General features: G+C 59.9%; 96 protein-coding genes and 16 pseudogenes (2 of these 112 cut by a window edge). 53 read left to right on the forward strand and 59 right to left on the reverse strand.

Features of this window, described 5'->3' with window-relative positions:
- Positions 1 to 537 carry the 3' portion of a hypothetical protein gene (locus N018_RS13365; protein WP_024643418.1) on the forward strand. 33 nt of this gene lie to the left of the window's left edge, so 537 of the gene's 570 nt are visible here — the last part of the coding sequence; its start codon lies off the left edge, out of view; it ends in the stop codon at positions 535 to 537.
- Between the two features lie 70 nt (positions 538 to 607).
- Here N018_RS13365 and N018_RS13370 read toward each other — a convergent pair whose 3' ends face one another.
- The 4 genes from N018_RS13370 to N018_RS13385 form a co-directional block, all read right to left on the reverse strand.
- Positions 608 to 1,570 (reverse strand): DUF3829 domain-containing protein, encoded by a 963-nt coding sequence (locus N018_RS13370; protein ID WP_025389930.1) that lies wholly within the window; start codon positions 1,568 to 1,570, stop codon positions 608 to 610.
- Complete coding sequence (locus tag N018_RS13375) at positions 1,560 to 3,233, reverse strand: J domain-containing protein (RefSeq protein WP_025389931.1); 1,674 nt, start codon at positions 3,231 to 3,233, stop codon at positions 1,560 to 1,562. Before N018_RS13375 ends, N018_RS13370 begins: the two co-directional genes overlap by 11 nt.
- Positions 3,234 to 3,436: 203 nt before the next feature.
- Positions 3,437 to 4,711, reverse strand: coding sequence for a glucarate dehydratase family protein (locus tag N018_RS13380; protein ID WP_025389932.1), 1,275 nt, complete (start codon positions 4,709 to 4,711; stop codon positions 3,437 to 3,439).
- 19 nt (positions 4,712 to 4,730) lie between these two features.
- Positions 4,731 to 6,074 carry an MFS transporter gene (locus N018_RS13385; protein WP_024643422.1) on the reverse strand — a complete coding sequence of 448 codons (1,344 nt, stop codon included), beginning with the start codon at positions 6,072 to 6,074 and terminating at the stop codon, positions 4,731 to 4,733.
- Between the two features lie 139 nt (positions 6,075 to 6,213).
- On the opposite strand from N018_RS13385, the gene N018_RS13390 reads away from it, so the two are divergent.
- From N018_RS13390 to N018_RS13405, 4 genes are all read left to right on the forward strand, one after another.
- A complete protein-coding gene (locus N018_RS13390) occupies positions 6,214 to 7,113 on the forward strand; it encodes a LysR substrate-binding domain-containing protein (RefSeq protein ID WP_025389933.1) in 900 nt (299 codons plus the stop codon).
- A 138-nt stretch (positions 7,114 to 7,251) separates the two neighbouring features.
- Positions 7,252 to 7,944 (forward strand): hypothetical protein, encoded by a 693-nt coding sequence (locus tag N018_RS13395; RefSeq protein WP_025389934.1) that lies wholly within the window; start codon positions 7,252 to 7,254, stop codon positions 7,942 to 7,944.
- 191 nt (positions 7,945 to 8,135) lie between these two features.
- On the forward strand, positions 8,136 to 10,106 hold the full coding sequence (locus N018_RS13400) for a putative bifunctional diguanylate cyclase/phosphodiesterase (protein WP_025389935.1): 1,971 nt from the start codon (positions 8,136 to 8,138) through the stop codon (positions 10,104 to 10,106).
- A gap of 76 nt (positions 10,107 to 10,182) precedes the next feature.
- Positions 10,183 to 10,893, forward strand: coding sequence for a GntR family transcriptional regulator (locus N018_RS13405; protein ID WP_025389936.1), 711 nt, complete (start codon positions 10,183 to 10,185; stop codon positions 10,891 to 10,893).
- Here N018_RS13405 and N018_RS13410 read toward each other — a convergent pair whose 3' ends face one another.
- The 3 genes from N018_RS13410 to N018_RS13420 form a co-directional block, all read right to left on the reverse strand.
- Entirely contained in the window at positions 10,894 to 11,844 is a 951-nt protein-coding gene (locus tag N018_RS13410) for a PDR/VanB family oxidoreductase (protein WP_025389937.1), read from the reverse strand.
- Positions 11,845 to 11,923: 79 nt separating this feature from the next.
- Positions 11,924 to 12,988: an aromatic ring-hydroxylating dioxygenase subunit alpha gene (locus tag N018_RS13415; RefSeq protein WP_024643428.1), complete on the reverse strand. Its 1,065-nt coding sequence runs from the start codon at positions 12,986 to 12,988 to the stop codon at positions 11,924 to 11,926.
- 141 nt (positions 12,989 to 13,129) lie between these two features.
- Positions 13,130 to 14,029, reverse strand: coding sequence for a LysR family transcriptional regulator (locus N018_RS13420; RefSeq protein ID WP_025389938.1), 900 nt, complete (start codon positions 14,027 to 14,029; stop codon positions 13,130 to 13,132).
- A gap of 128 nt (positions 14,030 to 14,157) precedes the next feature.
- On the opposite strand from N018_RS13420, the gene N018_RS13425 reads away from it, so the two are divergent.
- From N018_RS13425 to N018_RS13440, 4 genes are all read left to right on the forward strand, one after another.
- On the forward strand, positions 14,158 to 14,913 hold the full coding sequence (locus N018_RS13425; protein ID WP_024643430.1) for a gamma-glutamyl-gamma-aminobutyrate hydrolase family protein: 756 nt from the start codon (positions 14,158 to 14,160) through the stop codon (positions 14,911 to 14,913).
- A 127-nt stretch (positions 14,914 to 15,040) separates the two neighbouring features.
- Entirely contained in the window at positions 15,041 to 15,589 is a 549-nt protein-coding gene (locus N018_RS13430) for a cupin domain-containing protein (protein ID WP_024643431.1), read from the forward strand.
- Between the two features lie 246 nt (positions 15,590 to 15,835).
- The gene (locus N018_RS13435; RefSeq protein WP_025389939.1) at positions 15,836 to 17,440 is read left to right on the forward strand and encodes a hybrid sensor histidine kinase/response regulator; all 1,605 of its coding nucleotides are present in this window, start codon (positions 15,836 to 15,838) and stop codon (positions 17,438 to 17,440) included.
- 361 nt (positions 17,441 to 17,801) lie between these two features.
- Positions 17,802 to 18,821: a hypothetical protein gene (locus N018_RS13440; RefSeq protein ID WP_025389940.1), complete on the forward strand. Its 1,020-nt coding sequence runs from the start codon at positions 17,802 to 17,804 to the stop codon at positions 18,819 to 18,821.
- A 130-nt stretch (positions 18,822 to 18,951) separates the two neighbouring features.
- Here the strand turns inward: N018_RS13440 and N018_RS13445 are convergent, their stop codons facing one another.
- Positions 18,952 to 19,755, reverse strand: coding sequence for a phosphatase PAP2 family protein (locus N018_RS13445; protein ID WP_024643434.1), 804 nt, complete (start codon positions 19,753 to 19,755; stop codon positions 18,952 to 18,954).
- Between the two features lie 404 nt (positions 19,756 to 20,159).
- Here N018_RS13445 and N018_RS13450 point away from each other — a divergent pair, with 404 nt between their 5' ends.
- On the forward strand, positions 20,160 to 20,843 hold the full coding sequence (locus N018_RS13450; protein ID WP_025389941.1) for a histidine phosphatase family protein: 684 nt from the start codon (positions 20,160 to 20,162) through the stop codon (positions 20,841 to 20,843).
- A gap of 8 nt (positions 20,844 to 20,851) precedes the next feature.
- Here the strand turns inward: N018_RS13450 and N018_RS27770 are convergent.
- Positions 20,852 to 21,056 (reverse strand): annotated as a pseudogene (locus tag N018_RS27770) (LTA synthase family protein); the annotation flags it as partial.
- A gap of 253 nt (positions 21,057 to 21,309) precedes the next feature.
- On the opposite strand from N018_RS27770, the gene N018_RS13455 reads away from it, so the two are divergent.
- Positions 21,310 to 22,785 carry an ArnT family glycosyltransferase gene (locus N018_RS13455; protein ID WP_025389942.1) on the forward strand — a complete coding sequence of 492 codons (1,476 nt, stop codon included), beginning with the start codon at positions 21,310 to 21,312 and terminating at the stop codon, positions 22,783 to 22,785.
- Between the two features lie 23 nt (positions 22,786 to 22,808).
- Here N018_RS13455 and N018_RS13460 read toward each other — a convergent pair whose 3' ends face one another.
- From N018_RS13460 to N018_RS28385, 9 genes and pseudogenes are all read right to left on the reverse strand, one after another.
- Positions 22,809 to 24,203: a UDP-glucose dehydrogenase family protein gene (locus N018_RS13460; protein ID WP_025389943.1), complete on the reverse strand. Its 1,395-nt coding sequence runs from the start codon at positions 24,201 to 24,203 to the stop codon at positions 22,809 to 22,811.
- A complete protein-coding gene (arnF, locus tag N018_RS13465; protein WP_025389944.1) occupies positions 24,181 to 24,585 on the reverse strand; it encodes a 4-amino-4-deoxy-L-arabinose-phosphoundecaprenol flippase subunit ArnF in 405 nt (134 codons plus the stop codon). The genes N018_RS13460 and arnF overlap by 23 nt, the downstream gene beginning before the upstream one ends.
- Positions 24,586 to 24,611: 26 nt before the next feature.
- The gene (gene arnE / locus N018_RS13470) at positions 24,612 to 24,956 is read right to left on the reverse strand and encodes a 4-amino-4-deoxy-L-arabinose-phosphoundecaprenol flippase subunit ArnE (RefSeq protein ID WP_025389945.1); all 345 of its coding nucleotides are present in this window, start codon (positions 24,954 to 24,956) and stop codon (positions 24,612 to 24,614) included.
- Positions 24,953 to 26,605 carry a lipid IV(A) 4-amino-4-deoxy-L-arabinosyltransferase gene (gene arnT, locus N018_RS13475; RefSeq protein ID WP_080274843.1) on the reverse strand — a complete coding sequence of 551 codons (1,653 nt, stop codon included), beginning with the start codon at positions 26,603 to 26,605 and terminating at the stop codon, positions 24,953 to 24,955. Before arnT ends, arnE begins: the two co-directional genes overlap by 4 nt.
- A complete protein-coding gene (arnD, locus tag N018_RS13480; protein WP_025389947.1) occupies positions 26,602 to 27,483 on the reverse strand; it encodes a 4-deoxy-4-formamido-L-arabinose-phosphoundecaprenol deformylase in 882 nt (293 codons plus the stop codon). The genes arnT and arnD overlap by 4 nt, the downstream gene beginning before the upstream one ends.
- Positions 27,483 to 29,474, reverse strand: a complete 1,992-nt coding sequence (arnA, locus tag N018_RS13485) for a bifunctional UDP-4-amino-4-deoxy-L-arabinose formyltransferase/UDP-glucuronic acid oxidase ArnA (RefSeq protein ID WP_025389948.1) — start codon at positions 29,472 to 29,474, stop codon at positions 27,483 to 27,485. The genes arnD and arnA overlap by 1 nt, the downstream gene beginning before the upstream one ends.
- The gene (gene arnC / locus N018_RS13490; RefSeq protein WP_024643443.1) at positions 29,471 to 30,475 is read right to left on the reverse strand and encodes an undecaprenyl-phosphate 4-deoxy-4-formamido-L-arabinose transferase; all 1,005 of its coding nucleotides are present in this window, start codon (positions 30,473 to 30,475) and stop codon (positions 29,471 to 29,473) included. Before arnC ends, arnA begins: the two co-directional genes overlap by 4 nt.
- Complete coding sequence (gene arnB / locus N018_RS13495; protein WP_025389949.1) at positions 30,472 to 31,620, reverse strand: UDP-4-amino-4-deoxy-L-arabinose aminotransferase; 1,149 nt, start codon at positions 31,618 to 31,620, stop codon at positions 30,472 to 30,474. Before arnB ends, arnC begins: the two co-directional genes overlap by 4 nt.
- Before the next feature lie 689 nt (positions 31,621 to 32,309).
- Positions 32,310 to 32,483: pseudogene (locus N018_RS28385) on the reverse strand (winged helix-turn-helix transcriptional regulator); the annotation flags it as partial.
- A gap of 37 nt (positions 32,484 to 32,520) precedes the next feature.
- Between N018_RS28385 and N018_RS13505 the strand changes: the two are divergent.
- Positions 32,521 to 32,892: an SDR family oxidoreductase gene (locus N018_RS13505; protein ID WP_038401274.1), complete on the forward strand. Its 372-nt coding sequence runs from the start codon at positions 32,521 to 32,523 to the stop codon at positions 32,890 to 32,892.
- An 864-nt stretch (positions 32,893 to 33,756) separates the two neighbouring features.
- Here N018_RS13505 and N018_RS13515 read toward each other — a convergent pair.
- From N018_RS13515 to N018_RS13530, 4 genes are read right to left on the reverse strand one after another with little or no spacing between them, the layout of a single operon-like run.
- On the reverse strand, positions 33,757 to 34,605 hold the full coding sequence (locus N018_RS13515) for an alpha/beta fold hydrolase (protein WP_024643446.1): 849 nt from the start codon (positions 34,603 to 34,605) through the stop codon (positions 33,757 to 33,759).
- Between the two features lie 12 nt (positions 34,606 to 34,617).
- Complete coding sequence (locus N018_RS13520) at positions 34,618 to 35,910, reverse strand: NAD(P)/FAD-dependent oxidoreductase (RefSeq protein WP_024643447.1); 1,293 nt, start codon at positions 35,908 to 35,910, stop codon at positions 34,618 to 34,620.
- Between the two features lie 57 nt (positions 35,911 to 35,967).
- A complete protein-coding gene (locus N018_RS13525) occupies positions 35,968 to 36,390 on the reverse strand; it encodes a RidA family protein (RefSeq protein WP_024643448.1) in 423 nt (140 codons plus the stop codon).
- Positions 36,391 to 36,425: 35 nt separating this feature from the next.
- On the reverse strand, positions 36,426 to 37,565 hold the full coding sequence (locus N018_RS13530; RefSeq protein ID WP_024643449.1) for a tyramine oxidase subunit B: 1,140 nt from the start codon (positions 37,563 to 37,565) through the stop codon (positions 36,426 to 36,428).
- A 186-nt stretch (positions 37,566 to 37,751) separates the two neighbouring features.
- Here N018_RS13530 and N018_RS13535 point away from each other — a divergent pair, with 186 nt between their 5' ends.
- From N018_RS13535 to N018_RS13560, 6 genes are all read left to right on the forward strand, one after another.
- A complete protein-coding gene (locus tag N018_RS13535) occupies positions 37,752 to 38,579 on the forward strand; it encodes an AraC family transcriptional regulator (protein ID WP_024643450.1) in 828 nt (275 codons plus the stop codon).
- Positions 38,580 to 38,725: 146 nt separating this feature from the next.
- Complete coding sequence (locus tag N018_RS13540) at positions 38,726 to 39,472, forward strand: response regulator (RefSeq protein ID WP_024643451.1); 747 nt, start codon at positions 38,726 to 38,728, stop codon at positions 39,470 to 39,472.
- On the forward strand, positions 39,469 to 40,545 hold the full coding sequence (locus N018_RS13545; protein ID WP_025389951.1) for an ATP-binding protein: 1,077 nt from the start codon (positions 39,469 to 39,471) through the stop codon (positions 40,543 to 40,545). The genes N018_RS13540 and N018_RS13545 overlap by 4 nt, the downstream gene beginning before the upstream one ends.
- A gap of 23 nt (positions 40,546 to 40,568) precedes the next feature.
- The gene (locus N018_RS13550) at positions 40,569 to 40,769 is read left to right on the forward strand and encodes a hypothetical protein (protein WP_024643453.1); all 201 of its coding nucleotides are present in this window, start codon (positions 40,569 to 40,571) and stop codon (positions 40,767 to 40,769) included.
- A 20-nt stretch (positions 40,770 to 40,789) separates the two neighbouring features.
- The gene (locus N018_RS13555; RefSeq protein WP_025389952.1) at positions 40,790 to 41,188 is read left to right on the forward strand and encodes a hypothetical protein; all 399 of its coding nucleotides are present in this window, start codon (positions 40,790 to 40,792) and stop codon (positions 41,186 to 41,188) included.
- The gene (locus N018_RS13560) at positions 41,161 to 42,078 is read left to right on the forward strand and encodes an ABC transporter six-transmembrane domain-containing protein (protein WP_025389953.1); all 918 of its coding nucleotides are present in this window, start codon (positions 41,161 to 41,163) and stop codon (positions 42,076 to 42,078) included. The genes N018_RS13555 and N018_RS13560 overlap by 28 nt, the downstream gene beginning before the upstream one ends.
- Positions 42,079 to 42,090: 12 nt before the next feature.
- Here N018_RS13560 and N018_RS13565 read toward each other — a convergent pair whose 3' ends face one another.
- From N018_RS13565 to N018_RS13610, 9 genes are all read right to left on the reverse strand, one after another.
- A complete protein-coding gene (locus tag N018_RS13565; RefSeq protein ID WP_024643456.1) occupies positions 42,091 to 43,032 on the reverse strand; it encodes a helix-turn-helix domain-containing protein in 942 nt (313 codons plus the stop codon).
- Between the two features lie 77 nt (positions 43,033 to 43,109).
- Positions 43,110 to 43,889, reverse strand: coding sequence for a 2-keto-4-pentenoate hydratase (locus tag N018_RS13570; protein ID WP_025389954.1), 780 nt, complete (start codon positions 43,887 to 43,889; stop codon positions 43,110 to 43,112).
- Positions 43,886 to 45,493 (reverse strand): bifunctional 3-(3-hydroxy-phenyl)propionate/3-hydroxycinnamic acid hydroxylase, encoded by a 1,608-nt coding sequence (locus tag N018_RS13575; RefSeq protein ID WP_025389955.1) that lies wholly within the window; start codon positions 45,491 to 45,493, stop codon positions 43,886 to 43,888. Before N018_RS13575 ends, N018_RS13570 begins: the two co-directional genes overlap by 4 nt.
- Before the next feature lie 62 nt (positions 45,494 to 45,555).
- Positions 45,556 to 46,158: an amino acid synthesis family protein gene (locus tag N018_RS13580; RefSeq protein ID WP_024643459.1), complete on the reverse strand. Its 603-nt coding sequence runs from the start codon at positions 46,156 to 46,158 to the stop codon at positions 45,556 to 45,558.
- A gap of 15 nt (positions 46,159 to 46,173) precedes the next feature.
- Positions 46,174 to 46,632, reverse strand: coding sequence for a VOC family protein (locus tag N018_RS13585; protein ID WP_024643460.1), 459 nt, complete (start codon positions 46,630 to 46,632; stop codon positions 46,174 to 46,176).
- An 11-nt stretch (positions 46,633 to 46,643) separates the two neighbouring features.
- Complete coding sequence (locus tag N018_RS13590) at positions 46,644 to 47,684, reverse strand: WD40/YVTN/BNR-like repeat-containing protein (RefSeq protein ID WP_025389956.1); 1,041 nt, start codon at positions 47,682 to 47,684, stop codon at positions 46,644 to 46,646.
- A gap of 12 nt (positions 47,685 to 47,696) precedes the next feature.
- Positions 47,697 to 48,491 carry an SDR family NAD(P)-dependent oxidoreductase gene (locus N018_RS13595; protein WP_024643462.1) on the reverse strand — a complete coding sequence of 265 codons (795 nt, stop codon included), beginning with the start codon at positions 48,489 to 48,491 and terminating at the stop codon, positions 47,697 to 47,699.
- A 27-nt stretch (positions 48,492 to 48,518) separates the two neighbouring features.
- A complete protein-coding gene (locus tag N018_RS25760) occupies positions 48,519 to 50,009 on the reverse strand; it encodes an aldehyde dehydrogenase family protein (RefSeq protein WP_025389957.1) in 1,491 nt (496 codons plus the stop codon).
- A gap of 11 nt (positions 50,010 to 50,020) precedes the next feature.
- Entirely contained in the window at positions 50,021 to 51,562 is a 1,542-nt protein-coding gene (locus tag N018_RS13610; RefSeq protein ID WP_025389958.1) for an acetolactate synthase large subunit, read from the reverse strand.
- 236 nt (positions 51,563 to 51,798) lie between these two features.
- Here N018_RS13610 and N018_RS13615 point away from each other — a divergent pair, with 236 nt between their 5' ends.
- Positions 51,799 to 52,557, forward strand: a complete 759-nt coding sequence (locus N018_RS13615; RefSeq protein WP_024643465.1) for an IclR family transcriptional regulator — start codon at positions 51,799 to 51,801, stop codon at positions 52,555 to 52,557.
- A 10-nt stretch (positions 52,558 to 52,567) separates the two neighbouring features.
- Here the strand turns inward: N018_RS13615 and N018_RS13620 are convergent, their stop codons facing one another.
- The 3 genes from N018_RS13620 to N018_RS13630 form a co-directional block, all read right to left on the reverse strand.
- Positions 52,568 to 53,893, reverse strand: coding sequence for a hypothetical protein (locus N018_RS13620; protein ID WP_025389959.1), 1,326 nt, complete (start codon positions 53,891 to 53,893; stop codon positions 52,568 to 52,570).
- 3 nt (positions 53,894 to 53,896) lie between these two features.
- Positions 53,897 to 55,327 carry an aldehyde dehydrogenase family protein gene (locus N018_RS13625; protein ID WP_025389960.1) on the reverse strand — a complete coding sequence of 477 codons (1,431 nt, stop codon included), beginning with the start codon at positions 55,325 to 55,327 and terminating at the stop codon, positions 53,897 to 53,899.
- A gap of 93 nt (positions 55,328 to 55,420) precedes the next feature.
- Positions 55,421 to 56,869: an APC family permease gene (locus N018_RS13630; protein ID WP_025389961.1), complete on the reverse strand. Its 1,449-nt coding sequence runs from the start codon at positions 56,867 to 56,869 to the stop codon at positions 55,421 to 55,423.
- 683 nt (positions 56,870 to 57,552) lie between these two features.
- Between N018_RS13630 and N018_RS28590 the strand changes: the two are divergent.
- The 3 genes and pseudogenes from N018_RS28590 to N018_RS13640 form a co-directional block, all read left to right on the forward strand.
- Positions 57,553 to 58,362: pseudogene (locus N018_RS28590) on the forward strand (PDC sensor domain-containing protein); the annotation flags it as partial.
- 339 nt (positions 58,363 to 58,701) lie between these two features.
- Positions 58,702 to 59,220, forward strand: a pseudogene (locus N018_RS28595) (methyl-accepting chemotaxis protein); the annotation flags it as partial.
- Between the two features lie 64 nt (positions 59,221 to 59,284).
- Positions 59,285 to 60,775, forward strand: coding sequence for an MFS transporter (locus N018_RS13640; RefSeq protein WP_025389963.1), 1,491 nt, complete (start codon positions 59,285 to 59,287; stop codon positions 60,773 to 60,775).
- A gap of 17 nt (positions 60,776 to 60,792) precedes the next feature.
- Here the strand turns inward: N018_RS13640 and N018_RS27440 are convergent.
- Positions 60,793 to 60,977: pseudogene (locus tag N018_RS27440) on the reverse strand (amino acid permease); the annotation flags it as partial.
- A gap of 78 nt (positions 60,978 to 61,055) precedes the next feature.
- Complete coding sequence (locus N018_RS13645; RefSeq protein ID WP_025389964.1) at positions 61,056 to 62,024, reverse strand: helix-turn-helix domain-containing protein; 969 nt, start codon at positions 62,022 to 62,024, stop codon at positions 61,056 to 61,058.
- Between the two features lie 189 nt (positions 62,025 to 62,213).
- Here N018_RS13645 and N018_RS13650 point away from each other — a divergent pair, with 189 nt between their 5' ends.
- The 5 genes and pseudogenes from N018_RS13650 to N018_RS26530 all read left to right on the forward strand — a co-directional run.
- Positions 62,214 to 63,590 (forward strand): aspartate aminotransferase family protein, encoded by a 1,377-nt coding sequence (locus tag N018_RS13650; RefSeq protein WP_025389965.1) that lies wholly within the window; start codon positions 62,214 to 62,216, stop codon positions 63,588 to 63,590.
- Between the two features lie 27 nt (positions 63,591 to 63,617).
- Positions 63,618 to 65,072, forward strand: coding sequence for an aldehyde dehydrogenase family protein (locus N018_RS13655; protein ID WP_025389966.1), 1,455 nt, complete (start codon positions 63,618 to 63,620; stop codon positions 65,070 to 65,072).
- 82 nt (positions 65,073 to 65,154) lie between these two features.
- Complete coding sequence (locus N018_RS13660; RefSeq protein WP_025389967.1) at positions 65,155 to 65,718, forward strand: cytochrome b; 564 nt, start codon at positions 65,155 to 65,157, stop codon at positions 65,716 to 65,718.
- Positions 65,719 to 65,810: 92 nt separating this feature from the next.
- A pseudogene (locus tag N018_RS26525) lies at positions 65,811 to 66,008 on the forward strand (transposase domain-containing protein); the annotation flags it as partial.
- A gap of 1 nt (position 66,009) precedes the next feature.
- Positions 66,010 to 66,201 (forward strand): annotated as a pseudogene (locus N018_RS26530) (AAA family ATPase); the annotation flags it as partial.
- Positions 66,202 to 66,207: 6 nt separating this feature from the next.
- Here N018_RS26530 and N018_RS13665 read toward each other — a convergent pair.
- The 3 genes from N018_RS13665 to N018_RS13675 are packed head-to-tail and all read right to left on the reverse strand — an operon-like array spanning position 66,208 to position 71,767.
- Positions 66,208 to 69,240 carry an efflux RND transporter permease subunit gene (locus tag N018_RS13665; protein ID WP_025389968.1) on the reverse strand — a complete coding sequence of 1,011 codons (3,033 nt, stop codon included), beginning with the start codon at positions 69,238 to 69,240 and terminating at the stop codon, positions 66,208 to 66,210.
- On the reverse strand, positions 69,237 to 70,340 hold the full coding sequence (locus N018_RS13670; RefSeq protein ID WP_024647369.1) for an efflux RND transporter periplasmic adaptor subunit: 1,104 nt from the start codon (positions 70,338 to 70,340) through the stop codon (positions 69,237 to 69,239). The genes N018_RS13665 and N018_RS13670 overlap by 4 nt, the downstream gene beginning before the upstream one ends.
- Positions 70,337 to 71,767, reverse strand: coding sequence for an efflux transporter outer membrane subunit (locus N018_RS13675; RefSeq protein ID WP_024647370.1), 1,431 nt, complete (start codon positions 71,765 to 71,767; stop codon positions 70,337 to 70,339). Before N018_RS13675 ends, N018_RS13670 begins: the two co-directional genes overlap by 4 nt.
- A 277-nt stretch (positions 71,768 to 72,044) precedes the next feature.
- Between N018_RS13675 and N018_RS13680 the strand changes: the two genes are divergently transcribed.
- The gene (locus N018_RS13680; RefSeq protein ID WP_025389969.1) at positions 72,045 to 73,379 is read left to right on the forward strand and encodes a diaminobutyrate--2-oxoglutarate transaminase family protein; all 1,335 of its coding nucleotides are present in this window, start codon (positions 72,045 to 72,047) and stop codon (positions 73,377 to 73,379) included.
- Positions 73,380 to 73,593: 214 nt separating this feature from the next.
- Here the strand turns inward: N018_RS13680 and N018_RS13685 are convergent, their stop codons facing one another.
- From N018_RS13685 to N018_RS13745, 7 genes and pseudogenes are all read right to left on the reverse strand, one after another.
- On the reverse strand, positions 73,594 to 75,555 hold the full coding sequence (locus N018_RS13685) for a MacB family efflux pump subunit (protein WP_025389970.1): 1,962 nt from the start codon (positions 75,553 to 75,555) through the stop codon (positions 73,594 to 73,596).
- 2 nt (positions 75,556 to 75,557) lie between these two features.
- Complete coding sequence (macA, locus tag N018_RS13690) at positions 75,558 to 76,715, reverse strand: macrolide transporter subunit MacA (RefSeq protein ID WP_025389971.1); 1,158 nt, start codon at positions 76,713 to 76,715, stop codon at positions 75,558 to 75,560.
- A 63-nt stretch (positions 76,716 to 76,778) separates the two neighbouring features.
- A pseudogene (locus tag N018_RS13700) lies at positions 76,779 to 116,877 on the reverse strand (non-ribosomal peptide synthase/polyketide synthase).
- Between the two features lie 409 nt (positions 116,878 to 117,286).
- A pseudogene (locus tag N018_RS25770) lies at positions 117,287 to 133,697 on the reverse strand (amino acid adenylation domain-containing protein).
- A gap of 38 nt (positions 133,698 to 133,735) precedes the next feature.
- Positions 133,736 to 159,394: pseudogene (sypA, locus tag N018_RS28070) on the reverse strand (syringopeptin non-ribosomal peptide synthetase SypA).
- Between the two features lie 131 nt (positions 159,395 to 159,525).
- A complete protein-coding gene (locus N018_RS13740) occupies positions 159,526 to 161,226 on the reverse strand; it encodes a cyclic peptide export ABC transporter (protein ID WP_024647639.1) in 1,701 nt (566 codons plus the stop codon).
- A gap of 79 nt (positions 161,227 to 161,305) precedes the next feature.
- Positions 161,306 to 162,367, reverse strand: a complete 1,062-nt coding sequence (locus tag N018_RS13745) for a TauD/TfdA family dioxygenase (protein WP_025389976.1) — start codon at positions 162,365 to 162,367, stop codon at positions 161,306 to 161,308.
- A 332-nt stretch (positions 162,368 to 162,699) separates the two neighbouring features.
- Here N018_RS13745 and syrB1 point away from each other — a divergent pair, with 332 nt between their 5' ends.
- The 3 genes from syrB1 to syrC all read left to right on the forward strand — a co-directional run bounded on the left by syrB1 (position 162,700) and on the right by syrC (position 166,777).
- Positions 162,700 to 164,544: a syringomycin E biosynthesis L-threonine--[L-threonyl-carrier protein] ligase SyrB1 gene (gene syrB1, locus N018_RS13750; RefSeq protein ID WP_024647641.1), complete on the forward strand. Its 1,845-nt coding sequence runs from the start codon at positions 162,700 to 162,702 to the stop codon at positions 164,542 to 164,544.
- 17 nt (positions 164,545 to 164,561) lie between these two features.
- Positions 164,562 to 165,494: a syringomycin E biosynthesis L-threonyl-[L-threonyl-carrier protein] 4-chlorinase SyrB2 gene (gene syrB2 / locus N018_RS13755; RefSeq protein WP_024647642.1), complete on the forward strand. Its 933-nt coding sequence runs from the start codon at positions 164,562 to 164,564 to the stop codon at positions 165,492 to 165,494.
- A 71-nt stretch (positions 165,495 to 165,565) separates the two neighbouring features.
- Positions 165,566 to 166,777: a syringomycin E biosynthesis aminoacyltransferase SyrC gene (syrC, locus tag N018_RS13760; protein WP_024647643.1), complete on the forward strand. Its 1,212-nt coding sequence runs from the start codon at positions 165,566 to 165,568 to the stop codon at positions 166,775 to 166,777.
- A gap of 337 nt (positions 166,778 to 167,114) precedes the next feature.
- Here the strand turns inward: syrC and N018_RS13765 are convergent, their stop codons facing one another.
- From N018_RS13765 to N018_RS13775, 3 genes are all read right to left on the reverse strand, one after another.
- Positions 167,115 to 167,732: an aspartyl/asparaginyl beta-hydroxylase domain-containing protein gene (locus tag N018_RS13765; protein ID WP_024647644.1), complete on the reverse strand. Its 618-nt coding sequence runs from the start codon at positions 167,730 to 167,732 to the stop codon at positions 167,115 to 167,117.
- A gap of 162 nt (positions 167,733 to 167,894) precedes the next feature.
- On the reverse strand, positions 167,895 to 169,274 hold the full coding sequence (locus N018_RS13770; RefSeq protein WP_038401295.1) for an MFS transporter: 1,380 nt from the start codon (positions 169,272 to 169,274) through the stop codon (positions 167,895 to 167,897).
- Entirely contained in the window at positions 169,271 to 170,284 is a 1,014-nt protein-coding gene (locus N018_RS13775; RefSeq protein ID WP_025389978.1) for a cupin-like domain-containing protein, read from the reverse strand. Before N018_RS13775 ends, N018_RS13770 begins: the two co-directional genes overlap by 4 nt.
- A 255-nt stretch (positions 170,285 to 170,539) precedes the next feature.
- Here N018_RS13775 and N018_RS28075 point away from each other — a divergent pair, with 255 nt between their 5' ends.
- The 10 genes and pseudogenes from N018_RS28075 (at position 170,540) to adeC (ending at position 204,870) form a co-directional block, all read left to right on the forward strand.
- On the forward strand, positions 170,540 to 172,180 hold the full coding sequence (locus tag N018_RS28075; protein ID WP_025389979.1) for a condensation domain-containing protein: 1,641 nt from the start codon (positions 170,540 to 170,542) through the stop codon (positions 172,178 to 172,180).
- Positions 172,180 to 172,422, forward strand: coding sequence for a hypothetical protein (locus N018_RS28080; protein WP_025389980.1), 243 nt, complete (start codon positions 172,180 to 172,182; stop codon positions 172,420 to 172,422). Before N018_RS28075 ends, N018_RS28080 begins: the two co-directional genes overlap by 1 nt.
- A pseudogene (locus N018_RS28085) lies at positions 172,308 to 174,656 on the forward strand (non-ribosomal peptide synthetase); the annotation flags it as partial. The gene N018_RS28080 and the pseudogene N018_RS28085, both read left to right, overlap by 115 nt.
- A 29-nt stretch (positions 174,657 to 174,685) precedes the next feature.
- A pseudogene (locus tag N018_RS28600) lies at positions 174,686 to 179,155 on the forward strand (amino acid adenylation domain-containing protein); the annotation flags it as partial.
- Positions 179,156 to 179,158: 3 nt separating this feature from the next.
- Positions 179,159 to 181,579, forward strand: a pseudogene (locus tag N018_RS28605) (AMP-binding protein); the annotation flags it as partial.
- Between the two features lie 95 nt (positions 181,580 to 181,674).
- Entirely contained in the window at positions 181,675 to 188,583 is a 6,909-nt protein-coding gene (locus N018_RS13800) for a non-ribosomal peptide synthetase (RefSeq protein ID WP_229631506.1), read from the forward strand.
- Positions 188,543 to 188,752: a phosphopantetheine-binding protein gene (locus tag N018_RS25790; protein WP_032620937.1), complete on the forward strand. Its 210-nt coding sequence runs from the start codon at positions 188,543 to 188,545 to the stop codon at positions 188,750 to 188,752. Before N018_RS13800 ends, N018_RS25790 begins: the two co-directional genes overlap by 41 nt.
- A 133-nt stretch (positions 188,753 to 188,885) precedes the next feature.
- Positions 188,886 to 202,402, forward strand: a pseudogene (locus N018_RS28800) (amino acid adenylation domain-containing protein); the annotation flags it as partial.
- A gap of 222 nt (positions 202,403 to 202,624) precedes the next feature.
- Positions 202,625 to 203,455, forward strand: coding sequence for a helix-turn-helix transcriptional regulator (locus tag N018_RS13810; RefSeq protein WP_025389982.1), 831 nt, complete (start codon positions 202,625 to 202,627; stop codon positions 203,453 to 203,455).
- Complete coding sequence (gene adeC, locus N018_RS13815) at positions 203,452 to 204,870, forward strand: AdeC/AdeK/OprM family multidrug efflux complex outer membrane factor (protein ID WP_025389983.1); 1,419 nt, start codon at positions 203,452 to 203,454, stop codon at positions 204,868 to 204,870. The genes N018_RS13810 and adeC overlap by 4 nt, the downstream gene beginning before the upstream one ends.
- A gap of 292 nt (positions 204,871 to 205,162) precedes the next feature.
- Here the strand turns inward: adeC and N018_RS13825 are convergent.
- From N018_RS13825 to N018_RS13835, 3 genes and pseudogenes are all read right to left on the reverse strand, one after another.
- A pseudogene (locus N018_RS13825) lies at positions 205,163 to 205,857 on the reverse strand (helix-turn-helix domain-containing protein); the annotation flags it as partial.
- 98 nt (positions 205,858 to 205,955) lie between these two features.
- On the reverse strand, positions 205,956 to 206,561 hold the full coding sequence (locus N018_RS13830; RefSeq protein WP_024643759.1) for a LysE family translocator: 606 nt from the start codon (positions 206,559 to 206,561) through the stop codon (positions 205,956 to 205,958).
- A 332-nt stretch (positions 206,562 to 206,893) separates the two neighbouring features.
- Positions 206,894 to 208,057 (reverse strand): efflux RND transporter periplasmic adaptor subunit, encoded by a 1,164-nt coding sequence (locus tag N018_RS13835; RefSeq protein WP_024643760.1) that lies wholly within the window; start codon positions 208,055 to 208,057, stop codon positions 206,894 to 206,896.
- Between the two features lie 771 nt (positions 208,058 to 208,828).
- On the opposite strand from N018_RS13835, the gene N018_RS13840 reads away from it, so the two are divergent.
- The 9 genes from N018_RS13840 (at position 208,829) to N018_RS13880 (ending at position 219,750) form a co-directional block, all read left to right on the forward strand.
- Complete coding sequence (locus N018_RS13840) at positions 208,829 to 209,632, forward strand: helix-turn-helix transcriptional regulator (protein ID WP_080265601.1); 804 nt, start codon at positions 208,829 to 208,831, stop codon at positions 209,630 to 209,632.
- 968 nt (positions 209,633 to 210,600) lie between these two features.
- On the forward strand, positions 210,601 to 211,455 hold the full coding sequence (locus N018_RS13845) for a helix-turn-helix domain-containing protein (RefSeq protein WP_025389984.1): 855 nt from the start codon (positions 210,601 to 210,603) through the stop codon (positions 211,453 to 211,455).
- Between the two features lie 443 nt (positions 211,456 to 211,898).
- Entirely contained in the window at positions 211,899 to 212,636 is a 738-nt protein-coding gene (locus tag N018_RS13850; protein ID WP_024643763.1) for a FadR/GntR family transcriptional regulator, read from the forward strand.
- Complete coding sequence (locus tag N018_RS13855; protein ID WP_025389985.1) at positions 212,633 to 213,649, forward strand: ABC transporter ATP-binding protein; 1,017 nt, start codon at positions 212,633 to 212,635, stop codon at positions 213,647 to 213,649. Before N018_RS13850 ends, N018_RS13855 begins: the two co-directional genes overlap by 4 nt.
- Positions 213,646 to 214,779 (forward strand): ABC transporter ATP-binding protein, encoded by a 1,134-nt coding sequence (locus N018_RS13860; protein ID WP_024643765.1) that lies wholly within the window; start codon positions 213,646 to 213,648, stop codon positions 214,777 to 214,779. Before N018_RS13855 ends, N018_RS13860 begins: the two co-directional genes overlap by 4 nt.
- Positions 214,776 to 216,278: an ABC transporter substrate-binding protein gene (locus tag N018_RS13865; protein WP_024643766.1), complete on the forward strand. Its 1,503-nt coding sequence runs from the start codon at positions 214,776 to 214,778 to the stop codon at positions 216,276 to 216,278. Before N018_RS13860 ends, N018_RS13865 begins: the two co-directional genes overlap by 4 nt.
- Before the next feature lie 28 nt (positions 216,279 to 216,306).
- Complete coding sequence (locus N018_RS13870) at positions 216,307 to 217,251, forward strand: ABC transporter permease (RefSeq protein WP_024643767.1); 945 nt, start codon at positions 216,307 to 216,309, stop codon at positions 217,249 to 217,251.
- Positions 217,251 to 218,123 carry an ABC transporter permease gene (locus N018_RS13875; RefSeq protein WP_024643768.1) on the forward strand — a complete coding sequence of 291 codons (873 nt, stop codon included), beginning with the start codon at positions 217,251 to 217,253 and terminating at the stop codon, positions 218,121 to 218,123. Before N018_RS13870 ends, N018_RS13875 begins: the two co-directional genes overlap by 1 nt.
- 31 nt (positions 218,124 to 218,154) lie before the next feature.
- Complete coding sequence (locus N018_RS13880; protein WP_024643769.1) at positions 218,155 to 219,750, forward strand: gamma-glutamyltransferase family protein; 1,596 nt, start codon at positions 218,155 to 218,157, stop codon at positions 219,748 to 219,750.
- Between the two features lie 9 nt (positions 219,751 to 219,759).
- Here N018_RS13880 and N018_RS26555 read toward each other — a convergent pair whose 3' ends face one another.
- Positions 219,760 to 220,218: a thiol-disulfide oxidoreductase DCC family protein gene (locus tag N018_RS26555; RefSeq protein ID WP_080265603.1), complete on the reverse strand. Its 459-nt coding sequence runs from the start codon at positions 220,216 to 220,218 to the stop codon at positions 219,760 to 219,762.
- A gap of 293 nt (positions 220,219 to 220,511) precedes the next feature.
- On the opposite strand from N018_RS26555, the gene tspO reads away from it, so the two are divergent.
- Positions 220,512 to 220,952: a tryptophan-rich sensory protein TspO gene (gene tspO / locus N018_RS13885; RefSeq protein ID WP_024643770.1), complete on the forward strand. Its 441-nt coding sequence runs from the start codon at positions 220,512 to 220,514 to the stop codon at positions 220,950 to 220,952.
- Between the two features lie 95 nt (positions 220,953 to 221,047).
- Here the strand turns inward: tspO and N018_RS13890 are convergent, their stop codons facing one another.
- The 4 genes from N018_RS13890 to N018_RS13905 all read right to left on the reverse strand — a co-directional run bounded on the left by N018_RS13890 (position 221,048) and on the right by N018_RS13905 (position 225,569).
- Positions 221,048 to 222,226 carry a DUF2252 domain-containing protein gene (locus tag N018_RS13890; RefSeq protein WP_024643771.1) on the reverse strand — a complete coding sequence of 393 codons (1,179 nt, stop codon included), beginning with the start codon at positions 222,224 to 222,226 and terminating at the stop codon, positions 221,048 to 221,050.
- A gap of 159 nt (positions 222,227 to 222,385) precedes the next feature.
- On the reverse strand, positions 222,386 to 223,054 hold the full coding sequence (locus N018_RS13895) for a haloacid dehalogenase type II (protein ID WP_024643772.1): 669 nt from the start codon (positions 223,052 to 223,054) through the stop codon (positions 222,386 to 222,388).
- Between the two features lie 48 nt (positions 223,055 to 223,102).
- Positions 223,103 to 224,458: an aspartate aminotransferase family protein gene (locus N018_RS13900; RefSeq protein WP_024643773.1), complete on the reverse strand. Its 1,356-nt coding sequence runs from the start codon at positions 224,456 to 224,458 to the stop codon at positions 223,103 to 223,105.
- Positions 224,459 to 224,483: 25 nt separating this feature from the next.
- Positions 224,484 to 225,569, reverse strand: coding sequence for a phosphotransferase (locus N018_RS13905; protein WP_025389986.1), 1,086 nt, complete (start codon positions 225,567 to 225,569; stop codon positions 224,484 to 224,486).
- A 302-nt stretch (positions 225,570 to 225,871) separates the two neighbouring features.
- Here N018_RS13905 and N018_RS13910 point away from each other — a divergent pair, with 302 nt between their 5' ends.
- Positions 225,872 to 226,552 (forward strand): GntR family transcriptional regulator, encoded by a 681-nt coding sequence (locus N018_RS13910; RefSeq protein WP_024643775.1) that lies wholly within the window; start codon positions 225,872 to 225,874, stop codon positions 226,550 to 226,552.
- A 329-nt stretch (positions 226,553 to 226,881) separates the two neighbouring features.
- Here N018_RS13910 and N018_RS28610 read toward each other — a convergent pair whose 3' ends face one another.
- Together N018_RS28610 and N018_RS28615 are read right to left on the reverse strand one after the other, a co-directional pair.
- Positions 226,882 to 227,796: a methyl-accepting chemotaxis protein gene (locus tag N018_RS28610; protein ID WP_418903480.1), complete on the reverse strand. Its 915-nt coding sequence runs from the start codon at positions 227,794 to 227,796 to the stop codon at positions 226,882 to 226,884.
- A pseudogene (locus tag N018_RS28615) lies at positions 227,791 to 229,053 on the reverse strand (PDC sensor domain-containing protein); the annotation flags it as partial. The pseudogene N018_RS28615 and the gene N018_RS28610, both read right to left, overlap by 6 nt.
- A gap of 401 nt (positions 229,054 to 229,454) precedes the next feature.
- On the opposite strand from N018_RS28615, the gene arcD reads away from it, so the two are divergent.
- On the forward strand, positions 229,455 to 230,686 hold the 5' portion of the coding sequence (gene arcD, locus N018_RS13920; RefSeq protein WP_024643777.1) for an arginine-ornithine antiporter. The gene runs 196 nt beyond the window's last position; 1,232 of the gene's 1,428 nt are visible here — the first part of the coding sequence; the start codon lies at positions 229,455 to 229,457; its stop codon lies beyond the right edge, outside the window.

Here is a 230,686-nt window from a genome sequence, read left to right on the forward strand (position 1 = left end):
CTGGCCGATACCTTTGTCAATCCATACTTGAGAGACGCTCACATGCTTACTATCAACACAAAGACTTTGAGTGGAAGTGAGCTTTCTTTGCTAAAGGATGCTGCCAAAGCAGAGTCCGCAGATCAGGCGAGCGCGGCATCGACGGGCTCGGCAACAGCGGCGGCTCCAGCGGCGGCTCCAGCGAGCGTTAAAGTTTCTCTATCGAGTGCAGGCATCACCAAAGCTGCTGCTGATAGCGATCCAAACCGCGATATCAAAGAGAGCGATCTGCCGGGTAACGTCAAGGACACGCTGATCCGTATTCGCGAGTTGAAGCAGCAAATCGCTGAAAAAATGGCTGAGCTGCAGGCAGTCATGGCCGATAGCAGCCTGTCTCCGCAAGCCAGACAGGTTAAGGCTGGTGCACTGCAAACGGTCCTTGCGGGGTTGAATGCCGGACTGATGAGTGCCAACGCTGCGCTGCAGAAAGCGTCAAGCAATGGCGGCATGTCAGACGGTCAGGCAAAACAGGCCGCGATAATGGCGATGAAGGGCTGAGAAACGATCCGTTCACATTTGCCAACACGACGGGCAGCCGGGATTTCTGGCTCTCGCCGTCTGGAAGTCGTTAATACTGTCCCCGTACCGTCGCGTTGTATCGCGAAACGAGCTGATCGTAGTGTTGCTCTGCTTCCAGCAGGTCTTTGTTCAACTGCTCGACATCCGCGTGATGGGCCCAGTGCTGTTGCAAAGTCTCCAGCGTGAGAAGCCAGGCTTGCGCGGGGTCCTTGATCACCGTCCATACCGGGTGTTTCTGGTTGGCAGACTTGAGATTCGGCATTTTTTCGAAATAACGTTCGGCGTCCTTCAATGCATCGGCGAGTTTGCCATGCAAGGCTTTGAGCTCATCCGGGCTCAGGCGAGCGTTTTCGCCGGTCTGGTCCAGGTAGTTGATGGTTTGTCGGGCGAGGATCATGAAGTTGAGCGTATGCCAATGCTGATCGTGGCCAAGTCGATACTCGATGGCCGCGAGTTGCTCGTTGCGGGCAAGGAATTGAGGCTCTTCGAAGAGTTTTCGAATCACAAGCCCGCGTTGTTTCAGTTCTTGCATACCCTGGGCGATGTCTGCATCCAGCTGCTGGGCAAGCTCGATATCGGGATGTGGCTGATTATAGAGCGTCTCAGCCTCTACTGTTTTGTCGCGTAGTGTATTGAACGTGTCGTTATACCCGGTCACGGCGTCAACCAGCGGATCAGAATTGTCGTTGAACAGTTGTGGATACAGGATATGGCAGGATGGGCGCTCATAGTTCGCGCTGGAACTACTGCGACCACCCATTGCAAAGCTTCGGATAAACGGCAGCTGACTTTGCGTGCCATCGACCAGTATTTGATAGTGCTTGCGATAGTCGGCATAGCGCTCAGGCAGAATAGTTTCCTCAAATACCAGGCATGCCGCTGCTTCCCGCACGATTGAAGTGTCAGCGATTGGGCCTGTCGGAACGCGGCTGGTGTTGGTCAGTCTGTGGTGAGCCCAGACAATCACCACGAAAACGCAGATAGCGGCGGCGAACGCGCGGTTACTGATCATGGTCAGCCTCCAGCGATGACGAAGGTGCATACCACTGCTGATGAGAGGGAGGCTGACAGGATTGGCGTGTATCGAGTAGGGCCGCGCACAGTCTCTTCGGCCATGCCTGCAGGCCCTGATTCTCCTGCAAGGGGCGGTAGTTGATGACGGTGCCGGCGATGAACAGCAACGACACCGCCAGCCCGGTCATTGTGCCGATCAACAGCTCTCTGGTCAGCGAGCCAGGAGCGGTTGAAAATCTCCCTTTCAGCCATTCCGGCCAGGCAATGCGGGTCCTGACAGCGGCTATTGCAAGCACGCTGCCGTACACCAGCAGTGCTTTCCATCCGCCGATCATGTATGCCGGTACGGCAGGCAGCCAACTGACCGTGCTTTCTCGTAACAGCAACGGGACCGGACGACGCAGCGTAAGCCAGTGGCCAACACGCTGGGTGATTAGCTCGTCAAGACGCCACGCAAAGGCGCCGACTAGCTGGCAGCCGACGTAGAGCAAACCTGCCAGCAGGCCAAGCGCACCCATGATCAGCAACAGGGCGGTCATTGTCTCGGCCGGATCACTTCCCAGGCGGTAATAGCCGTCCCATGCGCTGACGGACGCTGCGCCCAGGATTGCGAACGGCAACGCCCAGAACGACGTCTTGCGACGCAGCGGACGCCAGAAGTACAGATCTTCACCGGGCACGTTACTCGCCAGGCCCGGGTAATGTCGCTCTACGGCATTGGCCAGCGACTCACAGGCTTGCCAGTCAGCCGGGGTAAAGCGCGCGGCCAGCGAAACGCGAGCATTTTCGCTCATGGGCAGAAACAGCATGCGGGCTGCACGTGAGCCAGTACTGTCGATTTTCTGCGTGGCCATACGCAACTGCTCTTCCAGAAACATGGCCTGTCGGCTGCGGGCCAGCAACTGACTCCAGAAAGGCTCTGGACACAATGTGCGGCTGCCGGGTTCTTTCCAGCCTTGCAGCTTGCACACTGCGTCGAAGATGGGACTGGACCAGGCTTCAGCGTTGGACAGCAATCGAGCGAGGTATTTGTTGAGCCACATGCGCCGATCCAGCGTCTGCATCCACGCCGTTTTGTCGAGGTGTTGGCACAGACGGGTAAAGGAGGTGGTATCGCCACTGTTCAGCGCCGCCGCCAACTGCTGTTCGGTGTTGCGTAACAGGTTATTCAGAACAGTGTGCGTTGCATGCAGGGACAGATCGTTACGCTGCCACGCGCTCAGCCATTTGAAGTGCTCAACGGCGCGCTCTGCCAGTTCGCAGGCATCGACGGTGCCTGACTGGCAGTGTTCAAGCAGGCCTTCTTCGAACGCCTGCTCGCACTGCATGGCTCGGGCTTCTTCCAGTCGCTGGTCAAGATTCTCGACCGTGACACCTTCGAGCAGCGCATCAGCCTTTCGACGATCAAGAGTTGACGTGCTGAGCGCCTCGGCCCACGTCGATAGCTCGGGAGCGGGCGCAAGCAAAGGGCTTGGCTGTTCTGTCAGCTGCTCCTCGACTTCGGCAGTCCAGCTCAGTGCCTGCTCGTAGGCATCACGCAGACGCTGAAAGCCTGCCGGATCTTCGTCCGGTCGGTGCTGTTTGAGCAGCGCAGCATAACGGCGTTTGATACTGCGCAGGTCAGAAGGGGCGTCGAGCCCCAGAATGGACCAGCAATTCACTGCGTTACGCTCACGTCTGTGCCAGCAACCATGGGGCCAGGAACTCCTTGTATATAGACAGGCATGTAGAAGCGCCCGGGCGAGGTGCCCGGACGTTCAATTAACAGCGGCGGAGTTTAACAGGTGCTTAGACGGGAGGGGCTACGACTACACTACGTCCACATACTGTTTGCGCCGTATCAGAAAATCCTCGTGGCAGATGCTCAATACCTCGGCTTCACGGCCTTCCAGTCCGGCTGGTACTTCTGCATCTGCTTCACATCATCGCGCTGACGAATGCCGCAGCTGTGGTATTGGTCATTCAGCTTGCCCAACTGGTCGTAATCCAGTTCAAGGCCCAGGCCAGGTGCGCGGGTGATACTGACGCAACCGTCGACAATCGGCAGTTTGCCGCCTTTTATCACTTCCTCGTCCGGTTCCTGCCACGGGTAGTGCGTGTCGCAGGCGTAATCCAGATTGGGCACTGAGGCTGCCACGTGAGCCATGGCCATGAGGCTGATGCCCAAGTGCGAGTTGGAGTGCATCGAGACACCGACGCCAAAGGTGTCGCACATTTTCGCCAGCACTTGGGTGTCGCGCAGACCGCCCCAGTAATGGTGGTCGGCGAGCACAATCTGCACGCTGTCGAGGGCCACGCTACGGCGGAATTCGTCGAAATCGGTGACCACCATGTTGGTTGCCAGCGGCAGGCCGGTGCGCTTGTGCAGTTCGGACATGCCGTCCAGGCCTGGCGTCGGGTCTTCGTAGTACTGCAAATCATCACCCAGCAGTTCAGCCATGCGAATCGAGGTTTCCAGCGACCAGTTGCCGTTGGGATCGATGCGCAGCGGATAACCGGGAAAGGCCTTTTTCAACGCCTTGATGCACGACACTTCGTGTTCCGGTCGCAGTGCGCCGGCCTTGAGTTTGATGCTCTTGAAACCGTAGGTATCGATCATGCGCCGGGCCTGCGCGACGATCTGTTCCTCGTTCAGCGCTTCGCCCCAGCTATCCGGCTTGTAGGGCGCATCGGCGTGTTGCGCATATTTGAAGAACAGGTAGGCGCTGAAAGGAATCTGTTCGCGAATCGCACCGCCCAGCAGGTCCACCAACGGCATGTTCATCGAACGCGCCTGCACGTCCAGAAACGCGACCTCGAAGGCCGAGTAAGCATTGCTCACCGCTTTGCTGGCGTGTGAGCCTGGCGCCAGTTCGGCACCTGCCAGGCTGGCCGGTTTGTGCGCCGCTACGGTGGCCTGAACGATGCTGCGCAACTGGTTCAGGTTAAAGGGATCAAGGCCCAGCAACTGGTTTTGCACTTGTTGCTGAATCGCCAGTGCCGGTGCATCGCCGTAGCTTTCACCGAGGCCGATGTAGCCATTATCGGTCTCTACTTCGATGATCGAGCGCAGAGCAAAGGGTTCGTGGATACCGCTGGCGTTGAGCAGCGGCGGGTCGCGAAAGGCGATAGGGGTGACGGTCACACGTGTGATTTTCAAAGGGTGGTCTCCCGGGATGTCAGGGCTTGAGGCTGGAAGGGGTCGCGAGTGGGGCGGCAGTGTGCGGCCCGGTCAACCCGGCTTTCGGTGGGTGACGCGTGTCGCCTCGCGGGGTGGTACGTGCGAAGAAGATCACCACGGCAGCCAGCAGCGAAGTGGCGGCAAGCCCATAGAGGCCACCCTGGATCGAGCCGGTGGTCTGCTCAAGAAAGCCGAAGGTCGTGGGTGCGACGAAGCCGCCGAGGTTGCCGATGGAATTGATCAGCGCGATGACCGCTGCGGCGATGCGCGCATCCAGATAGCCCTGCGGGATCGGCCAGAACAGCGCCGATGCGGCCTTGAAGCCAATGGCGGCGAAACAGATGGCGACAAACGCGAAGACAGGCCCGCCAATGGTGGACATGAACATGCCGAGCGAAGCGATCACCAGTGTGACGGCGACCCATGCCTGTTGGTGCTTGAAGCGTGCAGCGAGGGCGGCAAAGCCATACATGGCGACAATCGAGATGATCCACGGCACCGAGTTGAACAGCCCGACCTCGAAGTCGCTGAAACTGCCCATCTTGCGGATCATGCTCGGTAGCCAGAACGTGGCGCCGTAAATGGTCAGGGCTATTGAAAAATAGATGAAGCAGAACAGCATGATTTGCCGGTCCGCCAGCAACCTGAACAGGGTCGGCCGCACAGTCTGCGTGGCCTCGCGCAGCCGTTGTTCTTCGGCAATCGCGCTGGTCAGCGCAGTTTTTTCTTCATCGCTGAGCCAGGTCGCTTCGTGCGGGTGTGACTGCAACCAGAACCAGACAAACCCGCACAGCACGATGGAGGCGAAGCCCTCGATCAGGAACATCCATTGCCAGCCGTGCAGGTTCAGCCCTTCGACGCCCAAGAGTGCGCCCGATAGCGGGCCGGAGACCACCGAAGCAATCGCGGAACCGCTAAGAAACAGCGCCATGGCCTTGCCGCGATCAGCCGAAGGAAGCCACTGCGTGAAGTAATAAATAATGCCTGGAAAGAAGCCTGCTTCAGCCGCACCCAGGATAAAACGCAGTACGTAGAAGCTGGTTTCGCCCTGCACGAAGGCCATGGCCATGGCCGCTGCGCCCCAGGTAAACATGATGCGGGTCAGCCAGGCGCGGGCGCCATAACGTTGCAGCAGCATGTTGGACGGCACTTCAAACAGCGCGTACCCGACAAAGAACAAGCCTGCGCCCAGCCCATAGGCCGCAGCACCAATGCCCAGATCGGTTTCCAGATGACTGCGTACAAAACCGATGTTGACCCGGTCGATATAGTTGACGATGAACATCACCACGAACAGCGGCAGTACGTGGCGTTTCACCTTGGACGCGGCACGGGCTAGCACCGTGACGTCCGTAGCGTGAGGGACGGTATTCAAGAGGCGACTCCCGTTCATTGTTTTTTTGGGGATGAGCCGATCATGGACTCACTGATTATTCCCGTCTAATCTAGTTACTGACTTGATTGATACCCGGAATGAATCAATGTTTGAGCTTTCCCAGCTTCGCTGCTTCACCACGGTGGCCACCGAGCTGAATTTTCGGCGCGCCGCCGAACGCCTCAATATGACTCAGCCACCCCTTAGCCGGCAGATTCAGCTACTGGAACACAACCTGGGCGTTGAGCTGTTCACCCGCAGTACCCGGAGCGTCGCCTTGACTGCCGCAGGCCGGGCCTTTTTCATCGAGGCGCAGACCTTGCTGGAGCGCGCGCAGCAAGCGGCGATGTCGGCGCGGCGCTTTGCAGAAGGCGATATCGGTTCGGTGACGATCAGCTTTGTCGGCAGTGCGGTGTATGAATTTCTGCCCAGGGTAATCGCCGAAGCGCGGCTCAAGCAGCCGCAGGTCAAGATTTCCCTGACTGAAATGAATACCTATCAGCAGCATGAAGCGCTCAGGGCCCGGCGCATTGATCTGGGGATTATGCGTGCGCCGCTGTTTCAACCGGGTTACGAGAGCGAGTGCCTGGTGCGCGAGCCATTTGTACTGGCGGTGCCGGGGAATCATCCGTTGGCCCATGCACAGTCGGTCAGGGTTGAGGACCTCGATGGTGCGCCGTTTTTGATGTACTCGCATTCGGCCTATCCACCGTTCAACGAACTGCTGACCGGTATGTTTCGTTCCGCACGAGTGGCACCGGAGTATGTCCAATGGCTGGGATCGTCACTGACTATTCTGGCGCTGGTCAACGCCGGGATGGGGCTGGCTCTGGTTCCGCGTTGCGCGACCAATGTGGTTTTCAAGGATGTAGTGTTCCGCGACATTGATCTGGGCGAAGGCGTGCAGAGTGAGTTGCATCTGGCCTGGCGCTCGGGCAATGACAACCCGGCCTGCAGGATGCTGCTTGAAGCGATCCGCGCAGCGGTCAGGGCGGATGAAAGGTGAAGCGAAAGGCCTTGCACTGCGTGGGCATCAACTATCATTGGTTAAGTCGATAGTCATCATTAAGCAAGGCAAGTTTTGTTTTTCCGGCAAAGGAGGAGGATGGCGTCATAGCCACTTGCTCCAAAGGGAGACGCTGCGATGAGAATGTTCAATCGGTTGACGCTTGCTGCCGTATTAGCCACTGGCTTTGCGATCAGTGCGCCAGTCAACGCCGCAGTTTCTCCTGCATTTGTCTCCGCTGGACAGTCTTGCCACTTCACGCCGGTAGTCGACAGCGCCGCCAGCCTTCAGCACAGTCAGTCCGTTGGTGTGCTGTACAGCGAGAACACCGTCAGCAACCTGCAATACCTGAATAACTACCACTCGGTCGCGCTCAGAAGCGGCCAGAACGGCGCACTCGATTCGCGCATTCGTAACGCGTTCATCAACAGCTCTGATCCGAAACTGGCCACCGACTGGCTGATTGGCTCATTGCAGAAGCAGTTCGCCACCGTGACCGTCTACGACAATCTGGATGCGTTGATGAAGGCACGTCCCGACGTGATTGTGATGCTCGACACTTACAACCGTCTGGTCACCAAACGCAACAGTCAGGTTGACGCGCGCTTCATGGCTCGTTTCTACGATAACAACCTGCAATACATCGGCAAGGCAGAAGGTGAGGTAGTGCGGGAAATGACGTCGGTCTGGGTGCAGGGCAAGGCCGCCCCGGAAATCGCCGCGCAGATCGACCAGCAGCGTGAGTTTCAGGTCAATGCCCTGAAACAGTTTGATGCTTCGCTCAAAGCGTTGGTGGTGCAGGCAGATCGTGATCAGGTCGCGGCTAATTAGGTCTTCTGCCTGAGCATGCAAGGCATTTTCACACTGGGCATCCAGGAAATAGAGGTGTTCAGGTGTCTTGTTCAGTTCATCAAATCGATGCATGGCTGCTTTTCGCTGTAAAGAATAAGCCACACCTGCCGAGAGCATGATGAGCGGCATACCACTTGCGCGCTTTAAATGTGGTAACGAGAAGCCTTCCGATGCCGAGAAAACGATTGGGTGCCTTGCGCATCCTGATGTCTGTGTCCAACGATAATCCAAGGCTTTTGCAGGCCCAGTATGTTGCGTTGTCCCGTCAACTGCCGTTGATGTACTTCGTGCTGTTGGTCAATACCTGGGCATTGGCCTACACCCATTTATTGATCGCACCCAAGTGGCTGACCCTGATGGCTCCCGCGCTGCTGACGGTTATTTGCAGCATCCGTGCGCGCAAATGGTTGCTGACGGTCAACAAACCAACGCCTTCGCCGCAGCTCATCCTCAAGACATTGCGTGGCACCAACGGTCTGGCTGGCGTCATCGCCGCCGGGTTTGCAGCCTGGTCACTGTCGCTTTACCCCTATGGAGACGCTTACGCGCAGGCGCATGTCGCCTTTTTCATGGGTATCACCGTTATCGTATGCATCTTCTGCATGATGCACCTGCGGCCTGCTGCGTTGACCACAGCAGTGGTCGTCAATACGGCGTTCGTGATCTTCTTTGCCTCTTCCCACAATCTGACGTTTATCGCCACCGCCGTGAACATCGTGTTGGTGTCGATCAGCATGTTGATCATTCTTCAGTATCAGTACCGCGATTTCACCAGACTGGTGGACGTTCAGGTCAAGACCGAACAACTGGGCAACGAGAACCTGCAACTGGCTAACCAGGACAGCCTGACCGGCCTGCCTAACCGCAGGCAGTTTTTTCAGACGCTGGATACCGCGATGCAGCAAGCCGTGCATCAGCAGACAGGGCTGGCGGTGGGTGTTCTGGATCTGGATGGGTTCAAGCCGGTCAATGACCTTTACGGGCATCGCACCGGCGACCGGTTATTGATACTGGTGGCCGAGCGCCTGATGACAGCGTCAAGTGACACTGTGCATGTATCGCGTCTGGGCGGTGACGAGTTTGCACTGGTCATGAAAGGCGATGTCAGCAAGGAAGCGCTCGTGGCATTCGGCAAGCGATTGTGCGACCTCATGCATGAAAGCTTTGAACTGTCGGATATGCCGATCCAGATTGGCGCGACGCTGGGCATGGCAACCTTTCCCGGCACTGCCGATAACGCGACACAGCTGTTCGAATACGCCGACTACGCGCTGTATCAGGGCAAGAACCACAATCCCGGAACAGCCTGTCTGTTTTCGGTCGCTCACCGTGAACAACTGCACGCTGACGGTATCACTGAGCAGGCACTGCGACGGGCCAATCTCGACAGCGAGTTCCACGTGCTGTTTCAGCCGATCATCGAAAGCTGCACCCGTGAAACGGTAGCCTTCGAAGCCTTGGCGCGCTGGAACAGTCCGGAACTCGGTCCGGTGTCGCCTGCGCAGTTTATTCCGATCGCCGAACGTATCGGCATGATCAACAAGCTCACTGCACCGTTGCTGACTCAGGCGTTGCAAAAAGCGCTGTCCTGGCCGGCGCCAATCAGGTTGTCATTCAATCTATCGGCGCATGACTGCGCGACCTGCGAAAGCGTCAATCTGATTGTCGGGATCATCGAGACCAGCGGCTTTGATGCTTCTCGGCTGGATCTGGAAATTACCGAAACGGCCATCATGCAGGACATCGCTCAGGTGCAGCAGGCAATTACCCAGTTCCGCCAACTGGGTTGTGGTATTTCGCTGGATGACTTCGGCACAGGTTATTCGAGCCTCAGCCAGTTGCACGCGCTGGCCCTGACCAAGCTCAAGATCGACCGCAGTTTCGTCACAGGCGTACACAACAATCCGGCCAGCTACAAGATTGTCAAATCGCTGGTCGCGCTGAGTCTGGACATGTCCCTGGGCTGTGTGATCGAAGGCGTTGAAACGCAGGACGAGCTGAACGCATTGACTTCTCTGGGATGCACCTTGGTGCAGGGCTTCTTTTACAGCCCGCCGATCAGTTTCGAAGAGACTCTGATCTGGCTCGACACACCGGATAACGAGCGCACATTCGGTGGCGCCGCCTCCTGCCGGATCTGATTTTGGCGTGCTTGTCGCCTTTACCCGCGTGCGCGTGGGTTAATATGCCTCCTTCGATGCTTTGGGAATCCCTTTTATGACCAAGCCCGGACAGACTGTCCTGGTCGCGCTGCGCAAGATGATTGCGTCGGGCGAGCTGGCGGCTGGCGAACGATTGATGGAAGTGCCGACCGCCGAGCTGTTTGGCGTCTCGCGCATGCCGGTGCGCATCGCGTTCCGCACGCTTGAACAGGAAGGGCTGCTGGTGCCGTCTGGCGGCCGCGGTTTTCAGGTGCGCTCGATCAGTGCGCAGGAAATCGCCGGGGCAGTGGACGTTCGCGGTGTGCTGGAAGGCCTGGCAGCGCGGCAGATGGCCGAGCGCGGGGTGACACCTCAAGCCAGGGCTGAGCTTGAAAAGTGCCTGGTGCAAGGAGATGAGTTGTTCGAAAAGGGCCATGTCACTGAAGACGACCTTGAGCTCTATCACGACATGAACATGCGCCTGCACCGGATCATCGTCGAAGGCAGTGGCAACCGTGCAATCGCTGATGCCCTGGCCCGCAACGATCATCTGCCCTTTGCTTCGGTCACCGCGTTGGCGGTGGACCGTAACAATCTGATTCGTGAGTACCGTCGGTTCAATTTCGCGCACATGCAGCATCATGCGGTGGTCGACGCCTTGATCAATGGCGAAGGTGCACGTGCCGAAGCGATCATGCGTGAGCATGCCAACGCCACGCTGCGCTACGCCGAGATTTTCGGTGCTGGCATGCATGAACGCATCAAGGTCATCCAGCGCGCAGACTGATCAGATGTCGAGCACCAACAACGGGGTCTTCGAGCGTGAGCAGCAGGGCGTGAACTGGTCGTTGAGCGCCTGTTCTTCTTCACTCAGAAACAGGTCGCGGTGATCAGGAACGCCTTTCAAGACGCGTGTCAGACACGTCCCGCACACGCCTTGCTCGCACGAAAGAGGGATATCGATACCCTGGCTTTCCAGCACCTGAGCAACAGTCTTGTTGGCCGGGATGGCGATTACCTGGCCGGTACTGGCTATTTCGATTGAAAAGCTGCCGTCAGTGCTGGTGTCGATCGGCTCTGCGGCAAAATATTCGCGATGCAGATGGTCTTCAGGCCAGCCTGCGGTGCGCGCGGTGTCGAGGATGTGCTGCATGAAGCCGCTCGGCCCGCAAACATACAGATGGGTGTCGGGTTCAGGATTGGCGAGCACTTGCGGGGCATTCAGCGCGGTCTCCGGTTGCTCATCCAGATGCAGCGTTATCCGGTCGGCGAAAGCTGATTGCTGCAGACGTTGAATGAACGCACCTCGTTCGGCAGAACGGACGCAATAGTGCAGCTCGAAATCGGCGTGATCCTGTGCGAGCTGTTCAGCCATGCACAGGATGGGCGTGATGCCGATACCGCCTGCAAACAACACGCTGCGACGCGCGCCCTGAGTGAGCGGAAACAGGTTGCGCGGTTCGCTGATGCGTAACTGCGCACCCGAGTGGATCATCTGGTGCAGGCTCCTGGACCCTCCACGGGAAGCCGGGTCGTTGAGGACGCCGATCAGATAGCGGTGACGCTCGTGGGGAGGGTTACACAGTGAGTATTGCCGGATCAGCCCGTCAGGCAGGTGCACGTCGATATGGGCGCCGGCAGTGAAGGGCGGTAGCGGCTCGCCATTGGACTGCACCAGCTCGTAGCTGCAGATATCCAGCGCTTCGTCGTTGCGTGATGACACAGTCACGTCAATCATGATGTTTCCTCGGGTGACCGCAGCAAGGGTCACTTCTGCTTGTTTTCCGGGCATTTCGGCGTAGTGATTCTCGTGACTGTCATTTAGTCGCCATCACGGGAATCTGCTCGCCTGTGGCATCCTGCTCGGCATCGATCAATCGTTGTAAAATCTTGCGCGACTGCACGCCACCCGCGTCTATGTTGAGCTTGAGAAGGTTGCGATGAGGGTGCTGGAGCAGATTCTGTTGCTGGCGTTCGAGCATCTCCAGGTCTTCGCTGAAAATCTTGTGCTGGCCTTTGAGAATGGTCGTGGTCAGTGCTTCGTCGGCCGGATTGAAGTTGCGTGCCATGCCCCAGAAGTACCAGATAGAGGTGTCGGTTTCCGGGGTGATGAAATCAACAACGATGCTCGATGCCTTGAACTCTTTCGGGGCGTGATAACCACCTTTGCCTGCATGCGCAACGCCCACTTCGATCATGACGTGGCTGGGCGGAGTGAAGCGGCAGATCTGCCAGCGATCAACCGGCACGTCATCGGCCAGGTTGTTGCCACGCAGTGCCATCTTCCAGAACGGCGGCGGCATGATGTTTTCCATGTGCCGTGCAGTCACCACTTCTTCGCCTTCAACCGTGGTAACGGGCGGCGCTTCGTCGATTTCCTTCTGGCCAATGCTTGATGCATGCACATAGGTTTCGTGGGTGAGGTCCATCAGGTTGTCGATCATCAGACGGTAGTCGCACTGAATATGAAACAACCCGCCGCCATACGCCCAGTCGTCGCTGACCGCCCATTCCAGATGGTGAATAAGCGCGGGATCTGCCTTTTCCCGGTCGCCTGGCCATACCCAGATAAACCCGTAGCGCTCTACAGCGGCGAACGTCTTGTTGCAGGGAAAACCGCGTACCCGCTGGCCAGGCATTGAAACCGTCTTGCCGTCACCGCCCATTGTCAGACCGTGGTAGCCACACACCAGTTGCCCGTTCTCCACGTAACCCAGCGAAAGCGGAGCACCGCGGTGTGGACAGAAATCCTCGACGGCGGCGATCTGCCGATTCTGGTCGCGATAAAACACCATTTTTTCGTTGCAGATCTGGCGTCCCAGTGGCTTGTCGGTGATTTCATCCGCTGTACAGGCGACGTACCAGGCGTTTTTGGGGTGCATGAGGGTTCTCCACGGCTAGATTATTGGTCTTATGGATCCATTGGCGATGTGCTTGCGATTACCTTGCGTTCATTAATGCCATAGCAGTGGAGTAAAGCCAATGATTAATTAGGTTAACTATTATTTAATGGATCCACCATGTCACGTGCCGCTACTAGCGTTTTCAGCTGGGAGAAGGGCCTCGCGCAACAGCGGCGCCAGCGCTTCAAGCAAGGTCTGTACACAACGCAGCGCACGACAATCCGGACGCGTCAGCAGCCAGAGGTCAGTGCGGCAGCCGATCAGCGGTTCGCTAAGGCGGGACACACCTGCAAGGCCTTTAACCGTGAAGTCGGTCATGGCGGCCACGCCGAGCCCGGCGGCGACCAGTTGCGAAACGGCGGACATGCTGCTGCAGCGGTAGCGCGGCACGACCGCCGGGAACGCCTGTTTGCGCCAGATTACCGAGGTGTGATCCGGCATCGAGTCATCAGGGCTGATCCATGGCACGGAGGCGGGATTTTTCTCCAGTGCATCGCGAAATTCGGGGCGACCACAGATTGCATAGTCGGCGCTCCCCAGGCAACGGCCGATCAAGTGTTCGGATGGCGTATTGGTCAATCGCAAGGCGATGTCGGCATCGCGGCGGCTGAGGTTGGCGAAGGCGTTGGAGGTGGACAGTTCAAGCGTGATGGCGGGGTATTGCGGCATGAAGCGGGCCAGCGCGGGTAACAGCAGGCTGTGCAGTACTGCATCGGTACAGGTCAGTCGCACCGTTCCGCTGATGACCTGCTGACCTTGATGCAGGGCAACGCGCGCAGCAGCGAGCGCCAGCTCCGCATGTTCAGCCTGTTCGGCCATGGCCTGTGCGGTATCGGTGGCAATGTAACCGCGTCGGTTTTTTTCGAACAGCGCCGTGCCCAGTGCCGCTTCGAGGCGACGTATCGAGCGGAATACCGTAGAAATGTCGACATGCAGCAGCTCTGCGGCCCGCGCCAGCGTGCGACCGCGTACCAGGGCCAGCACCAGTGCAAGGTCCGCGTGAGTGATTTCATATTGCATTGCTGCACAGTTCCTTTGCTGGATTGCCTATGTAGATTGCGTTCACGACTATCCTAGACTGGTTTCATTCATACTGGTTAGCAACGTGCCTGCACGCCAGTTATTAGACTTTCAGACAGGACTCAAGTATGTCGCGACCCCCTTTGATCGGTGTCACCGCCTGCCGCCAGCAGTTGGGCAAGTATTCTTCTCACACCGCAGGCGATAAATACGTCGAAGCCGCAGCCTTCGCAGGCGTACCGGTCATTCTCCCGGCACTCAATGTGCCGATCGAACCTGAGCAGCTGTTGGCATCGCTGGACGGGCTGCTGTTCACCGGCTCGCCATCCAATGTCGAGCCGCGTCATTACAACGGCCCGCCCAGCGCGGAAGGCACGGCGCATGACGTTTTCAGGGATCGCACTACGCTGCCGCTGCTCAGGGCAGCCATCGCACAGGGTGTACCGGTGTTATGCATTTGCCGTGGCTTTCAGGAGTTGAACGTGGCATTGGGCGGCAGTCTTCATCAGCGGGTGCAGGACCTGCCGGGATATCTGGACCATCGCGAGCCGCAAAGCGAATCGCTGGCTGTGCAATATGCGCCGCAGCACGCAGTGTCCGTGCAACCGGGCGGTTTGTTGGATGCGCTGGGTCTAGCACCTGGCTTCGAGGTCAACAGCCTGCACAGTCAGGGCATCGACCGGCTGGCAGCCGATCTTAGCGCCGAAGCGCTGGCGCCGGATGGCCTGGTGGAGGCGGTTTCGCTGCCGGGTGCGCCAGGGTTTGTACTGGGCGTGCAGTGGCATCCGGAATGGGAATTTCTCGACAATCCGGTATCGATGAGCCTGTTCAAGGCGTTTCGCGACGCATGTCTTGCCTACGCCCAGCGCCGTCAGGGCGTGTGACACGATCAGCTGCTGAGCTGCGCTGGCAAACGTGATTTAATATCCGCATTGAGGCTCCCGGCTGATGGTCAAACCATTGTGTCGGGAGTCTGCCTCTTTCAATGGATATTCTTCTTACAAGGCCACTATGGATACGGGAGCACGACTGAAACTGGTGCGTGAAAGCTACAAGCTGTCGCAACGCGAACTCGCCAGACGCAGTGGTGTGACCAATGCCACCATCTCTCTGATTGAACAGAATCGTGTGAGCCCTTCGATCAGTTCCCTCAAGAAGTTGCTTGAGGGCATCCCCATGACGCTGGCGGATTTTTTCACATTCGATCAGCCGCCAGGTCCGGATCAATACGTCTTTCGTGCAGGCGATCAACCTGATCTGGGCCGTAACGGGGTGCGCCTGCTGCTGGTCGGGGCAACTCTGCCCAGTCGGCAGATGCGTTTTCTGCGCGAGCAGTATGCGCCGGGTGCCGATTCGGGTGAGGAGCCCATTGTCCACAGCGAGGGCGAGGAGTGCGGGCTGGTGATACGGGGCACTGTGGAACTGACCATCAATGGTCAGGTGAACATTCTGGGTCCCGGAGACGGTTACTACTTCCCGACCACGCTGCCGCATCGTTTCCGCAATATCGGCCAGGACGAGGCCGAGATCATCAGTTCCAACACGCCTGCGAACTTTTAAGCAGCTCGAGGTGCTGCTCGACGGCTCCTATGAGCGGTTCTGACGCAACGACGGGCTTGTTTCGATGACTCAATCCTTCCATATGGATAGCAAAATCCCGCTCAAACGGATTTCACTGAACTATTTTGCAATCCATACGAATATTTATGTGTTTTTATCGCACAACCCAGAACCCTTTTGAGTGGGCACCAGTCCTAGCTATTAGGTAGCTGCTCTCATTCATTTAATAGCCATGGAGTTTCTGGAGTGTCGGAAAATAAAGCCCGTGTCGATATCTTTGCAACGGGAGATATCCAGCATAAAGGGCGGGATATTTTTTTCGCGGCGGTAGAAACGACCCGAATGCCGATGATCGTGACCGACCCTAATCGGCCGGACAATCCCATTATTTTTTCCAACCGTGCGTTTCTGGAAATGACTGGCTATTCATCGGAAGAAATCATTGGTACCAATTGCCGGTTTCTACAGGGTCCGGAGACCGATCTGTCTGTGGTGCAGTCTATCCGCGACGCGATTCGCGAACGTACCGATATCTCCGCAGAGATTCTCAATTATCGCAAGGATGGTTCGTCCTTCTGGAATGCGCTGTTCATTTCACCCGTCTATAACGACGCGGGCGATCTGATTTATTTCTTTGCGTCACAACTGGATATCAGTCGCCGCAAGGACGCTGAAGAAGCCTTGCGCCAGGCCCAGAAAATGGAAGCCCTGGGGCAGCTTACCGGCGGCATTGCTCACGACTTCAACAACCTGCTCCAGGTCATGGGCGGCTACATTGATCTGATTGGCAGTGCTGCCGAGAAACCCAGCATTGATGTGCAGCGTGTTCAGCGCAGTGTGCAGCACGCTAAATCAGCGGTAGAGCGTGCCAGTACTCTGACCAAACAATTGCTGGCTTTCGCCCGTAAACAAAAGCTTCAGGGCAGAGTGTTGAACCTCAACGGACTGGTTTCCACGACCGAGTCCATGCTTGAACGCACCTTCGGGCCGGAAGTAACCATCGAAACCGATCTTGAGCCAGCACTCAAGAACTGCCGCATAGACCCGACGCAGGCAGAAGTTGCCCTGCTGAATATTTTTCTTAATGCCCGGGATGCGCTGATTGGCAGGGCCCACCCCAAGGTGTGCATCGAGACGCGCAACCTGGTGGTTGAAGAACTGATCAACGTGTCTTATGACGGTTTGTTGCCGGGACGCTATGTCAGCATCGCGGTGACCGACAACGGTATAGGAATGCCCGCCAGCATCCGTGACCGGGTGATGGACCCGTTTTTTACTACCAAAGAAGAGGGCAAAGGCTCCGGGCTGGGCCTGTCGATGGTGTACGGCTTCGCCAAACAGTCGGGCGGTGCCGCGCGTATTTACACTGAAGAAGGTGTTGGCACAACGCTACGTCTATATTTTCCGGTCGATGAGGGTGGGTTGACCCACACTGAGTCGTCTCAGGCAGTAGAACGGCGCCTTGGCAGCAGTGAACGTATTCTTATTGTTGAAGATCGCGTTGACGTTGCCGAGTTGGCAAAGATGGTGCTGGATGACTACGGCTATGTGTCCGATATTGTGCTGAATGCCCGTGAAGCATTGAAGAGATTCGAGTCCGGAAGCGTGTATGACTTGCTGTTTACCGACTTGATCATGCCGGGCGGCATGAACGGCGTTATGCTGGCCCGGGAAGTCAAACGCAGGTACCCGAAGGTCAAGGTGCTATTGACCACAGGGTATGCGGAAAGCTCGATCGAACGAACCGATCTCGGCGGTTCCGAGTTCGACGTAATCTCCAAACCGTGCCTGCCCCACGATCTTGCCCGCAAAGTTCGCCAGGTGCTGGACGGCCCGAACGGCATTGCCTGAGTGTGGTTCCATGCGTCATTGAACAGCCTGTTCTGCATCACGGCGGGCTGTAGTTTCAATATTGATCAATGGTCTTTTCAGGCTGAACGATTTCGCACGCTCTGTTTAAGTGTCGTTTATGCCAATAGACAACGGACAACCCTTGTCGACGCTACATGATCCATTCCCCGCATGCGCCATTATTGGCAACTCATGGGCCATGAGTGAAGCATTAGGTTCCATTAACCTGAACGCTAACTCCACGTTTTCAACAGCTGAAAAAGTTAAAAGAATTTTAAAACTTCTCGCGCATCGCTTGAGTCATTGAAGTGTACACCAAACAATTTCGCGTTCACTGCCAATGACTCAAAGGACGACTATTATGATTCGCGACGACCGTATCGCCCCAGGTGCCCCTGTGTACCAAGAAACTCATGCAATGGCTCCGCTGCTTAAACGCATTTCCTGGAGTGCGATTCTTGCCGGTGTAGTACTGGCGATGGTTGTTTCGCTCTTGTTGAATTTGTTGGGTACTGCCATTGGCAGCGCCAGCATTGATCCGATGCAGGAAGCCAATCCACTTTCCGGTATCGGCGCCGGCGCAGGTATCTGGGTAGTGGTTAGCTCGGTCATCTCGCTGTTCGTTGGTGGTTGGGCTGCAGGGCGTCTGGCTCAGCGTGAAGGTGCCTTCCACGGTCTGCTGGTATGGGCATCGGTGTCGCTGATTACTGTTTATCTAGTGTCCAGCGCAGTCACAGGCGTGGTGCGTGGCGGCCTCAATCTGGCAGGCAGCGGCATGTCGGCACTGGGCAGCGGTATTGCTCAAATCGCTCCTGCGGTTGGTGGCAAGATTCAGGACCAACTGCGCGCACAAGGCATTGACTTCAATCTGGACGATATCCAGGGCGAGATCGAAACTGCAATGCGCCAGACTGGCAAGTCTGAACTGAACCCGGACACCGTCAAGCAAGAGGCGCAAGCCACTCAGCAGGATGCGCAGGACACCGCTAAACAAAGCGCGCAGAACCCTCAGCAAGCGGATGAGCAGCTGGGCGGTTTGATGGATCGCATCAAGGCCAAAGGCGACCAGGCCTGGGATGCTGCCGATCGTCAGGCGCTGGTCAATCTGATCAAGGCGCGAGGCAACAAAACCGACGCTGAAGCCAATCAGATCGTTGATCAGGCTCAAGCCAGCTACCGTCAGGCTTACGCCAAATATCAGGAACTGAAAGCTCAGGCAGAACAGAAAGCCCGCGAGGCGGCTGAAGTCACTGCCAAGCGTGTTTCCCAAGGTGCCTGGATTCTGCTGATCACTCTGGTGATTTCGGGTCTGGTAGCTGCAGGTGCCGGTGTACTGGGTCGCCGTACTCAGCCGCCAGCCAAGGTGGTTGCTGCTATTTGATGTAACGCAAACAGCTTGAACTGAAGTACCGGATGGGGAGCGTTTATCGCTCCCCGTTTTTATTCCGGGATATGTTGGCTGACAGGTGAGCAGTGAGAGTCAGTACATGATTAACGCTGGCCCTTACAGCTTAGTTGAGCGGTTTTTCAGGCGCAGGTTCGATTGGTTGCGCCAACTGCCGCCAGCCATAAAAGGCAAGCGCAGTGAGCAGCGCGCCGAGCCAGACAATGACTCCGGCCCAAAGCGTGTGGGACATGAAGTGCCAGCCCTGAACCACCCGTGTTGTGCCGTAGATCGCACCCAGTAGGGTCGATGCGTAAAGAATGACGTTTGCATGGCGCCAGCAATAGCGGCGTGCAATGAAATACAGTGCCACCATGGTGAATCCACCAGAGGCATGGCCTCCTGGCCAACACCGCCCAGCACCAGCCTCATGAAACAGGGTGAAGTTCTCGAACCATTCCTTTTTCTCCATCGCACCGCCGTACAGAGTGGTTTCCACCGGGCAGTAGATACTTGTATGACTTTTGAAAAAGTGAATCATGCCGGTGATCACGGCGAAAGAAACCACGATAAACAACAGATCCCGACGATGACGAGCAGTGAAGCGTAGCAGTGGCGCTGCTCGAAGGGTCTCCAGCAGGCCGATCAGTCGATCATTGCGTCCCGGCTTCAGCAGCGGCCATATAAAGGACAGCACCAGCCCGATAACCGCCGCTTCGCCCGTCCAGTTTGGGATAATCCGGGGCCAACGATGGGTCAGGTTTTCAAAAAGGCGATCATGCTGAAAGGGAAAAACCTGATGGGGGTAGTACAGCCAGTTGCTGATGGCTTCATCGAGCGAAGTAAGGTCGAAAACGACAAACGTCAGCAACGCTATAGCAAGGGGCACACCGAAGTTCCACGCATAAAATCTTGATTTCTCGCTTCGCACTCTTGTTATTCCATAAAAGTCGAATGTCAGCCCAGCGGCACCTTTAGTCGGTAGCGCGATGGAATCGATACGACTACCCTCCCGCTCAATGCAAAGCGGTCACAAAGCCGCTTGCAAAGTACGGCAGATATCACGGCAGTCGGCACAAGAAGATAGCAGTATTTCAACGCCGCTAAATGTATGTTTATTTCACGCGCCTTTGCCGCCACTTGGCCTACTGTGGCAGCGATAATGCTTATGCAATGGTTGTGATTGCCCGCGTGAGCGATAACCGCCATGCCAGCATTTTTTTCACATCTCATTGACCTGGTCAGCACGCTGCGCTGCTTAACCTTGCCGAGAATGACGTACTGAATCGGCAGGGAGACGGTTCTTCGAAAGATCAATGTAGTCGGAGCGCAGTGATGAGGCAGGAAAGTGGTTCTACTTTCACAAGAGCCACCCCCCACGCATCATTTTGGGGTGGTAGGGTCAACGTTGTTGTGACTGTCGCTGCTGTTATTATTTTTCTGGTGCTTTTGACCGGTTACACCTATTGGCCGCGCTCGCCGGTTCATCTTGTTCAGGGCGACAGGATGGCCTTGTCCGGCCTGTACGACAGCTGGGAGAAGGGGGAGGTGATGGTACTGGTACGCCATGGCGAACGCTGCGACCGTTCCAGTAACGACTGCCTTGGAGAAAAAGACGGCATCACTCGTTTCGGCAGCTCCGTTTCGGCCGATGTCGGTCGGTCGTTGAGTGAGCTGGGACTTACGCAGACTGATGTGATCACCAGTCCTTTGACGCGCACTGTCCAGACGGCACAGTCGATGTTTGGCCATTCGGTTGAGGCTCAGGAATGGCTATACAACTGTGACGAAACGATGCTGGATAAAGTGATGGCGCACAAATCAGCGAATCGAAATCTGATTCTTGTGACGCACAGCGGTTGCATTGGTCAGTTGGAAAGCCTGCACGGGTATCCGCATGCGGCAACCAGCGAATACGACAGTGCACTTTTCATTTCGCTGAACGGTCAGGGCAAGCCCGTTATCCGCGGGATTATCAACCCCGAAGACTGGAAGAAACACCCGTTTCGTCCGCAGTAATAATCCAGTCAGGGTTGAACGCCATCCGGCTTCCAGCTGAGCAGTTTGTGTTTGAATCCGTAACTCGCGACCTGATAGTAGGCGATGGCTCGGGCAATCAAAGGGTCATCGCGAGTTGCCCTGCTTTCGACACTGTCCCCCCATCCCGTTGTCTTGACGGCACAGGCCTTGGCCAGGGCTGAGGATGGCGAGGTTGCTGCCGTCGAACAAACCTGGCAAACAAATGAGATCAATTCGGCTTGTTGTCAAACCTCTGTAACTATTAACACAGACCCAAAAAAACTATGTGGCTGTTTTCCTGCGCGTGAGTATTGATTGTCCTCAAACGAGGGTGGTTATCACTTTAACCAGCCGTGGAAGAAGTGTTGGCGACAGGTTCAACAATTATTCAACAACACACCGTTTATACTTCAACGGTCTCGACGTTTCTCTGTGTTCATTTCCTCTTCAATCGGGTTTCTCCTTGATGACTTCTCGTACGCTTTCGCTGTCCTTGCTGCTGCTGAGTGTCATGTTGTTTTTCGTCGCGCTGGGAAATCACCAACTGCAAAACTCCACTGAGCCGCGAGTCGCCGGCATCGCCATGGAGATGCACCTGAGTGACAACTGGGTGACACCAATGCTGAACAATCAGCCCTTTCTGGAAAAGCCGCCGTTGAGTGTCTGGCTGGACGCGGCGGCTATCCGTATGTTCGGTGGCACGCCATGGGCGGTGCGGCTGGCTTCCGCATTCGCCGGGCTGTTCAGTGTGTTGTTGCTGTTCCGGATGTTGAGACTGTTTGGTCGGCCAGCGGCGGTGGCGGGGATTGCCGCATTCATGCTCGCCACGCAGGCCAGCTTCTGGAGCAACTCTCGGCAGGTGGGCGAGGATGCACTGTTGGCATTGGGGGTAAGCACTGCGCTGCTGGCCTTTTTTTACGCCAGCGCCGTTCGCAAGAACAAACCGGCAATCGGCGCCTGGCTGCTGTTTTCCCTGGGTATCGCAGTGTCGACCCTGAGCAAAGGGGTGTTGGGGCTGGCGATGCCTGGCGTGGTGATTTTCGCGTGGCTTGTCTGTGAGTCAGTGCAGCACAGGCGCTTGGTCATTACCGACTGGTTGCGTCCGGCGATGTTTACTGTACTGGCTCTGATACCGCTGTTTATCTGGCTTTATCTGCTGTACGGGCAGGGCGGGGTGCCGTTGCTGAAGGAGGTGCTCTGGACCAACAGCGTCGGTCGCTTCAGTGGCTCGTTTGAAGACGCAGGGCATTACGAACCTTTCTACTATTACCTGACCAAACTTCCTGAGGCATTTTTGCCATGGAATGCACTCGTCTATCTGGGCCTATGGCATTTTCGCAAACAACTCATGGCTAACCGTTATTTACTGTTCTTCAGCCTGTGTCTGGCCGCGCAGTTCCTGTTGCTGACACTGGCTTCAAGCAAACGCATGGTTTATCTGATGTCCCTGGCACCAGCAGCGGCGGTGCTTGCAGCTGAATACGCTTTCGTGTTGGGCGAACTCGTTCAGGCGCGCGCTGCACGCTCTGCGATGGCCGCATTTTTCGTGCGAAATCGACGAGTAATTATGACGACAGGTATGTTGCTGGTGGTAGCAGGCTATATGAGCGCGGCGCAATGGCTTGCGCCGCGCGCGGACAAACAGCTGTCATTTCTACCTCTGACTGACAAGGTCCATGCCTTGCAGGTTGAGGGGCGCCATGTCGCGTTGTACCAGCCCAGCGAACGGCTGGCAGGGGCCAGCGTGTTCTATAGTCAGAGCTTGCTGGACACAATGATCTCCAGCAGCGACCTGAGCGCTTTTCTTGAGCGCAGCGAAGATAACGTTGCACTTATGGAAAGTCTGTCAGCGCCAGAGCCGCCGCTGCGGATCATTGACCGCGTCAAGGTCGGAGATCGCACCTACTATTTTGTCACTCAGGCAGCGGCTGCCGCTGATTAACACGACAGCCCGAGCGAGCAGGGTTACACAACCTGACTGCTGGCCAGCGGGTTAAAGGGGGTCCACTGTTTCTGCGGGATCGGCAGGTCGCAAGATTCACCACGGCCGATGGGGAAGTAGTGGAAGCCATGCCTGGCCAGCCGTTCGGTGTCATACAGGTTGCGGCCGTCGAAAATGACCGGCGCAACCAATCGCTGCTCAATGAGCTCGAAATCAGGGGCTTTGAACTGCTGCCATTCCGTGCAGATGATCAACGCATCGGCTTCATCAAGTGCTGACTCAGGCGTGCCCATCAGAATCAGATCCTTGCGATGGCCATAGATACGCTGGGTTTCCTGCATGGCCTCGGGATCGAAGGCCCGTACCTTGGCGCCAGCGGCCCACAACGCTTCCATCAACACCCGACTGGGGGCGTCACGCATGTCATCGGTGTTGGGTTTGAACGCCAATCCCCACAGGGCGAAGGTCTTGCCGCGCAGGTCACCCTGATAGAAGGCGTTGACGCGCTCAAACAGTTTGCTCTTTTGCCGTTCGTTGATGGCTTCCACCACTGACAACAGGTCGTTGGAACAGTTGGCCTCTTTTGCGCTGTGAATCAGCGCACGAATGTCCTTTCCGAAGCATGAGCCGCCATAGCCGCAGCCAGGGTAGATAAAGTCATAGCCAATGCGCGAGTCGGCACCGATTCCCAGGCGCACGGATTCAACATCCGCACCGAGGTGTTCCGCCAGCTCGGCGATCTGGTTGATGAAGCTGATCTTGGTGGCCAGCATGCAGTTGGCGGCATACTTGGTCAGCTCGGCGCTGCGCAGGTCCATGAACATGATCCGGTCATGGTTGCGGTTGAACGGCGCGTACAGCTCGCGCATGACTTTCTGCACCGCCTCGTTTTCGCAGCCTATGACGATCCGGTCCGGACGTCGGCAATCATTGACCGCCGAGCCTTCTTTGAGAAACTCCGGGTTGGACACGATATCGAACTGCAGTAGCCGGCCCGCCTGGCGCATGGCCTTGTCCATGTGCGCGCGCAGGGCGTCGCCGCTGCCGACCGGCACAGTCGATTTTTCAACAATGATCAGTGGTTCGCTACGGTGCCGGGCAATAGCATCACCAACCGCGAAAAAGCCGCTCAGGTCAGCCGATCCATCTGCTCGGGAAGGCGTCCCGACAGCAATGAACAAGACTTCTGCATGCTCTACGGCAGCCTGCTCGTCGGTGGTGAAGTGCAGGCGTTTGTGATCCAGATTTTCACGTACCAGGTTAGCCAGCCCCGGCTCGAAAATATGCACCTGGCCCTGACGCAATTGATCGATCTTGGCCTGGTCGATGTCCATGCAGACAACGTCGTGGCCGACTTCGGCAAGCACGGTTGCCTGTACCAGACCTACATATCCGCTACCGAAAACGCTGATTTTCATTGGAGAAATCCTGAGGTGATGGGCCGGGGATGCGCCGGAGGTTGATGGTCAATACACCTGCCACGATCATGGTGACACCCACAGTTTTCGATACTGTGAATGCCTCATGGAAAAATGGCAGCGTTGCGGCCAGTGCATACACCAGCACATAGCTGATGCTGAGCAACGAATAGGCACGGCTCAGGGGCAAACCCCGAAGGGCGAGCAGCCAGAAAAACATGGAAAGTGCATACGCTGTGATCGACGAAAAAATCACCACAACAGCGTTGAAATCGATCTGTCCAAAGTCCTGTAGCTCGATCCATTGCGCAGGCGAGGGCAGGCGGCTCATGCCCCAGCGCATACCCAGTTGCGCCGAGCTGACCAGAACCACGCTGGCCATGGCGCACGTCGTCGCGCTGGCGCGGCTCATGCCTGATGCCCCAGCAGAAACACTCCGCCAAGAATCAACGCAACGCCGATCCAGTGCTGTGAGTCCACTGGCTCCTTGAACAGGTAGCGCCCCACCAGGGTGATCAGCACAAAGTTAGCGCCCAGCATGGGGTACGCGATACCGACCTCCATGCGTTGCAAGACCATCAGCCAGGTCAGCAGGCTTGCTCCCAGGCAACTGATGGCCAGCCAGAGCCAGGCTGAGCGCAGGGCGACAAGAGCGCCGGGAAATCGCCCGCGCCACTGTTCTACGGCGAACTTTTGCGCGACCTGGCCCAGGCAGGTCAGCACACATGCAGTGATAAGCAAGAGCCAGGTCATAACGCCGACTGCTCGTAAATCAGAATGGCCAGGTTGCCTTCGTCGTAGCGCTTTCCATCCTTGGGTAGCAAGTCAAGCTCGCGCAATTCTTCATCGCTCTTGCCGCGCATGATCACGCCGACCTGGCCTTCGCGTCGTGCCTGGGTGATCCAGGCATTGATATCCTGCATATGGACTTCCCGACCTTGAACGTCCGGATAGCGAAGCCCGTACTCCAGCTCGCCCCAGGTATTGAACAGAGCTATATCGGGCCGCCCGAGACGCCATGAAAGCGCTGACGCGGTCCCCAGGTCGTTGCTCAGCAAATGCGTGCTGGCTGAAAGTTCTGCTTGATGCCGGACGATAAACGGGTCTGGAGTCTTGTTGTAGACCACATCATTGGGCAACGCTGCGGGCAGCAAGGCAATCAGCAACCAGCTTCCGGCTGCCGGCATTGCCCAGAAGGTCAAGGGACGCATGCATTGCAGGGCGTTGCTGAGCGTCCATCCGACCAGTAGAACGACTGCCAACAACAGGTGAGTCGATTCGTCTTCATACACTGGCTTTTTCAGTTGCAGGTAAAGCAGTACTCCCAGCCCGATAAGGGCTGCCAGCGCATTGACCAGTCCGTTCACACGCAGCGCTGTCACTCGGCGTTGCCGTAGCCGCTCGACCAGAGCATCGGCCATCAGCAAGGCCAGCGGCAGCAGGCACGGCAGCAGATAGGTTGGTAATTTACCTTTGCTCAGGCTCAGAAATATCAGCGGCACCCACAACCAGAGGGACAGAAAAGCGGTGTCTGGCCGACGCTTTTGTTGCCATACCTGTTTAAAGGTCGCTGGCAGCAACAGCGTCCATGGCAAGCACGCCACGACCAGCAACGGCAGGTAAAACCACCATGGTTCTGCGTGCTGGGCGTTGTCCCCGGCAAAGCGTCGAATGTGCTCATGCCAGAAGAAATAGCGCCAGTAATCGGGTTCTTGCAGGTGCACCGCCAGTGCCCATGGCAGGCTGATCGCAATGGCGATCCCGACCGCGAGCGGGCCGAACTTGAGCAACTCAGTGAAGCGTTTTTGCCAGAGCATGTACGGCAGCACGATGATCACCGGCAGCACCCAGGCCAGAAATCCCTTGGTCATGAATCCCATGCCACATGCCACGCCAGTCAGCGCCCAGGCAATCAGCCGTGTTCGCCCGACACTGTGGACGGCGTACCAGAACGCTACCATCGAGAGGTTGGTCCACAGCGTGAACTGCGGATCAAGGTTGCTGTAGCCGGCCTGGCCGGCGACGAACCCGAAACTCATGAACAGCAGGGCGCTCGCGAAGCTTTTGCGTGGGTCGTTCCACATCTTCGCTGCCAACAGGTAGGCGAGGGTGGCGCTCAGGCCGGTGCAGAGCGCCGATGCGATCCTCACACCAAACAGGTTTTCGCCGAACACTGCTTGCCCGACTGCAATCAACCAGTAACCGGCAGCGGGTTTTTCAAAGTAGCGCAGGCCCATGAAGTGCGGTGTAGTCCAGTTCCCGCTGTGGAGCATTTCCTGGCTGATCTGGGCATAGCGGGTTTCATCGGGAATCCACAGGCCATGGGAGCCGAGCGGCAGCAGGTAAGCAAGCGCGAAAGCCAGTAGGAGGAGTGCGATGTAACGAGTTCTAAGCTCGATCACTGCTGCACCCCTAGCCAGCCTTCGCGGCCATCAAGGGCACCACGAACAATCTGCCCGGAAGGCAGCTGCTCGCTGGACTCAGGCAACAGGCTGCCTAATGGTGTGAAGTCAACGCCCCGAGCATGGGCCAGCTTTAACAACTGCCTGAAACCCTCGGCCATGATGATGCCTTCTACTTCGGCGTGAGCGGTGTAGACGTTGAGCGTGTGTGCTGTAAAGCGCTGCAGGATGTATTCGTTGAACGCATCAGCTTTGAGGTTAGGGCCCACCAACTCATCGAAGGTTGGCAAGTCCACCGGGATCTGCGGTGTGCCGAGGCTGCCATCGACCAGCACTGGTCTGAACAACGATGTGCCTCGACAGTCACTGTTGTAGCTAAAACCAAAAGCTTCTTTTGCCTGTACGACGCGTTGATCAGCCCGCCAGCCTGCTGCTGCGGAGCAGGTAACCGGGTGGCCCAGAATATTGCTCAGACAATCGACGCCATGTCGTATCTGTGCGGTCAATTGTGCACTGCTCCAGTGTCCGGCATTGGCTTGCCAGCCGTGATGATCCCAGGCATGCAGCCCGACTTCGTGGCCTGCCTCCAGAGCCTGGCGCATCAACGGACCGAGATCCCGGCCGATCTGTTTGCCCGGCCAGGCAGTACCCGCCAGCAGGATATCCCAGCCATACAGGCTTGCCGCCCGAGACCTGAGCATCTTCCAGAAGAACTGTGGCCGTGCGAGACGCCACAAATGACGGCCCATGTTGTCAGGGCCGACGCTGAAAAAGAACGTCGCCTTGACCTGCGCTTCGTCGAGCATGTCCAACAGCTTCGGCACGCCATCCCGGGTGCCGCGATAGGTGTCTACATCGATTCTAAGGCCTGCCTGCATCAGCACTGGTCCGCTTTTTCAGCCATGGCTTCACGCAGGAAGAAATCCAGGGTCTTGCCGATGGTTTCGCTCAGCTCGATGTTCGGCGTCCATCCAATCAACTGACGAGCGTTGTCGATGCTCGGCTTGCGGTGGCTGACGTCCTGATAACCCTTGCCGTAGAACGACTGACTTTCAACATCGCGAAAGCCCGCGAACGGAGGAAAATTGTTGCGCAGTGGATGGGCCTCGAACTGGCGCAGCAGCTCCTCACCCAACTGCCGAATGCTGGCTTCGTTGTCCGGGTTGCCGATGTTGATGATCTGACCGTTACAGCGCCCGTCGCGATTTTCGATGATCCGCGCCAGCGCCTCGATGCCGTCTGCTACATCGGTGAAGCAGCGCTTCTGGGCGCCACCGTCCACCAGCCGAATCGGTGTGCCTTCCACCAGGTGCAGGATCAATTGGGTGATTGCCCGCGAGCTGCCGATACGTGCCGAGTCCAGTCGGTCCAGACGCGGCCCCATCCAGTTGAACGGCCGGAACAGCGTGAATTGCAGGCCTTTCTGCCCATAGGCCCATATCACGCGATCCAGCAATTGCTTGGAAACCGAATAGATCCAGCGCTGTTTGTTGATCGGGCCAACCACCAGATTCGAAGTGTCTTCGTTAAAACTGGCGTCCTGGCACATGCCATACACTTCGGACGTCGACGGGAAGATCACTCGCTTGTTGTACTTGACGCAGTAGCGAACAATTTTCAGGTTTTCTTCGAAGTCCAGTTCGAACACGCGCAGTGGATTGCGGGTGTATTCAATGGGTGTTGCGATGGCCACCAGCGGCAGTACTACATCGCACTTTTTGATGTGGTACTCAATCCACTCGGTGTGGATGCTGATGTCGCCTTCAATAAAGTGAAAGTTTGGTTTGGCACGCAAGCGTTCTATGGCGTCTGAACCAATGTCCATGCCGTAGATTTCGTAACGGTCATCCTGCAACAGCCGTTCCGACAAGTGATTGCCGATGAAACCGTTGACGCCGAGGATCAACACGCGAGTACGTCGAACCGGCCGCTGCTTTTTCGTGTCGAGCAACTGTGAGCCGTCTACCAGACCGAACTCGCGGGCCAGTTGCGCGCCGCTGAGGTACAAGCCTTCATCGCCGCGTTGTCCGGCATTGATGATCAGCGAACCCTGGCCACACGCGATGCGTAACGGATCGTGGCTGATGACCGTGCCTGGCGCAGCACCGTTATTCGAGGGCTCCACACTGGCCGTCCAGATGATCAGCTTGTGGTCACCGACCGGACAAAACGCGCCGGGGTAGGGCTGCGTGACCGCGCGAATCAGATCGTACAGACGAGTGGCCGGAAGTGACCAGTCGATAAGGCCGTCGGCCGTGGTACGCCGACCGAAACAGGTTGCCTGGGATTCGTCCTGGGGCGTGCCCGACAGCCTACCTTCAGCGAGTAGCGGTAATGTGTCCGACAGCAGGTCAATGGCGGCTTCACGTAGTTTGCCGTGAAGCGTCAGGGCGGTGTCGGTGACGCTGATCGAGACTCGCTGCTGAGCGAAAACGGGACCTGCGTCGGCGCGCTTGACCATCTGATGCAGGGTCACTCCGGTTTCGGTTTCGCCGTTGACCAACACCCAGTTAGCGGGCGCCCGACCGCGATAGTGCGGTAACAGCGAACCATGCAGATTGAATGCGCCTCTGTTTGCACAGGCCAACAGGGGTTCACTTAGAAGATTGCGGTAATAGAAGGAAAAGATGAAATCTGGAGCGAGCTTGCCGATTCGTTCCACCCACAGCGGGTGGTTGGCGTCTTCGGGCGCATGCACCGGAATGTCATGCTGAGCACACAGTTGAGCCACTGACCCAAAGAAGGTTTTTTCCTTCGGATCGTCTGCATGGGTAAATACTGCAGCGATTTCATAATCCGCGTCGAGCAATGCTTGCAGACCGACACAGCCGATATCGTGATAGGCAAAAACGACCGCTTTAGTGCTCATGGCGCAACCTTGTTTATATAAGGTGGTACAACGCTATCGTTGGCAGTGACAGAAGAACTGCGCACGATTTTTTCGATAAAGAAGCGCGGGCGCGCACGTACATCGCTGTACATCCGGCCGAGGTATTCACCCAGCAAACCCATGCCGATGAATTGCCCGCCGGTGAATACAAACAGCACGGCAAACAGCACGAAGGTGCCGTCACCAGCCCAGGTCGCCCCGAAAATCAGGCGCAGGACGATCAGCAACACAGCGAATAATCCGCCCAGAAACGCCATGCTGAAACCGATGATGCTCAGCAAGCGCAGGGGCGTGGTGGTCATGCAGGTGATCAGGTCAAACATAAGGTTGATCAACCGCATAGGGCTGTATTTCGAGTCGCCATGCTCGCGTTCGGCGTGCTCGACCAATACTTCAGTCGTGTGCCGCGCGAAGCTGTTGGCCAGAATCGGAATGAACGTGCTGCGCTCCCGGCAGGCCAGCATTGCGTCGACGATCGTGCGACGGTAGGCCCTGAGCATGCACCCGTAATCGCTCATGGCCACGCCTGTGGAGCGTTGCACAGCCAGGTTGATGAGTTTCGATGGCCAGCGACGCCAGGCGGAATCCTGGCGATTGCTGCGTACAGTGCCGATTACGTCATACCCTTGCTCGGCGAGCGCGACCAGGCGGGGAATTTCCTCGGGGGGATTTTGCAGGTCAGCGTCGAGGGTGATCACCACGTCGCCCTTGCATTGCTCGAACCCGGCCATGATCGCCGCGTGCTGGCCGTAATTGCGGTTCAGGATCACCGCAACAAAGGGGCTGCCGTCCCGCGCCGCTGCCTGTTGCAGAATCTCCGCGGAGTCATCGCGGCTGCCGTCATCCACCAACACGATTTCAAAGGCGTGATTCAATTGCGCACAGGCGGTCTCTGTACGCCGCAGCAGTTCCGGCAAGCTTTGTTGCTCGTTGTAGACCGGAATGACGATCGACACGCGGTTGATTGGGTAAGGTCTCAATGGCTGGATTCCAGGATTGATTCAATGGCACTGACCACCCGCTCCACATCGTCGAGGGTCATGTCGGGGAACAGCGGAATGGAGCAAAGCCGTGATGAGTTCCATTCGGTATCAGGCAGGCGAACCTCAGGGAATCGCTTCCGGTAGTAACTGTGCAAGTGAGTCGCAATGAAGTGGATGCCCGTGCCGATGTTCCGGGCCTGCAAGGCCTTCATGAACGCGTCTCGATCCAGCCCGCAGCGCTCGGGATCGATGCGCAGAATGAACAGGTGCCAGGCGTGTTGCTGCGCGTAGCGGGGCAGGGCGAGGGGCTGAACCGGGCTCTCGGAAAGACGCTGAAGATAATGTCTGGCGAGCATCTGGCGCTTGACATTGATCGCATCCAGACGCTGCAACTGCACCAGCGCAATACTCGCGTTGATGTCTGCCAGGTTGTATTTGAAGCCTGGCTCGATAACCTCGGCCTGAGGCTTTCTACCCAGGGTCATACGATCGTAGGCGTCGACACCCAGACCATGGAATTTCAGTTGCCGGACGCGATCAGCCAGCTGTGCATCATGGGTCACAAACATTGCGCCTTCGGCACAGGTCATGTTCTTGATCGCGTGGAACGAGAAAATCGCTGTGCCGTGACTTCCTATCGGATGCTCCTTATAGCGGGTACCGACGGCATGTGCGGCATCCTCGATCACTGCGATACCGTGTCGGTCTGCCAGCGCATAAAGTGGATCGAGATCAAATGCTGCGCCAGCGTAGTGGACCGGAACGATGGCCTTGGTGCGCGGGGTAATGGCGCGTTCGATGAGCGCTGCGCTGGTCATCAGGGTGTCGCGGTCGACATCGACAAACACCGGCGTAGCGCCCAACAAGCAAATCATGTTCGCCGTCGAGACCCAGGTTTGCGACGGCGTAATCACCTCATCACCCGGGCCGACACCCAGCGCAAGCAAAGCAACATGCATCGCCCCGGTAGCCGAAGACAGCGCAATGGCATGCCTGGCGCCAACCCGTTCGGCGAATTGCTCTTCAAGCTTCTGACATTCAGGCCCGGTCGTAATCCACCCGGAGCGAAGCACACGCGTTACCGCAGCAATTTCTTCATCACCCATGGAAGGACGTGAAAAAGCCAGAAAGGCTTCGCTCATTGATGTATTTCCTGTCATGTTTCATATCGGTTATATAAAAAGCGCATATAGCCTGAATAAAAGCTGTCTATGCTCTTTGTTTACGAGATATCCCAAAAGCCTCGTCCAAATCTGATGCAGATCAAGGTAGTGGACCAAATATAAAAAATTTGTTGAAGGCAGGTTGGTTTTTTGTGTCGTCTTCGCCATTCGAATCATAGAGTAGGGTGAATGATATAATTATGACAATATGGCCTTCGCTCTATGTAAATTTATTAATGTGGCAGTGCGATTTCATGAAGCCAATGATGGGTAGACAGCATTGGTTCAGGAAATACGTGCTATCTGCGATAGTTTAAACGTAGCGTGGAAAAAGAATTTGAGTTGAAAGCGTCATAACGAGCGCGACTCGGAGCGGAGCACCCGCCCGGCCTTACGTGCAGCTCTGGCAGTCGAGGGTTACATTTCAAAATGGGAGGCTTTTACTGCAACGGTCATGTGCGGACACGGGAGGGTTGCAGCGTAGGGCTTCCAGCGATTTCAATATAACTCAACTAAATGTCCCTTTAGTTGAGTTATAGGTAGGTGACTATAAATCGGGGGCAGGGGATACGCCTTTACCAACGATAGCATTACTCACTGACAGAAGTAAAAACGTCGCGAATGCCCAGCGCGGCTGGTGATGCCTGGGCGTGGAATTTACTTGAAGGCATACGCGCAATAATTTCATTACGCTCACGCTCTTTCAACTGCTGAATCAATACGTTACCGCTTACACCTCTGATCGCACGCTTGAGCGTACCGTAACGATGAATATCCTTAGCCAAATGATAAAGGATCAAACGTATCCACTTTTCGACTATCACTGCCAGCGCAGCGTCCAGCCATAACTAAATGGCGTATTGAACATGATGAGGCTCGATGATTGGCACCGGCGGCTCCATAATCCTGACCGGCTCGACGACCGCAAACATGGGCACTCAGGCATTTAGCGTCTGCAGCGTCACGAATGCTGCATTGCGTAATGTCGCCAATAGCTGGGCGCTTGATCTGAAAGGCACCGGCATCAGGGTCAACGTACTTTCACCCGGACCGATCTCCACGCCAGGTCTGTACCTTGCGCTCGCAGGTACAGGCCGGCGCGACGCCGTCATTGATTCGATGGTCAAGCAGTTACCTCTGGGCCGCATGGGTTTATCAGAAGAAGTCGCCGCAGCGGCGTTGTTTCTGCGTCAGCTGCGAGCAGCTTCATTGAGGGGAAGTGATATGTTCGTAGATGTCGGTTTTGCTTAGGTACAGTCAGGGACGTTTTTGGAGGGTCTGTCAGTTGAAATGTAGCTGGCGCACTGCTTGGGTTGGTATTATCTAGGTACGCATAATGTATATTATGTTAAATTGTATCTATTTGTTTCTTTGCTCCTGTTGTCCAATGTCACTAACCTCCGTTCACGTTTTCACAAAACCCCGTTTCTCGAAAAATCAGCAATTTGAAAGCCCATCCTCATCCTCTGTCTCATGTTTGCTTCTCGCTGCTGTTTCACTAATCACCGGTTGGCATCGCTTGTCACGACCCGACTGGCCGTACGTCAATCGTCTCAGCTCGTCGGAACGAAGTTGACGCGTCTTGCCTTCCGTTCATGAACGCTTGGTAGGCCGATCGGTACCTGAACTGGATTGCTCATAGTTGGAGCCCACAGACGCCACACCTTCATTACTACAAGACCATCAACGGTCTGGAAAAGATGCTCAACTGGGGTTTCGCGAACAACCTCTCGTTTCTCGACTGGACGGACGCCAACTTCAAATACTATTTGGGCTTTGTCCAAGCCCCTGACAGTGACTGGACCAGTCCTAGCATTCAGCCGCGGTTCCTGGTTAGCCCCGGCAAGGACTACCACGATTACCCTATAAACCCTGAGTGGAAACTCTTCCATACTGGCCGTACCGTGAAGTCGAGCGACGCCATAGATAAGAATGTCTGAAAGCACTCCACTTCCTCACGAAATTGCGCCACCCGCTCATGCACGGCGGCACAGTCGTATCAGATGAGGCCAAATACTTTCATCAATGTCTCTAAGGCAAAGTTCTGATCTGCCTTTTATATCGACTGAATCAACAGTCGTTTTAAATACATTCAGTGTTGAAGCGTCTTGATTGTCAATGGACTGAGTGCGCCAGACTGTCTAGAAAGCCTGCGACCAAGCCATTGAACACTTCGCTTTGATCATCATGAACATAGTGACTGGCATCTGCCACTTCCACGGCTTGGACCTGCGGATTGCTGGCGCACATGGCCTGCAGCATTGCAGGTGGTAGAAAGTCCGAACGGCCACCGCGAATGAACAGGCTTGGGCAGTCCAGGGAGCGCACCGCCGGCCACAGATCAGTAGGTTCGATACTCAGTCGTGCTTCGGCAATCCCCTGCTGATCATGGCGCCAGCCAACGACTCCGTCGCGCTCCTGCATAGAATGCGCGAGCCTTGATTCCAGGCCCTGCTCCGACAAACCTGGGCGTGAAGCCCTCCAGAATGCGCGGGCTGCGTCCCAGCTTTCGAACTGCAGCGGCGTCTGACCCATCTCGCGTCGAATACGCGCGGCGCCATCGCCTTGGGTTGAAGACCCGGGGCCGATATCCTCGATCAGCAAGCCTATCAAGCGTCCCGGGTGTTGCCGCGCATACTCGAGGGCGTTGGCGCCGCCCAATGAGTGCCCCAGCAATACAAAACGCTGTAAGCCCACATGGTCGATCAAGTCCTCAAGATCCTCGACATACGATTGAGTGTGATAACTGGCGGGTTCAGCCCAGTCGCTTAACCCCCGCCCGCGCTGGTCAAGGGCAAAGATGCAGTAGCCCTCCCCCAGGGCCTGCACCAGAGACTCCCAGGTCTGTGCATAGGCGCGCAAGCCGTGCAAGAGCACCAACGGCACGCCGGTCGACGCGCCCCAGCGCAAATAGTGCAGGCGCAAGCCCGAACGATTGGTGAAGAAACAGCTGTCAGCAAGCATGGCCTTGCTCCTTTAGAAACGGTCAAAGCGGTAAGGGCTTGGGTCAATGATCGGCGTGTGCCCACTGATCAGGTCCGCCACGAGGTGACCCGCCGCTGGCGATGTGCCGAACCCGTGCCCCGAGAAACCGGTGGCAACGGTCAATCCCGGGATCTGCGCAACCGGACCGATGACTGGATTGGAATCGGGCGTCACATCGATAGTGCCCGCCCAGGCATGCGCGATCCGCGCCTGTTCGAACACCGGCCAGGCGGCAATCAGGTTGTTCATCGCGTCGTTGTTGAGCCGTGGGTTGGCCACTGGATCCTGCACCCTGACACGTTCGAACGGGCTCACGCTGTCTGCCCGCCAACGACGTGCCAGCGCCAGGTCATTGATAAACGGCTTGCCCAGCGACACGTTCAGCACACTGCGCTGCGCACGAAACTGCGGCATATACTGCTTGGCGAGCAACAGGTGATCGAGGGTCAGGAAGGCGTCCAACTTGCCGCGTTGGGTAATGATGAAACCTCCGTCCTTGTGCTTGCGAAACGAAAAGTCCGGCGCGCCAACAGCTATCTCTGTCGGCCCTTGCATGGGGTGGGTACGCAGTACCGAGCAGGTCAACGGCAAGGTCGGCAACGAGACACCGAGGTTGCCCAGAAAGCGACGTGACCACATGCCCCCTGCGAGCAAGACGTGATCACAGCGAATTTCACCTTTTTCCGTGACCACGCCACTTACCGCCCCTGCGGACATCTGCAGTGTACGCACCGCGCATTGCTCAACGATAACCACGCCCTTGTCCATGGCCGCCTTGGCAATCGCGCTGCTGGCCAGCGTCGGTTCCGCACGCGCATCGGATGGCGTAAAAATACCGCCGGCCCAGTTACCCGCGCCGCCTGGTACGAGCGTATCAATCTCTCGTTTGCTGAGCAGGCGCGAATCCAGCGACAAGTGCTCTACTGACTTAAGCCAACTTTCGTGCATGGCCATTTGCGCCGGGGTGCGCCCGACAAACATGATGCCTTCCTGGCGATACCCCACATCCGCCCCTACCCGCTCAGGCATCTGCGCCCACAAGCGGTCAGCGGCGAGGGCCAGTGGGATGTCGGCCGCGTGGCGGCTGGTCTTGCGCACCCAGCCCAGGTTGCGGGATGACTGCTCGGCGGCGATCCGGCCTTTCTCCAAAACCACCACCGAGATATTGCGCTCGGCCAGGGTCAGCGCAGCTGTCAGGCCGATGATCCCGCCACCAATGATGACGACGGATGTCGCAGGGGGAATAACAGTGGAGGTTGTCACGGGCGCAATTGTCGGGGCCATGGTCAAGACTCGGTAAGCGAATAAGGGCGGCCAAGCCTGCGCACGGCCGCGTGACGATTATTGCGACAGTCGAATGACCTCGACCTTGGCCTTCGACACGTTGCGATACGCGGTCACTTCCAGCTCCACCTTGTAGACCGTCGAGCCCAGGGGCGGACAGGTGACAGTGCTGGCCGGATCCACGCCGCGAAACTTTTCACCGATCAGGCCCATCACGGCCGGCACATCCTTGGGGTCCTGGATAAATACGCGCGAACACACCACATCAGCCAGGCTCGCATCGACGACTTTCAGGGCTGACTCGATGTTGGCAAACACCTGGTGTGTCTGCTCCAGGACATCCTCCGGGATCAGCTTGGTCTGTGGGTTGCGGCCAGCGGTGTTGGACACATAGATCCAGTTGTCCACGGCCACCAGGCGTGAATAGCTGGCCTGGTCTTCGAATGGCGAACCGGTCTTGAGCTTGATGATTTTTGTCATGTCGAATGCCTCGTCAGTTTGAAGGAAGGTGTGGCTTAGCGCAGCTCCGGGGTTTCCCACAGGTTCAAGGTCACGCCGATACCTTGCTTGACTGCGTTGCGGTACACGACCGTGCCCCAGGCCACGTCTTCGACGGGCATACCGCCCACCGACATGATGATGATTTCCTCATCGTTCCTGCGGCCAGGTGCGGCCCCGGCGATGATCTTGCCGATGTCCTCGAGGTCGTCAGGCTGCATCTTGCCTTCGGCAATCATGTCCATGAAGCGCACACCAATCACCGGCACATTGTGATGCGCAGGCTTGGGCAATTCTTCAAACCAGGCCTGATAAAGACCGGTGTTGTCGAGCACCTTGCGTATGTCAGGCTGCTCCATTCCAGCGTCGAGCGAACAAGACGCCGGCATCGCGAGGAAGGCACCTGGCTTGACCCATTCACGCCGCACAATTGGGTAGATCGAGGGATCGCCTGTGGCGCCGGAGCTACAATAAGTAACAAGGTCCGAGTCGCGGACTACCGCTTCGAGGGTGTCGACCACTTCTATCGTGGTGATCTGCGGATAAGTCTGTTCGACCCATGCGATAAAGTTGTCGAGGCTCTTCTGTCCACGGCCCTTGATCTTCAGGGTATCGATGTGCGGGCACACCGCAATGAAGGCCGCCAGGGTGGTCTTGCCCATGACGCCAGGCCCCAGCAGGCCGACGACTTTCGAGTCCTTGCGCGCCAGGTGGCGTGCGCCCACGCCGGGAATTGCACCGGTGCGATAAGCGGACAGCAGGTTGGCTGACATATGCGCCAACGGCGCGCCGGTGTCGGGGTCGTTGAGGGTGAACATCAGGATCGAGCGCGGCAGGCCTTTTTCGCGGTTGGCGATATTGGAGCCGTACCATTTCACGCCAGCGGTGCAGAAGCTGCCACCCAGATAGGCCGGCATGGCCATCATGCGCCGATCAGCCGTGGGCTTGGGCATGTTCGGGAACGGCGAATCCTGCGGAAAAATCACCATTGCACCATGGGAATCATTATTCGGGCCGGCCATGCGATAGTCACCGGAATACAGCAACCCAAACATCTCCTCCATGGTATTCACGCAGGCCAGCATGTCGGTCACACCCGCGCGGATCATGTCCTGCTCGGAGAGGTAGATAAAGTCGATTTTTGTAGTTGTAGACATAGTTATTCTCAGGCTGAAGGTGATATCACTGCGGTAGGCGCAGCTCCACGCTTTCGAGTCCGAGTATCAGGTGGCAGGTATCGGCGGTATTGTAAATTTCGGACATTGCGCTCTACGGGTACGCTAAATAGTTGGCGCGATTAATGCTTTTAACTTGCCGTGCCGCAGCCTTCCCAAGGTGCAACCATGATCAAACCGAGCGTGCCGACTCCCCGGCACCACACAGCAAACGAACAGCCTTGGTTCGTGCTCAACTCTTCACGCTATTCGGTGATGCCTTGCGCGCACCCGGCGATCTCGCATTTCTATGCATTCGATGTGGCGCAATCGAGCAACCTGCTGGCCGTACCGGACGGCTGTGTGGATATTTTGTTCGACTGCGACGCGACGCGGCCTACCGCGCGGATCTGTGGCACTCCGCTGGTTGCCCAGGCCGTCGAGTTACACCAGCATCACCACTACTTCGGCGTACGCTTTTCACCGGGGATCATTCCCGGCTTCGTCAATGTGCTCGCAGAGGAGTTGACCGAACGCGAACTCGACCTGCTGGAGGTATCAGAGTTTGCCCAACGCATCTTCGAAAGCATCGTCCAGGCACCGCTGCTGAGCGATCAGATGCGACTGTTCAACGACTACCTGACCCCACGTCTGATGGGCAAGGCGTCGAAACTCACCGCCATGATCATTCAACAGGCGCTGCACCATCGCGGCGATATCCGCATTCGACAACTTGAAGACCTCAGCGGCTATACCAGCCGTACCTTGCATCGCCAGTTCAACCAGGACACCGGCATGTCACCCAAGGCGTTTTGCCGGATCATCCGCTGCCAGGCGGCCCTGGACACTCTCAACACCCAGCACGATGTATCGTTTTCGCAGTTGGCCCTCGATCTGGGCTTTTCCGATCAATCGCACTTCCTGCGCGACTTCAAGAAACTCGTCAGCACCACACCCTGCGACTACCAACGCACAATGACCCAAAACGCCTACACCGACAGGATCAGCTACGCTTGATCACGCTGTGCGCAAATAAATCCGCGTCTCCATCGTTTCTCCATAAAACCTCCCATGAAAGCGCATGCTCGTGGTGCACAGTAGTCTTCGTAGCAACAGGGTAATTCGCCATACTGCGATGACCGAACTGCACGACCGAGCGGACCATGACCGAATCACACCTTGCATCAACACCCACGAACCTCGCGGACAAACGCCAGGCGTTGATATTGATCGCCGAGGACGAACCCGAAATCGCCGACATCCTGAGCGCCTATCTCAAGCGCAGTGGCTTCCAGACCGCCCATGCTCTGGATGGTCGCCGCGCCCTTGACCTGCATCAATCGCTCAAGCCGGACCTGGTGCTGCTGGACGTGCTGATGCCGAACCTGGACGGCTGGATGGTACTGGCCGAGATCCGGCACCGGGGCACCACCCCCGTGATCATGCTGACCGCTCAGGACCAGGACATGGACAAACTCATGGGCTTGCGCATCGGTGCCGACGACTACATCGTCAAGCCGTTCAACCCGGCCGAAGTCGTGGCCAGGACCCAAGCGGTACTGCGGCGCTCGCTCGATCATGGCTATGCCGCCCGCCCCAGTGTCCTGCGGGTGAATGCCTTTGAAATCGACATCGACAGCCATGAAGTCAGTGTGCAGATCGGGGCACACAAGTACCCGCTCCACCTGACAGTGACCGAGTTCAGGTTGTTGGCCCAACTGGCCAAGGCCCCCAGGCGCGTGTTCAGTCGCGCCGAGTTGCTGGCGCTGTGTTCGCCCGAGAGCGACAGTCTGGAGCGCACGGTCGACAGCCATATCAGCAAGCTGCGGCGCAAAATCGAAGATATGGGCCTCCAGGGCGTACCGGCCAGCATTCGCGGGGTCGGCTACCGGTTCGGGAGCACTCCATGAAGACCTCCAACAGTTTGAGCCGACAGATCATTTTGTCGATGTCCGCCGTGGTGCTCTGCGTGATCGCACTGGCGTTGGTCGGCTCCTACGTGTTTTACGCGCTGCTCTGGATGTTCTGGCCGCCGTCGGATCTGGACGTAAACGAATGGCTGCCCACAGGCGTGGAGTGGGCATGGATGGCACTGATCACCTGCATCAGCCTGTCGATGGGCGCCGTGGTGGCGATCAAACTGTCCCGACGCATTCTGATGCCCTTGAACTCGGTCGCAACCAGCCTGCGCCGTCTCGCCGACGGCGACCTCGATGCCCGGGCCACCGCCTCCAACCGCTCATTGGCGGAGGCCACGTTGTTAGTGGATGACTTCAACAGCATGGCCGAACGATTGAAACGCATGGCCGAGGAGCAATCCTTCTGGAACGCCGCCATTGCACATGAACTGCGTACCCCTTTGACCATCCTGCGTGGCCGCCTGCAAGGGTTGGCGGAAGGCGTGTTCACCCCGGACCAGGCGCAGTTCTACAGCCTGCTCAACCAAGTGGAAGGCCTGACGCGCCTGATCGAAGACCTGCGGGTCGTGGGCCTGGCGGACAACGGCTACCTCGAAGTCCATATCCAAAGTGCCGACCTGGCCGATGAGATCGAGGCAGACGCTGCCCTGTTCGAACCGGGCCTGCTTGCATCCGGGTTCGTGCTGCATCTGAACCTGCTCAAACGGACTGTGCAGTGTGATCCGGCCAGGATCCGCCAAGCGTTGCTGGCCATGCTGGACAATCTGAGACGGCATGCAACCCCAGGCAATGTCACGGTGCGCCTGAGCAGCCAGGATGGCCTGAATACCTTGAGTGTCGCGGACGAGGGCCCCGGCATTGAAGAAGCCTTCGCAACGCACATCTTCGAACCGTTTCAGCGCGGGGAAAGTTCGCGCTCCCGTGCCCAGGGCGGCAGCGGCCTGGGACTCGCCGTGGTGCGCGCGATTGCCCTTTCCCACCGGGGCAGCGTGACCTGCCGAAACCTGGATAACGGCGGCACCTTATTCGAACTGAGCTGGCCCGACCAACTGGTCGCCATGTAAGTCCAACGGCTCCAGGTGAAGGCATGCGCCTCTCTATTTTCACGGTCAATCGGTACCGCCACTTTGCCTTGCTCGACACACAGGGGCGTTGTATCGCTTTCAAGAGCTGCGAAGGGATTCCAGAGAACGGCGAATGGGTGCAAGTCAACGAAGTGAACCTCGCCTGGTTGAACCGGGCGCTGCCTGTGCTCGCCCTGGCCAAGTCAAACACTCGCCTCTTGTAGGTCAGTCTGGAGTTGTCTGTATGTCTATTAACGATCTCGATCGAAGCCTGATTGACGTGACGCTGCTTGAAGACTCGGTACGGCTCTATAGCGCCAGGCTCAGAAAGCTGGAGCGATTCTGGACCCCCTTACAAAAACAAGCGCCGCTCTTAGTGTTGTCACTGTGGATACCAGGTGTTGTCGCCTCGCTGTTCAGCCAGTCCTATTACCACTGGTTATTTACCGCGCCGGCCATTTGCCTACTGATCATGCTCGAAATCGTCATCGAAGAACTCCGGATCGACGTGTCATCGATGACTGAGGAGACGCGCTATCTACTCGATGTCACCCACGTTCTTTATACCGGGGCGCTGAGTTCTCACCCCCGTACTTTGCGTAAGCCAGGTAGCCCATGCCTTCCGTCACACCTCCACTCCTAATCGAGCACAGCCGCAAGCTCGGTAAACAGTCCGCCAGCCAGACGCTCAAGGCGATCGCCAAGGCCTATCCGGGCAAGTTGTTTGGGACTCTGTCGCTGGTTGCATTGGAAAATGCGCTGCTGCTGGCCTACCCGTTGTTTGCTGGGTTTGCCGTAGATGCCATGCTCCGTGGCGACGCCGGCAACGCCCTGCTCTACGCCGCCGTGGTGTTGGGTTTCTGGGTGGTGGGCGCCGCCCGGCGCGCGCTCGACACTCGCACCTTTACGCGTATCTACGCCGACCTTGCAGTCCCGGTGATTCTTAATCAGCGGCTGCAACGACACAGCACCTCAAAGGCTGCCGCACGGGTGGTGCTGGCACGGGAGTTCGTCGATTTTTTCGAAAAACACGTGCCCACAATTGCTACGGCGCTGGTTTCGATCATCGGCGCGGCCGCCATGTTGCTGGCAATTGAACCCTGGGTCGGCCTGGCGTGCCTGGTGGTGCTGGGGCTCTGTCTCGTGGTGGTGCCTGGCTTTGCGCGGCGCAACCAGCGCTTGCATGAGCGCTTGAACAACCGTTTGGAAAAGGAAATCAGCCTGGTGGAAAGCGTCGGTGCGCACACCTTGCATCGTCACTACCAAGTACTGTCGCGCCTGCGTATCCGGCTATCGGACCGTGAGGCCGTCGCCTTTCTCACCATCGGCGTTCTGGCGGCCTTGCTGTTTGTGGTCGCCATCAGCCAACTGGCACTCGCGCCTGCGGTGAAGGCTGGCCATATCTATGCGGTGATGACTTACCTGTGGACGTTCGTCAGTTGCCTGGATGAAGCCCCTAGCGTGGTTGACCAATTGGCTCGGCTCAAGGACATCGGCAAACGCGTGGATCCGGGGTTGAACGAGGCGGCCTGATCCTTCGCCCACTCAGAGGTTCGACCGCTGGGTTTCCGACGGAGACTCGCCAAACAACTCACGGTAATGCGCGGCGAAGTGGCTCAGATGGAAAAAACCCATTGCCACCGCCACATCGCTGACGTTCTGGCGGCAGGACGGAGTGGCGCTCAGCTGTCGGCGTACCGCGTTAAGGCGCAGGTTGCGCAGGTACTCGACCGGACGCATGCCGGTCACCGCCTGAAAACTGTTCTGCATGGTCCGTCGGCTGACCCGCAGGTGTTCGCACAGGTCGAGAATGCTCAGCGGCGTGTCGCCGCTGGCGTCGATCAGCTCCTGGCAACGCTTGACCAGGTAGGCACTCACGGCGAAGTTGCCACGCCGGCAACGTGCTTCGTCGGTGGCGTTGCTGAACAGATCGAGAAAGGCGCCAAGCAGCTCGTCTTCGAGCATTTTTTCGGCGCAGGCACTGATCGGCTCCGTCTGTTGCAACAGGTGACGAAACAGCGGGTAGATACGCTGGCGTATCCGCAGCAGTAAAGCGTCATCCACGCAAATCTGGGAACGGGTGGTGACGCGCTTGAGTTGGTCGCTGGACAGTTCGAAAGCCGCCAGTTTGGCAAAACGTATGGTGTCGACGTTAAGCGCGAAGAAATGCGTGCCTTCTGGCGCATGCAGCACAAACTCCTCGCCATCGCGCAACAGCACCACGTGGTGCGCGCCCACCTGCTGCCCCTGTACCACCGGTGCACTGCCCAACGACATGGCCACGCACAGTCGTCCTTCAGGCGCAAAGCCGCGCTGCACCACGCGCTTGTCCAGCACTTCCTGGAAGATCTGAAAGCGCTCGGCAGACAATTGGCGCAGCCCACTGGTCAGGCAGCCCCGCCCGAGTTGGTCGTACACTTGCCGCCAGCCCTGGATAGAGCCGGCATGCAATTGAGGGTCATTGAAGGTTCGAACTTCAGCAAGCATGGTCGTCGTTCCTCGGGGGCCCCGTTGCCGTAATCGGCCTGCAGGGGACCGGCGTCATCCTTTACGGCAGCCAGGGTTCACACTGCGGTAGTGTGCGCGGTGAAAGGCAAAGCCAGTTCCGTGCCAAACATCTGCAGACGGTAGGTGCAGGGCTGGATATTCATCGGCGCCAACAGCGCGCCGGACAGCACCACTTGCCCGGCTTCCACCGGTTGACCATCGGCCAGCAGCCGGCGTATCAGCCAGCACAGATTGGCCAGCGGTGGATCTTCCCGGCCCTGGGTCTGCCCTTCGCCGCAGATCGCGCCTGCGCATTCCAGGCGGAACGTCACGTTGGCATGTTCAACAGGGTCGAAAGCAGTTCTGGGTCCCACGCAATACAGGCCTGCCGCCGCGTTGTCGGCCAGAAAGGCGCCCACCCCGAACGCCCACTCCTGCCAACGGCAGTCGGCAATCTCGAACGCGGGTGCCACCTCGGCAATTGCGGCCAGGATCTCCTCATCGCTGTAGTCACCTGGCGCCAGGCTGAGACCCAGCACAATCGCCACTTCGACTTCCAGCTTGGGCTGGATCAACCGCGAAAGCGCCACTGCCGTATTCGGCTGCACGTGCATCTGATCGGTCAGGCTGCCATATACCGGTTCGTCAATGCCGAAGCGCCGTTGCGCTGCGCTGCCAGCGAAGGCGATCTTCCAACCGCTCAACTGCTCGCCCGCAGCCAGGCGCACATCCAGCGCCCGGCGTTGCAGTGCGTACCCGCCGCTCAGGTCCAGCGCCTCGGGAGCCAACGGCGCAATTGCTTGCACCGTACGCGTGGCGTGGTCTAACTGGTTTAGTACGGAAGTATCGATGCTCATGATAGTTGCCCCGCTAACTTGCGTAATACGGCGTCAAGCCGCTCCGGCGTTGTGATGGCGGCAACAAACCGGTCCGGACGCACCACGACGATGCAATCGCGCACCCTTGAGAACCATTCGCCGAGGCGGTTATCCACATCTTCCACGCTGATGGCGTCTGTAGCCGTCAATGGCTGATTGCGGGCCGGACCGCTGCGCGAACGATTGACCTGAATAAAGCGCGTGTCCCAGCGAGCCCAGTACGTTGCCATTTCTGCGCTCAGTTGCTCACGTGGATTGACCCGGTAACCCAGCACCGCGTAGGAATTACCCAGCGCATCATCCAGACGTCGACGTTGCCCGCGGGCGTCTTCAATATACGGTTGCACGAACAGCTGGCCGACCAGGTCGTCTTCGCGCAATTCGGCGCGCTCGTGATAGACCAGCCCTTTGGTAAGAGTGGCCTTGGGCTTGAACTTGAACTCCAGCAGGTGCGAGCGCAGGTTATCGACGCTGTTCACCGCTTGGAATAACCAGTCACGCACGCCGGCCATCAACGGGTTGGTCAGCCCCAGTACCGTGCCCATATTGTCGGCCAGGGCTACCAGTTCGGTGGCATGCCCGCGACGCTCCTGGTCGTAGCTGGCGAGGATCGCGTGGGACGCGCGCCCCCGGATGATCGCCGCCAGTTTCCAGGCCACGTTGGCCACATCGCGCAGGCCGGAGTTAAGGCCTTGCCCGGCCCAGGGTGGCGATATATGCGCCGCATCGCCGACCAGTGCCACACGCCCCTGGACAAACCGCGCCGCCACGCGGGAATGGTGGGTGTAGGCGCGGATACGGATGATATTCAGCGCGTCCACCGAGTCGCCGATATGCCCACGGATCAGGTCGCGGATGGTGCTCTCTTCACACATCTTCACCTCATCTTCGCCCTCCATGAGCATGAACTCCCAGCGCCGCTGCTGATAGGGCAAGTAGATACAGACGAAGGGCCGCTGCGGGTCCGCATGCAGTGCGGTATAAGGCGCATCGAGGGTGTCATTGGCGACATCCACCACCACCCATTTGCGCGCATGGGTCAGCCCCAGCAGTTCGACGCCCAATTTCTTGCGTACGGTGGAGCGCCCGCCATCGGCGCCGATCACGTAATCGGCGCGCAGCTGATAGACCTCGCCCAGGGCATCGCGCACCTGCAAGGTCACACCCTCCCCGTCCTGTTCCAGCTCCAGCATTTCATGGCCCTGGCGCAGCGCTACAGTGCTGCGCTGTCCCAGGGTTTCGCGTAGCGTGCCTTCGAGCAGCTGCTGCATGAAGATGTTGCGCATGGGCCAGCCGTAATGCGCGGTACTGGGCCTGACCTCGGCAAAACACACACCACGGGCGTTGTAATAACGCAGCGGGACGTCGCAGATCATGTCGCGCACGGCCAATTCGGCGATGCCGATAGCCTGCAGCACGCGCAACGCTTCATCGTCCATGCCTACCGCACGCGGGTACGGCAGTATGCAGTCAGCAAGCTCAAGGACGACGCAGTCGATACCGTACATCCCCATATAGTGCGCGGCCGTGATCCCGTTGGGCCCGCCCCCTACAATGACAACCTGGGTCTTCTCCTGCTTCATCACTATTCACCGCTTTCTTGTTGTGGGTTTAAACCGGCGTTGCCAGGGCCACACGCCTGCAATCAGTGCAGCCCATCAATACCTTTGATGTCCTTGGCCTGCAGGCCACCCAGCCGTGCATGCAAGCGCCCGCGGGTGGCGAAGGCCCAGATCACGATGACTTCATCCGCCGCAGGGCCGTCGCCGAACATCAGCGACATGCTGTCGTAGTGAGAGCGCACGTAGAGCGCATCCTTGTGCGCCAGCGGTACGTCGATAGTCGAACCCGGGCCGCCGCGCTTGCCGGTGGAAGGCACCCAGGACTTGCCGCCGCCGAGCGCGACGCGGACCGGATCGGCGGCCGGGTTGGTCAGGAAAGCGTTGCCATGCTCGTATTCGCCTGCGCTGCCGACCAGGATTGCCTTACCGTAGCTTTCAAGCTGACGCGAGCCGGCCAGGGCCTTGATGCGCCGGCCGAACTCTTCGCCCAACAGCGGCGACGGCTCGACCAATTGCGAAAGGTCTTCACTGTAGCGACCGGCATACGGGTTGGCGATTACCGCAGCGACGGCGTATTTGAACACCGGTTCGCCATCGGCCAACTGGCCGGTTTCATTGGCCAGGGTCTCCTCGACGAAGCTGTACCATTTGCGGATGTGATAGCTGGCGAAATTCGCAGTTTTCATCGGATGTGCCTCTGTTCAAAGGGGGTCGAGTGGGTCGAGCGTGATGTTGCGACTCGGCGCACCGGCGGCCTTGAAGCGTGCCTTGCCGCGCGCATCGTCATGCTCGGTTTCGAGAAAAAACTCCATGCGATTGCAATCGGGATCGTTGAAATACAGGCCGTTGCCGATTTCATGGTCGGTAATTTTCACCACCTCCACCCCCTTCTTCAGCAACATGCCGTACAGCTGGCGCAAGGTAGTCATGTCACCGGCGATTTCCAATCCGTAGTGCTGCAACCCCAGCCCGCCCTGATGGGCGCCGGGCTCTGCACGAATCAACGCAATGTCGTGATGCTTGGTGCCAAACGCCATCATCACCCAGCTCTCCCCACGGGCACTTTCGTGCATGCCCAGAACGTCGGCGTACCAGAGCGCCGACACGTCAGGGTCTCGGACCCAGAGCGATAGGTGAGTCCGCAGGATCTCGATCTTCATGGCGGTATACCTCAGTGCTTTTTGACGATGGACTGATGCCCGGACTTGATCTGCGCGACCGCAGGCGTCCAGAGCACATCAGCGATCTCGCTGAATTCCCGCCAATGCTTCTGCCAGCCATCACCGCCATTTTCGGAAGTGAATAAATGCCCGTACTTGGTGCCGGCCACGATCTGTCGCGGGTCGGCCGGGTTGAAGGCAATCGCCCAGAAACAGGAGTTGGGCTGCTGTGGCAGCGGCAGCACGTTCCAGCTGAGCGCGGCATCACGGGACACCAGAATCTTGCTGGTGCTGCCGGGCGTACCATCGGAAATACTCAGGTACAGCTCGTTTTGCGTGCCCAGCGGTGCGTTCATCGCGCGTATGTAGTAAAGACCGAAGGCTTCACGACCAATGATTCCGGTCCACGTCAGCCCCTCGTCAAGACTGCGGTAAACCGCATTGACGCAGACCACCACGATCACTTTCTCGCCGTGATTGGGCAGTACCAGGATGTTGTGGATGTCCGAGTTGTAGTCCCACAGCAGTCGGTCATCGACGCGGGTCCAGCTGTCGCCGCCATCGCGCGAATGGAACAGGCCACCCTCTTCCAGGCCGAACCACAGTTGGTTGCGGTCAGTGGGGTCATAGGCGAAGGCCAGCAGGCGTGGGCGACTGACACCGTCGCAGAACTCCGGAATCTCAACCGGTGCGCGGTCCCAGCTCAGGCCCGCGTCGAGGGTCCGCCATAGCACGGCGCGCGATGGCGCACCGGTGCCAACAAAAATACGTTTGGCGTCCTGCGGGTCGACGGCAACTTTCCACACCGTCTCGCCGTTGAACGGCGAATCGACCCGATGCCAATGGCCGCCGGTGTCGCGGCTGACGCACAAACCCACGTCCGTGCCCGCATAGATCACTTCAGGCGCGTCGGGATGCACGCTCAGGGATCGAGTGATTGCGTCGAACTCAAGGTCTTGTCCCAGGCCCAGGCGATGCCAGGTACGGCCATCGTCGGCACTGCGGATCACTGCTTGGCCCACGGTGGCGACTAAAAGGGTTCCGTTACTCATCACAGATGCTCCTCAGATATAGATACCACGGGTCAGGCCACCGTCGATGCCAATGGATTCGCCCGTCACAGCAGCTGCTTTTGGCGATGCCAGGAAGCCAATCAACCAGCCCATTTCAATCGGTGCGAGGGTGCGCCGAATCGGCGTCGCGTCGATGTAGGCCTGCTCGACCTGTTCGGCGGTTTTGCCCTGCTTGACTGCTTCGCGCTCGTAGAGCTCCTGGATATGCGGGGTGTCCACCACGCCGGGGTGAATCAGGTTGACCGTGATGCCCGAAGGGCCGAGCTGGTCCGACAGGGTCTTGGTCATGTGCGCGATTGCCAGGTTGCGCATGCCTGAGAGCACTTTGCTGCTGCGCCCGGTGAGACCACCGATGTTGATGATGCGACCGAAACCAGCCGCCTTCATGTGCGGGGTCACGGCCTTGGCGCAGCGGAAGTAGCCGATCACCTTGGTATTGAGGTCCGACAGTAACTCTTCGTCCCCGGCGTGCTCGATGTCATTGCGCACCACACCCGATGGCGCCGCGGCACCGTTGACCAGGATGTCGATACGGCCGAAATGCTTGTGAGCCGCCTCGACCATCTCCGACACGGCCTTCATGTCATTGGTGTCGCAGAACAGCGGCAGCACTTCATTGCCGGTCTGCGCGGTGATCTCTTCGGCAGCCCGTTGCAGGAACTCCATGCGCCGCGCGCAAATCACCACCTTGCAGCCTTCCTCGGAGAGAAAACGTGCGACTTCCTTGCCGATACCCATACCACCACCGGTAACAATGGCCACACGGCCTTTCAATTCCAGATCCATAGCGATTACCTCTTGTGATTATTCAGTTCAGGCCAGATCGACAAACACGCTCTTGGTCTCGGTGTAGGCATCGATCACGTTTTTTCCCATTTCCCGGCCCCAGCCGGATTGTTTGTAGCCACCAAACGGCGAAGATGGATCGACGACGTTCCAACAGTTGATCCATACCGAGCCGGCCTTGAGCTGTGCAGCCACGCGGTGCGCCGAGCGCAGGTCACGGGTCCACAGGCCGGCCGCCAGGCCATACGGCGAGTCGTTGGCGCGCAGCATCAGGTCGTCGATTTCGGTCCAGCTCATGACGGTCAGTACCGGGCCAAAGATTTCTTCGCGAGCTACGCAGGCGCGCTCGGCACGGTCGAGGAAGATGCTGGGCTCAATGAAGTGGCCGCGATCCAGGTGATCGGGGCGGCCACCGCCGCAGATCAGTTCTGCGCCCTCCTCCTGGCCCCGCTGCAGGTAGCCCTTGACGGTGTTCAACTGCCGCGCGGACACCAACGGCCCCATGCTGTTGGCCGGGTCCAGGCCGTTGCCCAGCACATAGGCGGCGGCATGGCGTTGCAATTCTTCGAGCACCTGGTCGAGCACACTGGCATGTACATACAGGCGCGAGCCAGCCGTGCACACCTGACCCTGGTTGTAGAAAATCCCATCGGCGGCACCCTTGGCCGCGCGGACAATGTCGGCGTCGGGCAGAATAATGTTTGGCGACTTGCCGCCAAGCTCCAGTGAGACCTTTTTCATATTGCTGGTGGCCGCCTGAGCGATCAGCCGCCCGACCTGGGTCGAGCCGGTAAAGGCGATCTTGTCCACGCCGGGATGCTGTGCCAATGGTGCGCCAGTGTCGGCGCCCAGGCCGGTGATCAGGTTGACGACACCGGCGGGGAAGCCGGCGGCCTCGATCAGTTGCATCAGGCGGATCGCGACCAGCGGTGTCTGCTCAGCGGGCTTGAGCACTGCCACGCAACCCGTGGCCAACGCCGGGCCGAGCTTCCACACGCACATGGTCAATGGGAAGTTCCACGGCACGATCAGCGCGCAGACCCCCACCGGTTCGCGCAACGTGTAGTTGAGCATTGGCCCGCCGCTGGCGGGCGATACGGGCAGCGTGCTGCCTTCGATCTTGGTTGGCCAGCCAGCAAAATAGCGAATGATATTCGCCGCGCTGGCCGCTTCACCGCGCGCGTTGGCGATCGGCTTGCCGTTCTCCAGGGTGATCAGTTGCGCCAGTTCCTCGCGGTGCTGGTCCAACAGATCAGCCAGGCGAAACAGCAACAGGCCGCGCTGCGCCGGTGACTGCAAGGCCCAGGTGCCGGTAAAGGCTGTGCGCGCGGCCGCAACGGCCGCATTCACATCGCGCTCGTCGCCTTGGGCGACTTCGGTCAGGGTCTGTTCAGTGGCCGGATTTTCCACGGCAAAGCGGCGACCGCTGGCGGCGTCCTGCCAGCTACCGCCGATGAACAGGCGACCGGGCTGCGCAAGGAATGCCTGGACGGCAGGTAACAATTCGAGCGGATGCATAGTCGATTCCTTCACAGCGCCATTTCGATCAGGCAAGGACCACGGTCGGCCTTGGCATTGGCCAGCGCCCGTTGCAGTTCGGCATTGGTCTGTACCGTACAGGCCGGCACCCCGTAGCCTTTGGCGAGGGCTTTCCAGTCAATACGCGGACTGTCGAGCACGGTCAGGCGCAGGGCTTGCGGGTCCATTTCTGTCATGCCGAAACGGCGCAGCTCGTTCTGCAAAATCGCATAGCGATGGTTGGCGGCAATCAGGATCACCACCGGCAGTTGCTCGCGGGCGATGCTCCACAGAGTCTGGATGGTGTACTGGGCACTGCCGTCCGATTGCAGGCAGAACACGCTATTGCCGCGTTCCGCCAAGGCGGCACCGAACCCCACCGGAATCCCCTGGCCAATCGCGCCACCGGTATTGGTCAATACCCGATGCCGCGCGGCGCGAGCGGAGGCAGTAAAGAAGGGATAGCCACAGGTGCCACCCTCAACCGAGACAATGCTGTCGTCGGGCAGTGACGCAGCCAGCACTTGGCCGATCGACTGTGGTGTGAGCTCGGCTTGGCCAGGCGGCAGTTCGATACCTTCCGGGGTTGGCACATGGGCCGGTGCATTCAGGACATCGGCCAACGCCGTCAGCGCGCCGGAAACGTCGTCACCGACTTCGGCGAGCGTCATCAGGCGTTCACGTTCGGCGAGGCGCGACGGGATGCCTTCGTAGCCAAAGTAACTGATGGGCTCGGGTACGCCTGCACAAATGACCAGGTCGTACTGCTCAAGAATTTCAATCGCCACTTCCGGGAAATACGGCAGGCGGTCCAAGTCTGGCAAACCACCCCCACGGTAGCTCAGGCGCGGAAAGGTCTCGGCAAACAGGCGCACGCCGGGCAGTTGCGCCAGGCGCCCCGCCGCTTCCAGGCCCGTGACCGACAAGCCTTCATCGCCGACGATGAACACCAGCCGCTTGCCGTCACGCAATGCCTGCGCCACGGTTTCGATCCGGTCCCCGGCAAACCGGCGAACCGGTGCGCGCAGTGGGGCGAACATACCGTTGTGCGTCACTGCGTGAGCCTGCAGATCCATGGGCAGAATCAAACTGGCGATCTGGCCTTTGGCTTTCCACGCCGCACGCACAGCTTCCTGCAAATCCTCACCGATACCCGACGCGGTGCGCGAGGTGCGCACCCAGCCCGAGACAGCACCGGCCAGGGCCTGGATGTCGCTGGCCAAGGGCGGATCGTAGTTGACATGCCAGGAGGCATGATCGCCGATGACGTTGACGATCGGCGTATTGGCCCGACGTGCGTTATGCAGGTTGGCGATGCCGTTGGCAAAGCCAGGGCCCAAGTGGGTCAGGGTCATTGCCGGCTTTCCGGCGATCCGGCCATAGCCGTCAGCGGCGCCCGTGCAGACCCCTTCGAACAGCGATAACACGGGCTTGAGAGCAGGTGCGCTGGCCATGGCGGCCACCAGAGGAATCTCGGTGGTCCCGGGGTTGGCGAAGCAGTACTCGATACCGCTTGCCGCTGCCGCATTCACTATCAGTTGCGCACCATTCATTTTCAGCCCTCTTGCTTGAGCATTTGCAGTGATGAGATTTATCACATACAAATCCGCCACCAACAAGCACTTTATTAGCAAACATCTCATTAAGTGAGATTATTGACGTCTTATTGAGCTGAATATCCTTCCTGAGATTGCGTTTTTCTCTCACTGCGGTAGTGTTGCGCCAGCGCTTGGGCACCCTGATCCTTGCAGGTACGCAACAAACGCCCTTCCCTCTCTTTAGGAACACAATGAGCAGCCTGAGCAGATTGCTGAGCATCCTGGACCTGTTCGGTCCACAAATGCTGAAGATCGAACCCGACACCATTGCCGAGCGCATGGGCTTGTCACGGGCCACCGTGTACCGCTACGTCAAGGACTTGTGTGACGCAGGCATGCTCACCCGAGTGGACGCTGGCAGTTACAGCCTGGGGCCTCGTGTGATCGAGCTGGACTGGATGATGCGTCAGTACGACCCGATCCTCATCGCCGGACGCGAGCTGATGCACGAGCTGTCCGCGCAAACGGGCCTGGCAGTGTTCGCCAGCGTGTTTTACGACGGACGCATCATTAACACCTACATCGCCGAACCCACAGATACCTATCACTTTGCGTTCGGGCGCGGGCAGCCGTTGCCGTTTTTTCGCGGGGCGCAATCGAAGGTCCTGATCGCCTTTCAGAAAGGCCGCCGCCTGCAGCGCTTGTTCGAAGAACACATGGCCAACGACCCGGACAGCCCGTATGACTGGGCCGGTTTCTCCAAGGCCGCGAAAAAAATCCGCAAGGATGGTTACTGCCTGACCCACGACGAACTCAATTTAGGCCTGACCGGTATCGCTGCACCGATCATCCAGGCACACCTCGACGAGGTGGTCGGCAGCCTGTCCGCCGTCGGCAGCAGTCAAAGCTTCAAGTTGCTGCGCCAGGAAACCGTGATCGAAATGGTCATGGATACCACGCGGCGCATTGCCGAAAACATGCGCAACCCGCCGAGCAGCATCACGCCCTAGCCCGTCGCGCTCAGAACGGCACGGCCACCGACAATTGGCTGTAAAGGTTGGTGCCATTGCCACCCACTTGATTGCCGCCGGTGGTCGAGTCCTGCCTGGGTTTGTAGAGACCCACCAGCGGGGTGATGATCAGGTGCGGATTGACTGCCCATTCGGCGTACACATCCAGCTCGCGGCCATCGAGGTTCAGCGCATTGCGTTTGCGCACCGTGCTGTAATCGAAGTAGAGCGCGCCCAGGGTCAGGTTTTCCAGCGGTGTTGCCTTCAACCCGACATGCTGGATGCTGGTATTGGTATTGAACGGTCCCGCATAGTTGCCAGCCACCTCCCCCTGGAACCACGTGCCGTAACCCGTGCTCAAGCCGGTGAACAGCGCGTCCCAGTTCTGCGAATAGCGGGTGTAGCGATACGTCACCTTGGGTGCCCAGGCGGTATCGGCGAAGGTGTAACCCGCCTCTCCGTACCAGGCTTTTTCAGGCCCCGCGTCCTTGTCCTGCCAGGCGTACTCGAACGCCAGGCTGACGTTCTTGATGCCCGCATCGCCTTCACCGCGCACGCTATAGATGTTCATGCCCTTGCGCTGGCGTTGAAAATCGCTGGCCCATTGATCATTCACATCCAGGCCATGGACCCAGGTCAAGCCGAGCGTTCCCGGTTGTGCGGTGTAATCCAGGGTAGCGGCGGCCAACTCGGTGTCGGCCTGGATACGGTTGTCGGACTTGAGCCACAACACGCTGCCATGCAGGCCATCCTGGCCACCTAGGCGGACCACGGCGGTTTGATCGAACGCGTGCCGTGCAGCCAGGTAGTAAGCGCCCCCTCGGTTCAATTTTCCATCTGCCGGGCCCTTGCCTGGGTTCAGTCCGTCATCGTTGATCAGGAACCCTCGGCCGACCTTGACCACCTGGCGCCCACCGGAAATATCCACGCCATCCTTGCCGAGCAGCGGGAAAAGGTCGCCGGAACGCCAGCCCAGGTAGGCGTCTTCGATCTTTGTGGTGCGTTCGGTACCCAGCGAGTTGCCGCTTGGGTCACCGTCCCCCCAGGTGGCGGAGCTGACTAGGGCAAACGCCCCGTATGCGCTGCCATTGCCCCCCAGCGCCTGGTCGCCACTCAAGCCATATTTGATAAAGCCTTCACGCCAGCTGGCGCCGCCTGGCGCGCCATCATAACTCTTGCGGCTGTTGAGCAGGCCGAACACAGCCGTCATGTCTGCGTTGAGATGGCGACTCTCGTCACTGTACAGTTCATAAGCGTGCACCTGGCCGACAGCGCCGAGCGCCAGGGTGCACACAAGCGTGCAACCGAATGCGGGATGATGTGATAGATAACGCATGGCTCAAACTCCTTCTTCGACAGCCTGCTTGCGGACAAACAGCAGTTGCTGACCTGTGAACTCCAACAGCCCCTCAAGACCGAACTCGACACCAAAACCCGACATCTTGCTGCCGCCAAACGGTGTGTTCGGCTGGATCTGTGCGTGACAATTGACCCACGCCACACCACTCTCCAGGCGGCTGGCCAAGGTTCGGGCCTGCTCGACATCCGGCCCCCAGACCGAGCCGCCGAGCCCCATATCACCGGCATTGGCGCGCTGCAGGACATCCTCGACATCCCGGTAGGCAATCAACGGCAACACCGGACCGAATTGTTCTTCGTCGACCAGGCGATGGCCGTCGGTCACGTCCGCAACCAGTGTCGGCGGATAGAAAAAACCTGGTTGTTTCAGGCGCGCACCGCCACATAACACGCGTGCACCGTGTGCGCGTGCGTCGTCGACCAGTGCCTCCACCAGTTCAAGTTGCTCAAGGTTTTGCACTGGTCCGAAGGTCACGGCGGCGTCCAGGCCATCACCTACCACTTGGCGCGCAGCAATGTGCGTCAGCGCGTCAGCAAAGGCCTGGTACTGCGATTCGTGAATGTACAGGCGTTTGAGCGCAGCACAGGTCTGGCCCATATTGAGAAAGGCCGCCTGGAAGATCTCCTCGGCCACTCCCTCCACGGGGGTTCCCGGCAATACGATGGCGGCGTCGTTGCCGCCCAACTCCAGGGTCAGGCGCTTGAGGTTGCTGGCGGCGCCGCGCATTACGCTTTGTCCGGTGGCGGTGGAGCCGGTGAAGACGATCTTCTGAATTCCTGGGTGCGAGGTAATCGCACTGCCGAAGCCCCGCTCGCCGGTCACGCAATTGATCACACCGTGGGGGACATGGCGGGCAATAATTGCCACCAGGCCCAAGGTGCTCAGCGGCGTCAGGCTTGACGGTTTGCTGATCACACAGTTGCCCGCACGCAGCGCCGGCATGATGTGCCATACAGCAATCATGAACGGCCAGTTCCAGGGGGTGATCGACGCCACAACGCCCAAGGGTTTGCGGTGCAGCTCAATGCGCTGGGTGGGGGTTTCTTCCACCAGTTCCACCGCAATCTCCTGCCCGGCCGCGTAGCGCGTCCAAGCGGCGGCGCCCATGACCTCTGAAAACGCCAGCTGCAGCGGCTTGCCTTGCTCCAGCACAATCAGGCGAGCCAGTGACTCTGCCTCTTGCTCGATATCTGCCGCAATCGCCATCAAACGCTCGCAACGGTCAGGATGACTACTGTGGCGCCAGCTTTTGAAAGCCGCCTGCGCGGCGCTGACTGCCTGGTCGAGTTGCCCCAGTGACCCAGCCGGGCAGCGGGCAAATGCCATACCTGTGGCCGGGTTGATCACATCAAACCGGCCTTCTTCGCCGGCCACCTGAGCCCCATCGATGAGCATCTTGTAGTTGTGCATTTGAAACCTTCCTTTCACACGCTGACGCGCCATGCCGAGCAACGGCAGGCTGCGATTGTCTGGTTAGTCGAGCTATAAAAAACGCTGGGGGTCTTAAAGCTTATGGCTGCCCAAGGCCAGGTACCGTTGCGGCGAGATTTTGCGCAGTCGCGCGGCGAGCACCATGCCGATGATCAAGGCGGCCGGAATAATCGCGCACAGGCTATAGGACAGCAGTTGGCTGGCACCGGTCAGCACGTCGAAATGCACCACCGCCAGGACCAGCACCGCCCATAGCGCCAGGCACGAAAAACCCGGAAAGATCTGCCCGCGCCAGACCCCGACCTGGAGCTCCGGGTGGCGTCGGAAGAACATCAGCACCGCAAGCGAGGTCAGCGCCATCAACAGGATCACGCACAGCGTGGCCAGGTTGGACAGCCAGGCAAACAGTTGCAGGATCGGATCAGCGTCCATGGCGGCAAAAATCAGCACCACGACGGCCGCGATCAAACTCTGCAACGCCGAGCCCATATGCGGACTCTGGTGCACGCGATGGGTGGTGCCCAACAGGCTGTGCAACAGGCCGTCGCGGCCGATGGCGTAGAAGTAACGCGCTGCCGCGTTGTGAAACGCCAACAGCCCGGCATAGATACTGACCATGAACAACACGCGGATAACCTGGGTCAGTTGCGGACCGACAAAGTGGTCGGACATGCCATAGATAAACGTGGTCGGGTCCTGTAAGGACTGCAGCAGCGGTACGATCTTGTCCGAACCCACCCCCACCACCATCGACCATACCGACAGCGCGTAGAAACCACCGATCAGCAGCACCGAACAGTAGGTGGCAATCGGGATACTGCGTTTGGGATCCTTGGCCTCTTCACCGTAGATGGTCGTTGCCTCGAAGCCGATAAAGGCGGCGAAACAGAACAGCAAGCCGATTGAAGGGGTGCCACTGAACACATGGCTGCTGGTGAACGAGTCAAGGTTGATACCGCTGTCGCCGCCGGACTTGAGAATCGCGAAGTCCAGGACCAGGATCGCCAAGTACTCGGCGATCACCACCACCGACAGCACCCGCGCCGACAGGTCGATCTTGCGATAACCCAGGAATGCGATGCTTGCCATCGCCATCAGCGAGTAGGACCACCACGGCAGCACCAGGCCGAAGGCGGCTTCCATGGTGCCACTGACCACCCCACCGAACATCCCGTACAACCCAACCTGCAGAATGTTATAGGCAAACATCGCCAGTACCCCAGCGGCACCGCCCACCAGGCCACCCAGGCCAAGGGAAGTGAACGCGTAAAAGCCGCCGGCATTGGTCACCTGGCGCGACAGGGTGGTGTAGCCCACCGAGAACGCCAGCAGCACCAGCAAGGCGAGTATCAGCAAGGTCGGAGTGCCCGCCCCGTTGCCCAGCATGATGCCTATGGGGAAGCCGCCAGCGATCACACTCAGCGGGCTCGCCGCCGATATCACGAAAAATATAATGAAGCCCACACCCAGGGCACCACGCTTGAGCTCCGTGGAGCTGTTGACCGGGATAGATACACTCATGTTATTGACCTTATTGTATGAGGCAGTCGCTTTTGGGGTGGTCCGACCACATAGCATCGGCACCGGTTAGCGTTTTGTTTTAGTTGCGCGCTGAATTTGATCCTATGCCCGCCCCTGAATCGCTCGCTATCCCAAATCGGTAGCATTCGAGGCCCCGCCCCAAAACAGGTCGAGGCAGCACGCTCAATTCCGGCGCAGTTGCCGATTTGGGATAGCTGCCTGGCCTGTCATGCCTGCAACCTAGCATCAGCCGTACCAGGCCCGGATGCCGCGAAGCCCGCTTTTAGGAAGCCTCAACCATGCAGCTAGCTAACCTCACCATTCAATGGCGTATCACCCTGCTGAGCGGACTCTGCCTGCTGACAGTGGTGGCGGCCCTGATCGGCGCCAGCGCGTATCAGAATCAAGCCAGTGCAAAGCTGCTTAAAGAGCAGAGCAGCGAGCTACTCGGTCAGGCTGCGCTGGAGCGATTGCATGCCCAGGCCGTGGCACAGGGTCAACAGGTGGAGCGTTTTTTCAATGAAACCGCGCTGTATGGCGAAGGCTTTGCGCAACAGGTACTGCAACTGCGCGAGCAAACACTCAACGGGCACCTGACGGTCGCGCAATTGCGCGAAGCCTTGATCAGCAACGCCCGTGAAGCCCTGAAGCAGCGCGAAAAAGTCCTCGGCCTGTACGTCATCATGCTGCCGGATGCGCTGGCCGGCGCTGACGCCGATTGGCGCGACCAACGCGCCGTGGCGGGCAATGAAACTGGGCGGTTCGCGCTGTATTGGTCACAGAGTCAACCGGGGCAACTGGTGCAGGAGGTACTTGGCGAGGCACAAATCGCCGCGAACACCGCGCCCGCCGGCAGTGAACCGGGGAACGCCTGGTACGCCTGCCCTCAAGCGCAACGACGTGTGTGTGTGGTCGAACCGTATACCATCGAAGTAGAAGGCCGAAAAGCCCTGATGAGCAGCGTTTCCATCCCCCTGGTTGTCAACGGCAAAGTGCTGGGCGTAGTGGGCATGGACATCAGCCTCGACACCTTGCAGAAGCTGGCGGCGAACCTCGGCCAGGACCTCTATCAGGGCGACAGCCAAGTCAGCATCCTGTCAGCCACGGGCCAAGTCGCGGGACGCAGCGGCGGCGTCTCGGGGGACACGCTGGATATACGCCAACCCTTGCAGACGGCGGCGGGCACGCCTGCCTGGCAACTGGAGATAAAGGTTCCGCAGGCGCGGGTGCAGGCGCCTGCCCGGCAAATGCAAAGCGAACTGGACGACAAAAGTCGCGAGTCCAACTGGCTCAACCTGGGCCTGGGCATCTTTGCCAGCAGCCTGGGTATGCTGCTGATCTGGCTGGCCGCTTACGGCGTGACCCGCCCGCTGCTGAAGATGGCCGAGCTGCTTGATGCGATTGTCGAAGGCGACGGTGACCTCACCCAGCGCCTGCCCAGCGGACGCAGCGACGAGCTGGGCCACTTGGCTAGTGGTTTCAATCGTTTCCTCGATAAGTTGCAGCCGATTATTCGCGACATCCAGGCCGCGTCCCTGGACACCCGCAACAGTGCCGACACCTCATCGGGGATTGCCCGCGAAGTCAGCGCAGGCATGCAGCGTCAGTACCACGAAGTGGAGCTGGCGGCGACCGCACTGCACGAAATGAGCGCCAGTGCCCAGGAAGTCGCGCGTCACTCCCACAGCGCCGCCGACGCCGCGACTGCCGCCGAAAACGCCAGCAGCTCAGGCCAGGCGGTGTTCTCGGCCGTCGAGCACAGCATCGAGGCCCTCGATCAACGCCTGGAAACCACCCTCCAGCAAGTCAACGCCCTTGCCGACAGCAGCGCACAGATAGGTCAGGTACTGGACGTCATCAGCGCCATTGCACAGCAGACCAACCTGCTGGCGCTGAATGCGGCCATCGAAGCGGCGCGAGCCGGCGAACAGGGCCGCGGCTTTGCGGTGGTGGCCGATGAAGTCAGGCACCTGGCGAGCAACACCCAGAGTTCGGTCGAACAGGTGCGCACGGTAATCGAGACGCTGCAACAGCTGAGCCGGGTAGTGGTTCACAGTACCCAGCTGAGCCGCGAGCAAGCTGGCGACAGCGTGCTCCAGGTGCAACAGACCCGCATTGCGCTGGGGCATATTTCCCAGGCCGTGGATGTGATCGACCAAATGAATCAGCAGATCGCCAGCGCTTCCCTTGAGCAGAGCAGCGTGGTGGACGACATCAGCCATCGAGTCAGCGATATCCGGGGCATCAGCGAAACACTCGCCGAGCGCATGAACGAAGCGGCGAAAGCCAGCGACGCACTGCATAAAATGTCCAATCATCAACAGCAACTGGTCGGACATTTCCGCGTGTAAAACGTATGCCGTCCTGACTTGGTTACAGTGGCCGCCTTCCAACTCTCCTACATTGAGCCCCCCCATGATTTTTCCACGCCGCTGGCTGATCCTCGCGATCATTTCCAGCGCCTTGCTGCTCATCGTCATCGACATGACGGTGCTGTACACCGCTCTGCCCACGCTGACCCGAGAGCTGAACGCCTCGGCCTCGGAAAAACTCTGGATCGTTAACATCTATGCGCTGATCGCCGCCGGCCTGCTGCTGGGCATGGGTACCCTGGGTGACCGGCTCGGACACAAACGCCTGTTCATCGGCGGGCTCGGCGTGTTTGGCCTGTTCTCGCTGATTGCGGCGTTCTCACCCTCCGCCGCCGTATTGATTGGCGCACGCGGTTTCCTGGCGGTCGGCGCGGCGATGATGATGCCCGCCACGCTGGCAATCGTGCGGGTGACCTTCATCGATCCGCGCGAGCAGACCATGGCATTCGGTATATGGGCCTCGGTGGCTTCAGGAGGTGCGGCGCTCGGTCCAGTGGTGGGCGGCCTGTTGCTGGAGCATTTTTGGTGGGGCTCGGTATTTTTGATCAACGTGCCGATTGTGCTGGTGGCGTTGATCCTTGGCGCCCTCTTGATCCCGAGTCACCCGGGGGATATTAGTAAACGCTGGGACTGGCTGGGATCGCTGCAGGTGATGATCGGCTTGATCAGCGTCGCGTATGCGGTCAAGGAACTCGGCAAGCGCACGCCCTTCTTCGAAGGCATGCTGATCGCAATGGTGCTGGGCGCGCTGTTCCTGATGCTGTTTATTCGCCGCCAACGTCGCGCCACTCAGCCGATGCTCGACCTGGCGCTGTTCAAGGCAACGGGGTTCAGAAATGCGGTCATCTCGGCCGTGGTGTCCGCCGCTGCGTTGATGGGCATGGAGCTGGTGTTCAGTCAACGCCTGCAACTGGTGCTTGGCTTGTCGCCGTTGGAAGCGGCACTGTTCATCCTGCCGCTGCCGCTGGGCTCGTTTATCTCTGGGCCGCTGGCCGGCTACTACCTGCCTCGCCTGGGGAACCAGCGGATGCTGTTCTGGACCCTGTTGCTATCAGCTGCGTCGATGCTGGCCTACCTGCTACTGTATGACGCTGCGATGTACCTGCAACTGATCGTCCTTGCGCTGCTGGGTTTTACCATTGGCGCAGCACTGACGGCGTCGTCCAGCACCATCATGCTCAGCGTACCCGTCAACCAGGCTGGCATGGCCGCCTCCATCGAGGAAGTGTCATTTGAACTGGGCGGTGCGATGGGGGTGACCCTCGCGGGCAGCCTGTTATCGGCGATTTATACGTATTCGGCGGGCGTGGTGATTCCATCCTGGCTGACCCGCGACCCTGCGACATTCGACAGTCTTGATGACGCGCTGGTCGTCGCTGAAACGTTGTCTCCAGAAGGCGCCGCCATGCTGCACGCATTCGCCCGCTCGGCGTTTGATGCCGGCTTTGTCGCGGTGCTGTCGGTGTCGGCGGCACTGCTTTTGACCGTAGCGCTGCTGGTCACGCTGAGCAAGCCACCCCGCGCGCCCCTGTAGCCGCTGCTGCATCTGCTTTAAAGCTTGTGGCTGCCCAATGCCGCAAACTGCTGTGGCGATGCCTTGCGCAGCCGTGCCAGTTGGCTGGCACCGGTCAGCACGTCGAAATGCACCACCGCCAGGACTGGCACCGCCAATAGCGCCAGGCAGGAAAAACCGGAAGGATTTGCCCCCGCCAGACCCCGACCTGCAGCTCCGGGTGATCGGTAACGCAGGCACCCAAGGCCAAACACCCGTGTTTCCCAAGCAGTTTGTATCCGGTCCTTGCAGATTTTTTCGTTCAGGCGCGCGCGTAACCGGCGATGGCTGCGCGGGCGGTATGGGACGGCAGCTCTGCGAACAGCTCCTGATACTCCGCTGCGAAATGGCTCAGGTGATAGAAGCCAAACTGGGCGGCGGCATCACCAATTGTCAGCTCGCAGGGACGGGTGGACATCAAGGTGCGGCGTACACCGTTGAGCCTTACAGAGCGCAGATAATTCAGCGGAGTGGTCTCGGCCACCGAGCGGAAGCTGTTCTGCAGCGTCCGGCGACTCACCTGAAGACGCTCGCACAGGCCGATCACGCTGGGCACGTCGATCATTTCTGCGGTGGTCAGGCGGTGGCATTTCTCGACAATGAAACTGCGCGTGGAGCTGGAGGTTCGCTGGTGTTTGTCACAGGCGGGGTCGGTCATCAGTTGCAACAGCTCGCCGAGCATCGTCTGCTCCAGCGCTACCTCACGATCCGGCGTGCTGTCGAAATTTTCATGCATCAGTGCCTGGGAGAAAAGCGCCAGCAATCGGCGCCGAGCCTGTGCGAATCGTTGAGGGGAAACCCTGATTACCGGCTGGCGCAGCAACCGGTTGAGTTCCTTCGCCGACGCCGTTTGCTCCATTGCCTGTTCGAACAATTCACGCTCGAAGGTGATTGAGAGCAGTTTCATGCCCATCGGCATATGGAACATGAACTCCTCGCCGCCGTGGAGAAAGAACAGGCTGCTGTCATCCACCTCGCGCCCCTGCATGCGAATCGAACCCGGGACGTTGATCGGCACGGCAAAGCACATCTTGCCGCGAGGCGCGACGCCGTTCTGTACCACTCGCTGATTGATCTGTTCGAGAAACACGTGACAACCGGTCGTCGTCAGTTGCATCAGCGAACTCTCGGCGCAGCCGGCGGTTAACTGGCTGTAGTCCTGGTTCCACTGCTGGATAGTGGCCGCATGGATGTGGACGTCTCGAAAATGGCTGATCGTCTGGTTTTTCATTGCATCGCATGCCTCTGCCAATCTTCTTGTTTTTGATCGCCCAGGTTTGATAGTCGCACATAGCATAAATCCTGCAAGTTTGTTTGTGCGCTGGGATGCGTGCACTTCATGTGCCGATTCGGGCTACCCGTCAGGAACTCGCGCCGGAGATGATTGGCACACTTGAATAGACATTCCAGAGAGACCGTCATGAGTGAAGCCAAACTGCAATCCCTGCACTTCGCGGATGCCCCGCGGATTATCTCCGGCGAACTGCCAGGCCCCAAGACCCGCGAAGCTCTGGCGCTTTCGGCGCGTACCGAGTCCATGGCGCGCGGAGGCGGACGTATGCCGATCGCCATGGACCGCGCCTTCGGTGCGACCTTCAAAGACCCGGACGGCAACACCTACATCGACCTGTCCGCCGGCGTCGGTGTCAGCAGCGTAGGCCGCTGCCACCCCAAAGTGGTGCAGGCGATTCACGAACAGTCCGCAGTGCTGATGCACGCCCTGGAAATTAACAGCACCCGGCGTACCGAGCTGGCCGCCAAGCTGTCCGAAATCGCGCCCGAAGGTTTGCGTGGCGACTGCATCACCTTCTTCACGCAAAGCGGCAGTGATGCGTTGGAGGCGGCAATCAAGTTCGCCAAGCGCATAACCGGGCGGCACCAGATCATCGCCTTCCACGGCGGCTACCACGGCGTGTGGAACGCTTCAGGCTCGCTGACCACCGGCACGGCGTACCGCAAGGGCTTTGGCGCGCAGATGGGGGGCGTGATTCACGCCCCCTACCCTTACGCCTACCGGTTCCCCTTCGACACCACCCATAAAAGCGCCGAGCAGATCGCCGGCGAGTACATCGACTACCTGCTGAACACCCCGTACACCGCCGCCGATGATGTGGCGGCGGTGATTGTGGAACCGGTACAGGGCGAAGGCGGCTACGTGCCGCCGTCGCCGGAATTCCTGCAATTGCTGCGCAAGGCCTGCGACCGCAGCGGCACATTGCTGATTGTCGATGAAGTGCAGTCCGGCGCTGGCCGCACCGGCAAAATGTGGGCGGTCGAACATTCCGGCGTGAAGCCCGACATGCTCACCTTCGGCAAAGGCATCGGCAGCGACCTGCCCATGGCCGGCCTGATCATGCGCTCGGACCTGGCGGCGAAAATCCCCGACGGTTCCATGCCCAATACGTTCGCCGCCAACTCGTTGTCGGCTGCGGTGGCACTGACCAACATCAGCATCCTGAAGGATCCTGAGCTCGACCTGCTCAACCGCGCCCACCTGCTGGGGCTGGAGGCACAGGCGCATATTCGCGGTTTCAACAGCCCGTTGGTCGGTGAAGTGCGCGGGCGCGGCCTGATGATCGGCATCGAACTGATCGAAGACCCGCTCACCAAGGCTCCCCTGGCGGGCGAAAAGATCGGCCAGTTAATGGGCTATCTGCTCAACCATGGCGTGCTGATGATTCCCTGCGGCCGCTACAGCAACGTGATGCGCGTGATGCCCTCGCTAACGATCTCCCGCGAACTGTTTTTCAAGGCACTGGACATCTTCGGCGATGCCCTGGCGTCTCTCAAGGCGTGAACCTGCCCACTATTCGAGGACCGCAAAATGACTGAGCACTTGAATCATTTCATCGACGGTACGCCTTGCGAAGGCTTCGACCATCGTCGTATCGACCTGGTCAGCCCCGTGACCGAACAGGTGTATGGGAGCTCCGCGCGCGGCACCCGCGAAGACGTGGACCGTGCCGTGGCGGCTGCACGCCGGCAACTCGACGGCGGCGAGTGGAGCCAACTCGACGGCGCCCAGCGTGGTCGACTGCTATCGAAACTGGCCGACCTGGTTGAGCGCGACACCGAACGGCTGGCCGATCTGGACGCCAACGCCATTGGCCGTTCGCCCATCGAACCGCGCCGGATGGACCTGCCCAACGCGGTCGCCAACCTACGCGCTGCCGCCGGTTGGGCCAACCAGCTCGAAGGTCGCACCATTCCCACCGGGGGTTACTTCGGCACCAAAACCCTGTCATACACGGTACGCGAGCCCGTCGGCGTCGTCGGCGCGATCGTGCCCTGGAACTCACCGCTCATGATCACCGTGTGGAAGCTCGCCGCCTTATTGGCGGCAGGCTGCACAGTGGTGGTCAAGCCCTCGGAAGAAACCCCGCAGTCGGCCCTGCACCTGGCGCTGCTGGCGCAGGAAGCCGGCTTCCCGGACGGCGTGATCAACGTGGTCACCGGCTACGGCAACGAAGTCGGTCGCGCGCTGTGTGAACATCCGGATGTCGCCAAGATCAGCTTCACCGGCAGCCCCGAGGCCGGGCGTGAAATTCAGCGCACTGCCGGCGTGTTGTTCAAGCGCGTGGCCTTGGAATTGGGCGGCAAGAGCCCGCAGATTGTGTTCGACGATGCCTCCTTCGACGCCGCCCTGCGCGGCTGTACGCTCGGTCTTTTTGCCAACCAGGGCCAGGTGTGTGCGGCCGGTTCGCGGATCCTGGTGCAGCGTAGCCTCGCCGAGCGTTTCGGCGCCGCGCTGGCCGAGGCCGCACAGGCGGTAAACGTGGGTGATCCTCGCGAGCCCGGCGTACAGATGGGGCCGGTGGCCAAGAAGGCGCAATTCGATCGCGTCAACCGCTACATCCAACGGGGTATCGACCAGGGCGCAACGCTGCTGGCCGGCGGCGTCTCGGCCCCTGAGCTGGGCTGGTTCGTGCGTCCGACGATCTTCGCCAACGCCCGTAACGATATGGAAATCGCCCGGGACGAGATCTTCGGTCCCGTCGGCACGCTAATCACGTTCGACAGTGAAGACGAAGCCATCAGCCTCGCCAATGACAGCAGTTATGGCCTCGCGGCCACGGTCTGGACCAACGACCTGGTCAGAGCGCACCGTGTCGCAGCGGCGGTAAAAGCAGGCGCCGTGGGTATCAACTGCTGGAGCCCATTGGACGCCAACCTGCCTTGGGGCGGCGTCAAAACCAGCGGTATCGGGCGTGAAGGCGGATTCAGCGGCGCGCTGGCCTACACCGAAGAGAAAGTCATCACCGTGCTGCTACCCGTCTGAGTGCACGCCCTATCCTGACCGAGCCACCCTCCAACGTTGAGGGTGGCCATTGAACCGTGCATCGCTCCTTGGAGAGCCTGATATGAACCCAATAGATCAACCGATAATCGATCGGTACCCGACCTCCCTGCGCGTGTTGCACTGGGTGCGTGCCGTGCTCGTCCTGGGCCTGCTCTGGGTCGGCTGGCACATGACCGGCATGAGTGATGAAGTGGCGAGAAAATACGAGCTTTATTACCCGTGGCACAAGTCCTTCGGGGTGCTGACGTTCCTGCTGGTTCTGACTCAGCTCGCCGTGCGTTTTCGCACCCCGCATTTACCACAGCCGCTGGAAACCCTGGCGGGGTATGAAAGGTTTCTGTCACGCCTGACGCAGCGCTTGATGTATTTGCTGCTGGTGATCGTGCCGTTGATGGGCTACTCCATGTCGAGCACCTACACGATGAGCGATGGGGTGTTCTTTTTTGGGGTTAATCTGCCGGAACTGCTGCCGAAGAATGACGATTGGTTCGCGGTGTTCCAATGGCTGCACAACGTCCTCGCCTACAGCTTGTTGGCCCTGATCGTGCTGCATGTGGCGGGCGCGCTCAAGCATCGCTTCTACGACCGCGACCCGCGCAACAACGTGTTGCGCCGCATGCTCTGAATGAATGAGGCGTTGACGCAACGCGTCAACGCCTGCAGGACCTGAAACAGCCTTAGTGACGATCCAGAAAATGGACTGCATATACGCGTTGGTCGATGCGCAGCGGCAAACGGGCAGCGGCAATCATGAGTTTGATCCAGTCTGCGTGGTTGAATGGGCATTATCCGTATGCTTATTTGAAGGATGTTCTCACGCGGCCGCCGACACAGCGAGCGAGTGAAATCGACAAGTTGCTGCCGCATAACTGGCAGCCACCTAAACTGGGTTACCTCACTAACCCAAGGACATAGAATGCTCATTGTCTTCAGCGGCCTTCCAGGTACCGGAAAAACGACTATCGCAAGTGACCTTGCCGCTAGAACAAGTGCCGTGTACCTGCGGATCGATACGATTGAGCAGGCTATTCGAGACTCCGGTGCTCTTGCACAAGACGTAGGGCGGAGCGGTTACATGGCCGCCAATGAGCTTGCTCTGAGAGGCCTGTGCCGCCTATTTATGAGGACGAAACCACCTTTTGAGCGTTTCATGACCATCATCGATATACGTAAAGATAACGGGCACTACCAACAGACTCAGCACTGTTGAGGCTAATAATCCTCCGATAACCACCACCGCCATCGGCTGGCGGAAACCTGATTCGCCACCCCATCCCAGTGCGGTCGGCAACATGCCCGCACCCATTGCAATGGTGGTCATCAGAATCGGCCGGGCGCGTTTGTGACAGGCATCGATCAACGCCTCATAGCGGCTCACGGCTGGCTGGCGACGAGCCATGATCGCGTACTCGACCAGCAGGATAGAGTTCTTGGTCACGATCCCCATCAGCATCAGCAAGCCGATGACCGACGCCATGGAAAAACTCATCCCGCCGACCAGCAGTGCCAACAGTGCGCCGCCAAGCGACAGGGGTAGCGCCGAGAGGATTGTCAGCGGCTGCATGAAGTCATGGAACAGCAGCACCAGCACTGCATAGATACAGAACACGCCGACCGCCATTGCCAGGCTGAAGTTGCCAAACAGCTCGCTCATCAACTGCAACTCGCCCTGCTCCACCAGTTTCACTTGCGCTGGCAGGTTCTGCATGACTGGCAACTGTCTGGCCTGCTCCATCACTTCGCCCAGATTGCTTCCATTGAGTTCGATGGATAGGGTGATATTGCGCAAGCGATCAATACGATCAATCTGCGCGGGACCGCTGCCCATGCTGAGCTCTCCCAGCGATGCCAGCGCGATCTGGCCATCACGCCCCGTGACCCGTAATTGAGCGAGGCGTTGCAGGTCGGTGCGTACTTGCGGTTGCATGCGCACCCGCACATTTACCTGACGCTGGGACAGATTGATCTTGCCCAGGGACGAGCTGTATTCGCCATAGGTGGCCATGCGCAAAGTGTCAGCGATATCCTGGCTACTGATGCCCTGCTCTGCCGCGCGGAAAGCATCCGGGCGCATCTGGATTTCCGGCCTTTGCACCGCAGCACTTGAGGTGACGTTGCCGATGCCCTTTATCTGGCGCAACTGCGGTTCAAGAGCGGCGGCAGTGCGCTCCAGCAAATCGCCATCATCGCTGGCAAGGACGATGTCCAGACGCTCTCCGCTGCCGTCACCACCGACCGTTACCCGCACACCGGGCAAGCTGCGCAGACTTTCACGCATGCTCGCTTCCACTTGGGACTGTTTCAGTGCGCGCTGGTCACGCGGCAGCAAATCGACGGTCAGTTTCGCGTTGCGATCACCTGCACCGCCCGCATCGCCACTGCCCGCCGCGATGAACACGTGGGCCACTTCAGGAATCGCGCGTAAACGCTTTTCAGCCTGCAAGGCAATCTCGCCGGTCTGAGCCAGACTGCTGCCGGGCGGCAGCTCCAGGCTGACGGTGCTGCTGGCAATATCCTGAGCAGGCAGAAAGCTGGTCGGCAGCAACGGAATCAGCGCCAGCGAGCCGATAAACAAAGCGCCCACAATGGCCATGGTGGTCTTGCGACGGCTCAGGCTGGTGTGAATCCAGCCCAGATAATGTCTCATCAAACCGCTGTCATGTTCGCCATGCGAGCGAGCCTTGAGTAAATACGCTGCCATCATCGGCGTCAGAAGACGGGCGACCAGCAACGAAAACATCAACGCAGCGCTGGCGGTCACGCCGAATTGGCGAAACAGTTTGCCGGAAACCCCGCCCATGAAAGCAGTCGGCAGGAACACCGCGACCAGGGTCACGGTGGTCGCCAATACCGCGAGACCGATCTCGTCGGATGCCTCGATTGCCGCCTGTCTCGGGGTTTTGCCCATGCGCAGGTGTCGCGCAATGTTTTCAACCTCAACAATTGCATCGTCCACCAGAATGCCGATCACCAGCGCCAGCGCCAGTAGTGAAACGGTATTAAGGCTGAAGCCGGCAAAATACATCACGCCGAAGGTCGGGATGATCGACAAAGGCAGTGCCGTGGCCACGATCATGGTCGCCCGCCAGTCACGCAGGAACCACCAGACCACCAGTACCGCCAGCAACATGCCTTCGTAAAGCAGCGCCATGGAGCCACGATAGTTTTCCATTATCGGCTCGACGGCATTACTTGCCTCTTCAATACGCACATCAGGGTGTTGCCTGGCAAACTCATTGACTGCCTGGCGCAAGTCCTTGGTCACCCCGACGTCGGAAAAGCCCAGGGAGCGGATGACCTGAAAGCCAATCACCGGTTTGCCGTCGCGATACGCCAGAGTATTGCGCTCGGCATGGGTATCACGCACGGTGGCCAACTGCTGCACAGCAAGCATTCGTCCATCGCTGACGGGAATGCGGATAGCGCCAAGCGCCGCCGGGTCGTCAATACCGCCGAGGACACGCAGCGCCTGTTGACCGCTGCCCAGATCGCCCTGGCCACCGGAATTGTCTTTCTGCATCGCCCGCAAACGATCCGCGATGTCCGTCACGCTGAGACCCAGACCGGCCATCAGCGTGGGGTCAAGGTCTACCTGAACTTCGCGGTCCACACCGCCCACGCGGCTGATCTTAGCGACACCACGCACGGTCAGAAGCTGTTTGCTCAACTCATTGTCGACAAACCATGACAACGCTTCTTCGTCCATGCGTGGCGCATCGACCACATAGGTCAGCAACGCTGTGGTATTGGTGGTCAGACGCGTTACCGACGGCGTGTCGAGGTTGGCTGGCAACTCAGCCGCAGCACTGTCCACCGCATTGCGCACTTCGTTGAGGGCTTCGTTGCCATCCTTGTCGATGTCGAAGATCACCGTGATCATGACGCTGCCTTCGACAATTTGCGTGGTGACATGCTTGAGCAGGCGCAGTGAGGTCAGCTTGTCTTCGAGCTTGCGCGCGACTTCGGTTTCCAGTTGCTCGGGGGCAGCGCCCTCCAGCGAGGCACTGATGACCACTGCGGGCAGATCGGTGTCGGGAAAGTCCTGAATACCGAGACGGTTGAATCCGAGCACACCAAACAGCGTCAGCAGTAAAAACAGCATAACCGCCGGAACCGGATAACGAATCGACAACGCGGAGATATTCATTGCGCCTGAGCCTCGGCGTTGACCAGCGTCACGCTGGCCCCGTCATTGAGAAAGGCCCCGCCGCCACGGACGATCTGTGCCTGTTCAGCCAGCCCGCCGAGGATTTCCAGCGCCGATCCACGCCGCCGTCCGACCTCTACCACTTGCCGGCTGACGCGCATGTCGTTGCCCAGCACAAACACATAAGAGCGTCCATCGCGCAGAATCACGCTGGTGTCCGGAACCGTCAGCGCCGGGCTGGACGGCAGTTCGATGCGGCCGCTGGCGTACATGCCAGCGCGCGCCATCGACCCCACCGGCAGGGAGACGTAGACCAGCGCCCTGCTGGTCTTGCCGTCGAGTATCGGCGATACCAGGCGCACGCGCCCTTCGACCTCAATGCCGCCCGGCAATATCACGCGCGCCAGCTGGCCGACCTTCACGCCCGGCAGTTGTTGTGCATCCAGTTCCGCCTGCCACTCGATGCGGCCATCCCGGATCATCCTGAACATTTCGCTGCCTGCGGACACCACATCGCCAAGCAAGGCCTTGCGCCCGGAAATGATCCCGTCATCCACCGCGACGATGCGCGTCTGCGCGAGCTTGATCCGTATGCTGCGCAGATCGGCGTTGGCTGAGGCCAGGTTGGCTTCGGCGGTCTGCACCTTGACCCGGTAATCTTCCAGTTGCTGCTCGGAAAGCGCCCCGCTTTGTCCGACCAATGCCGCACGTCGCGCATTGGAGCGGGCCTCTTGCAATTGTGCAGTGGCCTGGGCGACCGCCGACTTCTGTTTGTTTTCCTCGGCCAGCACGCTGTCATCGGCCAATGTCGCCAAGACTTGGCCCTTCTTCACCTGATCGCCGATATCAGCCTTCAAGCTGGCGATACGCAAGCTTCCGGTCTCGGCACTGATCACGGCTTCCTGCCAGGGCGCAAGCGCACCGCTGGCCACCCGTTCCTGCGGCCAGTCTTCGCGACGTGGTTGAATCGCTTCGACCGTCAGGCTGGTGGCCGGCGCTGCAACGGCGGCCGGGGTCGGTTCGGCACGGCCGAACAACAGCCAGCCCGAGATGCCCAACACCGCCAGCGTCAGCAGACCATAAACATGCATCTTCCTCATACGCCGCCCCGCTTCGGTGTTTCACCGGCCAAACCGTTTCGACTGCCCTGCCATCCCCCGCCCAGGGCCTTGTACAGGGCAATCCAGTAGCGCACCTGATTTTGTTGCACGGTGATCAATTCGATTTGCGCCGAGAGCGCCGAGCGTCGAGCCACTTCGCGGTCCAGCAGGCTGGCGTTGCCGGCCTGCCAGTTGCGGTCTGTGGCCTCGAACGACGCTTCATAACCGTCGCTGGCCCGCTGCGTACTGGCTTGCGAGCGCCGCGCAGCATCCAGACGCACCAGTGACTGCTCGACCTCCATGACTGCGGTGCGCAAGGTCTGCCGATAGGTCGCCAGGGCCGTGTCATAATCCGCCCGCGCCGAGTCCACTGCCGCTCTGCGCTTGCCTGCGTCGAACAGCGGAACAGTCAGTTGCGGGCCAAGGCTCCAGGTGCGGCTGAAGATTCCGGTGGTGGTCCCCACCTCGAACGCGCCGACCAGACTCAGGCTGGGCAGACGATCAGCCTGTGCAGCGCCGATCTTCGCATTTGCGGCGGCCAGTTCGCGCTCGCTGGATGCCAGGTCCGGGCGCTGGCGCACCAGGTCGGCGGGTATTTCCCGTACATCCAGCAACGCTGGCTGCGGCAATCGAGCGGGGTTATGGCCGAGTATTTCTCGCACCCGTTCCTCATCGCTGCCGGTCAGGGCCACCAGGCTTTTGAGCAGCACGTCGCACTCGCTTTGTTGGTTGATGAGCGTCGCATTGCTGGCCGCAGCACTGGCATCGCTCAACGATGAATCGGAGGCTGCGGTAAACCCGGCCTGAAACGACACGCGAGTCAGACGTGCAGTCTGCTCCTGGGATTGCGCCTGATCACGGTAAGCGTTTACCAGCATCTGGCAGCCGCGGTACTGCACAAAGTCATCACCAACTTCGGCGGCCAGCGATACACGGGCGTCATGCCAGTCATTGACACGTGCTTCGAGCAGATTGCGCGAAGCCTCGTCGGTGCGCCGCAGTTTGCCGAACAGGTCCAGTTCCCAGGACGCATCAAGGGTTGCGCCGGAGGTCGTACCGCTCTGTTGTAATCCCTTCTGAGTGATGCCGGCGCGTGATTTGCTCACGCCGCCGTTCACTTGCGGCAGCCTGCCGGCAAAGCTGCCGTCCAGCGTCGCGCGTGCCTGGGCGATACGCGCCAGAGCCTGGTCGAGGGACGGGCTGTCTGCCTGTGCCAGACGCAGCAGGGTTGCCAGTGCCGGGTCATTGAACTGTTGCCACCAATCCTGCAGTCCAACCATCGACGCACCATGAGGCAGCGGCGCATGCCACTGGCTGGCAACCTCCACCGCAGGCAACTGGTAATCCGGGCCTAGCGTGCAGCCGCTCAGCAATGAAACCAAAAACGTTGACGCCAGGAAGTGGCCAGCAGGTTTGCCAATAGACATAAAGCTCTCGAAGATTCCGGAACAGTGGTGTCTTGAGAAATGGAGCAACGGGGTAAGAATCCGAACGATCAGGAATGCTGTCGCGAGATTTCTTACTGCGCCACAAATTCCTTTCGTAGCATGCATTTAACCCCTGAGGCCGGGGCATGTCTGTCGTGGAATACGGGGACAGTCCCGCGGCGATAAGTTGGCGATCACCTTAAGGTTCTTACAGAATCGGGCTCTGCTCGAACCGAGTAGCCAATGAATCCGTACCTGTGCCAACAAGGGATCGACTATGGAAGAGTTAATTAATCTCAAGAAACTGGAGTCGAATGCGCGCACCTATGCAGCGACGTTCCAGCAGCTGTTTGTCAGCGGCAAGGGAATGCGAGTCAAGGATGCCAACGGCCAGGAATACCTTGACTGCCTGTCGAACGCTGGCACGCTTGCACTGGGTCATAACCCACAGGTGGTCCGTGAAGCGGTGATCGAATTCCTCAACAGTGATCATCTGCAGCAGGCTCTTGACCTGGCCACACCGGCCAAGCACGCGTTTGTAGAAGAACTGTTCGCGACGTTGCCCGCCAGCATGCGTGACAACAGCAAAATCCTGTTCTGCGGCCCCAGCGGTTCAGACGCAGTGGAAGCCGCAATCAAACTGGCCCGCCACTACACCCAGCGCTCGCCGTTGATGTCCTTCCACGGCGGTTACCACGGTATGACCGCTGGCGCGTTGTCGGCCATGGGCAACCTTAATCCCAAGGCCGGCCTGCTGGCCCAGGGCACCCACTTCCTGCCCTACCCCTATCGCTTCCGCTGCCCGTTCGGTACCGATGGCGAACACACCGACCGTCTCTCCATCGAATACATCCGCACTGTACTCAGTGACCCGGAAAGCGGCGTGTCCAAACCGGCGGCGGTGGTGGTCGAAGTGATCCAGGGCGAAGGCGGCTGCATCGCAGCATCGGCCGAGTGGCTGCGCGCCGTGCGGGATATCACCCGCGAGTTGGGGATCTTGCTGATTATCGATGAAGTGCAAACCGGACTCGGACGTACCGGCAACCTGTTTGCCATCGAACATTCCGGGATAACGCCGGATATTCTGGTGCTGTCCAAGGCCATCGGCGGCGGCTACCCGATATCAGTGATCGTCTATGCCGCACACTTGGATACGTGGGGCCCAGGCATGCACGCAGGTACGTTCCGTGGTAATCAGGTAGCGATGGTTGCCGGGGCTGCGACCATGCGTCATATCAAGGAGCACGATCTGGTCGGCAATGCCACGCGCCGGGGTGAGCAGTTGCACAGTGGGCTGGAGGATATCGCCCGGCAGTTCCCGTTTATCGGTGATGTACGTGGCCGTGGGCTGATGCTAGGGGTGGAAATCGTCAAGCCGGGCAGCGGATCACGTCCGGGGGCTGGCGATGGTGCACGTGCACGTGCGATCAAGCTGGAGTGCTTCGACAACGGCATGATGATCGAGACCGGCGGGCGCAACAGCGCAGTCCTGCGCTTCCTGCCACCTTTGAACATTACCGAGTCGGAAGTGGGCATGGTTCTCGACCGCTTCGAGCAGGCCCTCAAAAGCAGTAGCGCAGCACGTGTTTCCAGCGTCAGTGCGGTAGGCTGAGCACTCGCAAAAGCTTGCTCGAGAGGTTGATGCAGCCGACAGATAGCCGTCGGCTGTATGGGCCCTCACGAACAGAATCCCCGTCCTGAAGCCTCCTGCGTCCATATGTCATACGCCGATCTTTTTGACTCCGCCCGCAGGCGTCTTTCAGCGTGCGGTCGCGCACTGTCGTTACTCTTCCTTGTGCAGGACATCCTTGTCCTGCGATCCCCTGTCAATCCCGCGCCAGTGCCTCGATCGGATCGAGCTGTGCCGCGTTACGTGCGGGTACGAAGCCGAAGACGATGCCGATCAATGTCGAGCAGATGAACGCAGTGATAATCGAGCCCAGAGAGAACACCATCTGCCATTCCTTGACAAACAGTGAAAACACATAGGCGATCACGAATGACAGGCCGATGCCGATGACCCCGCCTATCAGGCAGACCATCACCGCTTCCACCAGAAACTGCTGACGGATATCCGACTGGCGTGCTCCAACGGCCATGCGAATGCCGATCTCGCGCGTCCGCTCCGTGACTGACACCAGCATGATGTTCATCACCCCGATGCCACCGACCGCCAGCGAAATCACCGCGATCAACGACAGCAACAGGGCCAGCGACTGGCTGGTCTTCTGCACCGTTTGCATCACGCTGTCGAGGTTGTAGGTGAAAAAGTCCTTGGTCCCGTGCCGCTTTTGCAACAGCTTATTGACGTTGTCCTCGACCACCTTGCTCGGTTGCCCATCCTTGACCCGCACGGTGATGCTGTCCAGGTAGCTCTGACCCAGCAGGCGGCCAGAAGCGGTTTCGTAGGGCATCCAGATATTCAGGTTCTTGCTGGTGTCGAAGATGTTCTTCTTGTTCTCGGTCACGCCGATCACCGTACAGGGCAGGTTACCCACCAGAATCACCTGCCCCAGCGGGTCGACCTTGGGGCCGAACAGGCGAATCCGGGTGTTGTAATCGATCACCACCACCTGCGCCTGCCGCCTGGCGTCATCCTTGTTGAACCCCACGCCCGAGCCCATCTTGGTGCCACGTACCTGGAAGTAGCTCGGGCTGACCCCGCTCACCGTCGCCGATACGTCGATGTTACGGTAGCGCACCAGCAGGTTACGGCCGATATTCGGCGTGGCGCTGTCGATGTAGTACTGACTGCTCAACGCCGTGACATCGGACAGCGCCAGGGTCTGGATATCCATTGACTTGGTGTCGCCAAAGTCACTGCCTGGGAACACCTCGATGGTGTTGCTACCGATGGCCTCGATGTCCTTGAGCACATAACGCTTGGCGCCTTCGCCGATCGCAACGATCGACACCACCGAGGTGATGCCGATGATGATTCCGAGCATGGTCAGCAGCGTGCGCATGCGGTGCGAGATCAGCGCCACCCACGCCATGACGAAGGCTTCCTGGAACAGGCCGAGGTTGGCCATCAGCCGGTTGCCCTGCGCGGGTTTGCTCGGCAGGCGCTCGGTGTTTTTTTCGTTGATGATCGGGCGATCGGTGTTGACCCGGTCGGCGATGATCTCGCCGTCACGCATTTCGATGATGCGCTCGGCGTGCGCTGCAACCTTCTCGTCGTGGGTCACCAGGATCACCGTGTGCCCTGCGCTGTTGAGCTCGAGAAGGATGTTCATCACCTCCTTGCCGCTCACGCTGTCGAGGGCCCCGGTGGGTTCGTCGGCAAGGATGATCTCACCGCCGTTCATCAGCGCACGGGCGATACTCACCCGCTGCTGCTGGCCGCCTGACAACTGGCTTGGTCGATGCTCCAGATGCCCGGGCAGACCCAGACGCTCGAGCAGCTTCTGCGCGCGTTCCACGCGTATGCTCTTGCCGGTGCCTGCGTAGATGGCCGGCATTTCGACGTTCTGGATCGCCGCCAGGTGCGGTAACAGGTGATAACGCTGAAAAATGAAACCGAAGTGATCGCGACGCAGCTCTGCCAGCTCATCCTCGGTCAGCGTACCGGTTTCACGTCCGTCGACCTTGTAACTGCCGCTGGCGGCGTGGTCCAGACAACCCAGCACGTTCATCAGCGTTGACTTGCCGGAACCCGATGCCCCGGTAATGGCAATCAGTTCGCCGGCATTGATCGTGAGGTTGATGTTATTAAGCGCGATGAAGTCCTTCTCGCCGGCGACGAAACGACGGGTGACATCCTTGAGTTCCAGAAGAGCTCGACTCATGGTCAGGCCCCCGTTGCCGCTGGTGTGGCCGACGGCTCACCGATTACCACCTGGTCACCCTCGGCAAGGCCACTCTTGATTTCGACCCGCACGTTGTTGTTGATGCCGGCCTGCACATTGCGGCTCTGGGCCTGGCCCTGCTCGTCCATCACGCGCACCGGGAAGGTGCCGTCGCCGTTCTTGTCGCCCAAGGCCGCAACCGGCACAGTCAGTACGTCCCTGGCCTTTTCACGCACGATATGCACCTGGGCGGTCATCGAAATACGCAGACGGTGATCAGGGTTGGGGACGTCGAACAACGCGTTGTAGAACACCGCACTGTTCGGCTTGCTGGCGTTGCTTGACTGCGCGTCAAGAAAGTTCTGCGGCGCCGGTTCCGTGCCTTTCAGTTTGGCGTAATAGCGTTTTTCGGCATCGCCGAGGATGGTGAAATACACCTCTTGCCCAGGGGTGATATGAATCACGTCGGCCTCGGAGACCTGCGCCTTGACGGTCATGGTGTCCAGATCTGCCAGTTTGAGAATCACCGGCGTCAGTTGGCTGGCGATCACAGTCTGACCTTCCTGGGTCACGATACCCACTACGTCACCGCTGATCGGCGCGACGATGCGAGTGTAGCCCAGGTTGATCCTGGCGGTCTCGATCTGGATTCCTGCGTCGCGCACTTGTGCCTCCAGCGAGCGCAGGTTGGCACTCCGGACCTCGAAGTCCGATTGCGCCGTATCGAAGTCCTTTTGCGAGATCGCGTCATCCGCACGCAGTTGTTTGTAGCGTTGGTAAATGGCTTTGGCGTCCTTGAGCTGCGCGATAGCCGCGTCCTTCTGGGCGATCAGGTTCTGTTCGTTGACCTGCGACTGGCGCAGGGTGTTCTGCAGCACAACAGGATCGATTTCCGCCAGCCACTGACCTTGTTTGACCTTGTCGCCCAGATTGACCTTCAGTGACTTGAGCTGGCCCGAGACCTGCGCGCCGACGTCAACCTGCTTGATGCCTTGCAGCACCCCGCTGGCCAGCACCGAGTTTTCGATATCGCTGCGTTCGACCTTGGCAGTCAGGTACTCCGGTGGCTTTTCCGGGGAATGGATGCTGTAGGCAATACCCGCCGCCACAACCAACAGCACAACAACAATGAGCACTTTTCGAAATTTCAACTTTTTCATAGAAAGCCACGAATGTGTTGAGGATTGACCCGGCGATCAACCGCCGGGCTTGAAGAAACGACGTTATCGACGGGGTAGCCACCAGTTCGCCAGATGCTGTACATGCTGCGCCTTGAGGATGGTGAAATGGTTACCCGGCCCACGCCAGACGGTGAGATCCGGGGCACACTGGCGCCAGCCGCTGACCATCGCCTGTTGCTCGCGCTGATTGCCCGCCGCATCCAGCACCGGGTCATCAGCCAGCACCAGACGCACCGGTCCGGTGTAGATCTGCGAGGGTTCATAACGGGTGCGCAACGCCGTACCGAAGGCTCGTGCAGGCCCGCGCATCGCGTCCGGCGACGAACGCTGCGGCAGCATCCCTGCCCTCACCATTCCAGCATGCAACAAGCGCATCTGGCCGATATCGTCCTGGGCCCGGAAGGCCGTACGGTCGATGCCAAGCGGCTTGCCCGCAGCCAGCTCCATGGTTTCGATCAAACGCTCCAGTACGCCTATCGCGGTGTAAGGTTTGCCCACTACGCCGTTGCCGCCCGGCGACTCACTGTCGATCAGTGTCAGCGAAGACACTTCCCTGCCGCGTGCCGTCAGGCGAGTGGCCATTTCAAACGCCACCCAGCCGCCGAACGAATGACCGAGCAGATGCACCGGCCCTTCCGGCTGAGTACTGTCGAGTGCTTGCAAATAAGCCTCGGCGGCGGTTTCCACCAGGCTGTAAGGCACCGTGCGGCCATCCAGCCCGCGTGGTTGCAGCCCGTGGATCGGCCAGTGCGGGCCCAAGGCATCGGCCAGGCTGATGAAACCGGTCACACTGTCCCCTGCCCCCGGTACACAGAAAATTGGCGCGTGATCGCGACGTCCGCCCTGAATCGTCAGCAATGGCCGGTGGATGCTGTCGGCCCCCCGTGGACGATCGGGCAGATCAGCCAACGCCTGGCTAATCGCCTGCCCCAGGCCCTCGATATGCGGCGACTTCATCATGCTCAAGTGATCGCCCGCCACCTTGATACTGCGCAACTGACTGACTGGCAGGACGCTATCCCAGCCCAGGTAACCGCTGTGTCGTTGTGAGTTGGGTTGCCACTCGATGGCAGTGAACAGGTGCAGCGGCACGCTGTTGGGGTAAATCGTGTAGTTGGCCTGCGCATGACCGTGGGCAACCTCCCGATCGAGGTACTGGCAAAGACCCTCGTTCGTGTAGATGTCCAGCTCAGGCGGCAGCGCACCCTGCTCACGGCAGTACTGCAGGAGCCCGAGGAAATCCAGGGCCTCCCGGTTTTCACGCACTCGTTCCAGGGCCTCCAGGGCCTGCGTGCATTCGCCTCGGGCTCTCCAGAACTGCTCGCAGTGTTCCAGCAGATGCTGACGGTGTGCGGTCTGCAGGTCCCAGCGATCGCGACCCTGGTCCACCAGGCGCGGCATGTAGGTGTCGATTAGGCCGATAAACTCCACCTCCTCGTCCATGCCCTCCAGCTGGATGGCGATTTCGTAAGCCAGAAGCCCACCGAACGACCAGCCTGCCAGACGATAAGGCCCGTGCGGTTGAACACTGCGCATCGCCCCCAACAAGCGTGTTGCCATGCATTCCATGGTCCACAACTGTTCCTGACCGAGGGGGACGCCGCTCAACCCGTAGACCGGAATATCGCTGTCGATGTGTACCGCCAGCGCCGGGAAATGCGCGTCCTGGCCGGTGAACTCGTGGACCAGGAACAATGGTTGCTGGCTACCGCTGGTGCGCACCGGCACCAGCTGCTCATGAAGCTGCGGCGGTGCAACCTCTTTGCTGCGGTTGCCCAGCAGACTTGCCAGGGCCGCGACGCTGGCGTGCTGGAAAACGTCGGCCAGGGATACCGACAAGCCACTCTGTACCAGTTGGTTGACCAGTCGAACCGCCATCAGCGAGTGACCGCCGAGACTGAAGAAGCTGTCATGACGTCCCACTTGCTGCACCTCGAGTACCTCCGCCCAGGCTTTCGCCAGACTAATCTCCAACTCCCCTGCCGGGGCTTCAAACGCACCGCTTGCGAACTGATCCGCTGTCGGTGCTGGCAGTGCCTGCACATCCACCTTGCCATTGAGCGTCAGCGGCAAGTCTTGCAGGCAGATGAACACGCTTGGCACCATGTATTCCGGCAAGCCGGCGCTCAGTTGTGCACGCAGGGCTTCCGCCTCGGGTGCCTCAACGTCCGCATGCACGGTGTAGTAAGCCACCAGACGCGTGTCGCCCGGGCTGTCTTCGCGCGCAACCACCACCGAGTTGCGCACGCCATCGCACGCATGCAGGCTGCTTTCGACTTCCCCAGGTTCGACGCGGAAGCCGCGGATCTTCACCTGGCCATCGTTACGCGCAAGGTATTCCAGATTGCCGTCCGGCAACCAGCGCGCCAGGTCGCCGGTGCGATAGAGCCGCGCATCCGTCTGCTGACTGAACGGGTCGTCGCTGAAGCGTTCGGCGGTCAGTTCAGGACGGTTCAGGTAACCCAGCGCGACCCCGACACCGCCGATGTAGATCTCGCCGACGCAGCCCATCGGCACCGGCTCGCCGCACGCGTCGAGCAGATAGATGCGCACGTTGGCGTTGGGTTTGCCGATTGGCAGGCTCAGGGTGCCCGGCTGCACGTCGAACACTTCGTAACGAGTAGCGCACGTCGTGCCCTCGGTCGGGCCGTAGCCGTTGAACAGGCGCACTTGAGAGGAATGCTCACGTACCCGGCGGAACGACGCCGGATCCGCCCGTTCGCCACCGCACTCCAGCATGCGCAAGCCTGCCAGAGCCTCGGGAATCAAACCGGCATACAGGTTGAACAAGGCGGTCGAACTGAACATTACCGTCACTTCGTGGCGTTTGAGCAAGGCGGCAAAGGCTGCTGGATCGAGCAATACAGAGGGCTCGACAATGATCGACTGGCCGCCATTGAGCAACGCTCCCCAGATTTCCGGGCTGCTGGCGTCGAACGCCGGGTTGGAGGAAAACGCCACGCGGTCATCGGCACGGAAGTCGTAGTTGTCCCGCACCAGCCGCACGATGCCGTTGTGGGTCACGATCACGCCCTTGGGCATGCCGGTGGAGCCGGAGGTGTAGATGATGCACGCCGGGGTCTCGCCTGCGATTTCATCTGCAAGCGCGACTGGCCCCTGGTTAACCGCTGACAGCTCCAGGGTGTCGAGATTGAGTCTCGACGTGATCTCGGGTGCCGTCAGCTCGCTGCGGCTCAGCAACATGATTGCTTCGCTGTCCTCGAGCATGAAGCGCACACGCTCTTCGGGAGCCAGCCGATCCAGCGCCAGATAAGCCGCGCCGCACTTGAGGGTCGCCAGCATACTGGTCAGCAGCTCCACCGAACGATCCAGCAGGATTGCCACTCGGGTTCCTGCTTTCACGCCGTGTTGGCGCAGATGCTGAGCCAGGGCGTTGGCGCGGCTGTCGAGTTCGGCGTAGGTCAGTGTCTGTTCACCCTGACGGGCCGCAAGCGCCTGAGGTCGGGACGCTGCCTGCGCCTCGAAAAGGCGGTGCATCAACTGACCCTGAGGGTAAGCACGGTCGGTTGCATTAAGACCGGTCAACAGATGCTGACGCTCGACTGCATCCACCAGTGGCACGTGTTCCAGAATGCGATGCTCATTGGCGACCATGGCTTCCAGCAAGCGCTGGAAATAGCCCAGGTAACGGACCATGGTGCTTTCGTCGAACAGCGCCGTGGCGTATTCCAGCGTGCCGACCAATTGATCGCCGACCTCGGTCATGTCCAGCACCAGATCGAACTTGGCCGTGTGGTCATTTACCGCCACGCCTTGCAGGTTCATGTTGCCCAGCGACAGGTCGGACGTTTCGTTGTTCTGCCAGGACAACATGGCCTGGAAAATCGGGCTGTGAGACAGGCTGCGTTGCGGGCGAACCACCTCGACCACCTGTTCGAACGGCTCACCAGCAACACATGATCGTCCTCGGCCATGCGCACCAGGCGTCCCCGTACCAGCGGACCGTTGCGCAGATCGAAGCCCTCGTTGGCCTCTTCAGCGGTGATGGCGAGCAGTTGCTCTTCCGCATCCGCCTGATCGGTCAGCACCTGCAGTTGCAGGCTGAAACCGATATCGGCCGGGGCGATGTGCTGTACCGGATCCTGATCCTGCTCTTGCACAAAGGTCGTCCGCAGCACTTCGTGGCGGGCGACGATACGGTCCAGCGCCTTCTCCAGCGCAGGATTGTCCAGAGTGCCACGTATACGCAGGCCGGCCGGGATATGGTAAGCCGCGCTGCCGCCTTCAAGCTGTGCGAGGAACCACAGACGCTGCTGGGAAAACGACAACGGCAAGGTCTGGTCGCGAGGCACCGGTACGATTGGTGGCTGAACGCTGCCTTTGGCTTCGGCGAGTATCCGTGCCATGGCGGCGAGTTCAGGCTGGGCGAAGATATCCGCCAGGCCCAGCTCGACACCCAAGTGCTGGCGTACCTGGGAAATCAGGCGCATCGCCAGCAGCGAGTGCCCGCCCAGTTCGAAGAACTGGTCATGACGGCCCACCTGTTCCAGATCAAGCAGGTTTTGCCAGATATGCGCCAGCGCCACCTCGGTATCACCTTGCGGTTCCGCATGTTCGCGGCTGGCAAATGCCTCGGCTTGCGGAGCCGGCAAGGCGTTGCGGTCAAGCTTGCGGTTCGGCGTCAACGGCAAGGCGTCGAGGATCACGAACGCGCTCGGCAGCATGTATTCAGCCAGTTGCGGCGCCAGTTCGGTACGCAGGCTGGCGGCCGTCAGGTGCATATCAGGCTGCGCGACTACGTAGCCCACCAGACGTTTATCGCCAGGATTATCTTCCCGAGCGATAACCACGGCTTCCTTGACGCCGGCGCAATTACCGAGGCGTGCTTCGATTTCGCCGAGTTCGATACGGAACCCGCGCACCTTGACCTGGAAGTCATTACGGCCTAGGTACTCGATCCGGCCGTCGGCCATGTAGCGCGCCAGGTCACCGGTTTTGTACATCCTGGCCTCAGCGCTGTTGCTGAACGGATCCGCGAGGAAGCGTTCGGCGTTGACCTCTTCAAGGTTCAGGTAACCGCGTGCCACGCCGTCGCCACCGATGAAGATCTCACCGGCCACGCCGTATGGCACTGGCTGCTGATGGGCGTCGAGCAGGTAGATGCGGGTATTGGCCATCGGCTTGCCGATGGTCGCGTTGCCGCTGCCTTCGCTGCCGGTCACGGCGTCATGACTGACGTAGGCGGCGGTGCAGGAAACCGTGGCCTCGGTCGGGCCGTACGTGTTGATCAGACGGGTATGCGCCGGGCGCACCTCGTCCCAGAGTTTGAGTTTCTGCGCGGACAGTGCGTCACCCGTGACATTGATCAGACGCACTTGTTGCAGGCGCTGAGCCGCGACCTGCGGTTGCTTGTGCCATTCGGCTACCAGCGTGTGCCAGTGCGCAGCGGTCAAGTGCAGTACGGTCGGTTGAATGCCGTGAGTTTGAGTCCCTTCACTGCCGAAGATCTCGCGACTTGGCGCCAGCGTGGCGCCAGCCAGCAGCGCCGGGAAGATTTCCTCCACCGAGAGGTCGAAGTTCAAGGTGTTCTGTTGCAACACGGTGTCGCTCTGGGACAGGGCAAACAGACGTGCCGCATCGACGCTGTAGTTGACCAGACCGCGATGCTCGATCATTACCCCCTTCGGATTGCCAGTCGAGCCCGAGGTGTAGATCACATACGCCAGGTTGCGCACGCCGAGGGCCTCCACCACTGGGTTGTCGTCTCGTTCGGTAAAGGTGGTGCGCTGATCGTTGTCGAGCAACACCACCGGCAAAGCAAGGGTCGGCAAGCGTTTCTGCAGATCACGCTGGGTCAGCAATGCGGTTGGCTGGCTGTCGTTGATCATGTAGGCCAGGCGCTCGGCCGGATACGCCGGATCTAGCGGTACATAAGCCGCCCCTGCCTTGAGCACACCGAGCAGACCGATCATCATTTCCACGCCGCGCTCGACGCAGATCGCCACCCGATAGTCCGGGCCGATGCCCAGGCCGATCAGGTGATGGGCCAGACGGTTGGCCTGACGGTTCAATTCGGCATAGCTCAAGCGCTGCGCCTCGTATAACAAGGCGATGGCGTTGGGCTGTGCCTGGACCTTTGCTTCGAACAGCTGATGAATCGTGCAGTCCTGCGGGTAAGGCACATCGGTAGCGTTAAGCTCGACCAGCAGATGCTGGCGCTCCACCGCATCAAGCAACGGCACCTGCTCCAGCAACTGGCGGTCGTCGGCGACCATCGCTTCCAGCAAACGCTGGAAGTAGCCCAGGTAGCGCTGCATGGTGCTCTCGTCGAACAGTGCCGTGGCGTACTCCAGCGTGCCGATCAATTGGTCGCCAACCTCGGTCATGTCCAGCGTCAGGTCGAACTTGGCCGTATGGCCTGCTACAGCGACGCCTTGCAGGGTCATGTCGCCAAGCGCCAGGTCGGACGCTTCGTTGTTCTGCCACGACAACATGGCCTGGAAGATCGGGCTGTGGGACAGGCTGCGTTGTGGGCGAACCACCTCGACCACCTGTTCGAACGGCAGGTCCTGATTCGCCTGGGCGGCCAGGGTCTGCTGTTTGACCTGCTGCAACAGACTTTGGACGCTCGGTGTCCCTGAGAGGTCGACGCGCACGGCCAGGGTGTTGACGAAGAACCCGATCAGGTCCTCCACCTCGGCGCGCATGCGGTTGGCCACCGGCGTACCGATGACCACGTCGTCCTGACCAGCCAAACGTCCCAGCAGCGCAGCCCATGCGGCCATGACCGTCATGAACAGGCTGCTGCCATGCCGCTGGCTCAGCGCCTTGAGGCCACGGGTCAGGTCGGCGTCGAGCACCAGCCCGAGCAACTGACCACTGTAGTCCTGCTGCGCCGGCCGTGGCCGGTCGCTCGGCAAGGTCAGCAAGGACGGCGCACCGGCCAGAGTCTGCTGCCAGTACTGACGCTGTTGCTGCAGCACATCGCCGCTCAGCCAGTTGCGCTGCCACAGCGCGTAATCGGCGTATTGCACTGGCAACGCGGGCAACGGATCTTCGGCGCCCTCGCTGAACGCTGCATAGAGCAGGCCCAGTTCACGGGTCAACACGCCAGCGGACCAGCCGTCAGAGACGATGTGGTGCATCGTCACCAGCAACACATGGTCGTCATCGGCCAGGCATACCAGGCGTCCGCGCACCAGCGGGCCATTGAGCAAATCAAAGCCCTCTTCGGCCTCTTCTGCGGCGATGGCGAGCAATTGTTGTTCCGCATCGGCCTGCCCGGTCAGCACCTGAAGTTGCAGGCTGAAACCGATATCGGCCGGGGCGATACGCTGCAGCGGATCCTGGTCCTGCTCTTGTACAAAAGTCGTACGCAACGCCTCGTGGCGCGCAACGATACGGTCCAGCGCTCGTTTCAGTGCGTCCTGATCTAGGCTGCCGCGCAGACGCAGACCGGCTGGAATGTGATAAGCCTCACTGCCGCCGTCCAACTGTGCGAGGAACCACAGGCGTTGTTGGGCAAACGACAGCGGCAAAGCCTGATCGCGAGACACCGGCACGATGGGCTGTTGGCGGCTGCCGGCAGCGTGCGCCACTACCTGAGCCAGCGCCGCCAGTTCAGGCTGGGCGAAGATGTCCGCCAGGCTCAGCTCGACGCCCATGCGCTGACGCACTTGGGAAATCAGACGCATCGCCAGCAGCGAGTGCCCGCCCAGCTCGAAGAAGTGGTCATGACGGCCTACTGCTTCCAGGTTGAGCAGGTTCTGCCAGATCTGCGCCAGGGCTTTTTCGCTGGTGCCTTGTGGGGCGACATGTTGACGACTGGCAAAAGCATCGTCCGCCGGGGCCGGCAAGGCCTTGCGATCGAGTTTGCGGTTCGGCGTCAGCGGCAAGGCGTCGAGGATCACGAACGCGCTTGGCAGCATGTACTCGGCCAGTTGCGGCGCCAGTTCGGCGCGCAGTCTGGCGACATCCAGACTCGCTTGTGGCTGGGCGATCACGTAGGCCACGAGCCGTTTTTCACCAGGATTGTCCTCCCGGGCGATCACCACTGCTTCCTTGACCCCTTTGCAACTGCCGAGACGGGCTTCGATTTCGCCCAGTTCGATGCGGAAACCGCGCACCTTGACCTGGAAGTCGTTACGCCCCAGGTACTCGATACGGCCGTCGGCCATGTAGCGTGCCAAATCGCCGGTTTTGTACATCCTGGCGTCAACGCTGTTGCTGAACGGATCCGCGAGGAAGCGTTCGGCGTTGACCTCTTCAAGGTTCAGGTAACCGCGTGCCACGCCGGCCCCACCGATGAATATCTCACCGGCCACGCCGTAGGGCACTGGCTGCTGGTGAGCATCGAGTAGGTAGATGCGCGTGTTGGCCATCGGTTTGCCGATGGTCGCGTTGCCGCTGCCTTCGCTGCCGGTCACAGCATCGTGACTGACGTAAGCCGCAGTGCAGGAAACGGTGGCCTCGGTCGGACCGTAAGTATTGATCAGGCGGGTATGCGCCGGGCGCACCTCATCCCAGAGCTTGAGTTTCTGCGCTGACACTGCGTCACCGGTGACGTTGATCAGGCGCACCTCGGCCAGGCGTTGTTCAGCGGCCTGGGGCTGGTTGTGCCATTCGGCCACCAGCGTGTGCCAGTGCGCGGCAGTCAAGTGCAGGACGGTCGGGTAAATACCGTGATTTTCAGTGCCCTCACTGCCGAAGATTTCGCGGCTCGGCGCCAGGGTGGCACCGGCCAGCAGTGCCGGGAAGATCTCCTCCACCGACAGGTCGAAGTTAAGGGTGTTCTGTTGCAGCACGGTGTCGCTCTGGGACAGGCCAAACAGGCGTGCAGCATCGACGCTGTAGTTGACCAGGCCACGGTGTTCGATCATCACCCCCTTGGGGTTGCCAGTGGAACCCGAGGTGTAGATCACATAGGCCAGGTTGCGCACGCCGAGAGTCGCTACGACGGGGTTGTCATCACACTCGCTGAAGCCTTGGCAATGATCGTCGTCGAGCAATACCAGCGGCATGGACAGTGCGGGCAAGCGCTCCTGCAAGCCGCGCTGGGTGAGCAACGCCGCTGGCTTACTGTCGCTGATCATGTACGCCAGGCGCTCGGCGGGGTACGCCGGGTCCAGCGGCACGTAGGCGGCACCGGCTTTCAGCACACCGAGCAGGCCGACTATCATTTTCACCCCGCGTTCGACGCAGATCGCCACCCGATCATCCGGTCCGATGCCCAGGCCGATCAGGTGATGAGCCAGACGGTTGGCCTGGCGGTTCAGTTCGGCATAGCTCAAGCGCTGCGCCTGGAAGGCCACGGCGATGGCATCGGGCTGTGCCTGGACCTGTTCTTCGAACAGCTGATGAATCGTGCAGTCTTGCGGGTAAGGCACGTCGGTAGCGTTAAGCTCGACCAGCAGATGCTTGCGTTCCGCCGCATCGAGCAGTGGCACATGCTCCAGTACCTGGCGGTCATCGGCGACCATGGCATGCAGCAAACGCTGCAGGTAGCCCAGATAACGCGCGACGGTGCTTTCATCGAACAATGCGGTGGCGTATTCCAGCGAACCGAACAGTTGCCCCTGCGCTTCGCCGATGTCCAGCGACAGATCAAACTTGGCCAGCGTATGGCCCGCACTCAGGCTTTCCAGTTGCAGATCGCCGAGGGCCAAATCCCCACCGCCCATGTCCTGCCAGCTCAGCATGGCCTGGAACACCGGGCTGTGCGACAGGCTGCGCACCGGCTTGATCACTTCCACCACTTGTTCGAACGGCAGGTCCTGATGGTCCTGCGCGCCTAAGGTGTTGGTCTTGACCCGCGCCAGCAGCGTCTCTACCGTCGGCTTGTCACTGAGGTCGACGCGGATCGCCAGCGTGTTGACGAACAGGCCCACCAGGCCCTCGGTCTCACTGCGTGTGCGGTTGGCCACTGGCGTGCCGATGACCACATCGTCCTGACCGGACAGACGTCCCAACAGCGCAGCCCAGGCGGCCATTACAGTCATGAACAGGGTGCTGCCGTGACGCTGGCTCAAGGCTTTGAGGCCGCGCGTCAGGTCCTGATCGAAAACGATGGGTAGCATCGCACCGGCATAGTCCTGCTGCGCCGGACGTACCCGGTCGGTGGGCAACATCAGCAGCGCCGGAGCGTCTGCCAGGGTTTGCCGCCAGTACTCGCTTTGTTGCTGCAACAGATCGCCGCTCAACCAGCGACGCTGCCACACCGCGTAGTCCAGGTAGTGCAGCGTCAGAGGCGTCAGCGGGTCGTCCTGGCCCTGACTGAATGCCGCATAGAGCGCGGCCAGTTCACGGGTCAGCACGCCAATCGACCAGCCATCGGACACGATGTGGTGCATGGTCAGCAACAGGACGTGATGGTCCTCGGCCATACGAATCAGACGGCCACGAATCAACGGGCCCTGTTCCAGATTGAAGGCTTGCAGCGACTCTTCGCTGGCGAGTGCCTGAAGCTTCTCTTTGGCATCCACCAGCCCTTGCAGATCATGCAATTGCAGGTTGAAGCCGGCATCCGCCGGGCTGATCCGTTGCAATGGCTGTTCGTCATTGCCCTGAATGAAGGTGGTGCGCAAGCCCTCATGGCGCGCCACGATGCGCTCCAGCGCTCGTTGCATGGCCGCGCGATCCAGCTCGCCACGCAGGCTCAGGCCGACAGGCATGTGGTAGGCCGCGCTGGCGCCTTCCATCTGTGCGAGGAACCACAGACGTTGCTGGCCGAACGACAATGGCCAGACCTGGTCGCGTGCCACTGGCACGATATCCGGCAGGATGCTGCGCCCGGCCTGGGCGATGGCCAGTGCCAGGGCGCTCAGTTCGGGGTGGGCAAACAGCGCCGCGAGGCTCAGTTCGACACCCAGTTGCTGGCGAATCTGCGAAATCAAACGCATGGCCAGCAATGAATGGCCGCCCAGCTCGAAGAACTGGTCGTGCCTTCCAACCTGCGTGACGCCCAGCAAGTCTTGCCAGATCTCGGCGATCAGTATTTCCCTCTCGCCTTGCGGGGCTTCATAGCCACGGCTGATCAATGCGCCCTCGCCCGGCGCAGGTAACGCCTTGCGGTCGAGTTTGCCGTTGGGCGTGAGAGGCAATGCGTCGAGACGCACGTAAGCCACCGGGACCATGTAGGCCGGCAACTGCCCCATTAGCCAGCCGCGCAAGCTGTCGATGACCGGCTCCGTTTGCGCGGACTGAACGGTGTAATAGGCCACCAGGCGTGTGTCGCCCGGCACATCCTCGCGAGCTGTCACTACGGCTTCGTGGACGGCCGGGTGTTTGGCCAGACACGCGTCGATCTCGCCCAGCTCGATACGGAAACCACGAATCTTCACCTGATCGTCGTTACGGCCCAGGTATTCGATATTGCCGTCTGGCAAGTAGCGCCCCAGGTCACCAGTGCGGTACATGCGTGCTGCTGGGTTTTGGCTGAACGGGTCGTTGAGGAAGCGTTCGGCAGTGAGGTCGTCACGGTTCAGATAACCCCGCGCCACACCGGCACCGCCGATGTAGATTTCACCGACAACCCCCATCGGCACAGGCTGTTGCTGTGGGTCCAGCAGATAAAACTGCGTGTTGCCGACCGGTTTGCCGATGTGTGCAGCGAAACCGTCTTCGCGGTCCATCGCCACCCAGCTTGAATAGGTGGTGGTTTCAGACGGGCCATAGAGGTTGCACAGGCGCTGCACGCCAGTCTTCTCGAACAGCGATTCCACCAGGCTGCGCTTGAGCGCTTCACCGGCCACGTTCACGGTGTGGACCGATGCCGGCAGACCGTTAACGTCCAGCAGTGCTTTCAGCGCCGACGGTACGGTATTGATCAGGCCGATATCGTGCTCGCCGTGCTGCAGTTGCAGAACATCTTTCACCACATTGATGCTGCCGCCCGACGTGAGCGGCGCGAAGCACTCGTAGACCGCAAGGTCGAAGTTCAGCGAAGTGGAGAACAGCGTTTTTTCCAGTGCAGAACCGTCGAAAGCGGTGTGCGCCCAGGTCAGGAAGTTCACGGTGTTGCGGTGTTCGATCATCACGCCTTTCGGCAGACCGGTCGAACCCGAGGTGTAGATCAGGTACGCCAGATGCGCCGAAGTCAGCCCCTGCACCTGCGGATTCTGGACGGATTCGTCCTGCCAATCGCTCAGATCAAGATTGATGACAGGTACCGAAACGTCGGCCAGCAAGTCCTGAGTGGCGGTTTGAGCCAGTACTGCAGCAGGCGCGCTGTCCTGCAACATGTAAGCGATGCGTTCTGCCGGATACGCCGGATCCAGCGGCACATAACCGCCACCCGCCTTGAGAATCGCCAGCAGGCCGACGACCATCTCGGCACCGCGCTCAACGCAGATTCCGACGCGGGAATCCGGTTGAACGCCCTGTTTAAGCAGCGCATGCGCCAAGCGGTTGGCCTGCTCGTTAAGCTCGCCATACGTCAGACGCGCCTCGCCATGCACCACGGCTAAAGCACCCGGTGTGCGCTCGACCTGGGCTTCGAACATCCCGTTGATGGTCTGCTGCTGCGAGTAATCCAGCGCGGTAGCGTTCAGGCCATGCACCAGGTGCTCACGCTCCGCCGCTGACAGAACCGACAAGCCTGCCAGCGGCACTTCGCCGGACTGCTCCAGTGCGCTGACCAAATTCTCCAGAGTGGTCTGCACATACGCGCAGACGCGCTGCGCGTCGATGCTGGCACTGGCTTGAATCGTTAAGCTGAAGCCCGTTCCCTCATCGTTTACTGAAAGGGTCAGCGGATAATTGGTGCGCTCTTCGCCGCGCAGGCTTTCGATGCCTTGCCAGGCGTCCAGTGTCTGCTGGCTGGCCTCACCGGCGAGATGCCGGTAGTTGAGCAAGGCGCTGAACAGCGGTGTCGAAGCGGACACGCCACTGCAACGTTGTGCCAGTACCAGCGAGGCGTGCTCATGGGCCAGCAGCCCGCTGAGCCTGGCGTGGGTAGCCTTCAGACCGCTGTGCACGCCCTGCTCGCCCAGCGTGACACGCAACGGCAAGGTGTTGATGAACATCCCCAGCGCCCGGTCAGACCCGGCACCACCCTGCAGGCGGCCGAGCAATACCGTGCCGAACACCACATCCTCTTTGCCTGACAAAGCGCCCAGAACACGCGCCCATGCCAGGTGATACAGACTGGCGGAGCTGACCCCGAACTGACGGGCCTGCAAGCGCACGCGGCGGCTCAGGTCCATGTCGACCCGCTGGTGTGCTTCCTCGATACCGCGACCATCGCCCTGCACGTCCAGCAGGCCGAACGGCAGCGTCGGCTCATCGATGTCACCGAGCATGTCGCGGAAAAACGCTTCGTGCTCCTCGCGGCTCACGCCGAGCATGGCTTGCGCCACGTAATTGCGGTAAGGCACGGACGGTGGTAGAGAGGCTTGCTGCCCGAGCATGTACGACTCGATTTCGCTGGTGATAATGCGCAGCGACGTGGCGTCGTCCACCAGGTGATGGAACAACAGCATGCCCAGCCAGCGGTCGTTCTCCGCGTCATGTGCATAACCGATGCGCAACATCGGCGCCTGACGAATGTCCAGGCGCGTGTGACGAGGGTCCAGGCGCTTGAGCAGTTGTTCGGCGATGTCGCCATCGGCCGGGTTCAGTACCAACTCATCCATACCCAGCGGCGCTTCACGCCAGATCACCTGCACCGCTGCATCGAGACGCTCCCACAGCACGGCGGTGCGCAGGATATCGTGCCGGGCGATCACGCCTTGCAGCGCCTGGCCAAAACTGTGCAGGCGCTCGAGGCTGTCAAAGGCAAACAGTGCGTATTGCAGATACGGGTCACCCTCGGTCGCCGCAAGGTGGTGATACAAAATCCCTTCCTGCAGCGGCGCCAGGGCGTAGATATCCTGCACGTTGGCCAGACCGCCGGGCACACTTGCCACCACGCGGTCGATATCATCCTGGCTCAGCGCTGCCAGAGGCAGCATGTCCGGAGTGATGCGCTCGCAGCCGGCATGAATAAGATTGGCGGGTACTTCTACTGCACCCTCGCCGCCCACCGCTGCCGCCAGGGCGGACAGGGTCGGCTGACTGAACAGCACGCGCACATCGGCAACCAGATCGATCTGGCGCATGCGCTCGATCAGTTTCACGGCCAGCAGCGAGTGACCGCCCAGTTCGAAGAAGTTGTCATTGCGACCGACCTGCTCCAGTTGCAGCAGGTCTTGCCAGATCCGCGCAATGGCCATCTCGGTGTCGTTTTCAGGTGCTGCGTAGCCACGACTGGCCAGCGCCGAGCGATCGGGCATCGGCAAAGCCTTGCGGTCGAGCTTGCCGTTGGCCGTCAGTGGCAACTCATCGAGTTGCACATAGGCTGCGGGCACCATGTGCTCAGGCAATGCACCCTGCAGATGCTCGCGCAGGCTTTCGATGTCCAGCAGGCTTTCCGGCTGCTGCGCCGTGACATAAGCCACCAGACGCTTGTCCCCGGGCACATCCTCACGACACAACACAACGGCATCGCGGACGTCAGGATATTCAGCCAGACGCGCTTCGATCTCGCCCAGTTCGATACGGAAACCACGAATCTTCACCTGCTCATCGTTGCGCCCCAGGTATTCAAGGCTGCCGTCGGCCAGCCAGCGTCCCAGGTCGCCGGTGCGGTACATCCGCTCATCCGCTGCGTGGCTGAACGGGTTATCGAGGAAACGTTCGGCGGTCAGTGCTTCACGGTTCAGGTAGCCCCGAGCCACACCGGCGCCGCCAACATACAGCTCGCCGACCACTCCCACCGGCACAGGCTCGCCGCGGGCATCAAGGATATACAGCTGCAAGTCGGGAATGCGCCTGCCGATCGGGCTGGCGCCGAGACGCTGGGCGTCTTCAGGCTGCAAGGGGTAATAGGTCACATGCACCGTGGTTTCGGTGATGCCGTACATGTTCACCAGTTGTGTGCCGGCGTTCGCTTGCCGGGCGTACCACGGCTTGAGCATCGCCGTTTCCAGCGCTTCACCACCGAAAATCACCTGACGCAGCGAATGTGCCTGAGTGTTTTCAGCTTGGGCAGCAATCAGTTGACGGAACGCACTTGGCGTCTGGTTGAGCACCGTCACCCCGGTACTGCACAGCAGGTTATAGAAGTCTTCGGGCGAGCGGCTGACCAGTTGCGGGACGATCAACAGACGGCCACCGTGCAGCAATGCGCCCCAGATTTCCCAGACCGAGAAGTCGAAGGCGAACGAATGGAACAGCGCCCACACGTCCTGTTCATTGAAGCTGAACCATTCTTCTGTGGCCGAGAACAGCCGCGCAACGTTGCGATGCTCGACCATCACACCTTTGGGCAGACCGGTGGAGCCGGAGGTGTAGATCACATAAGCAAGGTTAGTGGGCTTTACCGGCACCTGCGGATTGCAGACGGATTCGTCCTGCAAGTCGGCATCGTCGAGATTGATGACGGGGACTTCCGTCACCGGCAGGGCTTGCTGCACCGACTGCTGGCTCAACAACGCCACCGGTGCGCTGTCGCCGAGGGTGTAGGCCAGGCGTTCAAGCGGGTAAGCCGGGTCCATTGGCACATAACCGGCCCCGGACTTGAGAACCCCCAGCAAGCCGATAATCATCTCCGGACCACGTTCGACACAGATCGCCACGCGATCATCCGGGCGCACACCCAGGGCCAGCAAACGATGTGCGACCTGGTTGGCACGTGCGTTGAGTTCGCCGTAGCTCAGGGTCTGCTCTTCGAACACCAGCGCCACGGCGTCTGGCTGTTGTGCGGCGCGGGCTTCGAATTGCAGGTGAATCGGTGTCTCGCTCGTATAGGCAGTGCCGGGCTGCTTGCACTGTTCAAGCAGCTGCTCGCGCTCGCTGTCCGGCAGTATGGAAATAGCGTGCAACGGGGTCTGCGGCGCCTGCTCCAGCGCGTTGACCAGATTGCTCAAGGTTTGCTGCATGTAGGCGCAGATACGTGCGCCGTCGATCAGCGGTACAGTCTGTACGGTCAACAGGAAGTCTTCGCCCCGGTCATCGACGTTTAGGGTCAATGGATAGTTGGTGCGTTCTTCATCGCCCAGCGCCAGCGCGTGCATGCCATTCCAGGCCGTCAGCGTCTCATCGGTCACGGCAACGCTGGTGTGGCGATAGTTGAGCAAAGCGCTGAACAGCGGTGTCGGTGCGATCACGCCACTGCAGCGCTGGGCCAGTGCCAGCGAGGCATGCTCATGCCCGAGTAACCCGGTCAAGCGCCGGTGCGTGGCCTTGACCCCGTCACGCACGCCTTGGTCGCCCAGGCTCACACGCAGCGGCAAGGTGTTGATAAACACGCCCAGAGCTCGGTCCGAGCCTTCGCCACCTTGCATCCGGCCCAGCAGCACGGTGCCGAACACTACGTCGTCACGCCCCGAGGCCTTGCTCAGCAGTTGCGCCCAGGCCAGGTGAACCAGGCTCGCGGCACTCACTCCCAGTTGACGGGCCTGGGCTCGCAAACGACGGCTGAGCTCCAAATCCACCGCCAGCCAGCTTTCTTCGATGTCATGACCTTCACCCTGCACATCCTGCAAACCAAACGGCAGCGTCGCCTCGTCAACGTCACTCAACATGTCGCGGAAGAACGCCTCATGTTCCTCCTGACTCATGCCCAGGCGGACCTGAGCGATATAATTGCGATATGGAACCGTCATGCCCAGTTCGGCACCCTGCCCCAGCAGGCAGGCCTGCATCTCGTAGCGCACTACTTCCAGCGTGGTATGGTCCATGACCAGATGATGGAACTGCAGCCAGCCCAGCCAGCGCTGGTTCGGCTCATCCCAGGCATTTACAAGACGCATCATCGGCGCCCGACGAATGTCCAGACGGTAGTGGCGGGCGTCGAAACGCTGGTGCAACTGTGTCGCGACGTCACCGCCTTGCGGGTCCGGGTCAAAGCTTTCACGCCTCAGCAACGCCTGACGCCAGACCACTTGCATCGGTTCGTCCAGTCCCTCCCAGACCAGTGCAGTGCGCAGAATGTCATGGCGCTGGATCACGAACTGCAAGGCGCGGACAAAGTCGTCGACATGCTCCTGGCTGTCGAAGGCGAACAGCGATTGCAGCAAATACGGATCTCCGCGCTCAGCGCTGAGGTGGTGATAGAGGATGCCTTCCTGCAACGGCGACAGCGGGTAGATATCCTGCACATTGGCCACGCCGCCCGGCACGCTGGCGACCACCTTATCGATCTGTTCCTGAGTCAGGTCAGCCAGTGGCAGCAGGTCCGGGGTGATGTGTTCGCAGTGCTCGGAAATCAGATTGGCTGGCACCACGATTTCCGTGCCGCCGCCAACCGCCGCTGCCAGTGCCGCCAGCGTCGGCTGGCCGAACAGCACGCGCACATCCGAGCTCAAGCCCGACTGACGCATACGCCCGATCAGACTGACTGCGAGCAGCGAATGACCGCCCAGTTCGAAGAAGTTGTCGTGACGCCCGACCTGCTCGACGCCCAGCAGGTCTTGCCAGATAACCGCTATCTGCTCTTCGGTTTCGCCTTGCGGTGCTTCGTAGCCACGGCTGATCAGCGCGTCACTGTCCGGTGCTGGCAGTGCCTTGCGGTCCAGCTTGCCGTTCGACGTCAGTGGCATGGCCTCGATCAGCACATAAATGGCCGGAACCATGTACTCCGGCAACTGTTGTTGCAGATGACCGCGCAGGGTTTCGATATCGACAGCACTGTGGTCGGCAGACTGCGTGTAATAAGCCACCAGGCGTTTGTCGCCAGGTATGTCTTCGCGAGCGGTGACCACTGCTTCGTGGACTGCCGGGTGTTTGGCCAACGCGGCCTCGACTTCACCGATTTCGATACGCAAGCCGCGAATCTTCACCTGAAAGTCATTACGGCCCAGGTATTCCAGCGCGCCATTGGCCAACCAGCGACCCATGTCACCGGTTTTGTACAGACGTGTCTGCGGGTCGTCGGAAAACGGGTCGGCAATGAAGCGTTCGGCACTCAGTTCCGGCTGGTTCAGGTAACCCCGAGCTACGCCGATGCCGCCAATGTGCAGCTCACCGGCAACGCCCATGGGTTGCAGCTGGCCTTGGGCATCCAGTACGTGCATCTGAATATTGGCAATCGGACGGCCAATAGGCACGCTGTCGCCAGGATCTGTCGGACGGCATTCCCAGGCGGTAACGTCGATGGCCGCTTCGGTCGGGCCATAAAGGTTGTGCAGTTCAACGCCCTTCAGCTGTTGCTCGAAGCGGCGCTGCAACGCACGCGGCAAGGCCTCGCCGCTGCACAGCACGCGGCGCAGTTGCGGGAAGTCGCGGGTCGAGCGGTGCTCCAGAAACACATCGAGCATCGAGGGCACAAAGTGCAGCAGGGTAATGCCCGCGTCACTCATCACTTGATCCAGGTAGTCCGGCTCCTGATGGCCACCGGGACGTGCCATGACCAGTTCGGCACCGGCGAGCAGCGGCAGGAAAAACTCCCAGACCGAGACGTCGAAACCGAAGGGAGTCTTCTGCAGCACGCGATCCTGACTGTTCACTTCATAGGCGTCGCGCGCCCAGAGCAGGCGGTTGACCACGCCCAGGTGTTCGTTCATCACGCCTTTGGGCGTGCCGGTGGAACCCGAGGTGTAGAGCACGTAGGCCAGGTGATTAGGCTGTAGGCCCAGCGCCTTGGCATCTGGGTTAACGGTCGGCTGCCTAGCCAGTTGCGCGCGGTCAGCATGGCCATCGAGCACCAGCATCGGAACGTTAAGGGCTGGCAGATCTGCAAGCAGATCGTGGCCGGTGAGCAACGCACGGGGTGCGCTGTCGCTGAGCATGTACGCTTGGCGAGCGCCAGGCAGGTCGGGGTCGATCGGCACGTAGGCTCCGCCGGCCTTGAGAATACCCAGCAGCGCCACGACCATTTCCGGGCCGCGACGCAGGCTGACCGCAACCCGCGTATCAGGCTCAACGCCAGTTCGATCAGGTGATGGGCGAGCTGGTTGGCCTGTTGATTGAGCTCGGCGTAAGTGAGCAATGGACCGCTGTCACCGCGTACGGCGCAGGCATCCGGACGCTGGGCGGCCTGTTGTTCGATCAATTGGTGAATCAGGACATCGCGCGGATAAGGGTGGGCAGTGTCATTGAAGCCCGCCAGCAACAGCTCGCGCTCGTCATTAGGCAGTATCGACAGGCTGTTCAGCGCCGCTTGCGGCGTTTGCTCCAGGGCTTGCACCAGGTTGCGCAGTGCAACCTGCATGTACTCGCCGACGCGTGTGGCACTGATTTGCCTGACGGCCTGAATAGTGAGCGTGAAGTCATCACCCAGGTCATCGACGTTCAGGCACAACGGGTAATTGGTGCGTTCTTCGCCGCTGAGTACCGCAATGCCCTGCCAGGCCTGCATGGCCTGGTCGGACACACTGCCGACCCCGCTATGGCGATAGTTGAGCAGTGCGCTGAACAAGGGCGCCGGCGCGGCAACCCCGCTGCAACGCTGGGCCAACGCCAGTGAGGCATGCTCATGACCCAGCAAGGCCGTCAGGCGCTTATGCGTGGACTTGACCCCGTCACGTACGCCCTGCTCACCCACCGCAACCCGCAGCGGTAAGGTGTTGATGAACATCCCCAAGGCCCGCTCGGTACCTTCGCCACCTTGCATACGGCCCATCAGCACGGTGCCGAACACCACATCCTGCTTGTTTGAAACCTTGCCCAACACTTGAGCCCAGGCCAGATGCACCAGGCTCGCGGCACTCACCCCTTGTTGGCGGGCCTGAGCACGCAGGCGCAGGCTCATTTGAGGGTCCAGCGCCAGGCTGGCTTCCTCGATGTCACGACCGTCACCCTGCACATCCTGCAAACCGAACGGCAGCGTCGGCTCGTCGATGTCGCCGAGCATGTCGCGGAAGAACGCTTCGTGATCGGCCTGGCTGACACCCAGGCGTGCCTGGGCCACATAGTTGCGATAAGGCACAGGTACCGACGCTGTAAGGCTGTCTGCCTCGCCAGCCAGCCAGGCCTGCATTTCATGCTTCACCACTTCCAGCGCCACGTGGTCCAGCGCCATGTGGTGGAACAACAGCAACGCGCAGATGCGCTGGTTGAGCGGATCTTCGGCATAGGCCACACGCATCAGCGGTGCCTGGCCGACGTCCAGCCGGAAATGACGCGGATCAAAGCGGCTGTGCAGTTGCACATTGATATCGCCGTCTGCCGGATCAAGTTCAAGCGCGTCAAGGTGCAAGCGGGCCTGACGCCAGACCACTTGCACCGGTGAGTCCAGACCGTCCCATACCACGCTGGTGCGCAGAATGTCGTGGCGATCAATGACCGCCTGCAAGGCCTGGACGAAGGCCTTCAGACGCTCGCCGTCAGCAAAGGCGAACTGCGTCTGCAACACATAGGGATCGCCTATTTCGGCGGCCAGATGGTGATAAAGAATGCCTGTCTGCAACGGCGCCAGTGCGTAGATGTCCTGCACATTGGCTATGCCGCCCGGCACGGTTGTTACGACTTGATCAATCTGCGCCTGAGTCAAGTCGGCCAGTGGCAGCAGTTCAGGCGTAATGCGTTGGCAATCCTCGGTGATCAGGTTGGCAGGCACCACAAGCTCGGTGCCACCGCCCACGGCGGCGGCCAGTGCCGCCAGGGTGGGCTGGCTGAACAGCACGCGCACGTCGGCGCTCAGGCCCAACTGACGCATACGCCCGGTCAGGCTGACGGCCAGCAGCGAATGACCGCCCAGTTCGAAGAAGTTGTCGTGACGCCCGACCTGCTCGACGCCCAGCAGGTCTTGCCAGATAACCGCTATCTGCTCTTCGGTTTCGCCTTGCGGTGCTTCGTAGCCACGGCTGATCAGCGCGTCACTGTCCGGTGCTGGCAGTGCCTTGCGGTCCAGCTTGCCGTTCGACGTCAGTGGCATGGCCTCGATCAGCACATAAATGGCCGGAACCATGTACTCCGGCAATTGTTGTTGCAGGTGACCGCGCAGGGTTTCGATATCGACAGCACTGTGGTCGGCAGACTGCGTGTAATAAGCCACCAGGCGTTTGTCGCCAGGTATGTCTTCGCGAGCGGTGACCACTGCTTCGTGGACTGCCGGGTGTTTGGCCAACGCGGCCTCGATTTCACCGATTTCGATGCGCAAACCGCGAATCTTCACCTGAAAGTCATTACGGCCCAAGTATTCCAGCGCGCCATTGGCCAGCCAGCGACCCATGTCACCGGTTTTGTACAGGCGTGCCTGCGGGTCGTCGGAAAACGGGTCGGCGATGAAGCGTTCAGCACTCAGTTCCGGCTGGTTCAGGTAACCCCGCGCCACGCCGATACCGCCGATGTGCAATTCACCGGCCACGCCTATGGGTTGCAGCTGGCCTTGGGCATCCAGTACGTGCATCTGAATATTGGCAATCGGACGGCCAATAGGCACGCTGTCGCCAGGATCTGTCGGACGGCATTCCCAGGCGGTAACGTCGATGGCCGCTTCGGTCGGGCCATAAAGGTTGTGCAGTTCAACGCCCTTCAGCTGTTGCTCGAAGCGGCGCTGCAACGCACGCGGCAAGGCCTCGCCGCTGCACAGCACGCGGCGCAGTTGCGGGAAGTCGCGGTTCGAACGGTGCTCCAGAAACACATCGAGCATCGAGGGCACAAAGTGCAGCAGGGTAATGCCCGCGTCACTCATCACCTGATCCAGGTAGTCCGGCTCCTGATGGCCACCGGGACGTGCCATGACCAGCTCAGCCCCGGCCAACAGTGGCAGGAAAAACTCCCAGACCGAGACGTCGAAACCGAAGGGAGTCTTCTGCAGCACGCGATCCTGACTGTTCACTTCATAGGCGTCGCGCGCCCAGAGCAGGCGGTTGACCACGCCCAGGTGTTCGTTCATCACGCCTTTGGGCGTGCCGGTGGAACCCGAGGTGTAGAGCACGTAGGCCAGGTGATTAGGCTGTAGGCCCAGCGCCTTGGCATCTGGGTTAACGGCCGGCTGCCTAGCCAGTTGCGCGCGGTCATCATGGCCATCGAGCACCAGCATCGGAACGTTAAGGGCTGGCAGATCTGCAAGCAGATCGTGGCCGGTGAGCAACGCACGGGGTGCGCTGTCGCTGAGCATGTACGCTTGGCGAGCGCCAGGCAGGTCGGGGTCGATCGGCACGTAGGCTCCGCCGGCCTTGAGAATACCCAGCAGCGCCACGACCATTTCCGGGCCGCGACGCAGGCTGACCGCAACCCGCGTATCAGGCTCAACGCCCAGTTCGATCAGGTGATGGGCGAGCTGGTTGGCCTGTTGATTGAGCTCGGCGTAAGTGAGCAATGGACCGCTGTCACCGCGTACGGCGCAGGCATCCGGACGCTGGGCGGCCTGTTGCTCGATCAGTTGGTGAATCAGGACATCGCGCGGATAAGGGTGGGCAGTGTCATTGAAGCCCGCCAGCAACAGCTCGCGCTCGTCATTCGGCAGTATCGACAGGCTGTTCAGCGCCGCCTGCGGCGTATGTTCCAGCGCTTCCACGAGGCTACGCAGCGCAACTTGCATGTACTCGCCGATGCGCGTGGCACTGATTTGCCTGACGGCCTGAATAGTGAGCGTGAAGTCATCGCCCAGGTCATCGACGTTCAGGCACAGCGGATAGTTGGTCCGTTCCTCCATGCTCAGGGTCTGAATGCCCTGCCAGGCTGACACTGTGTCGGTCGAGGCCGCACTGCCGTTACTGTGGCGGTAGTTGAGCAAGGTGCTGAACAGCGGCAGCGAACTCGGTACGCCGCTGCAGCGCTGGGCCAGCGACAGCGAAGCATGCTCATGCCCCAGCAGGGCCGACAGGCGCTGGTGAGTAAGCTTGACCGCCGCCAGAGCACTCTGGCGGCCGACGCTGATGCGCAGCGGCAAGGTGTTGATGAACATTCCCAGCGCCCGGTCGGAACCGTTGCCGCCCTGCATCCGGCCCATCAGTACAGTACCGAACACCACTTCTTCACGGCCCGAGACCCGGCCTGCCACCTGAGCCCATGCCAGATGCGCCAGGCTGGCAGCACTAACCCCCAACTGCCGCGCAATGCTGCGTATACGGCTGCTCAACTGGCTGTCGAGCACCTGATGTACTTCCTCGATACCACTGCCATCGCCCTGCACGTCTTGTATGCCGTAAGCCAGGGTCGGTTCGTCGATGTCACCGAGCATGTCGCGGAAAAACGCTTCGTGCTCGGCCTGGCTGATACCCAGACGCGCCTGTGCCACATGGTTGCGATAAGGCACGGGGGCCGGTAATTGTTCGATCTGACCCTGCAGGCTGGCCTGCATTTCCTCCACTACCACTTCCAGCGAGGTGTGATCCAGCGCCAGATGGTGGAACAGCAACATGCCGATCAGACGCTGGTTGGGGATGTCCTCGGCATAGGCGATGCGCATCAACGGCGCCTGGCCAATGTCCAGGCGATAGTGACGCGGGTCAAAACGCTCGCGCAGTCGTGTAAGCACGTCACCGTCGAGCGGATCGATGGTCACCTCTTCCAGGCTCAGTTTCGCGTTGCGCCAGACCACCTGTACCGGCTTCTCAAGCCCTTCCCAGACCACGCCGGTGCGCAGGATATCGTGGCGTTCGACCACGTTCTGCAAGGCCGAGGCAAAACCGGCCAGACACTCGCGATCATCGAACGCGAAGAGCATCTGCAAGACATAGGGATCACCTTCATCCGCGGCCAGATGGTGATAGAGAATGCCTTCCTGCAAGGGGGCCAGGGCGTAGATGTCCTGAATATTGGCCAGGCCGCCGGGTACGCTGGCGACGACCCGATCAATCGCTGCCTGGTCCAGTTCGGCCAGCGGCAGCATGTCCGGGGTAATACGCTCGCAGCCCGGCACAATCAGGTTATCCGGCACCTGTACTTCGGTGTACCCGCCCACCGCCGCAGCAAGGGCGGCAAGGGTCGGCTGGCTGAACAGCACCCGCACATCAGCCGACAGGTCGATCTGGCGCATGCGCTCGATCAGTTTGACGGCCAGCAACGAATGCCCGCCCAACTCGAAGAAATGATCGTGGCGGCCAACCTGTGGCACTTGCAGCAGAGACTGCCAGATCTGTGCGATGGCGATCTCGACATCGCCCTCGGGCGGCGTGTATTCACGCATTGCCAGTGCCTGCGCATCCGGTGCGGGCAACGCTTTTTGGTCGAGCTTGCCGTTGGCGGTCAGCGGGAAACTGTCCAGCGCCACAAAAGCACTGGGCACCATGTAGTCGGTCAGGGACAGCAGCAGCCGCGCACGCAAGTCAGCCGCCACGATCTCGTGGCCCGGCGCGGCGATCACATAGGCCACCAGGCGCTTGTCACCTGGTTGATCTTCGCGGACCAGCACCAGCGCTTCGCGGACCGTGTCGCACGCGGCCAGCGCTGCCTGGATTTCTCCCAGTTCGATACGGAAACCACGGATCTTGACCGATTTCTCCCAGTTCGATACGGAAACCACGGATCTTGACCTGATCGTCATTGCGGCCCAGGTAATCGAGACTGCCATCATCCATCCAGCGACCCAGGTCGCCGGTTCGGTACAGGCGCGCCTGAGGATCCTTGCTGAACGGATTCGCCAGGAAACGCTCGGCTGTCAATGCTTCACGGTTCAAGTAGCCCCGCGCGACACCCGCGCCGCCGACAAACAACTCGCCGACAACACCCACCGGCACCGGCTCGCGGCGTGCGTCGAGGACATACAACTGCAAATCGGGAATGCGCACACCGATAGGGCTCACGCCCGCACGCTGCGCATCTGCCGCCACCAGGGGGTGATAGGTCACATGCACCGTGGTTTCGGTGATGCCATACATGTTCACCAGCTGTGTACCAGCGTTGATCACCCTGGCGTACCACGGCTTGAGCATCCCGGTGTCCAGTGCTTCGCCGCCAAAAATCACTTGGCGCAAGGAGTGTCGTTGATCGCTCTCGCCCTGGGCGTTGAGCAACTGGCGGAAGGCGCTCGGGGTCTGGTTGAGCACCGTCACTTCGGCGCTGCACAACAGCGCATAGCAGTCTTGCGGGGAGCGGCTGACCAGCTGCGGCACGATCAGCAAACGCCCGCCGTGCGACAGCGCGCCCCAGATTTCCCAGACTGAGAAGTCGAAGGCGAACGAATGGAACAGCGCCCAGACATCCTGTTCATTGAAACCGAACCAGTCCTGGGTGGCCGAGAACAGCCGCGCAACGTTGCGATGCTCGACCATCACACCTTTGGGCAGACCGGTGGAGCCGGAGGTGTAGATGACATAAGCCAGGTGGTGCGAACCAAGCCCGGTCAATCGTGGGTTGCTACCCGGTTGGGCCTGCAACGCCGGACTGTGCAAATCCACGCGTGGGCCGTCGAACGTGCCCAGCAGCGCCAGCCCCGCAGCATCGGCCAGTACCGCCATCGGGGCGCTGTCCTGCAACTGATAGGCAATACGCTCGGCCGGATAGGCCGGGTCAATCGGCACGTAACCCGCACCGGACTTGAGAACTCCGAGCAGACCGACAATCATTTCCAGGCTGCGCTCGACACAGATTGCTACCCGGTCATCCGGCTGCACGCCCAGGCCCAGCAGGTAATGGGCTACCTGATTGGCGCGGGTATTCAGCTCGGCATAGGTCAGGGTGCGGTCTTCATAATGCAGGGCCACGGCATCCGGCTGCGCCACCACCCAGGCTTCGAAGGTACGATGAATCAGTGCGTCGTCGGCCTGCAGGGCATGCGGGGTATTCCAGCTTTCCAGCAGTTGCTGGCGCTCTATCGCGGGCAGGATATTCAGCGCTCCCAGCGCAGCGTCCGGGGTCTGCTCCAGTGCTTGCACCAGGTTTTCCAGCACACAGTGCATGTAGGTACACACACGTTTGGCGCCGATCTGCCCTTCGGCCATGATGGTCAGGGCGAAACCTTCGCCCTGGTCATCCACGCACAGGGTCAGCGGGTAGTTGGTGCGCTCTTCGCCGTGCAGCGCCTGAATGCCTTCCCACGCGACCAGCGCCTGGTCGCTTGCGGCGACATCACCGGTATGGCGGAAGTTGAGCAGCGAGCTGAACAATGGCGTCGAAGTGGGTACCCCACTGCAACGTTGGGCCAGTACCAGCGAGGCATGTTCATGGGCCAGCAGGCCGCTGAGGCTTGCGTGGGTAGCTTTCAGACCGCTGCGCACGCCCTGCTCGCCAAGCGTGACACGCAGCGGCAAGGTATTGATGAACATTCCCAGCGCCCGATCGGACCCGGCGCCGCCTTGCAGGCGACCAAGCAACACGGTGCCGAACACCACATCCTCTTTGCCTGACACCGCGCCCAGCACGCGGGCCCAGGCCAGGTGATACAGGCTGGCAGAGCTTACCCCGAGCTGGCGAGCCTGCACGCGCAGGCGTCGACTCAGGTCCACGTCGACCAACAGGCGCACTTCCTCGATACCGCTTCCGTCGCCCTGCACGTCCTGCAGGCCGAACGGCAGCGTCGGCTCATCAATGTCACCGAGCATGTCGTGGAAAAACACCTCGTGCTCTTCACGGCTGACGCCGAGCATGGCTTGCGCCACGTAGTTGCGATAAGGCACGGACGGCGGCAGCGAGGCTTGCTGACCCAGCATATACGCCTCGATTTCGCTGCTCAGAATACGCAGTGAGGTGGCATCGTCCACCAGGTGATGGAAGCGCAGCATGCCCAGCCAGCGGTCGTTCTCCGCGTCATGTGCATAACCGATGCGTAACATTGGCGCCTGACGGATGTCCAGACGCGTGTGACGAGGGTTCAGGCGCTTGATCAGTTGTTCGGTGATGTCGCCATCGGCCGGGTCCAGCACCTGTTCATCCAGGCCCAGGGTCGCTTCACGCCAGACCACCTGGTCGTTCTCCGCGTCATGTGCATAACCGATGCGTAACATTGGCGCCTGACGGATGTCCAGACGCGTGTGACGAGGGTTCAGGCGCTTGATCAGTTGTTCGGTGATGTCGCCATCGGCCGGGTCCAGCACCTGTTCATCCAGGCCCAGGGTCGCTTCACGCCAGACCACCTGGACGGGGGCGTCCAGACGCTCCCAAACGTAGATGTCCTGCACGTTGGCCAGACCGCCGGGCACGCTGGACACCACACGGTCGATGTCGTCCTGGCTCAGCGACACCAATGGCAGCATGTCCGGGGTGATCCGCTCACAGCCGACGGGAATAAGGTTGGCGGGTACTTCTACCGCACCTTTGCCGCCCACCGCCGCCGCCAGGGCAGACAGGGTCGGCTGGGTGAACAGCACACGCACGTCGGCAACCAGATCGATCTGGCGCATGCGCTCGATCAGTTTAACGGCCAGCAGCGAATGGCCGCCCAGTTCGAAGAAGTGGTCATGCCGGCCGACCTGCTCCAGTTGCAGCAGGTCTTGCCAGATCCGGGCAATGGCCATCTCGGTGTCGCCTTCGGGCGCTTCATAGCCACGACTGGCCACCGCCGAACGGTCGGGCACCGGCAAAGCCTTGCGGTCGAGCTTGCCGTTGGCCGTCAGCGGGAAACTTTCCAGACTGACAAAGGCGCTTGGCAGCATGTACTCGGCAAGCGAAAGACGCAGTTGCTCGCGCAATCGGGTAGCGTCCGGTTCCAGCTCCGTGCTGCCGATGACATAGGCCACAAGGCGCTTGTCGCCGGGCTCGTCCTCACGCACCAGCACCCGCGCATCCTTTACACCGTCGCACGTGGCGAGTTGCGCTTCGATCTCGCCCAACTCAATGCGGAAGCCGCGAATCTTGACCTGTTCGTCGTTACGGCCCAGGTATTCCAGGCTGCCATCGGCCAGCCAGCGTCCCAGGTCGCCGGTACGATACAGACGCGCACCTGGTGCTGTACTGAACGGGTTATCGAGGAAACGCTCGGCCGTCAGTGCTTCACGGTTAAGGTAGCCCCGGGCAACACCGGCACCGCCCACGTACAGCTCGCCGATCACACCTACCGGCACCGGTTCGCCATAGGCGTCGAGCAGATAAAGCTGCAGGTCCGGGATGCGTTTGCCAATCGGGCTGGCACCGACGCGTTGGGCGTCTTCAGGCTGCAACGGGTAATAGGTCACATGCACGGTGGTTTCGGTAATGCCGTACATGTTCACCAGTTGCGTGCCGGCATTCACGTTGCGGGCGTACCACGGCTTGAGCAGCGCCGTTTCCAGTGCTTCACCACCGAGAATTACCTGGCGTAAAGAATGCGCCTGCCCGTTCTCGCCCTGTGCAGCGATCAGTTGGCGGAATGCACTCGGCGTCTGGTTGAGCACCGTCACTCCAGCGCTGCACAACAGGTCGTAGCAGTCTTCGGGCGAGCGGCTGACCAGTTGCGGGACGATCAACAGGCGTCCGCCGTGCAGCAATGCGCCCCATATTTCCCAGACCGAGAAGTCAAAGGCGAACGAGTGGAACAGCGCCCACACATCCTGTTCATTGAAGCCAAACCAGTCTTCGGTGGCCGAAAACAGCCGTGCAACGTTGCGATGCTCGACCATCACACCTTTGGGCAGACCGGTGGAGCCGGAGGTGTAGATCACATAAGCAAGGTTAGTGGGCTTTACCGGCACCTGCGGATTGCAGACGGATTGGCCCTGCAAGTCATCGTCGAGACTGATCACCGGCACTTCCGAGGCCGGTAAGGTGCCCTGTACTGACCGCTGACTCAACAACGCCACTGGCGCGCTGTCAGCGAGGGTGTAGGCCAGCCGTTCAAGGGGGTATGCCGGGTCCAGTGGTACGTATCCAGCGCCGGATTTGAGAATGCCCAGCAAGCCGATGATCATCGCCGGGCCGCGTTCGACGCAGATAGCCACCCGATCATCCGGACGAACGCCGTGAGCCAGCAGGCGATGGGCTACCTGGTTGGCGCGGATGTTGAGTTCGCCGTAGCTCAGGGTCTGCGCTTCGAACCTCAACGCGACGGAGTCTGGTCGTTGCGCTGCCTGGGCTTCGAATTGCTGATGGATCGGTATTTCGTCTGTATCGGCCTTTCCGGGCAGGTTCCAGTGTTCAAGCAACTGCGCACGCTCGCTGGGCGGCAGTATCGAAATGGCGTGCAGCGGGGTTTGCGGTGCCTGTTCCAGCGCATCGACCAGTCCCTCTACGGCCCGCTGCAAATAGTCACACACACGCTGTGCGCCGATGCTCGCCGTTACCAGCGAGGTGAACAGAAAATCTTCACCCGTATCGTCGACGTTGACGGTCAATGGGTAGTTGGTGCGTTCTTCATCGGCCAGCCCCAGCGACTGTATGCCACTCCACGCCGTCAGTGCCTCATCGGTAACGGCAACGTTGCTATGGCGATAATTGAGCAAAGCGCTGAACAGCGGTGTCGGTGCGATCACGCCACTGCAGCGCTGGGCCAGTGCCAGCGAGGCATGCTCATGCCGAGTAACCCGGTCAAGCGCCGGTGCGTGGCCTTGACCCCGTCACGCACGCCTTGATCGCCCAGGTCCACGCGCAGCGGCAAGGTATTGATAAACATGCCAAGGGCTCGTTCGGCACCCTGACCGCCCTGCATCCGACCCATCAGGATGGTGCCGAACACCACCTGTTCACGCCCGCTGAGGCGGCCCAGCATTTGTGCGAACGCCAGGTGTAACAGGCTTGCCGCACTGACCCCAAGTTGCCGCGCCTGAACTCTGAGGCGTTGGTTCAAAGCACCGTCCAGCTGCAGACGGGCATGATCGAGCGCGCTGCCGTCGCCTTGCACATCGTGCAGGCCGAACGGCAGCGTCGGCTCAACGATGTCGCCAAGCATGTCCTGGAAGAACTGCTCGTGATCCTGCTCGTTCAGGCCCAGTCGGGCCTGAGCGACATAATTGCGGTAGGGAATGGAATCGCCAAGTTGCTCGACCTGACCGAGCAGGCAGACCTGCATTTCATGCTGCACCTGATCCAGGGCGGTGTGGTCAAGGATCATGTGGTGGAACATCAAGGTCGCCAGCCAGCGTTCGTTGCCGCTGTCAAGGGCGCATACCAGGCGCATCAAGGGCGCCTGACGGATGTCCAGACGTACCTGGCTCGGGTCGAGGTACTCTTGCAACTGAACGGCTACATTACCGAGGCAAGAGTTGAAATCAATCTCTTCGACACTCAGCTCGACCTGGCGCCAGACCACCTGTAAAGGCTCATCGAGGCTTTCCCAGTGCATGGACGTACGCAGAATGTCATGCCGGTTGATGACCATTTGCAGCGCGTTGGCGAAGGTGTCCACGTGTGCGCGGCTGTCAAAGGCAAACTGCGCCTGTAGCACATAGGGGTCGCCCCGTTCGGCGCTGATGTGGTGATAGAGAATGCCTTCCTGCAACGGCGCCAGCGGGTAGATGTCCTTGCACGTTCGCCGCGCCGCCGGGCACACAGGCCACCACCTGGTCGATCTGCTCCTGGCTCAGGTCGATCAACGGCAGCATGTCCGGGGTAATTCTCTGGCAGTCCGCAGGTATGCCGTTGGCCGGAACAACCAGATCGTCGACCGCGCCTGCCGCTGCTGCCAGTGCCGCCAGGGTCGGCTGACTGAACAACGTACGCACGTTGGCACTCAGGCCGGCCTGGCGCATGCGTTCGATCAGGCTTACCGCCAGCAACGAATGCCCTCCCAGCTCAAAGAAGTGGTCGTGGCGACCGACACGTTCGAGCTTGAGCAAGTCAGCCCAAATTTTCGCCAGAGTGATTTCGGCCAAGCCTTGCGGCTCCTCGTAGCCACCACGGATCAGTGCATCACCGTCCGGTGCTGGCAGGGCCTTGCGGTCGAGTTTGCCGTTCGGGGTCAGCGGCATTGCGGCGAGACGCACGTAAGCCACAGGGATCATGTAGGCCGGCAGTTGCTCCTGCAGCCAGTCGCGCAGGCTATCGATGTCCGGCTCGGAGTGAGCTGTCTGGACGGTGTAATAAGCCACCAGACGCTTGTCGCCCGGAATGTCTTCGCGGGCGGTGACTACCGCCTCATGGACCGCCGGGTGTTTTGTCAGGAGTGCGTCGATCTCGCCCAGTTCGATACGGAAACCACGGATCTTCACCTGATCGTCGTTACGGCCCAGGTATTCGATATTGCCGTCAGGCAAGTAACGACCCAAGTCGCCGGTGCGGTACATGCGTGCCGCTGGTTGCTGGCTGAACGGGTCCTTGAGAAAGCGCTCGGCAGTGAGGTCGTCACGGTTCAGATAACCCCGCGCTACACCGGCGCCGCCAATGTAGATCTCGCCCACGACGCCCAGTGGAACCGGCTGTTGCTGTTCATTCAGCAGGTAAAACTGCGTATTGCCTACCGGTTTGCCGATGTGCGCAGCGAAACCTTCTTCGCGGTCCATGGCCACCCAGCTTGAATAGGTAGTGGTTTCCGAAGGGCCATAGAGGTTACACAGGCGCTGCACGCCGGTTTTCTCGAACAGCGATTCAACCAGGCTGCGTTTCAGCGCTTCACCGGCCACGTTCACGGTGTGCACCGATTCTGGTAAGCCGTTAACTTCCAGCAGCGCTTTAAGCGCCGACGGTACGGTGTTGATCAGGCCGATATCGTGCTCGCCGTGTTGCAGTTCCAGCACGTTCCTGACGACTTCGATGCTGCCGCCCGATGTCAGCGGCGCGAAGCACTCGTAAACCGCAAGGTCGAAGTTCAGCGAAGTGGAGAACAGCGTTTTTTCCAGTGCAGAAGCGTCGAAAGCCGTGTGCGCCCAGGTCAGGAAGTTCACGGTGTTGCGGTGTTCGATCATCACGCCTTTCGGCAGGCCGGTCGAACCCGAGGTGTAGATCAGGTACGCCAGATGCGCCGAAGTCAGCTCCTGCACCTGCGGATTCTGGACGGATTCGTCCTGCCAATCGCTCAGGTCCAGATTGATCACAGGCACCGAACCGTCGGCCAGCAAGCCCTGAGTAGCGGTTTGCGCCAGCACCGCTGCCGGAGCGCTGTCCTGCAACATGTAAGCAATACGTTCTACCGGATACGCAGGATCGAGCGGCACATACCCGCCGCCCGCCTTGAGGATCGCCAGCAGACCGACGACCATCTCCGCACTGCGTTCGACACAGATACCGACGCGGGAATCCGGCTGCACACCCTGCTTGCGCAAGGCATGGGCCAGGCGGTTGGCCTGCTCGTTGAGCTCGCGATAGGTCAGGCGCTGTTCGCCGTGCACCACCGCCAGCGCATCCGGAGTGCGCTCGACCTGTGCTTCGAACAACCCGTGAATGGTCTGTTCGTGCGGGTAATCCAGCGCGGTGACGTTGAACGCCACCAGCAATTGCGCACGTTCGGCAGCAGGCAGGATTGGCAGGCTGTCCAGGGCCGAAGACGGTGACTGCTCCAGCGCATCCACCAGATGCTCCAGCACGGTCTGCATGTAACCGCATACCCGTGTAGCGCCCACGGTGCTGCTGACCAGTACGTTGAGGTTGAAGCCTTCACCGTAGTCATCGACATTCAAGGTCAATGGATAGTTGGTGCGTTCTTCGCTGTTCAGCGCATGAATCCCCTGCCAGGCCTGGGTAGCCCGCTCGGATACGCTGCCAGCCGCACTGTGGCGGTAGTTGAGCAGCGAACTGAACAATGGCGTCGGTGCGGTAATGCCGCTGCAACGCTGAGCCAGTGCCAGCGAAGCATGCTCATGACCCAGCAAGGCAGTCAGACGCTCATGAGTGGCCTTGACCCCGTCACGCACGCTCTTCCCGCCCACCGAAACCCGCAGCGGCAAGGTATTGATGAACATCCCCAATGCCCGCTCGGCGCCTTCGCCAGCCTGCATCCGGCCCATCAGTACGGTGCCGAATACCACGTCGCGGCGATCGGACACCTTGCCCAGCACCTGAGCCCAGGCCAGGTGCACCAGACTGGCGGCGCTCACGCCCTGTTGTCGGGCCTGAGCACGCAGGCGCAGGTTGAGTCGAGGATCCAGCGCCAGGCTGGCTTCTTCGATATCAAGGCCATCGCCCTGCACATCCTGCAGACCGAACGGCAGCGTCGGCTCGTCCACATCACCGAGCATGTCGCGGAAGAACGCTTCGTGCTCGGCCTGGCTGACCCCCAGGCGTGCCTGGGCCACATAATTGCGGTATGGCACGGGTGCCGACAGGGTTTGCGCTTCGCCCAGCAAACAGGCCTGCATTTCATGCTGTACCACGGCCATCGCCATGTTATCGAGGACCATATGATGGAACAGCAGCATCGCGCAGATCCGCTGGCTCAGCGGGTCCTCGGCATAGGCCAGGCGCATCAGCGGTGCCTGAGTGACATCAAGACGATGGTGACGCGGGTCGAAGCGACTGTGCAGTTGCGCGCCAATATCGCCTGCCGCCGGGTCTATGTGCAGCTTATCAAGAGGCAACTGCGTGTGGCGCCAGACCACCTGCACGGGTGAGTCCAGGCCTTTCCAGAACATAGCGGTGCGCAGAATGTCGTGACGCTCGATGACCCTCTGCAAAGCCTGAACGAAAGCGTCCAGACTTGCGCGGTCATCGAACGCGAAATGCGCCTGCAGTACGTAGGGATCGCCCTGCTCTGCCGCAATATGGTGATAGAGAATGCCTTCCTGCAAAGGGGCCAGCGGGTAAATGTCCTGCACATTCGCCACGCCGCCCGGCACGCTGGCGACCACTTGATCGATCTGTGCCTGGGTCAGGTCGGCCAGTGGCAGCAAGTCAGGCGTAATGCGTTGGCAATCCTCGGTGATCAGATTGGCTGGCACCACGATGTCCGTGCTACCGCCAACCGCAGCAGCCAGTGCGGCCAGAGTCGGCTGACTGAACAGTACGCGTATATCGGTACTGAGACCCAACTGGCGCATGCGCCCGATCAGGCTCACCGCCAGCAGCGAATGGCCGCCGAGTTCGAAGAAGTTGTCGTGACGACCAATCCTGGCAACGCCCAACAGGTCTTGCCAGATAGCCGCAATCTGCGCTTCGCTTTCGCCTTGTGGGGCTTCGTATTCGCGGTTGATCAGTGCATCGCTGTCCGGTGCCGGCAGGGCCTTGCGGTCCAGTTTGCCGTTCGGGGTCAGTGGCATTGCATCGAGCAGCACATAGGCCACCGGGATCATGTAGGCCGGCAATTGTTCCTGCAGCCAGCCGCGCAGGTTATCGATATCTACCGAAGCATGCCCTGCGTTCAGGGTGTAATAAGCCACCAGACGCTTGTCGCCCGGAATGTCTTCGCGGGCAGTTACCACCGCTTCGTGGACGGCCGGGTGTTTGGCAAGACGTGCATCAATCTCACCGAGCTCGATACGGAAGCCACGGATTTTTACCTGGTCGTCGTTACGGCCGAGGTATTCGATATTGCCATCCGCCAGATAGCGACCCAGGTCGCCTGTGCGGTACATGCGTGCCGCTGCTTGCTGGCTGAACGGGTCCTTGAGGAAGCGCTCTGCAGTGAGGTCGTCACGGTTCAGATAACCCCGCGCCACACCGGCACCGCCGATGTAGATCTCACCGGCAACGCCCAGTGGCACTGGCTGCTGTTGCTCGTCCAGCAAGTAAAACTGTGTATTGCCGACCGGTTTGCCAATGTGCGCTGCGAAGCCCTCTTCGCGATCCATCGCCACCCAGCTCGAGTAGGTGGTGGTTTCCGAAGGACCATAAAGGTTGCACAGGCGCTGCACGCCGGTATTTTCGAACAGATTTTCCACCAGGCTGCGCTTGAGCGCCTCCCCCGCCACGTTCACTGTGTGAACCGATTCCGGCAGTCCATCGACTTCCAGCAGTGCCTTGAGCGCTGAGGGCACGGTGTTGATAAGGCCGATATCGTGCTCGCCGTGTTGCAGTTCCAGCACGTTCCTGACGACTTCGATGCTGCCGCCGGACGTCAGCGGCGCAAAGCACTCATAGACGGCGAGGTCGAAGTTCAGCGAGGTGGAGAACAGCGTCTTATTCAGTGCAGAGCCGTCGAAAGCCGTATGCGCCCAGGTCAGGAAATTCACGGTGTTGCGGTGTTCGATCATCACGCCTTTCGGCAGGCCGGTCGAACCCGAGGTGTAGATCAGGTACGCCAGATGCGCCGAAGTCAGCCCCTGCACCTGCGGATTCTGGACGGATTCGTCCTGCCAATCGCTCAGATCAAGATTGATCACAGGCACCGAAACATCGCTCAGCAAACCCTGGGTAACGGTTTGAGCTAGCACGGCTGCCGGAGCGCTGTCCTGCAACATGTAAGCGATACGGTCTACCGGATACGCCGGATCGAGCGGCACATACCCGCCGCCCGCCTTGAGGATCGCCAGCAGGCCGACGACCATCTCGGCACCGCGCTCAACGCAGATCCCGACGCGGGAATCCGGCTGCACACCCTGCTTGCGCAAGGCATGCGCCAGGCGGTTGGCCTGCTCGTTGAGCTCACGATAGGTCAGGCGCCGTTCGCCGTGCACCACCGCTAGCGCATCCGGAGTGCGCTCGACCTGTGCTTCGAACATCCCGTGAATGGTCTGTTCGTGCGGGTAATCCAGCGCGGTGTCGTTGAACGCCACCAGCAACTGCTCACGCTCGACAGCTGGCAGAATCGACAAACTTTGCAACGACGCTTGTGGCATTAACTCAAGAGCATCGACCAGCTGTTCCAGCGCCGTGTGCATATAGCCACACACGCGCTGCGCACCGACAGAGGTCGCCGCCAGTGCGGTCAGTTTGAAGCCGTCACCCACGTCATCGACGTTCAAGGTCAATGGATAGTTGGTGCGTTCTTCACTGTGCAGGGCTTGCATACCCTGCCAGGCCTGGGCCGTTCGTTCTGCTGCGCTGCCAACCGCACTGTGGCGGTAATTGAGCAGTGCGCTGAACAGTGGCGTCGGTGCGGCTACACCGCTGCAACGCTGGGCCAACGCCAGTGAGGCATGTTCGTGAGCGAGCAACGCGGTAAGTTGCGCGTGTGTTGCCTTGACCCCGGCGCGTACCCCTTGCCCGCCTACGGCGACCCGCAGCGGCAAGGTATTGATGAACATCCCCAGCGCCCGGTCAGCGCCCTCGCCGGCGTGCATACGGCCCAGCAGTACGGTGCCGAACACCACATCGCGGCGATCGGACACCTTGCCCAGCACCTGAGCCCAGGCCAGGTGCACCAGGCTGGCGGCACTCACACCCTGTTGTCGGGCCTGAGCACGCAGGCGCAGGTTCAACTGGCTGTCCACTAAAAGCGCGGCTTCTTCGATATCACGGCCATCGCCCTGCACATCCTGCAGGCCGAAAGGCAGCGTCGGTTCGTCGATATCGCCGAGCATGTCGCGGAAAAACACTTCGTGATCGGCCTGGCTGACACCCAGACGCGCCTGAGCCACGTAATTGCGGTATGGCACGGGCGCCGACAAGCCTTCGGCCTCGCCCAGCAGCCAGGCCTGCATTTCATGCTGCACCACTTCCATGGCCATATGGTCCAGAGCCATATGATGGAACAGCAGCATCGCGGTGATTCGCTGGTTGAGCGGGTCCTCGGCATGAACCAGACGCATCAGGGGCGCTTGACTCATATCGAGGCGGTAGTGACGTCCGTCGAAGCGGCTGTGCAGTTGCGCGCCTATCTCACCGTCCGCCGGGTCAAGTTCAAGCCCCTCAAGGTGCAATTTCGCTTCACGCCAGACCACCTGCACGGGTGCATCCAGACCGTCCCAGACCACCCCGGTGCGTAGAATGTCGTGACGATCAATGACCATCTGCAAGGCCTGAACGAAGGCGTTCAGGCGCTCGCGATTGTCAAAGGCGAACTGGGTCTGCAGTACGTAGGGATCGCCCTGTTCGGCCGCCATGTGGTGATAAAGAATGCCTTCCTGCAACGGTGCCAGCGCGTAGATATCCTGCACATTCGCCACGCCGCCGGGTACGGTGGCGACCACCTGGTCGATCTGCATCTGGGTCAGATTCGCCAGCGGCAACAGCTCCGGGGTAATGCGCTCGCAGCCTGTGTCTATCAGGTTGGACGGTACCTTGATGTCATGGCCTGCGCCGACCGCTGCCGCCAGTGCGGCCAGCGTGGGCTGGCTGAACAACACGCGCACATCGGCGCTCAGACCCGCCTGACGCATATCAGGCTGACGGCCAGCAGCGAGTGCCCGCCGAGCTCAAAGAAGTGATCGTGACGGCCCACGCGTTCAACGTTGAGCAATTCGGACCATATACGCGACAGTGTGACTTCCACTTCACCCTCGGGTGCCTCGAACTCACGGCTGGCATAGGCATCAGCGTCCGGGACCGGCAGGGCTTTGCGATCAAGCTTGCCGTTGGCGGTCAGCGGGAACGAATCCAGCACCACAAAGGCACTTGGCACCATGTATTCGGCCAGCGACGCCGCCAGTTCGCGGCGCAGTTCGACCGCTGTCAAGGCGCTGCTGTCTTCGCCGACGACATACGCTACCAGACGTTTTTGTCCAGTCTCGTCCTGGCGGGCCAGCACCGCGGCCTCGCTGACGCCAGAACATTCGACCAGACGCGCTTCGATTTCACCCAGTTCGATACGGAAACCACGGATTTTCACCTGGTCGTCGTTACGGCCCAGATACTCGATCACGCCGTCCGCGTTCCAGCGGCCAAGGTCTCCGGTGCGGTACAGCAGAGTTCCAGCGTCGTTGCTGAAAGGGTTGGCGACAAACTGGGTGGCGTTCAGCTCCGGGCGGTTCAAGTAACCCTTGGCCACGCCCTGCCCGCCGATGTACAGCTCCCCGACCACGCCCACCGCCACCGGTTGGCGCAGGGTATCGAGCACGTAAACCTGGCTGTTGCCAATCGGACGCCCGACAGGAATACCGCCGTTGCCGACCGAGGTGATCTCATGGGTCGTGGAAAAGGTCGTCGCTTCAGTCGGGCCGTAGCCATTGAGCAAGTGTCGCGGGGCGCCTTCTTTCAATACCCGGGCGATCACCGCCGGGTCCAGAACATCGCCGCCGACGATCAGGTAGCACAATCTGGCGAAGGCCTCCATCAGGCCGTCGGCATATTGATGGAACAGGCCTGCTGTCATCCACAGCACGCTGATCGACTGAGACAGCAGCAGTGAGCGGAACTCTTCCACAGACAGCAATACCGACTGCTCCACCACCACCACGCAACCGCCATTGAGCAATGGCGCCCATACATCCAGGGTGCTGGCGTCGAAAGCCGGGTTTGAGGCGAACGCGACACGATCCTGCGCATTGAAATCAGCGTAACCGTTGTTGAGCACCAGGCGGCTGACAGCACGGTGCGGCACCAATACGCCTTTGGGCATACCGGTGGAGCCGGAGGTGTACATGATATAAGCAACCGACTCGGCGGATGCTGACTGTACCGGGTTGGGCGCATCGCTTGGCAGTTGCAGCAGGTCAAGGTCAATCCGCTGGATGCCTTCAGGCAGGTCATGGCGAGCCAGCGTCAACACCTGCCGCGCCCCGCAGTCTTGCAGCATGAATGCCTGACGCTCGGCCGGGGCGTTGATGTCCAGCGGCACATAGGCCGCCCCGCATTTGACGATCGCCAGCTGACCGGCCAGCAGGTCAAGGGAGCGCTCCAGCAGCAACGCCACCCGCTCGCCCGGTTGCACGCCGAGGTCGGTCAAGTGACGGGCCAGCGCGTTGGCGCGACTGTTGAGTTCGTGGTAGGTCAGTTGCTGGTCATCGTGTACTGCGGCCAGTGCATCGGGCTGCGCAGCCACTCGTTGCTCGAAAAGCTCCTGCAGGCTGCTGTTGCGTGGGTAGTCGCGTGCCGTGTCATTGAAATCGTACAGCACTTGCTGGTGTTCGGTTGACGAGAGGACTTTCAAACGCTGCAACGGGGTTTGTGGCTGCTGCTCCAGCGCATCAACCAGTGCGCCGAGTGCCGTCAACATATAGTTGCCGATGCGCTGTGCACCGATCTGTGCCAGGGCTTGAATCGTCAGGTTGAAGCCCTGGCCCAGGTCGTCGATCGACAGCGTGATCGGGTAAGTGCTGCGCATTTCGCTGCCCATGCTATGCAAGCCTTGCCAGGCCTGAAGCGTCTCTGACGACGCCACTGGCTCGCTGGCACTGTGGCGATAATTGAGCAGCGAATTGAACAACGGTGCCGGTGCGGCCACGCCACTGCAACGCTGGGCCTGGGCCAGGGACGCGTGTTCGTGACCGAGCAATGCGGTCAGCCGTGCGTGGGTGGTTCTGACCCCTTCGCGCACCGCATGTCCTTCCAGCCTGACCCGCAACGGCAAGGTGTTGATGAACATACCCAACGCTCGATCGGCGCCGTCGCCGCCCTGCATCCGGCCCATCAGCACCGTACCGAAAACCACGTCCGACTTGCCTGACAGCGCACCCACCACACGCGCCCATGCGAGGTGATGCAGGCTCGCGGCACTGACCCCCAGCTGTCGGGCCAGGGTCCGCAGACGCGCGCTCACTGAGTCATCGACTTGCAGGCGCACATCTTCGATCAATGAGTCGCTGCCCGTCGTTCCAACCACGCCGAACGGCAGTGTTGGCTCATCGATATCGGCCAGCATCTCGCGAAAAAAACCTTCATGAGCATTAGCCCCGACACCCAGTCGGGCATGTGCCACGTAGTTGCGATACGGCACTGTCTCCGGCAAGGTATGGCCCTCACCGAGCAGGAAGGCCTGCATCTCGTGTTTCACCAGGTCCATTGCGGCGTGGTCAATGGCAATGTGGTGGTACAGCAGGATAGCGACCCAGCGAGCATTGGCGGTATCTTCAACGCACACCATGCGCATCAGCGGCGCCTGGCGCAGGTCCAGACGGTAATGCCGGGTATCAAAATGCTCGCGCAGCCGGGTTTCGATGTCACCGTCGGCGGCGTCCAGTGTCAGCTCATCCACCGCCAGCGTCGCCTCACGTAACACCACTTGCATGGGCTCGTCGAGACCTTCCCAGATCATCGCCGTGCGCAGGATGTCATGGCGTTCGATCACCGCTTGCAGTGCCTCGGCGAAGTCATCGAGGCGTTCGCGACTCTCGGCCCCGAACAGCGCCTGCAATACATAGGGATCACCCTGCCCGGCCGTCAGGTGATGGTAGAGAATCCCTTCCTGCAGCGGTGCCAGTGGGTAGATATCCTGCACATTACCAGCCCCTCCCGGTACCGCGTCGACGATCCGGTCAATCGCTTCCTGACTCAGATTGGCCAGCGGCAGCATGTCCGTGGTAATGCGAAACGCCGGGCTGAGCCAGTCACCGCCCATTCGAGCTACCAGCGTCAGCAGTTCTGCCTTGTGCACGCTCAGGCTTTCGAGTGTGGCACTGTCAAGCCCCTCGTCGTCTCCGAGAATCACGAGATCATCTTCTTCCTGTTGAAGACGGATCGGGTGCGTGGAAAGAACTGCCATCAATTCGCTGAAGTGCATCGAATAACCTGCTGTTTATCATTTCGGAGAGGGTTGACGACTCCGGAGTCCGGTGTCGCAAACAGTGTTTCGCACGATAAAAACGGAGGGGCTTCGAAACTCGAAGACATAACGGGATCCGGGCGCAGGCATGATGTGGACCGCAGCAATAAAGGGCGGCGGTCCTCTGACACATACACACGAAACGTCCCGTTTGCCGTGCATCCCACACGTCGCAAAAACTAGAGCATCCATGGGCGACTGTATGTCGTGGGAAGCTGGGACAAGAATTGAGGGTGACGTCGACGCAGCGATGTGCGAGCGCTTGGCTGAGCAGGCTGGAGGGGTATCACGAAGGCGGTTTCAAGCGCCTCAAGGTGGAAAGCAACCGCCCGATCATTTACTGATCGGGCGGGCGATTACCGCAGCTTCAGATACGACGTTTGCGATTGAATGTCGGAATTTTCGTCTGCGGCACCTCCAACCGCTTGACCTTGCCTACCGAGGCAGCCACCTGAATAAGCGTTGGATGGCCGAACAGCACTCGCACATCCGCTTCGAGGTCCGCCTGACGCATGCGCTCGATCAGGCTGACCGCCAGCAAGGAATGCCCGCCCAGTTCGAAGAAATGGTCATGACGCCCGACCTTTTCGACATTGAGCAGATCCGCCCAGATCGCTGCCAGCTTGATCTCGACGTCACCCACCGGGGCTTCGTAAGCACGCGAGACAAGTGCGCTGCTGTCCGGCGCCGGCAGGGCCTTGCGATCAAGTTTACCGTTAGGTGTCAGCGGCCACGCATCAAGCAGCATATAGGCTGCCGGCAGCATGTAGTCTGGCAGCAGCTCTTGCAGGTAAGCGCGCAGAGCGCTGCTTGCCGGTAACAGTGCAGGATCGGACGCTGTGAAATACGCCACCAGACGGGTTTCGCCGGGTACGCCCTCGCAGGCAACAACCACCGCTTCCTGTACTTCCGGGTGTTTGGCCAGACACGTCTCGATCTCGCCCAGTTCGATACGGAAACCACGGATCTTAACCTGATCGTCGTTACGGCCGAGGTATTCGATATTGCCGTCTGGCAAGTAACGACCCAGGTCGCCGGTACGGTACATGCGTGCTGCGGGTTGCGGCTGAACGGGTCCTTGAGGAAGCGCTCGGCAGTGAGGTCGTCACGGTTCAGATAACCCCGCGCCACACCGGCGCCGCCGATGTAGATCTCGCCGGCAACGCCCAGTGGCACAGGCTGCTGTTGCTCGTCGAGCAGGTAAAACTGCGTGTTGCCCACCGGTTTGCCGATGTGAGCGGCGAAGCCCTCTTTGCGGTCCATGGCCACCCAGCTTGAGTAGGTGGTGGTTTCCGACGGACCGTAGAGGTTGCACAGGCGCTGCACGGCGGTTTTCTCGAACAGCGATTCCACCAGGCTGCGTTTCAGCGCTTCGCCAGCAACGTTTACGGTGTGCACGGACGTTGGCAGCCCATCGATTTCCAGCAAGGCCTTGAGCGCCGAGGGTACGGTATTGATCAGGCCGATATCGTGCTCGCCGTGTGGCAGTTCAAGGACGTTTTTCACCATGTTGATGCTGCCGCCCGACGTCAGCGGCGCGAAGCATTCGTAGACCGCAAGATCGAAGTTCAACGAGGTGGAGAACAGCGTTTTCTCCAGGGCGGAGACGCCGAAAGCGCTATGCGCCCACGTCAGGAAGTTCACCGTGTTGCGGTGTTCGATCATCACGCCTTTCGGAAGACCGGTCGAACCCGAGGTGTAGATCAGGTACGCCAGATGCGCCGAAGTCAGCTCCGCCACCCGCGGATTCTGGATGGATTCGTCCTGCCAGTTGCTCAGGTCCAGATTGATGACAGGCACCGAAACGTCGGCCAGTAACGCTTCAGTAGCTGATTGAGCCAGCACGGCAGCAGGTGCGCTGTCCTGCAGCATGTAAGCAATACGTTCCGCTGGATAAGCCGGATCCAGCGGCACATAACCGCCGCCCGCCTTGAGGATCGCCAGCAAGCCTACGACCATTTGCAAACCACGTTCAACACAGATACCGACCCGGGAATCAGGCTGCACGCCCTGCTTGCGCAAGGCATGCGCCAGACGGTTAGCCTGCTCGTTAAGCTCGCGATAGGTCAGGCGCTGCTCGCCGTGGAGCACTGCCAAAGCATCCGGTGTGCGCTCGACCTGTGCTTCGAACAGCCCATGAATGGTCTGTTCGTGCGGGTAGTCCAGCGCGGTGTCATTGAACGCCACCAGCAACTGCTCGCGCTCGTCGGCAGGCAGGATCGGCAGGCTGTCGAGGGCCGAGGACGGCGAATGTTCCAGCGCAACGAGCAGACTTTCCAGCGCGGTCTGCATATACCCGCAGACTCGCTCGGCACCGATCTTGCCGGACACAAGCACCGACAGCCTGAAACCGTCGCCCAGGTCATCGACGTTCAAGGTCAATGGATAGTTGGTGCGCTCTTCACTGTCCAGCGTGTGAATACCCTGCCAGGCCGTGGCGGTCTGTTCTGAAACGCTGCCAACCGCACTGTGCCGGTAGTTGAGCAGCGCACTGAACAGTGGCGTCGATGCGGCAACCCCGCTGCAACGCTGAGCCAGAGCCAGCGAAGCATGTTCGTGACCGAGCAGCGCAGTGAGGCGGGCATGGGTCGCCTTGACCCCGTCCCGCACGCCCTGCCCTGCAAGATCGACGCGCAGCGGCAAGGTGTTGATGAACATCCCCAGTGCCCAGCTGGCGCCTTCGCCGGCCTGCATCCGGCCCATCAGTACGGTGCCGAACACCACGTCCTGCCTGTTTGAAACCTTGCCCAGCACCTGAGCCCAGGCCAGATGCACCAGACTGGCTGCGCTGACCCCCTCGCGTCGGGCCTGAGCACGCAGACGCAGGTTGAGTTGAGGATCCAGCGCCAGGCTGGCTTCTTCGATATCACGGCCATCGCCCTGCACATCCTGCAGGCCGAAAGGCAGCGTCGGTTCGTCGATATCGCCCAGCATGTCGCGGAAAAACACTTCGTGATCGGCCTGGCTGACACCCAGACGTGCCTGAGCCACGTAATTGCGGTATGGCACTGGCGCCGACAGGGCTTCGGCCTCGCCCAGCAGCCAGGCCTGCATTTCATGCTGCACCACTTCCATGGCCATATGGTCGAGTGCCATATGATGGAACAGCAGCATCGCGGTGATTCTCTGGTTGCGCGGGTCCTCGGCGTGGACCAGGTGCATCAGGGGCGCTTGAGTCATATCGAGGCGGTAGTGCCGTGGATCGAAGCGGCTATGCAGTTGCACGCCAATCTCACCGTCAGCCGGGTCAAGTTCAAGCTCTTCAAGGTGCAACTGCGCCTCGCGCCAAACCACCTGCACGGGTGATTCCAGGCCTTTCCAGACCACTCCTGTGCGCAGGATGTCATGACGCACGATGACCGCCTGCAAAGCCTCGACGAAAGCGTCCAGAAACGCACGGTCATCGAAGGCGAACTGCACTTGCAGCACATAGGGGTCCCCCTGCTCGGCAGCAATATGGTGATAGAGAATACCTTCCTGCAAGGGGGCCAGCGGGTAGATGTCCTGCACATTCGCTACGCCGCCTGGCACGCTGGCGACCACCTTATCGATCTGTTCCTGAGTCAGGTCAGCCAGTGGCAGCAGGTCCGGGGTGATGTGTTCGCAGTGCTCGGAAATCAGATTGGCTGGCACCACGATCTCGGTGCCACCGCCGACGGCCGCTGCCAGCGCAGCCAGCGTTGGCTGACCAAACAGCACACGCACATCGACGCTCAAACCCAGCCGACGCATGCGCCCGATCAGGCTCACCGCCAGCAGCGAATGGCCGCCGAGTTCGAAGAAGTTGTCGTGACGACCAATCCGTTCAACGCCCAGCAGCTCTTGCCAGATAGCCGCAATCTGCGCTTCGGTTTCGCCCTGTGGGGCTTCATAGTCGCGGTTGATCAGTGCATCACTGTTCGGCGCTGGCAAGGCCTTGCGATCCAGCTTGCCGTTCGGGGTCAGGGGCAGTGCATCGAGACGCACGTAAGCCACCGGGATCATGTAAACCGGGAGTTGCTCCTGCAGCCAGTCGCGCAGGCTGTCGATGCCCGGCTCGGTGTGAGCTGCCTGGACGGTGTAATAAGCCACCAGACGCTTGTCGCCCGGAATGTCTTCGCGGGCGGTGACTACCGCTTCATGGACAGCCGGGTGCTTGGCCAGGCGTGCATCGATCTCGCCCAACTCGATACGGAAGCCTCGGATTTTCACTTGGTCGTCGTTACGGCCCTGGTATTCGATATTGCCGTCTGGCAGGTAGCGGCCAAGGTCGCCGGTACGGTACATGCGTGCCGCAGGCTGTGGGCTGAACGGGTCGTTGAGGAAGCGCTCGGCAGTGAGGTCGTCACGGTTCAGATAACCCCGCGCCACACCGGCACCGCCGATGTAGATCTCACCGGCAACGCCCAGTGGCACTGGCTGCTGTTGCTCGTCCAGCAAGTAAAACCGGGTGTTGCCGACCGGCTTGCCGATGTGCGCGGCGAAGCCTTTTTCGCGATCCATCGCCACCCAGCTCGAGTAGGTGGTGGTTTCCGAAGGACCATAAAGGTTGCACAGGCGCTGCACGCCGGTATTTTCGAACAGATTTTCCACCAGGCTGCGCTTGAGCGCCTCCCCCGCCACGTTCACTGTGTGGACCGATGCCGGCAGTCCATCGATTTCCAGCAAGGCCTTGAGCGCCGAGGGTACGGTATTGATCAGGCCGATATCGTGCTCGCCGTGCTGCAGTTGCAGAACATCTTTCACCACATTGATGCTGCCGCCCGACGTGAGCGGCGCGAAGCACTCGTAGACCGCAAGGTCGAAGTTCAGCGAAGTGGAGAACAGCATTTTTTCCAGTGCAGAATCGTCGAAAGCCGTGTGCGCCCAGGTCAGGAAATTCACGGTGTTGCGGTGTTCGATCATCACGCCTTTGGGCAGGCCGGTCGAACCCGAGGTGTAGATCAGGTACGCCAGATGCGCCGAAGTCAGCCCCTGCACCTGCGGATTCTGTACGGATTCGTCCTGCCAATCGCTTAAATCAAGATTGATGACAGGTACCGAAACGTCGGCCAGCAAGTCCTGAGTAGCGGTTTGAACCAGTACTGCATTCTGGACGGATTCGTCCTGCCAATCGCTCAGGTCCAGATTGATCACAGGCACCGAACCGTCGGCCAGCAAGCCCTGAGTAGCGGTTTGCGCCAGCACCGCTGCCGGAGCCCGCACTGCGTTCGACACAGATACCGACGCGGAAATCCGGCTGCACACCCTGCTTGCGCAAGGCATGCGCCAGGCGGTTGGCCTGCTCGTTGAGCTCACGATAGGTCAGGCGCCGTTCGCCGTGCACCACCGCTAGCGCATCCGGAGTGCGCTCGACCTGTGCTTCGAACATCCCGTGAATGGTCTGCTGCTGCGGGTAATCCAGCGCGGTGTCGTTGAACGCCAGCAGCAACTGTTCGCGCTCGGCTGTCGGCAGAATCGACAAACCGTGCAACGGCGTTTCTGGCGTCTGCTCCAGCGCCGTCAACAGGTTTTCCAGCGCCGTGTGTGCATAGCCGCACACACGTTGGGCACCAATTGACGAAACTGCCAAAGCCGTCAGTCTGAACCCGTCGGCCAGATCATCGACGTTCAAAGTCAGTGGGTAGTTGGTACGTTCCTCACTGCTCAGGGCATGAATGCCCTGCCAGGCCTGCATGGCCTGGTCGGACACACTCCCGACCCCACTGTGGCGATAATTGAGCAGTGCGTTGAACAGCGGTGTCTGTACAGCAACACCGCTACAACGCTGAGCCAATGCCAGTGAGGCATATTCGTGACCGAGCAAGTCAGTCAGGCCTTTATGAGTGGCCTTGACCCCGTCACGCACGCCCTGCCCGCCCAGCGAAACCCTCAGCGGCAAGGTGTTGATGAACATCCCCAAAGCCCGATCGGCGCCTTCCCCGGCCTGCATCCGGCCCATCAGCACGGTGCCGAACACTACGTCCTGTCTGTTTGACACTTTGCCCAGCACCTGAGCCCAGGCCAGGTGCACCAGACTGGCGGCACTCACACCCTGTTGTCGCGCCTGAGCACGCAGGCGCAGGTTGAGTCGAGGATCCAGCGCCAGGCTGGCTTCTTCGATATCAAGGCCATCGCCCTGCACATCCTGCAGGCCGAAAGGCAGCGTCGGTTCGTCAATATCGCCGAGCATGTCGCGGAAAAATACTTCGTGATCGGCCTGGCTGACACCCAGACGTGCCTGAGCCACGTAATTGCGGTATGGCACTGGCGCCGACAAGGCTTCGACCTCGCCCAGCAGCCAGGCCTGCATTTCATGCTGCACCACTTCCATGGCCATATGGTCCAGGACCATATGATGGAACAGCAGCATCGCGGTGATTCGCTGGTTGAGCGGGTCCTCGGCATGGACCAGGCGCATCAAGGGCGCTTGATTCATATCGAGACAGTAGTGACGCGGATCGAAGCGGCTGTGCAGTTGCGCGCCAATCTCACCGTCTGCCGGATCAAGTTCAAGCCCTTCAAGATGCAATTGCGCCTTGCGCCAAACCACCTGCACCGGTGAATCCAGACCGTCCCATACAACGCTGGTGCGCAGAATGTCGTTGCGGTCAATAACCCTTTGCAAGGCCTGGACGAAGGCGTCCAGGCGCTCGCGGTTGTCAAAGGCGAACTGGGTCTGCAGCACATAGGGGTCGCCCTGTTCGGCTGCCATGTGGTGATAGAGAATGCCTTCCTGCAACGGTGCCAGCGCGTAGATATCCTGCACATTCGCCACGCCACCCGGCACGGTTGCTACGACTTGTTCAATCTGTGGCTGGGTCAGGTTGGCCAGTGGCAGCAGTTCAGGCGTGATGCGTTGGCAATCCTCGGTGACCAGATTGGCTGGCACCACAATTTCGCTGCCACCCCCGACGGCTGCCGCCAGTGCCGCCAGCGTAGGCTGGCTGAACAGCACGCGTATATCGACACTCAGGCCCGCCTGACGCATGCGCTCGATCAGGCTGACGGCCAGCAGCGAGTGCCCGCCGAGCTCAAAGAAGTGATCGTGACGGCCCACGCGTTCAACGTTGAGCAATTCGGACCATATACGCGACAGTGTGACTTCCACTTCACCCTCGGGTGCCTCGAACTCACGGCTGGCATAGGCATCAGCGTCCGGGACCGGCAGGGCTTTGCGATCAAGCTTGCCGTTGGCGGTCAGCGGCAACGAATCCAGCACCACAAAGGCACTTGGTACCATGTATTCGGCCAGCGACGCCGCCAGTTCGCGGCGCAGTTCGACCGCTGACAAGGCGCTGCTGTCTTCGCCGACGACATACGCCACCAGACGTTTTTGTCCAGGCTCGTCCTGGCGGGCCAGCACCGCGGCCTCGCTGACGCCAGAACATTCGACCAGACGCGCTTCGATTTCACCCGGTTCGATACGGAAACCACGGATTTTCACCTGGTCGTCGTTACGGCCCAGATACTCGATCACGCCGTCCGCGTTCCAGCGGCCAAGGTCTCCGGTGCGGTACAGCAGAGTTCCAGCGTCGTTGCTGAAAGGATTGGCAACAAACTGGGTGGCATTCAGCTCCGGGCGGTTCAAGTAACCCTTGGCCACGCCCTGCCCGCCGATATACAACTCCCCGGCCACGCCCACCGCAACCGGTTGGAACAGAGCGTCGAGCACATAGACCTGGCTGTTGCCAATCGGGCGGCCAATGGGAATACCGCCGGTGCCGACCGAGGTGATCTCATGGGTCATGGAAAAGGTTGTCGCTTCGGTCGGGCCGTAGCCGTTGAGCAGATGTTGTGGAGGATTGTTCGCCAACACTCTGTTTATAACGGCAGGGTCCAGAACATCGCCGCCGACAATCAGGTAGCGCAGACGGGAAAAGGCTTCGCCCAGCCCCGAAGCGTATTGATGGAACAACCCGGCGGTCATCCATAGCACAGTCACCGACTGTTCCAGAAGCAGGCGCTGGAAGTCGCGCGGAGACAACAAATCTGTCTGCCTGATCACCACCACGCAGCCGCCATTGAGCAAAGGAGCCCAGACATCCAGGGTGCTGGCGTCAAACGCAGGATTGGAAGCGAACGCTACACGATCCTGAGCATTGAAATCAGCGTATCCGTTGTTAATCACCAGACGGCTGATGGCCCGGTGCGGCACCAGCACACCTTTCGGAACACCCGTCGAGCCAGAGGTATACATGATGTAGGCGACGCTTTCGCTGGACTGCGGCAGTGTCAGATCATCGCTACTCAGGCCATCCAGGGTCAGTGGGTCGAGGTCAACACGCTGCGCAGCGGTTGCCAGCGATATGTGACTGTGGGTCAGCAATACACGCGCCTGGCTGTCCTCAACCATGAACGCCTGACGTTCGGCCGGTGCATTGACGTCCAGCGGCACATATACTGCCGCGCACTTGAGCACCGCCAACTGACTGGCGAGCAGGTCAAGGCTGCGTTCCAGCAGGATCGCCACGCTGTCACCTGGCTGTACGCCGAGCCCCAGCAGATGCCGCGCCAGACGATTGGCCCGGGTGTTGAGTTCTGCATAGCTCAGGGCAACATCGTCGTGGATTGCCGCGCAAGCCTCGGGGGACGAACGCACCTGAGCTTCAAACAGGCTATGCACAGTCTGCTGTTGCGGATAGTCCCGTGCGGTGTCGTTGAACGCCACCAGCAACTGCTCACGCTCGACGGCAGGCAGGATCGGCAGGCTGTCGAGGGCCGAGGACGGTAATTGCTCCAGGGCATCCACCAGATGCTCCAGCACGGTCTGCATGTAGCCACAGACCCGTTTGGCGCCCACGGCGCTGCTGACCAGTACTGTCAGGTTGAAACCGTTGCCCACGTCATCGATATTCAGGGTCAGCGGGTAGTTGGTATGGTCTTTGGCACCGAAAGACTCGATCCCGTCCCAGGCTGTGGCGGTTTCGGCCGAAACATCGTTCACCACACTGTGCCGGTAGTTGAGCAGCGCACTGAACAGTGGTGCCGGGGCATCCACGCCACTGCAACGCTGGGCGAGTGCCAGTGGCGCGTGTTCATGGCCCAGCAACGCTGTCAGTTGTCCGTGGGTCGCTTTCAATCCCTCGACCACCGTTGTCGCGCCGATATCGACGCGCAGCGGCAAGGTGTTGATAAACATGCCCAACGCGCGGTCGGCACCGTCGCCGGCCTCGCGCCGATATCGACGCGCAGCGGCAAGGTATTGATAAACATGCCCAACGCGCGGTCGGCACCCTCGCCGGCCTGCATACGGCCCAGCAGCACCGTACCGAACACTACCTGCTCACGGGCCGAGACGCTGCCGAGCACCCGCGCCCAGGCCAGGTGCATCAGGCTTGCTGCGCTGACGCCCGCGTGTCGGGCCTGGGCGCGCAAACGCAGGTTCAGTTCAGCAGGCAGGATCACGCTCGCCTCTTCGATGTCACCTCCACCGGCCTGCACATCCTGCAAACCGAACGGCAGCGTCGGTTCGTCGATGTCGCCGAGCATCTCTCGGAAAAACGCTTCGTGCTGCGCCTCGCTGACACCCAGGCGGGCCTGGGCCACGTAGTTGCGATACGGCACGCTCCGACCCAGAGAAGCATCCTCACCAAGCAGGAGCGCCTGCATTTCATGCAGCACCACGTACAGCGAGGTGGCGTCGTTGATCAGGTGGTGGAACAGCAGCATCGCCAGCCAGCGATCGTTGAGCGGATCATGGCTAAAGACAATCTGCATCAAGGGCGCTTGACGCACATCAAGGCGGTAATGCCGGGGGTCGAAGCGCTCGTGTAACTGTTTATCAATCGGGCCGTCTGCCGGGTCGAGGCACAACTCGGTGACGCGCATTTCAGCCTGACGCAGCACCACTTGCAGCGGCTCGTCGAGACCTTCCCACAGCACGGCGGTGCGCAGGATATCGTGACGGTTGATCACCCCTTGCAAGGCACGGCTGAAATCGTCCAGTCGTGCGCGATCGCGCAGACTGAACAGCGCTTTCAGGGTGTACGGGTCGCCCTGCTCGGCACTGATGTGGTGATAGAGAATGCCTGCCTGCAAAGGCGCCAGCGGGTAAATGTCCTGTACGTTGGTGGCACCGCCTGGCACATGCTTTACCACGCGGGTCGATCTGCGCCTGAGTCAGGCTGATCAGCGGCAACAGTTCAGGGGTGATGTGTTCACAATGTTCGGGTATCAGGTTGGCCGGAACTACAACCTCCGCACCTCCGCCGACCGCTGCTGCCAGCGCCGCAACGGTCGGCTGACTGAACAGCACGCGCACATCGGCACTCAGCCCGACCTGACGCATCCGCTCAATCAGTGTCATCGCCAGCAGCGAATGGCCACCCAGTTCGAAGAAGTGATCATGGCGACCGACCTGTTCGACCTTGAGTATGTCAGCCCAAATCGACGCCAGCAGGGTCTCAACCTCGCCCTGTGGTGTTTCATAGCCACGACTGATCAGCGATTGCGCATCGGGGACTGGCAGGGCCTTGCGATCAAGCTTGCCGTTGGCAGTCAGCGGCAGCGCATCGAGCTGCACGTAAGCTACCGGCACCATGTAGTCCGGCAACGTGCCTTGCAGGTGGCTGCGCAAGTGTTCAATGTCGAGCACGGTTTCAGGCTGCTGCGTGGTGACATAGGCTACCAGACGCTTGTCGCCTGGTACGTCCTCTCGTGCCAGTACCAGCGCTTCTTCGATACCCGGCAATCGGCTTAGCTGCGCTTCGATCTCGCCCAGTTCGATGCGTAAGCCGCGAACCTTCACCTGATCATCGTTACGCCCCAAGTAATCGAGAGTGCCATCGGCGTTCCAGCGTGCCAGGTCGCCGGTGCGGTACATCCTTGCGTCGGCGTTGGCGTGGAACGGGTCACGCAGGAAGCGCTCAGCGGTCATTTCCGGCCGGTTCAGGTAACCCCGCGCCACGCCTTCTCCGGCGACGTACAGCTCGCCCGCCACACCCAGCGGCACCAGTTGCTGATGTTCGTCGAGCAGGTACACACGGGTGTTGGCAATCGGTGTGCCGATGTCGAGGCTGCCGTCGGGCAACAAGCGCCCGGAGGTGGCGACCACCGTGGCCTCGGTCGGACCATAGTTGTTGATGACGGTGAAGCCCGGGTCGCGCTGGAACTGGCGCAGACGGTCGCCACCGATCAATAGCGTACGCAAGGTGGGGTGAGACAGGTCGCGGCTGAAGGCGTATTCGGCGACCGGCGTCGGCAGGAAAGCCACCTGCAGCGGCTGGGCAACCCACCAGTCGAGCAGCGCATCCAGCTGTTCATTGCTCACGTCCGCAGGCGGCAGGTGCAAGGTCGCCCCGGCACACAGTGCTGGCCAGACTTCCCAGGCCATCGCGTCGAAGCCGAAGCCCGCGACGCTGGCGGTGTGGCTGCCAGCCTTGAGTTCGAAAGTCTGGCAATGCCAGTCGATCAGGTTGCCGAGGGTGCGGTGCTCGACCATCACGCCCTTTGGCTGGCCTGTGGAGCCGGAGGTGTAGATCACGTAAGCCAGATGTGTGGCGTTGAGCCCGGCCACCTGCGGGTTTTCCAGGCGTTGCGGCCATTCAGGGCGGTCAAAGGCGATGACCGGCACAGCCGTTTCCGGCACACGGCTGATCAGGGCCTGCTGGGTCAGCAGCACTTTGGGTGCGCTGTCGGCCAGCAGATAGGCAATGCGTTCGTCAGGGTGCGATGGATCGACCGGGACATAGCCTGCGCCGGACTTGAGCACGGCGAGCATGGCCACCAGCGTGTCAAGACCACGACGGGCCATGACTGCCACACGATCATCGACACCGACGCCGAGATTGATCAGGTGATGGGCCAGTGCGTTGGCGCGTTGGTTCATCTCGCCGTAGTGCAGGCAATGTTCGCCCACCTGGGCCGCTACACTTTCGGGCGCGCTGGCTGCCCGGGCCTCGATCATGGCGTGCACGGTCTGCTGTTGTGGGTAGTCCTGCGCGGTGTCGTTAAACGCCAACAGCAGTTGTTGCCGCTCGGTTTCCGGCACCACCGGCAGGTTGCAAACCGCTGAATCCGGCGCGGATTCAAGGGCCTCGACCAGATGGCCCAAGGCGGTCTGCATATAATCGCAGATGCTCCGGGCATCGATGCCGGCCACAGCCTGTGCATTCAGGCTGAAAGCGTCGCCAAAGTCATCGACGCTCAAGCTCAATGGATAATTGGCACGTTCTTCACTGTTAAGAACATGAATACCGTTCCAGGCTTGGACCGCCTGCTCGGACACGCTGCCCACCGCACTGTGGCGGTAGTTGAGCAAGGCGCTGAAAAGCGGCGTCGGTGCGGCAACACCGCTGCAACGCTGGGCCAACACCAGCGGTGCATGCTCGTGACCGAGCAAAGCCGTCAGTCGCTCGTGAGTGGCTTTTAAACCCTCGACCACTGTTATCGCGCCGACATCCACGCGCAGTGGCAACGTATTGATGAACATGCCCAAGGCGCGCTCGGCGCCCTCACCGGCCTGCATACGGCCCATTAACACCGTACCGAACACCACGTCACGCTTGCTCGACACAGTGCCGAGCACCTGGCCCCAGGCCAAATGCACCAGGCTGGCGGCGCTCACACCCTGCTGCCGGGCCTGAGCCCGCAGGCGCAGATTCAGTTGAGGGTCCAGCGCGAGGCTGGCTTCCTTGACGTGGCTGCCGTCGCCCTGCACATCCAGCAGGCCGAACGGCAGGGTCGGTTCGTCGACATCGCCAAGCATGTCGCGGAAGAACGTTTCGTGATCATCCTGGCTGACACCAAGGCGTGCCTGGACCACATAGTTGCGATACGGCACGGGCACCGACGCTGCCAAGGCTTCGGCTTCGCCGAGCAAGCAGTTCTGTATTTCGTGCTTCACCACTTCCAGCGCAGTGTGGTCCAGGGCCATGTGGTGAAACAGCAATATCGCGCAAATCCGCTGGTTGAGCGGATCTTCGGCATAGGCCACGCGCATCAACGGTGCCTGACCGAGGTCCAGACGGTAGTGACGCGGGTCGAAGCGGCCGTGCAGTTGCGCGCCAATATCACCGTTCACCGGATCCAGTTCGAGCCCTTCAAGGTGCAATTGTGCCTTGCGCCAGACCACCTGCAGCGGTGACTCAAGGCCTTGCCACACTACACTGGTGCGCAGAATATCGTGACGGTCGATAACCGTTTGCAGAGCTTGAACAAAGGCGTCCATGCGTTCGCGGTTATCAAAGACGAACTGAGTCTGCAACACATAGGGGTCGCCGATTTCGGCGGCCAGGTGGTGATAAAGAATGCCTTCCTGCAATGGCGCCAGCGGATACATGTCCTGCACATTCGCCACGCCACCCGGCACGGTGGCCACGACTTGATCGATCTGCACCTGGGTGAGGTCGATCAACGGCAGCAGCTCAGGCGTAATGCGCTTGCAGTCCTCGGTGATCAGACTGGCTGGGACCACGACTTCAGTGCTGCCACCGACTGCCGCTGCCAGCGCAGCCAGCGTCGGTTGGCCGAACAGCACACGCACGTCGGCGCTCAGGCCCAACTGACGCATATGCCCTATCAGGCTGACGGCCAGCAGTGAGTGTCCGCCCAGTTCGAAGAAGTTGTCATGTCTGCCGACCTGCTCAACGCCCAGCAAGCCTTGCCAGATAACCGCGATCTGCGTTTCGGTTTCACCTATTGGGGCTTCGTAGCCACGGCTGATCAGTGAGTCAATTTCCGGCGCTGGCAGCGCCTTGCGGTCGAGTTTTCCGTTCGGAGTCAGCGGCATTGCGTCGAGACGCACGTAGGCCACAGGGATCATGTAGGCCGGGAGTTGTTCCTGCAGCCAGCCGCGCAAGCTGTCAATGCTCGGTTCCATTTGCGCGGACTGGACGCTGTAATAAGCCACCAGGCGTTTGTCGCCCGGCACATCTTCGCGAGCGGTCACTACGGCTTCGTGGACGGCCGGGTGTTTGGCCAGACGTGCATCGATCTCACCGAGCTCGATACGGAAACCACGGATTTTCACCTGATCGTCGTTACGGCCCAGGTATTCGATATTGCCGTCTGGCAGATAGCGCCCCAGGTCGCCGGTACGGTACATGCGTGCTGCTGGGTTTTGGCTGAACGGATCCTTCAGGAAGCGCTCGGCAGTGAGGTCGTCACGGTTCAGGTAGCCACGGGCAACACCGGCACCGCCAATGTAGATTTCACCCGCAACACCCAGTGGGACAGGCTGCTGTTGCTCATCCAGCAGATAAAACTGTGTGTTGCCGACCGGTTTGCCGATGTGAGCTGCAAAACCCTCTTCGCGATCCATCGCTACCCAGCTTGAGTAGGTAGTGGTTTCCGAGGGGCCATAGAGGTTGCATAGGCGCTGCACGCCGGTTTTCTCGAACAGTGATTCAACCAGGCTGCGCTTGAGCGCTTCACCGGCCACGTTCACGGTATGCACCGATTCCGGCAGGCCGTTGACGTCCAGCAACGCTTTAAGCGCCGACGGTACGGTGTTGATCAGGCCGATATCGTGCTCGCCGTGTTGCAGTTCCAGCACGTTCCTGACCACTTCGATGCTGCCGCCCGATGTCAGTGGCGCAAAGCATTCGTAGACCGCGAGGTCGAAGTTCAGCGAAGTGGAGAACAGCGTTTTTTCCAGTGCCGAGCTATCTGTGCCGGCGTCGAAGGCCTTAAGCGCCCACGTCAGAAAGTTAACGGTGTTGCGGTGTTCGATCATTACGCCTTTCGGCAGACCAGTGGAGGCCCGAGGTATAGATGAGGTAAGCCAGATGCGCAGAAGTCAGCCCCGGAACCTGTGGATTCTGGACGGATTCGTCCTGCCAATCGCTTAGATCAAGATTGATCACAGGCACCGAAACATCGGCCAGCAAACGCTGGGTATCGGTTTGAGCCAGCACCGCTGCCGGAGCGCTGTCCTGCAGCATATAAGCAATACGTTCGGCCGGATACGCCGGATCGAGCGGCACGTAACAGCCGCCCGCCTTGAGGATCGCCAGCAGACCGACGACCATCTCGGCGCCGCGTTCAACGCAGATCCCGACCCGCGAATCCGGCTGAACGCCCTGCTTGCGCAAGGCATGCGCCAGGCGGTTGGCCTGCTCGTTAAGCTCGCGATAGGTCACACGCTGTTCGCCGTGAATCACCGCCAGCGCTTGCGGGGTGCGCTCGACCTGCGCTTCAAACAGGCCATGGATGGTCTGCTGCTGCGGATAATCCAGCGAGGTGTGATTGAAATCCACCAGCAACTGCTCACGCTCGTCGGCCGGCAGGATAGGCAAGCTGTTCAACGGCGCCTGCGGCGTCTGCTCCAGTGCATGCACCAGGCTTTCCAGCGCCGTCTGCATATACCCGCAAACCCGCTGGGCACCGATACCGGCGACAGCCTGAATATTAAGGCTGAATCCTTCGCCAAGATCGTCGAGGGATAAAATCAACGGGTAGTTGGTGCGTTCTTCGCCACCCCTCACCTCGATCCCTTCCCAGCGTTGATCGGCCTTATCGGTCACTTCCTGATCGGTCGTCGCTCCGGCTGAACTGTGGCGGTAGTTGAGCAGTGCGCTGAACAGTGGCGTCGGTGCGGCTACACCGCTGCAACGCTGGGCCAACGCCAGCGAGGCGTGCTCGTGGCCGAGCAACGCTGTCAAACGCGCATGGGTCGCCTTGACTCCGGCGCATACATCCTGCTCACCCACGTCCACCCGTAACGGCAACGTATTGATAAACATCCCCAAGGCCCGGCGAACACCCTCGCCACCGCGCATGCGACCCAGCAGCACAGTGCCGAACACCACATCGTCACGCCCGCATAGACGTCCTAGCACCCGTGCCCAGGCGAGGTGATGCAGACTCGCCGCACTCACTCCCTGCAATCGCGCCTGAGCACGCAAGCGCTGGCTCAGTTCGGCAGGCAGGGGCTGATGCGCCTCTTCGATGCCATGGCCGTCACCGCGCACATCGTGCAGGCCGAACGGCAACGTGGGTTCATCGATGTCGCCGAGCATCTCGCGGAAAAACCCTTCGTGCTGCTTGTTCGTGACGCCGAGCCGGGCCTGGGCCACGTAGTTGCGATACGGCACCGGCTCGCCCAGGGTGTGGGCCTGACCGTACAGATACGCATGGATTTCATGATGGACCTGGTCAAGCGCCGCATGGTCGATGGCGATGTGGTGAAACAGCAGTATCGCCACCCAGCACTGGTTGACCAAATCGTGGGTGAAGGCCAGCCGTAGCAAGGGTGCCTGGCTGATATCGAGGCGATAATGCCTTGGATCAAAGCGTTGTTGTAATTGCTCGCTGGCGGGGCCGGCGGCAGGGTCAATGGTGATTTCGCTGAGCACCAGATCAGCCTTGCGCCACACGACTTGCACTGGCTCGTCCAGGCCTTCCCAGACCACGCTGGTGCGCAATATGTCGTGGCGATTGATGACCTGCTGCAAGGCCGTGGCGAACTCGTCTAAACGTTCCCGGCTGGCAATCGTGAACTGTGCCTGCAGTACGTAAGGATCGCCCTGCTCAGCGGCGATATGGTGATAAAGAATACCTTCCTGCAACGGCGCCAGCGGGTAGATGTCCTGCACATTGGGCGCGCCGCCAGGGACGCGGGCGACGATGGTTTCGATGGCCGCCTGGTTGAGCTCGATCAACGGCAGCATGTCCGGGGTAATGCGCTCGCAGCCCGGCACAATCGCCTGGGCAGGAACGTCCACTTCATCGGCCTTGCCGCTGTAATATTCGCCGGCATTGATCAGCTCGATCAACGCGGCCTTGTTCTCGCGCAACATCGCCAGCACGGCTGGTTCCGTGAGGGACTGTCGTTTGCCGCTGACGACCAGTTGGTCGCCCTTTACGGCAAGCTGCACATCTTTCTCTTCCAGTAATGCCAACAGCTCGATCATGCTCACAGAACAATCTCCATTCTTTCCGTTGTAGCTGCGTATTCCGAGAGTGTGGGGTGTTTGAACAGCGACTTGACTTCGGCTTCCAAACCTTCCTGGCGCATGCGTTCCATCAGGCTGACAGCGAGCAGAGAGTGCCCGCCCAGCTCGAAAAAGTGGTCATGCCTTCCAACCTGCGTGACGCCCAGCAAGTCTTGCCAGATCTCGGCGATCAGTATTTCCCTCTCGCCTTGCGGGGCTTCATAGCCACGGCTGATCAATGCGCCCTCGCCCGGCGCAGGTAACGCCTTGCGGTCGAGTTTGCCGTTGGGCGTGAGAGGCAATGCGTCGAGACGCACGTAAGCCACCGGGACCATGTAGGCCGGCAACTGCCCCATTAGCCAGCCGCGCAAGCTGTCGATGACCGGCTCCGTTTGCGCGGACTGAACGGTGTAATAGGCCACCAGGCGTGTGTCGCCCGGCACATCCTCGCGAGCTGTCACTACGGCTTCGTGGACGGCCGGGTGTTTGGCCAGACACGCGTCGATCTCGCCCAGCTCGATACGGAAACCACGAATCTTCACCTGATCGTCGTTACGGCCCAGGTATTCGATATTGCCGTCCGGCAGGTAGCGACCGAGATCGCCGGTCCGGTACATGCGTGCCGCTGGCTGCGGGCTGAATGGATCCGCGAGGAAGCGTTCGGCAGTCAGATCGTCACGGTTCAGGTAGCCACGGGCCACGCCTGCACCGCCAATGTAGATCTCACCCGCTACACCCAGTGGAACGGGTTGCTGCTGTTGGTCCAGCAAGTAAAACTGTGTATTGCCAACTGGCTTGCCAATGTGTGCAGCGAAGCCATCTTCTCGATCCATCGCCACCCAGCTTGAGTAGGTGGTGGTTTCCGACGGGCCATAGAGATTGCACAGACGCTGGACGCTGGTCTTCTCGAACAGATTTTCGACCAGACTGCGCTTGAGCGCTTCACCGGCGACATTGACGGTATGGACCGACTCTGGGAGCGCATTAATTTCCAGCAGCGCCTTCAGCGCCGACGGCACGGTGTTGATCAGGCCGATATCGTGTTCGCCGTGTTGCAGTTCCAGCACGTTCCTGACGACTTCGATGCTGCCGCCGGACGTCAGCGGCGCGAAGCACTCATAGACCGCGAGGTCGAAGTTCAGCGAGGTGGAGAACAGCGTCTTATTCAGTGCAGAGCCGTCGAAAGCCGTGTGAGCCCAGTTCAGGAAGTTCACAGTGTTGCGGTGTTCGATCATCACGCCTTTCGGCAAGCCGGTAGAGCCCGAGGTGTAGATCAGGTAAGCCAAATGCGCCGAGGTCAGCCCCGCTACCTGTGGATTCTGCACGGATTCGTCTTGCCAGTTGCTCTGATCAAGATTGATCATCGGTACCGAAACGTCGGTCAGTAACGCTTCTGTCGCCGACTGTGCCAACACGGCGGCAGGCATGCTGTCCTGCAGCATATAAGCAATACGCTCTGCCGGATAAGCCGGGTCCAGTGGCACGTAACCACCGCCCGCCTTGAGGATCGCCAGCAAACCGACGACCATTTCCGCGCCACGTTCTACACAAATCCCGACCCGCGAATCCGGCTGAACGCCCTGCTTGCGCAAGGCATGCGCCAGGCGGTTGGCCTGTTCGTTGAGCTCCTGATAGGTCAGGCGCTGCTCGCCATGCACCACTGCCAGCGCCTGCGGCGTGCGCTCGACCTGCGCTTCGAACAAGCCGTGAATGGTCTGTTCGTGTGGATAATCCAGCGCGGTGTCGTTGAACTGCACCAGTAACTGCTCGCGCTCGGCAGCAGGCAGAATCGGCAGGCTCCCGAGGGCAGTGTCCGGTGAATGTTCCAACGCACTAAGCAGATTTTCCAGAGCGGTCTGCATATAGCTGCAGACTCGCCCGGCACCGACCTTGTCGGTCACCAGCACTGACAGTCTGAAACCGTCGCCTTGATCATCGACGTTCAAGGTCAATGCGTAGTTGGTGCGTCCCTCTCCACTCTGTACGTCGATACCGCGCCAGGCCTCGATCGACTCTTTGGTAGGTTCTGCCACGCTGCTGTGGCGGTAGTTGAGCAGCGCGCTGAACAGTGGCAACGGCGCCGCCACGCCGCTGCAACGCTGCGCCAGCACCAACGGCGCGTGTTCATGGTCGAGCAATGCGGTGAGTCGAGCATGGGTAGCTCGTACACCGGCCCGCGCACCCTGCCCGGCCAGATCAACGCGCAGCGGCAAGGTATTGATGAACATGCCCAACGCCCGTTCGGCACCTTCGCCACTCTGCATGCGGCCCATCAATACAGTGCCGAATACCACAGTGTGCCTGCCCGACACCTGACTCAATACCTGAGCCCACGCCAGGTGCATCAGACTGGCGGCGCTTACCCCCAACTGCCGAGCCTGGGCGCGCAGGCGCCTGTTCAACTGCCGGTCCAGTATCAGGCTGCTGTCTTCAACGTCGCGGCCATTCCCGTGCACATCCAGCAGGCCGAACGGCAGCGTCGCGGAAAAATGCTTCGTGGGCCTCGCGGCTTATGCCCAGACGAGCCTGGGCCACATAGTTGCGATACGGAACGGCGACTTCGAGTTGGTCAGTCTGTCCCAGCAGGTGCGCCTGCATGTCGTGCAGCACAATTTCCATCGCTGTATGGTCGAGGACCATGTGATGGAACAGCAGGATTGCCGCACAACGCTGGTTGGCCGGGTCTTCGGCGAAGACCAGCCGCAAAAGTGGTGCCTGGCTCAGGTCCAGCCGCGTATGGCGAGGGTCGAAGCGCTGTTGCAGTTGCTCCATGATTGGCCCCTCGAGCGGGTTGAGTTCGACCTGCTCAACAGACAGCCGAGCCTGACGGCAGACCACCTGCATTGGCGTTTCCAAGCCTTGCCAAAGCACTGCAGTTCGCAGGATGTCGTGGCGATCAATCACACTTTGCAAGGCACCGACAAAGGCGTTCAAGCGCGTGCGGTCAGCAGTCTCGAATACTGTTTGCAGGGCGTATGGGTCGCCTTGTTCGGCAGCCAGATGGTGGTAAAGAATCCCTTCCTGCAGTGGCGCCAGCGGGTAGATATCCTGCACATTCGCCACGCCGCCGGGCACGCTGGCGACAATGAGGTCGATGGCGGCCTGATCGAGATCGGCCAGCGGCAGCAGCTCCGGCGTGATGCGCGTGCAGTCGTCCGGGATGGCATTTTCCGGGACTGTTATTTCATTTACGCCACCCACCGAAGCCGCCAGCGCGGCCAGCGTCGGCTGGGTGAACAGGGTGCGAATATCGGCATCGAGCCCCTGGCGGCGCATTTGCGCGATCAGGTTGACGGCCAGCAGCGAGTGCCCGCCGAGCTCGAAGAAGTGGTCATGACGCCCCACCCGCTCGACGTGCAGCAGTGAACTCCATATCTCGGCCACGGCCGTTTCCACCGGTCCCTGAGGTGCTTCGTATTCACGATCCGGAAGCGCTTCGCGATCCGGCATTGGCAAGGCCTTGCGGTCGACCTTGCCATTGGCCGTCAGCGGCCAGGCGTCCAGACGCACGAAGGCGCTGGGTACCATGTAGCCCGGCAGCACCGCCAGCAAGGCAGTGCGCAGTTGGGACACCGGCGTCGACAGCGAACCGTCGCGCTCGATGAAATACGCCGCCAGCCTTGACTGGCCCGGTTCGTCCTCTCGTGCCAGTACCAGCGCTTCTTCGATACCCGGCAATCGGCTTAGCTGCGCTTCGATCTCGCCCAGTTCGATGCGTAAGCCGCGGATTTTCACCTGATCATCGTTACGGCCCAGGTAGTCGAGAGTGCCATCGGCGTTCCAGCGTGCCAGGTCGCCGGTGCGGTACATCCTTGCGTTGGAGTGGAACGGATCACGCAAAAAGCGCTCGGCGGTCATCTCCGGCCTGTTCAGATAGCCTCTCGCCACGCCGTCTCCGGCGACGTACAGCTCGCCCGCCACACCCAGCGGCACCAGTTGCTGATGCTCGTCGAGCAGGTACACACGGGTGTTGGCAATCGGTTGGCCGATGTCGAGGCTGCCGTCGGGTAGCAAACGCCCGGAGGTGGCAACCACCGTGGCCTCGGTCGGGCCGTAGTTGTTGATGACGGTGAAGCCCGGATCACGCTGGAACTGGCGCAGACGATCACCGCCAATCAATAGCGTACGCAAGGTGGGATGAGACAGGTCGCGGCTGAAGGCATATTCGGCGACCGGCGTCGGCAGGAAGGCGACTTCCAGCGGCTGGGCGATCCACCAATCAAGCAGCGCATCGATGTGCTCATTGCTCACCTCCGCAGGCGGCAGGTGCAAGGTCGCCCCGGCACACAGCGCCGGCCAGACTTCCCAGGCCATGGCGTCGAAGCCGAAGCCCGCGACGCTGGCAGTGTGGCCGCCAGCCTGCAGATCGAATGTTCGGCAATGCCAGTCGATCAGGTTGCCGAGGGTGCGGTGCTCGACCATCACGCCCTTTGGCTGGCCTGTGGAGCCGGAGGTGTAGATCACGTACGCCAGATGCGTGGCGTTGAGCACGGCCACCTGCGGATTTTCCAGGCGTTGCGGCCATTCAGGCCGGTCGAAGGCGATGACTGGCACAGCCGTTTCGGGCACACGGGTGATCAGAGCTTGCTGGGTCAGCAGCACTTTGGGTGCGCTGTCGGCCAGCAGATAGGCAATGCGTTCGTCAGGGTGCGACGGATCGACCGGGACGTAACCTGCGCCGGCCTTGAGCACGGCGAGCATGGCCACCAGCGTGTCCAGCCCGCGACGGGCCATGACCGCCACGCGATCATCAACACCGACGCCGAGACTGATCAGGTGATGGGCCAGTGCGTTGGCGCGTTGGTTCATCTCGCCGTAGTGCAGGCGATGCTCGCCCACCTGGGCCGCCACACTTTCAGGTGCGCTGGCTGCCCGGGCCTCGATCATGGCGTGCACGGTCTGCTCGTCATTTACCTGCGCCAGCGTCGTCGTGTTAAGCGTTTCCAGCAGGTAACGGCGTTCCTCTTCGCCGACCAGCGTGATGCGATCAAGAGGCGTCTGCTCATCAGTCGCCAGGGTTTCGAGGATCTGCAGGAAATAGCCGAGATACCGTTGCACTGTGGTTTCGTCGAACAGCGCTGTGGCGTAGTCCAGCGTACCCACCAGCGTCTCGCCCTGCTCGCTCAGGTTCAGCGAAAGGTCGAATTTGGACACCTGATTGACCTGCTCGACCGGCTCCACTCGCAGGTCGCCAAGCGAGTCGGCGGCGTGTTGGCCCGGCATCCAGTTCAGTGTGGTCTGGAACAAAGGGGGATGGGCCAGGCTGCGGGTCGGGCGAACGACTTCTACAACCTGCTCGAATGGCAGGTCCTGATGCTCCTGCGCGTCCAGTACGCGGGCCTTGACCCGCGCCAGCAGCGCCTCGCCGCTTGGACTGCCCGAGGTGTCGATGCGCACCGCAAGGGTATTGACGAACAGGCCGATCAAATCTTCCAGATCGGTACGGCCTCGACCTGCCACCGGGCTGCCAATCACCACTTCGGCCTGACCCGAAAGACGCGTGAGTGTCGTTGCCCAGGCGGCCATCAGCGCCATGTACAGCGTGACGCCCTGACGTTGTGCCAGTTGGCGCAGATCTGCCGCCAGGCTTGCGTTCAACTGCACTGCAAGGCTGGCACCGGCGAAGTCCTGCTGCGCCGGCCGTGGCCGGTCAGTCGGCAAGGTGAGCAGCGTCGGTGCGCCCTCCAGCGCCTGACCCCAGTAGGCCGCCTGCTGTTGCAGGCGTTCGCCGGACAGCCAGCGACGTTGCCATACCGCGTAATCGGCGTACTGGATCGCCAGAGGCGGCAGTGGATCGGGCAGTCCCTGGCAGAACGCCGGGTACAGCGCCAGCAGTTCCTGGCTCAGCACGCCCATCGACCAGCCATCGGCGACGATATGGTGCACAGTCATCAGCAGCACATGACGGTCGTCGGCCACTTGCAGCAAATGAGCGCGAATCAGCGGGCCGTTAGCCAGATCGAACGGTGCGACCGCTTCGACCCGAATACACTCTTTGAGGCGATGGGGCGCATGACGAATGTCTTCGACAGACAGTGTGGCGTCTGCGCAGGTGGGCACGAACAGCACGTGCGCAGCGCCTTCGCGGGTGACGAATCGGCTGCGCAAGGTTTCATGGCGTTCGACGATACGAGCGAGGGCCCGCGTCAGGGCGGTGACGTCGAGCGCACCCTCAAAGCTCAGTGCCATCGGAATGTTATAGGCTTCGTTACCGCCGTCCATCTGTGCCAGAAACCATAACCTTTGCTGGGCGAACGACAATGGCATCTGATGATCACGCGTCACCGGCAGGATCGCCGTGAGTTCACTGCGGGCCACACCATTCAGCGCTGCAGCCACCGCTGCCAGTTCACCGAGGGCAAACAGCTCGCCCAGCGGCAACTCCACGCCCAGCTGCTGGCGCACTTGAGACACCATGCGCATGGCCAACAGGGAGTGCCCGCCCAGATCGAAGAAGTTGTCGTTACGGCCAACCCGCTCGACTTGCAGTACCTCGGCCCAGATCTCGGCCAGCGCCACTTCGACTTCGCCTTGCGGTGCTTCGTAACCGCGACTGATCAGCGATTGCGCATCGGGGACTGGCAGGGCCTTGCGGTCAAGCTTGCCGTTGGCAGTCAGCGGTAGCGCATCGAGTTGCACATAAGCTACCGGCACCATGTAGTCCGGCAACGTGCCTTGCAGGTGGCTGCGCAAGTGTTCAATGTCGAGCACGGTTTCAGGCTGCTGCGCCGTGAAATAGGCCACCAGACGCTTGTCACCAGGCACATCCTGGCGGCACAGCACCACGGCTTCACGAACATCGGAATGTTCAGCCAGACGCGCTTCGATTTCACCCAGTTCAACGCGCAAGCCGCGGATTTTCACCTGATCATCGTTGCGCCCCAGGTAATCGAGAGTGCCATCGGCGTTCCAGCGTGCCAGGTCACCAGTGCGGTACATTCGTGCGTCGGCATGGAACGGATCACGCAGGAAGCGCTCGGCGGTCATTTCCGGCCGATTCAGGTAACCCCTCGCCACGCCGTCTCCGGCGACGTACAGCTCGCCCGCCACACCCAGCGGCACCAGTTGCTGATGCTCGTCGAGCAGGTACACACGGGTGTTGGCAATCGGTGTGCCGATGTCGAGGCTGCCGTCGGGCAACAAGCGCCCGGAGGTGGCGACCACCGTGGCCTCGGTCGGACCATAGTTGTTGATGACGGTGAAGCCCGGGGCGCGCTGGAACTGGCGCAGACGATCACCGCCAATCAATAGCGTACGCAAGGTGGGATGAGACAGGTCGCGGCTGAAGGCATATTCGGCGACCGGCGTCGGCAGGAAAGCCACCTGCAGCGGCTGGGCGATCCACCAATCAAGCAGCGCATCGATTTGCTCATTGCTCACGTCCGCAGGCGGCAGGTGCAAGGTCGCCCCGGCACACAGTGCCGGCCAGATTTCCCAGGCCATGGCGTCGAAGCCGAAGCCCGCGACGCTGGCGGTGTGGCTGCCAGCCTGCAGATCGAATGTTCGGCAATGCCAGTCGATCAGGTTGCCGAGGGTGCGGTGCTCGACCATCACGCCCTTGGGCTGACCCGTCGAGCCGGAGGTGTAGATCACGTAAGCCAGATGCGTGGCGTTGAGCCCGGCCACCTGCGGATTTTCCAGGCGTTGCGGCCATTCAGGCGGTCAAAGGCGATGACCGGCACAGCCGTTTCCGGCACACGGCTGATCAGGGCCTGCTGGGTCAGCAGCACTTTGGGTGCGCTGTCGGCCAGCAGATAGGCAATGCGTTCGTCAGGGTGCGATGGATCGACCGGGACATAGCCTGCGCCGGCCTTGAGCACGGCGAGCATGGCCACCAGCGTGTCCAGCCCGCGACGGGCCATGACCGCCACACGATCATCGACACCGACGCCAAGGCTGATCAGGTGATGGGCCAGTGCGTTGGCGCGTTGGTTCATCTCGCCGTAGTGCAGGCAATGTTCGCCCACCTGGGCCGCTACACTTTCGGGCGCGCTGGCTGCCCGGGCCTCGATCATGGCGTGCACGGTCTGCTGTTGTGGGTAGTCCTGCGCGGTGTCGTTGAACGCCAACAGCAGTTGCTGCCGCTCGGTTTCCGGCACTACGGGCAGGTCGCATACGGCTGAATCCGGCGCGGATTCAAGGGCCTCGACCAGATGGATCAAGGCGGTCTGCATGTAATCGCAGATGCGCCGGGCATCGATGCCGGCCACAGCCTGTGCATTCAGGCTGAAAGCGTCGCCAAAGTCATCGACGCTCAAGCTCAATGGATAATTGGCACGTTCTTCACTGCTCAGAACATGAATACCGTGCCAGGCTTGAACCGCCGGCTCGGACACGCTGTCCACCGCACTGTGGCGGTAGTTGAGCAAGGCGCTGAAAAGCGGCGTCGGTGCGGCCACGCCGCTGCAACGCTGGGCCAGGGCGAGAGATGCATGTTCGTGACCGAGTAACGCGGTCACGCGCTTATGGGTCGCCCTGACTTCGTCACGCACGCCCTGCCCACCTACCGAAACCCGCAGCGGCAATGTGTTGATGAACATACCCAAGGCGCGCTCGGCACCCTCACCGGCCTGCATCCGGCCCATCAACACCGTACCAAACACCACGTCACGCTTGTTAGACACGGTGCCGAGCACTCGGCCCCAGGCCAGATGCACCAGGCTGGCGGCGCTCACACCCTGCTGCCGGGCCTGAGCCCGCAGGCGCAGATTCAGTTGAGGGTCCAGCGCCAGGCTGGCTTCCTTGACGTGACGACCATCGCCCTGCACATCCAGCAGACCGAACGGCAGCGTCGGCTCGTCGACATCGCCAAGCATGTCGCGGAAGAACACTTCATGATCGGCCTGGCTGACACCCAGGCGTGCCTGAACCACATAGTTGCGATACGGCACGGGCACCAACGCCGCCAAGGCTTCGGCCTCGCCGAGCAAGCCGCTCTGTATTTCGTGCTTCACCACTTCCAGCGTAGTGTGGTCCAGGGCCATGTGGTGAAACAGCAACATCGCGCAAATCCGCTGGTTGAGCGGATCTTCGGCATAGGCCACGCGCATCAAAGGGTGCCTGACCGAGGTCCAGACGGTAGTGACGCGGGTCGAAGCGGCCGTGCAGTTGCGCGCCGATATCACCGTTCACCGGATCCAGCTCGAGCCCTTCAAGGTGCAATTGTGCCTTGCGCCAGACCACCTGCAGCGGTGACTCAAGGCCTTGCCACACTACACTGGTGCGCAGAATATCGTGACGGTCGATAACCGTTTGCAGAGCTTGAACAAAGGCGTTCATGCGCTCGCGGTTATCAAAGGCGAACTGAGCCTGCAACACATAGGGGTCGCCGATTTCGGCGGCCATGTGGTGATAAAGAATGCCTTCCTGCAATGGCGCCAGCGGATAGATGTCCTGCACATTCGCCACGCCACCCGGCACAGTTGCCACGACTTGATCGATCTGCACCTGGGTCAGACTGATCAACGGCAACAGCTCAGGCGTAATGCGTTTGCAATCCTCGGTGATCAGATTGGCTGGGACCACGACTTCAGTGCCGCCACCGACTGCCGCTGCGAGCGCAGCCAGCGTCGGCTGGCCGAACAGCACACGCACGTCGGCGCTCAGGCCCAACTGACGCATATGTCCGATTAGACTGACGGCCAGCAGCGAGTGACCGCCCAATTCGAAGAAGTTATCGTGACGACCGACCTGCTCGACGCCCAGCAACTCTTGCCAGATAGCCGCGATCTGCGTTTCGGTTTCGCCCTGGGGGGCTTCGTAGCCACGGCTGATCAGTGAGCCACTGTCCGGGGCTGGCAGCGCCTTGCGATCCAGCTTGCCGTTGGGAGTCAGCGGCAGTTCGGCCAATGCCACATAAGCCACGGGAACCATGTACTCAGGCAGCTTTTCCTGCAAATGGCTGCGCAGGCTTTCGATGTCCACCAGGTCGTGCCCGGCTGCCAGGGTGTAATACGCCACCAGGCGCTTGTCGCCCGGAATGTCTTCGCGGGCGGTGACCACCGCTTCGTGGACGGCCGGGTGTTTGGCCAGACGCGCATCGATCTCGCCGAGCTCGATACGGAAACCACGGATCTTCACCTGATCGTCGTTACGGCCCAGGTATTCGATATTGCCATCAGGCAAGTAGCGACCCAGGTCGCCGGTGCGGTACATGCGTGCCGCTGGTTGCTGGCTGAACGGGTCCTTGAGAAAGCGCTCGGCAGTGAGGTCGTCACGGTTCAGGTAGCCCCGCGCCACACCGGCACCGCCGATGTAGATTTCACCCGCAATACCCAGTGGGACGGGCTGTCGTTGCTCATCCAGCAGGTAAAACTGCGTATTACCGACCGGTTTACCAATGTGCGCTGCGAAGCCCTCTTCGCGGTCCATCGCCACCCAGCTTGAATAGGTAGTGGTTTCCGAGGGGCCATAGAGGTTGCACAGACGCTGCACGCCGGTTTTCTCGAACAGTGATTCGACCAGGCTGCGCTTGAGCGCTTCACCGGCCACGTTCACCGTATGCACTGATTCCGGCAGGCCGTTGACGTCCAGCAACGCTTTAAGCGCCGACGGTACGGTGTTGATCAGGCCGATATGGTGTTCGCCGTGTTGCAGTTCCAGCACGTTCCTGACCACTTCGATGCTGCCGCCCGATGTCAGTGGCGCAAAGCATTCGTAGACCGCGAGGTCGAAGTTCAGCGAAGTGGAGAACAGCGTTTTTTCCAGTGCAGAAGCGTCGAAAGCCGTGTGCGCCCAGGTCAGGAAGTTCACGGTGTTGCGGTGTTCGATCATCACGCCTTTTGGCAGGCCGGTGGAGCCCGAGGTATAGATGAGGTAAGCCAGATGCGCAGAAGTCAGCCCCGGAACCTGTGGATTCTGGACGGATTCGTCCTGCCAATCGCTTAGATCAAGATTGATGACAGGCACCGAAACGTCGGCTAGCAAGCCCTGAGTAGCTGTTTGAACCAAAACTGCCGCCGGAGCGCTGTCCTGCAACATGTAAGCAATACGTTCTACCGGATACGCCGGATCGAGCGGCACATACCCGCCGCCCGCCTTGAGGATCGCCAGCAGGCCGACGACCATCTCCGCACTGCGTTCGACACAGATACCGACGCGCGAATCCGGCTGAACGCCCTGCTTGCGCAAGGCATGCGCCAGGCGGTTGGCCTGCTCGTTAAGCTCGCGATAGGTCACACGCTGTTCGCCGTGAATCACCGCCAGCGCTTGCGGGGTGCGCTCGACCTGCGCTTCGAACAAACCATGGATGGTCTGCTGTTGCGGATAGTCCAGCGCCGTGTCGTTGAACCCCAGCAGCAACCGGTCACGCTCGTCGGCGGGCAGGATCGACAGGCTCTTGAGGGCAGTGTCTGGCGATTCTTCCAGCGCAATAAGCAGATTTTCCAGCGCAGTCTGCACATACCCGCAGACACGCCCGGCGCCAACCTTGCCGGTCACCAGTACCGATATGCTTAAACTGTCCCCCCGGTCATCGACGTTCAAGGTCAACGGGTAGTTGGTACGTTCCCCGCTGCTGAGTATGTCGATACCGCGCCAGGCCTCGATCGACTCATCAGAGGGTTCGGCCACGCTGCTGTGGCGGTAATTGATCAGCGCACTGAACAGTGGCGTCGATGCGGCAACCCCGCTGCAACGCTGAGCCAGAGCCAGCGAAGCATGTTCGTGACCGAGCAGCGCAGTGAGGCGGGCATGGGTCGCCTTGACCCCGTCCCGCACGCCCTGCCCTGCAAGATCGACGCGCAGCGGCAAGGTGTTGATGAACATGCCCAGCGCCCGATCTGCGCCTTCGCCACCCTGCATGCGGCCCATCAGTACGGTGCCGAACACCACGGTGTGCCTGCCCGATACCTGGCTCAGTACCTGAGCCCACACCAGGTGCACCAGACTTGCGGCGCTTACTCCCAACTGCCGCGCCTGGTTGCGCAGGCGCAGAGTCAGCTGATGTTGCAGAATCAGGTTGCTGTCTTCAATGTCGTGGCCGTCATCCTGCACATCCAGCAGGCCGAACGGCAGCGTCGGTTCGTCAATGTCACCGAGCAGCTCGCGGAAAAACGCCTCATGGGCCTCGCGGCTTACGCCCAGGCGCGCCTGGGCCACATAGTTGCGATACGGCACGGGTGCAGCCGTCAAGGTGTCGGCCTTGCCTGCCAGCCAGGCCTGTATTTCGTGTTTCACCACGTCCAGCGCCACGTGGTCCAGGGCCATGTGATGGAACAGCAGCATCGCGCAGATGCGCTGGCTGAGCGGGTCCTCGGCATACGCCAGGCGCATCAGCGGCGCCTGACCGATGTCCAGGCGGTAGTGACGCGAGTCAAAGCGGCTGTGCAGTTGCGCACCGATATCGCCATCTGCCGGATCAAGCTCAAGCGCGTCAAGGTGCAACCGGGCCTGACGCCAGACCACTTGCACCGGTGAATCCAGACCATCCCATACCACGCTGGTGCGCAAAATGTCGTGATGGTCGATGACCCTCTGCAACGCCTGAACGAAGGCATTCAGACGCTCGCGGTTATCAAAGGCGAACTGCGTCTGTAACACATAAGGGTCGCCGATTTCGGCGGCCAGATGGTGATAGAGAATGCCCTCCTGCAGGGGTGCCAGCGGGTAGATATCCTGCACATTCGCCACACCGCCGGGCACGCTGGCGACAACGAGGTCAATGGCGGTCTGATCGAGATCGGCGAGCGGCAGCATCTCCGGCGTGATGCGCATGCAGTCGCCCGGAATAACATTTTCGGGGACTGTTACTTCAATTCCTTCAATTCCGCCACCTATCGCTGCAGCCAGTGCGGCGAGGGTCGGCTGGCTGAACAGTACACGAACGTCTGCGCTCAAGCCGGCCTGGCGCATGTGTTCGATCAGGCTGACGGCCAGCAGCGAGTGCCCGCCCAGCTCAAAGAAATGGTCATGTCGACCGACTTGCTCGACCTGGAGCACTTCGGCCCAGATCGTCGCCAGCAGGTTTTCAACTTCACCTTGTGGCGCTTCGTAGCCACGGCTGATCAATGCCTGCGCATCCGGTTCGGGCAGCGCTTTACGGTCAAGTTTGCCGTTGGTTGTCAGCGGCAGCGCATCGAGGCGCACATAGGCTGCGGGCACCATATAGTCCGGCAGGCGGGTTTGCAGATGGCTGCGCAGTGTCTCGATTTCCGGTGTTCGCTGAGCTTCACGCACAGTGAAATAGGCCACCAGACGTTTCTCTCCTGCGTCCTGCCGCACCAGCAACGCCACTTCGTGTACCGCAGGGTGTGTGGCCAGAACGGCCTCGATTTCACTCAGTTCAATACGGAATCCACGAATTTTCACCTGGTCATCGTTACGGCCCAGGTATTCGATATTGCCGTCCGGCAGGTAGCGACCGAGATCGCCGGTCCGGTACATACGTGCGGCTGGCTGCTGGCTGAACGGGTCGTTGAGGAAGCGTTCGGCAGTAAGGTCATCACGGTTCAGATAACCCCGCGCCACACCAGCGCCGCCGATGTAGATTTCGCCGGCAACGCCCAGTGGGACCGGCTGCTGCTGTTCATCCAGGAGATAAAACTGAGTGTTGCCGACCGGTTTGCCGATATGCGCAGCGAAGCCGTCTTTGCGGTCCATCGCTACCCAGCTTGAGTAGGTGGTGGTTTCAGATGGGCCATAGAGGTTGCACAGGCGCTGCACATCCGTTTTTTCGAACAGCGATTCAACCAGGCTACGTTTCAGGGCTTCACCGGCCACGTTTACCGTGTGGACAGACGCCGGCAAGCCATCGACTTCCAGCAAGGCCTTGAGCGCCGAAGGCACAGTGTTGATCAGGCCAATGTCGTGTTCGCCGTGTTGTAGCTCCAGAATGTTTTTAACTACCTCAATCCTTCCGCCCGACGTCAGCGGTGCTAAGCACTCGTAGACCGCGAGGTCGAAGTTCAGCGAAGTGGAGAACAGCGTTTTTTCCAGCACAGAAGCGTCAAATGCCGTGTGAGCCCACGTCAGGAAGTTAACGGTGTTGCGGTGCTCGATCATCACGCCTTTCGGCAGACCGGTGGAGCCCGAGGTGTAGATAAGGTACGCCAGGTGCGCCGAAGTCAGCCCCGCCACCTGCGGATTCTGGACGGATTCGTCCTGCCAATCGCTCAGATCAAGATTGATCACAGGCACCGAAACATCGCTCAGCAAACCCTGGGTAACGGTTTGAGCTAGCACGGCTGCCGGAGCGCTGTCCTGCAACATGTAAGCAATACGTTCTACCGGATACGCCGGGTCGAGCGGCACGTAACAGCCGCCCGCCTTGAGGATTGCCAGTAACCCGACGACCATTTCCACGCCGCGCTCTACACATATCCCGACGCGATAATCCGGCTGAACGCCCTGCTTGCGTAAGGCATGGGCGAGACGGTTCGCCTGGGCGTTAAGCTCGCGATACGACAGGCGCTGCTCGCCGTGGACGACTGCCAGCGCCTCCGGTGTACGCTCGACTTGTGCTTCGAACAGCCCGTGAATGGTCTGTTCGTGCGGGTAATCCAGGGCAGTTTTGTTGAACTGCACCAGCAACTGCTCACGCTCGGCAACCGGCAGGACCGGCAGGCTGTCGAGGGCCGAGGACGGTGACCGCTCAAGCGCGTTTACCAGATGCTCCAGCACGGTCTGCATGTAGCCGCAGACCCGTTTGGCACCCACGACGCTGCTGACCAGCACTTTCAGGTTAAAGCCTTCACCGAAGTCATCGACATTCAAGGTCAGCGGGTAGTTGGTTCGGTCCTTGGCACCGTAGGACTCGATCCCGTCCCAGGAACTGGAGATTTCTGCCGAAACATCGTTCACGCCGCTGTGCCGGTAGTTCAGCAGTGCGCTGAACAGCGGGGTCGATGACGCCACGCTGCTGCAACGCTGGGCGAGCACCAAAGGCGCGTGTTCATGGCCCAGCAACGCCGTCAGTTGCCTGTGCGTGGCTTGCAGTCCCTCGACCACCGTTGTCGCGCCGATATCGACGCGCAGCGGCAAGGTATTGATAAACATGCCCAACGCGCGGTCGGCACCCTCGCCGGCCTGCATACGGCCCAGCAGCACCGTACCGAACACTACCTGCTCACGGGCCGAGACGCTGCCGAGCACCCGCGCCCAGGCCAGGTGCATCAGGCTCGCTGCGCTGACGCCCGCCTGTCGGGCCTGGGCCCGCAAACGCAGGTTCAGTTCAGCGGGCAGGATCACGCTCGCCTCTTCGATGTCACGACCGCCGTCCTGCACATCCTGCAAACCGAATGGCAGCGTCGGCTCGTCGATGTCGCCGAGCATCTCGCGGAAAAACGCTTCGTGCTGCGCCTCGCTGACACCCAGGCGAGCCTGGGCCACGTAGTTGCGATACGGCACACTTTGACCCAGAGAAGCATCCTCACCAAGCAGGTGCGCCTGCATCTCATGCAGCACCACGTACAGCGAGGTGGCGTCGTTGACCAGGTGATGGAACAGCAGCATCGCCAGCCAGCGATTGTTGAGCGGATCATGGGTAAAGACAATCTGCATCAAGGGCGCTTGACGTACATCAAGGCGGTAATGCCGAGGATCGAAGCGCTCGTGCAACTGCTCGTCCAGCGGGCCGTCTGCCGGGTCGAGGTACAACTCGGTGACACGCATTTCAGCCTGACGCAGGACGACTTGCAGCGGCTCATCGAGACCTTCCCACAGCACGGCGGTGCGCAGGATATCGTGACGATTGATCACCCCTTGCAAGGCACGGCTGAAATCGTCCAGCCGTGCACGGTCGCGAAGGCCGAACAAGGCTTTCAGGGTGTACGGGTCGCCCTGCTCGGCACTGATGTGGTGATAGAGAATGCCTGCCTGCAAGGGCGCCAGTGGGTAAATGTCCTGCACGTTGGTGGCACCGCCCGGCACATGCTTTACCACACGATCGATCTGCGCCTGAGTCAGGCTGATCAGCGGCAACAGTTCAGGGGTGATGTGCTCACAATGTTCGGGTATCAGGTTGGCCGGAACTACAACCTCCGCACCTCCGCCGACCGCTGCTGCCAGCGCCGCAACGGTCGGCTGACTGAACAGCACGCGCACATCGGCACTCAGCCCGACCTGACGCATCCGCTCAATCAGCGTCATCGCCAGCAGCGAATGGCCGCCCAGTTCGAAGAAGTGGTCATGGCGACCGACCTGTTCGACCTTGAGTACGTCAGCCCAGATCGATGCCAGCAGGGTCTCAACCTCGCCCTGTGGTGTTTCATAGCCACGACTGATCAGCGATTGCGCATCGGGGACTGGCAGGGCCTTGCGATCAAGCTTGCCGTTGGCAGTCAGCGGCAGCGCATCGAGCTGCACGTAAGCTACCGGCACCATATAGTCCGGCAATGTGCCTTGCAGGTGGCTGCGCAGGTGCTCAATGTAGAGCACGGTTTCAGGCTGCTGCGCCGTGAAATAGGCCACCAGACGCTTGTCACCAGGCACATCCTGGCGGCACAGCACCACGGCTTCACGAACCTCGGCGTGTTCGGCCAGACGTGCTTCGATTTCACCCAGTTCAACGCGCAAGCCGCGGATCTTCACCTGATCATCGTTGCGCCCCAGGTAGTCGAGAGTGCCATCGGCGTTCCAGCGTGCCAGGTCGCCGGTGCGGTACATCCTTGCGTCGGCGTTGGCGTGGAACGGGTCACGCAGGAAGCGCTCAGCGGTCATTTCCGGCCGGTTCAGGTAACCCCGCGCCACGCCTTCTCCGGCGACGTACAGCTCGCCCGCCACACCCAGCGGCACCAGTTGCTGATGTTCGTCGAGCAGGTACACACGGGTGTTGGCAATCGGTGTGCCGATGTCGAGGCTGCCGTCGGGCAACAAGCGCCCGGAGGTGGCGACCACCGTGGCCTCGGTCGGACCATAGTTGTTGATGACGGTGAAGCCCGGGTCGCGCTGGAACTGGCGCAGACGGTCGCCACCGATCAATAGCGTACGCAAGGTGGGGTGAGACAGGTCGCGGCTGAAGGCGTATTCGGCGACCGGCGTCGGCAGGAAAGCCACCTGCAGCGGCTGGGCAACCCACCAGTCGAGCAGCGCATCCAGCTGTTCATTGCTCACGTCCGCAGGCGGCAGGTGCAAGGTCGCCCGGCACACAGTGCTGGCCAGACTTCCCAGGCCATCGCGTCGAAGCCGAAGCCCGCGACGCTGGCGGTGTGGCTGCCAGCCTTGAGTTCGAAAGTCTGGCAATGCCAGTCGATCAGGTTGCCGAGGGTGCGGTGCTCGACCATCACGCCCTTTGGCTGGCCTGTGGAGCCGGAGGTGTAGATCACGTAAGCCAGATGTGTGGCGTTGAGCCCGGCCACCTGCGGGTTTTCCAGGCGTTGCGGCCATTCAGGGCGGTCAAAGGCGATGACCGGCACAGCCGTTTCCGGCACACGGCTGATCAGGGCCTGCTGGGTCAGCAGCACTTTGGGTGCGCTGTCGGCCAGCAGATAGGCAATGCGTTCGTCAGGGTGCGATGGATCGACCGGGACATAGCCTGCGCCGGACTTGAGCACGGCGAGCATGGCCACCAACGTGTCAAGACCACGACGGGCCATGACTGCCACACGATCATCGACACCGACGCCGAGATTGATCAGGTGATGGGCCAGTGCGTTGGCGCGTTGGTTCATCTCGCCGTAGTGCAGGCAATGCTCGCCCACCTGGGCCGCTACGCTTTCAGGTGCGCTGGCTGCCCGGGCCTCGATCATGGCGTGCACGGTCTGCTGTTGTGGGTACTCCTGCGCGGTGTCGTTGAACGCCAACAGCAGTTGTTGCCGCTCGGTTTCCGGTACCACCGGCAGGTTGCAAACCGCTGAATCCGGCACGGATTCAAGGGCTTCGACCAGATAGCTCAACACGGTCTGCATGTAATCGCAGATTCGCTGACCATCAAAACCGGCTGCCACCAGCACGCTCAACAGGAAACCGTCGCCTTGATCGTCCACCGACAGGCTCAACGGACCACCGGCAGGTTGCAAACCGCTGAATCCGGCACGGATTCAAGGGCTTCGACCAGATAGCTCAACACGGTCTGCATGTAATCGCAGATTCGCTGACCATCAAAACCGGCTGCCACCAGCACGCTCAACAGGAAACCGTCGCCTTGATCGTCCACCGACAGGCTCAACGGGTAGTTGGTCCGTTCGCGTACGCCGAGCACCTGGGCATCCGCCCACCGCTCGCCACCGTTTGCTTCGCGCGCCGAGCGGCAAGGTATTGATGAACATCCCCAGCGCGCGGTCGGCGCCCAGACCGCCTTGCATACGTCCCAGCAACACGGTGCCGAAGACCACGTCTTCACGCCCGCTGGCGGCGCCCAGCACTCGTGCCCAGGCCAGGTGGTGCAGGCTTGCTGCACTCACCCCCAGTTGCCGCGCCTGAGTGCGCAGACGCTGACACAGATCAGCCGGAAGATCGTGGCGAACCTCTTTGACGCCCTGCCCGTCACCCTGCACCTCAAGCAGGCCGAACGGCAGCGTCGGTTCATCGACATCACCGAGCATCTCGCGGAAAAACGCTTCGTGTTGCTCGCGACTCACGCCCAGACGGGCCTGACCCACGTAATTCCGGTAAGGCATCGCCGGCGGCAGTTGCGCTGCGGTGCCTTGCAAGTGGGCGAGCATTTCTGCGCTCATCACGTCCAGCGCGGTGTGGTCGAGGGCAATGTGGTGGAACAGCAGGATCGCCACCCAGCGCTGGTTCTCCGAATCCTCGGCAAAGGCCAGGTGAATAAACGGGGCCCTGCTGAGGTCGAGGCGGCACTCGCGTGGATCAAAACGACGTTGCAGCTCAGCGACGATATCGCCGCTGTCCGGGGCCAGGGTGATCTGCTCCATCGACAGCTCGACCCGGCGCATGGCGATTTGCAGCGGCTGCTCCAGACCTTCCCAGACCAGCGCCGTGCGCAGGATGTCATGGCGATCAATCATCGCCTGCAAGCCTTCGGCAAAACGTCGTACGTGCGCCGGATTATGCAGGGCGAAAGTCGCTTGCAGCAGATACGGGTCGCCTTGTTCGGCAGCGAGATGGTGGTAAAGAATACCTTCCTGCAACGGCGCCAGCGGGTAGATGTCCTGTACATTCGCCGCGCCACCGGGAACACCGTCGACAATGCGCTCGATGCTCGACTGGTCCAGCGTGGCAAGGGTCAGCATGTCCGGTGTGATGTATGTGCAGCCCTCGGGAATGCCGTTGGCGGGCACTTCGATCTCGATGCCGCCACCCACCGCCGCAGCGAGTGCGGCAAGGGTGGGCTGGCCGAACAGGACGCGCACATCGGCGCTCAGGCCAACCTGACGCATACGTTCGATCAGCTTCACCGCCAGCAGCGAATGACCGCCCAGCTCGAAGAAATGGTCCTGCCGACCGACCCGTTCCACACTCAGTACTTCGCACCAGAGTGCGGCCAGCGTGGTTTCGGTGTCCCCAAGCGGCGCCTGATAGTCGCGGCTGACGAAAGCACCGGCCGATGGCTGTGGCAACGCACGACGATCCAGTTTGCCATTGGGCGACACCGGCAGTTTTTCCAGGTGCACATAGGCTGCCGGGACCATGTAGTCCGGCAGCAGAGCCTGTAAATGCAGGCGCATCTGGTCGGCCTGGGGCGCGACCTGACCGGCCTGCACGCTGAAATAAGCCACCAGGCGCTTTTCACCGGGAACGTCTTCGCGTGCCAGCACCGCCGTATCGCGCAACCCTGGATATTGACCAAGGCGTGCCTCGATTTCCCCCAGCTCGATACGAAAACCACGAACCTTGATCTGATCGTCGTTACGGCCCAGGTAGATGATCCTGCCGTCCGCTTGCCAGCAACCCAGGTCGCCGGTCTTGTACAGGCGCGCGTGGGAGTTGCCGAGATCGCCGGCGGCAAACGGATCAGCGATAAAGCGTTCAGCGGTCAGATCGTCGCGGTTCAGGTAGCCACGGGCGACAGATGCGCCGCCAATGTACAATTCACCCGCAACGCCCACCGGCACCGGGCGCATGTGTTCGTCGAGCAAGTAGATGCGGGTATTGGCCACCGGCTGGCCGATGTTCGGTAAGGTCGGCCAGGCCTTTGGATCGCCATCGAGAGTCAGCGCCGTGACCACGTGGGACTCTGTCGGGCCGTATTGATTATGCAGGCGCGCATCGCTCAGACGGGCGAATAACTGCCGCATCGGTTCGGTGATTCGCAGTTGTTCACCGGCAGTGATCACGTCCTGCAACAAGCACTCAGTCTGTTCAGGCTCGTCAACCACGGCCTCGGCCAATGCCTGCAAGGCAATACATGGCATGTACAGGCGTTCGATACGCTGCTCGCAGATATGTTCGAACAGACGGCGGAAATTCAGACGGGTATCGCCGTGGATCAGCGACAACTCACCACCTGCGCACAAGGTGCTGAAGATTTCCTGAAAGGCAACATCAAAACCCAGCGCCGCGAACTGCAAGGTGCGTTGCTTCGGGCGACGGTCCTCGACAGCCTGGGCGATCTGCCAATGCAGCAGGTTGACCAGCGGCGCATGGGGCATGGCCACGCCTTTTGGCTGACCGGTAGAGCCCGAGGTGTAGATCAGGTACGCGAGGTGCTGGGCGCCAAGCCCTGTGAGCTGCGGGTTGGTTGCCGGCGCGCGGTCGATACCGCTCTCGGCGCGGGCGTCAGCTTCCAACAGTACGATCGGCATGGCGGCCTGCGCAAAGCGCTCGCGCAAGCCGCGTTGGGTGAGCAGCATTTTCGGCGCGCTGTCCTCGAGCATGAAGGCTAGACGCTCGGCAGGATAAGAAGGGTCAAGCGGCACATAGCCGGCACCGGCCTTGAGAATGCCCACCAGGCCGGCGATCATTTCCAGACTGCGCTCCACACAGATAGCCACACGGTCATCAGCGCCTACGCCTGCAGCGATCAAGCGATGGGCAATCTGGTTGGCCCACTGATTGAGCTCGGCGTAGCTCAGCCGCTGGCCTTCGTAGGTGACCGCCACTGAATCCGGCTGCGCAGCCGTTTGGGCCTCGAACAGCTGGTGCAGCAAAAGGTCTTGCGGGTAGGCGCTATCGAACGTGTTGAAGTCTTCCAGCAACTGGCGGCGCTCGTGCGCGGGCAACCAGTCGAGGCTGTGCAAGGGGGCATAGGGCCGGCTGTCCAGCGCGTCGGCCAGTTGCTCCAGCACTGTGTGCATGTAACCGCAGATGCGCCGGGCATCGATTCCAGCCACCGCCTGAACGGTCAGGCCGAAGGATTCGCCGAGGTCGTCCACCGATAAAGACAATGGGTAGTTGGTGCGTTCTTCACCGCCGAGTACCTCGACACCGCCCCAGAGCCTGGTCTGCCCTGCCTCTTGAGGCGTCTGGGCGCCGACCGCGGCATGGCGGTAGTTCATCAGTGCACTGAATAACGGTGTCGGTGCCGCCACTCCACTGCATCCCTGAGCCAGTGACAACGGTGCATGCTCATGACCGACCAATGCCGCTAACCGTGCGTGGGTGGTGTGCACTGCAGCCTGAATACCCTGCTCTCCGGCAGCGACGCGCAATGGCAAGGTATTGATAAACATACCCAAGGCCCGCTCGGCGCCTTGACCACTGAGCATGCGGCCCATCAGCACGGTACCGAAGACCACATCCTGACGTCCCGACAGGCGCCCGACCACCTGTGCCCAGGCAAGGTGATGCAGGCTGGCATTACTGACGCCCAATCGCCGCGCATGGGCGCGTAGACGTCCGGCCAGTTCCGGATCAACCGGCAATAGTGCTTCGTCGACTCCGCCACCGTCGCCTTGCACGTCTTGCAGGCCGAGCGGCAGGGTCGGTTCGTCAACATCTGCGAGCATGTCGCGGAAAAACGCTTCGTGCTCCTCGCGGCTCACGCTCAGTCGCGCCTGCGCCACATGATTTCGGTACGGCACCGAGGCGGGCAGATGCTCGCCGCGCCCTTCTCTGAATGCCTCGATCTCTGCGCCCAGCAAAGCCAGCGAGGTGGCGTCGTCGATAAGGTGATGGAACAGCAGCACCGCAACCCAGCTCTGGTCGACGGGATCTTCGGCGTAGTGCAGGCGCATCATCGGAGCCTGATGCAGATCCATACGTATCCGCCGTGGATCGAACTGTGCCTGCAACTGGGCCGCGACATCACCCTGGTCCGGGTGTGGTAAAAATGCCTCGACCCGCAGCCGTGCCTTACGCCAGACCACCTGCACCGGCTCGTCGAGTTCTTCCCAGGCCACTGCCGTGCGCAGAATGTCGTGGCGATCGATGACTTGCTGCAAGGCTTCCGTGAAATCCAGCAACTGTTCGAAGCTATTGACGCGCAACAAGCCCTGCAACAGGTACGGATCACCCTCCTTACTCGTCAGATGGTGATAGAGGATGCCTTCCTGCAAGGGCACCAGCCCATAGATATCCTGCACATTGCTTACACCGCCCGGCACGGTGGCAACCACACGGTCGATCTGGGCCTGGGTGAGTCGGGCCAGAGGCAGCATGTCCGGGGTAATCTGCCGACAATTGGCGGGGATCCTGTTGGCGGGTGCGCCAATCTCTATGCCCTTGACGCTGGCAGCCGCCAGGGACGCCAGGGTCGGCTGGCCGAACAGCACGCGTACGTCGGCATTCAGACCGATGTCACGCATGCGTTCGATCAGTTTTACCGCCAACATCGAATGCCCGCCCAGTTCGAAGAACTGGTCATGACGGCCTACCTGCTCGACACCCAGCAACTCGGTCCACAACCCGGCCAGACGGATTTCCGCCAAACCTTCCGGTGCCTCGTACTGACGCCGGGCATAGGCCTCGGTAGCGGGCAGCGGCAGTGCCTTGCGGTCAAGCTTGCCGTTGGCGGTCAGCGGGAAAGCCTCCAGGCTGACAAAAGCGCTCGGCAGCATGTGCTCGGCCAGCGACAGGCGCAGCTGTTCACGCAAGTAGCCAGCGTCCGGTTCCAGGTCTGCTGTGGCGATGATATAGGCCACCAGACGCTTGTCGCCGGGTTCGTCTTCACGCACCACGACCACAGCTTCACGCACGCCTTCGCAGGCGCTCAATTGAGCTTCGATCTCGCCCAGCTCGATACGGAAACCGCGAATCTTTACCTGTTCGTCGTTGCGGCCCAGGTATTCCAGGCTGCCGTCAGGCAACCAGCGACCCAGATCGCCAGAGCGGTACATTCGCGCACCGGGCGCCGAGGCAAATGGATCATCGAGAAAGCGCGTCGCGTTCAATTCATCGCGATTGAGGTAGCCACGGGCCACGCCTGCCCCGCCGACATAGAGCTCGCCCACCGCGCCTGGTGGCAGCGGATGGCCGTAGGCATCGAGCAGATAAAGTTGCAGGTCTGGGATTCGCTTGCCAATCGGGCTGGCGCCAACGCGCAGGGCGTCTTCAGGCTGCAATGGGTAATAGGTCACATGCACCGTGGTTTCGGTGATGCCGTACATGTTCACCAACTGTGTACCGGCATTCACGTTGCGGGCGTACCACGGCTTGAGCATCGCCGTTTCCAGCGCTTCACCACCGAAAATCACCTGACGCAACGAATGTGCCTGAGTGTTTTCAGCCTGGGCAGCAATCAGTTGACGGAACGCACTTGGCGTCTGGTTGAGCACCGTCACCCCGGCACTGCACAGCAGGTTGTAGAAGTCTTCCGGCGAGCGGCTGACCAATTGCGGGACGATCAGCAGACGTCCGCCGTGCAGCAGCGCACCCCAGATTTCCCAGACCGAGAAGTCGAAAGCGAACGAGTGGAACAGCGCCCAGACATCCTGTTCATTGAAACCGAACCAGTCCTGGGTGGCCGAGAACAGCCGCGCAACGTTGCGATGCTCGACCATCACACCTTTGGGCAGACCGGTGGAGCCGGAGGTGTAGATGACGTAGGCAAGGTTTGCGGCCGTCAGCCCCGGCACCTGCGGATTGCAGGCGGATTCGTCCTGCAAGTCGGCATCGTCGAGATAGATCAGCGGCACATCCGACAGCGGCAGCGCCTGCCGTACTGATTGCTGGCTCAACAATGCTACCGGCGTACTGTCGCCGAGGGTGTAGGCCAGACGCTCAAGCGGGTAAGCAGGATTCAGTGGCACGTAACCGGCGCCGGATTTGAGGATCCCCAGCAAGCCGATAATCATCGCCGGGCCGCGTTCGACGCAGATTGCCACGCGATCGTCAGGGCGTACACCCAGGGCCAGCAAACGATGCGCAACCTGATTGGCACGCGCGTTGAGTTCGCCGTAGCTCAGGGTCTGCTCTTCGAACATCAGCGCGACGGCTTCTGGTCGCATTGCGGCGCGGGCTTCGAACTGCCGGTGGATCGTCACGTACTCGGCGGAATCTGGCTGACCGGCATTCCACGTCTGAATCTGCAAGGTGTCGGTCTTGCTGATCAGCGAGAACTCATGCACCGGCAATTGTTCGTTCGCCAGTCCCTGCTCTATGACTTGCTGCAAACGCTCGACAAGCGGGACGATCTCGTCGTGTTGAAAATACGCCTCGTTGTAGATGTAGTGCAGCCGCGATTCAGTGTCGCATGCGTTGCTGCGCAGGTGGATGGCCAGCGGTGTCTGCTCGTGGTTGTTTGAACACTTGAAAGCGCGGGCGCTTGCCTGACCGAAGCGAAGCAGTTGGTTTTGGCGCTCATAAGAGAATGTCATGTCGAATAATTGTGTACGCTCGACACGGCGTAATTCCAGCAAGCGGTTGAGGTCGCTAACCGGAAACCGCTGGTGGCGGTAATCCTGCTTGACTGCCCGACAGATGCTCTGGACCAGTTCAGCGAACGGCATGTCGGGACTGAACTTCAGGCGCACTGAACTGAGTTGGGCAAAAAGCCCGAGGGTCCTTTTGTAGCCGGCATTGGAGCGGTTGAGAATCGGCAGGCCGATGACCAGTTCATCACGCTGGTATGCACGGGTGAAGTACACGTACAGCACTGCCAGCAAAACGTGGAACGACGAGGCTTGCAGGCGCAGGGCCAAATCCTCGATCTGCTGCTCCAGACCACGGTCCAGAACGGCGCTGATGTGGCCGCTGCGACTCGGCGCCTGGTTCTGGACATGGGCCTGGCGCGTACGCGGTATCAGCAACGGATCAGGGATATCGCGGTATTTGTCCAGCCAATAGTCCTGATCGAGAGCAAAACGTCGCGACCCGCGATACCGGACGTCGTCCTTGATGAAATCGACATAGGACGGCGCCGCAAGATCGGGCGTGCGCTGATCGTACAAGGCGTTGTAAGTCTCACTGAGGTAGTTACAGACACCATCGATGCTCCAGCCGTCGAGAGCGATGTGGTGGGCATAAACCACAAAGTAGAAGCGCTGTTCTTCCAGCTTGAGTAAATGCATTCGGTACAGTGGCCCACCTTCGAGGCTGAACGCTTGTTCAAGCTGAGCCTGCATCCAGTGTTCGGCTGCCTTACGCGGGTCGTCCCGCCCTTGCAGGTCAAGCGGTGTCACAAGCATCGGCATGCTCTTGGCAAAGCTCTGCAGCGGCAAGCCTTCCTGGTCCCGCTCATGGAGCAGGACCATGCGCAGGGCATCATGCTCCTCGATCACCAGGTCCACGGCGCGCTGGAATATCCCGGAATCGAAGGGACCCTCGATCTCCAGGTAGCCGCCGATGTTGTATAACGGCGAGTCGCCCTGGGTCATCTGATCCAGCCAGATATTGCGTTGCGCAGCGGTCAGGGCAAATGCCATACATTTCTTCTCGCAAAAGGTCGGCCTGGCCGCCTTAAAAGGCAGCGAAAACCGGTAGTCGGATCAGAGGACCAATCTGCTTCATGCAGTTGTGTGAAGGATCGTCCCTGGAAGTTGAACAGCGCTTCAGTTCAGGCGCGCCTGCCCTGGGGCTCGCACTTCACGTCGGAGACGATGCAACCGTCGACCAACTTGATGATGCGATCGGCCAGCTGGAAGTACTGGTCATCGTGAGTGATGATCAGTACCGTCTTGCCGCGCTGTTTGAGGTCTGGCAGCAGTTCCTCATAGAAGAAACGCTTGAATGGCGGGTCCTGGTCGGCGGCCCATTCGTCCAGCAGGTAAATCGGACGGTCTTCCAGATAGGCGCAAACCAGGGCCAGGCGTTTCTGCTGGCCGTATGACAAGGCTTTGGTAGTCGAATAACTGTGTCCTTCGATCTTGACCTTGTCTTCCAGGCCCAGAGTCGACAGGTATTTTTGCGCCTGGTCGGTGCTGGCCTGCTCTTTCTCGTCAGGACCTATCAGCCGGTTGAACAGGTGGAAGTCGGAGAATACCGCCGAGAACAGATCGCGATAGTTGCTGCGCGAGTCTTCGGTGATTACCGTACCGTCGAGCAGTAGCTGACCTTCTTTCGGGATGTACAGGCCGCAGAGCACCTTGGCCAGGGTACTTTTGCCACAACCGTTGCCGCCGACAATGTAGATCAACTCACCAGAGTGGATTGTCAGGTCGATAGGGCCCAAAGCAAAACCGGAACTGCTCAGTGGGTCCTTGTAGCTCATGTGTATGTTCTTCAACTGGATACTTTCCCAGGACTTCTTATGGTCGAGGAACAGCACATTGTCGACGTCGCCGGTTTCAGGTTCCGGATGCGGCTCGTTAATGGAAAAGCCGAAATCCGCCAGGCGCGCGCAGGCAATACGTCCCTGGGCGATCATGGGCATGGCGCTGACCAGCATCACCAACGGGCCCATGATGTACAGCACCGCCAGCACACTGGCGCTCATGGTCTTGGCATCGATAACAGAGAACATCGGCGCTGCGAACAGCAGGCAACCGACCATTAGCGACAGACTCAGTTGGCCAACGTTGTCGGCGGCGGTGAACCAGAGCCGTTCAATGTAGTTGTACTTCGCGACCCGGGCCGAAGACTCCTGGATCGCCGAGCGGCTGAACCAGCGGCGGCGAATACCGTTGAGTTTCAGCTCCTTGAGGCCGAACACCAGCGCGTGCGTGTGTTCATTGAACGCCGTGAACTCGTCGCGCACCTTGTGGCTGAACTTCATGCCGCCCATGAAAAACAGCAGGTACAGCGCAACTCCCAGCATCATCAGAGCGACGGTGATCGCGAACACCACCCAGGACAGGTACGCAAGGTAGGCAATACCGAACAGAAACACAGCCGACTCCACCAGGATCGTTGGCATCATCAACAACGTAGCGTTGAGTTGCGGAATATCGCTGGTGAGCATCGTCAGGACATTCGGCGCACCGCGGCGGTCGACTTCCTCAAGCGGCGTGCCGAGGATCTTGCGGCACAGTGCAATGCGCAGGCGGGTCATGATGCGCATGCTGGCATAGGCCGGAAACAGCGCCGCACCGTTGCGGAACAGCAGAGCCACCGCGCTCAGACCAACGAACCAGAACAATGACTGACGCTGAAAGGTCTCGTCGTGAATCGCCTGGTTGATCACATTGACCACGGCAATGGACGCCACGCCGCTGATGAGCCCGGTAACCAGCGTAAAGAACGTCAGCCAGGGATGACTGCTCCACAACAGACGCATGATCGAGCCCGGTCTGGTCTTCTTCTCTTGCTTGGTTTTCATTGGTTGCTGTCCTTGGATGCTTGGTCCGCGCGGGCGCTGGTGGTTGAAAGCCCTGACGGTATCAATGGATATCGATCATTCAGGCCGGTTGCCAGACATCGCCCCGAGCGGTCATCTCACCCATGGCCACAACGATCAGCCGCGGCTCTTCATAAGGATCACGGGCATGGGCGACGAGCATGTTGTCAAGCATCACCACATCACCCTTGCGCCAGTCGAAGCGCACCGCGCAAGCCTCGTAGGCTTCACCGATCAAGGCCATCACCGAGTCTTCGATGGCTGAACCGTCGCCATAACTGACCAGCCGTGGCAGGCGGTCGGGGCCGAACATGTCGAGCAGGTCCTCGCGCAGTTCTTCGCCCATGCAATAGGGGTGATGCAACTGCACCTGATTGAAAAAGCAGCGCTCGCCTGTGAACGGATGGCTGATCACTGCCGGGCACCGGGTGCGAAGCTGTAGTGTGTCGCCGTCAAGCCATTCGAAGTCCGTACCCTGTTCGCGGCAACGCTGCTCGATAACGCTGCGTTCAGCGGTGCCGAAGAACGATTCCCAGCTTGGCTCGACACCGGCGGTGAAGGTGCGGCTGTAAAGCAGGCCTTTGCTTTCAAAGCGCTCGATCACCTCTTTGGGCAGGTAGGCAAGCACTTGGCGGATGTCCGCCAGCGGGGTCGCTCCGCCCACTTGCGATGGCTTCTCGCAGAAGAACCATTGCTTGCGAGGCCAGCTTTCAAGGTGCGAACTCTCATTGTGATAAAGGATCATTTCGCGCTCGGGATACGGCGTTGAACGGTAGACATTGCGCCCGCCTTCCTTCTTTGGAAGATCGCCATATGTGCCGTGCAGGCCAGGCGACAGCGCCTCGGCAAATGCTTCGAAGGCGGCGACCGAAGGCAGATCAAACCCGCGAAACAACACCGCGCCGTGACGACACAGCAGTGCCTCAATCGCCTCGCGACGCGCGCTGGCCCACTGAGCCGGGTCCAGACCGTCAGCGACTGGCTCGACGACCATCGGCAAACTGATGCCGTCCGCCAGCAGAGACAACCGCACCAAGCGGTCAGCGACCCCGTCGGGCCAGGTTGGCGCATCCGATTGCTGTTGATCAGCGAAAACGGGCGCAGTGTCAGCTTGAAGACTCATGAACAAACTCCTGGACCTCAGCCCTTCACATCCACGTGGTTTGGCGCCAGACCAATACGCTCCGGCACCGCGCAAGAATAAAAACACTGATGCCCCAGGGGCGTCTGTCACCGCAATCCGGGACAGCGGCCGCGCAAAGCGTCAATGCCTACTCATTGTGTTCGGCAGGGCTTTGTCCCCATTTCCCTCGACAGACGCCGGCTGGCAGTCGGTGCTGAAATGCAACGACTGCGGATTATGCCGGCCCATTTACGGACTCGTCAGGCTGCAGGGATGTCTCGATTGCAGCGGATTTGAACGCTGAATCTGGTTATTACACAGGAGCCTTGGTCATGCCGATTAAGAACACTGACGAATCGCCCAGCGCTGCGTCAGCCCCTCTCAAGCCCGGTGCTTTCCTGCACGAGATGTTCAGTGACAGGGCGCGACAATTTCCTGATCGCACTGCCGTCAGCGATGCGGCCCGGACGATGAGCTACGCACAGCTTGACGCGCTGTCGACAAAGCTGGCCGCACGGTTACGCGATGAAGGTGTGACGTACGGAACGCGTGTGGGTATGTACCTGCCGCGCAGCGTCGATCTGGTCACCAGCCTGCTCGGCATTCTCAAAGCCGGTGGCACCTATGTGCCGGTCGACCCGCAATACCCTGGCAAACGCGTCGAGCACATCGTGCGCGACAGCGAGCTGAGCCTGATCATCGGCGATGCTGCCAACCTGCCGAAAATACCGTCTCTGCGCGTATTGACACTCGACGAGTTACTGTCCGCGCCGGCGTTGCAACCAGCCGCTGAAGACACCCGTATCGACCCGAGTAATTCCACTGCCTACATCATCTACACCTCTGGCTCCACCGGTGAGCCCAAGGGCGTTCAGGTTTCCCATGGCAACGTCAGTCGCCTGCTGGAAAGTACTCAACGCGCCTATGGCTTCAACGCCCAGGACGTCTGGTCGATGTTCCACTCCATCGGTTTCGACTTCTCGGTCTGGGAAATCTGGGGTGCCCTCGCCCACGGCGGACAGGTGGCGGTTGTCCCGTATGACGTTTCGCGCTCGCCTGCCAGCCTGCGTCAATGGCTCGCCGATCAGCGCGTCACCGTGCTCAGCCAGACGCCATCGGCTTTCCGTGGTCTTGATGAGGCCGACCGTGGCAGCAATGCTCCTCTGGCGTTGCGCTATATAGTGTTCGGTGGCGAAGCGTTACCCGCCGCCGTGCTGCGTCCCTGGGTCGAGCGCCATGGTGATCAGACGCCTGCGCTGATCAACATGTACGGCATCACTGAAGCCACCGTTCACACCACCTTCAAGCGAGTGTTGGCGCAAGACCTGGAGACAGCGGCCATGGTTTCGCTGGGCAAGCCTCTGGACGGCTGGCGCCTGCACCTGCTTGACGCAAGTCAGGCCCCGGTCGCGCAAGGCACCACGGGCGAGCTTTACATCGAAGGTGCCGGTGTGGCTCAGGGCTATATGAATCGTGACGCGCTCAACGTCGAGCGATTCGTCGAATTGCCTGGTGCTGTCCGCGCTTACCGTACTGGCGACCTGATGACCCTGGAGAGTAATGGCGAATACCGTTACGCCGGTCGCTGCGACGAGCAATTGAAAATCAGCGGTTTCCGCATCGAGCCCGGCGAGATCGAAGCCGCGCTGCAAACCAGCCCGAACGTGACCGCTGCCCATGTCGGTGTACACGATTACGGCGATGGCGACTTGCGACTGGTGGCTTATGTGGTACCAGGCCAAGGCGTCGATGCCTGGACCGAGCAGTCCCGCAGCGAAGTTGCCGCACTGATGGCCGACAGTTTGCCGGAGTACATGCGCCCTTCGGTGTATGTGCCGCTGGCAGCGTTGCCGGTCACCCAACACGGCAAAATCGACAAGAAACAACTGCCCTCGCCTGCCGCCGAAACGACCTCCTTGCGCGCGGCGGACGTCAAAGGCCTCAGTGAACAGGAGCACTTTGTGCTCAAGGTCTGGAGCGAAGACCTGGGTCTGAAAAACATCGGTGTCAATGATGATTTCTTCGACTTCGGCGGCACTTCTCTGGCACTGATTCGTTCGCTGAGCAAGCTCAAGATGCATTACAAAATCAACCTCGACCCGGGAATCCTGGCGGATGGCGCAACGGCCAAAGTTCTGGCCGGCCACATCTCTCGTAGCCTTGTTCAAGCCCATTGACCGAAAAGGAAAAGCTCATGAGCAAAAAATTCGCATTAACTGCTGAACAGCGTGCCTCGTTCGAGAAAAACGGCTTTATCGGTCCGTTTGACGCCTATACGCCAGAAGAAATGAAGGAAACCTGGAAGCGCACCCGTCTACGCCTACTCGACCGCAGCGCCGCGGCCTACCAGGATCTGGACGCCATTTCCGGGGGCACCAACATCGCCAACTACGACCGCCATCTGGACGATGACTTCCTGGCCAGCCATATCTGCCGCCCGGAAATCTGTGACCGCGTCGAAAGCATTCTGGGCCCGAACGTGCTCTGCTGGCGCACCGAGTTCTTTCCCAAGTATCCGGGTGATGAAGGCACCGACTGGCATCAGGCCGATACGTTCGCCAACGCTTCCGGCAAGCCGCAGATCATCTGGCCGGAAAACGAAGAGTTCGGCGGCACCATCACTGTCTGGACCGCGTTCACCGACGCCAACATTGCCAATGGTTGCCTACAGTTCATTCCGGGCACCCAGAACAGCATGAACTACGACGAAACCAAGCGCATGAGCTATGAGCCTGACGCCAACAATTCGGTGGTCAAGGACGGTGTGCGTCGCGGTTTCTTCGGTTATGACTATCGCCAGTTGCAGATCGATGAGAACTGGAAACCCGACGAGGCCTCTGCTGTACCCATGCAGATGAAAGCCGGGCAATTCATCATTTTCTGGTCAACGCTTATGCACGCATCCTATCCGCATAGCGGCGAATCACAGGAGATGCGCATGGGCTTCGCGTCACGCTACGTACCGTCGTTCGTGCACGTCTACCCGGATTCGGACCACATCGAAGAGTACGGTGGCCGTATCAGCCTGGAGAAGTACGGCGCGGTGCAGGTGATCGGTGATGAAACACCGGAATACAACCGCCTCGTGACGCATACCACTCGTGGCAAGAAATTCGAAGCGGTCTGAACCCCCTGCGTCAGACGACAGTGGCCTCGCGCAACGTACCTGAGAAAAGCGCCCAAAAAGAGTACAGATCCATGACTATTTCCTCCGACGCAGCGATGCGTCTGTGCGAGACGGTGAGGATGCTCAGGCACCTTGCCCTGAATTTGCCCGATCCTGTATGCCTGAGCTTTCTCGCCTGGGAAAACGGCCCGCTGCCAGAGCCGGCGTGCTCCAGCGTGCGGGCCACAGAGCGGGCGATCAATGCCGCGTTTGCGCGCATTGGTGTGCGTACCCTGCAGTACTTGCACGGTGGCGAGGCACAACTGTCGTCATTTGAATATTTTATAAGCCGCAAAATCTGCGAAGCGCTCGACTATAGCTACAAGCACTTCGATGATGCTGGAGACGTCACCGCATTCAATCGACTGCTCAAGCATTTTGAATTCGACGGTGCAGTGCCGCATATAGAGACACTGCTCCTGACCACTCATGACCATGCCCCGTTGTTGGTGCATGCCAGTGCCCGCCGTGAGCTGCCTCCCTTGGTTCTGGCACTGCCCTGCGGCATTCCGTTCGATCTCTGCCGCGACTGGTTCGACGCCTTGAGCGAACGCTTTTTTGTCGTGACCTGGGAAACCCGAGGGTTGTTCGGTGCCTGCGAGGCGTTCGACCGGATTGCGGTGGACACCGACGCCCAGGTCGCCGACATGATCAGCGTGATGAATCACTTCAGGTTATCGACCGCACACCTGATGGGCATATGCGGCGGCGCTGTGATAGCCCTAAGCGCCGCGGCTGCTCACGCCGACCGGGTCAACTCCCTGAGCCTGTGGCATGGCGATTACAATCTGGACGACAACGACCTGCGCACCGCTCATCAGCAAAACTTCGAGTGGCTGATGGAAAGCGCAGCTCAGGATCGTGGCGAGGCTGCTGACCTGCAAGCGATGTTCCTGGATCAGGCAACACTGGCAACCACCCCTGAGTCCATTGCCCATGTGGTGCTTTACCCCTACGTCAATCCCGAGTTGTTCTATCGCTATGCGCGCTTGAACGACGCGCTGAACAAGACCGAGCTGGCCCCACGACTGGCCCGCATTACCGCGCCGACCCTGGTGGTGGCTGGCGATGCCGATGCAACCACGCACATAGGCGGCTCGCGGCATATTGCGGCGTCGATAAAGGACGCCACGCTACATGTGGAGCGCGACGGCAGCCACTTGGCGTTTTTTGCTTCTACCCAGCAATCAAAACAAATTGCGTTCAGCTTCCTCGAAGAAGTCCTTCAGCCAGCCGTGGCCTGACGAAAACCGGCCTTGCGATCAACGAACAATCAAACCGTGGCGAGGGAGCTTGCTCCCCTTGGTCCGCGAAGCACCGGAAATGCGCAGCGATGCAGCGATCCGGCAAGCCACAGTGAATCGCGGTATGGCTTCTTATCGTTCCGACGCTCTGCGTCGGAACGATCATAACCACAAGGAGCGAGTCCAAAAAGCTGTGTAGATACCAATGCAGGAATGGGGCTACTACGCCGTCCAGCCGGAGCAAGCTCTCTCGTCCTGGATAGGATTTTGTTGCTTGAAGCGATCAGTATCAGGCCCAGAGCCCTAAAGCGGTCCGTTCCCTCGGACCAGAATGCCACTATCCGTCAATCATGTGCTTTTCTCGATCAAATTCGAGATACATCACCGTGCGATATTCTTCTTCTGCTGCATTGACCGCGAAGTGGTCGAGGGAGCCGTCGAAGATCACCAGGTTGCCGTTGGTGGAGTGGTTGAACTTGCCGTTGACGTTGAGGTAGGCGTAGCTCTGCTTGATTGGCGCGTCGATGGTCAATTGCATGTGCAGCAAACCCTCTTCCCAAGTACCGCCATGGGAGTGGGTCACGATGAATACGTTGGGTTCCATGCGCAACAAGGCACATAGCTTGACACCGGGAATCTGACTCAACAGCTCAAGAGTCCTGGGCATTGCGGTTTGAGCGTAGGGGATCGGCTGGTCGTAGGCCATCAGGGCGTACTGAGTCCACTCTGGCATCGGAACGTCCCCGTCCCCCCAACCCCAGAGCCAGCCATATTCGCCGCCGGCGGCCATGTGCTGGTTCAACTCTTCAACGAGCTGGGTGATCGACTTGCCCACGCGATTAATGCTCAGGGTCGGTGCATCAAGGGCTAGAAACTCTTCACGAATCACTTCCCAATTATCAGCAAGGTTCTGCAGCTGGGGAAAGCGATGAGGTTCGTAAAACGACGGACGCATAGGTCCTCCTATATCAGTTTTGTCGACTTGGATGGAGGCACGGGCGCAGTCCAGTCAGGTTTAGGACGCTGCGCTAGAGCCTGCAAAGATTGACCCAGCAGCCTGGGCCTGTCTGTCACGGGAATCCGGTACAACCGGTCGCTCGGCACGCTGGACACCTTTTCAGAGTGCATCAATCTGGTGCGTGTCACTGACTCGCTCGTCAGATACTTCCGACTGCGGACCTTCCAGGCGGCGAAGCGGACCGTACAACAGCGCACCCAGGGCCAGCAGCGCAAAACCCGCGCCAGTGACCACAAAAAGCAGCCCTACTCCGCGCCCCTCGCCAACCCCGAGCCACACGCCAATCGAATCGGCATAAACACCGCCGAGGCTCAGTGCAGGCCCGAACCAATGATCCACCAGAAGACCTCCGAAAAAGATCGCAAGGCTGGTGCTGACAATGGTCAACATGCTGATCAGGGCAAAGACACTGGCGCGATTGCCGACTGGGATATGGCTCATCCACAGGGCGGTAACTCCGGCATCGGCAATGCTCGCCACCATGATTGCGCAGAAAGCCACTGCACAGTAGGACACGGTCTGCGAGACCAGCCCCAGGACAATGATGCAGATCGACAACAGCAGGTCGGCTATTACCGCCATCACCATCAACCTGCGCCGATTGCTCATGGACACCAGCACTCCGGCGCCGAACAGGCCGCCCAATGCAGCCCACGTGTAGGCCATGCCCAGGCTGTCGCTGCCCAGCGTCGATAACAGCAACGGCGTCATCATCAGCGTCACCAGCGACAGCAATGCACTGCGCATCACGGTGTAGACCAGTAGCCAAGTCATCACATGGCTGGCAGCGAAGAATTTCAGTCCGGCCATTACATTGCTCAGCGCACCGCTGAACACCGCCTCCTCCGCACTGGGCACGCCGTGCTCCTGCACCGGGCGCAGATGGGAAAATGCCTTGATCACCAGCAAGGTGCCAGAGCAGAAAGTCAGCAAATCCACCATCAGCACGCTGGCCAAACCGGCCTTGGCTATAATCATGCCCGCCAACAGCGGAGCGACCAGCGACGACGCATTTTTGGTAATGCCCATCAGCCCGGAGGCCTGGGTATATTTTTGCGGGCTCACAATCTCACTGACAGCCGCCTGATACGCCGGGGTGCGGAACGCCGAAACAATAGAGGCCATACAGTTGAAGATATACATGTGTACCAGCTCCAGACGATCGAACCAGAGCAGACCGATCACACCGGACAGCAACAACGCCAGGCTCACGTCGCAACAAATGATGATCAGCCGGTGACTGACGCGGTCGGCGAGCCCTCCCGCCAGCGGCAGGAACAGAACCGCCGGCAAGGTTGCTGCCAATACCACGCCAGCAAAGGAAAACGCCGAACCGGTACTGGTATAGACCCAGACACCAAGTGCGAACTCGGTCAGCGCCATACCAATGATTGCAAGAGACTCGCCTGACCAGAGGAAGTAAAAGCTGCGCCCCAGATCGAAACCTTTGAATGAGCGCCAACGGCGCCAGACACTCACGGGCGCATACCCTGGCGTGTCTGTGTCATGACGATACCGACCAGCCTGCGCCCCAGCCGAAAAGCCAGTGAATAGAGCACAGCCAGGATCGCCAGCGGCGCCTGCCGGGAACGCAAGTGGGTGCGCAGCATCCGCCTTGCGATGGGCGAGCGAATATCGCCAATCACATGCAGGGGGGTCCTGAAGGTCACGGCGACGGTGACACCGACAGCGTCATCGATCGATTGCACTGCGTGCCACCAGTAGACTGGTACGTACAGCGCATCGCCCGGTTCCACCACCGTACGCAACGCGCACAAATTGCGGGTACCCGGAAAACGCTGGGTGTCGATGTCGTACAGATAGCCCACTTCTTCGATAACAGGTCGCAACGCCTGCCACGTGGCCTCGTCCGGTGGCAACAAGAGCACTTCCTTGGCACCGACCACCTGAGACATGAAGGTCTCGTCGGCGCTATGGAAATGCCAGTCGGTGTAGGAGTTTCGGTACAAAAAGCTGCGATAGGGCGGGTAATACAGCGGCGTGGACAGTTCCGGCATGAACGGCAAACCCGCCACGTCATGGCGCAGCAACTCAAGGGCTTCGCCCTCTTCAAAACCACAACTGTCAGCCACAAGCGGATGATCACCCGCACCCAGACTGTCGAGAAAGTCATGGAACGGGATGTCACTGTGGACCTCGTTCGAATACTCGACCAAGGCCGCTTTGACATCAGGATTTGACCAGGCCATGACTTCCGAAATGACCTTTGAACGCACCACCACCGCACTATTGAGCGAATGATCCTTGATGTAGTCAAGCTGCTTCCATTTGTGGAACGCGGGCCAGTGAAGAACCGCGTTTTTGATCAGGCAGGGACGGTTGTGGTTGACATAGCGACGGACGAAATCTTCCCGGGAAATAGTCAACGCATCGATCACTTCCACGGCAGTGGCTCGGGAGTGATTGGGAAACCGGGAAAGACTCCAGAACTTCGAATCAGGCTGATCAACTTCTGCGCTTAACGGCATCCTGCGATCCTCACAAAGACAATAAATGAGAGTTGATATAACAGACTCAAGTGACCCGCCCAAGCGCCGCAATGGCCCCCTCCTCACGCTGTCCCTGCTTCCCATGACAGACATCCCCCGGTGGATACTCTAATTTTTTCAACAGATTCCCCTTGTCCCGGCGACCGGCAGTTTTCTATCTCCACGCGTTGACTAATGCGCCCCACTGCCGTCGATTGGAGACGCCCCACTGATCCAGAAAACAGGTGTTACGCAATGGATTCCTCGCCCGAAAAGCTATCTGCGCAAGCCTGCGCTTCTCACGAACTGGCTTCGGTTCAGCAAGGTATCTGGCTCGATCAGATTGCACACCCGGAACTGCCCTACTACAACATCGGCATGTCACTGGATATCCATGGCGAGATCAACATCCCGCTGTTCGAGAAGGCCATTCAAATGGTCGTCGACAGCCATGACGCCCTGCGTCTGAGCTTCAGTCACGCCGACGGTTTCGGCCGTCAGCGGGTGCTGCCAGAGGTCAGGTTCACACTTGAGGTGGTGGACTTTTCCGAGGCGGATGACGATGCAGGTCTGGCAATGGACTACCTGCGCAAATCCTTCCAGCAGCCCTTTGAATCACTGAACGGACAGCTCTGGGAGTCGCGTCTGGTGCGTTGCGGACCGCACCACTACTACTGGTTCAACCGTTTCCATCACCTGGTGGTCGACGGTATCGGTGCGGTGCTGGTCGGGCATGCCGTGGATAACGCCTATAACGGTTTGCTGGTGGGCAATGAAGATGTTCCCGAGGGGCCTTCCTACCTGTCTTTCCTAGAAGAAGACAGGGCTTATCTGCAATCGGGCCGCTACGAACGTGACCGCCTGTTCTGGGAGCAAACCTACGCACAACTCCCGCCGCCACTGCTGCAACGCCGCGCCGACTTCAAGGCAGGCCTTGCCAACGTTCTGGCTCCAAGTACCCAGGTTCAGGCCATGTTGCCCCGGGCCCTCTACAGTGCACTCACGAAGTTTGCCAGTGAACGCAGCCTGTCCATGGCGCATTTATTGGTCAGCGTGATCGGTACCTATTTCTGCCGCACCGTCGGGGTCGATGAAATCGTCGTTGGCATGCCGGTACACAACCGCACCACTGCACGGCAGAAGACCACGGTCGGCATGTTCTCCTCGGTCAGCCCGATTCGCCTGGCGTTCGATCCCCAGGGCTCGCTGGTGGATCTGATGAATACCGTCGGGACGCAATTGCGCAAGACCTATCGCCACCAGCGTTTCCCCATCGCTGAACTCAACCGCAGCCTGCATCTGGCACACGCCGGGCGACGCCAGTTGTTTGATATTTCGCTGTCGTTCGAAAGTTTCGACGGTGACGCAACATACGGACAAAGTACCCCGGCACGCGTACTCATGCTGGACAACGGCTACGAGCAGACGCCCATGGCGATCTTCGTGCGTGACTACCATCCAGCCGAAGACGTACACCTGGATTTCAACTTCAACACCGCCTACTTCACTTTTGAAGAAGTCCAGCGCATACAAGAGCGCGTCTTCGCGATGCTCGAAGCGGTACTGGAGCACCACGAGACGCCCTTGGCACACTTCCCGCTCATCGGCGAGGACGAGCACCAGCATCTGCTGACGTTCAACGACACCGCTCATGCCTACCCCCGTGACGTGCTGATCCATCAACTGATCGAACAACAGGCCGCCCAGCGCCCAAATGCCTGCGCCGTGAGCAGCGACAGTGGACCGCTGCTCACCTACGCCGAACTCAACCAGCAGGCCAACCAGCTCGCCCATCGCCTGATCGAACTGGAAGTGGAGCCGGACTCTCGCGTTGCGGTAAGCCTGCGTCGCGGCCCGGAAATGGTCGTGGCGCCACCGGCACGCCCAAAGGCGTGATGAACGAGCACCTGGGCGTGGTCAACCGCCTGCTCTGGGCCCGCGACGCCTACCAGGTCGACAGCAGTGATCGCGTGCTGCAAAAGACCCCCTTTGGTTTCGACGTTTCGGTCTGGGAGTTTTTCCTGCCCTGCAATACCTGGATTACGCCGTGTGGCAGCGCCGCTGGCTCAGCGGAGATCTGCTGCAAGAGCAAACCCGCTACTGGCAGCAAACCCTGGCAGACGCTCCGGCGCTGTTGATGTTGCCCACCGACCGAGTGCGTCCGGCACAGCAGGATTACGCGGGCGCCGCTTTGCCCATCGCCTTCGACGAACAGCTGACCCTTGGCCTCAAGGCTCTGAGCAAACGTCACGGCACGACGCTGTATATGACTGTCATCAGCGCCTGGGCGGCCCTGCTGGGACGCCTGGCCGGACAGGACGATGTGGTTATCGGCTCTCCGGTGGCCAATCGCACGCGCACTGAAATCGAAGGCTTGGTCGGCCTTTTCGTCAATACCCTGGCCATCCGCGTTGACATCAGTGACACCCCCACCGCAGAGACCCTGCTGGCGCGGGTCAAACAGCAGACTCTTGAGGCACAGGCGCACCAGGACCTGCCGTTCGAACAAGTCGTTGAAGTCGTCAAACCGGTGCGCAGCCTGGCGCACAGCCCGGTGTTCCAGGCGATGTTGACCTGGCAAGACACCAACGACATGAACTTCGTGCTCGGTGATCTGCAACTGGAAAGCCTGAGCCCGAGCAACACGCTGGCCAAGTTTGATCTGTCGCTGGACATCGGCGAAGCGCAAGGCCGTCTGCTGGGCACGCTGGAGTACGCCACGGCGCTGTTCGATGAAAGCACCATGGCCCGCTATCTGGGCTATTTCCAGCGCCTGCTGACAGCCATGGTTGCCGATGATCAGCAAGTGCTGGAACAGGTGCCGTTGCTCGATGCAGTTGAACGTGAGCATCTGTTGCTGACACTCAACGCGACCGACGTGCCTTATCCGCAGCACAGCACTATTCATCAACTGTTCGAAGAAAAGGTTCAGGCGCAGCCCGACGCTATCGCCGTGGCTTTTCAAGCGCAGCACTTGAGCTATGCCGACCTGAACCGTCAGGCCAACCGTCTGGCCCATCACCTGATCGGCCTGGGCATCGGCCCGGATGATCGTGTAGCCATCTGCGTTGAGCGTGGCGTGGAAATGATGGTCGGCCTGCTCGGCGTGCTCAAAGCCGGCGGTGCGTATGTGCCGCTGGATCCGGCTTATCCGGCGGAACGTCTGGCCTACATGATTCAGGACAGTACCCCGTCGGCAGTATTGACTCAGCGTGCATTGCAAGACCGTCTGCCAGCACTGGCGGTGCCGCTGGTGCTACTCGACGACGATCAGCGCGACACGTTCACCGAGCGCAACGACAACCCTGTGCTGGCAAACCTCGGCGTGCGCAACCTGGCCTATGTGATTTACACCTCAGGTTCAACCGGTAATCCGAAAGGTGTGATGATCGAGCACCGTGGCCTGGTCAACTACAGCGTCGATGCTGCACGCCTGTTTGGCCTGTCCCAGAGCGACACCGTGCTGCAACAGAACACCCTGAACTTCGACCTGTCGGTTGAGGAGATCTTCCCGGCACTGTTGGTCGGTGCCACCCTGGCGCCGAGCCGCGAAATCTTCGGCAGTGAGGGCACTGAAAATCACGGTATTTACCCGACCGTCCTGCACTTGACTGCCGCGCACTGGCACACGCTGGTGGCCGAATGGCACAACCAGCCCCAGGCCGCTGAACAACGCCTGGCCGAGGTGCGCCTGATCAACGTCACCGGTGACGCAGTGTCAGCGCAGAAACTCAAGCTCTGGGATGAGGTGCGCCCGGCGCATACCCGCCTGATCAATACTTACGGTCCGACCGAGGCCACCGTTTCCTGCACTGCGGCTTACGTCAGTCACGATGCTGTGACCGGCAGCGAAGGCAGCGGCAACGCGACCATCGGCAAACCGATGGCCAACACGCGCATCTACCTACTCGATGCTCACCAGCAGCCAGTGCCCTACGGCGTGGCCGGTGAGATATTCATCGGTGGGGCCGGCGTGGCACGCGGTTACCTGAACCTTGAAGAGGTCAACGCCGAACGCTTCCTCGCGGATCCGTTCAGCAACAGCGTTGACGCCAGGATGTACAAAACCGGCGATTTGGCACGCTACATGGCCGACGGCCGTATCGAGTACCTGGGGCGTAACGACTTCCAGGTCAAGGTGCGCGGTTTCCGCATCGAACTGGGCGAAATCGAAGCCCGTCTCGGCAGTTGCAAAGGGGTCAAGGAAGCAGTGGTGATCGCCCGGGAGGACAATCCTGGTGAAAAACGGCTCGTGGCCTACGTGATCGCCCAGCCACAAGCGAGTCTGGATGTCGCCAGACTGCGCGCCGAACTGGCGCCGCAACTGGCCGAGTACATGCTGCCAAGTGCGTTCGTGATCCTCGACGCCTTGCTGGGCTGCTTGCGGGTGCCGAACTGGTCATGGCACGCCCCGGTGGCCATCAGGAGCCGGACTACCTGGCTCAGGTTATGAGTGATGCAGGTATCACCCTGCTGCACTTCGTACCGTCGATGCTCGACCTGTTTCTGGAACACCGCTCGTCCTGTGACTTCCCGCAACTGCGTCGCGTGTTGTGCAGCGGCGAGGCATTGCCGCGTGCGCTGCAACGACGCTTCGAGCAACAGCTCAAGGGCGTTGAACTGCACAACCTCTATGGCCCAACCGAAGCGGCCATCGACGTCACTGCGTGGGAGTGCCGTGCGACAGATCCTGGCGAAAGCGTGCCTATCGGCCGTCCGATTGCCAACATTCAGATGCACGTACTGGACGCCTTGGGCCAGGTCCAACCGCTGGGCGTGGCCGGTGAACTGCACATTGGCGGCATCGGCGTGGCGCGGGGTTACCTGAACCAGCCAGAGCTGAGCGCCGAGCGTTTTATCGCCGACCCGTTTTCCAGCGACCCGCAGGCACGCCTGTACAAAACCGGTGACATGGGTCGCTGGCTGGCCAATGGCGCGCTGGAATACCTGGGCCGTAATGACTTTCAGGTGAAGATTCGCGGCTTGCGTATCGAGATTGGCGAAATCGAGGCCGCTCTGGCGTTGTGCGCCGGTGTGCGTGAAGTGGTGGTGGTTGCCCGTGCCGATGATCCGGCGCAACCGGACAGCAAGCGCCTGGTCGCCTACCTGTGTGGCGAACCGGCCCCTGCCGAACAACTGCGTAAAGAGTTACTCAAGCACTTGCCCGAATACATGGTCCCCAGTGCCTTTGTACAGCTGGACCGGCTGCCGCTGACGCCAAACGGCAAGCTCGATCGCAAGGCGCTGCCTGCACCGGATCTTGATTCGGTGATCAGCCATGGCTACGAGGCGCCGGTGGGCGATATCGAGATCGCGCTTGTCAATCTCTGGCAGGACTTGCTGGGCCTGACTGGGGTCGGACGCCGCGATGACTTCTTTGAATTGGGCGGTCACTCGTTACTGGCCGTGCGCTTGATTTCGCAGATCCGCCAGCAACTGGGCGTCGAACTGAGTCTGGCGACGCTGTTTGCCCACCCTGAACTGACCGACCTGGCTCAGGTGATCGCACAAGCCGGGCGCAGCACCTTGCCGGACATCCTGCCGGTGGCACGTGATCAGGACTGGCCGTTGTCGTTCGGCCAGCAACGCCTGTGGTTTCTGGCCCGGATGGAAGGCGCCAGCGCGGCCTATCACATGCCCGCCAGCCTCAGCCTGCGCGGTGCGCTGGATAGCGTGGCCCTGCAACGGGCACTGCAACAGCTGGTTGCGCGCCACGAAGGCTTGCGCACCACGTTCATCCAGGGCGATGACCAACAGCCACTGCAACGTATCAGCCCTGTGGACAACGGTTTCAACCTGCAACTGCACGATTTGCAGGGCGTGCCGGATGCCGAGCACACGCTCCAGGCGCTGGCTGGCGAAGAGTCCTTGCAACCCTTCGATCTGGAACAGGGCCCGTTGATCCGCGGCCGTCTGATTCGGATGGCCGAAGACCATCACGTGCTGTTGCTGACCCTGCACCACATCGTTTCCGATGGCTGGTCGGTGGGCGTGCTGACCCGAGAAATGGCTGCGCTGTACGCCGCGTTCAGCCAGGGTGAGGAAAGTCCGCTGGCGCCAATGCCGCTGCAATACCTGGATTACGCCGTGTGGCAGCGCCGCTGGCTCAGCGGAGATCTGCTGCAAGAGCAAACCCGCTACTGGCAGCAAACCCTGGCAGACGCTCCGGCGCTGTTGATGTTGCCCACCGACCGAGTGCGTCCGGCACAGCAGGATTACGCGGGCGCCGCTTTGCCCATCGCCTTCGACGAACAGCTGACCCTTGGCCTCAAGGCTCTGAGCAAACGTCACGGCACGACGCTGTATATGACTGTCATCAGCGCCTGGGCGGCCCTGCTGGGACGCCTGGCCGGACAGGACGATGTGGTTATCGGCTCTCCGGTGGCCAATCGCACGCGCACTGAAATCGAAGGCTTGGTCGGCCTTTTCGTCAATACCCTGGCCATCCGCGTTGACATCAGTGACACCCCCACCGCAGAGACCCTGCTGGCGCGGGTCAAACAGCAGACTCTTGAGGCACAGGCGCACCAGGACCTGCCGTTCGAACAAGTCGTTGAAGTCGTCAAACCGGTGCGCAGCCTGGCGCACAGCCCGGTGTTCCAGGCGATGTTGACCTGGCAAGACACCAACGACATGAACTTCGTGCTCGGTGATCTGCAACTGGAAAGCCTGAGCCCGAGCAACACGCTGGCCAAGTTTGATCTGTCGCTGGACATCGGCGAAGCGCAAGGCCGTCTGCTGGGCACGCTGGAGTACGCCACGGCGCTGTTCGATGAAAGCACCATGGCCCGCTATCTGGGCTATTTCCAGCGCCTGCTGACAGCCATGGTTGCCGATGATCAGCAAGTGCTGGAACAGGTGCCGTTGCTCGATGCAGTTGAACGTGAGCATCTGTTGCTGACACTCAACGCGACCGACGTGCCTTATCCGCAGCACAGCACTATTCATCAACTGTTCGAAGAAAAGGTTCAGGCGCAGCCCGACGCTATCGCCGTGGCTTTTCAAGCGCAGCACTTGAGCTATGCCGACCTGAACCGTCAGGCCAACCGTCTGGCCCATCACCTGATCGGCCTGGGCATCGGCCCGGATGATCGTGTAGCCATCTGCGTTGAGCGTGGCGTGGAAATGATGGTCGGCCTGCTCGGCGTGCTCAAAGCCGGCGGTGCGTATGTGCCGCTGGATCCGGCTTATCCGGCGGAACGTCTGGCCTACATGATTCAGGACAGTACCCCGTCGGCAGTATTGACTCAGCGTGCATTGCAAGACCGTCTGCCAGCACTGGCGGTGCCGCTGGTGCTACTCGACGACGATCAGCGCGACACGTTCACCGAGCGCAACGACAACCCTGTGCTGGCAAACCTCGGCGTGCGCAACCTGGCCTATGTGATTTACACCTCAGGTTCAACCGGTAATCCGAAAGGTGTGATGATCGAGCACCGTGGCCTGGTCAACTACAGCGTCGATGCAGCGCGCCTGTTCGGCCTGTCTCCGGCCGACACTGTGCTGCAGCAGAACACCCTGAACTTCGACCTGTCGGTTGAGGAGATCTTCCCGGCACTGTTGGTCGGTGCCACGTTGGCGCCAAGCCGTGACATTTTCGGCAGCGAAGGCACTGAAGATTACGGCATTCATCCGACTGTCCTGCACTTGACCGCGGCTCACTGGCACACACTGGCAGCCGAATGGCACAGCCAGCCAAACGTCGCCGCACAACGCTTGCAGCACGTTCGGTTGATCAACGTGACCGGCGACGCGCTGTCCGCACAAAAGCTCAAGCTGTGGGATGAAGTGCGCCCGGCGCACACGTTGCTGATCAATACCTACGGTCCGACCGAGGCAACGGTGTCTTGCACCGCGGCTTATGTCAGTCACGATGCGGTAGCGGGCAGCGAAGGCAGCGGCAACGCAACCATCGGCAAACCGATGGCCAACACCCGAATCTACCTCCTCGATGCTCATCAACAACCCGTACCGTACGGTGTGGCCGGTGAGATTTTCATCGGTGGCGACGGTGTGGCACGCGGTTACCTGAACCTTGACGAGGTCAATGCCGAACGCTTCCTGGCTGATCCGTTCAGCAACAGCGCGGATGCGCGGATGTACAAAACCGGTGACCTGGCGCGCTACATGCCAGACGGCAATATCGAATACCTGGGGCGTAACGACTTCCAGGTCAAGGTGCGTGGCTTCCGTATCGAACTGGGTGAAATCGAATCCCGTCTCGCCAACTGCGCCGGGGTCAAGGAGGCCGTGGTCATCGCGCGCGAAGATCGCCCTGGTGACAAACGTCTGGTGGCCTACGTCGTCGCCCAGCCACAGGCGACGCTGGATGCCGCCGGCCTGCGTGCCGAACTGGCTCCGCAGCTGGCCGAATATATGCTGCCAGGCGCGTTCGTGATCCTCGACGCCTTGCCGCTGACACCCAACCGCAAGCTCGACCGCAAGGCCTTGCCGATGCCTGCGGATGACGCTTACGCCAGCCGTACCTACGAAGCGCCGCTGGGCGAGATCGAGCAGATTGTTGCGGGTGTCTGGCGAGACTTGCTGGGCATCGAGCAGGTCAGCCGCCATGACCGTTTCTTCGAACTGGGTGGTCACTCGTTGCTGGCCGTCAGTCTGATCGACCGCCTGCGCAAGCAAGGCTTGAACCTCAGCGTAAGCACCGTGTTCACCGCGCCCAGCGTGCGCGAAATGGCCAACGCCATCAGCCAGAACACGCAAACCCTTTTCCACGCACCGGCCAACCGCATCCCTGCCGACTGCACTCACCTGACGCCAAACATGTTGCCGCTGGTGCAACTGAGCGCCGCGAACATCGAATCAATCGCCGCCGCAGTTCCCGGAGGTGCCGCCAACATTCAGGACATCTACCATGACCGTTTCTTCGAACTGGGTGGTCACTCGTTGCTGGCCGTCAGTCTGATCGACCGCCTGCGCAAGCAAGGCTTGAACCTCAGCGTAAGCACCGTGTTCACCGCGCCCAGCGTGCGCGAAATGGCCAACGCCATCAGCCAGAACACGCAAACCCTTTTCCACGCACCGGCCAACCGCATCCCTGCCGACTGCACTCACCTGACGCCAAACATGTTGCCGCTGGTGCAACTGAGCGCCGCGAACATCGAATCAATCGCCGCCGCAGTTCCCGGAGGTGCCGCCAACATTCAGGACATCTACCCGCTGGCGCCGCTGCAACAGGGCATCCTCTTCCATTACCTGCTGGACAATGAGGGCGATGCGTACCTGGTGCGCTCAATGATCGAATTCGACGGCCGGGCGCGCCTCGATGCCTTTCTTGAAGGGCTACAAACGGTCATCAACCGCCACGATACCATGCGCACATCGGTGCATTGGATCGGCCAGCCGCAAGCGGTGCAGGTGGTTCATCGCCAGGCGCAATTACCGGTGCATGTCCTTACCCTGACGCCGGATGAAGACGCGCTCAGCCAGGTGGATCGCCTCAGTGATCCACGGCACTTGCGCCTGGACCTGCAACAGGCGCCACTGATGCGTGCCTACATCGCCCGCGACCCGCACTCCGAGTGCTGGCTGCTGGCGCTGATCGATCACCACATGATCAGTGACCACGTTACCCAAGAGATCGTGCTCGAAGAAATTCGTTTGCTGATGCAAGGCCAGGGTGCCGACCTGCTGCCCGCGCAGCCTTATCGCGAGTTTGTCGCACAGACACTCGCTACCCCGTCCGCGGTCCACGAAGCCTACTTCACGCAGCGCCTGGCCGACGTCGAGTCACCCACTGCGCCGTTCGACCTGCTGGAAGTTCAGGGCGATGGCAATGACATCGAAGAAGCCGAACTGCCACTGCACGGCAACCTCACCGCGCTTATCAGGGCTCAGGCTCGGGAACGCGGGATAGCCCCGGCGGTGCTGTTCCATGTCGCCTGGGCTCAGGTACTGGCGCGGTGCACCGCCAGCGATGATGTGGTGTTCGGCACCGTGGTCACTGGTCGTCTGCAAGGTACGGCAGGTGCCGAGCGGGCCATGGGCATGTTCATGAACACCCTGCCGGTGCGCGTGCAGTTTGCAGCGCAAGGCGCCCACGAACTGGTCATGGCCACCCACCGTGACCTCAGCGAGTTGCTGGCCCATGAACAGGCGCCATTGGCCCTGGCCCAGCGTTGCAGCGGCGTGGCCACTGCGGTACCGCTGTTCACCAGCCTGCTCAATTACCGGCACCAGGGCCGCGACAGTCGTTTGCAGTGGGCGGGTCTGCGCCTGCTCGACAGCGCCGAGCGGACCAACTACCCGCTGGACTTGACCGTCAACGATTACGGCGATGAGTTCAGCCTGATGATGCACAGCGTGGCGCCGGTGGAGCCACAACGAATGTGCGCCATGATGCAGTGCGCGCTGGAGCAATTGACCGAGGCGCTGGCTCACACGCCGCACATCGTCCTAACGCAACTGGATGTGCTGCCCAACGCCGAGCGCACCCGGTTGCTGGAAACCTTCAACCAGACCACCCAGGATTACCCGACAGACCGGTGCATCCAGCACCTGTTCGAAGCGCAGGTGCGGGCGCAACCCGACGCCATCGCGGTGGCCTTCCAGACGCAGCGCTTGAGTTATGCCGCGCTGAACCGCCAGGCCAACCGTCTGGCCCATCACCTGATCGGTTTGGGCATCGGTCCTGATGACCGGGTTGCGATCTGTGTCGAGCGTGGCGTGGAAATGATGATCGGCCTGCTCGGCGTGCTCAAGGCCGGTGCCGCGTATGTGCCGCTGGACCCGGCCTACCCTGCCGAGCGTCTGGCTTACATGATCGACGACAGCCGGCCGTCGGCGTTGCTGACCCAAAGCGGGTTGCAGGAGTATTTGCCGACGCTGGCGATACCGCTGGTGCTGCTCGACGATGATCAACGCCAGGCCTTGACCGAGCGTGATGACGACCCAGTGTTGGAAAACCTCGGCGCGCGCAACCTCGCCTATGTGATCTACACCTCCGGTTCTACCGGTAATCCCAAAGGCGTGATGATCGAGCACCGCGGGCTGGTCAACTATTGCATCGATGCGGCGCAGTTGTTTGCTCTCTCCCCGGCAGACACTGTGCTGCAACAGAACACCCTGAACTTCGACCTGTCAGTGGAGGAGATATTCCCCGCGCTGCTGGCCGGTGCCACCCTGGCGCCCAGCCGTGAAGTTTTCGGTAGCACAGGCACGGACGATCACGACATTCATCCGAGCGTCTTGCACTTGACCGCCGCTCACTGGCACACGCTGGTTGCCGAATGGCACAAGCAACCGCAGATCGCTGCGCAACGCCTGAAACAGGTGCGCCTTATCAACGTCACGGGCGATGCGCTGTCGGCACAAAAACTCAAACTCTGGGATGAATTACGCCCGGCGCACACCCTGCTGATCAAGACGGTCGTATCGAATACCTTGGTCGTAATGACTTCCAGGTCAAGGTCCGCGGGTTCCGTATCGAACTGGGCGAGATCGAGTCGCGTCTTGGCAGTTGCACCGGGGTCAAGGAGGCGGTGGTCATCGCTCTGGAAGACCGTCCGGGCGAAAAACGCCTGGTGGCTTATGTGGTCGCCCAGCCCGAGATAACTCTTGATGTGGCAGAGCTGCGCGCCGAACTGGCACCGCAATTGGCTGAATACATGCTGCCGAGTGTCTTCGTGATCCTCGACGCACTGCCACTGACGGCGAACCGCAAGCTCGACCGCAAAGCGCTGCCAGCACCGGGCGCCGATGACTTTGCCCATCGCCACTACGAAGCGCCCGAAGGCGAGACCGAGACTCGGTTGGCGGCGATCTGGGCCGACCTGCTGGGCATGGAAAAAATCGGTCGTCACGACAACTTCTTCGAACTGGGCGGCCATTCGCTGCTGACCGTGCAACTGCAAGCCCGTCTGCACCAGGACATTGGCGTCGAGATCAACCTGCGCAAGTTGTTCGGCATGGGCTCCCTGCTGGCGTTAGCCGAGTGTGTGGATCACACCTCCCGGTCGAAGGTTCAGCCGATTGAAGTGGTCTCACGCACCAAGGACTTGCCACTGTCCCTGGCCCAGCAACGGCTGTGGTTCCTCGATCAACTGGACCACGCTGCCAGCGTCGCTTACCACATGCCAGCGGCCCTGCACCTGCGCGGTACACTCGACCGCCCTGCGCTGCAACGTGCGCTGGACCGCATCGTCGCCCGTCACGAGAGCCTGCGTACGACCTTCAAACAGCAGGACGAACAAGTCAGCCAGCACTTTGCCCCTGCAAACATCGGCTTTGCCCTGGCCGAGCACGACCTGCGCAACCTGGTCGGTGACGCACAGCACGCAATGATCGAGCAACTGAGCGAAGCTGAAGTCCATGCAGCGTTCGATCTGAGCCAAGGCCCGCTGATTCGCGGACGTTTGCTGCAACTAGCCGAGGACGAACATATCCTGCTGGTGACCCAGCATCACATCGTCTCCGATGGATGGTCCGTGGCGGTGTTGATTGACGAGTTCAACCACCTGTACAGCGCTTTCAGCCAAGGCCTTGCCGATCCTTTACCAGAACTGGCGTTGCAATACGTCGACTATGCCGTGTGGCAGCAACAGCATCTGCAAGGCGAACGCCTGCACCAACAGACCCGGTTCTGGAGCGAACACCTCAGCGGCGCACCCGCGCTGCTGGAGTTGCCCACAGACCATCCACGCCCGCAGGTGCAAAGCTATAAGGGCGCGACCCTGCCACTGGAACTGCCGACGCAGCTCAGTCACCGCTTGCGGCAGTTCAGCCAGCAACAGGACGTGACCCCGTTCATGACCCTGCTGACGGCGTGGTCGATCCTGCTTTCGCGATTGAGCAACCAGTCGCAAGTGGTGATTGGCACACCAGTGGCCAACCGTCCGCGTCAGGAAACCGAAGCGCTGATCGGTTTCTTCGTCAACACCCTGGCCCTGCGCGTCGATGTTCAGGCACACAGCCGTGTGGATCAGTTGCTGGCGCAGGTCAAAGCCATCACCCTCGACGCTTACAGCCATCAGGATCTGCCTTTCGAACAAGTGGTTGAAGCCCTGCAACCGCAGCGCAGCCTTGCTCACAGCCCGCTGTTCCAGGCCATGCTGGTGCTGGGCAATACCCCACGGGATCAGGCCCTGAACCTGCCTGGTCTGGAATTGACCGTGCTGCCCGATGCCACCGGCACCACACAGTTCGACCTGACCTTGTCGCTCAATGACGACGGCGAAAGCATTCACGGCCAGTTTGAATACGCCACCGACCTGTTCGACGCCAGCACCATCACGCGCTGGAGTCGCCACTTGCTGCAATTGCTCGACGCTCTGCTGGGTGACGTCACCCAACCACTGGCGAGCCTGCCGTTGCTTGATGCAGAGCAGCGCCGGCAACTGCTGGTGACGTTCAATCCACCCGCGCTGCCCCTGAACGAGCATTCTCAGCGTCTGCCGCAGCGTGCCTTCGAAGCACGGACAGCGCTGACTCCGGATGCAGTGGCGCTGGTCTGCGCCGGGCAAACCCTCAGTTACGCCGCTCTGAATGCCGAGGCCAACCGCATCGCCCACCGTTTGATTGCGCTGGGTGTACGTCCTGACGACACCGTGGGGCTCTGTGCCCTTCGCAGTCCGCAAATGGTGATCGGTCTGCTGGGGATCCTCAAAGCTGGCGCCGCCTATGTGCCGCTGGACCCGCAGTACCCAGCGCAGCGCCTGGCGCACATGCTGACCGACAGTGCGCCAAAGGTACTCGTCATCCAGCAAGGGCTGGACACGTTGCCGCTGCCAGAGGGCCTGGCAACGCTGGCGCTGGGCTGTCCATCGCTGCAGCACGTCGCCGATCACAACCCGCAGATCGCGGCGTTGAACTTTGGTCACCTGGCCTACGTGATCTACACCTCAGGCTCCACCGGGCTGCCCAAGGGGGTGATGGTCGAGCATCGCGGCCTGCGCAATCTGCTGGACTGGTACATCGAGGACCTGGCGTTGAATGCCGAGGATGCTGTTTTGCTGGCTTCCTCCTACAACTTCGACCTGACCCAGAAGAACATCCTCGCACCGCTGATGGTCGGGGCCGCGCTGCACCTGGCCGAAGAGCCGTTCAACCCGGATGCCATCGTTGCACAGATTGCCGCTGCCGGTATTACCCACCTCAACATGTCGCCCAGCGCTTTCCACGCGCTGGTAGACGCCGATACTGATAAATCCATGACGTGCCTCAAGCGCGTGGTGCTGGGTGGCGAGCCCATTCAGACCAACATGCTGGAAAAGCTCGGCCTGCCACGGCCCACCGTGATCAACAGCTACGGCCCGACCGAGTGCAGCGATGTGGTTGCCTGGCACGTGGCGGACATTGACCTGACGATCTACCACGACCGTTCGATGCCCATCGGAAAGCCGATCCGCAACATGCAATTGCATGTACTGGACGATCACGGCCAATTGTTGCCTGTGGGCGTGCGCGGAGAGATCCATATCGGTGGCGTGGGCGTCGCCCGTGGCTACCTCAACCTGCCGCAACTGAGTGCCGAACGCTTCGTTGCCAACCCGTTCACAGACCAGGCAGACGCTCGCCTGTACAAAACCGGCGACATCGGCCGCTGGCTTCCCGACGGCACGCTGGAATACCTGGGACGCAACGACGATCAGGTGAAAATCCGTGGACTGCGCGTCGAACTGGGGGAAATCGAAGCTGTGCTCGGCAGTTTGCCAGGTGTTCGTGAAGCCGCAGTGATTGCCCGCGATCACCAGAGCGAACACGCCAACGACAAGCGTCTGGTGGCGTATTTGTGCGGTGAACCGGCCGCAGCGGAGCAACTGCGCACCGAGCTGCTGAACCGTCTGCCCGAGCACATGGTGCCGAGCGCCTTCGTGGTGCTCGACGCCCTGCCCCTGACGCCCAACGGCAAACTCGACCGCCGCGCCTTGCCCGAACCAGGTCAGGACGCTTACGCAAGCCGTGCCTACGAGGCGCCTGAAGGGCCGGTTGAACAGGTTATTGCGCAGATCTGGAAGCAACTGCTGGGGCTTGAACGGGTCGGTCGTCACGACCGTTTCTTCGAACTCGGCGGCCACTCACTGCTGGCCGTCAGCCTGATCGACCGTTTGCGCAAGCATGGCCTGAGCGCCAGCGTGCGCACGGTTTTCACGGCGCCCAGCGTGCGCGAAATGGCCCTGGCCATCAGCCAGGACAAACACGTTTTGTTCCAGGCACCGGCCAATCGCATCCCGGCTGACTGCACGCACTTGACACCGGACATGCTGCCGCTGGTGCAACTGAGCGCCGCCCAGCTTGAACGGGTTGTTGCCGCAGTGCCTGGCGGTGCCGCCAACATTCAGGATATTTATCCGTTGGCGCCGTTACAGGAAGGCATCCTGTTCCATCACCTGCTCGGCCAGGAAGGCGATGCCTATCTGATACGCTCGATGATCGAGTTCGATAATCGCCAGTATCTCGATGCCTTTATCGCGGCGCTGCAGATCGTGATCGAGCGGCATGACATCCATCGCACCGCCGTGCACTGGAACGGTCTGCCCCAGGCAGTACAAGTGGTGCAACGTCACGCGCACCTGCCGGTACACAGCATGACCCTCGACAGCGACAAGGACGCGCTGGAACAGCTGTATGCGATGAGCGATCCGCAGCACCTGCGTCTGGACCTGAGTAAAGCGCCGCTGATGCGCGCCTGCATTGCCCGTGATCCTCACTCGGAGCGCTGGCTGCTGGCCCTGCTCAACCACCATGTGGCCAGCGACCATGTCACCCTTGAAGTGGTCCTGGAAGAAATCAACGCGATCCTCCACGGCCAGGGCGACAGCCTCCCTGCACCGCAGCCATATCGAGAGTTCATCGCCCAGACCCAGGCTGTTCCGGCCGAAGTCCATGAGGCCTACTTCCGCCGCAGACTCGCCGAGGTGGATTCGACCACCGCGCCTTTTGACCTGATGGAAGTGCAAGGCGACGGCAATAACATTGAAGAAGCCGAGGTGCTACTCAGCAGCACCCTGTCCCGACGTATCCGCGCTCAGGCGCGGGAACGCGGGATGACCCCGGCGGTGCTGTTCCATGTCGCCTGGGCACAGGTACTGGCCCGCTGCAGCGGTCGTGATGACGTGGTGTTCGGCACCGTGGTCGCGGGTCGCTTGCAAGGTTCGGCGGGCGCCGAACGGGCCATGGGGGTGTTTATCAACACCTTGCCAGTGCGCGTGCAACTGGCAGTCCAAGGCGCACATGAACTGCTACTCGCGACCCACCGTGACCTCACCGAATTGCTCGACCACGAGCAGGCGTCTCTGGCCCTGGCGCAGCGTTGCAGCAGTGTGGACACGTCTGCACCGCTGTTCACCACCCTCCTCAACTACAGGCACCAGAGCGATGACAGTCAGTTGCAATGGCCCGGCATGCGCATGCTCGACAGCGAGGAGCGGACCAACTACCCGCTGTGCCTGTCGGTCAATGATTACGGTGATGACCTCGGCCTGTTGATACACAGCGTGGAGTCCGTGAACCCACATCGTCTGTGCGCCATGACGCAGTGCGCGCTGGAGCAACTCACCGAAGCGCTGGCGCACACGCCGCATATTCCCCTCTCACAACTGGATGTACTGCCCGACGCCGAGCGCACACTGCTGGTGGAGACCTTCAACCAGAACCGCCATGACGGCCCGACGGACCTGTGCATTCAGCACCTGTTCGAAGCGCAGGTACGCTCGCAACCCGACGCGGTTGCACTGGTCGACGCGCAATGCAGCCTCACCTATGCCGAACTCAACGCACGGGCCAACCGCATTGCACATCGTCTGATCGAAGCGGGCCTGCGCCCGGACGAACGCGTAGCGCTGCTGGTGGAACGCAGTCCGGAAATGATCGTAGGCATCCTCGCCATCCTGAAAGCAGGCGGGGCCTATGTGCCGCTTGACCCGAACTACCCACAGGACCGCCTGCAACACATGCTCGACGACAGTTCGCCACGGGCGCTGTTGAGCCAAGGTCAGCTGGCCGAAGAACTGCCGACGCTGTTGATCCCCCACCTGCGACTGGAGGACGCACCGGGTAACGACACCAACCCGCAGCTCACAGACCTGACCTCACGGCACCTGTGCTACGTGATGTACACCTCCGGTTCTACCGGCAAACCGAAAGGGGTAATGGTTGAACACCGCTCTGTATGCAGCCAGATCGGTGCATTGCAGGAACGCTATGGCCTCAACCCGCAGGATCGTGTCCTGCAATTCGCCACCATGACCTTCGACATGTCGGTTGAAGAGATCTTCGGCGCCTTGCTGTCCGGTGCCGCCCTGGTATTGCGCAGCGATGCCTGGATCGCCGGCACTGCGGCCTTTGCCAGTTTGTGCGAGCAATACGCGATTACCGTCGCCAACCTGCCCACGGTCTTCTGGCAACAGGTCAGTCGCGACGCCGATGTGCCACTGCCAACCTGCCTGCGCCAATTTATGATCGGCGGCGAAGCGGTGGGCAAGCAGGCTGTCGCGCAGTGGTTCGAACGCCAAGGGCACCGTCCGGCGCTGTTCAACGCCTACGGTCCGACCGAAGCCACGGTCAATGCTTCGATTCGCCTGATGGAGCGCGACAACGAGGACTTCCGTTCTATCGGTATACCGGTGCGCAACACGCAACTCTATGTGCTGGACACCGCAGGCCTTCCAGCGCCGCTGGGTGTGGCTGGGGAGCTGTATATCGGGGGGATCTGTGTTGCCCGTGGTTACCTCAACCGCGCTGAACTCAGTGCCGAGCGCTTTATCGCAGACCCGTTCACCAACGACCCTGCGGCCCGTCTGTACAAGACAGGTGACCTTGCTCGCTGGCGCGCAGACGGGACCCTCGAATACCTGGGCCGCAATGACGATCAGGTGAAGATACGGGGCTTCCGTGTCGAACTGGGCGAAATCGAGGCGGTGCTGGGTGCCTGTGCCGGTGTTAGCGAAGCTGTGGTGGTTGCACGTGAAAGTACGCCCGGCCAGTCCGACAGCAAACGTTTGATCGCCTACCTGTGCGGCGACACTGTGCCTGTCGAGCAATTGCGTGCCGCGCTGATGGAGGCGCTTCCGGATTACATGGTGCCCAGTGCCTATGTGCATCTGCAGTCCATGCCCTTGACACCCAACGGCAAGCTGGACCGCCTTTCGCTGCCTGCCCCGGGCCAGGAAGCGTTTGTCAGCCGCGCCTACGAGGCACCGCAAGGCGAAATCGAACAGATCGTCGCAGGTGTCTGGCAAGAGCTGCTGGGTATCGAGCAAGTGGGCCGATTTCTTCGAACTCGGCGGTCATTCGCTGTTGGCAGTGCAAGTCATTCTGCGGGCACGCGAAACCTTTGGCGTTGAAGTCCCCCTGCGGGGCCTGTTCGAACATCCCTCACTGCAGGCCCTGGCCGATCTGATCACGACTTTGCAACTGGCACAGTACGGTTCGGACGACCTGATGGACCTGGAACACGAAATGGCTTCGCTTTCCGAAAGCGAACTGCTCTCTATCCTTTCCAAGGATGCTTGATAAATTGAACTCACATAACGATAGTCTCGACCAACTGAAACGCGCCGCATTGTTGCGCCTGCTCAAACAGCGCGGCGCCACGCGGGTTGTCGATAGCGCACCTGACGAAATAGTTGCCGCGCACCGCGAAGGTCCGCTGCCCCTGTCGTTCGCTCAGCAGCGGCTGTGGTTCATCGATCAACTCGATCCGACGGCGAGTGCCGCTTATCACATACCTGCATCGCTGGTGCTGCATGGCAACCTGGACCGCAGCGCACTCAAGGCCAGCCTTGATCGCCTGGTGGCGCGCCATGAAAGCCTGCGTACGACCTTCCGCCGTGAAGGCGAGCAGCCGGTGCAAATCATCGCAGCGGCCGACTGCGGCTTTAGCCTGGTCGAACATGATCTGCGCCATCTGCCCAAGGAACAGGCGGAACAACACGCGGCGCAATTGAGCGAGCAGGAAGCCTCAGCGCCCTTCGATTTGCTGCACGGCCCACTGATCCGCGGCAGTCTGCTACGTCTGAACGACACTGAACATCGACTGCTGATTACCCAGCACCACATCATCTCCGATGGCTGGTCGATTGGCATACTGGTCAAGGAGTTCGCGGCACTGTACGAGGCGTTCAGCACCGGCCAGCCCGATCCCCTGCCACCATTGGCCTTGCAATATGCCGACTACGCGGCCTGGCAACGGCGGCATCTGGAAGGTGAGCGCCTGAGCCAGCACATCGAGTTCTGGCGTAGCCATCTGTCGGGCGCTCCGGCCTTGCTGGCGTTGCCCACCGACAGGCCACGACCGGCGGTGCAGAGCTACCGGAGCGAGACGTTGAGCTTTGATCTGCCGGTTGCGTTGTCCGGTGCCATCACCCGTTTTGCCCAGTCCCGCGCCGCCACGACGTTCATGACGCTGATCGCCGCCTGGGCCGTATTGCTGGGCCGAATCAGCGGCCAGCAGGACGTGGTGATCGGCACCGTCACTGCCAACCGCGACCGGCTGGACGTGCAGGCGCTGATCGGTTTCTTCGTCAACACTCTGGCACTGCGGGTACGACTGGATGCCAATCCGACCCTTGATCAGGTACTGCAGCAGGTCAAGGAACTGATGCTGGAGTCCGCCAGCCGTCAGGAAGCGCCATTCGAGCAGGTCGTCGAAGCTCTCAAACCTCCGCGCAGTGCCAGCCACAGCCCGGTGTTCCAGACCATGCTCTACACCGATACCGACAGCGCTGGCGGGCAGCTGCAACTGCCGGGCCTGAAGCTCGAATTTTTGCCATCCCACAATGAAAACACCCAGCATGACCTGTCGTTGCACATTGACGAAAGCGGCGAGAACCTGTCTTGCAGCCTGTCGTATTCCACCGCGCTGTTCGACGCCAGCAGCATAGAGCGCCTGACCGCGCGCTTCGAACGGCTACTGCGTGGTTTCACCGAAGCGCCGCAGACACGTATCGGCGAACTGCAACTGGACCCTGCGCTGGTGCTGCCCGAAGTCACCGCCCTGGCACCGGTGGCGGAGCGGTTGCCGCTGTCCTATCACCAGGAGCGTATCTGGTTTGTCGACACCTTCGAAACCGGTTACCTGTATGACGCCAACCCGGTGTATCACAACCTCGCGCTGCTACTGGAGTTGTCGGGCGAACTGAACATCGCGGCCCTGCAAACCGCCCTTGACGGTCTGCTGGCCCGCCATGCCATCCTGCGCTGCCGTGTACACAGCGACGGCGCCAGCGCCTGGCAGAGTTTCGACGGCCCGGCCCGCCTGACGCTGGAGCAACACCAAGGCAATGCGGACAACATGCGCACACTGGCTGTTGCCGAGACCCGTCGCCCGCTGGACATGAGCGCTGGCAGCCTGGTGCGCGCCAGCCTGATCAGGGCAGACGAGAATAACGGCGTACTGGCCTTGACCGTGCATCACCTGCTGGCCGACCGCACCTCGCTGCAACTGATCAAACGCGACCTGCTGGCGCTTTATGAAGCCGCCTGTGCCGGACGTGAGGCCGCGCTACCGATAGTGTCCCTCAACTATGCCGATTTCGCCGCATGGCAACGCCAGTTGCCTGCTGCAGTGCTGGAAAACCTGCGGGCCTATTGGAGTTACCAGTTACGCGGCAAGCTTCAGGCGCTGGAATTACCACTCCATCGGCCAAGGGCCGCAGTTCATGTGTTCAGTGAGGCGACCCATGAGTGTGTGATCGATACAGCACTGAAGCGGGGCCTGGAACAACTGGCAGAACGCGTCGGCGTCAGTGCTTCAAGCCTTGCGCTAAGCGCATTCGCCGCCCTGCTGCGGCGCTATGCCGGGCACGACGAACTGGTTATCGGCACCAGCGCGGCCTGCCGCGAACCGGCTCTGCAACATGTGGTCGGCCCGCTGGACAATCTGCTGGTGATCCGTGCTGCCTGTGACAGCGAGACCACCCTGCAAACCCTGCTCGAGCAGACCGCCAACACCCTGACCGAAGCCCTCCGGCATCGTCACATGCAGTTCGACCAACTGGTGCGTGTGCTTGATCCGGCCAAGGACATGAGCCGTACGGCGCTGTTCGATGTACTGTTCAACTTTCAGCACGTCAGCGACAGCGGCACCATGGTCGCAGGTCTGGAAGTCAATAGTCTGGAAACCAACCTGGGCTACGGCAAGAACGACTTGCACCTGCTGATCAATGCGGGTGAGCTACTCTGGCACGGGCACCTGACCTACAACGCCGATTTCTTCACCGCTGAATTTATCGATCAGCTGATGCGCCATTACGTGCGCTTGTTGCAGGCCTTTGTCGATGCCCCGCAACAGCGCGTTGACAACGTGGCGCTGCTCGATGCCGCCGAGCGCCAACGCCAGGTAATCGACTTCAACGACTCCGAAGCGGCCTGGCCCGACACCCTGACCCTGCATCAAATGTTCGAAGAGCAGGCGCGCCGGACCCCGGACAACATCGCGGTCAATCTGGGCGAGGAGCGGCTCAGCTACCGCCAGTTGAACGAACAGGCGAACTGCCTCGCTCATCGTCTGCGTGATGCCGGTGTGCAGCCGCAAGAGCTGGTGGCGATTATCCTTGAGCGCTCACCAGCGATGATTGTCGCTACCCTCGCCGTACTCAAGGCTGGCGCCGCTTACGTGCCGATTGACCCTGGCTCTCCGGCCGCGCGAATCGACTACGTGCTGCGTGACAGCGGCACGCACAAAGCCATTGCCCGTGAGGACATGAGCCCTGCTCTGCTGGCGCTTGGAATCGAAATCTTCACCCCGGAGTCGGGCGAATCCGCAGGCAAAAACGTCGAGTTCACGGCCAACCTGCAGAACGTTAACGCCCCGGACCATCTCTGCTACGTGATCTACACCTCCGGCTCCACTGGCGAACCCAAAGGGGCGCTGCTGGAACACCGCAACGTCGTGCGCCTGATGCACAACAGTCGCTCACAATTCACCTTCAATGCCGAGGATGTCTGGTCGCTGTTTCACTCCAACGCCTTCGATTTCTCGGTTTGGGAAATGTACGGGGCCCTGCTCTATGGGGGTCGCCTGACGCTGGTGCCAGAAGCTCTGCGCCGTGATCCCGAGGCGTTGCTGGATTTCCTCGAAAGCGAGCAGGTCAGCGTACTTAACCAGACGCCATCGGCCTTTCTGCAACTTGCCAGCGCCGCCCTCGGGCGCAGCGATGTAAATCTGGAACACTTGCGTTATGTCATCTTCGGTGGTGAAAGCCTGGAGCCTGGCAAACTGGACGAGTTCCACCGGACCTTTGCCCACGTGACACTGGTGAACATGTATGGCATCACCGAAACCTGCGTACACGTCACCTATAAAGCCATTGGTGCCGAAGATATCGCCGCAGGTATTTCCAATGTCGGCAGGCCGATCCCGACCACTGTGGCCTATATCATGGACGCGCGGCAGGACCTGTTGCCGATTGGCGTAGCCGGGGAAATCTGTGTCGCAGGTTTGGGCGTTGGTCGTGGCTACCTGAATCGACCTGAGCTGACCGCCGAACGATTTATTGCCGATCCGCTGCGTCCCGGTACACGCCTTTACCGTTCCGGCGACCTGGGCAAGCTGCTGGATAATGGCGAAATCGTTCACTTGGGCCGCATGGACGCGCAAGTCAAGATTCGCGGTTTCCGCATCGAACTGGGGGAAATCGAGGCCAAACTGCTGGCCTGCGAGGGCGTTCGTGAAGCCCGAGTGTTGGCCCGTGATGACGCAAGTCAAGGCAAGCGCCTGATTGCCTACCTGATCGCCGAACCATCGGTCCGCCTGGAAGTGGCCGCCCTGCGCAAGCAACTGGGCGCCACCCTGCCCGATTACATGATTCCCAGCGCCTTTGTGAGCCTGGCGGCCTACCCACTGACCAGTAACGGTAAGCTGGATCAGAACGCACTGCCAGCACCGGACCTTGAAGCCATGTCCGAGCGCAGCTACGCCGCTCCAGAAGGCGCCACTGAACTGGCCCTGGCGCAGATATTTCAGGACCTTCTGGGCCTGGAGCGCGTGAGCCGGCATGACAGCTTCTTCGAACTCGGCGGTCACTCACTGCTGGCCGCTCAACTGGTTTCAAGAGTGCGCCAACAGCTGGGCGGCGAGATGATGCTGCGCCAGTTGTTCAGTCACCCGACGGTGGCCGAGCTGGCAAGGGTCGTCGACGGCCTGCAAGCGACCGCCACCGACAGCATTGAAGCCATCGAGCGTAACGAGCCGTTGGCGCTGTCCTTTTCCCAGCAACGCCTGTGGTTCCTCGACAGACTCGCTCCTGGTGCCAGCAGCGCCTACCACATGCCGATGTCGCTGCTGTTGCGCGGCGAGCTTGATCACCGAGCGCTCAAGGCTGCGCTCGACCGTCTGGTCGCACGTCATGAAAGCCTGCGCACTACCTTCGAGCTGCACGGTGAACAGCCTGTGCAGGTCATCGCTGCTGCGAATAGCGGTTTCGCCCTGACCGAGCAGGACCTGCGCTCGCTGTCCTATGAACAAGCCAGCCTCAGCGCTTCACGTATCGCTGACAGCGAAGCCGCTGCACCCTTTGACCTGCGCCAGGGTCCGCTGATTCGCGGGCGTCTGCTGCGTTTGGCAGATGATGAGTACATGCTGTTGATCACCCAGCACCACATCATCTCAGACGGCTGGTCGGTGGGTGTGCTGGTCAAGGAATTTGCTGCCCTCTACCAGGCGTTCAGTCAGCATCAGCCGGACCCGCTGCCGGCCCTGTCAATCCAGTACGCCGACTACGCCGCCTGGCAACGCCGCACCTTTACCGGCGAGCGCCTTGCCGAGCAGGCCGACTTCTGGCGTGAGCACCTGGGTGGCGCGCCGACGCTGCTGTCGCTGCCCACCGACCGGGCGCGTCCGGCGGTGCAAAGCTACCGCGGCGGTGCTGTGCCAGTGACAATCGATACAGCGCTTTATCAGCGTCTGGAGCGCTTCTGCCAGGCCCATAACGTCACCCTGTTCATGGGCCTGCTCAGTGCCTGGTCGGTGCTTATGGCGCGTCTGGGCAACGAACGCGATGTGGTGATAGGCGTGCCAAGCGCCAACCGTGGCCGTACCGACACCGAGAACCTGATCGGCTTTTTCGTCAACACCCTGGCCCTGCGTGTTGATCTGACGCAGAACCCGAGCGTAGAGCAACTGCTGGATCAGGTCCGCCAGACCACGCTGGCGGCCCATGAGCATCAGGACATTCCGTTCGAGCAAGTGATCGAAGCCTTGCAGCCGCCACGCTCGATGAGCCATAGCCCGCTGTGTCAGGTCGCCCTGTCGCTGGATAACACCAGCATCGGCGGCGAGTTGACCCTGCCGGGCCTTAGCCTGCATCCCGTTTTACAAGCCCATGAAACTGCGCAGTTCGACCTGATGCTGACCCTGGGTAGCGACGCCGGTACTCTCAACGGGGTAATCGAGTACGCCAGCGATCTCTTCGATCGCTCCACCGTCGAGCGTTTTGCCCAGCATTTCCATACCCTGCTCGAAGCAATGGTCGAGGATGTCGCGCAACCGGTGCTCGGCCTGCCGTTGCTCAGTGCAGCGCAGCGTCTGGCCTCTCCAGCACTGCTGCAGCCCAAGGCGGTATTCGCGTCGGGCCTGATGGTACATCAGCGCTTCGAACAGTTCGCTGCCGCCCATCCGCAGGACATCGCACTGGTCTTTGGCGGGCAAGAGGTGAGTTACCAGGCGCTCAACCGCCGTGCCAACCGTCTGGCCCGTGAACTGCTTGCCCAAGGCGTGCGTCCCGATGACCGGGTAGCCATCCTCGCAGAACGGGGCACACAGATGATCTGCGCAGTACTGGCGGTACTCAAGGCCGGTGCGGCCTACGTACCCCTTGACCCGGCGTACCCCACCGAACGTCTCGGCTACCTGCTGACGGACAGTGCGCCGGTGGCGTTGCTGGCCCAGTCGGCCTGCCTCGACGTACTGCCGGCGCATAGCGTGCCGGTACTGAACCTCGGCGCGGATAACGACAGTGCTGATTTGGCGGATGAATCACTGGACTGCAACCCTGAGCCTGACGCACTGGGTCTGTCCCGCGAGCATTTGGCGTATGTCATTTACACTTCAGGGTCCACAGGTCTGCCCAAAGGTGTGCTAGTGGAGCACGGCAACGTGGCACGCCTGTTCGACGCCACTGCCGGGCAATTCAACTTCGGGCGTGAGGATATCTGGACGCTGTTCCACTCCTTCGCCTTCGACTTCTCGGTCTGGGAAATCTGGGGCGCGCTGTGTTATGGCGGCAAACTGGTCATCGTCCCGAGTGAGGTGGCGCGTTCGCCGGATGACTTCTATGCGCTGGTCTGCGAGCAGCAGGTCACCGTCCTGAACCAGACGCCAAGCGCTTTCCGCCAGTTCATTCAGGCCCGCGAACGCAGCCCGCAAGAGCATGCACTGCGTGAAGTGGTGTTCGGGGGTGAGGCTTTGGACTTCCGCAGCCTGCAGCCCTGGACTGCACGCACGCCGCTGTCGCGTACCCGTCTGGTGAACATGTACGGGATCACGGAAATCACCGTGCATGCCACCTACTACCCGATCAGCCAGTCGGAAATCGACACCGCTATGCCAAGCCTGATCGGGCCGGCGCTTGACGACCTGTGTTTGCGCATTCTCGACGACTACCAGCAACCGGTGCCGGTGGGTGTCAATGGCGAGATTTATATCGGCGGTGCCGGGGTCGCCCGGCATTACCTGAACCGCACGGAACTGAATACCGAGCGTTTCATTGCCGACCCTTATGCCGCGCAAAGCGGCGCACGCCTCTATCGTACCGGCGACGTTGCGCACTACCGCAGCGACGGCGGCGTGGTTTACGTGGGCCGCAATGACTCGCAAATCAAGATTCGCGGCTTTCGTATCGAGCTGGGCGAGATCGAGGCGCAATTGCTCGCCTGCCCCGAGGTCCGTGAAGCGATGGTCATCGTGCGTGAGGATCGCCCCGGTGACAAACGCCTGGTCGCTTACCTGATTGCCGAGGACGGCGCTGCTCCCGAGTCAGCACTCCTGCGCAGCCAACTGGCCAGCGTGCTGGCCGAACACATGCTGCCCAGTGCCTTTGTGACCCTTGAAACCTGGCCGCTGACCACCAACGGCAAACTTGACCGTGCCGCCCTGCCCGCGCCGGACCAGTTGGCTACGGTGAGTCGTGACTACGAAGCGCCGCTAGGCACTATCGAAACCACCCTGGCCGGGGCATGGCAGGAATTGCTCGGGGTTGAACCGGTCGCCAGGATCACTTCTTCGAACTTGGCGGTCACTCCTTCCTGGTCATCAGCCTGATAGAGCGCTTGCGTCAGATAGGCTTGTTGCTGGACGTGGGTACGGTGTTCTCGGCACCGACCCTGCAAGCCATGGCCGCCGTCCTGGCGGACGGCACTACGGTGGAACGGGTCGCCCCGGCGAACCTGATTCCCGCCGACTGCACGGCGTTGACCCCGGACATGCTGCCGCTGGTGAAACTGACCCAGCAGGAACTGGAGCATATCGTTGCAGACGTGGCAGGCGGCGTCGCCAATGTCCAGGATATCTACCCACTGTCGTCGTTGCAGGAAGGCATCCTGTTTCACCACCTGTTGCAGTCAGAAGGCGACGCCTACCTGATGCGCACCATAGCGACCTTCGACAGCCGTGACTTGCTCGACAACTTCCTCGGCGCACTGCAAGTGGTGATCAACCGCCACGACATCATGCGCAGCGCCCTGCGCTGGCAAGGTTTGTCGCAACCGGTACAGGTGGTGCATCGACAGGCAACGTTGCCAATCATTCAGCTCGATACTGCGCCAGGTGACGACGCCTTGCAGATGTTGCGCGAACGCACCGATACCTACCATCTGCGTCTGGACCTGCAACAGGCACCGCTGATAGCCGCGTACATCACTTACGATACCCGGCAGGAAAAGTGGCTGATGGCGTTGCTGGACCATCACCTTATCAGCGACAACGTCACCCTTCGCCTGATCATGGGCGAGATCCAGACGGTGATGGACGGACGCGCGGACAGCCTGCCGCCATCGCAGCCGTATCGCAACTTCATCGCTCGGGCTGCCTGCGTTTCCCAGGCCGAACATGAAGCTTATTTCCGTCAACTGCTGGGGGATGTCGATACCACCACCGCGCCCTACGGCGTGCTCGATGTGCGTGGCGGCGACGCAGTCATCCTGCGCTCGGTACAGGAACTGAGCGACGACCTCAGCGCGCGGGTCCATAGCACCGCACGGACCCAAGGCGTGCCCACCTCGGTGCTGTTCCACGCGGCATGGGGTTTGGTTGTGGCCGCCACCAGCGGACGCGACGACGGGATTTTCGGTACGGTGCTTTCCGGACGTTCCCAAGGCACCTCCGGCGCCAACCATGCGCTGGGGATGTTCATCAATACCTTGCCGATGCGTATCCGCCTGCAACAAAACAGCGTGCGCGATATCGTTCAGGACGCCTACCAACAGCTCAGCGGCCTGCTGACCCACGAGCAGGCACCTCTGGCCCTGGCGCAACGCTGCAGTGCAGTGGATGCGGCGCTGCCGATGTTCACGGTGATCCTCAACTGCCGTCACGGTGATCTGACAGACATTGCCGGGGAAAACGTCGAGGACCTGGCCGGGCAGGAAGGCATTCATTTCCAGGAGTCCGAAACCCGTACCAACTATCCGATCGAAATTGCCGTGGCCAATGAGGGCAGCGGTTTTTCGCTGACCGCGCAGTCCATCAGCGGTATCGATCCGCACCGGATTGCCGCCTACCTCGGTCAGGCGGTTGCCGAGCTGGTCAACGCCCTTGAGCAGGATCCGGCACGCTTGGCGAGCAGTCTGGAAGTGATTCCGCAGGCCGAGCGGCAACTGCTGCTCAACGACTTCAATGACACCGCCAGCGACTTCGCACCTGCCGTGCCTGTCCATGCTTTGTTCGAACACCAGGTCCGCCGCAATCCTGATGCAGTGGCGCTGGTCTACGAAGACCGCAAACTGACCTATCGGCAGCTCAACCGCCGCGCCAACCACGTGGCCCGGCAGTTGCTGCAACTCGAGGTGCAGCCGGACGAGCGCGTGGCCATCTGCGCCGAACGCAGCCTGGACATGATTGTCGGCTTGTTGGGCGTGCTCAAGTCCGGTGCTGCCTACGTGCCGATCGACCCTGCCCACCCGACGGACCGCATGGCCTTCATGCTGCAGGACAGCCAGCCGCGCGCGCTGCTGACTCAGAGCGCACTCAGTCTGCCGGTTGGCGACATACCGCTGATGCTGCTGGACAGCGCTGAATCGATGCTGGCGGCGGATGATCAGGCGTTCGACGCCAATCCGCTGGTAGACAGCCTGACGGCGGAAAACCTGGCTTACGTAATCTACACCTCAGGCTCTACCGGCCAGTCGAAAGGTGTCATGGTCGAGCACCACTCGGTGTTCAACTTCTGGAACGTGCTGACCCGCACGACCCATCAGCACTGCCCGACGCCGGCCACCGTGGCGCTGAATGCCGGCTTCTTCTTCGACATGTCGATCAAAGGCATCTCGCAATTGTTCTCTGGCCACAAGCTGGTGATTATCCCGCAACTGCTGCGTGCCAACGGCAGTGAACTGCTGGACTTCCTGGAAGCTCATCAGGTTCATGCCTTCGACTCTACGCCGTCGCAGCTCGACACCCTGCTCTCGGCCGGCCTGCTGGAACGCAGCAGCTATCAGCCGGTCAGCGTGCTGTTGGGCGGTGAGGCGATCAACGCCAGCACCTGGGACAAGCTGCGTAACTGTCAGACCATCCGCTTCTACAACATGTATGGCCCGACCGAGTGCACTGTGGACGCGACCATCGATCTGATCCGCGATCTGGGTGAAAAACCAAGTATTGGCCGCCCTATCGCCAACGTTCAGGTGCATGTTCTGGATGCGCGTGGCGAGCCGGCACCACTGGGCGTCGTCGGCGAAATTCACATTGGCGGTCGTGGTGTGGCCCGTGGTTACCTGAACCGTGACGAGCTGAGTGCCGAACGTTTCATCGTCGACCGGTTCTCCGATGTCGCCAATGCGCGCCTTTACAAAACCGGCGATCTGGGTCGCTGGCAGGCAGATGGCACGCTGGAATACATGGGCCGCAACGACTTCCAGGTGAAGGTTCGTGGTTTCCGCATCGAGCTGGGTGAAATCGAAAACGTTCTGCTGACCATACCCGGTATCCGCGAGGCGGTAGTGATTGCCCGTAACGATAGCCAGGGCGACTCGGAGAGCCAGCGCCTGGTGGCCTACGTGTGTGGCGAATCGGTGGCAGCTGAACACTTGCGCAGCGAATTGCTCAAGCATCTGCCGGAGTACATGGTGCCCAACGCGTTCGTCCAACTGGACGCCCTGCCGCTGACCGCCAACGGCAAACTCGACCGCCGTGCGCTACCCGCCCCTGGTCAGGATGCGTTGGCCAGCAAGGCTTACGAGGCGCCGCAAGGCGAAACCGAAGAGGCCATCGCCGAGATATGGAAAGCCTTGCTGCACCTGGACCAGGTGGGCCGCAACGACGGGTTCCTTGAACTGGGTGGTCACTCGTTGCTCGCCGTGCAGTTGCTGTCGCGACTGCGGCGCAAGCTCGGTACACGAATCACCTTGCGTGAGCTCTTCGACGCGCCGACCGTGCGTGGCCTGGCTTCACTGGTCAACGCCGCAGTGCCAGGTGAAGCGCAATCGATTCCGAGGGCCAATCGCTCCGGCCGTCTGCCACTGTCTTTTTCACAGCAGCGCCTGTGGTTCCTCGATCACCTGGATCACGCGGCTGGGGCGGCCTACCACCTGCCGCTGGCGTTGCGCCTGACAGGGTCACTTGACACGGCTGCCCTGGAGGCAACGCTGGATCGCCTGGTTGCACGCCACGAAACCCTGCGCACGCGTTTTGAACTGGTGGACGGTGAACCGGTGCAGAAGATCGCCCCGGCCGATAGCCGCTTTCCTTTGGTGAAACAGGATCTGCGCGACCTTTCCAGTGCAGAGCGCACTTCAACCCTGGCCCGTCTGGGTCAGGAAAATGCCACGCAACTGTTCGACCTGACCAAGGGCCCGATGCTGCGCGGGCATTTGCTGCAGGTTGCAGACGCCGAGCATGTGCTATTGATCACGCTGCATCACATCGTCTCCGACGGCTGGTCCAACAGTGTTCTTGCTCAGGAAGTGAGCGTGCTTTACGCCGCCTTCAGTCAAGCCCAAAAAGACCCGCTGCCAGCGCTGCCACTGCAATACGTGGACTACGCCGCCTGGCAACGGCAATCCCTCGACGGCCCCGCGCTGCAGGCCCAGATCGACTTCTGGCGCAAGCATCTGGAAGGTGCACCAAGCGTATTGAACCTGCCACTGGACCGTCCGCGCCCAGCCATCCAGAGTTATACCGGCGGGATGATCGACTGTGTGCTCTCGCCAGAGCTGAGTGCCGACTTGCGCGCCTTCAGTCAGGCTCAGGGCAGCACATTGTTCATGGTCCTGCTGGCCGGCTGGTCGATGCTCATGAGTCACCTCAGCGGCCAGAACGATGTGGTGGTCGGTACACCGGTCGCTAACCGTCAACGCCCGGAGCTGGAGCCACTGATCGGCTTCTTTGCCAATACGCTGGCGTTGCGTGTGGCTACCTGCCGAGAGACCCGACTGAGTGAAGTGCTCGTTCGGATCAAAGACATCACGCTGGCTGCCTACAGTCATCAGGATCTGCCGTTCGAGCAAGTGGTAAGCGCCTTGCAGCCAACCCGCAGCATGAGCCACAGCCCGTTGTTCCAGGTGATGCTGAGCCTGGACAACACGCCACCTTCGCTGTTGCAACTGCCCGGCCTGGAGGTGGAGTCGCTGGAGAGCGCCCATATCACCACGCAGTTCGACCTTTCGTTGTCACTCGCCGATACCGGCGAAAGCCTGAGCGGCGGCCTGCAATACTCTACCGACCTGTTCGACAAAACCACTGCGCAGTCCATCATTCAGCTGTTTGCCAGGGTTCTGGAGAATATGGTGAGCGATGCTCGGCAGTCGATCGGCCAGGTGCTGGACAACACGCCAGCGCTGCCGCGTTCGGCGCATGCCGCAACTATCGCTGCGACGGTCGAAGATGAACAGCCTGAAGCCCTGCCTTACGAAGCGCCTGAAGGCGACACCGAGATCGCCCTCGCCAACCTATGGAAAGAGTTACTCAAGCTGGACAAGGTCAGTCGCCATGACGACTTCTTCAAGCTAGGCGGTATTTCCCTGATGGCGGTGCAAATGGCCTCGCGCTTGCGCAAGGTGCTCGGCAAACCGATCGCGGTCCGAGATCTGTTCATCGAGCCAACCATCGCCGGTTTTGCCAGAACCCTGGACGGCCAGGCACGCCCCGGCCAGCACAGCAATCTGGTGCCGGTCCGTCGCACAGGCTCGCAAAGGCCGCTGTTCCTGGTTCACCCGCTGGGCGGCGAAGTGCAGTACGTGCGCGATCTGGCCGCAGAAATCGACCCGCAGGTGCCGCTCTATGGGTTGGCCGCCAGTGGTCTGGCAGCTGGGGAGACGCCGCTGTTCGAGGTGTCTGCCATGGCCGCGCGCTACGTGACGGCGATTCGTCAGGTACAGCCGAAAGGGCCTTACCGGATCGGTGGCTGGTCTGCAGGTGGTCTTATCGCTTATGAAATGGCCCGCCAATTGCAATCCAGCGGCGAACAGCTGGAGTTCCTCGGCATCATCGACACCTCCACGCGTCTTGAGCAGCAAGCGCCGGAAGCATTGAGCGAAGGTCAATTCCTGATGAGCTGGCTACCCGAGCAGCTTGATCCCGAAGTATTCCGGCAACTCACCGAGCTGGCCAGCACGGGTGCCGTCGAAGATATGCTGACACTTTGCGTGGCACACCGCCTGCTTCCGGAGGAACTGCCTCAGGACGTCGATGCCGCCTTGTTACGCAGCCATCTTGCGGTCGCCTATGCGACCCATATTGCGGTCGGTACCTATTTCACCCTGCCTGCTCCGCTTACGGTGACGCTGTTTACCGCCAGTGCCGAGGAGCGCGACGATCCGCTGCTGGGTTGGACGGCCTTGCTTGACTCTCCGGTGAGCGTTACAGCGCTTCCCGGCACCCACGACACGCTGGTCAGGGCACCTCATGTGAGTGCGCTGGGCCAGGCGATCTCTCGAGCCCTGAGCAAGGAGGCCGCCAACGAGACCCGCAGAGAAGAAGTTTCACGTTCGATAACAGCCCCATCTGAGTAGTAACCGCCACGTTGCGCAGGATGTCCCGGTATCCCATGACAGACATTTCCTGCGCAACTCAGCTTAATTAGAGCCTGGAGCTGAATCGTTTTTGTAAAAATATTTACATGTGATACCGAATGTTAATGATGTTGAGGCACAGCAGGTTTGAGCATCTCAAGAAGGAACTCACATGCTCGTCGAAAGAATTGCACGCAACTTATTGTCTACAGGAGTAGACGTATGAACCGACAAGCGAATGCCAAAGATGAAGTGAAACCGCACATTTATCTGGAGCTCGGAAAGCTGGTATCCAGCGTCGGAGATGAAATGTTTCTGAGCAATATGCACCAATTGATCAACACATCGTTGGCCGTCAGCCGTGTCGAACTGAGCGAGTGGACCGTTGATGACAGTCAATCGGAGGTAAGCGATGTACAGCTGCTGGGGTATGCGGGCGCTGAGTTGAGTCCGCAGATGCAAACGCTGTGTCCGACCCAGGCAAGGCATCGCAACGATCATCCGCTGGTCAAGCGCGTGCTGGAAGCGGAGGACGATCTACTGATTCACCTGAACGCACGGATGAAAAACGAGAACGGCAATAACCATCTCGGCACCTCCCATCAGTGCAGCATGATCTCGCGCAAGGCTAATCGCTGCTGTGTGATATCACTGCACCGTCCGCAAGGCGACAAAGATTACTCGTTGCAAGAACTGTCTTTCTTGAAATACCTCTCGGAGGTCTTGTTGCCTCTGTCGGAGCGGCATGCCCGTGCCCATCGTAAATCCGGTATGAGAAACGCGGGAGACGTACTGTCGCAGGGCCTGGCTTCCATTGAGCACATGAATCTGCAACGCGAGTTCACCGAACGCTTGCGTGCCTGCGACGTCGCGCTCTCGGCACGGGAAAAGGAGGCCTGCCTGGCATTCCTCGCTGGCGCGACAGTTCCCGAGATCGCAGAAAAACTCTGCGTCAAGAACAGTTCTATCGAAACCTACCTCAAACGTTCCGCAGCCAAGCTGGGTATCAGCGGTCGACATGGGTTGGCCAAGTGGATGATAGGTTCAGAATGAGCAAGTCCGTTAGCGCCTGGCTGTTTGCTGCGCTGTCCTTGAGCGGCTGCTCGTTGGTTCCGGACTATCAGCGCCCGGCAGCCCCGGTTGCCGCACACTACCCGCAATCTCCCGCCTACGGGCCAGCAACCTCAGGCCCGCTGGCAGCAGACATGGGATGGCGCGACCTGTTCCGCGACGTGACGCTGCAACAGCTTATTGAAAGCGCCCTGCTCAACAATCGTGACTTGCGTGTGGCAGCCCTCAACGTCGAGGCGTATCAAGCGCAATACCGCATTCAGCGCGCCGATCTGTTTCCCGCGATCAGTGCCACGGGCAGCGGTACCCGACAGCGCCTGCCCGCGAGCATCACGCAGACCGGCAGTCCGGTCACCAGCGGCAGCTACTCGGCAACGCTGGGTATCAGTTCCTACGAACTGGATTTGTTCGGACGGATACGCAGCCTCGGCGATCAGGCCTCGCTCACCTATTTGTCCAGCGAAGAAGCCCGGCGCAGCACTCAGCTAAGCCTGGTGGCGAGTGTCGCCACCGCCTACCTTACCTGGCGCGCTGACCAGGAACTACTTGCCTTGAGTCAGGACACGCTGATGTCCTACGAAAAGAGCTTTAACCTGGCCAATCGCAGCCAGCAAGCCGGCGCGTCCTCCTCCCTGGACCTTGCCCAGTCGCGCACCTCGGTGGAGAGCGCACGGGCAAGTCTGGCGACGTTCCAGCGTCAGGTCGCACAGGATCTCAACAACCTGACCTTGCTGGTCGGCACGGCGGTCCCGGACAGCGCGCCGAATCGCCCGCTGTCCGAGGAATGGCTGGCCGAAGTACCGGCTGGCCTGCCCTCCGACCTGCTGCAACGACGCCCGGACATTCTCGAATCCGAATACCAGTTACAGTCGGCCAACGCCAGTATCGGTGCTGCGCGCGCGGCCTTCTTCCCGAGCATTACCCTGACGGCTAACGCTGGTACATCCAGCACCGAGCTGTCTGGCCTGTTTAAAGGTGGCTCGGGAGGCTGGGTGTTTTCACCGCAGATCAATATCCCGATTTTCAACGCCGGCAGTCTGCGGGCAAGCCTGGATTACTCGAAGATCCAGAAAGATATCAGCGTCTCAAAGTACGAAAAAACGATACAGACCGCCTTTCAGGAGGTGTCTGATGGTCTGGCTGCGCGCCAGACCTATAAGCGTCAGTTGAAAGCGCAGAGCGACCTTGTACAGGCCAACCAGGAGTATTACCGCCTTGCCGAACGCCGCTACCGCATTGGCGTCGACAGCAGCCTGATATTTCTCGACGCCCAACGCTCCTTGTTCAGCGCTCAACAAACCCTGATCACAGACCGACTGTCGCAGCTGACCGCCGAAGTCAATCTCTACAAGGCGCTGGGCGGCGGCTGGACGGAACGTACATCAAAACCCTTGTGAGGAACTGAAGATGGACATATTTGAACCTGGAGCACATGTACGCCTTCGTTCGGGCGGCAAGATCATGGTGGTCAAGCATGAACCAACAGTCACTCCTCTCCCGGATACTCTGCTTGTGATGTGCGAGTACCGGGCCAAGAATCGCCTGGTGCAGGGTTATTATTCGGCACGGGATCTGGTTCCTGCGCGCTCGGAGCCAACCTCCAATCCTGGCTAAGAACACTCCGGCGTAGCGGGTGAGTCGGATGATGAACCACTTTCGCGCGGGTATTCAGTTCAGGAATTTCAGCTATTGCGGATGCCGATGTTGGCACTCAATGGAACTGATCAAGCGTCTCGCTCTATATTCCACGGCATTTAGAGCCAGTGCCACTGCGGACTTGATCGTGTGATTGCATACGGACAGGTACGCCCTCGACAGTCAGCCCTGGGTCATTGAGGTCCAGGGGCTGTGCCTCGAATTTCTCATCACAACCGAGCACCAACACCTTATTCGGGAGTTTCAGATATTCCACCGATGAGGTCCGGGGCTTTCGCTGCCACGTCTGGATCGATGGGCAGTTTTGACGCCTGTGTCAGGTGCGGCTTTATTTCGTTGGCAGCCCATATGCGCTGGACGCTGGCCGGCGATATACCGACGAGTTTTGCCATGCTTCGGCAGCTCCAGCGAGCGCTACCAATACAGGGCTGAGTGACTTGCTCAAGGGTTTGTTTCAACGCTTCGGCTGGCAGAGATGGCTTGCGGCCCCGTCCAGGCATATCCACCAGACCTTGCAGACGCAGCGCTCGAAAACGCTTGCACCAGCGCGTGACTGAAACAACCGAGAGACCGGTCAACCTGGCAATCTCACCACGAGAACACCCTTGTGCAGCGAGTAAAATCACCTGCGCCCGACGGCCTTCGCGCTGACTGACCGTGGCTGATCCCAGCCGCCGGCTTAGTTCGGCTTCCTCATCTTCACTTAGCAAGATGTCCTTGTAGCTCATGTCACTACTCCAGCACCTTATTAACCACAGAAGCACAGCACACGTTAAAAAGTTATTTAAGAGACGGCCTATTGGCTGATCCGACCGCTGTGTGCATATCAGGTGAAAATAGTTGTTGCGGCTACGTTATACAAAGCAATCACCGCGAACAGCCCAATGACCAATGAAACAAATCGGTTGACGCGATTGCCCGACATTATCGAGGGCAGACTTCTGCCAAAAACAGCACCCAATACGACCCACACCATACCGACGGGAAGAACGATCGAGGAAAAGACGGTCATGAAGGAAAGATAGCTTTCCATGTGCAAAAAGGTTCCTGCGGGGGCTATGAGCGTCGCGAAAAACAGCCCTTTCGGATTGTTGAGTGTTGCCAAAAACAATGCGGAGATCGAAATAGGAGATGGCTTTCCGTCGGCGTCCTGATGAATCGAAAACCACAGCTTCAGAGAAATGTAGAACAGGAACATCGCAGCCAGAACTTTGGTCGTTACTACCACCCAGCCATAGTTTTCGATCAGCGCATCAATGGACACACCCCACGCGGTAATCTGAATGACATAAGCCGCCCATTCGGCAGCCACCAGCTTCAGCGAATACATGCCCAGACCGCGACTGATCCCGGATTGCAGCAGCAGCGAGTTGGTCGGCCCTGGCACCAGCAGCACGGTGAGCATCGCAATTGCAACGTAATACATGGCCATACCCATCACTCCGAAATAGATTTATTTTTCAACTCGCCTGGTTCCCAGACGTGAAAACTACTGGCACATGAGCAAACGCTCATGCCTTCAAGGAAGGCGCGAAACAGGCAACGACTTTCAATACGCTTCCGCTGTGATATCAAGAGATACACGCTCAATTAATTAGGCTCTTTACCTAAGTGGCTGTGCTCGCCTTCGCTCGCCGACTTTCCGTACAGAACCTGATCAGACGTGTGCGGCTTTTCAGTCATCGACTCAACTTTGAATGACACCTTACCCATGTGTATTTATTGGCATACACAGCATCGTTGTTATACCGCCGCGCTCTTTCTTCACCCCCCCATCTCACCAATGACAACCCTGTCACCGGCTTTCAGCCCGGAAAGCACTTCAACCCTCACCTGATTATTGACTCCCGGCCCCACGTACGCGGTCCTGAGCTCGTTGTCCTCGCCCAGCACACGTACGCTGTAAGTACCGTCCTCCCGTCGCTCACCCAATGCTGCAACAGGGATCGTCAATACGGCCTCCTTTGCTTCGAGCACAATGCTGACGTTAGCGGTCATGTTGATGTAGAACCGGTTTTCAAGGTTGGGGACATCGAAAAGAGCGTTATAGAAGACCGCTTGCTTGTTTTCGCCTGTTCCGCCGGACTGGCTTGCCACATCCAGAGGGCCAGGTTCGATCTTGCTGAGGGTCGCGTTATAGCGTGTGTCCGGATCGCCTGGGATAGTGAAGTAGACCGCAAGACCTGGTTTGATCTTGAGCACATCAGCTTCGGAAACTTTCGCCTTCACGGTCATTGTGTCGAGCTGCGCCATCTTCAGAATGACCGGTGCCTGTTGATCTGCGAGGATCGTCTGGCCTTCCTGGGTGACGATAGCGAGGATCTGACCATCCATTGGCGCGAGGATGCGTGTGTACTCGAGTTTGATGCGGGCGGCATCTTCCTTGATGCGGGCCGTGTGTAATTGTGCGGAGAGCGAAATCAGGTTTGCACGTTCGGTCTCCAATTCAAATCGGGTTTTATCCTGGTCCGCTTTGGACACTGCCGTCGTTGAACCCAGCGCTGTATATCGGCGGTCATTCGACCCGGCCAGTTTCAATTTATGAACCGTCGCGTCCCGCTCAGCAGTGAGCTGTTCAACTTTGACAACCGCCTGCCGCAACGCGTTTTTTGCGGGTAGCGGATCGATCTCGGCCAATAGCTGGTTTCTTTTCACCTTGTCACCTGGTGTGACTTTCAGTGATTGCAATTGCCCAGAAACCTGGGCACCTACGTCCACCTGATTACGGCCCTGCAGCACGCCTTGTGCGATTACGGCGTACTCAATGTCTGTGATTTCCGCTGCGGCTGATAAAAAAGCAGGCTCTTCTTGCGTGCTGGCGCCGCGGTATAAGACATAGCCAGCCAGCGAAACAGCCAGATCGATCAATACGATCCTGAGAAGGACTTTGCGGACATTCAACTTCTTGATAAAGCCGAAAATCCTCACTGTAATTCCCGCTCACTGTGCGTTCCGAATCGCGGATGGATCAACTGCTCAACACTGAAATAAAGGACGTACATGAAAATCTCCATTTCGCCATCACGACTGTCCTGTGAGTCCGGAACCCACCTTGCAGCCACGCAGCAATGGAAACATCAGGGCGGACAGGCGTCTGTCCCTGCATTCAGGGACATCGTCCCGGCGCTCCACGATTGCTTCATTCGCCAATTAAATCATCAGCATGAAACGCTGCTTTAACACGTCCGTCACCTCCCCCCAGCCATACTGTTAGCTGTTCGGGCACCGCGAAACACGCAGCAGACTCGCTGTGTCTGGAGCGCCAAAAGGAAACATACAGTGAGCACGATACAGCGAGCCCGTCAGGCAAAGGACGCCGAGAATTTTTCTTGGCGGGGAATACGAGTGCGGTGTCTCTCTATAAACTTTACCGCTTGGTTATTATAGTTACCTGATTTCTTTTAGGCACCACGAACTAAAAGGTATGTTTATTCTGAGACGTAATACTGGATCACCCTTGTGGGCGCTGGGAAGGACTAGCGGACATTGTCGAACCTGGATTAATGACCTGCAGCAAGACGCTTGTCCCCCCTTTCCCCTACAGACTGTGAATGGCCGCAGTGTGTAAATTCACAAGTGTACTAGTAGCATTGTCCTACAATCATACAGTAAGCTTGTTGCCAAGCATGGACAGGTCCGTCCTGTATGCGAAGTCGCTTTTGTTGGGCTGGAGACTAACGCCATGGGGGCAAATGTGTAATGGAAGCCAATCCAAGAATGACGGGGAATCAGTCAGCGTATTTTCTGGAATTGGGAACGTTGATCTCAAGCGTGGGCGATGCCGGATTCGCTTCGAATATGTATCAGATGATCGCGGCCAGCGTCCCGATCGATTTCCTGGACCTGAGTGAATGGACGATTGACGAAATTGCAGGAGCTGTTGTCAGCATCCATCCGCTGGGGCAAGAAAGCGCCGAGCAGAAGCCGGTAAATCTGACTGTTCCGCAGGACCAGGAGACGCTGCTCGCTCGAATGCTCAATGTAGAAGATTTTCTGCTCATCCATCTGAAGCCACCCATCAACGCTGGACCCGTCAGCTCTGGTCCAGCGGGGACTTATCATTGCAATCTTGTGTCGCGCAAGTCGAACAGGCGTTGTGTTATTTCCTTGCACCGCCGCCAGCAACGTGACTTTTCACTTCACGAATTATCGTTTTTGAAGAATTTTTCAGAGGCCCTTCTCCCCCTGGTGGAGCGCCACGCCCAGGCAACACGTACATTGTGCAATGCGCATGCTGACAACGAAGCCGTTACACAGGGCGGGCAGCAGCTTCAACGTGAATTCAACGAAAAGCTGAGTCATTCGGAGGCCCGGTTGTCGTTGCGTGAAAAGGAAACGTGCCTTGGCATACTGGCTGGCGCGACCGTTCCGGAGCTGGCCGACAAACTTCACGTCAAAAACAGCTCCATCGAGACCTATCTGAAGCGCGCCGGAGCGAAGCTTGGCGTGAGGGGGCGACACGGCTTGGTCAAGTGGTTGACAGGCGTAACTCAAATAGCTTGAGCGTTGCTGCACAACCCTGATAGGATCCAAAGATAGTGGCAATATGGTGGCACCCTGCTAAACCAACTGAGGCGTCTGTTTAGCGCCCAAGAGAACTAAACACTCATCCTTACGAACGCCAGCAGGAGATAAATAACAAACTTATCTATACGAAGGATTTTATTAAGCGCCTCCGCCCCGTGTTCGCTAATGCACCCAGTGAGTCCTCATCACTTGCTATCGGACCTCATAATATAGTACGGCGCGGTTGGTCAAAGCGCTCGTGCGCTTCTGCATGCCGGACAGCATATCCAGTGAGAGCATGCTGAATGACACCACGCTGTGTTATGGAAAACCACATTGTGAGCTTTGTCTCTTTTCTTTATGAATTTAATTGTAATTGCGGCGTGAATCATGAACTATATGGGTAGTTCTTGGTCACAGCACACAGCAGAACTCTTTAAGTTTCTTGTGACTGATATGACTGCCTTAATATAAAAAGCGATGCTGTATGGCCAGCGACCTGCCTGGGTTCGCTGTCAACATGGATATCTATAGGAGTGGACCTTCATGCCTATGCCATTGGGTTTTTTTAAATATTTACTGCTGGCTATACGGTGGCGTGTTGTGGGCCGTTTATTGCCAGGTGCTTCCTTAACTATTCAGAGTGATTCGCATTTACCCACTTCGCCGGCAGGCACATAAGATTCAATAAACATTGATGACAATGTCACGGTCAGGAAGTGTATGGCTTATGGTTAACGTTCTTGCTTTTCGTAACCGCATTGACTTTTTATTATTGCATGCTCTTCGGCGCTCTTATTGCCTAACTTTTAACCGCTTGATCAGTAGCTTTAATTTTGTATGACAGTCTACATATAACCTGTTTGACCTTGAAATTCGAAGAAGATAATACATTTACTCATTCATCTGCCACATCAAGGATGCGCCTTCGCGCGTCTATTTGATAACCGGAAAAAGGAACCACGATGAACATGCAACAGCTGTTCCCGCATCTCGGTAAAGTGATCTCTGGTATTGGAAGCCGCCATTTCGCCCGCTTGCTCCACGAGATGATCACAGCCTCGCTGCCCGTGGATGCTACACATGTAATTCAGGGACTCGCTCGATCCACGGGTGAAATAACCGACGCGCCTCCCGTTGGCGCCTTTGGTGGAAATTTGCACCAGGTGCTCAACCAGAGTATCGATAGCAGACGTCTGGAGCCTGTTCTATTAAGTCCGACAGAGCTGGCAAATACACGCGTCGATAGATCCATCAGATTTGAATCACCCGCCTACAACGCGCAAGAGAAGCCAGGTGATCTGCCCTCTCATGCTTCTCTCCCTCAGGTACACCTTGCGTACCCCGGCAAGGGGCAATATGTACTGTCGGTTTATCGGTCCCCCTCTGCCAAGGCCTTCACCAGTCAGGAGCGAGCCCGGCTCAGGGACTTATCCTGGGTCGTGTTGCCCATCGTGAAGCAACACATTGCAACCGTAACCCCTACCCTTGTTTCGAAAATTCCTTCGCCTGCCGCGAAAAGCCTGAAAAAAATTGATGCTATGGAAGGTCTGCGCCAGCGTTTCCTTGGCCGCCTTGAGGCGTCGGGACTGAGTCTGTCTTCGCGCGAAACTGAAGTCTGCGTGGGGCTGCTGGCCGGTCTCACAGTGCCTCAACTGGCGGAAAGGCTTGATTTGAAGGTCAGCACGGTAGAAAGCTACTTCAAGCGCGCAGCGGTGAAAATGGGCATCGGTGGTCGTAGTGCATTGCTTCGATGGCTGCATGCGGCACACAGGGTGCAGCACTCCGTCGCTGTCGAGATATTTCAGCAGGCTGTCTGAGAAGAGGCCGGCGTTATTGGTGCGTCACTTTCAAAGACTTCTCTTTATGCAGCGGTACGGCTTGTCGACGGTTTATACCCCTGTCTCGATTCGTTACCGCTGCTCCCTCCGCAAATAGCTGCCTGATTTTGATTCGTCCGGGTTTGCTGAAGACGCGCCTCGCTGGCGCACCGTGCCCGCATTGATGCAACAAAATCCGCCTCGTTCGTAAAATTGGTTCACCCCTCTGCGAACCAATCCTCTTTTCATACCCTGGACCAAACGGTCGAACCTTTGAACATTGGCCCACCCACCTTGGCGTTTAGCAGTCGCCGACCTCGTTGCAACTGATAGTTAACCGAACCAATTTCCATTGGCATCGCTCTTGCACTAGCCCTTTTGCCTCGAATCTCTGCCTATAGCTAGTTCAAGGCATTTTTTTCCGGTCTGGCGCGAGTACCACGATGCAAAGGTTCGAACCTGACACCCTCATCGACAACTCTTCGAAACTGGCACTGGACGCCTTACGGCAGATGGTCGCCCAGCACGCTGCATTCCCCCAGCGAGCACTGCCTACTGAACGGGATCTGGCAGCCGATTTCGGGGTTAGCCGACGCGCAGTTCGTCGAGCCCTGTCGGTGCTGGAAGCCGAAGGGCAGATCTGGCGGCGGCAAGGCAAAGGCACCTTTGTCGGACCCACCCCGCCCAGCGCTGCCATGAGTTTCGCCCGGCTTTCCAGCCGGACCAACTTCAGTGAGGTCATGGAGGCGCGTCTGCATCTGGAGCCGGCATTGGCATCTTTGGCCGCCGTCCGAGCCAACGGTGAGCAGATGGCGATTCTGCGCCGCCTTGCCGAGCGCACCACTCACCAGCAGGTCGCCGAGCAGACCGATGCCGAAGGCATTGAGCTATGGGACAGCGCTCTCCATCGGGCCATTGCCGAGGCAGCGGGCAACCGTCTGATGCTGGACATCTTCGAAATGCTTGATGCGATCCGTCTGGACCCGACCTGGCGAGATCTGCGTCAACGGGCACGCAACACCGACCGCCTCGACACGTATAGCCACGATCACGATGACATCGTCAGCGCTATCGAAACGCGCGATCCGATCAAGGCCGCAACGGCCATGCGCGGCCATTTGCGGGCGCTGCAACAGGCGCTGGACAACGTCATCAATCAAGATCTGGAGGCCAGCTCATGAAAGCCACCGCCCACCTTATCGAAGCCAGCGACAGCACCGTGCTCAGCGTCAGCGACCTGACCGTACGCTTTGCCGGTGCCCCTGCCAACGTCGTCGACGGCGTATCGTTTACCGTTAAACGGGGCAAGACCCTGGCCATCGTTGGCGAGTCCGGTTGTGGCAAAAGCGTGACGTCAATGGGACTGATGGGCCTGTTGCCCGCGACTGCCGAGGTTGGCGCGAGCGCCTCGTTGCTGATCGATGAAGCCTTGCTGGGCATGTCCGAAGAGCGTCTGCTGGACGTGCGCGGCAACCGCATGGCGATGATATTTCAGGAACCCATGACCTCGCTGAACCCGGTCTTCACCATTGGTGAGCAGATCGCGGAAAGTGTGATCCGTCATCAAGGTCTCTCAAACAAGGACGCTCGCCAGCGGGCCCTGGAAATGCTCGAAAAGGTTCGCGTGCCGGACGCTCGCCAGCGACTGGACGCCTACCCGCATGAACTCTCCGGAGGCATGCGTCAACGGGCCATGATTGCCATGGCGCTGGCCAATGACCCGGCGCTGATCATCGCGGACGAACCGACGACTGCGCTGGACGTAACCATTCAAGCGCAAATCCTCTCGTTGATCGCCAACCTGCAGACCGAGACCGGCACAGCGATGATTCTGATCACCCACGATTTGGGCGTCGTTGCCGAAGTCGCCGACGACGTGATGGTGATGTACGCCGGGCGCGTGGTGGAAAGCGCCCCGGTGAAGACCCTGTTCGATAATCCGCAGCATCCGTACACCATCGGCCTGATGGGCTCGATGCCCTCTATCGGTCCTCGTGAAGGCCGCCTGGCAACCATTAACGGCCGAGTGCCTACGCCTGCAGAAATGCCTGGCGGTTGCCGTTTCGCAGGGCGCTGCCCGTTCGTGATCCAGCAATGCAGAGACGAACGCCCGCCGCTGCTTGAGTTGTCCCCCGGACACTTCGCCGCGTGCATCCGTGCACCTTTGGAACAGCATGTGGGAGTCAGTGCGTGAACCTTTCCAAACCAGACATCACCGTGCGCGTCAGCCCCGACAGCAACGCGCAAAAACCCATTCTGGAAGGCATCGGCCTGAGCAAGCACTTCGCCGTGGAAAGTAGTCTTTTGCAGCCGAAGAAGCCGCCGGTACAGGCCGTCAATGAGATCAACCTGTCAGTCCGCAAGGGTGAGACGCTGGCACTGGTAGGCGAGTCCGGCTCGGGTAAATCAACCCTCGGCCGCTTGCTGCTCAACCTGCTGCAACCGACTGCGGGTGACGTGATTTACGAGGGCCGCAACCTGGCCAACCTGACGCCGGAAAAGCTGCGTCAGGTACGTCGTGATTTGCAGATCATCTTTCAGGACCCGTTCGCTTCGCTTAATCCACGTATGACCGTGGAATCCATCGTTGGCGAACCCATCTGGCTGCACAGCAAAGCCAGCCGCAGCGACCGGCAGGCCAGGGTCGCCGAGTTGCTGCGTACGGTAGGGCTTGCTCCGGAGCACGGTGGTCGGCATCCGCATGAATTCTCCGGCGGTCAGCGCCAGCGTATCGGTATCGCGCGTGCTCTGGCTTCCGAGCCACGCTTGATCCTCGGTGACGAGCCGGTCTCGGCGCTGGACGTTTCGGTACAGGCGCAAGTGGTCAATCTGCTTGAAGACCTTAAGCATCAGTTCGGCCTGACGCTGGTGATTGTCGCCCATGGACTGGCCGTGATCCGCCACATGAGCGACCGCGTGGCGGTGATGTATCTGGGTGAAATCGTTGAACTGGCGCCGGTCAACGCGCTGTTCGAAGCCCCTTTGCATCCTTATACCCAGGCGTTGATGGCTGCGGTGCCGGTCAGCCACCCGGACCTGCGCCAGCCGCGTCCGCTACTCGGCGGCGACATGCCCAGCCCTAGCCGGCCACCTTCCGGTTGCCGTTTTCATACCCGTTGCCCGCATGCCCGTGCGCTGTGCAAAGAAGCTGCGCCGCTCATGGAAACCGTTGAGGCCGAACGCCATGTGGCTTGCCACTTCTGGCGTGAAATCGCCAACGCGGGCAGCGGCACATTGATCCTTCCGACACCCAGCGCCGCTTACACACAGCGCCTGAATCTGTTCAAGCACCATCAATCCCTCGCAGCGGAGAGCCAGCCATGAAAATTGCACGCGTCATGACAGCAACCTTGTTATTGCTGGCCACCCACGCCGCCTTTGCCGAATCGACGTTGCGCGTCGGCATTCAGGACGATCCCGATGTGCTTGATCCGCATCGTTCGCGCACCTACTCCGGCCGCCTGGTGTACACCGCGCTATGTGACAAGTTGGTAGACGTCAACCCGGACCTGACTTACGCGCCACAACTGGCCACAGCCTGGAACTGGAGCGAGGACGGCAAAACCCTGACCATGACCTTGCGCGAAGGCGTGACGTACCACGACGGCGAACCGTTTGATGCCGCCTCGGTGAAGTTCAACCTCGATCGCGCCCGCACCCTGCCCGACTCCCTGCGCAAAAGCGAGCTGGCCTCAGTGGACAGCGTGGAAGTGATCGACGCAAAAACCGTCGCTATCAAACTCAAACAGGCCGATGCCACACTGGTTTCACAACTCTCGGACCGCGCCGGGATGATGCTCGCGCCGAAAGCTGCGCAAGGCGAGTTCGCCTCCAACCCTGCCTGCTCAGGCCCTTACAAATTCGTGCAGCGCGTGCAGCAGGATCGCATCGTGCTGGAGCGTTTTGACAACTACTGGAACAAACAGGCTTATCACTTCGACAAAGTCGTGTTCCTGCCGATTCCGGATACCTCAGTGCGCTTGGCCAACCTGCGCTCCGGCGACCTGGACATCATCGAGCGTGTTGCGCCAACCGACGTGAAAACCGTCAAGGGCGACAGCAAGCTGATGATCTATAACACGCCGGGACTGGGCTACATGCAGCTGATGTTCAACATCGGCAACGGTGAAAAAGCCAATTCCCCGATCGGCAAAGACAAACGCGTGCGCAAGGCATTTGAGCTGTCCATCGACCGCGATGCCATTAACCAGGTGGTGTTCGAAGGCCTCTACGCCCCAAGCGCCCAGCCATTCCCTAAAAACAGCCCGTATTACGACAAGGACCTGCCGATCCCGCCTCGCGATGTCGAGAAAAGCAAGGCGCTGCTGGCACAGGCCGGTGTGAAACTGCCGTTGGCGGTGGACCTGAAAGTGGCCAACAACCCCATTGCACAGCAGGTCGGGCAGATTATTCAGGCCATGGCTGAAGAAGCCGGCTTCAAGGTCAACCTGATTGCCACTGAATACGCCACGATGCTCAGCGAACAGGCAAGCGGGAATTTCCAGATAGGCATGAGCGCCTGGTCGGGCCGTCCTGATCCGGATGGCGATATCCATCAGTTCGTGACCTGCAAAGGCGGCCAGAACGACGGCAAGTACTGCAATGCAAGACTCGACGAGCTGCTGAACAAGGCGCGTACCGTCAACGACGTTGCACAACGTCAGGCACTGTACAACGAAGCGCTGCGCTTGTTGGCCGATGAGGTACCGACCACCTACCTGTATTTCGACCCGCGAATCATTGCCATGCGTAACAACGTGACCGGTTTTGTACCGAACCCGGACGGCCTGATTCGTCTGGCCAATGTCGCATTCAAGCCATGATTGACGGACGCACCTGCGAGGTTCCGGCATGCTGATGTTCATCCTGCGACGCCTGCTCAGCTCGATACCGACACTGATTCTGGTTTCGCTGTTCGTCTTCACCCTGCAGAAGTTGCTGCCGGGTGACCCGGTGCTGGCCATGGCCGGGGAAGAACGCGATCCGGCGGTCATGGAATACCTGCGCGATAAATATCGGCTCGATGACCCGCTCCCGGTGCAATACCTGAACTGGGTCGGCAACGTGCTGACCGGCGACTTCGGTACTTCGTTGCGCACCGAGCAACCGGTGACCACATTACTGGCGTCCAAGTTGCCGGTGACCATTGAGCTGGCGGTACTGGCCTTGCTGATCGCGCTACTAATCGGTATTCCCACCGGCATCATCTCGGCGGTGCGCAAAGGCACCGTCGTGGATTACGGGGCCAACGTAGTCGCGCTGTCGGGGATTTCCATTCCGCATTTCTGGCTGGGCATCCTGCTGATCATGATATTCGCGGTGAAACTGAAATGGCTGCCCGCCTCCGGTTTTGTGCCCATGGGTGAGGACTTCGGTCAAAACCTGAAGACCTTGATCCTGCCAGCGTTCGTCCTGGGTGCCGGGTTGTCGGGGATTCTCATGCGCCACACACGCAGCGCCATGCTCGAAGTGTTACGCACCGATTACGTCCGTACTGCCCGGGCCAAAGGGTTGTTCCCGCGCACGGTGATTCTCAAGCATGCGCTGCGCAATGCGTTGATGCCCATCGTGACGCTGACGACCTTGCTGTTCGGTGAGTTGCTGGGCGGCGCAGTGCTGACCGAGCAGGTGTTCAGTATTCCTGGCTTCGGCAAGATGATCGTCGACGCCGTTTTCAACCGTGATTACGCCGTGGTGCAAGGCGTGGTGCTGTGTGTCGCGATTGGCTTTCTGCTGTTGAACCTGCTTGCCGACGTGCTTTACCGCCTGATCAATCCGCGTCTGAGGACTGCATGATGACCGCTATTGCCAGCCTCCCGCACAGCGCGACCCTGCCCCGCAGCCGCTCACCGTTCCTGAACAAATTCCTCGCCAACAAAGGCGCGGTGATTGGTGCGGCGGTGTTGCTGCTATTTGTTCTGGCGGCCGTTCTGGCGCCGTGGATCGCGCCCCATGACCCGCTCAAAGCCAACTTCCTCGCCGTGCGTAAAGCGCCCTCGTTGATCTACTGGCTGGGCACCGACGAATTGGGCCGCGATCTGTTTTCGCGTCTGCTGTATGGCGCTCGCAGTTCGCTGCTGGCCGGTGCTGTCTCGGTGGCTATAGCCATGTTTATCGGCGTGCCGCTGGGCCTGTTGGCCGGGTACTTTGGTGGCAAGCTGGACATGATCATTTCGCAGGTCATGGAAGCATTGCTGTCCTGTCCGTTTCTGGTTCTGGCCATTGCACTGGGCGCCTTTCTCGGCCCAAGCCTGACCAACGCGATGATCGCTATCGGCCTGTCAGCGATGCCGATCTTTGCCCGATTGACCCGCGGCCAAGTGCTGTCGATCAAGCACGAGGATTACCTGGAGGGTGCTCGCGCCATTGGTCTTCCGGATCGCTGGATCATCCTGCGTTACGTGCTGCCCAATGTGATGTCGCCGCTGGTGGTGCAGGCGACGCTGACCATCGCGTCGGCGATTCTGGCTGAGGCCAGCCTGTCGTTCCTCGGCCTGGGCCAGCAACCGCCGTCGCCGTCCTGGGGCTCGATGCTCAATACGGCGAAGAATTTCATGGAGCAGGCGCCGTGGATGTCGATTGCGCCCGGTGTGGCGATCTACATCACGGTCCTGTGTTTCAACCTGTTGGGTGACGGCCTGCGCGATGCGCTGGACCCCAAGGGCTAACCCGTTCGTTTTCTGCCAAAGAGAAACGCTTATGTTCGATGATCTGGATTACAGCCAACCTTATGCTTCGGCACGCTCGCCGGTGATGGGCAACAACATGGTCGCCTGCTCCCAGCCATTGGCCGCTCAGGCCGGGCTGGACATGCTGCGCCGTGGCGGTAATGCGGTCGACGCCGCCATCGCTGCGGCCATGGTGCTGACCGTGGTCGAGCCCACCGGTTGCGGGATTGGCAGCGACGCTTTCGCCATCGTCTGGGACGGCAGCAAACTGCAAGGTCTGAATGCCTCCGGCCGCGCGCCGCAAGCCTGGACGCCCGATTACTTCGCGGGACAGAGCCAGATGCCGCAACGTGGCTGGCCTGCGGTCAGCGTACCGGGTGCGGTGTCGGCCTGGGTCGAATTGTCCGAGCGTTACGGCAAACTGCCCTTCGCTACCTTGGCCGAGCCCGCGATTGGCTACGCCCGCGATGGTTATCAGGTAACGCCGATCATCGCCGAACTGTGGAAACGCGGCTCGCATCTGCTCAAGGATCAACCCGGTTTCGCCGAGTGCTTCATGCCGGATGGCAAGGCGCCGTTGGCCGGGGAGAAAATCCAGCTCAAGGACCATGCCCGCACGCTGGAGCTGATTGCACAGACCAAAGGCGAAGCGTTCTATCGTGGCGAACTGGCGCAAACAATCATCGCCCACGCCAATGCCAATGGCAGCGTGATGAGCCTCGACGATCTCGCGACGCATACCGTGGACTGGATCGAAACACTGTCAGTGCCGTACGCCGGTGCCGTGGTTCACGAACTGCCGCCTAACGGTCAGGGTATTGCCACACTCGCGGGCCTGACCATGCTCGAAGCACTGGGTGTCGGTGAACACCCGGTAGACAGCCTTGAGACCGTACACCCGGTGCTGGAAGCGATGAAACTGGCGCTGGCCGACCTCGACGAACACGTCGCCGACAGCGAGCATATGCGTGTGCCTTCCGATGATTTGCTGGACAAGGCCTACTTGATGGAGCGCGCCGGACTGGTCACTGATCAGGCCGCCAATCCGGGGCACGGCTCGCCAAAGCCGGGTGGCACGGTGTACCTGTCGGCCGCTGATGAAAACGGCATGATGATCTCCTTCATCCAGTCCAACTACATGGGCTTCGGCTCGGGTGTTGTGGTACCTGGTACCGGCATCAGCATGCAGAACCGCGGCGCAGGCTTCTCTCTCGACCCACAGCACGTCAACTACGTGGCACCGCGCAAGCGCCCGTTCCACACCATCATCCCCGGCTTTGTGATGAATGCCGACGGTACACCGTTGATGTCATTCGGTTTGATGGGCGGCCCGATGCAGGCGCAGGGTCATTTGCAGATGATGATGCGCATCCTGCGCTACAGGCAGAACCCGCAAGCCGCTGCCGATGCGCCGCGCTGGAGGATCGAATCGGGCCTGAAAGTCGCGGTGGAGCGCGCGTTTGACCCTGAAGTGGTCAAAGCACTGCGCGCCAAAGGCCATGATATTGATGTCGAAGAACCGAGCGGCGTGTTTGCCTTTGGCGGTGCGCAGATTATCCAGCGCACGGCGCATGGCTATGTGGGCGGGACTGATCCGAGGAAGGATGGGGTGGTCGCGGCTTATTGAGCGCGACGTCTAACCCTTGTCAGACGGAGACCGATCGTGTGCAGCACGGTCGGTTCCCGAAACAGCACAGCTGTCGCCCCGACAGCGAGCACTGCCGTCAGGATGAGGCAACCACGCCAAATGCGGACGCCAGCGGCAAAAAAGACGATAGCCGATATTAAGCAACGGCCTGGTCAACCGCCATGACAACGGCGCAGCCCAGACACCCAGGCCCGCTGCTCGCCAGCTCCAGAGCGTCGCGTCGAGGCCCGTGACCCAAGCTCCATCGGCAAACCTGGCGTGCAATGAGGACTCCATTTGCGCAAGCGTGAATCCGAGCGATTTGGCGTCAAAGGCTTCATCACTGATGTCGACGAAAAGAAGGCGCTCGGCTGCAGCGCGCGCGCGCAGGATCTTCACTTCTCGAGCGCAGAGTGGACACTCTCCGTCAAAATAAAGCGTCAGTGGCCACTGGGTTTTCTTGTACACGGATAAATACCTTGTATAGGTTTTTTACACGATATTCTCAAAAAAACCAGCTGGCAATGGGCGGTGCTGCTTAGCCATGGCCATGGACCGGTTGTGATGCCCCAACAAGGAACGCTCAGACTCGAATTGAAGCCGGAATTCGCAAAAACTGGAGATATTCGCGGCGGCTTGCTGACTAATCGGAAAGCCACCCCTAAAACAGCCCGGCTAACCGCTGGTAGCAGGAGCAAAGCAGCTGTGGTTCAGACCACCACTCCTCTCCAGCCCCATGCCACTTCAACCCAGGACAACACATGACCTTCTACATCTTCCTGCTAGCCTGCGCCGCCGCCGGAGCAACCGGCATCATCTTCAAGCCTGGGGCGTGGTATGAGTCGCTTCAAAAGCCTGGTTTCACTCCCCCAAACTGGGCGTTTCCAGTGGCATGGACGACGATCTATCTGCTGCTCGCCTGGGCAGGCTATCGCTTGACGCTGCTGCCTGGCAGCGAGACCGTGCTGGCCTTGTGGGCCGCTCAAATTGCATTGAATACCTTGTGGACGCCGGTATTCTTTGGCGCGAACCGGATCGTTACTTCGATGATCATTCTTGCTGTGCTGTGGATCGTTGTAGCGGTGATGGTAGTGATGGCATTGCAGATAGATGTTGTGACAGGGCTCATTTTATTCCCTTATCTGGTGTGGCTCTCAGTGGCCGCTGCGCTGAACTTTTCCATTCTGCGTCACAACAAATGACGCATGAGCGTGATCAGTAGCCCGGAAACTGACTGGTTGGCGAGCTCTAGTGCTGAACTCGCCTGCTTGTTTGTTAATTCATGAAGCCCAAAGCTTTACATCGCATAACGTCGGCAGTGCTCCAGATAGCCCTGTTCATGACTCCCTACCAACTGAACAACACTCGACCATAACCAGGACGGCGCATCCAGCGTCTGGGACCGATTGGTTTGTAGATCCCGGATCCACGCGGTGCGTGTTGCCAGATCCATCTGTCTGGCGTGGGCGATGCCAACCACTTTCGCGAGATAAGCGGCGGCCTGCATGGCCTCCGGCTGGGTGAGTTCATCAAGTTCCAGCTTCATGTCTTGAGGAAGCAATTCGCGTATGAAGAACGAGTGATCCAGCATCCTTACCGCAACCATTCTGCTGCCCAGGCCAGGCGAAAGATGCCTGGCGCCCTCCACGACTCGTTTGCCATTGTCTCGGGGCATGCGCGCCCTGGCGGTTCGTGGAGCTGCGGCCGCTACCGCTTCCTTGATATCCAGCAGACAGAACTCTTGATCATCGTCGTCACCGACGCTCATCAATACCGCATAGCGAAGTAGCCCCAAAGAGCTGCAGCCCTTTACCCAATACGCAGAATCGAGTAACTGCACGTGATCATCCGGCGATCGGCCCTTGAGCGACGTCACCAAGGCATGGATATCCGGCGTGGAGCAAAGCGTTTTGATCGCCTCGCGTTCCGCGCGAGACAACGCCCAGAAATGTTTACCCTGCGGGATCGTCGGGCGCATGTCCTCAAAGCGCTCCTCGGCAAGGTGCTTCCATGTCCGTTGTACGGCGCTGCGCATTCCGGCTTTCACCTGTGCCGGGCGATCAGGCTCTTCATCGCCGGTGTTCATGAACGCCTGCTCGTAGCCTTGCATCATCTCTTCCAGCATTCGTGCAGTGGTGACTCCGGGCAAATCGGAGCCACGAGCAGCCGTCGCCAATGATAAGCCAAGCCTTACCAGGTCATGGGCAGGGTTACCAATCACGGATTGATCGAGATCGCGGATGTGTATGTCGATACGGCCTTTCAAATCCCCGGTGGGCCCCAGATTGCCGGCATGGCAATCCCCGCAAATCCACACGGGCGGGCCGCTTGGCAGGCGTCTTCCTGACTGACTGTGCAGCCACTCATAAAATTGCGCAGTATTGCCTCGAACAAATGCATGCGCAGAGCGCGCCATCTTCAGATTGCGCAGGTTGATCAGGGTTTGAAGCCGTGCGTTGGGACGGGGCGTTTTCATCGAAAAACCTTGAAGAGAGTTATTCCATTGACTCGCGATGCCGCTGGAATGTTTCAAGATATTTCTAATTTGTTGGACGACCTGACCTTGCCGACGCTTGTAAGGCTATCGAGGGCCGAAGCTGGCGCTGCTCGCGGGCTCCTCGATAACGCTCCGTGACTACAGCCCGACCAGTCCAGGCAGACCGCCGATATCCGGAACCTGATGGTAGCCGAAGGAGGCATGCGCTGGCTGCTCATGGCCTCGGGCGATGAACGCCTTGTGCTTGATCTTCATGTCGTGGGCTGACATCAGGTCATAGCGGAAGCTTGATGAAACATGCAACACATCCTCCGGCCCGCAGTCGAGGTTGTCGAGCATAAACTCGAACGCGGCCAGGCGTGGTTTATAGGCGTGGGCCTGTTGCGCGGTAAATACCTTATGAAACGGTGCACCGAGCTTGTCGACGTTGGACATGATTTGCTCGTCCATGGCATTGGAGAAAATCACTAGTGGAATCTTGCCGGCGATTTTTGCAAGGCCCGCCGGAACATCCGGATGCGGCCCCCAGGTCGGCACGGCGTCGTAGTAAAGCTGGCCTTCGTCGCGGTATTCGATCTTCCAACGCTGGCAGGTGCGCGCCAGGGCGGTCTTGAGTATCTCGTCATAAGGTCGCCAATCGCCCATCACCTGATCCAGGCGGTAGGCGGCATAGTCCTTGACGAACTGATCCATGCGCTCAACCGGGATGCGGTCGGCGAACAATTCGCGGGTCATGGCTGCGGTCTTGAAATTAGTCAATGTGCCGTAGCAGTCGAAGGTTATGTATTTAGGCCGAAGAAAGCTCATGAATGCAGTCCTTGATGAGGGTTGATGTCATAGCAGCAAGCAGCTGTCTTACAATGCGACAAACGCGTTTTCCAAGGCGTCCAGCAGCCGCCCCGCTTCCTTTTCAGTCCATATCAATGGCGGGCGAATTTTCAGGATGCTCGCGTCTGGTCCCGTGGCGGAAATAAGCACGCGTTGTTCACGCAGGTTGTTAACCACGCGCAGGGCGGTTTTCATGTCCGGTGCTTTCGAACCACGGTCTGTGACCAGTTCAACGCCGAAGTACATGCCCGTGCCGCGTACATCACCGATTTGTTCAAAGCGCAGGGCCAGGTCTTTGAGGCCAGCAAGGATCAACCCTCCCACACGGTTGGCGTTGTGCATGAGTTGCTCGTCGCGAATGATGTCGAACGTTGCCTGGGCAGCGGCAATGGCAACGCTGTTGCCGCCGAAGGTATTGAAATAGCGCATGTCGCGACCAAAACCCGCGACGATTTCGGGGCGCACCATCAAGCCGGCCACGGGATAGCCATTGCCCATTGGTTTGCCCATGGTGATGATGTCCGGCACGACACCGTGACGCTGGTGCCCCCAGAAATGCGTGCCGCTGCGACCAAATCCGGACTGAACCTCATCGGCGATGAACAAGCCACCTGCTTTGCGCACCACCTCGGCAATCGGCCCGAACACGTCAACCGGATCACAGAACACGCCATCTGACGAAAACAGGCAGTCGGCAATAAAAGCCGCCACTCCGCCGCCATGGCGCTGAATATCCTCGATCTGCGCGCTGACCTGGTCTGCCATATACCGTCCCAGGGCTTCACGCGGGATGCGATAGGAGTCCGGTGCGGGCACCCGCCGAACAAATGGATCGAGTTTGGCGTTGGCACCCAGCGAGGGTGAAAACGCTGCCACTGTTGTAGAGTTTCCGTGGTACGCCTCGGCTGTAACGATGACGCCCGTGTTGCCGGTGTGATGACGTGCGATGCGGAACGCCAGATCGTTGGCTTCCGAACCGCTACAAGTGAACATCAAATGCCCGTCAGCGGCCATCTCACCGCCCGCGGTTGCACGCAGTTGCTCGGCATAATCAAGAATCCCGTCCTGCATGTACCGGGTATGGCTGCACAGCGTACTCGACTGCTCAGTAATTGCGGCAACGACACGAGGATGGCAGTGACCTACCGAAACGACATTGTTGTAGGCGTCCAGATACTCGTTGCCGTCCTTGTCATACAAGTAAGCACCCTTCGCTCGGACCACGCCAACCGGCTCGTTGTAAAACAGACGATAGGCAGGGCCCAGCAGATTGATGCGGCGCTGAATGTGCTCACGCGACGCCGCGTCCAGACGTTCAATATTTTCCGGATTGAACCCGTTGGGCATATCGCCACGGATAGCCTCGATGTTTGAGTTGTTCATTTAAAACCCCATTAACAAGCACGCATTAATCGGTGAAGGACATCAGAAGTTCTGACATTTGCGAGGGTGTCCGGTTAAGCATCCAGTCCAGCTGGCTCCATCCTGGAGCGGCATTTCTCAAGATATAAGCGCTGTTTTGCGGGAACAGCTGCGATCGCCAAGTGGTTATCAACGCCCGGGCGGTCAAGCGCGCCATCGCGAGATGCGGGATAAGCGATAGCTCTTCTGAGGTCAGGTCGGCAACGCTCAGATATCCCCTCAGGAGATCTTTTGCCGGGGCGAAAATATCAACATCGCCACCGACTCCGGCCGTGCCCAGCTGGTTCATCATTGCCGTGGCTACATCAATAGCAATGGCCGTCTTGACTGTATCGCCGAAATCAATGATGCCGCTGACCGACTGCGGCTGGTGCGGATCAATAACGATATTCGATGTATTGAAGTCGTTATGCAGCACTTGCTGGCGGCAACCGGCAATCAGACCTTCAACCTCGGAAAATCGCTCAAGTGCACTCTCTAACTGATGGCGGCGCAGCGGCTCGGCGACAAAGCTAATCAATGGCTTCAGCGTGCTGAGATGTTGAACATCCCAGCACACCTCGCGCGACTCTGCCGGGTGCGAAAAATCGGCAGTGGCCAGCCTGAGACAGGCAAGCAATTGACCTATATGCTCGCGCCCTTGCACATTGACCGTCGTTTTATCCAGAGGCGTACCTGACAGGTAGCTCATAAGCCGCACCTGCCTTGAATCGCCATTGCGCGTTGTGATTCGCGTCAGGTATTCACCTTGCAGGGATGGATAAACTCTGGGGATCGGAAGATTTGGCGCCGTGCGCTCGATATGGCGCATCACCTCAACCTGCAGCGAGAGCTCCAGCGGGACTTCCTGAGGATTGGCGATTTTAAGAACGTAAGACTTGCCGCCTGGGGCATCGCACCTGAACGTGTCGTCCTTTTCCGTCGCGAACCGGGTCAGTGTCCCACTTACCCCAAAATGCACTCGCAGGATCTGGGCGCCTTCCTCCAAAGAAACCGGAGTGAACGTTGCCGCCAAATCTCCTTGCAATGCTGCAAGGTCCTCACGGAGTCGGTCTTTAAGAATCACTCGCATTGTAGAACTCCAAGCCCTGGACAAGCCATGCACTGCACGTCTTTGGTGTCGAGATATTGTGCTACAATTTTTAATATTAAAAGAGGATTCTTAGATATTTTTTGGAAAAAAGCTCGTTTTCCTGACGGCAAAAACAATCAAGCTATTGTTTTATAACAACAAAAAATAAAAGAATATTTTTTACTGATTTTGATTATTGTTGGACAAATTTAGCGGGCCACAGGTGGCACGCTGGCATGCGCGCGCAGAAACGTATTAGAATCAGCCCCTGGTCAAGCGACAACCCTGGTCCTGTAGAAAAAATGATTTTCCCCGACACGAACATTGAAACGCACTCGGCCAAGCTTTCGGCGGTCGAGGTGCTGGCGGCAAAGCTCAAGGGCCGAATCCTGAACGGGGACTTCGAGCCCGGTGAATTCTTGCGCGACGTGCGAATGGCGGAAGAGTACGAGGTGGCGCGCAACACGTTTCGCAGCGCTGCTCAATTGCTGGTGTCATTCGGCCTGTTGCTGAAGGTACCCAATCGGGGTTTTTGCATACCCGAGTTCGGGCCGAACGACATCGTGGATATCGCCAGGTTGCGAGGGGTTCTGGAAACCGAGGCGGTGCGCATGATTATTCTCAATGGCGTCATTCCGCCTGAAGCATTGAGCGCAGTGGAAGTGCTGCGTAACGCACCCGCCAATGCACCGCGCTCGGAAATCGTCACTGCTGATGGCGACTTTCACCGGGCAATTATCCGCGCTAGCGGCAGCCCGCGATTGCAGCGCAGCTATGCCATGCTCGAAAGCGAAATTGAACTGCTGCTGGTGTTGCAGCAGCCCTGCTATGAAGACCCGCGAGAGATCGTCTCCGACCATGAGCGCTTGATAGAGTGCCTGCGCAGCAGGGATTTCGAGACGGCTCGCGTCGCGTTTGCCGAGCACTGGGAAGATCTGAGCACCAAGCTGCTGCGAGCGCAGTTTGAGCGACGTCGATCCTGATACGCGTCTTGAATTGTCAGGCAAGCTGTTTTCGTGAGGCGTGCTCACGAATGAATGTCACTAATACCACACCCATAAAAAAACCCGCCGAAGCGGGTCGTTTTTCTATCAATACCATTCCAACGTCCTGTCAGTAGCCATCCCGGCAATGGTGATCATCCTTGACCTCCGGAGCGCTTCCTGCGCTGCGGTTGATGGGTGTAGATTGCGACTTTTCCAGGGTGCCGTACAGAGTGTATCCACTCTACTGCGTGTAAGCCTTTCGCTATACATGCTTTTCTCTGACGCCTGCATCGTTTCGACGAGATACCCATGCTGAGTGAATCCGTTCACAGCAGCGGTGTTTTTTTTACTTTAAAGCGACTTAACTCACGCTGCATGAGAGACGCCCTTACCGACAGGTCTTTTGCGGCCGCCGCACAGTCTCGGGAGTTGGACTGATTTTGTTGCGTCACTTCGTCAATCTGTTCAAGCCCGAGGCTGGCCTGCTGCAGACCAGAAGCCTGCTCACTGGATGCCTGATAGATCAGAGAAACCAGGCTTGAGACGGCACTGGTTCCACTCACAATGTTTTTAAGTGATTCAGCAGTTCTGCCGGCAATGATCATTCCGCGTTGCGTCTTGGTGGATGAGTCGGCAATCAGTGTTGCTGTCTGCTTTGCTGCCTCTGCGCTTCGTGCCGCCAGAGAGCGTACCTCGTCAGCCACCACTGCAAAACCGCGTCCGAGCTCCCCTGCCCTTGCTGCTTCAATAGCCGCGTTCAACGCCAGGAGATTGGTTTGTGCTGCAATGTTATCAATGGTGGTAATTATCGCTGTGATGTCCTTACCTGAGTTATCAATTTCCGTCATCGCGGAAATAAGCTCAGTCATGAGCTTGTCACTTTCTCCGGCGTCAGCCCGTGAAGCTTGCGATTGTTCATCTGCTTTTTTGGCGTTAACCGCGTTGTCCGACGTTTGGGCCGCCATTTGCGTCATGACCGCGCTGATCTCAGTGATCGAGGATGCTGAGTTTGCTGCGCCATCTGATAGCGACTGGCTGAGATCCGTGACCTGCTCGGAACTGCCGGTAATCTGAGTGGCGCTGACCTGTACCTCAGATATAAGGTTGTTCAGGTTGCTGACCATTTTCTCCAGCGATTTTCCGAGCGTATCGTTGGGTGAAGACAGCCTTACGTCGAGGTCGAGATCGCCCTCGGAAATTCGTTCTGCCACTTTGACCTGGCGTTGCAAGCTGTCAGACATGTCGTTTAACGCGAATGACAATTGGCCGACCTCATCTTCGGATCGCTGAACAAGGCGCCTGGAGAAGTCGCCAAGGCTGATAGTGGCGGCCAGTGCGGCAGCCTCCCGTATAGGGCCAACGATTTTAGCTGCTGCAAACCACAGTGCCGTCAGAGCCAACAGCAAGATAGCCGTGCCTACCGAGACTTGCCAGATACTGTTATTCAAACTGCGTGCTTGTAATTCATGTTCCAGGGCGACTGCCTGGCTCATCACTACCGCTTTTGGCAGACGGATCAATATGGCCCATGGTTTGCCAGTGCGCCCAAGCTGAATGGGCATAAGCACTTCAAAATTCTGAGTCGTCTGATTGAGCAGGCTGACAGCACGGCTATTCTGGAGGTCACCTAAAACCTTTTCCCAGGAATCCGGCAACAAGGCTTTCATAGGCTGCCCTATAAGCTCGCTATGTTGACTGTCAGCCACGACCAGTCCCTTGTAACTCAGGATTGTCACTGAACCTTTTCCCCCGTAGAGGTCGGTCGACATCTGTTCACTCAGCTTCTGAATGAACGAAATATCGAAATCAGCGCCTGCAACGCCATAAAATTTTCCATCGGAAACTATGGGAACCGACAGCGTTGTCAGCCAGACCTGTTTGCCCTGCACGCTATAAGGAATCGGGTCCAGCACGCTCTCTTTCAGTGTTGCTTTAGGGCCACCGTACCATCCGCTCTTGGGAACACCGTTAGGATGGGTGTCCTGGGAGTCGTACTCGACCAAAGGCTGTACCGCAACACGACCCTCCGAGGTGCGTGTCCAGTACGGAGTGAAACGCCCGGTCGAAGGGTTACTGCCATCCTGAGTGTTTTTTAACGCCAGATCCTTTCCGTCCAGCGCATCCGGCTCCCAGCATGAATAAGTACCGTTGAATTCCGGGTTGTCCCTCAGAACGCCGAGAAGAACAGCGTTGACCTGTTCACGCCCCAGCGCCGAGGCGTCTTGCGAACCCTTGTTGGCCGCGAATGTACTGGCCATGGTGCGAGCGGCATCGAGCGCAACCTGTAATCTGGCCTGAATAGCACTTGCTCGAGATTCAGCCAGGTTTTGAACGTCGCGAAGTGTTGATTTTTCAATAAGCATAGACACTTCATTGGAGACATATTGTTCATTCGTTCGGTAAGTGAATAATCCATAGGCCACCAGACTGGCTGATGAAACAAACAGGCACAACCCTGCCGTTATACAGATGCGTGCCTGCAGTGATTTTAGTTTCATGGTATGAGCTGCTCGTAGGATCCGCTGTCGCCAGATCGCGATCACGGTCTATCGTTTAAAGTATGAGCCAGTGTCAAAATTTATTGAGCGGACTGCCGACCGGGAGATCAATAATATTCAGTCAGGCCCTCGTGTAACGCTGTGCGCGTCAGGTGACAGGTTGCTAAATTTTGCTTCCTGAATTCTTCGCTTTTTTTAAAAAATCCATCTGATATAAATCAACATTCCTCTGGCAGCATTGAGTTGGAAAAACCAACATTCATGCGGTGTTCCTGCCCTGCGGCGGAGCGTTAATATTCAGCGTGACTGTTTGAATATATCTGCTAATAGTTTGATGTACATCAGGTGCCTCGAAACAAATCACGTCACTCTGCGCAGCCCAGTCACCGCCGGAGTCATTCATGTCAAATCCCCCTGGAAAACTTAGACTGGGCGCTCTTGTCGCGCTGGTTGTCGGCTCAATGATTGGTGGCGGAATCTTTTCCCTGCCACAGAATATGGCCGCCAGTGCCGAAGCAGGTGCCGTTCTGGTGGGTTGGGCTATCACAGCCGTTGGCATGCTCACTCTGGCGTTCGTTTTTCAAACGCTGGCCAATCGCAAACCTGACCTGGACGGCGGTGTTTACGCTTACGCCAAGGCGGGTTTCGGCGACTATATGGGCTTCTCGTCCGCGTGGGGGTACTGGATAAGCGCGTGGCTTGGCAATGTAGGTTATTTCGTACTGCTGTTCAGCACGCTGGGCTACTTTTTTCCTGTTTTTGGAGAAGGCAATACGGTTGCTGCAGTGATCGGCGCGTCGCTGCTGCTGTGGGCGGTGCATTTCCTGGTACTGCGTGGCATTCAGGAAGCAGCATTCATTAACATGGTGACCACTGTCGCCAAAGTAGTCCCGTTGATTCTATTTGTTTTAATTGCCGTATTCGCCTTCAAACTGGATATTTTCACCTCTGATATCTGGGGCTTGAAAAGCCCTGACCTGGGCAGTGTGATGAACCAGGTCCGCAATATGATGCTGGTGACGGTATGGGTATTTATCGGTATTGAAGGCGCAAGTATCTTTTCGGCAAGGGCGCAAAAACGCAGTGACGTCGGCAGGGCTACGGTGATCGGCTTTATTACGGTGTTGCTGTTTCTGGTGATGGTGAACGTGTTATCGCTAGGGATCATGACCCAGCCGGAATTGGCCAAATTGCAGAACCCGTCGATGGCGGCGGTGCTTGAGCATATGGTCGGTCCGTGGGGGGCTGCGCTAATCAGTGTAGGGCTGATTATCTCGCTGCTTGGGGCGTTGCTTTCATGGGTGCTGCTGTGTGCCGAAATAATGTTGGCGGCGGCCAAGGATCACACCATGCCTGCGTTTCTAAGCCGCGAAAATGCTAATCATGTGCCCGCCAATGCGCTGTGGCTGACCAACGCAATGGTGCAGGTTTTTCTCATCATCACTCTCTTCTCGTCCAGCACTTACCTGTCTCTGATCTACCTTGCCACTTCGATGATCCTGATTCCTTATCTGTGGTCGGCCGCGTATGCCCTGCTCTTGGCGATAAAAGGTGAAAGTTATGAAAACGCCAAGAGCGAGCGCAGGAAAGATCTGATTATCGCAGCCGTCGCGCTCATGTATGCCATTTGGCT

It is taken from the genome of Pseudomonas syringae CC1557, from assembly GCF_000452705.1.
Lineage (GTDB): Bacteria > Pseudomonadota > Gammaproteobacteria > Pseudomonadales > Pseudomonadaceae > Aquipseudomonas > Aquipseudomonas syringae_F.

Coding starts and splice junctions, on each gene's coding strand:
- N018_RS13370 (WP_025389930.1), bottom strand. CDS start 1,570: ATGATCAGTAACCGCGCGTTCGCCGCCGCTATCTGCGTTTTCGTGGTG.
- N018_RS13390 (WP_025389933.1), top strand. CDS start 6,214: ATGTTTGAGCTTTCCCAGCTTCGCTGCTTCACCACGGTGGCCACCGAG.
- N018_RS13395 (WP_025389934.1), top strand. CDS start 7,252: ATGAGAATGTTCAATCGGTTGACGCTTGCTGCCGTATTAGCCACTGGC.
- N018_RS13400 (WP_025389935.1), top strand. CDS start 8,136: ATGCCGAGAAAACGATTGGGTGCCTTGCGCATCCTGATGTCTGTGTCC.
- N018_RS13405 (WP_025389936.1), top strand. CDS start 10,183: ATGACCAAGCCCGGACAGACTGTCCTGGTCGCGCTGCGCAAGATGATT.
- N018_RS13410 (WP_025389937.1), bottom strand. CDS start 11,844: ATGATTGACGTGACTGTGTCATCACGCAACGACGAAGCGCTGGATATC.
- N018_RS13415 (WP_024643428.1), bottom strand. CDS start 12,988: ATGCACCCCAAAAACGCCTGGTACGTCGCCTGTACAGCGGATGAAATC.
- N018_RS13420 (WP_025389938.1), bottom strand. CDS start 14,029: ATGCAATATGAAATCACTCACGCGGACCTTGCACTGGTGCTGGCCCTG.
- N018_RS13425 (WP_024643430.1), top strand. CDS start 14,158: ATGTCGCGACCCCCTTTGATCGGTGTCACCGCCTGCCGCCAGCAGTTG.
- N018_RS13430 (WP_024643431.1), top strand. CDS start 15,041: ATGGATACGGGAGCACGACTGAAACTGGTGCGTGAAAGCTACAAGCTG.
- N018_RS13440 (WP_025389940.1), top strand. CDS start 17,802: ATGATTCGCGACGACCGTATCGCCCCAGGTGCCCCTGTGTACCAAGAA.
- N018_RS13450 (WP_025389941.1), top strand. CDS start 20,160: ATGAGGCAGGAAAGTGGTTCTACTTTCACAAGAGCCACCCCCCACGCA.
- N018_RS13455 (WP_025389942.1), top strand. CDS start 21,310: ATGACTTCTCGTACGCTTTCGCTGTCCTTGCTGCTGCTGAGTGTCATG.
- N018_RS13460 (WP_025389943.1), bottom strand. CDS start 24,203: ATGAAAATCAGCGTTTTCGGTAGCGGATATGTAGGTCTGGTACAGGCA.
- arnF (WP_025389944.1), bottom strand. CDS start 24,585: ATGGCCAGCGTGGTTCTGGTCAGCTCGGCGCAACTGGGTATGCGCTGG.
- arnE (WP_025389945.1), bottom strand. CDS start 24,956: ATGACCTGGCTCTTGCTTATCACTGCATGTGTGCTGACCTGCCTGGGC.
- arnD (WP_025389947.1), bottom strand. CDS start 27,483: ATGCAGGCAGGCCTTAGAATCGATGTAGACACCTATCGCGGCACCCGG.
- arnA (WP_025389948.1), bottom strand. CDS start 29,474: ATGAGCACTAAAGCGGTCGTTTTTGCCTATCACGATATCGGCTGTGTC.
- arnB (WP_025389949.1), bottom strand. CDS start 31,620: ATGAGCGAAGCCTTTCTGGCTTTTTCACGTCCTTCCATGGGTGATGAA.
- N018_RS13505 (WP_038401274.1), top strand. CDS start 32,521: ATGATTGGCACCGGCGGCTCCATAATCCTGACCGGCTCGACGACCGCA.
- N018_RS13515 (WP_024643446.1), bottom strand. CDS start 34,605: ATGCTTGCTGACAGCTGTTTCTTCACCAATCGTTCGGGCTTGCGCCTG.
- N018_RS13520 (WP_024643447.1), bottom strand. CDS start 35,910: ATGGCCCCGACAATTGCGCCCGTGACAACCTCCACTGTTATTCCCCCT.
- N018_RS13525 (WP_024643448.1), bottom strand. CDS start 36,390: ATGACAAAAATCATCAAGCTCAAGACCGGTTCGCCATTCGAAGACCAG.
- N018_RS13530 (WP_024643449.1), bottom strand. CDS start 37,565: ATGTCTACAACTACAAAAATCGACTTTATCTACCTCTCCGAGCAGGAC.
- N018_RS13535 (WP_024643450.1), top strand. CDS start 37,752: ATGATCAAACCGAGCGTGCCGACTCCCCGGCACCACACAGCAAACGAA.
- N018_RS13540 (WP_024643451.1), top strand. CDS start 38,726: ATGACCGAATCACACCTTGCATCAACACCCACGAACCTCGCGGACAAA.
- N018_RS13545 (WP_025389951.1), top strand. CDS start 39,469: ATGAAGACCTCCAACAGTTTGAGCCGACAGATCATTTTGTCGATGTCC.
- N018_RS13550 (WP_024643453.1), top strand. CDS start 40,569: ATGCGCCTCTCTATTTTCACGGTCAATCGGTACCGCCACTTTGCCTTG.
- N018_RS13555 (WP_025389952.1), top strand. CDS start 40,790: ATGTCTATTAACGATCTCGATCGAAGCCTGATTGACGTGACGCTGCTT.
- N018_RS13560 (WP_025389953.1), top strand. CDS start 41,161: ATGCCTTCCGTCACACCTCCACTCCTAATCGAGCACAGCCGCAAGCTC.
- N018_RS13565 (WP_024643456.1), bottom strand. CDS start 43,032: ATGCTTGCTGAAGTTCGAACCTTCAATGACCCTCAATTGCATGCCGGC.
- N018_RS13570 (WP_025389954.1), bottom strand. CDS start 43,889: ATGAGCATCGATACTTCCGTACTAAACCAGTTAGACCACGCCACGCGT.
- N018_RS13575 (WP_025389955.1), bottom strand. CDS start 45,493: ATGAAGCAGGAGAAGACCCAGGTTGTCATTGTAGGGGGCGGGCCCAAC.
- N018_RS13580 (WP_024643459.1), bottom strand. CDS start 46,158: ATGAAAACTGCGAATTTCGCCAGCTATCACATCCGCAAATGGTACAGC.
- N018_RS13585 (WP_024643460.1), bottom strand. CDS start 46,632: ATGAAGATCGAGATCCTGCGGACTCACCTATCGCTCTGGGTCCGAGAC.
- N018_RS13590 (WP_025389956.1), bottom strand. CDS start 47,684: ATGAGTAACGGAACCCTTTTAGTCGCCACCGTGGGCCAAGCAGTGATC.
- N018_RS13595 (WP_024643462.1), bottom strand. CDS start 48,491: ATGGATCTGGAATTGAAAGGCCGTGTGGCCATTGTTACCGGTGGTGGT.
- N018_RS25760 (WP_025389957.1), bottom strand. CDS start 50,009: ATGCATCCGCTCGAATTGTTACCTGCCGTCCAGGCATTCCTTGCGCAG.
- N018_RS13610 (WP_025389958.1), bottom strand. CDS start 51,562: ATGAATGGTGCGCAACTGATAGTGAATGCGGCAGCGGCAAGCGGTATC.
- N018_RS13615 (WP_024643465.1), top strand. CDS start 51,799: ATGAGCAGCCTGAGCAGATTGCTGAGCATCCTGGACCTGTTCGGTCCA.
- N018_RS13620 (WP_025389959.1), bottom strand. CDS start 53,893: ATGCGTTATCTATCACATCATCCCGCATTCGGTTGCACGCTTGTGTGC.
- N018_RS13625 (WP_025389960.1), bottom strand. CDS start 55,327: ATGCACAACTACAAGATGCTCATCGATGGGGCTCAGGTGGCCGGCGAA.
- N018_RS13630 (WP_025389961.1), bottom strand. CDS start 56,869: ATGAGTGTATCTATCCCGGTCAACAGCTCCACGGAGCTCAAGCGTGGT.
- N018_RS13640 (WP_025389963.1), top strand. CDS start 59,285: ATGATTTTTCCACGCCGCTGGCTGATCCTCGCGATCATTTCCAGCGCC.
- N018_RS13645 (WP_025389964.1), bottom strand. CDS start 62,024: ATGAAAAACCAGACGATCAGCCATTTTCGAGACGTCCACATCCATGCG.
- N018_RS13650 (WP_025389965.1), top strand. CDS start 62,214: ATGAGTGAAGCCAAACTGCAATCCCTGCACTTCGCGGATGCCCCGCGG.
- N018_RS13655 (WP_025389966.1), top strand. CDS start 63,618: ATGACTGAGCACTTGAATCATTTCATCGACGGTACGCCTTGCGAAGGC.
- N018_RS13660 (WP_025389967.1), top strand. CDS start 65,155: ATGAACCCAATAGATCAACCGATAATCGATCGGTACCCGACCTCCCTG.
- N018_RS13665 (WP_025389968.1), bottom strand. CDS start 69,240: ATGAATATCTCCGCGTTGTCGATTCGTTATCCGGTTCCGGCGGTTATG.
- N018_RS13670 (WP_024647369.1), bottom strand. CDS start 70,340: ATGAGGAAGATGCATGTTTATGGTCTGCTGACGCTGGCGGTGTTGGGC.
- N018_RS13675 (WP_024647370.1), bottom strand. CDS start 71,767: ATGTCTATTGGCAAACCTGCTGGCCACTTCCTGGCGTCAACGTTTTTG.
- N018_RS13680 (WP_025389969.1), top strand. CDS start 72,045: ATGGAAGAGTTAATTAATCTCAAGAAACTGGAGTCGAATGCGCGCACC.
- N018_RS13685 (WP_025389970.1), bottom strand. CDS start 75,555: ATGAGTCGAGCTCTTCTGGAACTCAAGGATGTCACCCGTCGTTTCGTC.
- macA (WP_025389971.1), bottom strand. CDS start 76,715: ATGAAAAAGTTGAAATTTCGAAAAGTGCTCATTGTTGTTGTGCTGTTG.
- N018_RS13740 (WP_024647639.1), bottom strand. CDS start 161,226: ATGAAAACCAAGCAAGAGAAGAAGACCAGACCGGGCTCGATCATGCGT.
- N018_RS13745 (WP_025389976.1), bottom strand. CDS start 162,367: ATGAGTCTTCAAGCTGACACTGCGCCCGTTTTCGCTGATCAACAGCAA.
- syrB1 (WP_024647641.1), top strand. CDS start 162,700: ATGCCGATTAAGAACACTGACGAATCGCCCAGCGCTGCGTCAGCCCCT.
- syrB2 (WP_024647642.1), top strand. CDS start 164,562: ATGAGCAAAAAATTCGCATTAACTGCTGAACAGCGTGCCTCGTTCGAG.
- syrC (WP_024647643.1), top strand. CDS start 165,566: ATGACTATTTCCTCCGACGCAGCGATGCGTCTGTGCGAGACGGTGAGG.
- N018_RS13765 (WP_024647644.1), bottom strand. CDS start 167,732: ATGCGTCCGTCGTTTTACGAACCTCATCGCTTTCCCCAGCTGCAGAAC.
- N018_RS13775 (WP_025389978.1), bottom strand. CDS start 170,284: ATGCCGTTAAGCGCAGAAGTTGATCAGCCTGATTCGAAGTTCTGGAGT.
- N018_RS28075 (WP_025389979.1), top strand. CDS start 170,540: ATGGATTCCTCGCCCGAAAAGCTATCTGCGCAAGCCTGCGCTTCTCAC.
- N018_RS28080 (WP_025389980.1), top strand. CDS start 172,180: ATGAACGAGCACCTGGGCGTGGTCAACCGCCTGCTCTGGGCCCGCGAC.
- N018_RS13810 (WP_025389982.1), top strand. CDS start 202,625: ATGAACCGACAAGCGAATGCCAAAGATGAAGTGAAACCGCACATTTAT.
- adeC (WP_025389983.1), top strand. CDS start 203,452: ATGAGCAAGTCCGTTAGCGCCTGGCTGTTTGCTGCGCTGTCCTTGAGC.
- N018_RS13830 (WP_024643759.1), bottom strand. CDS start 206,561: ATGGCCATGTATTACGTTGCAATTGCGATGCTCACCGTGCTGCTGGTG.
- N018_RS13840 (WP_080265601.1), top strand. CDS start 208,829: ATGGAAGCCAATCCAAGAATGACGGGGAATCAGTCAGCGTATTTTCTG.
- N018_RS13845 (WP_025389984.1), top strand. CDS start 210,601: ATGAACATGCAACAGCTGTTCCCGCATCTCGGTAAAGTGATCTCTGGT.
- N018_RS13850 (WP_024643763.1), top strand. CDS start 211,899: ATGCAAAGGTTCGAACCTGACACCCTCATCGACAACTCTTCGAAACTG.
- N018_RS13855 (WP_025389985.1), top strand. CDS start 212,633: ATGAAAGCCACCGCCCACCTTATCGAAGCCAGCGACAGCACCGTGCTC.
- N018_RS13865 (WP_024643766.1), top strand. CDS start 214,776: ATGAAAATTGCACGCGTCATGACAGCAACCTTGTTATTGCTGGCCACC.
- N018_RS13870 (WP_024643767.1), top strand. CDS start 216,307: ATGCTGATGTTCATCCTGCGACGCCTGCTCAGCTCGATACCGACACTG.
- N018_RS13875 (WP_024643768.1), top strand. CDS start 217,251: ATGACCGCTATTGCCAGCCTCCCGCACAGCGCGACCCTGCCCCGCAGC.
- N018_RS13880 (WP_024643769.1), top strand. CDS start 218,155: ATGTTCGATGATCTGGATTACAGCCAACCTTATGCTTCGGCACGCTCG.
- tspO (WP_024643770.1), top strand. CDS start 220,512: ATGACCTTCTACATCTTCCTGCTAGCCTGCGCCGCCGCCGGAGCAACC.
- N018_RS13890 (WP_024643771.1), bottom strand. CDS start 222,226: ATGAAAACGCCCCGTCCCAACGCACGGCTTCAAACCCTGATCAACCTG.
- N018_RS13895 (WP_024643772.1), bottom strand. CDS start 223,054: ATGAGCTTTCTTCGGCCTAAATACATAACCTTCGACTGCTACGGCACA.
- N018_RS13900 (WP_024643773.1), bottom strand. CDS start 224,458: ATGAACAACTCAAACATCGAGGCTATCCGTGGCGATATGCCCAACGGG.
- N018_RS13905 (WP_025389986.1), bottom strand. CDS start 225,569: ATGCGAGTGATTCTTAAAGACCGACTCCGTGAGGACCTTGCAGCATTG.
- N018_RS13910 (WP_024643775.1), top strand. CDS start 225,872: ATGATTTTCCCCGACACGAACATTGAAACGCACTCGGCCAAGCTTTCG.
- N018_RS28610 (WP_418903480.1), bottom strand. CDS start 227,796: ATGTCTGACAGCTTGCAACGCCAGGTCAAAGTGGCAGAACGAATTTCC.